Raw genomic sequence first — 224,712 nt, 5'->3', positions numbered from 1 at the left:
GGCCCTCGCCGAACTCGGCGTGACTCAGCCCGAGTGGTGGGTGCTGCATCAGCTCTCGCTCCACCCCGACGGCATGGATCGGATCCGCATGGTGGACACCATCGGCCCCAACGAGACGCCCGCGGAGATCGAGGCAGCGATCGATTCCGCTCAGGCGAAGGGCTGGCTCGCGCAGCGCTCGAACATGCTCCGCTCGACAGCCGCCGGCACGGAGGTCTTCGTGCGATGCGCCGCCGCGCAAGCCGATCTGCAGGCCGAGCGCATGCAGGGCATCTCCGACGAAGACTTCACCACGACGATCCAGGTGCTGCAGCGCACGATCGAGAACGTCGGGGGGAACGCCTGGCACTGGTAGGCCCGTTCGCCGCTCCATCACGATTCCTCCTCAGGAGGGTCACGAGCGATCGAACGTCCACAGGGACAGGTGGTCCGTATCGGCGAGCACGTCGATTCTGACGATCCTCTCCGCCTCGAACCCGACGAGGTAGAAGGCCTTCACCCCGTCCGCCGTGATGTAGGCCGCCGAAGGGACGCCGCCGACCACGACGGGGCGGGTCAGCGCCGCGCGTCCCACGAACACCCGCGCGACCGCGTCGGCGCCGAGAACGCGATCGGCCAGCAGGGGCGCCCCCTGCGCCGCTCCGGCCGCGGACGTACGCACGGCGGTGGCGTCGCTTCGCACCTCGATCTCGGGGTCGAGCAGCTGCAGGAGCCTGGCGAAATCCCCCTCCCGGGCCGCGTCGAGAAAAGCGGCGATGGCGACCTCGTGTCGAGCCCGGACCGTGGTCACGTCGACGGTGCGGACGCGCGCCCGAGCGCGCGAGGCGAGCTGCCGAGCGGCCACGGGGCTGCGCTCCACGATGGGGGCGATGTCGTCGTAGGACAGCGCGAACACATCGTGCAGCACGAGAGCCAGCCGCTCGAGCGGACCCAGGGTCTCGAGGATGACCTGCATCGCCAGCGCGAGATCGTCCGACCGCATCGCGCGGTGCGCGGGGTCTGTCGCGTCGGTCGCACCGGCGACGGCACGTTCGAGCGGCGCATCGAGATCGTCGTGGTCTTCTCGTCGGCTCGCCTGCTGACGGATCATGTCGATGCAGACACGCGACACGACGGTCGTGAGCCACGCATCGAGGTTGTCGATCTCGAGGTTGTCCGCGCGCTGCAGGCGGATCCACACCTCCTGCAGAGCGTCGTCGGCGCTCCAGGGTGAGCCCAGGGTGCGGTGCGCGATCGCGAACAGCTTCGGGCGGTGGAGCGCGAACCGGCCCGCCAGTTCGCCGAGCGCCGACCCCGCCGACCCCGCCGACCCCGCCGACCCCGCCGACTGTGCGGTCATGCTTCCGCTCCCCCCGAAGATGTTCGTCACGTTTCGCCCCGATGGATCGACTCCTCATCGAAGCGACCATCCCGGTCGTCCCCATCCTCACCGTCAGGAGCCTCATGAACAGCTTGCCGCAGATCCCCCTCGCCCGATTGCGCGACGTCGTGCGTGGACGGGTCGTGCTGCCCGGAGACGCGGAGTTCGACCGCGCACGCCGACCGTGGAACCTCGCGATCGAACAGTCCCCGAGCGCGGTGGTCGAGGCCGTCGACGCCGACGACGTCGCCGCCGTCCTGCGCTTCGCCTCGACGCACGCGGTGCCGGTGACCGCGCAGCCCTCTGGCCACGGGGCGACCGGACGCGCGGACGGGGCGATCCTTCTCCGCACAGGACACCTCGACGCGATCAGCGTGGATCCGGATGCCAGGACCGCACGCATCGGTGCGGGCGTGCGCTCCGGCGAGCTTCAGCGCGCGGCCGCGGCGCACTCCCTCACCGCGCTGCCCGGGAGCTCTCCCGTCGTCACCGTCGCCGGTGCCGCGCTCGGGGGTGGACTGAGCTGGTTCAGCCGTCGATTCGGGTGGATGGCTGACGGTCTCCTCGCCGCGGACATCGTTCTCGCCGACGGCACCAGTCGCCGCGTCGACGACAGTGATCCCGAACTGCTGTGGGCGCTACGCGGTGGCGGCGGCGAGCTCGCGATCGTCACGTCTCTGGAGGTGCGCTTGCGCCCCGCCCCCACCCTGTTCGGTGGGAGGCTCCTCTGGCCTACCGCCCACTCCCGCGCGGTGGCCGAGGCGTACCGCGCCATGACACGGACCGCTCCGGACGAGCTCACCCTGTGGCTCGAGCTGCTGCACTTCCCGGGTGCGGAACCGATGATCGCCATCGACTCCACGTACCTCGGTTCCGAAGAGGACGCCCGCGAGGCGATGCGACCCGTGGAGAACCTGCCCGCGCCCCTCAGCGATACCCGCGCGATGATCAGCGCGGCCGACATCGGCGGCATCACGGGGGAACCGACCGCCCCCGGCGCAGGCCTCTCGCGGGGGGAACTGCTGTCGCACCTCGACGACACCGCACTCGATGCGCTCCTGAACGAGCCGATCGCACCTCTGATGACGGTGCAGATCCGACACCTCGAGGGTGCCCTGGCGCAGCCGACCGACAGCCCGCACGGACCACTCCGCGAGCCGTATGCCGTGTACCTCTTCGGCGTGCCCGCGTCGGCCGAGATCGCGGCTTCGATCCGAGCGACGCAGGAGCGGCTCACCGCCGCCCTTCCTGTGACGGGTCGCAAGCCGATCACCTTCCTCGCCCCCGGGGAGAAGCTTGCTGACGCGCTCCCGGCCGAGTCGCTGCGGCGACTCCGCGGGCTCAAGGAAGCGCTCGATCCCCGCGGGATCATTCGCGGCAACTTCGCTCTCTCGGACGCCGACTCGACTTCATCGAAGAGCTTCGATACGCACATGATGGAGTAGCGCGACGGAAGGATCGCCGCACCCCGCGGTTGAGAAGCTCACGACGGCGCGCCAGCACCTTCGGTGTCGCGCGAACCCTGTCGCGCACCCGTCGGCCCCGCCGCCGCGCTCAGCCGGACTCGACGGCCGGAGGCCACCCGCGGAGGATCGATGCCGAGTAAGAAGGGGAGGGTCCCCGTGAAGAGGTTCTCCATCGAGGTTCTCGTGCACGAGGCCCTGACAGGTCGCGACCTCGAACTGTTGCGTCTGCTCTTCGATCGCGAGTACCTCAAGGCGTTCGGGCCGTGGAACCCGGAGCAGCCGTACGGATACGCCGGCCACGACACCCACGTGATCGCCCGGGCAAGCGACGGCGGCATCGTCGCCCACGTCGGCTGGGCGCACCGAATGATCGGCGTGGGTGAGTCGGAGGTGAGCATCGCCGGGGTGGGCGGCGTGCTCGTGTCACAAGGAGCACGGGGAGCGGGCCTCGGCCAAAGACTGATGGCCCGGGCGGCGGAGTCGATGGCGGACGACGGCCGCATCGAGTTCGGGTACCTCGGCTGCCGGGAGGAGGTCGTCCCCTTCTATCTCTCGTGCGGGTGGCGACGGATCGCCGCGACCGAGCACTCCGTATCTCGCACCGGAACACCCGTCACGATGGAGCCCGGGCCGCCGCTCCTCGTGCTGCCTGTCGCCGATGATCGCCCCTGGCCGACGGGATCCATCGATCTTCGGGGGCGCGCATGGTGAGGCGTGCGCGCCCTGACGCCGCCCTGGTCGAGCCACGCCGATGACGGACCCCACGAACTCGTCCCCGCCGCGAAAGCGCTTCGCCCAGCGAGCCTTCGGCCTGATCTCTTTCGCCGTCGGAGGAATTCCCCTCGCGGCGTTCGTCGTCATCTGGATGCTGGCACGAAAAAATGATCCGATCGGATATCTCATCTTGCCGATCATCATCGCCGGAATGACTGCCGCGCCTCTGGGGATCGTCCTGGGAGCCATCGGCGTGATCATCGCGACGGTGCGGCGCTGCGGCTACCTGTGGCCTGTCATCGGTGGCGTCGTCTCCCTCGGTTTCGGCCTGCTGCTCCACGAGCTCTCCCTCCGCGCGTGGCGCGCCCGTGGGGACCGAGGTGTGTGAGGACACGATGACCCGGATGCCACAGCGCCGGCCGTTCCGCGTGCTCTGGGCGGCGAACGCGACGTCCAATCTCGCCGACGGCGTTGCCTTCGTCTCGATTCCGCTGCTCGCGACCTCGCTCACGGACGATCCTCGGTGGGTGGCCGGTCTCGCGACGCTGTACGCCCTCGTTCGGCTCCTCGTCGCGCTGCCGATCGGCGTGTGGGTGGACAGGCTCGACCGACGCCGGATCCTCATTGTCGCCAACATGCTTCGGGGAGTCGCCGTCCTCGGCCTCGCGGTCTGCGTTCACCTCGACGTGGGTGGACTGCTTCTTCTCTACGCGGCGTTCGCCGTGATCGGGACTCTCGAGAGCGCGGCCGACAACGCCGCGGTGTCCCTCGTCCCGAGCATCGTGGCGACCCGCGACCTCGACAGGGCGAACGGACGTCTCTCGGCTGCGCAACTCGTCGCCGACGAGTTCGCCGGCCCGCCGCTCGGCGGCCTCCTTTTCTCGGTGGCTGCGGCCGTCCCGGTCTTCGCGATGGGTGGCCTGTGGGCCGCGGCGGGCCTCGTCGCTCTCGGGCTTCCGATGCGCCGCGTCGTGGCATCCGATGTGCCGGAGACTCCGCGGCGGTCAGTGGCACGGGAGGCGGCTTCGGGCGCGTCCTGGCTCATCCGCCACCGTGTCGTCGGAGGCCTCGCCGTCGTGGGCGCCTTCGCCAGTGTCGGCTACATGCTGCCGTTCTCGATCCTCGTCGTGTTCGCCCAGGAGCAGCTCGGTCTCGACGGCACGGGATACGGCGTGATCCTCGCCGTGTCCGCGCTCGGTGGTCTCGTCGGTTCCTTTGCGACGCCGCGTGTCCGCCGCCGGCTCGGGTATCGATGGACGATCGTGGTGAGCCTGCTCATCGGGGCGGCGTCACTGCTCGTTCTCGCCGTCACGCGCGATGCCGTGGTCGCCGCCGTGCTCCTGGCTGCCTACATCCTCCACGCCGTGGCCTGGGGCATCTGCTCGACGTCTCTCCGGCAAAGCCTCGTGCCGGAGGAGCTCCGCGGTCGCGTCAACGCCGCGAGCCGAGTGGCCGGTCTGCTGGGTCTCGCCCTGGGATCGCTGCTCGGCGGCGTCCTCGCCGTGGTGCACGTCGCTCTACCGGTCGCGGTCGGCGGCGCCGTCTTCGTCGCCTGCGCAGTGATCGCGATCCCCCTGCTCCGAGCCGTCGACGATGAGTGACAGCATGCGGCATCCGAGACGACGCCGCTCGCTCGCCACTCTGGTGTTCTCGTCGCGGGCGTCGCCTCCCTCACCGATCTCGCCGTGCGCGTTCGGGAGGCGCTCGCCCGTGGCGCGGGGATCGTCGAGTTGTATGCGGGGCTGGGAATGACCGCGGCCGCGACGGCCCGAGAGGCGAGCGCCCGTCAGCTTCCTGTCGGCTTCATCGACACGTGATCCGCGCGCGGACGCGGGTCGCACGACGTCGCGCATCGCGACCTCCTCAGGTGGCGGGGAGCAGGGCGGGAACGAACGTGAACACGCCGAGGCCGATCATGACGAGACCGCTCAGCAGCTCGATCGTCCCCGTGACGCGCGGTCGGGCGAGCCAGCGGTTGGCGGCGTCGGCCACCAGCACGAGACCCGCGAGATAGACGTACACGACCGCGGCGACCGTCCCCCCGAGAACGACCACGACGAACAGGGGATGCGCGCCGGGCGGGGTGTAGCCGGGGAACAGGGCGAGGAAGAACAGTCCGGTCTTCGGGTTCGACAACGAGGTCAGGATGCCGGCGACGAAGGCGTTCGCCGCTCCCGAGCGTCGCGATGAAGCGGCCCGTGGGGAGGGTCGCCCGCGGTCGTTCACGGTGGATGCCTTGTGCCGGCGGGCCCGAAGGACCGCTCGGCCGCCGAGGAACATCAGATAGACCCCGCCGACGGCGCAGAGCACTCGATAGATCAGCTCCGATGTCTGCACCACCGCCGCGACACCGACGGCGGTCAGGCCCGCCCAGACGAAGATCGCGAGCGTCGACCCGGACGCTGCGGCGATCCCCCACGGTCGACGTGTCACGGCATATCGCAGGGACAGGAGGGTGTCGGGCCCGGGCGTGACCGCCAACACCAGGGCGACGGCGACGAAGCCGAGGTACTCGCCGATCGACACGCGTCCTCCTCTGATCGTCCGCTGCTGTCCATGCTCGACCGATCGACCCATCGGCACGAGCAGCTTTTTCTACGTGATCGTTCGCTATCTCCGTACAGTGGTGCGATGATCACTCCTCAGCGACTCGTCGTCTTGCGCGCCGTCGTCGCCGCGGGTTCGATTCGTGCGGCCGCGGCCAACCTGAACTACTCACCGGCGACGGTCAGTCAGCATCTTCAAGCCCTGGCCCGGGAGACCGGACTGGTCCTGTTCGAACGGCACGGGCGCGGCATCCTTCCCACCGCAGCCGCCCTCCACCTGGCTGACAGTGCTCGCGGCGCGATCGACGAACTGGACCGGCTCGACCGCACGATCATCGACCTCCGTCACGGACAGTCCGAGCACCTCGCGATCGCCTGCTTCTCGTCTGCCGCCCAGGCATGGATTCCGTCCGTGGCCCAGGTCCTGCGCGAACGGCACCCGCAGCTCACGCTCGAGATCAGCCTCAACGAGCCCTACGACGGTCGCGGTCGCCGAGCGCCGGACATCGACATCCGGAACGAACCGGTCGACCTGCCTCCTCGACTCATCGACGGGTACCACCGGCATGAGCTGGTCATCGAGGACTTCCTCGTCGTCCTGCCCGGGAACCATCCGCTCGCCTCGGAATTCGTCATCGAGGTGGCGCGCTTGCAGCACGAGGTCTGGATCGACCACGACATCTACGACAGCCCCACCGGGCAGATCATCGTCCGAGCCTGCCAAGCCGCCGGCTTCACGCCTCGATACTCCGCCCGACTCGACGACCACCATGCTGCCCTCAGCCTCGTCGCGGCGGGCCTCGGCATCACCGTGCTCCCCCGTCTCGCGCTGGCGGCCCTGCCACCCACCCTCACCACCCGTCCTCTCGAGCACCCGAGGGTCCGGCGCCGCATCGTGGCGCACACGCGCCGCGATCCTCGTGGGAGCCGCGTCGTCGCGACCGCGCTGAGCGCGCTTCGGGACCAGGTGCAATCTCCCGCGTGACGGTTCGACCTCGAAGATCAGCTCATCGCCCTGACCGCAGCGTCGGTGTTCATGCGTCGGGTCACACTTCAGACCACCCGGAACTCTGCGCATGGTCGGGCACCGAGGTGGCAGGTGCCGTGTGGATAACATGAGGGACGTGGTGAGCACGGTGCGTGTGGCAGTGGTGGAAGACCAGCCGCTCTACCGTCAGATGCTCACCGGGCTCCTTCACGCGGCCCCTGGGACAACCGTGCGGGCATCCGCATCCTCGGCAGCAGAAGGCCGCGCGTTACCCGCGGACGAGATCGACGTCGTGCTCATGGACCTGGATCTCGGAGACGGTGACGGCATCGACCTCGCCCGTCAACTGAGAGCACGGGCGCCGAAGCTGCACGTGGTGGTGCTGTCCGCCGCGGATGCGAGTCACCGTCTCCGTGCGCTCCCCCGGTCGGAACGTAATGCCTGGAGCTATCTTTCGAAGACGTCCGCACTGTCGGCCGCCTCTCTCCTGCACGCGTTGAACAGCGCAGCCCAGGGGCGCCCCGTCCTGGACCGGAGCCTCGCAGAGAAGCGGGCCGTCGTGCCGAACGGGCCGCTGGATGCCCTGAGCGGCCGACAGCTCGAGGTGCTGAAGCTGCTCGCCGCTGGATTCACGAATGCCGCCATCGCCACGGAGCTCGGCATCGCGGTGAGGTCGGTCGACAATCATGTGAACGCCGTCTATCTCGCGCTCGGCATCACCGCGACGGCGCACACGAACGCGCGAGTGACGGCCGCCTGCCTGTTCCTGGACAACACCCGATGATGGTTCGCTCCTCGGCGTCCTCGTCGGCGACGACCACGATGGAGGCCGCAGATGTGCTCGCGGAGCGTCGAGTACTCGCGGTAACCATCGCGGGGGTGGGGTCTCTTTTCGCCGTGGCGACCACCACCCAATCGGTGATGGCACTGGGCATCTTCTCCGTGCACCTTCGAGCCGCGGCTCCCAGTCCTGTGTCCGAGCTCGTCGCGCGCGGGCTCATCAACCTGGGAACGGTCGCGGTGCTCCTGGGGTTGGCGATACTGGTCGACCTCGGGCGGCGACGGTCGATCATGCGGGTCGTGCTCGCGGTGATGATCGCTGCCGTGTCGGGTGCGCTGCGCGCCGTGGCGCAGGTGTCCGTCGGCCTCTACACGCACCTCGATGCGCCCGTCGTCGTCGCCGAGATCGCGACCACGGCGGGAGCGACGCTCGTCACGTTGGCGATCGGGCTGGTCGTCGCCCTGCTGTGGCGTCGCCAGCGCGTCGAACAACGGCAGCGAGAACGCCATCACGCCTTGGCACTGGCTGCCCACGATGAACTGCGAGCCGAGGAGATCCGTGTGCGCCGGGAAGTCGCACAAGAGCTGCACGGCACCGTTCAGGGAACGCTCGTCATCGCAGAGGCCCACGTTCGACACTTGATCGCGAGGGCGGAAGGCACATCCGCGGCCACCCCCGCCGACCTCGCGCCGGTCGCGGAATCTCTCCGGGTCATCCGCGACGAGCACCTGCGCCATCTCACGTCGAGGCTGTTCCCGGCCGACCTCGATCGAGGCGTCGAGGCGGCGCTCGACGCGTTGGTCGCTCGGATGCCGACCTCGATACACATCGAGGATGATTACCGTGCGGGTGCGCTCGCGGTGGACGCTCGGGTGGGCGGCGCCGCGGTGGACAACGGCGATGGACTCGGGCTGCTTCTCGTCCAGGTCGTCGAAGAAGGGATCACCAACGCGTTGAAGCACGGTGACGCCTCGTGTGTGCGCATCGGGATCGATGTGACGGAGTCAGGGTGGGTCGATGTGACGATCGTCGACGACGGCTCAGGAATGGAGCTGACCTCTCGACGCTCCGGGCTGGCCCGTCTATCCCGTCGGGCCGTGCTCCTGGGGGGCACGCTGACCGCGAACGCCGGCGGAATCGGCGAACGCGGGAGCACCCTTCACGCTCGACTACCGCTCGGCTGAGCGCACCTTGCCGCCTCGACCAGAAACGGCGTCCGGGACGAAAAGATATGCGGTCACGCGGATTTTCTTATCGCCTGTGAGGACAGCACCGAGAGTCATTTCCCTAGGTAGAAGTACCTCTTTTACGTTTCCAGCACTCAGCTCTCCCTAACGTCATTTCTAGCGTTTTCCCAGGAGCAACCCGGCTCTCGCGCGACCCGTGAGGGCGGGATCTGCAAGGGGGTTCACATGCGCTTACGCGCGCTCATTTCCGCGGCCGCCGCCGCCGGCATTCTGCTGGCATCCGGCGTTCTGGCCGCTCCAGCATCCGCGGCTCAGCAGCCGTCTGGGACTCGCCCGTACAAGGTGACGCAGCTGGGTGATTCCTACTCGGCCGGGAACGGTGCCGGCGGCTACTACGGCGAGCCCGGCGCTTATCGCAGCCATAACAACTACGCAACCATCTACACGAACTGGCTGGCCTCGCAGCCGAATCTTCCGGTTCAGTACGAGTCGGTCGCGCACAGCGGCGCCGAAACCGTCGACGTCCTCGCCGATCAGATCCGTCAGGTGGACCCGGACACCGACCTGGCGATCTTCACCATCGGCGGAAACGACGTCAACTTCCAGAACATCGTCCGTTACTGCTTTGTTCTGGGTTCACGATCCGCGTCCGACTGCCGACAGAATGTCGACGTCGCCAACGCCCGCGTCCCACAGGTCGGAACAGCGACTCAGCGCATTTTCCAGAACCTGTCCTTCCGCCTGAAGCCGGGCGCCGACATCGTCCTCGTCGGATACCCGCACTTGACCACGGCCGATTCCTTCGAGATCTGCGACTATGTGCAGATCTGCTTCATGCGCAAGACGTATGACGTGTCGAAGGGCGTCCGTGCGCTGGCAGACAAAGCGCGTCAGATGCAGATTGACGCCGTGAATGCGTGGAATGCGACCAACCCGGCAAATCGCGCGATCTTCGTCGACGGCGTCGACAAGCTCTTCGCCGGGCACGAACCGTACCCCGGTCAGGGTTTCAACAACCCGAAGCGATGGATCAACCGCTTCTTCGAGACCGAGACGGTCCAGAACGGTGACAGCAACGTCGACTACTCGTACAGCGCCGACAAGATGGAGTGGTATCACCCCGGGATCACAGGTCACGCCAAACTCGGCGAGTACCTCGAGACCAAGCTCGGCGTGCTGCCGCGCGCGCAGCAGATTCAGGCGGACAACCGCGCAGTCTCGGCCTCGGCGCGTGACGCGTCGCTCTCGATCTCCGCGGACGACGAGCTCGTCGCCGCGGACGAGCCGGACGGTACCGAGAACGCGGCTCCCGAGGCGTGGCTTCAGGGCCCGTGGGTGGAGAAGGTGGGATCGACCATCGACTTCGATGCGCGCGGTTCGGTATCGGGTTCCGGTGACGGTCTGCGTTTCGACTGGGACTTCGACGACGACGGAACCTTCGACGCCCTCGACGCCGGAGCGCAGGTCAGCCACACGTTCCTGGATCTCTTCGCCGGCAACACCGCCGTGCGTGTCACCCAGGACGATGGGCAGAGCGCGGTCGCCCGCGTGTCCGTGATGATCACCGAGGACGGCGACGCCACGACCGACGGCGACAACTGCCCCGGCGTGTACAACTACAGCCAGAGCGACGAAGACGGCGACGGCGTGGGCGACGCGTGCGACGACACCCCGGGCCACCCGACCGAAGATCAGCCGGGCGTGCACACCGTCGTCGACGGCGAACTCGAACGAGCGGGCGATGACCCGTTGGGCGAGTCGGTCGTGCCGCAGAACACCGACGGCACTGCCGTGTCGCTGTCGGCCGTGGCCGCCACGGCTGGGGACACCGTGACGGTCACGGGCACCGGTTTCGTGCCGGGTGACGAAGCAGGACTGTACCGTGTCCCGAACGAAACCGAGCCCCTGGCCACCGGAACGGTGGCGGAAGACGGTACGGTCACCTTCGCCTGGGTCGTGCCGACATCGATCCCGGCGGGCCGGCTCACGATCGGCGTGGTTGCTCCCGCCATGTTCGCCTTCACCGAGTTGACCGTGGAGGCGGCACCCAGCGAGCCGGCGCCCGGCCAGCCGACGCCCACCCCGTCGCCGAGCGTCTCGCCGACGACGCAACCCCAGGGGAATGGGAGCACGCCGGACCAGAAGAAGCTCGCGCAAACGGGCAGTCCTGAGCTGCTGCCGGCAGTTCTCGCCGGTGGCGTGATGCTCCTGGGGGGCGTGCTGCTGGTCGCGAGCCGCCGACGGCGCCACGCTCAGAAGTAACGCCGAAGAGGGGGTGTCCGGTTCGCGAGAGCCGGGCACCCCCTCGTGCGTATCCCGCCGTTCGCCGCTCGGCCGGCACCCACCGACACCGCGTTCTCCACGGCGACGTGTGCGAGGTGCTCGCCCCCGGCGATGTCGGCGTTCTGCGAGGGGTAACGCGTCCCTCACATGAGGGGACCACGCCAGACGTCGTGGTGTGGTGCCGTGTCGCCGCGAACGTGCCATCTCCCCCACTCATCGCGGCGAGCCGCCCCACCGTGCCAGCGCCTCGATCGCCTCGCGCAGCGCCAGCCCGCGATCGGTGAGCGCGTAGGCGCGGGTGTTGTGATGCAGAGGGAGGCGCCGGAGCACTCCGGCGGCTTCCAGCTCGCGCAGGCGGGTGGCGAGGATGTTCGTCGGCACCCCGAGGTCGCGCTGCAGGTCGCCATAGCGCTGCGGCTCGTCGAGCAGACGTTCCACGATGAGGAGCGCCCACCGCGCTCCGACGAGGTCGAGAGCGGCGGCGAGATCGCTCACGGTGCCGCGTCGGCCGCCGGCTTCATCCAGAACGGCGAGTAGTGGTAGCCATCGGGGTCGTCGAACTGGCGCTGGTACATGAAGGGATAGTCGTCGGTGTCGCCGACCCGCCCTCCCGCGGCACGCGCGCGTTCGATCAGTTCGTCGACAGCCTCCCGACTGTCCAGGTCGAACGAGACCGTGACCTTCGAGGGGGTGTCGGGACCGCCGATCAGCTCTTCCACGCCGCCCACGCTCGCGTACATCTCGCGGCTGGACAGCATCACGTACTGCTCGGCAGCGATCGCGAAGCACGACACGTTGTGGTCGGACATCTCGGGGTTGAGGGTCCATCCGAGGGCGGTGTAGAACGCCGTCGCCCGTTCGACGTCGTCGACGGGGCAGGAGATGAAGAGGCTCATGACGACATGCTTGCAAAATACAAGTAGCCCGTCAAGGACTCGCCTCACACACATCGCGGCCCGGGGCGCAAGCATCGCGGCATCCCCAGGTTCATCCCGTTACGTAGGTCGTCCACGAACGGATCGAGGGATGCCATGGGAGTTGCACGCTGGGTGGGAACCGGGGCCGTGGGCCTCGCGGGTGCCGTACTCGCTCGGACGGCGATCGGTCGCGCAGTCGCCGCGGGAACCGTCGCGTATCGCGTCTGGACCGACCCGAAGGTGCAGAAGGTGCGCCGCAAGGTCGTCGCGAAGGTGCGCAAGGAGCGCGCGAAGCGCTGACGGTCACCGACCGGGCAGGAGGCCGAGCACCACGCACGCAATCCCCGCTGCCCCGAGCACCCCGGCGTACAGCCAGCGGTGATCCATGTCGATCGCGCGGGTGTAGTACCCGTTCACACGAGCGGCCGTCGCAGGGAAATGCAACCACGCGGTCGCCAGCAGGACGAACGGCGCGGCGAGCGCGACGAGGAAGACCGTGTACGCGAGCCAGCGCAGCACGGGGTGGTCACTGACGCCGTCAGCCACGCGCCCGGTCATGTACATGATCGGCAGCGTCGTGAAACCGACGATCGAACAGCTCACCCCGAGCACGTAGTAGCTCCACGAGCGGGCACGAGTCTTCACGGGCTTGGTCCGCGAGTGCCGCACCGGCACACGCAGTCGCCAGAGGACGATGGCCACCGCCCCCGCGAGGAACAGGGCCCCGGCACCGAGGTCGACCCGCCGGTCCAGCACGGCCTCGGTCGTGCGCCTCTCGGCCGCGGTCACGAACTCCGTGGGGTCGAAGCTCTGCAGCAGCAGGTAGAGGATCGTCGCACCGGTGGCGAGGCCTCCCACCATCCACGCCATGCGGGAGACCACGCGGACGTTCTGCGCGAGCATGTCCGCCGTCGCGCCGTACAGCGCCGGGTTCAGCCCGAGCGTCAGGCCGAGCCCGACGAGCGTCGTCAGCGCCGCCGCCCACCGGGCGAGGTCATCCACGTCAGGGCTCCTCTCGACCCGGGGCGGGTCCCGGATGCCACAGATGTCGCCATCGTATCGGCGCCGCGTGCGTTCCCCGCGTCAGCCGATCAGCCCAGCGGCAAGGGAGACACGGGCTTGGTCACCCCGAACGCGAACGTCGTATCGATCGATGCGAGAGACGGGATGCCGCGGAGGTGCTCGCGCAGCAGACGCTCGTACTCCTCGAAACTCGGCGTGACGATGCGCACGAGGTAGTCCCAGTCGCCGGCGAGGAGGTGCGCCTCGACGATGTGCGGGATGGACCGCAGTCGCTCTTCCACGGCGTCGACCGTGGACCCCTCGTGTGAGGCGAGACGGAGGCGGACGAACGCCGTGATGGTGAGGTCGACCGCTTTCGGGGAGACGACAGCGCGGTATCCCTCGATGATTCCCGACCGCTCGAGCTGCCGGACACGACGCAGGCACGGCGACGGCGAAAGACCGACGCGGTCGGCGAGATCTTGGTTCGAGAGACGGCCGTCCTGCTGCAGTTCTCGGAGGATGCGGAGATCGATGCTGTCGAGGGCGCTCACGAAGCAGATTCTGCCAAGAAAGGAGGATATGGGGCAATCTTCGCAATCGACTGCGCCACCGTCGTTCCTACGCTCGCGGTGTGACCACCTTCGCGCTCTCCCCGCGCCATGCCCTGTCCCGGCAGACCCTCGTGGGAGGGACCGCCCTGGCCGGGGTGATCGCGCTGTGGTCGGCGTTCGCCCTGTCCACGCGAGCGCTCGAGGGGGCCGGGCTGACGACGGCGGATGCCGCGATCCTCCGTTTCGCCGTCCCTGCCCTCCTGCTCGCTCCGTGGATCCCGCGGACCTTTCGTACTCTCCGAGGCGCTGGCCGCTCCGCACTCGCCCTGGTACTCCTCGCCGGCATCCCGCATTTCCTCCTCTTCGCGTGGGGCGCGCAGCTCACCTCCGCCGGATTGACGGCTCTGCTCGTACCCGGGACCGTCCCGCTGTTCGTGACGCTCCTGCTCGCCCTGCGCCACCGCACCCCCGTCTCGCGCGGGCGTCTGATCGCGCTCGCGGCGATCGTTGCGGGGGTCGGGGCCAGCGCGACCCTCCGAGGCGGATCCGCCGATCTGGGCGGCATCGCCGTGCTGGTGACCGCAGGCCTCGTGTGGGCGCTGTACACGGTGGGACTGGCATCCGTTCGGCTCGACCTGATCAGCGTGATCGTCGTGATCAGCGTCACCTCGACCGTCGCTGCACTGGCGCTCGCCGTCACCGGCGTACTGCCCTCCCACCTGCTCGCGGGCACACTCTCGTGGCCGCAGATCGGTACCTACGCGCTGGTGCAGGGGGTGGGCACCGGCCTCCTCTCCACCGCCTGCTACGTGCTCGCGGTGAAAAACCTGGGCAGCAGTCTCGCCTCGACCGCGGGTGCACTCAGTCCCGTGCTCACAGCGGTCATCGCGGTCCCGCTCCTCGGTGAGCCGGTCACCGCCGGCCTCGCCGTCGCCCTCGCACTGATCGTGTCGGGGGTGGCACTGTTTCATCTCGCGCCACGGCGACAGGGGCGCGCCGCAGCCGCCTAAGCTTCCTGGCGTGACGGTCTGGAACATCCTGCAGCTCATCGCGACCGTGGTCATCGCCGGGACCTTCGTGACCAGCGGAGTCGCCAAAACGCGCGCGAACGACGCCACCGGCGACACATTCGCCGCCCTCGGCGTCCCCTCCGCCTTTCGGCGCGAGTGGATCTACCGGTCGTACCCGTTCGCCGAGATCGCGCTCGGCATCGCGATGCTCGTCCTCCCCGCACCCGTGTGGTGGGTTGCTGCGGCGATCGCGTTCCTGCTCCTCGCCGTCCTCACCGCTCTCGTGGTCCGTGTCGTCCTCTCCGGTGATGCCGTCGCGTGCAATTGCTTCGGTTCGACGCAGCCCCTCACCAGACGCACCGTGGTGCGTAACGGTCTCCTCGTGCTCCTCAGCGTCGTCGCACTCATCGCCGACCCGATCACGGCGTCGCCCGTCTTCCACGCATCGGAGTCGCGCCCCGACGTCCTCCTCGCCGTCGCAGCGTCCGCCCTCGCCGCGGCGAGCGTCACCGCCCTCATCATGGCGGGTCCGGGACGGCCGCGCGAGAGCGTCACGCACGAGAACCGCACGCTGGAGATCCCCGACGTCGTGGTGCACGAGAGCGACGGGCGCCCCGTGCGCCTGCCCTCCTTGACCACCGACGGCGCCGTCCTCCTCGTTCACGTGAAGACCGGATGCGGGCCGTGCGCCGAGGTCATCGACGCCCTCCCCGACGGGTCCCTCCTGGGAGGCAGAGTCCGCGTACGCCTTCTCGAGAAGGTACGGGCCTCATCGCCCCGCCCCGAGGGCCGCCTCGGCGACCCGGACGGAGCGGTCGCCTCGCTCCTCGGATTCTCGGCGACGCCCTCCGCGCTGCTGCTCGCTCAGGACGGCACCATCCCCGCCGATCCCGTGCGCGGGAGTGCGCAGATCTTCGAGCTCGCCGACGCCGTGAGGCAGGCTCTCGCCGCTCGTGGGCCGATCGACGTCGACGATGTCTCCCTGTGAACTAGTCATCGTGTAGACACAGGTTTCGTCGCGAAACCCGCCTCCCTAGCGTCGCGTTACCGGTCGATGGTCGATCGGAACAACGCACTCCTGGGGGAGAAATGGTGGAGAAGAAGACCGGCGTCGACCGGCGCACGATCCTGAAGGGCGCCGCGTGGTCGGCACCCGTCGTCGCACTGGCAGTCGCCAGCCCCATCGCTGCCGCATCGGGTCCGACCTGTCCGCCGGAGCTCAAGGCCGGCGTCCTGGGCGGTATCACCACGCAAGCGGTCGTCGTGGGGAACAAGGGCGCTCTCGCTTTCGTCGGGGCTCTGGGCCTGGACGCCAGCGGCGTCGACCTGAGCCTTTTCCAGCCCGCCTACACGACGATCGTCACGAGCGCCACGCTGACGATGAGCGACGGAACCACCCACACCGGCACCGGCCTGTCGGCGGGGGCGGGAACGCTCGGCCAGATCGGCGCACTGCCGGGAACACTGCTGTTCAACAACATCACGTTCCCCAGCGGCACCTACGTGCTCAACAGCAACCCCGTGCGTCCGGTGAGCCTCACGGTGACCGCGGAGGTCATCCTCATCGGTCTGCCGACCCTGCTCGAGATCCGATGCCCGGTCACGCTGAGCTGGACGTTCTCGGTCTGGGGTGTCGGCGTGGTCACCTCGAGCTTCCTGGGTGGCGCGGGGACCATCAACTACACGGGAACCGCGACCGCGGCCTGAGGCACCTGTCACCCCGCCGCGACGTGCCGCCAGACATGGCCGTCGCGGCGGGGTGACCGCTTCTCCGGCTCGTTTCGCAACCCCGTGCGGCCCGTCCATTTCGCGCCAGTCGTCGTTCACCAGGCGTCACGACGCCCCCGAGCGATCGAAGTTGCTAGAAACGCACCACGGGCCACCCCGGGTGGGCGTACGGGTCAACCGGGGTGAACAGCCGAGAACAACTCAGCAGCAGGGGGTGATACAGCGATGAGATTCCCTGCACGCCGCTCGGACTGGCCGTCCATCCACCCGCCGTCGATCAGGCGTCGGCGCAACTCACCGCGATCGGACGCGCCCAACGCGTGTCGCGCGCGTTGCAAATTCGTCCGAACGGATGAGACCGGGAGCCCGAGCCACCGGGCCAAGTGCTTCGCCGAGGGCGCACCGTGGCTGCAGTACAAGCAAGCGAGCTGGAGCTGGCGATCAGACAGGTGCGTCGGAGGAAGCTCGACAGGGGCCTCCACCTCGGGCGGCGTGACCTCTTCCTGCAGCACTCCCAGGAGGTCGTCGAGATCGTTCTCGCGCGTCAGGACGGCTTCCGCCCGGGCTTCGCGCAAGCGTGCACGGTGGGCATCGTCGGGGTCGTCGCTGACGACGACAGGCCGCGCCCCGGCCGCGCGGAGAGCGCGGACCTTCAGCACCGTCGGCACGTGGTCGACGAGCTCGGCGCGAACGACCACGAACCGCGCGACGTCGGAGACCTCCGCCCCGTACTGCACCCAGGTGGGCGCCACCGTGCGCACGCGGATGGGTGCGTGCCGCAAGACCGTCGCGGATCGCAAAGCCGCGCCCAGCGCCAGAACATCATCGACCACGTCGACACTCGCCGTCGTCGTCCCCCCCCGAGATCATGGCGGGATCGTAACAGCCGTGCCGCCGCCGAGATCCCCCGAAAATGCGCCCATCTGGGTGGTCGGATCCCATCGAATGGCGCGGACCGCGGTCGCGGAACACCTCGCTGCCACCGTGCCCTGGCCGGTGGCCACCGGAGACCCGGAAGAACCGGAGGGGGCGATGGTCATCGTCTTCCTCGGCGCCCACGAGCCGCCCAACACCCTGCCGCGCGTGCTCCGCCGACTGAGCATCCGCGGTGCCCGGATCATCCTCGGCTACGACACGACGGCGGGCGCAGAGCTGTCGGATCTGGCGACGAGGTTCGGCGTCTGGGCCCTCTTCGACATCCGCGCAGACATCCGCGTGCTCATCGACCTCGTCCGACGGGGGCTGTCGTCGCCCGTGCGCGCGACGCCCCAGGCCTTCTCCCCCGCTCTCGCACGGTGGCACGTTCCGCCCATGCCGAACCGATCGGCGCTCACCGCGCGCGAGCGGGAGGTGGCGCGCTTGCTGTGCACAGAGACACCCCTCAGCGTCGAGGAGGCGTCGCTCGCTCTGGGGATCAGCATCCACACCGTGCACGCGCATTTGAGGAACATCCGCGCCAAGGTCGGCGCGCGGTACACGGGCAATCGGGACGCCCTGCGAGACGCCCTCCTGGACCTGGGGTGGTTGGAGTGAGGCCACCCCCCGATTGCTGGGGACCGTCGATCCACACCGATGATGAGATGACCGCGCACTCGAGAACCAGGGAGAGCGAATGCCGCCAGAGGCACACCGACGTCACTACAAAGGAAACATCGGCATCGGAATGCCTCCGGGGCAAACGCCTCGGGTGAGCCACATCGTCATCCGGCGGACGAACCTCTATCGGATCGGGGCTCTCCGGGCAGCCACCATCAGTCGCCTCGAACCGGACGACGACGAGGTCTTCCTCTTCTCCTCGCTCCGCGGCCCCCTCTCCGTCCACGTGGGCGACGCGGTGGCCCGCGTTCCCGCTCGAGGCCTGGTCGTCGTGCAGGAGCCGCGAATGCACCTGATGTCGGAATCGGAGACCGACGTCATCATCGCCGTCTCCCAGGCTTCCGTCATCCGTGAGTTGAACCTGCAGGTCTCCGCGCGCACCGGCGGCATCACCCAGGTCAGGACGAGCTCCATTCTGGGAACCTCGCTCGACCTGGCGTTGATGCGCGCGTTCGACGCCTCCGACGCCAGCGGGGGGTACCTCGATCCGCGGGTCATCGATGTGATCCACATGATGTCGCGAAGCATCATCCAACTCCCGGTCGACGTCGAGACGCCCGGTCCCGGCGCCGTGACGCCGCTCGAGCGCGCCCGAACCCTCATCACCGAGACGCACTTCGATCCCTCCACGACGCCCGACAGCATCGCCACCGCCCTGGGCGTCCCGCTTCGCACCCTGCAACGCGCCTTCTCCCGCGCGGGTTCCTCGATCGCCCTCGAACTTCGCCGGGCTCGGGCCGGCACCGCCGCGGCGCTCCTCTCCTCCCCCTCCGCCCACCGCTACACCGCGGCGCGAAGCGCCCGAGACGCGGGGTTCGGAAGTGTTGCGAGCATGCGTCGAGCCCTGCGCGAGTTCGCACAGTCGGACGACGCGAACACTCCGCCCTCGTAAGACAGCGGCGCACCATCCGTTCTCTCCGCCGCGCCGAATAGACGACAGACGGAGCGGGATTCGCGCGCCGTCGGTCGACGAAGAAGAGGGACGCCATGACCACCGACACCGCAGCCGACCCCGTCACCGCGCGCCCCGTCCGGCCTCCGCGCGCCTGGATCTGGGGGTCGCTGGCGGGCATCGTGTCGGCGCTCGCCCTCCTCGGCAGCGCTGAACTGCTCGCCGCGATCTTCGCGCGCGCCGCCAGTCCCGTCCTCGCCGTCGGGTCGTTCATCGTCGACATCGTGCCGCGCCCGCTGAAAGAACTCGCGATCACGCTGTTCGGCGAGACCGACAAGGTCGCCCTCCTGGTCGGAGTGGGTCTCGGCGCGGTCGTCGCCGCGGCGATCGCCGGCTACCTGCAGTACCGTTTCCGCCCGGTCGGCGCGGTCCTCCTCGGAGTCGGCGGGGCGCTCGCCACAGCCGCGATCGTGACGAGGGCCGGAGCCGGCGCGCTCGCCTGGCTCCCACCGGTCGTCGGCACGATCGTCGGGGTGGGCGTGTTGCTCGTGCTGAGCCGTCGGCTGCGTCGCTGGACGCAGGCGGCCGCCGCGGATGATGCGGCGGCGGCCGGCGTGAACCGGCGCGGCTTCTTCGTCCTGTCGGGCATCGTCGCTGCCGGGGCGATCGTCGTGGGTGTGGGAGCTCGTATCGTCAACGTCGCGACCGCGTCGGTCGCGGCCGCGCGCGACGCCCTCCGTATCCCCGCAGCACGCAGCACCGTCACGGTTCCCGCCGGCGCCGATCTCGGCGTTCCGGGGCTGACCCCGATCATCACGCCCAACGCGGACTTCTACCGCGTCGACACCGCGCTCACGGTCCCCAACGTCGATCCCACGACGTGGCGCCTGTCGATCGAGGGAATGGTCGACACCCCGGTCGAGCTGAGCTTCGACGACCTGGTCGGCATGGGCTTGGACGAGTACGGCGTCACCCTCACGTGCGTTTCCAACGAGGTCGGCGGCGACCTGGTCGGAAACGCCATCTGGACGGGAGTACCGATCCGCGACGTCCTGCGTATGGCCGGACCGCAGGGCGACGCCGACATGGTGCTGTCCGAGAGCGTCGACGGGTACACGGCATCCACTCCCCTCTCCTCGCTGACCGACGACAACCTCGATGCCATCTTCGCGGTGGCCATGAACGGCGAACCGCTGCCGTTCGAGCACGGCTTCCCCGTGCGGATGGTCGTCCCGGGCCTGTACGGATACGTTTCGGCGACCAAGTGGGTCACGAAGCTCACCGTGACGCGCTTCGACAAGGACGAGGCGTATTGGACCCCGCGCGGCTACTCGGCCGAGGCCCCGATCAAGATGTCGTCGCGAGTGGACACGCCGAAGATCGGCACTCCGGTCTCGGCGGGCGCCGTGGTCATCGCCGGCATGGCATGGGCGCAGCCCGTCGGCGTCGAGAAGGTCGAGGTCAGCATCGATGACGGCGAGTGGCAGCAGGCGACCCTCTCGAGCCCGATCAACGACCAGTCGTGGGTGCAGTGGAAGCTCGACTGGAACGCCGACGCCGGGTCGCACTACATCGTCGTGCGGGCCACCGACAAGGAGGGCAACCTGCAGGTGCAGGAGCAGGCCGCCATCGCGCCGAACGGATCGAGCGGCTGGCAGCGCACGCTGGTGACCGTGAGCTGACGCACGACGTGGACCGCTCACCCGTGCCGCCGTGTCAAGCTCTGGTGCCGGAAGCCCCCGCGCGCCAAGATCGGAGAATGCCTTCAGCAAGCATTCCCGAACCTTGCGACGTGCGCGGATGAGCGCCCCGGTGCAGGGGCCGCCCGATTTCCCGCCCCCGGTCGCGTCCGAGGGCGAGGAGCGTCCCCTCGCCAGCTTCCGCCGAACCCTCCCCCTCGATTGGGACGACCAGGTCGACCTCTTCGCGATCGTGAAGCTCGACGGCGGCGGAATCGTCCGCGGCTGGAACCTCGGGGCTGAACGCATCAAGGGATACGCCGAAGGGGAGATCCTCGGTTCCCACTTCTCGCGGTTCTACCGCGAGGAGGATCGGCGACGCGGTGTACCCGACCAGCTCCTCGCCGCGGCTCAACGGGACGGCCACGTCGAAGACACCGGATGGCGGGTGCGAAGCGACGGGAGCGAGTTCTGGGCGCGAGTGACGATCTCGGCCATCCGCAACGACCAGGGCCAGGTACTGGGTTTCGTCAAGCTCGTGCGCGACCTCACCGCCGAGAAGCGGGCCGCCGACGAGCACGCCGCTCGGCAACGCACATTCGCCCACGATCTCCTGTCGCCCGTCACCGCACTGCGCGGCTACCTCGACCTGCTTGAGGAAGACCTCCCCGCCGACCACCATCTGCTGCGGCTGGCCTCGGAGGCGAGCGATCATCTCGTCGCGATGGCACAGGCTCTGTTGACCGACGCTGCCGCACGCCCCGAACGTGGCCGGCATCCGGCGACGCTGGATCTCATCGCGCAGGGGGCTGTCGCCCTGGTCCTCCCCGGGGAGTGCCCCGGGCGCGTCGTCTACGGTCGCATGGATGCCGTTCCCATCGTGGGCGACGTGCTGGGTCTGCGCCGGGCTGTGGCGAACGTCCTCGAGAACGCCGCCAAGTACTCCGACGACGAGATCACGGTCGAGGTGTACGAAACGGATGAGGGAGCGGTGGTCTCGGTGAGCGACCGGGGGCGTGGCATCCATCCCGACGACCTGCGGACGATCGTCGCCGAGGGTGAACGCGGACGATTCGCCGACGCGAACGACGGTGGATCCGGTATCGGCCTCGCAAGCGTCCAGCACGTGGTGTCAGAACACCACGGCGTTCTGCGCATCGCGAGCGAACCGGGAGAAGGCACACGCGTGACCATCACGATCCCGCGCGCGGACGATCTAGACGTCTGAGGTCGTCAACACCGCACCCGCACTCTGGATCTCGTCCAGGGCAGCGGCGCTCGAGGCGGGATGCACGCCGGCCACCAGGTCGGTGAGCACGCGCACGGTGCGCCCGGCCGCGAGGGCGTCGAGAGCGGACGCGCGCACGCAGTAGTCGGTGGCGATCCCGGCGATATCGATGTCACGGATGCCGTGGGCGTCGAGGATATCGGCTGCTGTCTCGCCGTCGTCGGAGATGCCCTCGAACAGCGAGTACGCCGGCCGACCCTGCCCCTTCTTCAGGTGATGTGTCACTCGCGTCGGATCGAACACCGCGTCGTACTCGGCCCCCTCGGTGCCGGCGACGCAGTGCACCGGCCAGGTGTCGACGAAGTCCGGCGTCTCAGAGAAGTGTCCGCCGTTGTCGTCGTCGCCGTGGTGCCAGTCGCGCGACGCGACGACCACGGTGTACTCGTCGGCATGGGCGCCCAGGTAGTGGGAGATGCGGGCGGCGACCGCGTCGCCCCCGTCGACGCCGAGCGCACCGTGCTCGGTGAAGTCGTTCTGAACGTCGACGATGAACAGCGCCCGGGTCATGCCTCGAGCCTACGCGCGCTCGTGCGCGTCGACGCCCTCGACGGCCACCGGATGGGCGCATCGGCGTCGTACGCGAAGAGGGACGGAGAGCGACCGCACGACGGACGTGCCGAACAGCACGTCGGCGGCGCCCTCGTGTTCCGTTCGTCACCCGCGGGCGAACAGCAGCACGATCGAGAGAACGAAGGCGACGAGCCCGAGGCCGAGAATCCCCGCCGCGAGCAGGGAGACGAAACGCACCACCGGCGACGAGCGCGTCAGCCTCATGCGGTGAACGCTTCCGCGCCGATAGAAGATGTCGGCCATGTCGGCGGAGCCGATCTTGGCGTCATCGTGGGGCGAGAGCGGAGCCTCGTTCACCCCGCCCTGGTCGTCGAACCACCGCACTACCCGGCCCCCGTCGACGTCCTCGACCACCGCCCGCACCGGCACCCACGTGCCGTCGGCGAAGAGGAGGACGACCGCGACGAGAGCGAGAACGGCTCCGCCGCCGAGGCCCACCCACGTGAAGATCTCGATGATGGCATCGAGGGCGTTCGACACGGGCACTCCTGCGGATCGCGGACGGGACGACTCCGCCGCACGGGGCGGAACGGGTGCCGTCAGCCTATCGGGCAGCTTCGCGCGACCCCGGGCGGACACCGTCCGTCGACCGGGTAGCGTTCTCCACGCGGCGCGTCCACACGAGCGCGAGGACGAGCGGCACGGCGGCGAGGACGCCGAACGACATGTCGATGAGCTGCCATCCGAGGGGCAGCCCCCGGATGCCTCCCGCGATCGCCGCGAGCGGCAGGATGCCCGCGCACGCGATGAGGCCCCACACGATGACCCAGATGTTGCGTACCGGGTCGACTAGAGGGCCGATGAAGGCGAGGGCGATGAGGAGGTGGGCGAACGCCAGCCAATCGGTGCCGTACGCGATGAACGGGTACGCCACGGCCGTGGCATCCAGTCCCTCCGCGACCCGGTCGACCCACCACACCGCACCCGGCAGGATCGACGCGACGTTCAGGTGTGCGAGGACATCACGCGCCAGGGCCAGCTCTTCGCGCAGGGGGAAGGCGGTCACGCCGCTGACGACGAGTCCGAACACGACGACGGCCAGGCAGACCCGGATGCGACGCCGCGTGACGCGAAGAGGGGGTACGAGCGTCATGGTGCCTCCCGGGATGTGTTCCCGAGCGTACGGCGGCCCCCGCGACCGTGCCCGCCGATGCTTCGATGCCGAGCGACTCCGTGGAACGAATCCGCCGAATCCCTCTTGTCGGCGCGGGAAAGAGGCCCCTAGCGTCACCTCCAGCCGTGCGTCGCCCGGCACCCGCACCCGATGGGAGATATCGATGTCGACTCCACCTGCCCCTTCCGGCGCCGCCCTGCCGAGGCGAGCGCTGTTCACGACCGCAGTGGCAGGAGCCGCCGGAGTGGTCGCCGCCACGGCTGCCGCCTCCCCCGCGGCCGCGGCCCCCGGGACCACCGCGTGGGTGCTGGGCGGGAACTCGGGGGTCACGACGAGCGGCTCGAACTTCCTCGGGCCCACGAACGCCGGCGCGCCGCTCGTCTTCAAGACCTGCGCCACGGGCTCGACGACGACCAGCGAGCGCATGCGCATCGCACCGACGGGGAACATCGGCATCGGGACCACCGCCCCCGATGCGAAGCTGCACGTCGTCACCGGGGGCGTCGCTCTCCGAGCTTCCACGTCAGGGGGAACCACGTCGCGCGGTGTCTCGGCGACCGCCACGGCGGGGACGGCCCTCTTCGGTCAAGCGACCACGGGTGTCGGCGCCGATGTGCGCTCCACGTCCGGAACGGCCCTCCAAGCGACCTCCACGAACTACTACGGCGTCATCGCCACGGGCCCCTCGGGGGGTGTGCTCGGGACGTCGGCCAACTACGGGGTCATCGGCAACGGGAACAACACGGGCGGATACTTCTCGGGGCCCACCGGCGTGTACGGCTCCACCGCGGGCGTCACGGCGGTCTTGGGTGCGAACACGAACGTGGACTCCGGGGTCGGCGTCCGCGGGACCGGGCGCATCGGCGTCCACGCGCAAGCCTCCGTCTCCGGTACCGCGCAGGCCGTGCTCGCCGAGGGCGGTCAGTATTCCGTGTACGGCAGTGGCGGAACGACGGCCGGCGTCCGCGGCGACTCCGGTTACGTCGGGGTGTGGGGCCAGGGCACGGCCTGGGGGCTCTACGGGGCGGCTGTCGGGACGACGGGCCAGAACTACGGCGTGTACGGCACGACCTCGAGCCCCGACGGCTACGCGATGTTCGCCCAGGGACGCGTGCACGTCAACGGCACCCTCAGCAAGAGCGCCGGGTCGTTCAAGATCGATCACCCGCTCGATCCCGACAACAGATGGCTTTCGCACTCGTTCGTCGAGTCGCCCGACATGATGAACGTCTACAACGGCACGACCGTCACCGACGACGCGGGCAACGCGACCGTCGCCCTCCCCGAGTACTTCGAGGCGCTGAATCGTGACTTCCGATACCAGCTCACCGTGATCGGCGACTTCGCCCAGGTCGCCGTGTCGCGCGAGGTCGGCGGCAATTCCTTCGACATCCGCACCGACCGCGGCGGGGTGAAGGTGTCGTGGCAGGTGACCGGCATCCGTCACGATCCCTACGCCGAGGCGCACCCCATCGTCGTCGAGGAGGACAAGAGCGACGCCGACAAGGATGCCGCGGGCTCGACGCAGCGACGCGGTTCGACCGCGGGCGATCTGCGGGCGCCGACGGGGCCCGACGTCGAGATCCCGGAAGCGAAGGCACCCCCCGCACCGACGCTCCCGTGAACGGCAGAAGGCCCGGGAGAACCCGGGCCTTCTGTCGTGGAGCCGCCTAAGGGAATCGAACCCTTGACCTATTCATTACGAGTGAATCGCTCTGCCGTCTGAGCTAAGGCGGCGTGTGCGCGCTGTCGCGTGCACGATCATCGATCTTACATGCTCCAGCGCGTCACCAGGTACGCGTCAGTAGTCGCCGCTCGCGGAACGGTCGGCGAGGATGTCGCGGCTCGACGACAACCCCAGCCGCGTGGCGCCCGCGGCGATCATCTCTTCGGCGGCCGCGCGCGTGCGGATGCCCCCGGATGCCTTGACCTCGGCGCGGTCGCCCACGGTGCGCTTCATGAGCTGTACCGCGTGCACGCTGGCCCCGCCCGCGGGGTGGAATCCCGTGGAGGTCTTGACGAAGTCGGCGCCGGCGGCGACCGCGGCCTCGCACACCGCGACGATGGCCTCGTCGGAGAGCGCTGCCGACTCGATGATCACCTTCAGGACAGTGGGGGCGGGAGCGGCGAGGCGCACCGCGCGGATCTCGGCCTCGACGACCTCATAGCGCCCGTCGATGGCCGCACCGATGTCGATGACCATGTCGATCTCGTCGGCGCCCTGTGCCACCGACAGCGCCGCCTCGGCGGCCTTGACCTCAGCGTGGTGTTTCCCGCTGGGGAAGCCGCAGACCACGGCGACCTTGAGGCCGGCGGGAACCTCGACCGGGAGGAACGACGGTGACAGGCACACACTGTACGTCCCGAGCTCGGCGCCCTCAGCGATGATGCGCTCCACGTCGGCGCGCGTGGCCTCGGGCTTGAGCAGCGTGTGGTCGATGTAGCGGGCGAGGTCGGTAACGGGCGCAGTCATGGGGACTCCTTCGGGTGGGACGAGATAAAGCCTAGGCGGCGCGGAATGGTGCAGACCGACGTCATCCGCAGCGCAGGCCGTCCTCGGGCACGGTTCCCTCGACGAGATAGGCGTCGACCGCGTCGGTCACGCAGGCATTGCCCTTGTTGTAGCCGAGGTGGCCTTCGCCCACGTTGGTGATGAGCACGCCCTGCGAGAGCTGCTCGGCGAGCCGCTGGGCCCCGACGTACGGCGTAGCCGGGTCGCCGGTGGTGCCGATGACCACGATGGGCGGCGAGCCGTCCGCCGTGATCACGCCGCGGGTACCCGTGGGCGGCGCGGGCCAGGAGGCGCAGACGTCGACGCCCTCCCAGTACGGCGCCGTGGTGGGAGCGGCCTCGGCCAGTCGCTGACGGAACGCCTCGTCATCGGCCGCCGACCCTTCGTCCGGGTAGTCCATGCAGTTGTACGCGACGAACGCTTCCATCGTGTTGCTCGCGTAACGCCCGCCCACGCGGTCGTTGTAGAAGTCCGCCAGTTGGAATGCGACGTCGGGACGCCCGTTGCCCACGTCGGATAGCGCCACTCGCAGGTACTGCCAGCTGTCCTGGCTGTACAGCGCGGCGACGATGGCGGTCATGAGCGTGTCGCCCCCGAGCTGGCGGCCATCGCTCGCCGTGAGCGGACGAGCGTCGACGCGCGCGAGCGTCGCAGCCAGGTCGGACATCGCGTTGTCGACCGAGCCGCTGTAGGGACACTCGGAGGTGGTGAGGCAATCGGCCATGAAGGCGCGTAGCGACTCCTCGAACCCGACGGCTTGCCCGATGGAGGACTCGGACTGCGGTTGGCTGGGATCGATTCCGCCGTCGAGCACCATGCGCCCGACGCGCTCGGGGAAGAGTCCCGCGTAGGTCGTGCCGAGGAGCGAGCCGTACGAGAACCCGAGGTAATTGAGCTTCGTGTCGCCCAGCACTGCGCGCAGCAGGTCCATGTCGCGCGCCGAGTTCTCGGTCGTGATGTAGGGCAGGATGCCGTCGCTGTTCTCGTCGCACGCCTTCGCGAAAGCGGCGGCCCGCTCGGTGAGAGCCTGCTCGCGCTCCTCGCTGCCGCGCGCGCCCGGCGGGATGTCGTAGAAGTAGCTGTCGAGACCCGCGGCGTCGTAGCAGCTGACGGCGGTGGACTCACCGACGCCGCGAGGATCGAAACCGATCACGTCGTAGGCGTCGGACAGCTTCTGGTCGACCAGGATCGGCAGCGATGACTTCATGAGCGACACCCCGCTCGCGCCGGGACCGCCGGGATTGGTCAGCAGCGAGCCGATCGGTTGCCCCGAGGTCGCCCGGTGGCGCGCGACGGCGAGCTGCAGGTCGCCCTTCGACGGGTCGCTGTAGTCGCGCGGAGCGGTCACCGTCGTGCAGTCCAGACCGGTCCCGCACTCCTCCCACGTCAACGTCTGCGAGTAGTAGGGCAGGAGGTCTTCGGCGATGCCGTCGGTCTGCGGGGCGAGCGACGGCCCGGGAGCGGGAGCCGTCGGCGGGATCTGGGCGTAGAGGCATCCCGACAGGGCGAGCGCCGCCGTTGCGAGACCCGCGACCAGCGCGACGAGCCGTCGCCGCGCGTTCACGGAGCCGACCCGTCGGAGACGGTGATGAGGAGGCTTTCCAGCGCGAGCAGGGGTGCGGCGTTCTGCTCGAGATGACGCCGGGTGTCGGAGATGCGGTCGAGCACGCCGAGGGTGCGGGCCGTGGACCACTCCGCCGCGAGCGCACGCAGGTCGTCGAGGCGTTCGCTGTTGACCAGGTCGGTGTCGCGCCCGAACTGGAGCATCACGACGTCACGGAACAGCGACTGCAGGTCGGTCAGGACGCGGTCGATCCCGTCGCGCAAGCTGCGCGTCGCACGGCGCTTCTGGTCGTCTTCGAGGGCGTTCACCTGCCCGCGGACCGAGGGCGGAACGGCAGCGCCCTCGGCCACGCCGAGGGTGCGCAGGAGAGCGCGGCGCTCTTCTTCGTCGCGACTCGCGGTGAGCGCCTTCGCATCGTCGGTGGCCAGGCGGACGATGTGCCCGGCGACCTCGACGGCATCGCCGATGCCGCGGACACCCAGAACGGCGGAGAGGGTCTCGGCCCGACGGGCCCGCGCGTCGTCGTCGGTCGCGAGGCGCTGGGCCATACCGATGTGCCGCTGGGCGTGACGAGCGGATTCTTCGGCGACCTCGGGCGCGACCCCGGTGCGCTCGACGATGAGGGACGCCACGTCGGAGACGGACGGCTCCCGCAGGCGGAGCACCCGCACACGCGAGCGGATGGTGGGCAGGAGGTCGGCGTCGCTCGGGGCGCAGAGCACCCAGACGGTGTGCTCGGGCGGCTCTTCGAGCGCCTTGAGCAGGACGTTGGACGTGCGCTCGGCCATGCGGTCGGCGTCTTCGACGACGATCACGCGGTGCCGCCCCAGCGACGGGGCGAAGCTCGCGCGCTCGACGAGCCGGCGGGCTTCGTCGATGCGGATGACGACCTGCTCGGTGCGCAGGGCGGTGAGGTCGGGGTGGGTGCGCGCGATCACCTGACGTTGCGCGCGTTCGTCGCCGGGGTCGGCGATCAGCGCGGCCGCGAAGGCGTAGGCGAGGGTCGAGCGTCCCGATCCCGGAGGCCCGGTGATGAGCCAGGCGTGCGTGAGCGCTGCCGGGTCGGAGGCCGCGTTCTGCAGGGTCTGCACGGCATCGGGCTGGCCCCACACCGCATCCCAGGGGAACGGCGCGGGCGCGGCGACGTCGGGCGCGGAGTCGAGCACGGCGGGCATGCGTTCCACCCTAGACGGGGCTTCCGACAGGACCGCTGGCGATCCGCTGTGCGTGGCCGAGCGATCGCCTCATCCGAGTCGGGATGCCACGGCCTCCCGGACGCGGTGGGCCAGCTCCGACACCGGCTGGCGGGCGTCGAGCACGACGAAGCGATCGGGCTCGGCCTCGGCGAGGGCGAGGAATCCGGCGCGCACCCGCGCGTGGAACTCACCCTTCTCCGCCTCGAGTCTGTCGAACGGCTTCGCCTCCGCATCCAGCCGCGTCCGAGCGGCCGCGGGATCGAGGTCGAGCAGCACGGTCAGATCCGGCAGCAGGCCGCCGGTCGCCCAGAGCGAGAGGTCGCGGATGTCATCGGCATCCAGCACGCGACCGGCGCCCTGGTAGGCGACCGACGAGTCGAGGTATCGATCCTGGATGACGACGTCACCGCGCGCGATCGCGGGTCGGACGATGGTCTCGATGTGATGGGCGCGATCTGCGGCGTAGAGGAGAGCTTCGGCTCGCGGGGCGATGTGTCCTCGATGGTGCAGCACGATGTCGCGCACGAGGACGCCCACGTCGGTTCCGCCGGGTTCGCGGGTGCGCACCACCTCCCGGCCGCGCTCCCGCAGCCAGTCCTCGAGGAGAGTCGCCTGAGTGGTCTTCCCTGCGCCGTCGCCGCCTTCGAACGTGACGAACAGCCCGGGTCCCCCGGCCGCCGCGGCTCGGGGAGCGCGCGGCGGGCGGGTCGGATCCGTCGTCACGATTTCTTCGCCGGCGCCTTGCGGGTGGTCGTCGTCTTGCGCGCGGTGGTCTTCTTCGGGGCGGGGCCCTTGGCGCGCTTGTCGGCGATGAGCTCGACGGCGCGTTCGAAGGTGATGGCCATAGCGTCTTCGCCGCGCGGCACCGTGGCATTCGTCTCGCCGTCGGTGACGTACGGCCCGAATCGGCCGTCCTTCAGCTTGATCGGCTTGCCGCTGACGGGGTCGGCGTCGAACTCCTTCAGGGCGCTCGATGCCCGCCGCGCGCCGTACTTGGGCTCGGCGTACTTCGCGAGCGCCTCTTCGAGGGTGATGTCGAAGATCTGCTGCTCCGCGTCGAGCGAGCGTGAGTCGGTGCCCTTCTTGAGGTAGGGACCGAATCGGCCGTTCTGCGCCGTGATCTCGGCCCCCGTCTCGGGGTCCGCACCGACGACGCGCGGGAGGGAGAGCAGCTGCAGCGCGGTGTCGAGGTCGATGGTGTCCACCGACATCGACCGGAAGAGCGACGCGGTGCGGGGTTTGGGAGCCGCTTCCTTCTTCGCGCCGCGCTTCTTGGGCTGTTCCACGACCTCACCGGTGGCCTGGTCGACCTCTTCGGGCTCCTCGGCGTCGACCTCTTGGACGTAGGGACCGAAGCGACCGTCTTTGACGACGACGAGCTTGCCGTTCTCGGGGTTCTCCCCGAGCACTCGGTCGCCCGCGACCGGCGCCTCGATGAGCTCTCGGGCCTTCTCGGCCGTCAGCTCGTCGGGAGCGAGGTCTTCGGGGATGTTGACGATGCGCGGCTTGGCGTCCGAATCGGCGCCGGGCTCGGTGACCTCGAGATACGGGCCGTACTTGCCGAAACGGAGCGTGGCGGTGTCGGTGATCCGCGTCGAGTTGAGTTCGCGCGCGTCGATCTCGCCGAGGTTGTCGACGATGTGGCGTAGGCCCACCTGCTTGTCGGAACCGAAGTAGAAGGCCTTGAGCCACTCGGTGCGGCGCTGCTCGCCGCGGGCGATGGCGTCGAGATCGTCTTCGAGAGCGGCGGTGAAGTCATAGTCGACGAGGTCGGCGAAGTGCTCCTCGAGAAGACGCACCACGCTGAAGGCGAGCCAGCTGGGGACGAGCGCCTGACCGCGCTTGGTGACGTAGCCGCGGTCGAGGATCACACCGATGATGCTCGCGAAGGTCGACGGACGGCCGATCCCCTTCTCCTCGAGCGCCTTGACCAGGCTGGCCTCGGTGTACCGGGGCTTCGGCGAGGTGCTGTGGCCCTTCGGCTCGACGTCGCTCACCGTGAGCTCGTCGCCCACGGCGACCGGGGGAAGCGACTGGTCTTCGTCGTCGTCGCGGCCGTTGCGCTTCTCGTCGGCGCCTTCTTCGTAGGCCTCGAGGAAGCCCTTGAAGGTGTAGACGGTTCCGGATGCCGTGAACTCGGCGACCTTCTCCCCCGCCTGGACGGTGAGGGTGACGGTGGTCGTCTCGTACTTGGCATCCGCCATCTGGCTCGCGATCGTGCGCTTCCAGATGAGGTCGTACAGCTTCTGCTCGTCGCGGTCGAGGGACGACGCGACGGACGACGGCGTGCGGAACTCCTCGCCGGAGGGGCGGATGGCTTCGTGGGCCTCTTGCGCGTTCTTCGTCTTGCTCTTGTAGACGCGCGGGTTGGCCGGGACCGCCTTGTCGCCGTAGAGCTTCACCGCCTGCGCGCGGGCCGCCGAAATGGCCTGGCCCGACAGCGCGACGGAGTCGGTACGCATATAGGTGATGAAGCCCTTCTCGTAGAGACGCTGAGCGACACCCATGGCGTGCTTGGCACTCATCGAGAGCTTGCGACCGGCCTCCTGCTGCATCGTGGAGGTGGTGAACGGCGCGCGGGGGCTCCGCGTACCGGGCTTGGCCTCGACCTTCGCGACCGTCGCCCGGCCGGCGGCCGTGACAGCGTCGGCCAGGGCTCTCGCCTGCGCCTCGTCGAGGACGACGACGGCCTTCTTCAGCTTTCCGTTGTCGTCGTAGTCGCCGCCGCGGGCGATCGGTGCGCCGTCGAGGCGGTTCAGACGCGTGGTGAACGAGGACCCGGACTGCGACGCGAGGGCTTCGACGTCCCAGTACGACGCCGAGACGAAGGCCATGCGCTCACGCTCGCGCTCGACGACCATACGGGTCGCGGCGGACTGCACACGTCCGGCGCTGAGCGCGGTGCCTTCCCGGCCCGAGCCGACCTTGCGCCAGAGCACGGGTGAAACGTCCCACCCGTAAAGGCGGTCGAGAACGCGGCGGGTCTCTTGGGCGTCGACCAGCGAGACGTCGAGGTCGCGCGTGTGCTCAGCGGCTTCGCGGATCGCATCCTTTGTGATCTCGTGGAAGATCATGCGCCGGACGGGGACCTTGGGCTTGAGGACCTCGAGCAGGTGCCACGCGATGGCCTCGCCTTCGCGGTCACCATCGGTGGCCAGCAGGACTTCGTCGGCCGTCTTCAGCGCGCGCTTGAGTTCGGCGACCGTCTTCGTCTTGCGGTCGTTGACGACGTAATAGGGGTCGAAGTCGTTCTCGACGTCGATCGAGTACTTTCCGTAGGCCGCCTTCTTCTCGGCCGGGATCTCCTTCTTCGACGCGAGGTCGCGGATGTGTCCCACCGAGCTGAGGACCTCATAGTCGTCACCGAGGTATCCCTGAATCGACTTCATCTTGGTCGGGGACTCGACGATGACGAGCTTCTTGCCGTTTGCCACTGGGGTCCTTTCTTCGCTGCACACCATACACACGCATTCCTGGTGGGGTTCCCGGGGATCGCTCGGGCGGTCGTTTCGGGAGGACCGGCCCGCGAGTGTGCATCGAACGGAATCCCACCGTACGCCGTGCCGACGGTGACCGTGGCGACGAGGCCGTCGAGCACGCAGTCGGTCAGGGTCGCGCCGCCCGCCTCGGCGACGTTCGCCGCCGCCTCGCACGGGACTCCCTCGACAGCACCACTGGCGGTATCGGCAGCCGCGAGGGCGGCGGCATCCGCGGTTCCCGCCAGCTTCTGAGCCTGCACGGCAGCACCGCACGCGGCGGCGAGCGCCAGAGTGACGGCGACGGCGACGGCGGTGATGCCGACGACGGAGATCGTCCCGGCCATCACTCACCTCCGTCGAGAGCGCACGCCCGCGCGGTCACGGGAGGCAGGGGCAGGCTGAGTGCCACAGGCGCCGACGTATCGACGCACACGAGACCGTCACGACGGGAGACCGACATCGATCCGCCGATCTCCGCGAGGGCCGTGTGCGCCCGTGACTCGTCCCCGCGCCCGAGGAGCCGGGCCGATTCGCTCGACACGTGCTGGAGCCGGACGGCGGTGGCCGCCGACCCCAGCACGCCCACCCCGAGGGCGAGCACGATCACGACCGCCGGCACGGCCACGGCGAACTCCGCCGTGACCGACCCGCGCTCGTCCAGGTATGCCGGTCTCACTGGACGGTCAAGGCACGACGAACGAGGTCGGTCAGGATGCCGCGGACCTCGTCGCTTCGCATGATGACCACGAGCAAACCCGCGAAGGCCACTGCGGCGACAATTGTCGTGTTGGGGCAGACTTAACCTCGTGACCACGAAGCCAGAAACGCGTGCCGCCATTTACGCGCGGCAGTCCGTCGCTGCCGATGAACTCCTCGCCGATCAGATCGCGCGTTGTCGCGATCTCGCGTCCGCGAAAGGCTTCGACGTGGTCGAGGTCTACAGCGATAACAACGTCAGCGGATACAAGGCGCGTGAGGCCGGCACGTCGTTCTCCCGGATGCTCGACGACGCGCGCGCCGGTCGCTTCGACGTGCTCATCGTGCGCAAGCTCGACCGCCTGGGGCGCTCGCTCTCGGCTCTTGAGGCGTTCTCCGCGGCGCGCGTCGCCGTGGTGACCATCGACGAGAACATCGACCTCACGACGGTGAACGGGCGACTCATGGCGAACCTCCTGACCTCTGTCGCCCGCGCCGAGGTCGAGATCAAGGCCGAGCGCCGCGTCAACGCGAACAACGCGCGACGCGCCCGTGAGAACGGAGGTATCCCGACCTCGGGTCGTGTGCCCTACGGCTATCGGTGGGTCCCGACGAAGGACAGGGGCGACGGAGACGCCTATGTCCTGGACGGGCCGAAGGGCGAGCCAGGAACGCCGTCCGAGCGCGACAACGACCGGGCGGCTGACGTCCGTGAGGTCTACAGCGCCTTTCTGGCCGGCGTGCCGCTCGGGTCGATCGCCCGCGACCTGAATCAGCGCGGGCGCCGGACCGTCCCGACAAAGAGCCACCCCGAGGGCGTGCCGTTCACACCGACTACGCTGCGGCGGATGCTGATGTCGCCCTACTACTGCGCGCGGATGCCGCTTGAGGCGGCGGAGAAGTACGACCAGCGCGCCCTCACGCGGGGCACGACGACGCCGGGGCGCTGGAAGCCGATCGTGACCGTCGAGGAGTGGGAGGCGGCGAAGGCTCGCCTCGAGCACCCGGAGCGCAAAACGTCGCCCGGTCCCTCGCGACGATGGTTCCTGTCGGGCCTGGCGGTGTGCGGTGTATGTCGAACGCCCATCCGCGCAGGAGGCGGCGAGAAGGGCGTACATAGCTACCGCTGCGCCTCAATGGCGCACTTCATGCGACGGGGTGACCCGCTCGATAGCTTCGTCGAGCGGGTCATCGTCGCGCGGCTCGCTCGACCCGACGCGGTCGACCTCCTCAACGATCGCGAGAGGGGCGACGCCGATGCGCTTCGCGCCGAGCGGGAGCGACTGACGACCACGATCAGGCAAGCGGGCGACGATGAGATGGATGGCTTGATCGACCGCGCCGAGCGCGTGCGACTGACGAAGCGGGCGAACGCGCGCATCGCAGAGCTCGATGAGAAGCTTCGGTCGGGAGCTGATATCGACGCGCTGTCCGACGTCGTCGGCGCCGCGGACGTCGCCGCGACCTGGGACGCGCTCACGTTGGGGCGAAAGCGGGCCATCCTCGAGGCTCTAGCGGTTGTCGTCGTGCACAGCGTCGGTCAGGGCAACCGTCGCAACATGAGCGACGAGGCGATGGCCAAGACTGTTGACTTCATCTGGCATTAGACCCGTAGACGCGCCGACGGGCGGAGCGGCGTTTCTTGCCGCCAGCTTGCCGAGCCTGTTCGCCCAACGTCGCTCTTTCGTCAGGATCCTCGATCCCGTAACGCCTGAATTCCGCCGCGTTCACCTCCAACGCCGCCTCTAGCTCGATGAGCGCGGTCTTCAACCTCATGCCCTCCGGGGCGGCATCACCCCAGCCGACTTCATCAATCGCACGCTCTGTCTGGCGTGCGGTGCTGGCGAGGCGACGACGTTCGGCCCCGAGCTTCGCGAGCTCGATCGCGTCGTTTGACTTGAGCTTTCCGGTCTCTCGGCGTTGTCCGGGTACAGCGAGAATGACGAGGAGAACGCCAACGATCGCCACGGCAAAACCGACGATCACGACGACGTCGCCGACCTCCCGATTCTCGATGAGGGCCGGCAGTCCGGCGAGCGCGGCTATAGCGAGGCCGAGCGTGAGCACCGAGAGAGCGACCGTCATCCGCGTAGTCATGTCGCGAGCATAGCGACGACCTCGGCAGCGGCTTCGGATGCCGCCTACGCTGGCGACATGGAGCTCAGCCCCGGCGACACAGTCAGCACCCACGACGGCCAGATCGGCACGGTTCTCGAGGCGTACGGCAGCGGTTCGGGACGTCTCGAGTACCGCTACCCGGGGCCGACAGGTCGAAGCCGAATCGTCATTGCCTACCCCGTCCTCCTCGACGGTGGAGAGGTCCGCATCTTTGCCGCGTTCGGACTTGAGGCCCTTCGGGGTCCGCTCCAATAGCGACAGCGGGCGCGGTTGCTTATCCGGCGTACCCGACCGATCTAACTAAGTGGCTGGCGACGGCCGACTTTAGCTCGCGCTCTCGGCCGAGATTGCGACGAGACGCGGCGGGGTCGCCACAATTTGCGTCGTGCGCGAGACATAGGCGACGGACGGCGTCTCGGTGCGAAGTTCGTCCAGATTTGCGACCTGGACACAACGCCGCGCGAAACCCTCGTCCCGATCGTCTCGATCGACATGCGACGGATGAGAACCGCGTATTTACGCGGCAGATCGAGGGTTCGTCCAGATCGTCTCGATTGTCCCAACCGTCCATCCCGGACAGGCCCCCCTATAAGGGGCCTGGGACCTGGACCAAGACGTAGGAAGCTGGGTTGAAAGTCGACGGTAGGGGCGCCGGGGTGTTCGCGGGATCACCCCGCCTCAGCTTCCGTCACCTTCGACAGCGCCTCCTCTGTCCAACGCTCGACTTTGCCGCTCGCGAGGATCACCGTGTAGACGCGCGCCGACGGTGCTTGTCCACCAAATCCGAAGAGCTCGGCGCGCTGCCCCGTCTGCGGTGACGCGATGCGCCCGCTCTGGCCGTCGGGGGTCCGTAGGGTGTCGCCATCGTTGAACATGGCGCGAGCCTAGCGCTATTTCGCTACTCACTAAATACCAGGTCAGCGGCACTTCTAGACAACCCCTATCGCATGTGTCATAGTGATGAGGTCAGCTAATCGAACGGCGCTAGGGGATCGCCCCCGACGCACCGCGCAGTGGTCGAAAGGACCAGCTGTGGCTGACAAGACGGACGAAGAGACGTCGAAATCGCGTGTTGGCGTCGCGCAAGCGATCGCTGCGCAGGCCCCGCCATTGTCTGACGCGGCTCGTGCTCGTCTCGCGCTCCTTCTCAAGCCTTCGACGGCTGTCCGATGAACGAGCAGGAGCGACGCGCTCGCGCCGAGCAGGGGCGGCGCGGCATGGAGTCCCGCTGGGCCGCGCATCGCGCCGCTCGCGTCGCCGCTGGTCTGCCGCCAACCGTACGCGAGGAGCTCGGTCGCAAGCCCGACCGATTCACCGACCCCGACGTTGAGGCCCACTGGCTCGCCGCAGCCGATGCGGCAGGCGTGATCCCGGCGAAGGCGACGAGCACAGAGCGGCGCCGGATCGCGTTCCGCTATGCGCAGGCCGTCACCGCGGAGACCGCCCAGCGCGCCGCGAGCAAGCTCCCGACGGCTCTCACGAGCACAGACGAGCGTGTCGCCTACTATGAGGCGGAGATCGCCCGTCTCTCGGCGGCGGAGACAATGGACCGCCGCCGCGCCGATCAGCACCAGCGCGAGCGTGAAGCGGCCGAGGCCACCCTCGCCGAGATCCTCCTCCGCGAGGGTCGCGCATGACGCTCGTCCCGCGCCCGCGTTCGGACGTGGAAGCAGAGTTCCTCGCGATCCTCGACGGAATCCGAGACACCGCCGACCCCCTACGCATTGAGGCGGCGGCGAAAGCGGCGGCTATGCGCGTTCCGAGCGAGTACATCGAGGGGCGCGAAGTTTGCCGACGCATCGTGAGCGCATCTCCGGCGACGGATGGCGACCAACTCCGTGACGCCAAACGCGCGGCAAAGCGGGGCTACCGGCTCGGTGCGCTCCAACGTCAGATCACGACTCTGACCCCGCCCAACAAGCTCATGGAGGCGCTCGAGTACGAGGAGCGGAAGGCCTATCTGCGGCGTGAGGCGCTGATCCGGCAGGAACTCAAGGACGAGGGCAACGATCGCCCCCCGCTCGCAGAGCAATTGCTCGACTTCGGGGCGCTCATGGATCGCCCGCCGCTTCGCCCCCTCGTGCCCGGTGTCCTCAATCTCGACACCGTCGCGATGCTCTACGCGCCTCCCGCGACGTTCAAGACGTTTCTCGCGTTGTGGATGGCGGCGTGTGTCGCTCTCGGGCATTCGTGGGCAGGTCGCCCGGTCGATCCTGGTCCGGTCCTGTACGTCGCGGCCGAGGGCGTCGCCGGCATGCAGAAGCGCATAGCAGCCCTCGCCTGGCGGTTCAACAAGGGCAAGCCGATCCCGGACTTCTTCATCTACCCGGCCCCCATCAACCTCACGAGCGACGGCGACGTCGAGGAGCTCGTGGAGCTCGTCGCTGAGCGCGGCTTCCGGTTCGTCATCCTCGACACCCTCGTCAAGGTCGCGGGCGGAGCCGAAGAGAACGACGCCACGGCCATGACACGAGTCACCAGCGCCGCCGAGCGCATCAAGCGTGCAGGGGACGGCAACACGACTGTCCTGCTCGTTCACCACAGCGGGAAATCGGGCGACTACCGAGGCTCGAGCGCCCTTGAGGGCAACGTCGACACGATGCTCAAGCTCGAGGGCGAGGCGGGGATGCTGACGCTCTCGGCAATCAAACAGAAAGACGGCGCCGAGGGCGAGATCACCCGCCTCCGAGCGAAGCCGGTCGAGGAACACGACACTCTCATCCTCGAGGCGATCGCCCCCGGAGACGGTGAGCCTTCGGGCATCCAGGCGGCGCGCATCGAGGAAGCGCTCGCACACTTCCGACGCGCCTACGGCGACGACGGCGTCACCCGCACGGAGTTCGTCAACGACCTCGTCGAGTGGGGCGTCGCTGGCGGCAGAAGCACGGCACAGACCTACGTCGGCGACCTCATCTCGTCCCGTCGCCTCAGCAGCAGCATCAAGGGCCGGAGTACGTGGCTCTCCATGCCGCGCCAGATCAAGACCTACCCCATCACCACAGAGGAGAAGACCGCATGACTGGTATGACGATCGACAATGTCGGCTACACCCCCGCCCAGGGCTACGGGTACACCCGTGTGGCGCTCATTCGGGGCTCGGGTGTCCCCGCCATCGAGAAGGCGCGCGCAGCCGTCGTCGAGGCGCTGGACGCCTATGACGACGTCAAGCGCCGCCGCGACTCGGCCCGCGTCGCCGTCGAGCGTTTCGACGAGCTCGCTCAGGCCGAGGCGATCGTCGCGGGGGCCGCGGGAGAGCGCTTCGACGTGGCTGCCAGTCGCGAGAAGAAGGCGACCGTAACCCAGGCGCTCAAGGATCTCGAGCTTGAGACGCTGTCCGCAAGCAGCTTTCTCAGCCGCTCGCACGCCGATTACCAGACCGCGCTCAGCGAGAACCTCGACGCGCTCCGCAAGGTCGCCCGCGACCAGGCAACCGATTGCTCGCTCCGTCTCTCGACGGCGCTCGAAATGACGCGAGGTGCCCAGACGCGGCTGGACGCCGCTCTCGCCGTCATGGCGGGTGCCTCCGAGCTCGCCGTTGGCATGCCCGTCCCGGCGAATGCGGCGCCGCGGGAGGCGTCTGACGACTTCGACGACAGCGGCTACCCGAACGTGCTCGCGAGTGTCGCCGCTGGCGAGCTCGAGCGGTCGCTCGGTTGGCTCGCTCGGTGGATCGCGCGCGCCGACGAGCAGGCAGCGGAACGTAAGGCGGCGATCAAAAGCAGTGCGGGAGTCGAGGGGTGAGCACCCCCATCGACCGCGACTTCGGCGAACCCGATAGCCGCTCGTGGACCCTCGACGAGCTCTACGACGAGATCACGCGGCAAGCGGTCGACGTCCTCGAGCGCCGAGAGGGCGACACGATCGCGTTGCTCGGTGTGCTGGTCGACGTCGCCTCCCTACGCGCCACGCGTGCGGCCAGTACGCGCGAGGCCGAACGATGACCGCACCTACCCCTTTCGACGTCTGGCGGGCCGCTGTGGTCGCCGCTGTCCGGGGCGAGATCGACAATGCCGATGCGCAGCGCTGGGAGGCGCTTGCGACGGCCTATCGCGGCATCCGCCGCACCGAGGAAGGACGACAGATGATCGACGACTGGATCGGCCGGGAGGTGGTGGCGACGCCTCGCGACGGAATGCAGACGGTCGGCACGCTGACCGGCACCGACAAGCGAGGGATCACGCTCGGGGACTCCGGTCCCGCGCTGCACCCCTCGATCAAGTGGGGGACTGTGCATTTCCCTTGGGCGAACGTCGCCCACACCCGACTCACCCAGCCTCAGCAGACAGGAGCACGACGATGACCACAAGGGAAGAGCGGAAGCTCCTCAAGCGCGAGGCGCAGCTTCTCGACGCGCTGGCGGCTCGTCGCAGCACGTCGCAGCGTCAGGCGGACATGGCGACCGGGCGCACGCCCGAGGTTGACCTCGACGACGGCGACAACGGCAGCGCGTCCACATCCGAGCGTCAGGCGGCGATGGCGATCCGCGCGGGGGCGCCTCGCAACGGCGAGTCGTCGTCCGTGCGGCAGTCTCGCGCGGCGCTCGACATTGATCCCGGCGAGGAGACGGAGCGCGAGCGGAAGCGGCGCCTCATCCGCGAGGGCTTCGCGCGCTGATGTCCTGTCGCGTCGACAAGAGCACCGACACCGGCGACCTCGTCGCCTGCGATCGGTGCGGATACGTCGCCGGTCCCTTCACCAACGCCGGCCAGGCGGCAGAGGCGGCGCGGAGCCATCGCCGCGTGCACGTCCGCGTGCAGACGCCCCGTCGCTGACCGGCGTCTAAGCCCCCGAGAAACCCACCCCAACGAAGGAGAAAACATGCCCCTTACGACGAACGTCCAGACCGTTCCTCAGCCCCAGAATGCCGTCGACCTCGACGCCGTCAAGCTGGCGGCGGCGAAGGCCGTCAATTCGTCCGCGACCAACTCGCACGGCGTGAGCATCGAGAACATTGCCAGCAGCTACAGCCAGGCCGCGGGGCACCTCACGACGGTGCATCTGCTCGTCCGTACCTGAGCGCAGAGACAGAGCGCCCCGCTAGCCTCGGCCGGCGGGGCGCTTTCGGTAGGAGACAGCATGAATGCTCGCCACGAGCTCGTCGCCCGGGTGCTCATCGAAGAGCGCTGGGCGCACCTCTACGCCCGCGGCGATCGACAGGCAGCGAGCGACCTCTCAGCGCAACCGATCGAGGATGGAGGGCTAGGCCGTCGCTTACACCCGGCGACGCTGAAAGCCCGCGTGCGGTCCTACGACGCGAAGCGCGCCGAGCGCCTTACCGCGCAGCGGGAGGAGGAGCGGGAGCGGCGCATCTTTGAGGCCGAGGTCGCGCTCGCCAAGGCGGATGGGAGCGTCGCGGAGCTTGCGAAGGACGGTGATGCCGCGGGTTTCACGGCCGCTCTCGCTGCCTACGTACGCGCGGAGGCAGCGCTCGATCGCAGAACCACCGAGCACGTTCCGCTGACCCGATGGATGAGGCAAAGCGAGGAGACCGATGTGGCCTTGGATTTGGTCATCGCGATCCACACACCTGGCGTGGGAGGTCACCCGCTTCTTGCCCGCTCTCTCCGTCTGGATGCGCCTATCTCCCGATTCCTGCGAGAGGTCGAACGCTAGAGTCCCAGTTGTGGACCCCTCGCTTGCGGCGTTGCTTCCCCTCGCGGGAGTCGTGCTCACGATCCTCGCCGGTCTCCTCGGAGCGTCCATACAGCGTCGAGGAGAAATGGCGCGTTGGCTCCGAGCGGAACGCCTGCGGGCCTACACCGATCAACTTCTTGCAACCGACCGAATGATGGGGTTGCTAATCGCAAAAGCACCCGAAGACCCCGTGGACGCAGACGCACTGGAAGAGATCAGGCGTGCGGTAGCGATATGCCAATTGCTCGGGCCGGACAAGCTCTACGAGGCAGCGACCAGGTTTCACGACGCGGTCTACGTAGACGGCAACTATCGGGGCGAGAGTCGCCGTACGAGCGTTGCTCGAATCGAGGCCCGCCGCGCGTACATCGTGGAGGCACGCACGGCCCTAGGGGTGAAGCTCGGCTAGAGCACCCACCCGCGAGCATGAGAAGGGGCGTCGCGGAACAGTTCCGCGACGCCCCCTCGAGCCACCCGTTCTTCTAGGCGATTGCGAGCGAACCCGAGGCGCGCATCGGCGGGATGGCATCGAGCCACTCGCGAACGGCGGTGGTCGTCCTGGTCGGCTCCGCTGCGGGGGCGTCGTCCTCGGGCATATCAAAGTCGATGTCGGGCGTCAGCTCAACAGTTCCGCTGAGCACCTCGAAACCAACGACCTGCGACAGTCCTTCAACAAAGGTCGCCGCCTTGAGCGGGGAGTCAGCGTCAACCGGAAAAATGATGTGCGGCTCTTCCTCATCCGCAACGAGGAAGGCACCGGGAACAGCGTCGATCGCGGCGTAATGGACCGACCAGTCGTCGTCGACGACGGGTGCGGTGGTCACGTCCACAGTGAAGCTAGTCATTTTCGGGATTCCTTCTGTCTACTTTTTCTGTCCCTTGTGCGGGATAGGAACGCCATTGCGGCGTAGGTGGGAGACGGTGTTAGCGTCTCCTCGACCGTCCGACGGGGTCTTGCTAAAGACCGCGGGTTTGGCCGGCCTGTCGTATCCGGGATCGATCAACCCCTGCGGGGGATTCAACCGGGGATGACCCTCTTTTGTTTCGTCATACGTCCAGCCCTCCTGTTTGGCAAGCTCGACCCACGCGCGAAGGCGCTTCGGCGGATTGGGCAACGACCCCTCCGTGGTGGTGAGTAGCGGTCACGTTACTTGATCAGTATGGGGGTAAACCGAGCGTTCGGCATCATCTTTACAGGGAGCGCCACCTGTGAACGACGTTCGGATATAAGAGGAGTGGTTGCAGCTCTCACTGGGCCTTGGGTCTGCCTTATCTCGGCAACAGTGGCCATCGTCGCGATCGCGTACTCCGCCGTCGCGGCCCCCCGATCGTCGAGGAACAGAGCGCCGGCGCGGTGGGTGGTGAGCGGTGGAAGGCGGGTCGTGCCGTCGGCAGCGCGAGAGACGGAGCGGGAAGGAAGGAGACGACGCGGGAAGGACATGAGGGACCTCTTTCATAGGGAGTGGGAGCGGAAAGGAAGAATCGAGTCAGAGCGGGGATACCCCCGAGCGGAGGACTCCGATCATGAGCGGAGCGACGGCGAGGAGGAGGAAAGCGGGGAGCGTGCACGCGCCCAGCGGCAGGAGCAGGCGCGTGGACAGCGTCGCCGCCGCCTCGCGTCCCTTCGCGCGCGCCGAGCGTCGGGCGAGCCACGCATCACCGCGCAGAAGCTCGCCCGCGGGGACGCCGGCGCGTACCGAGAGGTCGAGAGTCGCTTCGACGCGACGCATGTCATCGTCGTCTTCGAAGGGGGATCCGTCGTCCCGCTGCCCGCGGATGAGGGCACGCGCGCGCTCGATCGACGCTCCCGCGGAGAGCGCCACGGCGAAGAGGTCGGCGGTCATCCCGGGGATCTCCGCCGACGGCGTGGCTCGCCGCGCCAGTCGTCGAGACCAGACGCGAGCCACCGTCACCAGCGCCAGCCCCGCACCGAGGCAACACCGGCCGATCGGGTCGGTGGTCAGCACCCTGACCGTGTCGAACCCGAGGGCCATTCCGAGGGGGACCCCCACCAGCGGAAGTCCGGCCAACAGACGCGCGGTCGCAAGGGGTTCCGCGAGCGAGACCCGCACGTCATCGGCGATGTCCCTTGCCTCACGCAGGGTCGTCCCCATCTCTCGGAGGGTGTCGGCCAGCGGCGCCCCGACCGCGACCGCCACCGCCCAGACAGCAGCGACGTCGAGCCACCCGTCGCCTCTTCGTCGGAGGACGGAGGCGACGTCGTCTCCCGCGGTTGCGGCGTCCGCGGCCTCGCGCACCACCCCTCCGCCGTCATCGGCGAGGTGCCGCCACGCAGCGGCGGCGCCGAGGCCGGCCGACATCAAGACGGCGAGGCGAAGGATCGTCTCGAGCGGGTCCGGGCCGCGAGGGCGCCGGCGGGCGTTCCGAACGATCACGTCCAGGGCTCCGGCTCGATCGCGAGACGCCCGCCGCGAAGGATGGGCCGTCCGATGCCGGCGACACGTCGGCCCGCCGCCGTCCGCTCGACGTGGATGACGACGTCCAGACCGCTCTCCACCTGCCGCCCGAGGGCAACGGCATCCATCCCCGCGAGCGCTCCCAGCGCCTCGAGGCGCGCCGGGACGTCGAGGAGGCTGCGTGCGTGAAGGGTGCCCGCCCCTCCGTCGTGGCCGGTGTTCAACGCCAGGAGAAGTTCGCGCAGCTCCTCTCCCCGGCACTCCCCGAGGATCAGGCGGTCGGGACGCATCCGCAACGCCTCCCGCACGAGGCGGGCGAGTCCGATGCCGCCCGCGCCTTCGAGGTTGGGCTGGCGCGCTTCCAGGGCGACGTGGTGCGGATGCGCGGGGCGGAGCTCCGCCACCTCCTCGATCGTGATGATGCGTTCGTCCTGTGGGACGCGAGAGAGGAGAGCGCTGAGCAGGGTCGTCTTCCCCGCACCCGTGGAACCGGTGATGAGCACGTTCGACCGGCTGTCGACCAGCTCATCGAGACGAACCCGGCCTCGCGCGGTGATCATCCCCGTCGTTTCCAGACGCGCCAGGTCCGGTGCGTCCCACCGCGGCACACGAATCGATACAGCCGTGCCGCGGGCCGACACAGGAGAGAGAACGGCGTGCACTCGGATGCCACGCTCGAGCCGCACGTCCACGCACGGCGACGCGTCGTCGAGATGGCGACCGCCGAGGGCGATGAGGCGCACGGCCAGGCGACGCACGGCGCTCTCGTCGGCGCTCCATGAGACGACACGCTCGGTCCCGCTCCCCCGGTCGACGAAGAGTCCCTCCTCGCCGTTGACGAAGAGGTCTGTGATGGTCGGGTCGTCGAGAAAGGGGCGCAGGAACGCCAGCGCCGGGTCGGCCCACGTCGAAGAGCCGGGGAGGCGAGCGGCCGGGGGCCGGAAGGGGAGGACGGACGACATGCCGACGACCGTAGAGAGACCACGGGGATCTTCGTCGCTCGGGCGAGGCGATCCGTGGACGGACCGGTGAATCCACCCCGTGGGGAGAAGAGTCGAAGAGACTGTGCCGTCGACGTCCGACGCTGGACGGGGCAGAAAAAGGAGGGGGCGGCATCCCGTCAGTGGGGGGCGAGGGATGCCGCCACGCGCCGGTGAAAATTGGGGGGCTCCCACCGACGCGGTGCCGGAAGCGATGTTCGGGCGTCCCTAGATTACGCGTCAGCGAGGGCTGAGCCAACTCGCGACGCATCCATTCATTGCGATATATCACCTGTTTCGCGATAAGCGGATGCCAACTATCGGAGGTGGCCGGGTGTCGGAGGCCCTCGCTACGGTCGTCACGGTGACGATGCTCGCGAGGACGCGGCATCCCCCGGACCGCGAAGGAGCGTTGCGATGAGCAGCCAGATCGACCATCTCCTCAACGAGACCCGACGTTTCGCCCCCTCGGCGCGCTTCGCCTCCGAGGCCGTCGCCGACGCCGCGCTCTACGAGCGCGCGGCCGCCGATCGCGAGGGATTCTGGGCCGACCAGGCGCGGGAACTGCACTGGCACACCCCCTTCACACGGGTGCTCGACTGGTCGAATCCCCCGTTCGCGGAGTGGTTCGCCGACGGCGAGCTGAACGTCGCCTACAACTGCCTCGACCGCCACGTGGAAGCCGGCAACGGCGACCGCATCGCGCTGCGTTGGGAGGGCGAGCCGGGCGACCAGCGCGACGTCACGTACGCCGAGCTCACCGACGAGGTGAAGCGCCTCGCGAACGTCCTCACCAATCTGGGTGTCGAGCGCGGCGACCGCGTCGCCCTGTACCTGCCGATGATCCCCGAGGCCATCGCGTCCATGCTCGCCGTCGCCCGGATCGGCGCCGTCCACTCGGTCGTGTTCGGCGGTTTCTCGGCCGACAGCCTGCGCGCCCGCATCGATGACGCGGGGGCCAAGGTCGTGATCACGGCGGATGGCGGGTGGCGCAAGGGCAAGGTGTCTCCGCTCAAGCCGGCGGTCGACCAGGCTCTCGCCGACCGCAACGGCTCCGGCGAGCAGGAGACGGTGGAGCACGTCGTCGTCGTCCGTCGCGGAGAGAACGAGGTGGACTGGGTCGAGGGGCGCGACCTCTGGTACCACGACGTGGTGCCGCACGCTTCCGCCGAGCACGAGGCCGAAGCCTTCCCAGCCGAGACACCGCTGTTCATCCTCTACACCTCCGGCACGACCGGGAAGCCGAAGGGCATCCTCCACACCTCGGGCGGCTACCTCACCCAGGCCGCCTTCACGAACCGGGTCGTGCACGACGTGCACCCCGAGACCGACGTCTACTGGTGCACCGCCGACATCGGGTGGATCACCGGGCACACGTACGTCGCCTACGGCCCCCTCGCCAACGGCGCCACGCAGGTGCTGTACGAGGGCACCCCCGACACCCCGCACCCCGGCCGGTGGTGGGAGCTCATCGAGAAGCACGGCGTGACGATCTTCTACACCGCGCCCACCGCGATCCGCTCGTTCATGAAGATCGGGCGCGATGTGCCGCAGAAGTTCGACCTGTCGTCCCTCCGCCTGCTCGGCTCTGTGGGGGAGCCGATCAACCCCGAGGCCTGGGTCTGGTACCGCGAGATCATCGGCGCCGACGAGACACCCATCGTCGACACCTGGTGGCAGACCGAGACCGGGGCCATCATGATCTCCGCGCTGCCCGGTGTCACCGAGACCAAGCCCGGCTCCGCCCAGGTGCCCATCCCCGGGATCTCGATCGCCGTGGTCGACGACAAGGGCGAGCCGGTCGGAAACGGCAGCGGCGGCCTCCTCGTGATCACGGAACCGTGGCCGAGCATGCTGCGTGGCATCTGGGGCGACCCCGACCGCTATCGCGAGACCTACTGGGAGAAGTTCGCCGACAAGGGGTACTACTTCGCCGGTGACGGCGCGCGTCTCGACGAAGACGGCGACGTCTGGCTCCTGGGCCGGGTCGACGACGTGATGAACGTCTCGGGTCACCGCCTGTCGACGGCGGAGATCGAGTCGGCGCTCGTCGGGCACGAGGGCGTCGCCGAATCCGCGGTCGTGGGCGCCTCCGACGAGACGACCGGTCAGGCGGTCGTGGCCTTCGTCATCATCAAGAGCAGCTACCTGAAGCAGCATCCCGTCGAGGGGCTCGGAGATGAGCTGCGCAAGTGGGTCGGCGAGCAGATCGGCCCGATCGCGCGCCCCCGTGACGTCTACATCGTCGGTGAGCTCCCGAAGACGCGCTCGGGCAAGATCATGCGCCGACTTCTGCGGGACGTGGCGGAGGGTCGAGAGGTCGGCGACACCACCACCCTCGCGGACACCGCGGTCATGAGCGTGATCAGCGCCCAGGTGAAGTAGCCCCGCGTGTCGTGGAAGGTCCCGGATGCCAGCCCTCTCGGCATCCGGGACCTTCGGCGTTCGCGTGCACCTCGGTCGTCGTGACGGAACATCCCGGTTCGTCTTATGTATACGCTGCCGCTCCCCATGCACAGTTCGAGGCCGCACGGACCCCCTTGCGTATACACTCGAATTCGCCAGCGAAGGTGAGGAGGCGTGCCATGCGTGCGAGCGATATCGCCTACACGACCCTCCTGGACGAGATCCAGACGGGCGTTCTGGCCCCCGGCACCGTGCTCGGCGAGGTCGAGCAATCGGCGCGACTCGGCGTCAGCCGGACTCCGCTCCGCGCCGCCCTGGCGCGGCTGGCGTCGGACGGGCTCGTCACCCAGTCATCGCCCCGGGTGACCGTCGTCACCGACGTGAAGAGCGACGACATCCGCGCGCTCTTCACGGTGCGGCGTGCGCTCGAGGAGACGGCGGCGCGACTCGCTGCGGCATCTCCCTCGGCGCCGACGTTCGCGCGGATAGCGGATGCCTTCGCGTCAGCGGACCTCGATGGCGACGCCGCGCGCGACGCGTACTACTCTCTCATCGCCGAGTTCGATGCCGAGCTCGATGCCGCCACCGACAACGACTATCTCGTCAGCGCGCTGCAGGTCATCCGCACCCACCTCGTCCGGGTGCGTCGCCTCGCGCGCTACCAGCCCGAGCGGCTCGCGGCGTCCGTAGCCGAACATCGCCTGATCGCCGCGGCGATCGCGGCGGGAGACGGCGACCTCGCGGCGCACGCCGTGCACGTCCATCTGCACCACGCGCTCACCAGCATCCTCGATTCCATCGAGGCCTCCCCCACCGCCGCGCTCACCGCGCAGCTCACCGGCCGAAAGAGAAGATCATGACGATCACGCATCACGTTCGCACGCACCGCAGCGAGGAGAATCTGGCTCGCGAGGGTCAGCTCGCGTGGTCGTTGGCGCGGGTCGCCGTCGATCCGGTGGAGGTCGACGACGATGTGGTCGACATGATCATCAATCGGGTGATCGACAACGCGGCGGTCGCGGCGGCGTCGCTCTCACGACGGCCGGTGAGCGCGGCGCGGCAGCAGGCGTTGGATCATGCGGTGTCGATCGGAGGGTCGGGCGCGACCGTGTTCGGATGCCTGCTGGAGCGGCGATCGAGCCCCGAGTGGGCGGCGTGGGCGAACGGTGTCGCGGTCCGCGAGCTCGACTACCACGACACGTTCCTGGCGGCGGAGTACTCCCACCCCGGGGACAACATCCCCCCGATCCTCGCCGTCGCCCAGCACACCGGCCGCGACGGCGCCGCCGTCGTCCGCGCCCTCGCCACGGCGTATGAGATCCAGATCGACCTGGTCCGGGCGATCAGCCTGCACAAGCACAAGATCGATCACGTGGCCCACCTCGGCCCCTCCGCGGCCGCCGGCCTCGGAACCCTGCTCGACCTCGACCAGGAGACCATTTACCAGGCCATCGGGCAGGCCCTGCACACCACCACCGCCACCCGTCAGTCCCGCAAGGGCGAGATCTCCACCTGGAAGGCGCACGCCCCCGCCTTCGCGGGGAAGATGGCGATCGAGGCGGTCGACCGTGCCATGCGGGGTGAGACCAGCCCGTCACCCATCTACGAGGGGGAGGACGGGGTCATCGCGTGGCTGCTCGACGGCCCCGACGCCTCATACGACGTTCCCCTCCCCGGCGACGGCGAGCCCAAGCGCGGCATCCTCGACTCCTACACGAAGGAGCATTCGGCGGAGTATCAGGCGCAGGCGTGGATCGATCTCGCCCGCAAGCTCCATCACGAACGCCCCGATCTGACCGACCCGGCGAACATCGCCTCCATCGTCCTGCACACCAGCCACCACACCCACTACGTGATCGGCTCCGGCGCGAACGACCCGCAGAAGTACGACCCCACCGCCAGCCGGGAGACGTTGGATCACTCCATCCCGTACATCTTCGCCGTCGCGTTGCAGGACGGCGGGTGGCACCACGTCCACTCCTACGCCCCCACCCGCGCCGCCCGCGAAGACACCGTCGCCCTCTGGCACAAGGTCACCACCGCCGAAGACCCCGAATGGACCCGCCGGTACCACTCCGACGACCCGAACGAGAAGGCCTTCGGCGGGCGCGTGGTCATCACCCTCACCGACGGGTCGACCGTCGAAGATCAGATCGCCGTCGCCGACGCCCACCCCCTGGGCGCCCGCCCCTTCACCCGCGAGGACTACATCCGCAAGTTCCGTACCCTCGCCGAACCCGTGCTCCTCCCGGAGGAGATCGACCGGTTCCTCACCCTCGCAGCGCGCCTCCCCGAGCTCACCCCCGCCGAAGTCATGCAGCTGAACATCGTCGCCAAGCCCGGCGTCCTGGCATCCGCACCCGCCCCCAAGGGACTCTTCTGATGCTGTACGCGACCACCTCCCCCGCGGAGAAGCGCCGCGTCCTGCGCGAACGGCTGGCCTCCGGTGAACTCCTCCGCTTCCCCGGCGCGTTCAATCCGCTGTCGGCCCGGCTCATCGAACGCAAGGGCTTCGAGGGCGTGTACATCTCGGGCGCCGTCCTGAGCGCCGACCTGGGCCTGCCCGACATCGGACTGACGACGCTCACCGAGGTCGCCGGGCGCGGGCAGCAGATCGCCAGGATGACCGAGCTGCCCGCGATCATCGACGCCGACACCGGCTTCGGAGAGCCGATGAACGTCGCGCGCACCATTCAGACCCTCGAAGACGCGGGCCTGGCCGGCTGCCATATCGAAGACCAGATCAACCCGAAGCGATGCGGCCATCTCGATGGGAAAGCGGTCGTCGACGCCGACACGGCCGTCAAGCGCATCCGCGCGGCGGTCGACGCCCGGCGCGACGACAATTTCCTCATCATGGCGCGGACCGACATCCGTGCCGTCGATGGACTGGATGCCGCGATCGACCGCGCGCGGCAGCTCGTGGACGCTGGAGCGGATGCCGTCTTCCCCGAGGCCATGCGGACGCTCGCCGAGTTCGAGGCGGTGCGGGCAGCGGTCGATGTGCCGATCCTCGCCAACATGACCGAGTTCGGAAAAAGCGACCTGTTCAGCGTCGACGACCTGCGCGATGTCGGCGTGAACATCGTCATCTGGCCCGTCTCGCTCCTGCGCCTCGCGATGGGCGCCGCCGACCGCGCCCTCGATGTGCTGCAGGACGAGGGCCACCTCAGCAGCCAGCTCGGGCAGATGCAGCATCGCGCAGACCTCTACGACCTGATCGACTACGAGCAGTACAACCGCTTCGACACGAACATCTTCGACTTCACCATCACGAAGGAGTGAGCATGGCCGACACCCAGGACGACATCAAGAAGGGCCTCGCCGGCGTCACGGTGGACTACACCGCCGTCAGCAAGGTCAATCCCGACACCAACTCGCTCCTGTATCGCGGGTACCCCGTGCAGGAGTTGGCGGCGACCCAGTCCTTCGAGGCGGTTGCGCTGCTGCTGTGGAACGGCGAACTGCCGAGCGACGACGAGCGAGCGGAGTTCGAGGCGTTCGAGCGGGCCCACCGCGACCTCGATGCCGACGTCAAGACCGTGATCGACCTGCTCCCGCTCGACGCCCACCCGATGGACGTCCTCCGCACCGCCGTGTCGGCACGGGGCGCCGCCGCGGGCGATGTCGCCGACAACTCCCCCGCGGCCGACCTCGCCAAGGCGAAGCTGCTGTTCGCGAAGATCCCCGCGATGGTGGCCTACGACCAGCGACGTCGGCGCGGGCAGGATCTCGTCCCCCCTCGTGCCGACCTCGACTATTCGCGGAACTTCCTCTGGATGACGTTCGGCGAAGAACCGGCCGACGTGGTCGCCGACGCCTTCACCGTGTCGATGATCCTGTACGCGGAACACTCCTTCAACGCGTCGACCTTCACCGCGCGCGTCATCACATCGACGACCGCCGACCTGTACTCCGCGGTGGTCGGAGCGATCGGCGCTCTCAAAGGCGCCCTGCACGGCGGCGCGAACGAGGCCGTCATGCACATCTTCGACGAGATCGGCTCAGCCGACCGTGTCACCGCATGGCTCGACGACGCCCTCGCGAACAAGCGCAAGATCATGGGCTTCGGACATCGCGTCTACAAGAAGGGGGACTCGCGCGTCCCCACGATGAAAGCGGCCCTCGACACCCTGGTCGCCCACTACGACGCCGCCGAGCTCGCCGCGCTCTACGAGGAACTCGAGACCGCGTTCGTCTCACGCAAGGGCATATACCCCAACCTCGACTATCCGTCGGGCCCGGCGTACCACCTCATCGGTTTCGACACTCCGACGTTCACGCCGCTCTTCGTCGCCGCGCGCGTGACGGGCTGGACGGCGCACATCGTCGAGCAGACGGCATCCAACGCTCTCATCCGCCCGCTCTCCGCGTACAACGGCGTCGACGAGCGACACGTCCAGGGCTACGTCGCATCCGAAGCCGACCTGGCGGCGGCGACCCGACAGGAAGAAGCCTCCTGACGCGCAGAAGGGGCGGGCTCCCGACCGGAGCCCGCCCCTTCTGCATTCTCCGACGACGTCACGCGACGGTGAAGACGACCTCGACCTCGACGGGGCTGTCCAGCGGCAGCACGGGCACGCCGACGGCCGAACGGGCGTGCGCCCCGGCCTCCCCGAAGACCTCGCCCAGGAACTCGCTCGCCCCGTTGATCACACCCGGCTGGCCGGTGAACGCGGGAACGGATGCCACGAACCCGGTGAGCTTGAGAACGCCGGTGATGTTCTCCACACCGCCGACGAGGGCGGCGGCGGCCGCGATGGCGTTGAGCGCGCACTGGCGCGCGTAGGTCTTGGCATCCGCGGGGCTCACGAGACCGTCGGCCTCACCGACCTTGCCCGTCGCCGGGAGCGCACCCTGCACCATCGGCAGCTGACCCGAGGTGTAGACGAGATCGCCGTGGCGCTTGGCGGGGATGTAAGCAGCAACCGGGGGGACGACGGAAGGGATCTCGACGCCCAGCGCGGCGAGGCGCTCCGCGACGCTCACTGCTGACCCTCGAACTGGCGCGCGGCCGCCTCGGCGGCACCCAGACCGGCGTTCGCGGTTCCGCCGCCGGTCGGACGCTTGAAGTACGCGACGAGGCCCCCCTCCGGCCCGGGAACGACCTGCACGAGCTCCCACCCCTGCTTTCCCCAGTTGTTGAGGATCGCCGCGGTGTTGTGGATCAACAGCGGCGTGGTGAGGTACTCCCACGTGGTCATTCGCAGCTCCCGGAGGTGGCTCGGATGCCGCGCACCGAATGTGCGCGACCGAAACGCGTACGCGCGCGAGCGCACGCCATCAAGGCATCGCCCAGCAACGTCGCTTAGCATCAACCCTATGCCTGAGAACAAACGTACGGCTAGCGGTGCGCTCGGCGGCATCCTCGGCCTCGTCGGTCTGAGCACGGCCGCGGGTGTTCTGATGACCGCCGCCGTCACGCCGGCGATCGCCGTGTCCGGTGCCGCCGCCAGCAGCGCCATCACGATCTTCGACAACATGCCGAGCTACCTGCAGCCTGACGCGCTCATGCTGCCGACCACGCTCATGGCCGGCGACCGGGTGCTCGCGAAGTTCTACGACCAGAACCGCTCGCCCGTCACCTTCGATCAGGTGAACCCCGTGATGTACGACGCGATCCTCTCGTCCGAGGACCCGCGGTACTACCAGCACGGTGGCGTCGACCTCATCGGTACCACTCGCGCGCTGCTCAGCAACGCCTCGGGTGGCGAGACCCAGGGTGGCTCCTCCATCAGCCAGCAATACGTCAAGAACGTGCTCGTCCAGCGCTGCGAGCGCGACGCCAAGGCGACGGACGCCGTCGAAGCGACCGACACCACTCCCGCCGTTCCCGCCCAGACGCGCGACGAAGCCCTGCAGGCGTGCGCTCTCCAGGCCATCCAGGCCGACGGCGTCGAGGGCTACCAGCGCAAGCTGCAGGAGATGCGCTACGCCATCCAGCTCGAGAAGCAGTACACGAAGGACCAGATCCTCCTCGGGTACCTGAACATCGCGAACTTCGGGGGGGTGACGTACGGCATCGACGCCGCGGCGAAGTACTACTTCAACGTTCCCGCCGCGCAGCTGAACGTCGGGCAGTCGGCGATCCTCGCGGGCATGGTGCAGAACCCCAACCGCTTCCGCATCGACCGCGAGGGCGGATCGATCGTCTACGACGACGGCACGACCTTGAACAAGGCGCCCGACGGCTCGATCGACGACGTCGACCAGAGCACCATCCAGGCTCTGTACACCCTCCGCGACAACGGCGAGATCACGCAGGAGCAACTCGTCAACGCCGCTGACGGCTATAGCGAGACCAAGGGACGTCAGCTGTATGTCCTCAGTCGTATGGAGATCGACGGCAAGATCACGCACGAGCAATACGTCGCCGCAGCGATCGAGCCGATCACGCCGCAGATCACCGAGACCGACCAGGGCTGTGCGAATTCGGGGGCGCCGTACTTCTGCCAGTACGTCGTCTCGACGATCCTGAACGACCCCGCCTTCGGCACCGAGGTCGATGACCGCGTCCGCGCGCTCCGCCAAGACGGTCTGACCATCCAGACCACGCTCGACTGGCGCATCCAGGATGCCGCGCAGACCGCCATGAACGAGAACGCGCCGCAGAGCTACGACGGCATGAAGTTCGGCTCGACCGCCGTCAGCATGGAGGCCAAGACCGGCCGCATCCTCGGTATCGCGCAGAACACGAAGTTCACGCAGGACCCGACGCAGGCGGAGTCCGATCCCGCATACAACTCCATCGTGTTCGCGGGAGATAAAGACAACGGCGGTTCCATCGGCTTCAACGCCGGATCGACCTTCAAGCTCTTCACGCTCGTGGACTGGCTGGAGAAGGGCCACTCGCTCAACGAGAACCTCAACGGTCGTCTGCGTCCGGTGCCGAACATGAAGAACTCGTGCTACGGCGACTGGATCAACGGGGGCAGCACCATCATCAACAACTTCGCGTCCGACCCGGGTTACTACGGCACCCCGATGACCTTCACGAAGAACTCGCTCAATACCGGCTACCTCGCCATGGCCGCGCAGCTCGACCTGTGTGACATCGCCAAGGTCGCCAAGAAGCTCGGCGTCACCCGTGGCGACGGCACCGACATCGAGATGCGGGTCGCCAACAACGTCATCGGTGACGACAACGTCTCACCGATCGCGATGGCCGGAGCCTACGCAACCGTCGCCAACGGCGGCACCCACTGCCAGCCGAAGGTCATCGACAAGGTGACGGACAGCGACGGTGCCGAGCGTCCGATCCCCGACCGCCAGTGCACGCCCGGCACCCTGACGCCCGAAGTGTCCGCCGCGGCCGCTTTCGCCCTGCAGGGCGTCATGACCGGCGGCGGAACCGGACAGGCAGCCAACCCGTTCGACGGAACCGCCCTGATCGGCAAGACCGGTACCCACGAGGGCTGGAACACGTGGATGATCGAGTCTTCGACCAACGTCACCACCGCCGTGTGGGTCGGCAACTGGGAGGGCATCGAGACCCTGTTCGGCAAGTACTGGAACGGGCAACAGCTCTCGAACATGAGGTACTCGATCGCCGAGGGCGCTCAGCGCGCCGCCGACGAGTTCTACGGAGGGGACGCTTTCCCGCCGCCGCCGTCGAACCTGACGCGCACGATCCAGCGTGACCTGCCGAACGTGGTCGGCCGGAGTATCGACGAGGCCCGATCGACGCTCGAGTCCGCGGGCTTCAGCGTGACCGTGGGCTCCCCCGTCGACTCGGAGCTGGGTGGCGACCGTGTCGCCGCACAGAACCCCGGTGCCGGCACGGCTCCGGCCGGGTCCACGATCACGATCAGCCCCGGCAACGGCCAGGGTGGGACGGTGCCCGACGTGTCGGGCAACAACGTCAACGCCGCCCGCTCCGCCCTGCAGTCCGCCGGGTTCACGAACATCTCGATCGGCTCCTGCGAACGAGACGGCAGTGCTCCCGCGGAAGGACGTGTGACGGGGACGAACCCCGCCGCCGGAACGGCCACGAACAAGAGCACGCCGGTCTCGCTGAGCATCGCCGCCAAGGAATGCCCGTGACGCGTCCCGCAATGACGGCCGCCCTCGCACCCCTCGGGGTCGCGGGGGCGGCCGCTGTCGGGGCCGCGGTGTGGGGGGTGGGCGTCGAGCGCTACCTGTTCACCGTCCGCTATCACGCCATCCGCGTCTTGCCCAAGGGTGCCGAGCCTCTGCGCGTGCTGCACGTCTCGGATGCGCACATGGCTCCGTGGCAGCACCGCAAACAGGAGTGGATGGCCCGGCTTGCCGAGCTCTCCCCCGACCTCGTCGTCAACACCGGCGACAACCTCGGTCACCGCGACGGTCTCACCGGCATCCGCACCGCGTTCGCTCCGCTGCGCGGGGTCCCGGGGCTCGCCGTACACGGCTCGAACGACTTCCAAGAACCGACGCCACGCAATCCGCTCCGCTACTTCCTCGGTCCGTCGGGGAACGTACCCGCGCACAAGCACCTCGATGTCGATGCCCTCGATCGCTTCTTCACCGACGACCTCGGATGGAACATCCTCGATGACACCGCGGTGTCGCTCGAGGTGAAGGGGCTGCGCGTCACCGCCTTCGGCGTGAACGACGCTCACCGCAACTGGGATCGCCCCGGCGAGATCCCGCCGGTCCTCGAGACTCTGGATGCCGCCGACCTCACCCTCGGCGTGATGCACGCGCCGTATCGGCGAACCCTCGACACGTTCATCGATCTGGGCGCGGACGTCCTGCTGGCCGGGCACACGCACGGCGGGCAGGTTCGCGTGCCGTTCAGCCGCAAGGCCCTCGTGTCGAACTGCGATATCCCCCTCGAGCAGGCGCGCGGATTGAGCCAGTGGACGCACGGGGAACGCACGGTGCCGTTGAACGTGAGTGCCGGACTCGGGCACTCCATCTACGCCCCGGTGAGGTTCGCCTGCCGTCCGGAAGCGACGCTGCTCACGCTGCTGCCTCGCTGACCGTTTCTCCACATCCCCGGAAGGGGCCGTTCCGTCCACGGAGCGGCTCCTTCCGGCGTTTTCGAGCGATCCCGAGCGAGCAGGATCGAGTCTCTCAACCGAAGGGACTCCCCAATGGATCACTCTCGCTCCGCGCGACCTCGCCGACGACGGCGCGCGCTTGTCGCCGTGCTGACCCTCGTCGCCGCGGCAACGACGCTCATCACTCCCGCGGCCTCGGCCGCCGACCGGGGGGCGGGCTTCGGCACCTGGGCCCCGCTGTCGTCCACCGGATGGCACGGCTCCATGCGGGTCGGCGAGGTGCACACGTATTGCATCCACCCCGGGCTCCCGGTCGCCACGGGGGCAACGACGGACCACGGCGTCAGCTCCGACGTCCGCGGCCTCAGCGACCAACAGCTCGTCTCGATCAACTACCTCGTGTCCACCTACGGTCAGACCGACGACCCCGTGCAGGCGGCGAGCGTGGGATGGGCGGTGAAGGCGATCGCCGATCGCGACACCACCCTGCACTCGTGGGGCTACGAGGGCGACTCCCTCGACGAGGCCATCGACCACATCATGCGTCGCGCCAGTCCCGAGAACAGTGCCGCCATCCAGGTCCGCGTCGGCCAGTACCTCGGCGAAGCGGCGGCGATCCGCGTCCCCCGTATCGGCGGAACGCTGACACTCTCGACCGACGCAGCCGACCCCACCCGCGGCGATCTGATCGCCGACGTCGACCCTGACGCCACGGGAGTCCTCCGACTCCAGAACGCCGTCTTCGCCGACACCGGATCGGCTGAGCGGCGGGATGTTCGCGCCGGCGTGACCTATCCCATCTCCGCCCCACGACCCCGCGAGAGTGACGGACGGCCGTACACGGTGCGTGCCTCGGGGACGTTCACGATCCGTTCCGCCGCCGTGCGCCTCTACACGACCCCCGGACAACAGGAATCCGCCGGACCCGCCGACCCGCAGTCATTCGATCTCTCGGTGTCGGATGCGTCGGCCCGTCCCGTGCAGTTCCGCCCGCGCATTCACACCGTGGCGAGCATCGAGGACGAGAAGTTCGTCGACGAGGTCAGCATCCTCGTCGACGACGGCGTGTGGCCCCGCCACCCGGATGGATCGTTCGTCCAGCTCGCCGCGACGGCGGACGTGTACCGCACCGGCGCGTTCCCCGCAGAATCCCCCGAGGTTCCGGCGAATCTGACGCCCGTGGGCCGGCTGGCGCTCACGACGGCACCGGATCGCGGTCCCGGCACCTACCGCGTCGTCTGGACCGACACACTGCCGGGACCGGGGGTCTACACCGCTGTCTGGCGGATCTCCCGCGACGCCCAGGACGGCGCGAACGCGCCGCACCTTCCGGTGGACTACTTCTGGACGGAGCGCTTCGCGACGCCGTCGCAGACCGAGCAGTTCGCGCCACCGCCCCCGCTCGTGCCCACCCCGCCTCCCACACCCGCCGCGACGATTCCACCCGTCGCACCGGTTCCGGCCGCTCTCGCCGCCACCGGGTCCGACGGGGCCTCGGCGGGGGCTGCCGCGGTCGGCGCGGCGCTCGCCCTGGCCCTCGGTACCGGAGCGGTGATCCTCACGCGACGCCGTCCGCCGCGGCGGCCCTAGCTCGCCCGGCAACGGTGGGGTTCGGACACGGCAATCGCAACGCGGACCCCACCGTGACGACACACCCGCGTTGCAGCGCGATTGGGCGCACGTCCGCGGACGGGGTAGACTTTCAGGGTTGGCCACGGGGTGTGGCGCAGCTTGGTAGCGCGCGTCGTTCGGGACGACGAGGCCGCAGGTTCAAATCCTGTCACCCCGACCACCACCGCTCTTCGAGAGCACGAAAGCCCTCCGCACTCGTGCGGGGGGCTTTTCTCGTTGCGCGATCGTCGACGCGCACGGGCGCGTCCCGGGGTGCGCCTCGGGCGCCATCGCGCGCCGACGTGGCCGCTTCCTGCGTGGGCCCACCTCAGAAGGCCATCCCGCGCGCGACCCGGCCACCTCCTCCGCGGCACGCACCCGGGGAGGCTCCCCGCGCGTCCGACCCGGCCACCTCCTCCGCGACCTGCACCTCGGAGGCTCCCCGCGCATCCGACCCGGCCGTTCCCTCCGTGACTCCCCCTCGCAGCTTCCCCGCGTGTCGACCCCACGACATCGCCCCCGCCACCACACCACGAGGGTGCGATGACGGGGGCGATGAAGGTGTGAGCGCTTAGCGGTTCACGCGGCGGAAGCGACGGAAACCGACCGCTCCGAGGCCACCCAGGAGCAGCACAGCGGCACCGAGCGCCAGCGGCGCCGGGTCGTTGGCACCGGTCTGGGGCAGGTTGCCCTGCGGGCCCGGGGTCGGGCTCGGGGTGCCGGGCGTGCTCGGCGACGGCGAGGGCGACGGTCCGGGAGCAGCGGCGACCGAGAAGGACACCGAGGTGCTGTTGGACTGGCCGTTCACGGTCTGCGTGGCGACGACGGTGTAGTCACCGGGTGCGAGCGCGTCCTTGAGAGCGACCGACCACTTGCCGTCCTCGACCTCGGTCTTGCCGACCTCGTTGCCGTTGACGGTCACCGTGATGTCGGCGCCGGTCTCGCCCGAACCCGCCACCTTGGTGGGGATGGCCGAACCCGAGTAGCTGCTGCCGTCGACGATGCCGTCGATGACGGGCTTCTTGGGGATCACCGTGAACGAGGTGGAAGCGGAAGCCGAGGTGACCCCGTCACGCTGCTGCGTGGCGGTGACCTTGTAGGCGCCCTCTTCGCGCTCGGCGGCGACGGTCCAGTTGCCGTTGGCGTCGACCGTAGCCGTGCCCTTGACGTCACCGGTCAGGGTCACGGTGGCGCCGGCGAGGCCGGTACCGGTCACCTTGGTGATCTTCGACTCGATCGCGGCGCCGTCAGCGGGCGACGTGATCACGGGAGCCTGGGGAAGGACCTTCACCGACGCCTCGACGACGCTGGAGGTGCTGAAGCCGCTCTTGGCCTGCAGCGTGAAGGCGTAGTCACCGAGCTTGTCGGGAGCGGGGAAGCTCCAGTTGCCCGATCCGTCGATGCTGAGTTCGAACGGGTCGCCGGACTCCGGCGTCACCACGAGGGTGGTGTTCGCCTGGCCCGTGCCGGAGATGTTTCCTCCGACGCCGACCGTGCCGCCGTTCTCGGGGCTGGTGAGTGCGGGAGTACCGACCTCCACCTCGACGGTGTAGCCACCGGTGAGCGCGAGGCCCGCCTTGAGGTCTGCACCCCAGGCGTGACGGACGCCGTCGATGTCGTACAGAGCCGACATGACGCCGATCGCGGTGTCACCCTGCCAGAGGGGTCCACCCGAGTCACCCTGGTTGACCGTCATGGGGCCACCGAAGCCGTAGACCAGACGGCCCTCGACGTTCAGCCAGCCGTTGACGACGTCGATCGTGCCCTCGGTGTAACCGGTGGTGCGGCCCGACTTCGAGAAGGCGCCGAGCTGAGCGTCGCCGACCGAGCGGATCGGGAAGGTGGATGCCGACAGGTCGGACGTGTTGGTCCAGTCGGTGACCTCGGGCTTGAGGTCGAGCTCGTCGTTGGTGACGTCGATCACCGAGATGTCGACCGAGTCGGTGCTCTGCGAGCCGGGGGTGTTGCCCGGTCCGCCGAACTGCGAGAAGCCGTACTCGCCGAGCGGGTACGTGACCTTGGGCTGCGAGCCGCCGCCGGCGGTGTCGGAGCTGGGCTCGGTGAGGAACGTGTCCTTCAGAGCGCCGTCTTCGGTGCAGTGTCCGGCGCTGATGACCGCGGGGGCACCGGCAGGCGTGAACCCGCTGAAACCGACCGAGCACAACGCACCGGTACCGTCGGAGAACAGACCCGCGTAGCCGTAGCCACCGACGACGTCCGTCGCGGCGGCCTTCTGCGGCGCGGCGTCGAGCTTCTTCACGACGACGTTCGAGTTCTCCTTGACGAAGAGCTGGGGCTCGCCCTCGAGGTTGGCCTCATCGGTCGTGGTGTAGACGACGACGCGGCCCTGACCGTCGGCACCGACGACCTTGACCTGGTCACTGCTCAGGAGTTCCTTGGCGGTGGCGTCGAACTGCGGACCGGAGGTCGGAGCAATGGACTCCGCGTCACCCGCGAACGCCGCCGTCGGGACGATAAGCCCCGTCGCAGCGAGCGCCAGCGCGGCGGACGCGCTCGCCCACCCCACACGCTTCATGTTTCGTTTCATCGGCTCATCTCATGTGTTTCTGATGGGAAAGACACCGAGTGCGCGAAAAGAGACCGTGTTCGGGCCCCCACCCACCTCTCAGCGTTCCCGCCTACCATACGACAACCTGGTAGTTCTTTATGACTCGGTTTACAAGTTGCTTCGAGAGATGAGAAGACTTTCATGATCCGCCGCCTCTCCCTCGCCGTGATGGCGGGCCTCACAGCCGCTCTCACCCTCACCGCCTGCGCGTCTCCCGCTTCCTCGGAATCGTCGCCGGGCATTTCCGAGCGCATTGACGGGACGTGGGGTGACACGTCCGCCCACCATCTCGTGCTTTCCGACGGCACCCTCAAAGGCAGCGACGGTTGCAATGGAATGACCGGCGCCTACACGACCGACGGCAGCGAGATCGTGGTCACCCTGGGTCCCGCCCTCGCGCGCGGGTGCCTGAACGTCGACACCTGGCTGAGCAACATCGCGACCGCCACCGTGTCGGGCGACACCCTCACGGTCTTCGACCGCGCCGGCGAGCAGATCGGGACGCTCCCCCGCACCGCGTAAGCCCGCCGCACCGCGTAAGTCCGCCGCAACGACCGCGCCATAGCGTGCGCAGAAAGGCGCCCCCGGGGGCCCGCAGGGGCGCCCACGGGACCGCCAGACCGCCACGACTACAATCGGTCGCAGCCCGCGACGTCCTTCCGGATGCCGATCTCCCGCGCATCGCAGGGGGTCCGGCCGGCCTCACCCGTTGACCTCACCCCGCAGGAGCACCGTGCCCGACACCTCGCCCCGTCTCGTCGCCTTCGACCTCGACGACACGCTCGCCCCGTCCAAGACCGCCATCGACCCGCGCATCGGCGATCTTCTGCTCGCCCTCGCGGAGCGCGTCGAGGTCGCGATCATCTCCGGCGGCCAGCTGCAGCAGTTCCGCACCCAGGTGGTGGAGCGTCTGCCGAAGACGAGCCCCGAACTCCTCGACCACCTCCACCTGATGCCGACCTGCGGGACCCAGTACTACCGCCTCGGGGCAGACGGCATCCGGACCGTCTACGCGCACTCCCTCACCGACGATGAGAAGAGCCGCGCACTCGCTGCGGTGCGCGAAGAGGCCGAGCGCCTCGGGCTGTGGGAGGCCGAGCCCTGGGGCGAGATCCTCGAGGACCGCGGTTCGCAGATCACGTTCTCCGCCCTCGGACAGAGCGCTCCGCTCGACGCCAAGATGGCATGGGATCCGACCGGGGAGAAGAAGAACAGCCTTCGCGAGGCCGTTGCTGCGCGCATCCCCGACCTCGAGGTACGCTCGGGCGGCTCGACCTCGGTCGACATCACCCACCGCGGCATCGACAAGGCCTACGGAATGGGCAAATTGGCCGAGGCCACCGGCATCCCCCTCGACGACATGCTCTTCGTCGGCGACCGTCTCGACCCCGACGGCAACGACTACCCGGTCCTGGCCATGGGCGTCGAGTGCCACGCGGTTCACGGATGGGAAGACACCGCCGACTACCTCGACGCGCTCATCCCGACGCTGCCCGCCCGCGCCGATGGCTGACCCCGCCTCCCGAGACGCCGTCTCGGGCGAGACCCACCGCGCTCCGCGGCGCCTCGCTCGAGACGGCGTTTGTCGTTCCGGTCCGACCGGGGCGCGGCGTCAGAGGATCCGACCGATCGGTTCGCGTTTCTCGGCCTGGAAGCGGTCCTCGGTGCGGCCGTACGCCCAGTAGCCGGAGAGCGACACCTGATCGCGGGCAAGACCCCACTGCCCCAGGATCACATCCCGCAGTCCCTTCATGGCCTCGCGCTCTCCGTGGACGAACACGTGACCGCGTCCCTCGGGCGGGGTCCAGCCCGCAACGGCCTCGACGAGCACGCGCGACGCTCCGGCAACAGCGGCTCCACGATGCAGCCACACGATCTCGACGCCCTCGGGGGCGGCGAGGGTCAGCTGCTCGTCGGGGGTCTGCACCTCGAGGAACGCGGTGCCGACGGCATCCGTCGACAACGCCTCGAGGGCGGAGGCGATCGCCGGGATCGCGGATTCGTCGCCCGCGAGCAGGTGCCAGTCCGCCGAGGGGTCGGGAGCGTAGCCGCCCCCGGGCGACGAGACGACCAGACGCTCCCCCGGCTGCGCTCGCGCGGCCCAGGGACCCGCGAGTCCCTCGTCGCCGTGGACCACGAAGTCGATGGCCAGCTCGTCGCCGACGACCTCGCGGACGGTGTACGTGCGCGTGACGGGGAGGTCGTCGGGGGCCAGGGTCTCGCGCAAGGCTGCCAGATCGTACGGCGGCTCGAGTCCCAACTCGGGTTTGACGAACGTGATCTTCACGTACCGGTCGGTGTGGGGGCTGTCCCGGAACACCGACAGGTCGGCGCCACGGGCGCGGATACGCACGAGGTGCGGGGTCAGGCGCTCGGTCGAGACGACCTCGAGCACGTGCTGCGGGCGGGGCGGTCGGACGGGGCGGTCGGTCATGGGAGTCCTCTCACGAGCGCACGGGCGCGCTGTCGGTCTCGGTCTCGGCGATCTGGCGGAAGTATCCGGCGATGTGTCCGCGCACGGCATCGCGCGCCTCGGCACCCTCGCCGCGTTCGACGGCACCGACGATGCGGCGATGCTCGTCGCGCAGGCGCGCGGCCGTCGCGGGCCAGTCGGCCATGCGCGCGGCGCCCAGCTGTGTGTACGACTCGATCGAACTGCGCAGCCCCGCCATCATCGCCGCGACGACAGCGTTGCCCGAGGCCTCCGCAAGGGCCTGGTGAAGCCGTGCGTCGAGGGCGAGGAACTCCTCGGGCGCGAGGGCGGAGGTGTCCATGGCATCCAGGATCCCCCGCACCTCGATGAGGTCGGCTTCGGGATCGGATGCCAGGCGCTCGACGACGTCACCCTCCAGCACCACGCGCGTGCGCACGACGTCGGCGATGGGGAAGCCGTTCGCGGCGACCTGCAGGCGCAGGAACGCCGCCAGTCCTCCGCGGGGGGTCGTGACGATCATCGCGCCGGCCGTCGGTCCTGACCCGGTGGCCGTGCGCACGACCCCGAGCACTTCGAGCACGCGGATCGCCTCCCGCACGCTGGACCGACCGACGCCGAGGGTGGTCGCCAGCTCGCGCTCGGGCGTCAGCCGATCGCCCGGCACCAGACGACCGTCACGCAGGTCGGCCTCGATGCGCTCGAGGACGACCTGCCAGGCGCGAGGAGCGTCGTTCGGCATCGTGTCCCTGTCCGTCCGGTGGTGACGGTGTGGCCGGACCACACCAGCCTACGCGCGGTGCGTCAGGCGTCGGCGGGAGCGGCGTAGCCCGCCGGGTTCGTCGTCTGCCAGTTCCAGTAGTCGCGGCAGGCGTCGTCGATGGTGAGGCGCGTGCGCCATCCGAGCACCTCCGCCGCCTTCGAGGGGTCGCAGTAGGTCGCCGCGACGTCGCCCGGGCGCCGGTCGAGGATCCGCTTCGGCAGCTCATGACCCACCGCCTTCTCGAAGGACGCGACGAGTTCGAGCACACTGACCGGGCGCCCGGTGCCGAGGTTGAACACCTGGTGACCGGGCTGCGCCTGCTCGAGGGCCGCGACGTGGCCCTCGGCCAGGTCGACGACGTGGATGTAGTCGCGCAGACCGGTGCCGTCGGGGGTGTCGTAGTCGTCACCGAAGACACCGACCTCGTCGAGCGTGCCGATCGCGACGCGCGAGACGAAGGGCATGAGGTTGTTCGGGATGCCGGCGGGGTCTTCGCCGATGAGGCCGGAGGGGTGGGCACCCACGGGGTTGAAGTACCGCAGGACCGTGACGTTCAGGTCGGGGTTCACGCGGGCCACATCGGCGAGCACGACCTCGTTCATGCGCTTGGACTTGCTGTACGCGTTGGTGAGATCGATGCTCGTCGTCGACTCCTCCGTGAACGGCAGATCGGCCGGGTCGGAGTAGACCGTGCCGGTGCTGGAGAACACGAAGGAACGGATGCCGTGGGCCACCCCCACGCGCAGGAGCGCGAAAGTGGTGTCGAGGTTGTTGGAGTAATACTCCAGAGGCTTCTGGGTCGACTCCCCCACCGCCTTGAACGCCGCGAGGTGGATGATCGCGTCGATCGGTCCGTGCTCGTCGAAGACAGCGGACACCACCGCGTCGTCGGCGGCGTCGCCCACGGCCAGCGGCGCGGGCTTGCCCGCGATGCGCTCGACGCGCTCCGCGGCGATCGCATGCGTTCCGGACAGATCGTCGAGCAGAACGACGTCGTGACCGGCGTCGAGAAGGGCGACGGCCGTGTGGGTTCCGATGTAACCGGCACCGCCGGCGAGGAGGACGCGCATGGTCCCAGGCTATCGTTCGGCGACAGCGTCGCTGGTCGCCCGCGGGGCCTCAGCGCCCGTCCAACCGCCCGCCGGACTCTCGGAGATAGCAGGCGGCGCACATCGACTCGTAGGTGACCTCGCCCTCGATCTGCCCCTCGTCGATCGCCACCTGATCTCCGTCGAACACGAACCGCCCGCCGACGAGACGGGCGTTGAAGATCGCCTTGCGCCCGCAGCGGCAGATGGTCTTGAGCTCTTCCAGGCTGTGGGCGATCTCCATCAGGCGGGCCGAGCCCGGAAAGGCCTCGGTCCGGAAATCGGTCCGGATGCCGTAGGCGAGCACCGGAATACCGTCGAGTACCGCGATGCGCAGGAGATCGTCGACCTGCGCGGCAGTGAAGAACTGTGCTTCGTCGACCAGGAGGCAGGCCACGGGAGCGTGGCCTGCGGCGGCGTGGAAGACCTCGCGGAGATCATCGTCGGCGGCCACGAGGAAGTCGACAGGGCGCTTCACACCGAGGCGGCTGTCGATCTGGTCGGCGCCCTTGGTGTCGATCTCGGGTTTGGCCAGCAGGACACGCTGGCCCCGCTCCTCGTAGTTGTACGCCGCTTGCAGCAGAGCCGTCGACTTGCCCGAGTTCATCGCTCCGTAGCGGAAGTACAGCTTCGCCACGGGCTCAGGGGTTGATTCTCAGCGCCTGGGCCGTGGCATCCAGCTCCTTGCGGGCTGCCTCGGGGTGCGTGTTGAGCGTCTCGCCGTAGCTGGGGATGAGCTCGCGCAGGCGCGGCTCCCACTCCGGCATCCGCTCGGGGAAGCAGGTCTTGATGAGGCCGAGCATGATCGACACCGCGGTCGACGCCCCCGGGGAGGCGCCCAGGAGTCCGGCGATCGACCGGTCGGATGCCGTGATGACCTCGGTGCCGAACTGCAGAACGCCGCCCTTGTCTTTGTCCTTCTTCATGACCTGGGCACGCTGGCCGGCGTCGAGCAGCTCCCAGTCCTCGGCCTTGGCGGTCGGCATGAAGTCGCGAAGGCTGTCGACCTTCTTCGCGTGGGTCTTCAGCAGCTCACTGACGAGGTACTTGATGAGACCGGGATTGTCGACGGCGACCTTGAGCATCGGCAGCAGGTTGTGCGGGCGCACCTGCGTGACGATGTCGAGCATCGAGCCGTTCTTGAGGAACTTGGGGCTGAAGGTCGCGAACGGTCCGAACAGCAGGGACGACTCCCCGTCGATCACGCGGGTGTCGAGGTGCGGCACCGACATGGGCGGAGCGCCCACCGAGGCCTGGGAGTAGACCTTGGCCTGGTGCTGCGCCACGAGCGCGGGGTTCGACGTCTTCAGCCACTGCCCGCCGATCGGGAAGACCCCGTAGCCCTTGATCTCGGGGATGCCGGAGCGCTGGAGGAGCTTCAGCGCCCAGCCGCCGGCCCCCACGAAGACGAACTTCGCGTTGATCGAGCCGGGGGTTCCGCCGATGACGTGACGGTACGAGACCTGCCACGAACCGTCCTTCTGCTTCTTCAGCTTCTTGACGTCGTGGTTGGTGGCGACGTCGACGCCCTTGTCGCGGAGGTTCGCGAAGAGCTGGCGGGTCAGCGAGCCGAAGTCGACGTCGGTGCCCGCGGGGACGCGCGTGGCGGCGAAGGGCTCGCCCTTGCGACGCTTCTGCATGAGCAGGGGTGCCCACTGGTTGATGACCCGGGAGTCCTCGGTGTACTCGATACCCGCGAAGAGCGGCTGCTGCCTGAGCACCTCGTAGCGCTTGCGGAGGAAGGCGACGTCTTTCTCGCCGCGCACGAACGTCATGTGCGGGGTCGGGTTGATGAAGGTCGACGGCTCGTCGAGCACACCCTCGGCCACCAGCGAGGCCCAGAGCTGCCGGCTCTGCTGGAACTGCTCGTTGATCGTGACGGCCTTGGCCGGATCGATCGAGCCGTCCTTCGCCTCGGGCGTGTAGTTGAGCTCGCAGAGCGCGGCGTGACCGGTGCCGGCGTTGTTCCACGCGTTCGAGCTCTCCTGCGCGACGTCGCTGAGGCGCTCCAAGACCGCGATCTTCAGATCGGGCTGGAGGTCCTTCAGCAGCGTGCCGAGAGTGGCGGACATGATGCCGCCACCGATGAGGAGAACATCGACGTTTTCAGTCACCCGACGATTCTAGGCGCGGGCTGGAAGGTCTCTCGACATCGAGAGATCGGTCGGTTCGATGTCGAGACAACGTCGGCACCCGGCATCCGGATGCCGTGGATCAGACCCGCGCGCTGAGCTTCTGCGCCACGATCTCGGCGATCTGCACCGCGTTCAGCGCCGCACCCTTGCGCAGGTTGTCGTTGCTGATGAACAGCACGAGGCCCTTGCCCTCGGGGGCGGACTGGTCGGCGCGGATGCGACCGACGTAGCTCGGGTCGGTGCCGGCAGCCTGAAGCGGGGTCGGCACTTCTTCGAGGCGGACCCCGGGGGCGTCGGACAGCAGCTCCCGCGCACGCTCGGGCGTGATGTCGCGGACGAACTCGGCGTTGATGCTGAGCGAGTGGCCGGTGAAGACCGGGACGCGCACGCACGTGCCGGCGACACGGAGCTCGGGGAGCTCGAGGATCTTGCGGCTCTCGTTGCGCAGCTTCTTCTCTTCGTCGGTCTCGTTGAGGCCGTCGTCGACGAGGTTGCCGGCGAACGGGATGACGTCGAACGCGATCGGCGCGACGTACTTCTCGGGCTGGGGGAAGTCGAGCGCCGAGCCGTCGCGGACGAGCCGCTCGACGTCGCCCTGCGCGAGGACGCCCTCGACCTGGCCGAGGAGTTCCTGGGCGCCCGCGAGACCCGAGCCGGACACCGCCTGGTAGGTGCTGACGATGAGGCGCTCGAGGCCGGCCTCGGCGTCGAGCACCTTGAGCACGGGCATGGCGGCCATGGTCGTGCAGTTGGGGTTCGCGACGATGCCCTTGACGGCCTGGTCGATCGCGTGGGGGTTGACCTCGCTCACGACGAGGGGCACCTCGGGGTCCATCCTCCAGGCACTGGAGTTGTCGATCACGAGGGCTCCGGCCTCGGCGAAGCGCGGGGCGTGGGCACGGCTGCCCGTGGCGCCGGCGGAGAACAGGGCGACCTCGACACCGGCGGGATCGGCCGTGGCGACGTCTTCGACGATGACGGTGTGACCGCCGAACTCGACGGCGTTGCCGGCCGAGCGGGCGGTAGCGAACAGGCGGAGCTCGCGAATCGGGAAGGACCGCTCGGCGAGGATCTCGAGCATGACGGTGCCGACCTGGCCGGTGGCGCCGACGACGGCGAGGGAGATTCCGGAGTCGGAGATACGGGTCATGCGAGGGCCTCATTCATTTCGGGTTTCCGGAATTCTACCGACGCTCGCGGACTCCGCCGCGCCAGGGCGGGGAAGGGGACCGCACCATGGCGGCAAAACAAAGTCATACGGCGGAAACACGACCATCCCTATAGTGTTCAAAATGAGCACTTTGAACGCGGATGCCGCCGCCTCCGCTCCCCTCCGCATCGCCGTTCTGCAGAGCGCCGGCCTCGAAGGCGACGTCGCGGGCAACCTTCGCGCTCTGACGGATGCAGCCCGTCGCGCTCGCGCCCAGGGTGCCGACCTGTTGATCACCCCCGAGATGTTCGTCACGGGCTACAACATCGGCGAGCGCCTGGACGAGGTGGTCACCGCCGACCTGCCCGACCGCATCCGCGAGGCCGTGCGCGATGGCGGCCTCGCGGTGGCCGTGGGCACGGGGATCCGCCGCGCCGACGGCATCGCCAACAGCGTCCTGCTCATCGACGCCGACGGCGCGCTCCTCTCGCGCTACGACAAGACGCACCTGTTCGGCGCCCTCGATCGCTCGCTCTTCGTGCCTGGCGACTCTCTCGGCCCTGTCATCGACTTCCACGGTGTCCGACTCGCGATGCTCATCTGCTACGACGTGGAGTTCCCCGAGAACGTCCGTGCCCTGGCGCTGGCCGGAGCCCATCTCGTGATCGTGCCCACCGCGCAGATGGAGCCCTACGAGTTCATCGCGGAACATCTGCTCCGCGTCCGCGCATGGGAGAACCAGATCGCGATCGCCTACGCCAACCGCGTCGGCGCCGAGGGCGACCTGCGCTACGTCGGCCGCAGCAGCATCGTGGACGCCGGCGGATCCGTCCTCGCCGACGCCGGCGCCACCGAGGACGAGCTTCTCTTCGCCGCGATCGACGCGAGCGCCGTCGATCGCGCCCGCTCCCGCAATCCCTATCTCGCGGATCGACGCCCCGACCTTCCCGTGTCACGACGTTCCACCGACCATCCCGCTTCCTGAGGAGGACGATCCACATGACCGCACACGCTGAGCCCGGCACTCCGCCCGCGACCACGCAGAAGCGACTGACAGGCCGCCTGGGCACCGGCTCGATCGTCTTCATGGTGATCGCCGCGGCAGCTCCGCTGACCGTGATCGGCGGCAACGTCCCGATCGCGGTCGGCGCCGGAAACGGCGCCGGTGCGCCCGTCGGATTCATCCTCGCCGCGGTGGTGCTCCTCGTCTTCGCCGTCGGGTTCGTGACGATGACACCGTACGTCCGCGACGCCGGGGCGTTCTTCTCGTACGCTGCCGCGGGGCTGGGGCCGCGCGCGGGTCTGGGAGCCGCCTTCGTGGCTCTGGTGGCGTACACGGCCATCCAGGTGGGCGTGTACGGGTACCTCGGATGGGCGTTCGGCGGACTCGTCACCTTCTTCGGCGGCCCCGACCTGCACTGGGGTGTGTACGCCTTCGCCGCTCTCCTCCTCGTGGCGCTCCTGGGCTACCGCCACATCGATCTGTCGTCGCGCGTGCTCGGCATCGCCCTCGTCGCGGAGATCGCTGTCGTCGTCGTGCTCGACACCGTGGTGTTCGCGACCGGCGGGGCCGAGGGCATCGTCTGGTCGACCTTCGCACCGGAGAACGTGTTCTCCCCCGGACTCGCCGTCTCGGTGCTCTTCGCGCTGACGGGATTCATCGGATTCGAGGCGACCGCGGTCTTCCGTGACGAAGCCCGCGACCCGGCGCGGACGATCCCGCGCGCCACCTACCTCGCCGTCATCATCATCGGCGTCTTCTACGCGATCTCCTGCTGGGCGCTCATCACCGGCGCCGGTGGAGCCGGAGCGGTCGCGCTGGCCCAGGCCACCCTCGCGGGCGATGCGAACATGCTCATCGACCTCACCGGTCGCTACCTCGGTCCGATCTTCCAAGACATCGTGCAGGTTCTGCTGGTGACGAGCCTGTTCGCGTGCGTGCTGTCGTTCCACAACGTCATCGCCCGCTATCAGTTCACGCTGGCCGGGCGCGGGGTCCTCCCGCGTCGCCTCGCCACCGTCCACGGTGCGCACCACTCCCCCGCCTTCTCCTCCGTCGTGCAGAGCGTGACAGCCGCAGTCCTCGTCGGTGCGTTCGCCCTCTTCGACGTCGATCCCCTGATCGGCGTCTTCGGCTCGATGGCAGGCGTGGCCACCGTCGGCATGGTCCTGCTGATGCTGCTCACCTCGATCGCCGTGTTCGTCTTCTTCCGCCGCAACGCGAGCGTGCGATCGAGACTCATCGGTCGTGCCGTGGTGGCTCCGCTCGCCGCGGTGGTCGGTCTGGCGGTGTCGCTGTGGCTGGTCCTGTCGAACTTCACCCTCATCACCGGCGGCAGCGTCGAGCTGTCGATCGTGCTCGCGCTGATCCCGGTCGCGGCGGGAGCGTTCGGAGCCCTCCTCGGCGGCCGTCGGCGTATCGGCGAGATCCAGATCCCGGATGCCACCCCCACCGGCGCGATCACCCAGCTCGAACGGGGAGACATCGCGTCGGACTGACGCGTCGGACGGACGCGGCAGCCCGACGCGGCAGCCCGACGCGCCGCGCCGGGTACCGACCGAATGACATGATCGGGTGATGACCCCGACGAGCGCCGGTGCGGACGAGCACTTCGTCGCGCCGGCGCTGTCGGGGGTCTCGCCCCTGTCGATGTTCGACGCGGTGCGGGCCCGACTGTATCTGGCGATCGAGCTGGGCCTGCTCACAGCCGGCGACCGCCTCCCGTCGGATGCCCGGTCCGCGGAGGCCCTCGACGTCAGCGTCGCCACCATCCGTCGCGCGTTCGGTGCGCTCGCGGAAGAGAACGTCCTCGTGCGCAAGCGAGGTCGTCACGGCGGGACGTTCGTCGCCGACGACGTCGACCCGACGCGCTGGGCCGCGGACCCCGCCGTCCAGCGCTTCCGGGACGAGGCGCCGACGGTACGGGCGCTGATCAACGAGCGCGCCCTGATCGAGTCCGCCCTCGCGGCCGAGGCGGCCTGGCGTCACGACGATCCCGCGACGACGGTCCACCTGCGAGAGGCTCGCACGGCGATCGAGGCCGCGACCGCCGCGGAGGACTGGACGGAGTTCCACGCCGCCGACGTCCGCTTCCACCGCGCCGTATCCGCCGCATCGGGGCAGGAGTGGGCGCTCGCGCAGCACCGGGCGGTCGCCGACGCGCTGTACGCCTACTTCGTGCCCTACCCGATCGCCTACCTGCGAGAGAGCAATGCGCAGCACCTCGCGGTCGTCGAGGCCATCGAGCGCGGCGACGCGGAGCGAGCGGCCCACGCGGCGCGCACGCACGTCCTCGAGTTGCGCGAATCGATGTTCATCGCTCCGCGGCCGAGCGGCTCCGGGCGCTGAGAGGTCAGCGGCCGGTGCCGGCGTGGACGGTGGCCTCGGCCTCGCCGTCCAGACCGTACGCGGTGTGCACCAGACGTGCGGCCTCGGCGAGGTCGACACCGCGCACGACGACAGAGATGCGGATCTCGGAGGTCGAGATCATCTCGATGTTGACGCCCGCCATGCTGAGGGCCTCGAAGAGCGTCGCCGAGACGCCGGAGTGCGTGCGCATGCCCGCGCCCACGACGGAGAGCTTGCCGATCTGGTCGTCGTGCACGAGGCTCTCGAACCCGACCTCGGACTGCTCCCCGGCGAGCGCCTTGAGGGCGGTCGTGGCATCGGTCTTGGGGAGCGTGAAGGAGATGTCGGTGCGGCCGGTGGCGGCAGCGGAGACGTTCTGGACGATCATGTCGACGTTCGCACCGGACTTCGCGACGATCTTGAAGATGTCGGCGGCCTTGCCGGGAACGTCGGGCACGCCGATGACGGTGATCTTGGCCTGGCTGAGGTCGGTGGCGACGCCGGCGACGATGGGCTCTTCCATGGCTTCTCTTTCGGGGACGAGTGAGGAGGTCTTCGAAGCGTCGAGCACCCAGGTGCCCTCGCCCGAGCTGAACGTGGATCGCGCGTGGATCAGCACGCCGTGGCGGCGGGCGTACTCGACGGCGCGGATGTAGAGGACCTTCGCGCCGTTGGCGGCCAGCTCCAGCATCTCTTCGCTGCCGACGCGGTCGAGCTTCCGCGCCAGGGGGACGACGCGAGGGTCGGCGGTGAAGATGCCGTCGACGTCGCTGTAGATCTCGCACACGTCGGCCTTGAGCGCCGCCGCGAGCGCGACCGCGGTGGTGTCCGAGCCGCCGCGGCCGAGGGTCGTGATGTCGCGGGTGTCGCGGTTGAAGCCCTGGAAGCCGGCGACGATGACGATCGCGCCCTCGTCGAGGGCTTCGCGCAGGCGCACGGGGGTGACGTCGACGATGCGTGCGGCGCCGTGGGTGGCATCCGTGATCATGCCGGCCTGGCTGCCGGTGAACGAGCGTGCCTCGAAGCCCATCGAGTGGATGGCCATCGCGAGCAACGCCATCGAGATGCGCTCGCCGCTGGAGAGCAGCATGTCGAGCTCCCGCGGGGCGGGGATCGGCGCGACCTGCCCCGCGAGGTCGAGCAGCTCGTCGGTGGTGTCGCCCATGGCGCTCACCGCGACGACGACCTCGTGGCCGGCGCGACGCGTGTCGACGATGCGCTTCGCGACCCGCTTGATGCTCTCGGCGTCGGCGACGGACGAACCGCCGTACTTCTGGACGATCAGCGCCATTTGAGGAAACTCCCGGGAGGGTCGGGCGTCGGGGGGCCACGACGGGGCGCTCGGATGTCGCGCCCGAGGGTCCATCTTAGGGGCGTGCGCATTCCGTCTCCGTCATGCGCGGGATCGGGTGCGAGGCCCCCGGAAGCTCAGCTCGGCGCGGATAGGATCGAGCCCTCCCACCCGGTTCCCGCTCCTGGAGGCTCGCGGTTGTCCCCCACCCCGCGTCGACTGCTCTCGTCGTTGCGCCGCCTCGTCCACACCGACGACGCGTCGTCCCCGGAGACGCAGATGCTCCCCGTCATCGACGAGGGGCTGTCGACGCGCATCCTCGACCTCGCGATCCGCATCGGCGAGACGATGCTCGTCGTTGGTGCGCCGGCGAACGAGGTGACCCTGACGATCGTCCGGGTGTGCGGCGCGTACGGCCTGGACCCCGTCCATGTCGACGTCACGTACAACTCGATCACCATCGCGCACAGTCGCCCCGGTGCGACGCACCCGACCACCCTGCTACGCGTCGTCCGGGGCTCCGTTCCCGATCACGCCAAGCTCCAGCGTCTGCAGGCGCTGGTCACCGAGATCACCGGCGGTCTGGGCCTCGATGACGCGATCGCGCGGTGCCGGGCCATCCGTCGCCTGCCCTTCCGCTACCGCCCCGCGATCGTCATCGCCGCGCAGGCCTCGCTCGCCGTGGGCGTGGCGATCATGTTCGGCGCGAACTGGCTCGCGTTGGTGCTGTCGTTCATCGCCGCCGCTCTCGCTGCCACCACCCAGCATCTCCTCGCCCGAGCCCGCGTGCCGTACTTCTTCGCGCAGATCGCCGGAGGATTCGTCCTCACCGTCGTCGCGGCCCTCTCCCCGCTGATGCACTACACCGGGCTCGATGCGGCCGCCGCGATCCGACCGTCGGTGATCGTGGCATCCGGGATCGTCCTCATGCTGGCCGGACTCACCGTGGTGGGAGCGGCACAGGATGCCATCGACGGCTTCGCGCTCACCGCCACGGGGCGCATCCTCGAGCTGACGACGCAGACGCTCGGCGTGGTGCTCGGCATCCTCGCGGGCCTGGAAACGGTGCGCGTGCTGGGGCTGGGGATGTCTGCGCCGTCGAACGCGCTGCCGCTGGGCCCCGTGACCGTGCAGTTCGTCGGCGCGGCGGTGATCGCGATCGCCGTCGCTGTGTACAACGGCGCGGGCGCACGCATCGTCGTCGTCAGCGCGGCGCTGAGCCTGGTCGCCTGGGCCGGGTACGTGGGCGCCTCGTCACTCGGATTCGAGGTGGCCGCGGCCAGCGGGGTCGGCGCGTTCATCGGCAGCTTCGTCGGCATCGTCGTCGCCTACCGACTGCATGTCCCCTCGGTCGCGATCACGACCGCGGCGATCCTGCCGTTGGTTCCCGGTGCGGCGGTGTTCCGCGGACTGCTGGGCGTGGTCGAGTCCGGTGACGATCCCACGGTGCTGATGACCGGCGTCACCACGCTCGCCGGCGCGGCCACGATCGGTATCGCCCTCGCGGTGGGGGCGTCGCTGGGCATTTACCTGGGGCAGCCGGTGCGCGCCACGCTGTCGAGCGTGGTGAGGGCGCGGGCGCGGACACGTCGCTGATCGCGGGGGTGACGTCAGAGGGTGCGGCGCCCTTCGAATGCGCGACCCAGGGTGACCTCGTCGGCGTACTCGAGGTCGCCGCCGACGGGGAGCCCGGATGCCAACCGGGTGACGCGGATCTCGAGCGTGTGCAGCAGCCGGCTGAGGTAGGTGGCCGTCGCCTCACCCTCGAGGTTCGGGTTGGTGGCGAGGATCACTTCTTGCACCGTCCCGTCGGCGAGGCGCTGCATCAGCTGGCTGACGCGCAGGTCGTCGGGGCCGATGCCCGCGATGGGACTGATCGCCCCACCGAGCACGTGATAGAGCCCGCGGAATTCGCGCGTGCGCTCGATGGCGGCGACATCCTTCGCGTCTTCGACGACGCAGATCAGCGCGGGGTTGCGACGAGGATCGCGGCAGATCGAGCAGCGGTCCTGCTCGGACACGTTGCCGCAGATCTCGCAGAACTTCACCTTGTCGCGGATCTCACCCAGCAGCGTCGAGAGACGGGAGACGTCAAAGCTCGGGGACTGCAGGATGTGGAAGGCGATGCGCTGCGCCGACTTCGGGCCGATCCCGGGGAGCCGGCCGAACTCGTCGATCAGGTCTTGGACGATGCCGTCGTACATCAGGTGAACCTCGTCGGGGGCTCGTAGGGCTCGTCACGGAGATAGGTCGCGCCCAGCATCTGACGCACGACCGCCTCCCCGTACCGCTGCACGCCCCCGCGCAGGGGCGCCATCCGCGGCACGATCACCGGTGGCACCGGCACGTCGGGAGCCTCGTCGGCCGGGGGGATGACGTCATCGTCGTCGACCTCGTCGGGAGCGGGGACCGACGGCGCGACATCGGCGGCCGGCAGGACGGCCCCCTCGCGGACGAGCGCTGCGACCGGCGCGGAGACCGCGGGGCGCGCCTCCTCAGGCTCGTCATCGACGGCCAAGGCGGAGGGCGGGGCCGCCGGGGCGGCTCCGGGAATGGGCGCGACGGCCCAGTCCGTGACACTGGCCGTATAGGGCGCTGACGAGCGCGCGGGTGCTCCCCCGCGCCCGGGAGCACCCGAGCCGGTACCGCCGGGGCCACCGGGACCCGTGCCACGCGGGCCGCCGGAGCCGGGTCCGCCCGGAGCGTCACCGTCGAGGCGCGCGAGATACTTCACCCGCACGCCGAGGACGGCGAGGATCGCCTGGCGCAGGTCTTCACTGGGGCCGCCGTCGGCGCTGCGGGTCTTGAACGCCGTGAGATCGCTCGTCGTGCGGAAGAAGAGCGTGAGCACCTCGTCATCGAAGGCGGCGACGGTCGCCGTGGAGACCACCAGCCACGACGAGCGGCTCGCGGCCTCGAGCTGCCCGAGGATCTCAGGCCAGGCGTCGCGCACGTGACCGAGCTCGATCGGGCCGACTGGCTGAGCAGGAGGCGTCGGGGCGGCGGGCTCGAGCGGCGAGGCGTCCGGCGCCTCGGTCGGGGGCGTACCCGTCTCGGCGGGCGCGCCGGTGTCCGTCGGCCCGGCGCCGGCCGACGCGGCGGGCGCCGCAGGGGCGGGCGCTGCCTCTGCGGCGTCCGTCGGCCCGGCGTGCGTCGGCCCGGCGTCCGTCGGCCCGGCGTCCGTCGGCAGGGCGGTGTCGGTCGTCGCGGACGTATCCACCGGAGCGGGTGTGCCGCCCGACCCGGCCGACGACGCGGGAGGCGCGGAGGCCTGAGGCACGGGAGACTCCGCCGCGGGAGCAACGGCGACCGGCGAGGCCACCTCCCCCGCACCGAAGAGATCATCGGACGCGTCGGAGTTGTCGGGCGTGGGTGCCGTGTCGAAGGGGTGCGCGTGGTCGTCCGCCCCGGAGGCGCGTGCGGGAGCGCTCGACGATGTCGGCGCGGCCGGGGCGGGCCGTTCTGACACGACCTCCGCCGGGTGCGGAGCGGCGTCGACGGGGCGAGGCTCGTCGTCGGGCGGCGGAGCATCGTCGTCGGTGAACGGCGGCGGGGCATCGTCGTCGGCGCGCGACGGCGCGACCGGCTTGTCGACGACGCGATCGGACGCCGCCCCGCCCGCGGACGAGGACCGGGACGGCGAAGCGACAGAGGGCGCCGCAACAGAGGCCGCCGCAACAGACGGCGTCGCCACCGAAGGCGGAGCGACCACCGGAGGCCCGACGGGACTCCCCTGCGACCCCGGAGACGCGATGGCCGGAGCAGGACGCCCGGGAGCCGCGACAACCGGAGCCGCAGCCGCCGGGGCAGTGGTGCTCGGAGCAGCGGTGCCCGGGGAGGCGATCCGGGGAGCCGCGGGAGCGGCGACACGCGGAGCCGCGGCGGGCGCCGCGATGTCGGCGGCCGGCGACGCGGGGCGGCCGGTCGCGGGCGCCGGCGCCGGGGCGGTAGCTCGCGCGGTATCCAGGTCATGGATCGTGGCGGGCGACGCCCCCTGCGACACCCCCGCGTGGGTCAGCACACGGGCCACGAGCAGTTCGAGCTGGAGCCGGGGTGACGTGGCGCCCGTCATCTCGTCGAGCGCAGCGACGACCAGGTCGGCCGTGCGCGAGAGACGCCCGACGCCGAACGCGGTGGCCTGGCGGGACATGCGCTCGAGCTGGTCGTCGGGAACCCCGCGGAGAACCGCGGACGCCCCCGCGCCGGTCGCCGCGACGACGATGAGGTCGCGCAGACGCTCGAGCAGGTCGTCGACGAAGCGCCGCGGGTCCTGCCCGGTCTGCACGACGCGGTCGACCGCGGTGAACGCCCCGGCACCGTCGTTCGCGGCGAACGCGTCGACGACCTCGTCGAGGAGTTCGGAGTGGGTGTACCCGAGCAGCGCCACGGCGCGCTCGTAGCGGACGAGCACCTGGCCCGCCTGTTCGGTCCCCGCGCCCGTGGAGGGGTCGGACCCCGCGATGAGCTGATCGAGCAGAGACAGCGTGTCGCGGGGCGAGCCTCCGCCGGCGCGGACGACGAGCGGCAGCACGCCGGCCTCGACGCCCACGTTCTCGCTCTCGCACAGCTCCTGGACGTACTCGAGCATGGCGGCGGGCGGAACGAGCCGGAACGGATAGTGGTGGGTGCGCGAGCGGATGGTGCCGAGCACCTTCTCGGGCTCGGTCGTCGCGAAGATGAACTTCACGTGCGCGGGCGGCTCTTCGACGAGCTTCAGCAGGGCGTTGAAGCCCTGCTGCGTGACCATGTGCGCCTCATCGAGGATGAAGATCTTGAAGCGATCGCGGGCAGGGGCGAAGATCGCGCGCTCGCGGATGTCGCGGGCGTCGTCGACGCCGTTGTGGCTGGCGGCGTCGATCTCGACGACGTCGAGCGAACCGCTTCCGCCGCGGCCGAGCTCGACGCAGCTCTCGCAGGTGCCGCAGGGCGTGTCGGTGGGGCCGGCGGCGCAGTTGAGGCAGCGGGCGAGAATCCGGGCCGAGGTGGTCTTACCGCAGCCACGCGGACCCGAGAACAGGTACGCGTGACCGACCCGGTCGCTGCGCAGAGCGGTCATGAGCGGCTCGGTCACCTGGGACTGCCCGATCATCTCGCCGAACGCCTGCGGGCGGTATCGGCGGTACAGGGCTGTCGTCACCCGACCAGCCTACGGCGTCCCTCCGACATCGCGTCCGCCGCGCTCCCCGCACCGGCGCCGTGCGCGCGGCGGACGCCGATCTCCACCGGTCATCAGAACAGGGGATGCCACCGCAACAGGCTGAAACGCCCCGAGACGCCCTGTCCCCGCGGCATCCCCTGCCCCCGTCGCATCCCACTTCCCCGGACTCGAGCATCCGCCCCGCGCGGAAAGCCGAACGCGGCGGCGCCCCGGGAGGCACCGCCGCGTTCGAGAGCGGGCGTCAGACGTCGAGACCGACGGCGACGGGTTCGTCGTCGTCGCCCACGACGGGGATGGCCGCCGTGACGATCGGGACCGAGGCCAGCAGCAGCGTGCCGTCTTCGCGGACCGATCCCTCGAGCTGACGGATCGAGGGCCGTCCCGGGCGGACGGGCCCCTGACCGTGCAACGGCACCCGCACCGTCTCCCCGGGGGCGACGGTGTAGTCGGCGCCACGGACCGCGAACTCGACGGGCTCACCGTCACCGCCCGCACGCAGCGTGAGCGCCGTCGCGGTCAGCGTGATGTCGAGTCGCGTGCCGTGCCAGTGCAGCACGTACGACAGCTCGGGCCAGTCCGCGGGGAGACGCGGGTCGAACGTGAGCTGACCGAAGTGGTCGCGCATGCCGCCGAAGCCGCTCACCAGAGCCGTCCACACGCCGCCCGCCGACGCCACGTGCACGCCGTCGGAGGCGTTGTGGTGCAGGTCGCCGAGGTCGACGAACGCGGCCTGGCGGAAATACTCCAGAGCGAGGTCCTGGTAGCCCACCTCGGCGGCGAGGATCGACTGCACGACCGCCGACAGCGTCGAGTCGCCGGTGGTCAGCGGGTCGTAGTACTCGAAGTCGGCGAGCTTCTCGGCATCCGTGAAGTGATTGCCCTGCAGGAACAGGGCGAGCACGACATCGGCCTGCTTGAGCACCTGGTACCGGTAGATCACCAGCGGGTGGAAGTGCAGCAGGAGCGGACGCTGATCGGGCGGGGTGTTCTCGAGGTCCCAGATCTCGCGCTCGAGGAACACCGCGTCCTGCGGATGGATGCCGAGCGCCGGGCTGAACGGGATGTGCATCGCCTCGGCCGCCCGGTCCCACCGCTCGGGCTCGGAGGGATCGAGGTTCATGCGATCGGCCATGTGCGCGTACGCGTCGGGGTCGTTCTCGGCGAGGTCGCGGACCGTTCGGGCGGCGAAGCGCAGGTTGAAGCGCGCCATGACGTTCGTGAACAGGTTGTCGTTGACGACGGTGGTGTACTCGTCGGGACCGGTGACGCCGTGGATGTGGAACGAGTCGTGCTCGTCGCCGCCGTCGCTCGAGCGCCAGAACCCGAGCGTCGACCACAGCCGCGCCGTGTCGACGGCGATGTCGACGCCCTCGCGGGCGAGGAACTCCTCGTCGCCGGTGGCACGCACGTACTTCGCCAGCGCGAAGGAGACGTCGGCATTGATGTGGTACTGCGCGGTGCCGGCGGCGTAGTACGCCGAGGCCTCCTCCCCGTTGATCGTGCGCCAGGGGAACAGTGCGCCCGCCTCGTTGAGCTGATGGGCGCGCTTTCGCGCCGCCGGGAGCATGAGGTATCGCATGCGCAGCGCATTACGGGCCCACAGCGGTGACGTGTACGCCAGGAACGGCAGGACGTAGACCTCGGTGTCCCAGAAGTAGTGGCCGCTGTAGCCGGAGCCGGTGACGCCCTTGGCGGGGACGCCCTGGCCGTCGGCGCGGGCCGCGGCCTGCGCGAGCTGGAACAGGCACCAGCGCGTGGCCTGCTGCAGGTCGCCGTGGCCGCCGATGCGCACGTCGGAGCGATCCCAGAACGCCGCGTACCAGGCGATCTGCTGGTCGACGAGGCCGTCGACTCCCGTCTCACGGGCGCGGTCGAGCGTGCGCCGGCAGCGATCGAGGAGTTCGCCCGTGGGAACACCGCGCGAGGTGTGGTAGCTCACGAGTTTCGTGATGGTCGTGGGTACACCCGCCCGCGCGTCGACGCGGAAGACGTTCTTGGCGATGTCGGGCTCGATGAGCTGACGCGACGTCCATTCGTTGGCGGTGTCGACGAGGTGGTCGGCGACGACGGCGAGCGTCATGCCCGAGTCGGTCACCTCGTAGCTCAGCGCGGACCGGTCGCCGTCCTGCCAGTACTCGCGCGGCTGGAGCACACGGTCGCTCAGCTTCTCGGTCTTGCGCGGGTCGAACCCGGATTGCTTGGATGCCATCGGCGAGCCGCCGTAGATGCCTTCGCCGTCCTGTCGGTTGAGCAGCTGGCTGCTCACGGTGACCGGGGCGTCGGAGTCGAGCACCGTCACGGTGAGCCGGAGCACCGCGAGATGCTTCTCGTCGAACGAGACGAAACGCTCGTCCTCGATCCGGACGTGCTTGCCCGACGGGGTCACCCAGAGCAGGCTCCGGCGCAGGATCCCCTGGCGCATGTCGAGCACGCGCTCGTACTCGCGCACGTCCGCGACGTCGAGCGAGAGCGGCTCGTCGTCGACATAGACGCGCAGGACCTTGGCATCCGGTGCATTGATGATCGTCTGCCCGACCTCCGCGAAGCCGTAGGCCTGTTCGGCGTGGCGGATGGGGAACGTCTCGTGGAAGCCGTTGATGAACGTGCCCTGCTCGAGCGCGAAGCGTCCTTCGATGGGGTTTCCGCGAAGACCCAGGTAGCCGTTCCCGACGGAGAAGAGGGTCTCGGTGACTCCCACATCGTCGACCGAGAACTCGGTCTCGATGAGGCGCCATTCATCGATGGGGAAACGATCGCGATCGATCATCGGGCGTGCCTTCCGGTGGCGAGGTACGGGGGTTCGCACGGGCGGTGTCGGGTGTGCCCGGGCGGGTGGAGCTCAGGGGTGCCGCGAGAGCGGCAGGGGGAATCGCCCGAAGGCGACGGCTCAGTCTACGAACGCGGCCAGGTCGTCGACGACCACGGTGGCACCGGCGGCCGTGAGGTCGTCGGCTCCGACGCCGCGATCGACGCCCACGACCGCCGCGTAACCGGCGGCGACGGCCGAGCGCACACCGCTCAGGGCGTCTTCGACGGCCACCGATCGCGCGGGATCGACACCGAGCAGGCGGGCCGCCTCGGCGAAGACATCGGGGGCGGGCTTGGAGGCAAGGTGGTCGCGTTCGGCGACGACGCCGTCCATGACGACGGGGAACCTGTGGCGCAGTCCCGCGGCCTCGAGCACCTCGACGGCGTTCTTCGAGCTCGACACCACGGCGATGGGGGTTCCGGCGGCCTGCAGCACGTCGAGGAGGGCGACCGAACCGGGGTACGGCGCGATGCCCTCGGCGCGCAGGATACGCGAGAACACCGCGTTCTTGCGGTTGCCGACCCCGCACACCGTGTCAGCGGACGGATCGTCGGAGGGGTCGCCCCAGGGCACCTCGACGTCACGGCTGCGCAGCAGGCTCGCGACCCCGTCGTAGCGCTTCTTGCCGTCGACGTACTCGAAGTAGTCGCGGTCGGTGTAAGCCGGCTCGATGTTCCACGCCGCGAACAGCTCGTCGAACATCTCTTTCCACGCGCGCATGTGCACCTCGGCGGTCGGCGTCAGCACGCCGTCGAGGTCGAACAGCACGCCCTCGTAGCCGGTGAGGTCGGGAAGTGCGGGCGTGTCGGTCACGGCATGCTCCTGATCGGGTGTCGGGGGCGCCCGAGGCGCTGCGTTCAGCGTACTGGCCGCACCCGTCGAGGAGTCGATCGATCATGGCGCGCGGCGCGGCGCGGCGAAGAGAACCCGCGCCGCGGTCCGCGCCGAGCGGGCGTCAGCGACTCCGGCGTGACCGGGTGCGCAGCCCGAAGCGGGCGGCGAGCACCAGCCCGCCGAGGAGCAGCAGTGCACCGCCCACGACCGGCACCGTCGGGTCGACGTCGGCGCCCGTCGTGGCGAGAGGCGCCCGGCTCACCGTGGGCGAGGGCGACGGGGTGGGCGCTGACGTGGGGTCGGGGGTGGGCGCCACCGTCGGTGTCGACGTCGGTGTCGGAGTGGGCGCGACGCTCAGCGTGAGTTCGCTCGACTGCGTGTCGGAGCCGTAGGCGTTGGTCGCGGTGATCGTGAACGGGAACGTCCCCGCGGTGGTGGGCGTGCCGGCGATGAGCCCCGTCGCCGGGTCGAGGGTCAGCCCGGGAGGGAGGGAGCCCGCGGTGATGGCGTAGGTGATCGGCCTGGTGCCCGACGCGGTGACCGGGAAGGAGAAGGCGGTTCCCAGCTCGGCACCCGACGGGTTCGGCGAGGTGATGACGGGCGGGTCGCAGGCGGGCTCGGCCCCGAGGACCCCGACGGGAAGCTGCTCGACGAGCACTGCCGCCTGATCTCCGCCCAGGACCGTGCTCAGCACGGTCGTCGGGTCGTTGGCGGCTCCCGCGTACCGGACGTTCCCGTTCAGATTCACGTCCTCGGTGAAGTATCCGCGCAGGATCCTCGTCACATCCCCGTCCAGACGGTCGAGGATCGCCTGCGCCTCCTCGGCGTACTCGACGCGGTGGGCGACTCCCGGGGTTCGACTCGCATCGCCGGCGCGCATGAGCGCGACGGAGCCGCTGACCACGCGGTTGCCGTCGACGCCGGAACCGTCGTCGTACACGGCGGTCGTCGGCGAGGTGAAGTCGACCACGGTTCCGGTGGTCTGCACGGAGATGGGCGCGGCGGTCATGAGACCGAGATGGTTGCGGTGTTCGACGGCGACGAAGTACTCGCCCGCCGGGGCGAAGAAGCGCGGTGCCGCGTTCGCCGTCCCGTTGCGGCCGAGGGTGACGGTGTCGGTCGCCACGATCTGGGTGGGATCCGCCGCCGAGCGCAACTCGACGAGCACCCAGTCGACCGGCGCCGCAACAGTTCCCGGATCGACGAGCGAGACGGTGTTGTCCTCGCCGCCGCGCAGCGGGTATCCGAGCGCTTCGTACGGCTCTGTCGCCGGAAGCGACCCCTGGGTGAGGTAGCTGGTCCTCATCAGCCCGCTCCCCGCGTCGTACGCGCCCTGGAGCAGCACCGTGAGATCGACCGTGAGAGGCGTCGCGCACGCGGTCGCGGCCACCGCCGGGCTCGTCGCGATCAGCCCCGGTCCGGCGGCCAGGGTGAGAGCGGCGACCAGGGTGAGGACTCGCCTCGCGGTTCGGGACGCTTGCGCGCTGCGGGATGCCATGGAGGTGTTCTTCTCTCGGGTGGGGTCACGCACCCGTCCGAGAGGATCGGGGCCCGCTGGGGCAGGCGTCGAATCGCAGCCACGGCAGGGGGTCGACCGTACCGCGTCTCCCGGCCGCCTCTCTGACCCGACGACCCGTCGAGGTCGTGACGAGAACCGGCCCCGGAGCCGCTCGTCGAGCGGGCGTCGGGAGAAGTTCTCGACCTGTCCGAACGGCTCGAAAAGGCGTGCCCGTGAGGTCGTAACCGCCCCGCACCTCACCCGGCAGCCCGAGTCTGGTCACCTGGCTTGGTCAGGCGGTGACCGAGAGAGTCTGACGTGCGATCTCGAGTTCTTCGTTCGTGGGGACGACGAGCACCTCGACGCGCGAGGAGTCGGTCGAGATCCGACGGATGCCGCGCTCCCGTGCCGCGTTCCGTTCCGGGTCGATCTCGACACCGGCGAAGCCGAGCGTGGCCATCGCCTCCTCCCGCACACGGACGGAGTTCTCCCCCACCCCGGCGGTGAACGAGATGACGTCCACCCCGTCGAGCTGAGCGAGGTACGCCCCGGCGTAGGCGCGGAGACGGTGGACATAGACGTCGAAGGCGAGCTGGGCCGCCGGGTCTCCGGCATCCCGTCGCTCGCCGATGTCGCGCATGTCGCTCACACCGGCCAGGCCCAGCAGGCCCGATCTCTTGTTGAGAAGAGCGTCGAGATCAGCGATCGACATGTCAGCGCGGCGGGCGAGCTGGAAGAGCACGGCCGGGTCGAGGTCACCCGAGCGCGTGCCCATGACGAGCCCCTCGAGGGGCGTGAGTCCCATCGACGTGTCGACCGAGCGGCCGCCCTCGATCGCGGCGACCGACGCGCCGTTGCCGAGGTGGAAGACGATCTGCTTGAGCTCGCCGAGCGGACGGCCGACGAAAGCCGCCGCGGCTTCGCTGACGAACTTGTGACTCGTGCCGTGGAAGCCGTAGCGGCGGATGCGGTGGGCCTCGGCGAGCTCGCGGTCGATCGCGTAGGTGTACGCCTCGGGTGCGAGGGACTGGTGGAAGGCCGTGTCGAACACGGCAACGTGCGGGACGTCGGGGAAGGCCTTCTTCGCCGCCACGATGCCCGCGAGGTTGGCCGGGTTGTGCAGGGGTGCGAGGACCGACAGCTCGTCGATGTTGATCTCGACCAGGGGCGTCACCACGGTCGGCTCGAAGAACCGCGCCCCGCCGTGCACGACGCGGTGGCCGACGGCCACCGGGGGACGCTCGTCGAGCGAGGGGCCGTGCGCCGCGAAGGCCTCGAGCATCACCGCGAAGCCCGCCGTGTGGTCGGGAATCTCGCGCTCGATGGTGAAGGTGGCATCCGTCACCGTCGGGGCCGGACCATCGGTCGACGCGAGGGCGGCGGCGGTCACGGTGTGCTTCGCGACGCCGAGGTCCTCGCCGATGCGCTCGACGAGTCCGGAGGCCAGAACCTGTTCGCGATCCATGTCGAGCAGCTGGTACTTGAACGACGACGATCCGCTGTTGACGACGAGCACGACGCTCATGAGGTGCTCCCCTGGGCCTGGATCGCGGTGATCGCGATGGTGTTGACGATGTCGTCGACGAGGGCGCCGCGCGAGAGGTCGTTGATGGGCTTGTTGAGGCCCTGCAGCACGGGCCCGATGGCGACCGCACCGGCCGAGCGCTGCACGGCCTTGTAGGTGTTGTTGCCGGTGTTGAGGTCGGGGAAGACGAAGACCGTCGCCCGCCCGGCCACCTCGGAGCCCGGCATCTTGGCCTTGGCGACGGCCGCGTCGGCCGCGGCGTCGTACTGGATCGGACCCTCGACGAGCAGCTCGGGGGCGCGTTCGCGCACGAGGGCCGTGGCCGCGCGCACCTTCTCGACGTCGGCTCCGGTGCCCGACTCCCCCGTCGAGTACGACAGCATCGCCACGCGCGGCTCGATGCCGAACTGTTCGGCGGTCGCGGCCGATGACACGGCGATGTCGGCCAGCTGCTCGCTGGTGGGGTCGGGGATGACGGCGCAGTCCCCGTAGACAAGCACACGGTCGGCGAGAGCCATGAGGAAAACGCTCGAGACGACCGAGACGCCGGGGGCGGTCTTGATGATCTCGAACGCGGGGCGGATCGTGTGAGCGGTCGTGTGCGCCGCCCCGGAGACCATGCCGTCGGCGAGACCCAGGTGCACCATCATCGTGCCGAAGTACGAGACATCGGTGACCGTGTCGGCTGCCTGGGCGTGGGTGACGCCCTTGTGGGCGCGCAGCCGTGCGTACTCGGTCGCGAACTTCTCCACGTGCACGGCATCGAAGGGGCTGAGCACCTCGGCGTCGCGGATATCGATGCCGAGCTCGATGGCCCGCCCGCGCACCTCGATCGGCTCGCCGAGGATCGTCAGGTCGGCGATGCCGCGCGAGAGCACGGTCGCGGCGGCGCGGAGCACCCGGTCGTCATTGCCCTCGGGGAGCACGATCCGGCGGCGGTCGGTGCGGGCGCGATCGACGAGGCCGTACTCGAACATCAGCGGGGTGACGACGCTGGGGCGTGCAACCCCCAGTTCGCGCGTCAGCAGGGCGGTGTCGACGTGGCGTTCGAACATCGCCAGAGCCGTGTCGTACCGACGCTGAGAGTCGGCGGCGAGGCGCCCGCGCGTGTTCATGATGCGCACGGCGGTGTCGTACGTTCCCAGATCGGTGGCGATGATCGGAAGCGGGGAGCCGAGGCCGTCGATCAAGCGGACGATCGGGTCCGGCAGCTCGAACCCTCCGTTGAGGACGATCCCCGCGAGGGAGGGGAAGGTTCCCGAGGCGTTCGCGAGGAGGGTGGCGAGGAGGACCTCGCTGCGGTCGGCCGGGATGACGATCACCGCCGACTCCTTCAGCCGCGGAAGCACGTTGACCATCGACATGCCGGCCACGACCACGCCCAGCACCTCGCGCGTGAGCAGTTCGGGGTCGCCCTTGATGAGCTCGCCCTCGACCGAGCGCAGCACGCCGCGCATCGAGGGGGCGATGAGGAAGCGGTCCTCGGGAAGAGCCCACACCGGCACCGGACGACGCTCGTCGGAGGAGGCGAAAGGCACGCCGTCGATGACCTGGCGGACGGAGGCCACGACGCCGTCGAGCTCGTCGGGATCGGCGCGATTCACGATGACCGCGAACACCTCGGCACGCTCGTGGACGAGCTCGGCGACCGCGAGGGACGCAATCTGGCCCACCTCATGTGGGGTGCGCGCGACCGAGAGTCCCAGCGTCTCGCCCTGGCCCTGCTGTGCGCGGCCGCCGAGGACCAGCAGCACGGGGGCGCCGAGGTTGGCGGCGATGCGCGCGTTGTAGGCGAGCTCGGCGGGACTGCCGACGTCGGTGTAGTCGCTGCCGATGACGACCACGGCATCGCACCGCGCCTCGACGGCTTTGTAGCGCTCGACGATGCGGCCCAGGGCGGCATCGGCGTCGTCGCGCACGTCGTCGTAGGTGACGCCGACGCAATCGTCGTACGCGAGCTCGACGCCGTCGTGGTCGAGAAGCATTTCGAGCACGTAGTCGCGCTCGGCGGTGGAGCGCGCGATGGGGCGGAACACCCCCACGCGCGGGGTGACACGGCTGAGGGCGTCGAGGACACCCAGAGCGACGGTGGATTTGCCCGAGTGCCCCTCGGCCGACGTGATGTAGATGCTCTGCGTCACGCGGTCCAGCCTATTGCGGGCCTCCGGGATCGCGGCGGGGTTGCTTCGGCGTCGAGGGATACAGCACGTTCGCGCCCGCGGCCTCGAGATCGGCGGCCAGGGGCGTGTCGGGGTCGAGGTCGGCGACGATCCCCGTCACGCCGTCGAGGGGCAGGATGCCGAACCGCGACGCCGCCCCCAGTTTCTCCTCGCTCGCCAGCACGAACGTCTCGGCGGCGCGTTCGGCGAGCACGCGCTTCATCGCGGCCTCGTCGGCATCCCCTGTCGTCAGCCCCGCCGCGGGGTGCACGCCGGTGACCCCGAGGAAGAAGACGTCGGCACTGACGGCGCGGGCCGCCTCCCCCGCGGCCGCTCCGCACGCGACGGCGGAATGCTTGAAGATGCGGCCGCCGATCATGATGACCTCGGCGTCGTGGTGCAGGAGGGCTGCCGCGATCGTCGGGGAATGCGTGATGATCGTTCCCGCGAACGACCGCGGGAGGGCTTCGACGAGGGCGAGCGTCGTCGTCCCGCCGTCGAGCAGCACCGTCGCGCCGGGCTCGATGCGCTCCAGCGCCGCCGCGGCCACGCGCGCTTTGCTCGATCGCGCCACACTCCCTCGCGCCTCGTAGTCCGCGACGGCCGGCGAGGCGAGGAGGGCCCCTCCGTAGACCCGGACCGCGAGGCCGGCGGCATCCAGTTCCCGAAGATCGCGGCGGATGCTGTCTTCGGAGAGACCGAGTTCGAGGGCGACGTCTTTGACGACGAGGCGGCCGTCGCGCCGCAAGCGGTCGAGAAGGGCGTCCTTCCGGGCAGCGGCGAGCGTCATGTTCACATTCTTGCACGTTTCTGCATTATTGTTCCGAGTCATGACCGACTCTCCCGTTCCCGGCACCACCGTCCCCGACCACCGCGGACGCACCGGCCTGCACCTCACCGGCCGCGACCTCGACCGCAACCCGCGCGTCCAGGTGGCCGACGTCGAGGTGCTCGCGGCGGGGTGGCACGTGCTCCGGGCGACGACGTTCCGCTACCGGAGCGATGACGGAAAGTGGGTCACACAGACGCGCGAGACCTACGATCGCGGCAACGGAGCGACGATCCTCCTGCACGACACCGCGCGACGGACCGTCCTGCTGACCCGCCAGTTCCGCTACCCCGTGTACGTCAACGACCACCCCGACGGCATGCTCCTCGAGACCGCCGCCGGACTCCTCGACGACGACGACCCGCTCACCGCGATCCGCCGCGAGGCGGAAGAGGAGACGGGCGTGCGGGTCGACGAGGTGCAGCACGTGTTCGATGTCTACATGAGTCCGGGATCCGTCACCGAGCGCCTGCACTTCTTCGCCGCCGCGTACGACGGCGCCACGCGCGAGGGCGACCGGGGCGGCCTCGAAGAGGAGGGCGAAGAGATCGAGATCGTCGAGGTGGACATCGACGACGCTCTGGCGATGATCCGCGACGGCTCGATCCAGGATGCCAAGACCATCATGCTGCTGCAGTGGGCGGTGCTCGACGGGCCCTTCGCCCGACGCTGAGGTCGAGGCTCTCGGCATCCGCGGGACGTCTCGAGCGGTGCCGGGCGAGGACTTCCGGGCAAAGAAAAGACTCTCCGCGCACCCGGTAGAGCCTGGTTACCCTTGCTACGTTTCCGTCCTGGGGGAGTTGGCCTGGATGCCGCCACGCGGAGAGCCGTGTACAGCCTACCCGATGCGCGTCACACCATCAGCGGCGCGAGGGCGTCGGCCGCCGGACGCAGCGCCGACAGCACGTCGCCGGGGTCGTCGACGCGGTGCCGCGGACCCGAGAACGCCACCGCGCCCGCCGCGAGCCCGCTCGCATCGACGATGGGGATGGCGAGGCATCCGGACGCCGCGACGAGCTCTCCGCTCTGGCGTGTCGCACCCCATCGCGCCAGATCGTCACGCGCCCGGGCGAGCTCGGGCGTCGCCTCGTCGCCCTGCGACAGCAGCATGAGCCGGCCGAGCGCGTACCGGGCCGGTTCGCGCTCGAGGCGCGCCTGATCCGACAGCGGGAAGTCCGGGTCGGCGTCGATGACGGCGACGCGACCGTCGACGAACAGCGCCACGTGGACGCCCCCGCGAACCGTTCGACGCACGTCGGCGAGGACAGCTCGGGCCGCCGAAGACAGGCGTGCGGGCGGGGCGACGACCGCGGCGAGCTGCGCCACCTTCGCCCCCAGCGCGAACCCCGCCAGATCCGGGGTGCGCACGAGGTACTCGTCTTCGACGAGGAGGTTCACCAGCCGATAGGTCGTCGCCCGCGGCAGCCCCAGCTCGGCCGACAGGCGCTGGGCGCTGACGCCTGCCCCGAGATGTGCGACAGCTTCGAGCACGGCGAGCGCGGAGTGCACGGCGCCGGGCTGTCGCGCGGCGAGCGCCGGTCCCTCACGCATCGTCGGGATGCCGCGGCGACACCACTCCCCCGAGCACCTGCGCCGCGACCGGTTCGTCGTAGGCCCCGAGCGCTCCCGGGCCGTGCCGCCGACGAAGCACGACGACGACGATTGCAGCCAGGACAGCGAGCGACGTGACGACGATGAGGACCGCCCCTCCCGAGGCGGCGTCGTCGACGAAGAACGACACGAGTGCGGCGGCCAGGGCGAGAGCCGACACCCCGGCGACGACCGCGGCGCCGGCCGTGAGCTCGCCGATCCGCCGAAGGAAGAAGGGCGCGGCGACGCAGACGAGGATGTAGGCCACGATGTAGCCTGCGGCGCCGACCCCGATCGTGAGGTGCATCGCGGCGCGGGTGTCGATGCCCGCCGCCCCCACCGCGACCGGCACGGCTGTGATCACCGGCAGCGCCCACGCCACCGCCGTCGCGGGCGTGCCGAAGCGCCGATGCGTGCGACCGACCGCGGGAGGCAGGACGCCGTCGCGGCTCAGGGCGAACAGCACCCGCACGAGGGCGGTCGTGGACCCGATCGCGCACGCGAGGAACGACGCGGTGATGCCGAGATCGGCCACGACGCCCCACCCGCCCAGGCCGTAGGCCTCGGCGAGCTCGTTGACCGGCGAGGCGCTCGCGGCGAGGTCGGCGCCCAGAGCGTCGAACCCGGCGACCTGGGTGACGGCCGCGAGAACGTAGAGCAGACCCGACAGCACCACGGTGCCGGTGATCGCGCGCGGGACGTTGCGCAACGGCGACACCGACTCGACGCTGAGCGTGGCAGCGGACTCGAACCCGACGAACGCCGTCAGGGCGATCACCGCTCCGGCCGCGAAAGCCGTGGGCTCGATGGTCGTCGCGACGCCGAGACCGGCGACGGCGGTCAGCTCGATCGGGCCGATCCTGACCAGCAGCACGACGAGCAGGATGGCGATCAGCGCGACGGACAGGGTCTCGACCACGAGCGCCGCACGAGCGGAGATCCGGATGCCGCGCACGAGGACGAAGGCGACGAGGACCCCCTGCCCCACGACGAGGAGGGCCGTCACCAGCGCTCGATCGATCGACGGCCAGAGACCGGCCACGAGGTAGGTCGCGTAGTACGCACCCCCCAGCAGCGCGAACATCGCCACGGCGCCGTATCCGGTGAGGATCGCGGCGCCGGCCGCGAGTCCGGCCCGCGTGCCGAGACCCCGGGCGGTGTAGGTGTACAGGGCGCCCGTCGCCGCGAACCGTCGCGCGAACTGCGAGACGGTCCGCGCGACGCCGAGGCTCAGAATCGCGGCGGCCACGATCGCGGCGACCGTGGCACCCGGCGCCATGCCCGCCACGAGAAGGACGACGGTCGTCGCCGCGGCGGCCGGCGCGACGGCCGCGACCGACTGGGCCGCGAGGTCGATGACGCCGATGCGTCGACGTTCGAGTCCATGCAGCGGCGAACGGTCGCCGAAGCCGGCGACGGGGTCGGGGCGGGCGATGGCGCGGGCGAGTGCAGTCACGTGGTCTCCGTCGGGTGATGCCGACCGTACGTGGCGGGCGTTGCACCCGGACGACCCCCATGTTTCGTCCTCGTGACCTCGACTGAGACGCCCGTCAGCCCGTGTCTCACTCGGCGAGGCGACACCTTCACGACCACAACACGGGCAGGCAACGACGAAGGAGGAATCTCGACACCGGAACCGCGCACCTCACCCGACATCACGGAGGAACCGACATGACCCAGCTCGAATCGAAGGGGGTGGCGGCGTCGGCGAAGCGGACGCTGCAGGGCTCCCTCGGCGTCACCGCGATCGTCTTCATGGTCGTCGCCGCGGCCTCGCCGCTCACTGTCGTCGGGGGCGCCGCTCCCCTCGGCATCCTGATCGGAAACGGCGCGGGCTTTCCGACGCTGTACGCCATCAGCGCCGTCATCCTGCTGCTGTTCGCGGTGGGTCTGGCCGCGATGACGCGGCACGTGCCGCGCCCCGGCGCGTTCTTCACCTACATCGGCTACGGCCTCGGGCGTCCCTCGGGTCTGGCCGCGGCGTGGACGGCGATGCTGACCTACACGACCATCCAAGTGTCGGTGTACGGCTACATCGGTTACCTCCTCGAGATCACCGTCGTCTCTCTCGGCGGACCCGACCTCGCGTGGTGGCTGTACGCGCTCGCGATCGTCGGGCTCGTCGGCATCCTGGGCTACCGGCACATCGACCTCTCGAGCAAGGTGCTCGGCGTGCTGCTGGTGGCCGAGGTCGCGATCGTCCTCGCGCTGGTCGCGGCCGTCGTGTTCAACGGCGGGCCGGAGGGCTTGAGCGCCGCTCCGTTCGAGCCGGCCAACGTGCTCAGCGGGTCCCCCGGAGTCGGCCTGATGTTCGCCATCGCGGCCTTCATCGGCTTCGAGGCCACGGCGATCTTCCGCGACGAGGCCCGTGATCCCGACCGGACGATCCCCCGCGCCACCTACGGCGCCGTCATCGGCATCGGCATCTTCTACACGCTCGCCTCCTGGGGCCTCGTGATGGCCTGGGGGCCGAACGGCGTCCTCGCGGCCGCCGCGGAAGACCCCGGCACCCTCATGCTGCGCACGGTCGCGATCTATCTCGGCACGGTCGGCGAGATCATCGTCAACGTCCTGCTGCTGACCTCGATGTTCGCCTGCGTGCTGTCGTTCCACAACGTGCTCACCCGCTACCAGCACGCGATGGCCGGCGCGGGGGTCCTCCCCGACCGCGTGGGCGGCGTCCACGCGAAGCACCTCTCGCCGCACGTGTCGTCGATCGTGCAGACGGCGACGGCCGCGGCGCTCACGGCGATCTTCGCGGTGCTGAACCTCGACCCGCTGCTGCAGGTCTTCACGTGGTTCGCCGGCGTCGCGACGCTCGCGATCGCGATCCTCATGGCCGCGACCTCGGTCGCCGTGATCGTCTACTTCGCCCGTACCCGTGCCGACCGGCGGCTGTGGAACACCGTCATCGCTCCCGCGCTCGGCTTCGTCGGACTGGCGGTATCGGCCGTGATCATCGTCGTGTATTTCCCCGTGATGGTCGGCGATATGGACGCCGACGGCGCCCCGGTCTTCGGCGCCGTCACGTGGTTCCTCCTCGCCCTGGTCGTGCTGTTCCCCGTGCTCGGCTACGCCCAGGCCGCCTGGATCCGCCGCCGCCGTCCGGCCGCCTACGCCAAGCTCACCGACACGATCGCGGGCTGATCCCGGATGCCGCGGCGCTGGCGCAGCGACCCGGGTGCCGCGGCCCGCGCCACGGTCCCGCTCCGTGATCGCACGCTCCCGCCGCGGCATCCGTCCCCGTTCCTTTTCGTCACACCCGTTCCACCGAGAGAGACATCATGACCCTCACCGACCCCACCTCGACCGCCTTCGTCGCCCCCGCGGCCCCCGCCCACCCCCTCGCATCGCTCTCGCCGGACGAGATCACCACCGTCCACGCGATCGTGGCCGGCCTCGACGGCATCGACGAGGCCACCCGCTTCGCCTACGTCGGCCTCGAGGAGGCACGCAAGGGCGACGTGCTCGCCTGGGAGCGCGGCGAGGCCGCCTTCCCCGAGCGGCGGGCCCGCGTGCAGCTGCTGAACCTGCGCACCGCTCACTCGCTCGACCTCGTCGTCTCGCTCGCCACCGGCGAGGTGCTCCGCTCCACAGAGCTCGACGGCTCCGATGGGCAGCTGCCGATCCTCGACGCGGAGTTCGAGGAGGTCGGCATCATCGCGAACGAGAGCGCCGAGTGGATCGCCGCCCTCGCCGCCCGCGGCCTGACGACCGCCGACGTCGTGCTCGTGCCCCTGTCAGCCGGTCACTACGGCTACGAGAACGAGGTGGGCCGCCGCGTTCTCCGCACGTTCGCGTTCCGCCAGGACCACCCCGCCGACCACCCGTGGGCGCACCCCGTCGACGGGCTGACCGCCTACATCGACGTCGCCGACCGGCGGATCATCGAGATCGTCGACACCCCCGGCTTCACCGTGCCCGAGACGCACGGCAACTTCGACGACCCCGAGCTCCAGGGGCCGCCGCTCGAGGGCCTGAAGCCCCTCGTCATCACGCAGCCCGAAGGGGCGAGCTTCACCGTCGACGACGAGCACGTGACGTGGGGCGAGTGGGACCTACGCATCGGTTTCGACACCCGTGAGGGTCTGATCCTGCGCCAGCTGTCGTTCGCCGGGCGCCCCGTGATGTACCGCGGATCGATCAGCGAGATGGTCGTTCCCTACGCCGACCCCGCGCCCAACCGGTTCTGGCAGAACTACTTCGACACGGGCGAGTACCTCTTCGGGCGCTACACGAACGAGCTCGAACTCGGATGCGACTGCGTCGGCGACATCACCTACGTCGACGCGGTGCTGTCGGACGAGAACGGGATGCCGCGCACCGTGCGCAACGCCGTGTGCATGCACGAGGAGGACTTCGGCACCCTGTGGAAGCACACCGACATCTTCACGGGGTCCAGCGAGGTGCGCCGTTCGCGTCGACTCGTCATCTCGTTCTTCACCACCGTCGGCAACTACGACTACGGCTTCTACTGGTACCTGTACCTCGACGGCACCATCGAGTGCGAGGCCAAGCTCACCGGCATCCTGTTCACCTCCGCCTACCCGGGCGAGGGCTACCCCTACGCGTCGGAGGTCGCCCCGGGGCTCGGAGCGCCGTACCACCAGCACCTGTTCTCGGCGCGTCTGGACATGACCGTCGACGGCGTCGCGAACGTCGTCAACGAGATCGACGCCGTGCGCGTGCCGATCTCGGCCGAGAACCCCGCCGGCAACGCCTTCACCAAGAAGGTGACGCCCATCACGAGCGAGAAGGAGTCGGGTCGTGTGGCCGACGGCGCGGTGAACCGGGTCTGGCAGATCGCCTCGACCGAGAAGACCACCGAGCGCGGCCAGGCGACGTCGTACATGCTCTTCCCCACCGAGACCCCGGTGCTGCTCGCCGACGACAGCTCGTCGATCGCCGCGCGCGCCGCGTTCGCGACGAAGAACCTGTTCGTCACGAAGTACGACCCCGACGAGCGGTACGCGGCGGGCGACTTCGTCAACCAGCACCCCGGAGGTGCCGGCATCCCGGCCTTCATCGCGGGCGACGAGCCGCTCGTGGGCGAGGATGTCGTGCTCTGGCACACCTTCGGGCTCACGCACTTCCCGCGCAACGAGGACTGGCCCGTCATGCCGATGGACTACGCGAAGTTCACGCTCAAGCCGTACAACTTCTTCGAGCGCAACCCCGTGCTGAACGTCCCGGCGCCGGCGTCGTCGCACTGCGCTCCGATGGCCCACGCCGACGGGCACGGCCACGGCCCGCACGCGGACGAGGCGGTCGGCGCGCACGGTCATGACCACAGCGCGCACGGTCACGACGGTCACGGCGCCGACCACCAGTGTTGACACGATGAGCGAGATCCTCCACGCGTGGGCGGTCGCCCCCGCCGCGGTCGGTGCCTGCTGTCTGGCCGCCGACCGTGCGCGGGTGCGGCCGCCCGAGGTCGTGGCCTCGGTGCTCATGGTGCTCGCGATGCTGGATGCCGCCGCCTTCGGCGTCGTGCCCCCGGTCTACTGGGCCGCACTGCTGCTGACGGCGGCCCTCGGGCTCGCGGTCTGGCGGCGACCGCGGCAGCGTCGGATCTCGCGGGTCCCCGTGACGATGACGCTGCACACGACGCTCGGCATGGTGGTGATGGCCGGGCTACAGGTCGCAATGGGCGCCCACACGCCCGCTCACGCACACGGTGTCGCGCTCGCGCCCGTCCTCGTCGGGGCCGCCGTGGGCTACACCGTGTTCTCGGCTGCGGCGATGCGACAGATGCCGACGCGACTCGATCGCGCGCAGATCGGTGCGATGGCGGCATCCGTGGCGCTCATGGCCGTCGCGGCGGCGTGAGCCCCGAGACGGGGTTCCGCGGTCGCGTGGATCGGGGCCCTGCGGTTCGCGGCGCCCGATCCGCGGCGCGCGGTCCTCGCCGCGGGGCCCGCGTCGCCTCGCCGCGCCCGGCGCCCCGCGCCCCGCGTCGCCCGGCCGCGCCCCGCGCCTCGCGCCCCGCGCCCCGCGATGGGAGGAGAAACCGGGACGGGAGGACACCACACACGGCATCCCTCCTCCGCTCCCGGAATCTCCTCCAGAGGCCGCCGCAACGCCCCGCGCCGACGTCGCGGCTCAGCGCTTCAGGCGCAACGTCACCAGCTGGAACGGCCGCAGCTCGAGCTCGACCACACCGCCCGCGACGCTCGACACCGCCGCAGCATCCACCTCGCGCTCGAGCAGGTCGGTCTCGGTCACACCCGTGACCTCGAATCCGGCGTCGAGGCGCGCGTGCGCGCGCTGGCCCAGGGCCTCGTACAGGCGCACGACGACGTCTCCCGAGCCGTCCTGCGCGAGCTTGATCGCCTCGACGACCACGCCCGGCTCGTCGATCGACACCAGGGGCGCGACCGACTCCTCGGCGGCGTCGGGCACCACGCGCACGGGAAGGTTCGTGCGGTAGCCCTCGGCGACCGCGTCCACGACCTCGGCGCCCACGACGATGCCCACCTCGAGGTGGTGCGCGCCCTGGTCCTGACCGGGGTCGGGGAAGGTCGCCGAGCGGATGATCGACAGCCGCACGAGGGAGAACGTGCCGCCGCTTTCGCGCCCGTGGCGCGTGATGTCGTGACCGTACGTCGAGTCGTTGGTGACCGCGACGCCGAAGCTCGGCTCCGCGACGCGCACCCAGCGGTGCGCGGCGGTCTCGAAGCGGGCCGAGTCCCACGAGGTGTTCGTGTGGGTCGGGCGCACGATGTGGCCGAACTGGATCTCGGATGCCGCGTGGTCGGTGTGCACGTCGACGGGGACGCGCAGCTTGAGCAGCTTCTGCTGCTCGTGCCAGTCGACGTCGAGCGACAGGCGCAGCGTGCGCGCGCCCTCGGCGAGGGCGATGCGCTGCACGATCGTGGAGGCGCCGACCGTGCGCTCGACGATCACGGCGTCGCCGTCGAGGCGCACGGCATCGGCCGTGACGAGCGCAGTGGCGTGACGACGGTAGGTCTCGTCGATGTCCCACGCGTCCCACTGGGTGGGGGTGTCGCGGAAGATCTCGAACTGCCCCGCCACGTGGCCCGCGGGCACGACCTCACGACCGGATGCCAGATCCACCAGCGACGTGATCAGACCCCGGCCGTCGATGACCGCGCGCACGACGCCGTTGTCGAGCACGTAGCCCTCGCCCTCGGCGCGGGGGACGACGTCCCCCCCGTGCGTCGCCGGGGCGATCGCGAGGGCGGGAGCGCCGGCACGACCGTGCGGGGCGGCGTTCGCCACGACCGCGCGGTCGCCGGTGCCGACCAGCGCACGGAGGCTGTCGGCGATGACCTGCTCGAGCTCGGTCGCGATGGCTGCGTAGTTGCGCTCGGCATCCCGATGCACCCAGGCGATCGAGGTGCCGGGCAGGATGTCGTGGAACTGCTGCAGCAGTACCAGACGCCACAGGCGCTGGAACGTCTCGGCCGGGTACGCCGCGCCCGCGCGCACGGTCGCGGTCGCCGCCCAGAGCTCGGCCTCGCGCAGCAGGTGCTCGCTGCGGCGGTTGCCCTGCTTGGTGCGCAGCTGGCTGGTGTACGTGCCGCGGTGGAACTCGAGGTACAGCTCCCCCGCCCACACGGCCGGATCGGCGTACTCGGCCTCGGCGGTCTCGAAGAACTCCCGGGGCGTGGAGTGCTTCACGACCGGTGCGCCTTCGAGCGAGTGCGTCCGCGCGATGGTCGCCGTCATCTCGCGCGTGGGTCCGCCGCCGCCGTCGCCGAAGCCGTAGGGCAGCAACGAGGTGCGGGCGCGACCCTTGTCGGCGAAGTTCCGCTCGGCGTGCGCGAGGTCGGCCGCGGTGACCTCCGAGTTGTACTTGTCGACGGGCGGGAAGTGCGTGAAGATGCGCGAGCCGTCGATGCCCTCCCAGCGGAAGGTGTGATGCGGGATGCGGTTGGTCTCGTTCCACGAGATCTTCTGCGTGAGGAACCAGCGGGCGCCGGCAGCTCTCATGATCTGCGGCAGCGCGCCGCTGTAGCCGAACGAGTCGGGGAGCCACACCTCTTCGGTGTCGATGCCGAACTCCTCGAGGAAGAACGTCTTGCCCTCCACGAACTGCCGGGCCATGGCCTCGCCACCGACCATGTTGGTGTCGGACTCGACCCACATGCCGCCCACGGGCACGAAGCGGCCCTCGGCGACGCGCGCCTTCAGCCGCTCCCAGAGTGCCGGGTAGTGCTCCTTCATCCAGGCGAACTGCTGGGCCGACGAGCTCGCGAAGACGAACCCGGGGTCCTCGTCCATGAGCGAGAGCACGTTGCTGAACGTGCGTGAGACCTTGCGCGCCGTCTCGCGCACGGGCCAGAGCCACGCCGAGTCGATGTGCGCGTGACCGACCGCGTGCAACACGTGGGCACTGGATGCCGCGGGCGCGGCCATCAGCGGGGCGAGCACGTCGCGCCCGGCCTGCGCGGTGCCGGCGACGTCCTCGGGATCGACGGCGTCGATCGCGGCGTCCATGGCCTCCAGCAGGGTCGCGCGGCGGGCGGACGTCGCGTCGAGCTCGGCGATGAGGCCCTGCAGCAGACGGAAGTCCTGGAGCAGCTCCCACACGGCGAGGTCGCGGAGGCCGATCGACATGTCGCGCAACGTGTAGAGAGGAGCGTCCCCCGCGGTGGCCAGGTCGCCGAGGTGCGTCGGCTCGAAGGTGAAGAGGCTGCCCACGTCGGGGTTCGAGGCGGCCTCGACCAGCACGTCGACGCGTCCGTCGGCGTCGATCGCGGCGGGGGTGGTGTTGTTGAACGGCGACACGCCCTTGATGGGGGCGCCCTCGCGGTTCCAGACGAGCGCCTCGCACTGGAAGCCGCTCTGGCCGCTGGTGAAGCCCAGGTCGACGACGAGCTCGGCGACGGTGCCCGCGGGCAGCACGCCCGAGGCATCGCGCCAGTCGGTGGGGATCTCCCCCGATACGGCGAACCACGTGGTCCCCCACGCCCGGCCCCACGCGGTGCCGATGGCGAAGGGGTGGTAGCTGGCATCCCGAGCCTCCGCGAAGGTCACGGGCTCGCCCGGGGCCTCCCACGCGGAGATATCGAGGGGCTGACGGGCGCGATAGACGGCGGGGGCGAGACGCTCGCGGATGAAGCGTTCGATGCGCATCTCGATGAGCGCGGTGCGGTCGTGCATGAAAGATTCCTTGTCTGGGGGGACGGGTCAGCCCTTGACCGCGCCGGCGAGTGCCGACGGGCCACCGAGGCCGCGCTGCACGAGGACGTACAGACCGAGCACGGGCAGGGAGTAGACGATCGAGTACGCGGCGAGCTGGCCGTAGGCCACGGCTCCGAACGACCCGAAGAAGTTGAAGATGCTGACGGCTGCCGGCTGGTAGTCGGGACTGAGCAGCAGCACGAAGGGGACGAAGAAGTTCCCCCACGCCTGGATGAACGTGAAGATGAACACCACAGCGATGCCGGGACGCATGAGCGGGAGCACGATCTGCACGAGCGTGCGCATCGACCCCGCCCCGTCCATCCAGGCCGCGTGCTCGAGCTCGACGGGCACGCCGTCCATGAAGTTCTTCATCATCCAGATCGCGATCGGCAGGGCGCTCGCGGTGAGGAAGAGGATCGTGCCACCGATCGAGTCAATGAGGTTCAGCTGCACGAACAGGCTGTAGACCGGCACCATGATCGCCGTGATCGGCAGACACGTGCCGAACAGCACCGCGTAGAGGAAGGGCTTGCCCACGCGCATCTTGTAGCGCGACAGCGGGTAGGCCGCCAACGAGGCGAGCACCACCGTGGCGATCGCGGTGCCTCCGGCCAGCAGCACGCTGTTCCACAGCGGCAGGAACAGCAGGTCGGGCTTCATCACGGCCGCGAAGTTGTCGAGGGTGACGACCTCGGGCATCTTGATCGCGAGCGTGGGCTGCGCGTCGAGCGAGGCCGTGACGAGCCAGATGAGCGGGACGACGAACAGGATGCCGATGACGATGAGCAGCGTGTTGCTCAGCACTCGCAGCGCACGGGTGCGCGGCGACGACAGCGAGGCCTTCGAAGCCTTCGCGGGCTTGGGTACCCGTGCGCGGCCGGTCACCTCGGGGAGGGTGGTGGTGGCGCTCATGACGAGACCTCCTCGCGCAGCGCGCGGACGTAGAAGAACGAGAAGATCGCGCCGATGAGCAGCATGATCGTGGCGATCGCCGTGCCGTAGCCGAGCTCGCCGAACTTCAGACCCTGCTGGTACGCCAGGATCGGCAGCGTCGTGCTCTTGTTGCCGGGGCCTCCGCCGGTCATGACGAAGATGAGCGTGAAGACCGAGAGGGTCTGCAACGTCACGATCATCGAGTTGGTGCCGATGGTCGACCGGATCATCGGGATCGTGATGAGGAAGAGGCGTTTGATGCCGCCGGCGCCGTCGACTTCGGCGGCCTCGGTGATCTCGGGCGGCACGTCGGCGAGGGCGGCCGAGTACACCATCATCGAGAACGCGGTGCCGCGCCAGATGTTGGCGATGATGACCATCAGCACCGGCATGGTGAACAGCCAGCTGACGGGATCGAGGCCGAAGGCGGCGAGGATCGCGTTCAGCGTGCCGTTGTCACGGAAGAAGGCGTAGGCCGCGAACGCGGCGACGATCTCGGGCAGGACCCACGCGGTCACGACGATCGTGCCGACGACCGCGGTGACGATGCGGTTGCCCGACCGCATCATGAGCGCCAGAGCGAGGCCGAGGATGTTCTGACCGATCACGGCGGAGAAGAACACGAAGACGATCGTGTTGATCACCGAGACGGGGAAGTCGGGAGCCTTGAAGAGCTGGGCGTAGTTGTTGAACCCGATGAACTCGCTCGCCACCGCGGTGGAGCCGGAGAGCGTGGCGTTGGTGAGCGAGCCCCACAGCGACACGAGGATCGGGCCGAGCAGGAAGATCGCCAGCAGCAGGGCTGCGGGCAGGAGCGGGAGCGCCCGGGCCGACGACCGGAGGCCGCGCTTCTTCGCGCGCGACCCCCGGCCGGTTCCGGTCGCCCCGGTCTGAGCCAGGGCGGTCACGATCAGCCCTTCTGGGTGTTCTCTTCGCCGACGATGCCGATGACGGCCTGGTCGTAGGCGGTGGCGGCGTCATCGACGCTCGACTGGCCGGTCATGACGGCCTCCATCGCGACCTGGATCTGGTTCGAGATCTTGTCGTAGTCCTCGGTCGCCGGGCGGAAGTGGGTCGTGTCGACGAAGCTCGAGAAGGTCTTGAAGCTCGGGTTCGCGTCGAGGTACTCGCTGGAGTCCGCCACGTCGGCGCGGACGGCGATCTGGCTGTTGTCGATGTTGTAGGCCGTGGCGTTCTGCTTGTTCACCGCGGTCGAGAGGAAGTCCCACGCGGCGTCGGCGTTCTTGGTGTTCTTGCCGATCGCGAGGGTCCATCCGCCCGACATGCTCGTCGTTCCAGGAGCCTGGCCCTTCTGGGTGGGCATCGCGGCGATGCCGAGGGTGTCGCTCCACGCGGGCCACGCGGCGGTGCCGCCCTCGACCCACGCGGCCGACTGCCACGAGCCGTCGAGCGCGATCGCGAGCTTGCTGGACGGGAGCCAGTCGGCGGTCACGCTGGTGAAGATGTTCGGGTCGAGCGCCTGCTGGAGCGACGGCCCGAGGCCGCCCTGGTAGACGTCCGAGACGAACTGCAGCGAGTCCTTGAAGCCCTGGCTGCCGACGACCCACTTCTTGCTGTCGGTGTCGTAGAGGGTGTCCTCGGTGCCGTACAGGAGCATCTCGAGACCCTGCATGGATGCCGCCTCGCCCGCCGTCTTGCCCGAGTAGACGTTGATCGGGATGACGTCGGGGTCGGCGGCCTTGACCTTCTCGGCGGCCGAGAGCACGTCGGCCCACGTCTTGGGCTGCCACGGGACCGAGATGCCGGCCTTGGCGAAGATCTCCTTGTTGTACCAGAGTCCGCGCGTGTCGGTGCCGAGCGAGACGCCGTAGGTCTTGCCGTCGGGTCCGAGACCGGCCTGCTTGGCTCCGTCGGCGAACTGGGACCAGTCCTCCCACTTCACGAGGTAGTCGTCCAGCGGCAGGAGGTAGCCGGCCGCCGCGTCGGACTGGATCTTGAACGTGTCTTCGTACTGGACGTCGGGAGCGGTGCTCGCCGACTTGTTCATGAGCGCGAGCTTCGTGTAGTAGTCGGCACCCTCGGCCTGGATCGGGACGAGCTCGACGGTCATCCCCTCGTGGGCGGCCTCGTACTCCTTCTTGGCGTTCTCCATCAGTGTCTGCATCTGGTTGAACGTCGCCGTGGTCTGGTACGCGACGCGGATGGTCTTGCCGTCGCCCGCGTCGCCGCTGCCGCCGGAGCAGCCGGCCAGAGCCACGGTCAGGGCGGTGGCGGTCAGAAGACCGGTCGCCATCGTCAGTTTCTTCATGAAAGCTCCCTTGCTTGGGTGGAGACACCGCGTCGCCAGAACCTTTTATAAATCAAATGGACTTATTCGGCAAGTCGTTCCCGACGATCGACGGTAACGATCCGACGACGACCGCAGGTGATCGCCGCGGCAGGGCGTCAGATCGCGATCATCATGCGTGCCGGACGGGCGGCGAAAGCTCCGTCGAGCATGAGGCAGGCAGCCCCGACGGCCGCGACATCGGCTCCCACGCGTGACAGACGCACCGTGATGGTGCGCGTCGCCGTCGACACCGGGTCGGCCGCGACCCGAGCGGTCACCGTCTCGACGAGGACGTCCGCGAGACGCTCCCACACCGGGCCGCCGAGCACGACCTCGTCGACGTCCAAGAGGTTGTTCGTCACGACGAGGGCCCGGGCGATCCGCTCCCCCGCCCGTCGCAGCACGTCGCGGGCTCGGTCGCCGCCTGCCGTGGCATCCCGCACCAGGCGGTCGAGATCGGGGCGGGAGTCGCCCGTCTCGGCCGGCACGTATCCGGCCTCGGCGAGGAGGGTGCGGGGCTCGATCGAGACGCCGAGGCACCCGCGCGACCCGCATTCGCAGGCCGGCCCTCGGGGATCGACGACCACGTGCGCGATACCTCCGGCGTTGCCCGTCCGTCCGCGCACGGGAGCGCCGGAGATGGCGACGCCGAGTCCGACGCCGGCGCCGTAGTAGAGGAACATCGCGTCGGTGAGCGCGTCGGAGCGGTCGAACCACATCTCGCCGATCATCGCGGCGGTCACGTCCTTCTCGACGATCACGGGCAGGCCGGTGGCCGCCCCGAGGTCTTCGCGCACGTGAACGTTGTGCCACGCGGGCAGGAGGGGGGGATCGAGGAGCCGGCCGCCGCGGGCATCGAAGGGACCCGGGGCGGCCACGCCCACCCCGAGAACGAGCTCGCGGGGAATGGCGGCGTGGGCGACGATGCGATCGACCGCGGCCGCCACGTCGGCGATGAGCTCGGCCGGAGAGGCCGCGTGTCGGCGGGGGATCTCGTCGTGGGCGACGACATCGCCCGCCATGTCGACCACGACGATGGTGTCGACGACCGGGTCGAGGTGGACCCCCACCGCGAACCGCGAGCGCGGCTCGAGCTTGAGCAGCGTGCGGGGCTTGCCCGGGCCGGAGATGACCTTGCCCGCCTCGGCGATCAGCCCCTCCTCGGCGAGGCGGCGGGTCACATTGCTCAAGGTCTGCGCGCTCAGCCCCGTACGAGCCGACAGTTCCACACGGCTCAGCCCGTCGGGCGCGCGCCGGATGAGATCGAGCACGAGGGTCTGGTTGTACTCGCCGACTGCCGGCAGGTTCGACCCCGTGCGCATCGCTTCCCGCCTCCACTCGTCGGTCCGCGACGCGGCCCTTCGCTCAGAGTACGCCCGCGACCGCGCCGCCCCGCCGCTCGCGCGCGGTGGCGCGACGCGACCGCCCGGGCGACGGAGGAGAAACCGGGTGCGGAGGACGATGCTCACGGCATCCCTCCTCCGCTCCCGGAATCTCCTCCGCTCACGAGCCGAGCAGACGCGTGGGCACGGACAAGCCCGCGGACGCGAGCGGGTCCGACGCGGGCGGGTCAGGCGCGCAGAGCGAGAGCCGCCGCACCCAGGAGCGGTCCGTCGCCGTCGAGACCCGAACCGGTGATGCGGCACCGACGGGCGTACGCGTGCAGCGACGCCGCCTGCGCGGCGACGCGCACCTGGTCGATGTAGTCGTCGGCGACCTGCGAGAACCCTCCCGCGATCGCCACGGCCTCGAGATCGCAGAGTGTCGCGGCGGCCGCGATGGCCTGCCCGACGGCGGTGGCCGATCGCTGCACGGCGGCACGGGCGACCTCGTCGCCGGCGCGGTACGACGCGGCCAGGTCGAGGCCCGTCTCGCCCTCCCACCCCTGCGCGCGCGCCCACGCGACCGTGCCCGGCCCCGCGGCGACGGCCTCGAGAGTGGATGCCACGACCTCGCCGTCGTGGATGGTGCGGACGAACGTCTGGCCGAGGTGGCCGGCGTTTCCGCTCGCCCCGCCCATCGGGCGCCCGTCGAGGACGAATCCGCCGCCGACACCGGTGGAGACGACGATCGCGAGGGCGTTCTCACAGCCGAGCAGCGATCCCCGCCAGTGCTCGGCGAGCGCGATGCAGGTGCCGTCCAGCGCCAGGTGCAACGGCCCGTCGACGAGGCCGCCGAGCACGTCGTCGATCGGCAGGCCAGCGGCCAAGGGGAGGTTCAGCGGCGACACCGAGCGCGAGGGGAGGTCGACGGGACCGGCACTGCCGACGCCGACGGCGCCGACCGACAGCTCGGGGACGGCGGCGAGTGCCCCCTCGGCGGCCTCGCGGATGTTCCGCGCAACGGTGTCGCGGTCGTTCTCTCGTCCGGTCGGACGACGCGTCACGCTCTCGCGCACCACCTCGCCGGCGATCGACACGACCGCGGCATCGACCTTGGTGCCGCCGATGTCGACGGCGAGCACGTGGGTGTAGGCGGGCAGAGACGGGGTGGCATCGGACATGCGCGCTCCTCGGGTGGACCAACGCTCCCCGATCCTAGGGGCCGGTGCATCCGCCGAGTGACGCCTGTGTACCGGCGACCCGCCGGCCCGAGGGGTCGCGGCGCAGGTTACGATCAGGTCACGGCGGCGACGACGAGCCTCCACCCAGCGACACGAGGGATGCCATGGACGAGACGGTCACGCCCGAGGCGGCATCACGACTCCGCCGTACCGACACCGCTCCCGCCCGCCCGGGTGGCGACGAACCGCTCACCGCCGCGTCGTTCGCCCGGCTCACCGGCGAGATCACGGCATCCATCTCGCGGGTGATCGACGGCAAGCCGGACGCCGTGCAGAGCGCCCTGATCGCACTCCTCGCCGAGGGGCATCTCCTCATCGAGGACGTGCCCGGTGTCGGCAAGACCATGCTCGCCCGGGCCCTGGCCGCCACGGTCGACGCGGACGTCCGCCGCATCCAGTTCACCCCCGACCTCTTGCCCGGCGACATCACGGGCGTGTCCGTTTTCAACCCGGTCCCGCGGCAATTCGAGTTCACGCCGGGCGCGGTCTTCGCCAACATCGTCATCGCCGATGAGATCAACCGCTCGTCGCCGAAGACGCAGTCGTCGCTGCTGGAGGCGATGGAGGAGCGTCAGGTCACGATCGACGGGCGGACGCACGTGCTCCCCTCGCCGTTCCTCGTCGTCGCGACGCAGAACCCGCTCGAGATGGAGGGGACCTACGCCCTCCCCGAGGCGCAGCGAGATCGCTTTCTGCTGCGGATCTCGATGGGCTACCCCGATCCGGCGGCCGAGGCGCTGATGCTGCGCCAGCGCGACGTCGTCAATCCGCTCGATGCCCTCGTACCCGTCGTGACCGGCCGACAGGTGACCGCGATGATCGCGTGGGCGCGTGGGGTGCACGTCGCCCCGGCGCTCGAGGAGTACGTCGTCGCCCTGGCGCAGGCGACCCGCAGCCACCCCGACATCCGCCTCGGCGCGAGCCCGCGCGCGACGCTGCAGCTGGTGCGCGCCGCGAAGGTGCGGGCGGCGCTCGACGGACGCGCGTACGTGATCCCCGACGACCTGACGTCGCTGCTGATCCCCGTGTTCGCCCATCGGCTCATCGCGAACCGCTCGGCCGCGGGCGGCCGCGCCGGAGCGGTCGTGGTGTCCGAGGCGCTCGAGCGCATCGCGTCCAGCGTGCGCGTCCCGCTCGCCGCGAGACCGTGAGCGCCGGATGACCCGGTGGTGGCCGCTCACCCTGCGAGGAAGCGGCGCGGCGGTCCTCGCCGTCGCTGCTCTCGTGATCGCGCAGCGCGCCGGCATCCCGGAACTGATGTACTTCGGCGTGCTGATGACCGCTCTGCTGGCGACCGCCGCGGCGACCCTCGTGATCGCCCGCCGCACCGATCGCGTGACGCGTACCGTCGCCCCCGACGTCACCGAGGTGGGCGCGAGCGCAGAGGTGGTCGTCCGCGTCGGCTTGCAGACGGCGCTTCCGACGGCCCCGGGGCGATGGGCCGATACCCTCCCGGCCGGACTCCGCGGGCGTGCGAGCGGCCCCTTTCCCGCGACGACGTCGTCGCTCGGTCGCGACACCGTGCCCGTCGAGCTCCGCTACGAGGTCGTGGCGCACGAGCGCGGCATCCGCGCGCTCGGACCCCTCGAAGTCGTGACGACCGACCCCTTCGGCCTCATCCGTCGCCGGTTCGCGCTCGGACGCCCCTCCCCCCTCACCGTCGCCCCGGCGATCGTCGACCTCGCCCCGCTGCCTCCCACCGGCGGCGAGGCCGGCGGAACACGCCAGTCGTCCGCCCTGCAGCTCGGGCAGGGTGTCGACAACCTCGTCGCCCGTCCGTACGCCCCCGGCGATTCCATGCGCCGCATCCACTGGCGCGCCACGGCGCACCGCGACACGCTCATGGTGCGTCAGGAGGAGCAGGAGTCCAGCCCCGCGGCCACGGTCGTGCTCGACCGCGCCCTCTCGCGGTGGTCGCCGGCGGCGGCCGACCCCTCCGGCGGCGACCCCGCTTTCGAGACGGCCGTCTCGGCGTGCGTGTCCGCGGTGGCGCGTCTCGTGCACGAGGGCTTCACGGTCGACGTCGTCGACAGTGACGGAGAGCTCCTGGCCGATCCCGTCGACGGCGGAGAAGACGGCGAGGCACGTGCGCTGGCGGCATCCTTCGCCACGCTCGCGGCACGGACCGACGGACCGACCGACCGCGTGGTGCCGGCCGCCGCGGCGGTGATGCTCGGACCCGTCGTCGTCATCACCGGACACCCGGAGCAGGGCGGCACCCTCGCCCCCGGTGCGTTCGCCCAGCGTTCGGGGCTGCCGATCCTCCTCTCGGTCACTGATCGCCCCGACCTCGACGCGGCCCGCGCGGCCGGCTGGCGCGCGGCGAGCGTGCGACCCGGCGGGAACATCGCCGCCGCATGGGTCGACGCCACCGAGAGGGGGCTCGCGCGTGTCGGCTGGTGATGTGACCGTGCTGCGCACTCCGCGCCGCCGCCGCGATGCGGCCCTGCTGTCGTTCGGCGTCCTCGTCGCGATCGCTGCGGCCATGCTGCCGGTGTTCTCCGTGATGCAGCCCGGGTCGTGGACCGTGATGGCCGCCGTCCTGACGGTGGCGATCCTGGCCGCGGGCCTGATCGCGCGCCTCGTCGCACTGCCGGCGCTCGTGGCCACCGTCGTCGAGGTCGGCATCTGGGTCCTCGCGCTGACGGCGATGTTCGCGCGCCCGACCGCGCTGCTCGGCGTGATCCCGACCCCCGCGACCGTGAACGCGATCCCGGGCCTGATCTCCGCGGCATCCGACGACATCCGCACGGGAGTCGCCCCGGTGGCACCCGGCGTGGGCCTGGCGTTCGTGCTCGTCGGTGCCGTCGGCGCCCTGGCCATCGTGCTCGACCACGTCGTCCTGACGGCCCGGATGCCGCTGCTCGCGGGCGTGGGTCTTGTCGCGGTCTCCCTCATCCCGACGATCGCGATCCCCGCCGACGTCGACGTGCCCGCCTTCGTCCTGCTCGCCGTCGCCCTGCTGTTCCTGCTGCGGGTGGACACGCGCTCCCGGCATGCGGGAGCTCGCCGGCCCGGGCGCGGTGCCTCGGCAACCGCCCTCGGCATCGCCGCGGTCGCGGTCATCGTCGCCGTCGTCGCGACCCCGCTCCTGCCGCAGCCTGCGCTGCGTTTCGCGTCGGGCGGCACGGGCGGGTACGGGACCACGATCAACCCCAACCTCGAGCTCGGCAACGACCTGCGTCAACCGCGCGACATCGACGTGCTCACCTTCACCACGACGGCCCCCACCCCGCCCTACCTGCGCGCGGTGACCCTCTCGCGTTTCGACGGCGCCGTGTGGGAACCCGACCGCGACGACACCGTCACCGTCCCCGCCGACGGCCCGGTGTTCTCCAGCCCGTCCGTCGACGCGGACATCCCGGTGGCGGACGCGACGACCGACATCTCCGTGGGCGAGCTCGACAGCCCCTGGCTCCCCGTCCCCTCCCCCGCGACGACCGTCACGGGTCTTCAGGGCGATTGGCTCGGGATGCCGCAGAACCGGACGATCGTGTCGCGTTCGGGGTCATCGCGCGATCAGGACTACACGGTGCAGACCGCCGCACCGCGGCCCACGCTCGAACAGATCCGTGCGCGGCCCGTCGGCGGGTCGGAGCTCGGCGACGCCGTGCGGGCGCTCCCGGCCGACGTTCCGGCCATCATCGGCGACACGGCGCGCGAGGTCACCGCGGGTGCGCAGTCCCCGTACGACGCGCTCATCGCCCTGCAGACGTGGTTCCGCAGCAGCCAGTTCAGTTACTCCCTCGACGCCCCCGTCGAGGCTGGGTTCGACGGGGCCGGACTCGACGCGGTCGCCGGGTTCCTCCAGGCGCGCGAGGGCTACTGCGTGCACTTCGCGTCGGCGTTCGCGGTCATGGCACGCACGCTCGACATGCCGTCCCGCATCGTCGTCGGATACCTCCCGGGCACGATGAGCGGCAGCGCCGGCCAGGGCCAGGCGACCTTCACCGTGACGTCGAGCCAACTGCACGCCTGGCCCGAGGTGTACTTCCAGGGCATCGGCTGGGTGCCGTTCGAGCCCACCAACAGCCTCGGCGTCCCCACGAGCTTCGCCCCGGGCACGACCGGTGGCTCCACGACCACGCCGAACGCCCCGCAGCAGCAGCAGTCTGCCGCGCCCGACGCGCAGCCCAGCTCCGCTCCCTCACTGGGCAACCAGGACGGCCCGGGCCTCCAGGGCACGGGCACCGCGGGCTCGACGCGCGCCGCAGGGCCGGGGCTTCTCATCGCCGCCGGCATCGTGCTCCTCGGTCTGATCGTCGCGGCCCCCGCGGTTCTGCGCGCGCTGCGCCGACGTTCCCGCCTGGCCGCCGCCCGCACGGGCGATCCGGTGGCGGCGTGGGCGGCAGTTCAGGATGACGCGGTGGATCTCGGCATCCCGGTCCCCGGCGGGGAGTCTCCGCGCCGTTTCGCCGAACGTCTCGTCGAACACCACGGCGTGGATCCGACCGACATCGGCCTGCTTCGCGGAGCGGTCGAGAGCGTCAGCTACGCCGAGAACGCGGTGGACGCCGCGATCGGGCCGATGCTCGCCGACGCCGCCGCGCGGGTCGGCGCGACCCTGCGTGCGCGGGCGACACCGGTGCGGCGCGCTCTCGCCCGAGCGCTCCCCCGCTCGCTCGTCGTCCGTCCCGGGACGACGGCGGCCGAGGAGCGGGAGCGCGTGGGGTCGTAGAGCCCGCGGTGCGGATCACCGTGCCCTCTTCAGCGCGAAAGGTCGACGCTGTCGTCCGTGAACGTGGCATCGAGCGACGTTACGGCGACCATCCCGGCTATCTGCCCCGCCACGATCAGGCTCAATGCGCTCACCGCGATCACGACGATCACACGGGAACGACGTTGCCTGAGCCGGAAGAATGCCACCACGCCGAAGATGACAACGGCGATCTGGATGACAAGGGCGCCCCCGACGAGGACGGGCGCGACGATTGCGAGAGCTACCCCCGCCACGACCCACCAGTGCAACGTCTCGGCTCGCGTCGCTCGAGCCTCACTCATGAGAACAACCTCCCTGAATCGGATCCGTCCATCCACACGCGCCGGGCGACCTCCTCTGGGCTCGACGGTGGACCCTGCCGCGATGTGCGAGGGCGCGGACGGCACGCGTAAGCAGGCGGCCGTAGCAGCAACATCTTCGCCGGATCCCTCGGTCCTTCGACGTTACGAACACAGCCGACACCGCCCGCAAGCCCGGGGCCGGACTTTCACCGTCTACAGCCCAAACTCCACCCGTTACCGCCTCAACTCATACGTGGACGACGCGGTGCCGCCGAGGAACAGGAGCGCGTCGGGGCGTGAGACCGCGAACGAGAAGGGCCCCCGCGCGATGCGAGGGCCCTTCGAGAGCGGAAGTGACAGGATTTGAACCTGCGAGGCGAGTTACCCCGCCTACATGGATTCCAGCCATGCTCCTTAGGCCGCTCGGACACACTTCCAAGGGACGATCTTACACGGCGGTCGGGCCGGGCCGTGTCGCGGGCGCCCGCCCTCGCCCCCTCGGGCTCTCGGCCCGGTCTCAGAGCACGTTCTTCGGCAGCCGGTGCAGCGTCACCGCCCCGACCGCACGGAACGGATGTAGAGGATCCGGTGCCTCGGAGCCCGTGGGCCCACCCAGCTCGCTGTGCACGACGGCGCTCATGAGCGCGTATGCGTCCATCCGGTCCCAGCCGTGGACGTCGACGAGGGTGTCGAACACGTCCTCGTAGCCGCGGCGGATGCTCTCCTGCACCGGATCGCCGAGGCCGACGAAGATCCACTCGTCGGCGGTCTCGACGCGGGGCGCGCGGTAACCGGCATCCTTCACCAGGTCGATCGAGACGATGGCCGTGCCGGCGGCCTCGATCGCCACGAACGACGACTCTCCGCGCGCCATCACGGCGTGGATGTCGCCGATCGAGAGCAGGCCGCCCTCGACCTCGACCGGCAGGTACACCGTGGCACCGGGCGCGACGTCGGTGAGGTCCATGTTGCCGCCGAGCGCCGTCGTCGGCATGATCGTCGAGTTCTCCCCCGCGGCCGGCGCCGTGCCGATGCAGCCGATCATCGGCCGTGCGGGCACCGTGTGACGCGCGGTCACGTGCACGCCCTCGGCGTCGATCGGGATGCGCCGGCTCACCACGTGATCGGGCATGCGGTGGGCCAGCGCCCCCGCTCCGGGCAGGCTCTGCGACCAGCCGTGTTCCGGCAGCAGGATGTCGTGCACGTGCACGGCGAGCGCGTCACCGGGCTCGGCGCCCTCGATGTACACGGGCCCGGTCACCGGGTTGATGGGGGATGTCAGGGCCGCGAGATCACCGTGCTCGTGCAGCTCGCGGTAGACGGCGTCGTCGGTGTGGAACGCCACCGTCTCCCCCGTGCCGGGCCGAAGCCGCAGCACGGGGGCGACGTCGGCGCGGAACCCGGGGCGCCCGAGTTCCGTGCCGAGGACGTGATCGATGCTCACCGCACAGCCGTCTCGCCGCCGCCCTCACCGGCGGTGGACGTCGCGTGCTCGGGCAGCGGACCCGTTGCGCCGCCGTTCTTCCGGGCGAAGATGACGTAGACGATCCCACCGACGACGAGCCACAGGATGCCGCCGATCTTGGCCGTGATGTCGGCGTTGAGCAGGACGTAGCCGATGATGAGGAACCCGATCGCGGGGACGACGAGGTGCAGCACGTAGTTCTTCGACTTCTTCGTGCCGAGGTAATACACCGCGACCGAGACGTGCAGCAGCAGGAAGCCGAGCAGAGCGCCGAAGTTCACCAGCGACGAGATGACGGCGATCTGGCCGACGAAGAACAGCACGAGCACGAGCGAGATCGCGCTGACGACCAGGATCGCCGCCATCGGAACCTGGCGCGAGGTCACCTTCGACAAGAACGCGGGCAGGCGCCGGTCGCGACTCATCGAGTACAGCAGACGCGACGTGGCGGCTTGGGCCGCGATGGCGTTGGCGATACCGACCGCGATGACGTTGACGGCGAGGAAAGCGGTCGCCCAGCCGGAGCCGGCGGCCTTCGCGACCAGGATGAAGAAGGCGTTGTTGACCTCGTCGTCTCCGAACGAGATCGTGCCCGCGGCGAGGGCGCTCGCGAACCACGTCTGCGTGATGAAGAGAACGGCCACCACGAGCAGGGCGATGATCATGGCGCGCCCACCCGACTTCCGGTCGCCCGTGGACTCCTCGGCCATGGTCGAGATGCCGTCGAAGCCGAGGAAGCTCAGCACCGCGATCGAGAGCGCGGTGGCGATGAGGGCGGGGTTGACCTTCTCGGCATCCCACAGCGGTGCCATGGTGAACTCCGCGCCGGGGATCACGCCGGAGTTCAGAGCGACCATCGCGATGACGACGAAGATGACCACGAAGGCCAGCTGGATACCGAGCATGATGCGGTTGGCGATCTTGATGGAGCCGATACCGAGCACGTTGATGACGGTGTTGATGATCACGAACGCGACGGCCCAGATCCACTGCGGCACGTCGGGGAAGATCCCCGCCATCGAGGACGCCGCGAAGACGTAGAGCAGGGTCGGGACCAGCAGGTAGTCGAGCAGGATCGCCCAGCCGGCGAAGAAGCCGACGGTGGGGTGGATCCCCCGACCGACGTAGGAGAAGACGGAGCCGGCGATCGGGAACGCCTTCGACATCTGCGCGTACGCGAGGGCGGTGAAGATCATCGCGACGACACCGGTCAGGTAGACGAGCGGGACCATGCCGCTCGCGGCGTTGTACACGACGCCGAAGATGGCCCAGGGGGCGATCGGCACCATGAAGACGAGCCCGTAGACCACGAGGTCGAGGGTGGACATGGAGCGCTTGAGCTCCTGCTTGTAGCCGAAGGACTCCAGCGATTGCTGGGCCTCGGGGGCGGTGTTCGACATCGGGTCTCCTGGATCGGGTCGGGTGGAGCGTCGGAAGCGGTGAGTCAGGGAAGCGGAGCGAGGAAGTCGGCGATGACGCCGCGGAAGACGTCGGGCATCTCGAGGTGTGTGCAGTGGCTCGCTCCGGCGAAGACGTGCGAGCGCGCGCCGGGGATGTGCTTCACGAACGGCTCCCACGTCTCGGAGGTGGCCTCGTCGAATTCACCGGCCACGACGAGGGTCGGCACGGCCACCTGGGGCAGACGGTCGACCACCGTCCAGTCGCGACCGGTGCCGACGACATGGAATTCGTTCGGACCGTTCATCGTGTAGTACACGGTCGGGTCGGCGAGCATCTGCTGTTCGCTCTCGAGAAAGTCCTGCGGCATCGGGGTCACGCGGCAGACGTGCCGCTCGTAGAACAGGCGGGTGGCGTCCACGTAGTCGGGATGATCGAGCGTTCCGTCGGCCTCGTGGCGGTCGAGAGCCTCGCGCGCCTCCGCCGGGAGCTCGGATCGCAGCCGCGCGGCCCCCGCGAGCCACAGGGCCATGGATGCCGGGGAGTTGCAGATGATGAGACCCTCGAGCCCCGCGGGCCGGCGCACCGCGATCTCGGCACCGAGCATGCCGCCCCACGACTGGCCGAGCACGTGGTACTCGTCGAACCCGAGCGCACGCCGAAGAGTGTGGAACTCGTCGACGAAGAGCTGCGGCACCCACTGCGACGCCGGGGCCTCGGGGTGGTGCGAGCTCTTGCCGCAGCCGATCTGGTCGTAGTGCACGACGGTGCGGCCGGTCAGGTCGGCGAGGGCGTCGAGGTTCGCGACGTAGTTGTGGGCCATGCCCGGTCCGCCGTGGAGGACGAACAGGGGCGAGGCCCCGGTGGGCTCGGCGGGTTCGGTGAGGCGGGCCCACGTGAAGCCGTCATGGAAGGGAACGGTGATCTCGCGTTGCATGGAGTCATCGTGGACCCCGTAATGGTTCGTTGGCAAACCTTTTCTTCGGAATTAACATGGAGGAAACGACGGGAGCCCATGGCCGAGACCGACGACGCCTCCCTGGTGGAACGCGTCACCGAACGCCTGATCACCGCTGTCGCGGTGGGCGAGTTCCTCCCGGGCACCCGCTTACCGGCCGAGCGCGACCTGTCCCCGCTCCTGGGCGTGGGACGCACGACGGTGCGCGCCGCCCTCGACGACCTCGCCGCACGCGGCCTGATCGAGAAGCGCCGCGGCCGCGCCGGCGGAACCTTCGTCGCCGAGGACTGGCCCGATTCGGTCGTGGTCGGCGTCGACCGATGGTTCGAACAGCGTTGGGGCGACCTCGTCGACGCGTGCACCGCGAGCTCGATGCTGCACTCCTCACTCGCCCGCCTCGCGGCCGAACGGCGGACGGATGCCGATATCGCGGCAATGCTCGAGCGTCTCGCCGCGTTCCACGCCGCCGACTCCGGCGATCCGAAGCAGCGCGCCGACAGCCTGCTGCACCTCGCGATCATCGACGCGGCCCACAACACGGCCCTGCGCGACATGCTGCTCGACCACGAACGGCACCTCTCCCTCTCGGCACCCGCGCACCCATGGGGCGATCGCGAGAGCCACCGCCGCATGGAGAGCCGCGCGGCGCGGGAGCACGACGCGATCGTCGCCGCGATCGTGACCGCCGCCCCCGACGACGCCGCCGAACTCGCCCGACGTCACGTGCAGATCGACCTCGAGCTCTTCACCGGGGCCCGGGAGTTCGCCCGCCGCCGCGCAGCCGCCGCGCAGAACTGAGCCCGGCGACGGGCGCGGACGCGGCGACGGGAGGAGATCCGGCCAGCGGAGGACCACCGGAGGCCCCGGCATCCTCCCGCTCCAGGAACTCCTCCCCCGCGCGAGTGGTCAGGGGCGCAGCCGCGCCTCGAGGCCCGCCCTCACGTCCGGCCACTCCTCGCGGAGGATCGAGAAATAGAGGGTGTCGCCGATCGACCCGTCGGAGGCGACGCGGTGGGAGCGCAGACGTCCCTCAGGCGTCGCGCCGAGGCGCTCGATCGCCCTGGCGCTGCGCTCGTTGCGGGCATCGCAGCGCAGCGCCACGCGGTTCAGCCCCCAGTGCCCGAACGCGTGCTCGAGCAGCAGGAGCTTCGTCGCCGGATTGGTCCGCCCGCCCTGGAAAGCCCGGCCGTACCACGTCGTGCCGATCTCGACCCGACCCTGCGCGGGCACGAGGTCGTAGAACGTCGTCGATCCGCGAATGCCGGAGGTCTCGGCATCCCGGACCGTGAACGCGAGCATTCCCGGCGCCTCTCGCTGCCGGTCGATGTGCGCCGCGAACGCGTCGACCGATGCGGGCCAGGGTGTGGTCATCCCGGCCCACAGGGCCGCGTCGGTGAGGGGCCAGGCATCGGCGGCGTCGGCGGGTTTCGCGGGAGTGAGGCGGATGCCATGACCCTCGAGCACGAGGTCGTGGGCCGTCATCGCGACTCCAACTGCGCGACGAACTCGTCAGCGGCCGCGAGCTTTCGACGCAGATCGTCGCGGCGGAGCACGGCCTCGTCGCGGATGTCGGCGAAGCGGGCGGCGAGCTCCGTGTCGGCGGGATCCGCATCGAGTCCGTCGACCACCGTGAGCAACTCCCCCATCTGCTCGAGCGAGTACCCGAGCGGCTTCATCCGCCGGATCAGCAACAGACGCGACTCGTCGTCGGCGGTGTAGAGACGGAAGCCCCCGTCGCTCCGCGCCGACGGGCGCAGGAGACCGATCTCGTCGTAGTGGCGGAGGGTGCGGATCGACATCCCCGTACGCTCCGCGAGTTCACCGATCTGCATCGATCGCGCGGTCGTCATGGCATCCCCCATCCGGAACCCTCTCGTTACGGTAGAGTTTCCTCGGTCGCGGTCGCGACCCCCCTATTCTTCCCGCTCGACGCGGGCTCCCCTCCCCCTCCTGGAGCACCTCCATGACCGACGCCCTCGCGCACCCCCGCTCCGGACCCACCGTGCTCCTCGCCCTACGCTCGCCGCGACTGCTCACGCGGGAGGTGCTCGCCGGGCTCGTCGTCGCCATCGCCCTCATCCCGGAGGCGATCGCCTTCTCGATCATCGCCGGGGTCGACCCGCGCCTCGGGTTGTTCTCCTCGTTCGTGATGGCCGTCGCCATCGCGTTCCTCGGGGGACGCCCGGCCATGATCAGCGCCGCGACGGGGGCCGTCGCTCTCGTCATCGCCCCCGTCGCCCGTGCACACGGGGTGGATTACCTGCTGGCCACGGTGATCCTCGGGGGCCTCCTCCAGGTGATCCTCGGGCTGCTCGGCGTCGCCAAGCTCATGCGCTTCATCCCGCGCAGCGTCATGGTCGGTTTCGTCAACGCGTTGGCGATCCTCATCTTCACCGCGCAGGTGCCGCAGCTCATCGGTGTTCCGTGGGCTGTGTACCCGATCGCCGCGGCGGGCCTTGCGATCATGTACCTCCTGCCACGCCTGACGACCGTCGTCCCCGCCCCGCTCGTCGCGATCGTGCTCTTGACGGGGACCGTGGTCGTCCTCGGCGTGACGGTCCCCACCGTGGGCGATCAGGGCGCTCTGCCCGAGAGTCTCCCCGCGCTGCTGATTCCGAACGTGCCGCTCACCCTCGACACCCTCGGCGTCATCTTCCCGTTCGCCGTGGCGATGGCCATCGTCGGCCTGCTCGAATCGCTGATGACCGCGGCGCTCGTCGACGACATCACCGACACTCCTTCCTCGAAGACGCGCGAGTCACTCGGTCAGGGCGCGGCGAACGTCCTCTCCGGCTTGTTCGGCGGGATGGGAGGCTGCGCGATGATCGGCCAGACCATGATCAACGTCAAGGCCTCCGGGGCACGCACGAGGATCTCGACCTTCCTGGCGGGCGTGTTCCTCCTCGTCCTCGTGCTGGTCTTCGGCGACGTGGTGGCGATCATCCCGATGGCCGTTCTCGTCGCGGTGATGATCGTGGTCTCGATCGCGACCTTCGACTGGCACAGCATCCGCCCGTCCACCCTGCGACGGATGCCGATCAGCGAGACCGTCGTGATGGTCCTCACCGTCGCCGTGACCGTGTGGACGCACAACCTCGCGATCGGGGTCGGCGCCGGAGTGGTCGCCGCCGCGGTCCTGTTCGCCCGGCGCGTCGCGAGCGTGACGACGGTCACCCGATCGGTCGACGGCGACACCGCGCGCTACACCGTCGAGGGCGAGCTGTTCTTCGCCTCCAGCAACGACCTGACGACGAAGTTCGCGTACCACCGCGACCCTCCGCGGGTCGTCATCGACCTGTCGCGCTCGCACGTCTGGGATGCCTCGACTGTGGCGGCCCTGGATGCCGTGCAGACCAAGTACGCCCGCCTCGGCACGACGGTGGAACTGCAGGGGATGAACGCGACCGCGGCCGCCCTGCACGGTCGGCTCAGCGGTGGTCTCGGCGCGGGGCACTGAGGGCGGGGCTGCCGCCGACGTGTGGTCGCTGACCCCGTGGCCGAGCCGCCCGTGCGGTGCGGAGCGGAGGAGAAACGGGGACGGGAGGATGCCACGGCCCCCGGGTGTCCTCCGCTCGCCGCATCTCCTCCCCTCCCCCGCGGACGGACCGCCGCGACCCGCGCCTCCGCATCACGCCTGACTGACAGCCGGCTCCGCGTGAGCGAGCACGAAGGCGTCCAGCAACCGCTCGGTGTCGGCGAGCTGGTCGTTCCACACCGCGCGCACGATGTCGATGCGGTCGTCGGCCTCCTGGAGCCTCGCCAGGTAGGCCGCAAGCGCCACGTAGCCATGGGGCGCCTCCTCGTGGAGCGCGAGCATGCGCAGCGCGAGCGCCGCCTGCACGCCGTACACGGGGATCTGCGGACCACGCGGAGCCGACAAGCCGATGTAGTACAGCTTTTCGAGCCCCACGGGGACGATCCCGGCAGCGAGCCGCAGGGGCACACCGCCCCGGCGCGGCACCAGAGCGTCGTCGAGGAAGGGCAGCGAGGCGTGGAAGCCGGTCGCCCACAGGATCGTGTCGTACTCGCGGGCCTCGCCGTCGGCGAAGTGCACGGTGCGCCCCTCGATGCGTTCGATGCCCGGACGGACGCCGATGCGGCCGTGCTGCACCCAGTACAGCAGCAGCTCGTTCACGACCGTCCGCCCCTCGGCGAGCGTGCGGTACGCCGGCTCCGGCAGGCCCGGGTAGTCCTTCGCCTCTCCGATCGAGACGCGGGCGAGCAGGCGGGCGATGAGGTCCTGCTCGTCGGGCGCGAACTGTCCCATCCAGGGGATCTCCTGGCGCGGGACGCCGAAGTAGCTCTTCGGCTGGAAGTACACGCCCTCGCGGATGACGATGTCGACCTCCAGCCGGTGCTGAGCGGCGTCGGCGGCCAGGTCGCATCCGGAGTTGCCCGCCCCCACGACGAGCACGCGCGTGCCCTCGATGTCGCCGGTGTTGCGGTACGACCCGGAGTGCACCTGCTTGCCCGTGAAGTCGGCGGAGATCGCGGGACGCTTCTGGTCCCACAGGTGGCCGTTGGCGACGAAGACACCGTCGTAGTCGATGCTCTCGCCGGCGTCGAGCGTGACCGTCCACCCCGCCGATCCGGTGGGGCCGTCGCTCGGGCGCGGCACGACCGAGACCACCGCGGTCTCGAAGCGGATGACGTCGTAGAGGCCGTGCTCGCGAGCGTACGACTCCAGGTAGGCCCGCACCTGGTCGCGGCGGGGGAAGTGGGGGTACTCCTTCGGCATCGGGAAGCCCTCGAAGCCCGTCATGTCGCGCGAGGTGATGAGGTGCAACGCGTCGTAGTCGGTGTGCCAGTGACCGCCGACACGGTCGGTCTTCTCGAAGCAGTCGGCGTCGTAGCCGGCCGCTCGCAGGCGCTGGAGGGTCGAGATGCCGGCAGCGCCGGCTCCGATCACGCAGTAACGGGTCATGCGGGTGTCCTTTCGGGTGACGGGGGTCCGTCGGAGAGGCGGCGGGCGGCAGCGGCGAGCGCGCGAGCGCGTTCGCCGCGGGGTCGGGGGTAGCCGCGGTCGGTCGGGCGGACGCCCGCGTCCGCGAGCCGTGCAAGTGAGAGCACATGTTCCATCGCGAGCGCGTTCGGGTCCCACACCGGCACGTCGGGTGCACCGCCGACGGCGGTGTATCCGTGGGCGGCGAAGAGGGCACCCAGATAGGCACACCCCGCGATGACGGCATCCGCGCCCTCGTCCACGGCACGGCGAGCTGCGACGTCGAAGCGGGCGATGAGGTCGTCGGGGTCGGTGACCGCGCGGGTGACGTCGTCGAGGGTCGACTCGGGCGCGTAGGCGCGAACGCTCAGACCGCTCGCGCCGTGGGCGACGAGGTCGTCGGCGAACAGTGGCGCGAGGACGGGAGCGACGGTGACGACGGCTGCGCGCCGGGCGAGCGAACCGGCCGTGCGCGCCACGGCATCCGTGAGGGTCGACACCGGCACGGACACCGCGCCGCGGACCGCCGCGGTCGGCGCTCCCCAGCAGCCGACGACGACGGCGTCGCTCGTGTCTTGCGCGTGGAGAGCCGTGGCGAGCACGGCCGCGTCGCTGAGGAGCCGGTTGGCCGGGGTGCGGATGCCGCCGGCGTCGACGCCGACGTGACGCAGCCGCACCTGCGCGCGACCCGCGGCCAGTCGCTCCACATGGCCCGTGAGCAGATCCCACAGCGGGGCGTGCGCCGGCTCCCCTACCGTCGCCTCGATCCACGTGAGGCGCATCATGCGTGACCTCGCGCAAGACGATGCTCGACCCACACCGATGCCCAGGTGGCCGGGACCGCGATCGCGGCGTAGATGACTCCGGTGACGACGTACACGGTGAGGTAGGCGAAGGTCAGCGAGCTCACCTGGTACGCCTGGCTCATCAGCTCGTTGACCGAGATCGAGTACGCCAGTGACGTGCCCTGGAACGACTGGATCGCCAGGCCCATCAGCGCCGGAATCGACGAGCGCAGCCCCTGCGGCAGGATGACCCGCGCGAAGGCCGGCAGGCGCGACAGGCCGAGGGCTGCCGCTGCCTCCCCTTGCCCGCGCGGGACCGACTGGATGCCGGCCCGGATCATCTCGGAGGAATAGGCGGCGACCGTGAAGGTGAGACCCGCAGCAGCGGCCCAGAAGCTGCTCAACAGCACACCCGCCGCGGGCAGACCGTAGTAGACGATGTACAGCACCACCAAGGCCGGGATGCCGCGTCCGATCTCGACCACGACGAGCGCGGGCCAGCGCAGCGCGCGGTGGATCGAAGACACTCCGAGCGCGAAGACGAGTCCGAGGGCGTACCCGAAGACGACCGACAGGGCGGTCAGCTGCAGGCTGACGCCGAGTCCGTCGAGCAGGCGTGGGAGGTACAGCGAGAGGTCCATCACGCGCTCCTTCTCAGGCGAGTGTCCAGTCGGCGGGCGACGATGGCCAGCGGGACGCTGATGACGACGTACACGGCCGCCGCGACGAAGAACGGGGTGAGCCCGGCCGTCATGGGGTTCTGGCGCACGAACGTGTTGGCGGCGAAGACCATGTCGGTGACGCCGATCGTCGAGGCGATCGAGGAGTCCTTCAGCAGCGCCAGCAAAAACGTCGTGATCGAGGGCAGGGCCGTACGCGCCGCCTGCGGCGCGAGCACCCGCACGAAGGTCGAGCGACGCCCGAGCCCCAGGGCACGCGCGGCCTCGGTCTGGCCGGCGGGGAGCGTCGCGAAGCCCCCGCGGTAGATCTCGGCGAGGTAGGCCGCCGAGATGATCCCGAGCCCCACGATCGCGGCGGCGAGGGCGTTGAAGCGCAGCGCACCGATCGAGACCCCGAAGAACAGCACGAACAGCCACACGATCGGAGGGACACCGCGGATGAGGTCGACGACGAAGCGCACGGCCAGGCGCACGATGCGGGATCGGGAGCGTAGGCCCAGCATCAGCGGAATGGCTCCGATCAGGCCGATCGCGAACGCGGCGGCCGTCACGAGCAGGGTCAGAGGGAGTCCCAGCAGGACCGCGACGACGGCTTCCATGTCAGCGCTCCAAGACAGCCGAGAGGAAGCGACGCGTGCGCTCCTGGCTCGGCGCGGCCATGATGGCGCGGGGGTCGCCCTCCTCGATGATGTGCCCGTCGGCCATCACCACGAGGTGGTCGGAGACGTCACGCGCGAATTGCATCTCGTGGGTGACGACGATCATCGTCATGCCGCTGTCGGCGAGCTCGCGCATCACGGCGAGGACCTCGACACCGACCTCCGGGTCGAGAGCGCTCGTGGGCTCGTCGAACAGCATCGCGCGGGGGTTCAGGGCCAGCGCCCGCACGATGGCGATGCGCTGCTGCTGCCCTCCGGAGCACCGGCCGGGGTGCTGCTGCGCTTTGTCGCGCAGGCCCACGCGCTCCAGCAGCGTGAGCGCACGCTCCTCCGCCTCGGCGCGAGAGCGACCGAGGATCTTCTCCTGCGGGTAAGCGACGTTGCGCAGCACCGTCATGTGCGGGAAGAGGTTGAACGACTGGAACACCATGCCCACCTGTCGACGCAGCGCGAGAAGGGTGCGGTCGGTGACCTTCGCACCGGCCTCGATGGTCGTCGAGCCGACCGTGATCGACCCGCGATCAGGCTGCTCGAGAAGGTTCACGCAACGCAAGAGAGTGCTCTTGCCCGACCCCGACGGGCCGATGAGCGCCGTGACGCTCCCGGGCGCGACGGTCATGGAGATGTCGTCGAGCACGAGGTTGCTGCCGAAGCTCTTCGACAGGTGCGAGATCGTGACGCCCGCGGTGGCGAGCTCGTTCGCCTCGGTGATCAGCTGGGGCATGGGGGCCTCTCGGGGAGAGGGGCGCCCGCGCGCGGCGGGCGCCCCGGCGAGTCATCGAATGGAAGAGGCGGCGGCGTCCGCCGGGACCAGCAGGTCTGCCGGCAGGTTGTACTGCGCCAGCAGGTCGGCGAGCGTGCCGTCGGTGCGGTACTGATCGATGAGCGAGCTGAGGGCGTCGGACAGCGCGGTGTTGTCCTTCGAGACGGGGAACGCGATCAGCGGCTTCGATTGAGTGATCGACACGCGCGGGTCGGCTTCGATGGGCTCGACCTTGTAGTCGGTGTCGGCGTAGGCCGCCACGGCGACGGCGTACCCGTCGAGGGCGGCCTGGATGCGACCGGCGACGAGGTCCTGCTTCATCTCGACGGTGCCGGGATACTGCTGCAGCTTGCTGCCGAGCAGGGGCGCCAGCTCCTCGTTCCAGGAGAAGCCCGTGCCGGTGCCGACGGTGCCCACCGTCTCGAGCTGGTCGATGGTGTCGATGCCGTCCTGGGAGACCACGCCCATGGTGTCGTACATCGTCGGGGTGGTGAAACCGACCTGCTCCGCACGCTTGGGCGTCACGTACCAGCCACCGGTGATGATGTCGGTCTTCTTCTGCTCGGTGATCATCGGGATGCCGTTGGCGTAGGTGATCGGCACGTAGCTGACGGCGAGGCATTCGGCAGCGGCGAGCTTGTCGATGATGTCGATCTCGATGCCGGAGGCGCCGCCGGAGCCGTCGGTCTGGGTGTAGGGCGGGTTCTCGGGGACGCCGACGGTCAGAGTTCCGGCGGTGAACGTCGTGAGCCCTTCGTCGGCGGGAGTGCAGTCCGCCGCGACCGTGGAGGCGGGGGCCGCGGACGCGCAACCGGCGAGCGCAAGACCGGATGCGGTGACGAGGGCGAGGACACGGGCGGAGCGGCGGGGCGTAGTACGGGTCATGGTGCTGATCCTTCGGGTCGGGTTGCGGATGGTGCAGGTCTCACGCGGCGGTCAGGCCGCCGTCGATGGTGAGGACGGAGCCGGTGACGAAGGCGGAGTCGTCTCCGACGAGGTAGGCCAGCAGGGGGGAGATCTCGTCGACTCGGGCGCGACGACCGAGCGGGGCGGTCGAGCTCGACCCGCTGGGGGGCTCGTCGTCGTTCATCGCCGTGACGACGCCGCCGGGACAGACGACGTTGATGCGCACGCGCGGAGCGAGCTCGACGGCGGCGGCCCGGGTGAGTCCGACCAGCGCGGCCTTCGACGCCGAGTAGGCCGAGTAACCGGGGGCTCCGACGAGCGCGGCGGTCGACGAGATGTTGATGATGGAACCCCCGTCGCTCAGGAGGGGGGCGAGCGCCCGGATGCCGAGGAACGCGCTGCGCGTGTTCACGGCGAACTGCTGCTCCCAGTCATCCAGAGAGGTCTCGCCGAGATACCGGTGGCGCAGGATTCCCGCGTTGTTGACAAGCGCCTGCACGGGGCCTCCGTACGCGACCACGGTGTCGGCCAGAGCGGACCAGTCGGCCTCGGAGCTGACGTCGTGATGCACGTACATGGCCGATGCGCCCTCGTCGCGCAGTCGCTGGGCCGACGCCTCACCCTGATCGTCGAGGATGTCGGTGACGAGGACGGAATAGCCGCGGCGCGCGAGATGCTGCGCGTGAGCCGCGCCCTGCCCGCGAGCGCCCCCGGTGATCACGACGAGAGGCATCATCAGCGCATCACGTCCCCGCCGGAGAGGACGACGGTCTCCCCGGTGAGGAAAGCGCCGTAATCGGGTTGAGAGATCAGCCATACCCAGGCCGCGATCTCCTCGGGCTGAGCCACGCGTCCGAGAGGGATGGACTCTGCTGCGGCGTCCATCCGTCCGGTCGCCGCGTTGCCGGGCGTTGCCACCCACCCGGGCGCGATGCCGTTGACGCGGACGCCGTGGGGGGCGAGCTCCAGGGCGAGCGACTTGGTCAGCATGACCACCGCCGCCTTCGATGCACCGTAGAGCAGTTGCCCGCGCGAGACCTCGAAGGCGTCCACCGAGGCGAAGTTGACCACCGAGGCGCCGCGCGCCAGACGCGGCCGGGCTGCGGCGATGACGTTCAGAATGCCGAGGACGTTGATGTCGAAGATGCGGTGGAACGTCTCTTCGTCGAACGTCTCGAGGGTGGTCGGCGGGTAGACGCCGGCGATGTTGGCGACGACGTCGATGGCGTCCTCGAGCTCCAGGGCGTCCCGGATCGCCGCTTCGAGGGTGGCGCGGGAGCGGACGTCGGCGATGAGCGACACGTAAGACGCCTCGTACCCCCGGGGGGCGGAGGTGGCAGCCACGTCGACTCCGAGCACCCGGTACCCCCGCTCGAGGAAGAGGGCCACTGCGCTCGCGCCCATTCCGCTCGCGGCTCCCGTGATGAGAGCCACACCCGCCGTTCCGTGCATTCGCTGTCTCCGTTCGTGTCGGTGGTGACGAACACCAGTGCACCAGCGATAGAAGGCAAGAGCCAGACTTGTTTTGCTATGGTCACCACAGGTAAAACCTTGAGGAGTCTGCCGTGCCCCTTCCCACCGTCCGTCAGCTGGAGTACTTCGTCACCACCGCGCGCGTCGGTACCTTCGCCGCCGCGTCGGCGGAGCACCACATCGCGCAACCGAGCCTGTCGGAGCAGATCGCCGTGCTCGAGCAGAACCTGGGCCTTCGCCTCTTCAGCCGGACCGCACGTCGCCTCACCCTCACCGATGCCGGGCGACAACTGCTGCCCTTGGCGGAGCGTGCGGTCAACGACGTCGTCGAGCTGGCCGACTTCGGCCGGCGGGTGAAGAGCCTCGAGGAGGGGACGGTGTCGTTCGGCACGTTCAACAGCGCGCACCTCTACCTGCTGACCGATCTCATCCGCGAATTCCACGCCCAGCATCCCGGTGTACGCATCCGCGTCACGGGTTTGAACTCGGCGGAGGTGGCCGACGCGGTGCGCTCGGGCGAGCTCGAGGCCGGACTGGTGCAGCTGCCGGTGGACGACCGGGACCTCATCGTCTCGCAGAGCGTGTTCGTCGACCAGGTCGTGTACGTCTCGCGGAACCCCGAGCACACCACCGACCCGGTCGCGATCGACACCCTGGCCACCCGCCCCCTCATCCTGTCGGAGGCGCGATGGTCACAGGACGATCCTTTGCGGGTGTCCATTCTCCAGCGTGCGCAAGCGGCCGGTCTGGGCATGCACCCGATCATCGAGGTGGAGTTCCAGACCCATGCCCTCGAGCTCGCCGCGCAGGGGGTGGGCGATTCGCTGGTCTCTTATCACGTCGGGCGATCCGTGATCGCTGAGCGCGGACTGTTCTGGACCACGCTCGCGCCGACCTTCAACGAGCACTACGCCTTCATCACCCGGCGAGGCGGGGCCGTCTCCCCCGCGACCACCGAGTTCATGAAGCTGGCACACCGCGTGCTCGCGCGCCTCACAGCGAACAGCCCGGTGCTCCCCTCGCCGATGTCGTGACGATTCAGCCCCGTAGCGTCGTCGACGGGGTCTCGCCGAACTCGCCGCGGTACATCGCGGCGAAACGCCCGAGGTTCGAGAAGCCCCATCGGGCCGCGATCGCGGCCACCGTGTCGACGGAGGGGTCCGCGCTGCGCAGATCGGCGCGCGCGGCGTCCAGCCGCACGCGGCGCAGATACTGCATGGGAGTGCGACCGGTCGACGCGCGGAACGCGTACTGCAGACCACGTGGCGACAATCGCGCAGCCTGCGCGATGTCGGCCAGGACGACCGACTCCGCCGCGTGCGCCTCGATGAACGCCTTCGCACGACGGACGGGAGCCGGCAGAGGGCGTGCCGGGCGCCCGGCGGCGAGAGCCTCGGTGAACGTCGTGGGGAACGTGAGCAGCGACGCTTCGAGCATGAGCGCGCGGGCCTGCTGCTCGATGAGGGGGGTGCGGTCGGAGGACCGCAGGAGGACGTCGCGCGTGTACTCCCACGTGCGCGACCAGTAACGCAGTCGCTGCTCGTTCACCGGGGCGTAACCGGTCGCCCGAACCCTCAGCCCCTCGTCACCCGAGAGGCGGCGAGCCGCCTCCTCGAACTCGGTGCGCGAGAACGACACCGCCGTGCCGGCGATGCGCCCCGTGAAGGCCACCTCCAGCGGACGGTCGACGACCATGAAGGGCACCGCGGTGTCGATGCGTTCGCGTCGATAGGTGCCGACCACCCGGGAGCCGGCGATCCGACCGACGACCACCTGGTCGAGCGGGTCGGACTCGACGTGCATGGTCGATCCGATCGTGTAGTCGCAGAAAGCGAAGCCCGCGTCCGAGACGGAATGCCAGTTCAGGGGCGGTTGAATGGTCTCGGCGCGAGCGATGCGCGCGCCCGGAACCACGGACCGCCACATCTCCTCGACGACGGCGGCATCCCTGGTCTCGATGTTCGTATGCTCCACGGGGCTTTCCTAAAACGTCCGAAATCATGCGGCAATACCGTTGCGCTCCAGCGCACGATATGCGTGGAACCGCTCTCATCGGTCGGGGGGACCTCACACGGAGCGGGAATGCCAGGGGGACATGCTCACCGTATCGCCGCACGAGGCCTCTCCGTCCCACGGCACGGCGAACACGCATTTCCCGCGCCGAGCGCGGGTGACCGAGATGAAGGGCCGAGTCGCATAATTGATGAAGCTCGCGGTTCACCGAGCCTCGATCGACGGGATGCCGAATGACTTTCCGCACCATGGCCACTCTTCAGGCGTGGATCGATGACTTCCGTCATCTCGGTTACGACGATGCCGACATCCTGCGGGTGATTCCGCAGGACCTCGAGGACGCGGGCGACCAGGGACTCATCGCCGCCCAATTGCGCAGCGTCTCGACGACCTTCTTCGTCGCCCCCGGCGCCGCCCCCGACTCGACCGACTGGGCCGTCACGTTCGAACCTCGCGAGAACGCCGCTCCCCTCCCCGCGGGGCGAGTACTGGCGCTGTCAGGGGAATTGGCGATGCTCGCCGCGCTCTGCTCCTTCCTGCAGGCGCGTTCGGAGGCATTCCTCGCGGAGAGCTGAGGCGAGCCTCCCGCCCGCGCCGCTCAGCTCGTCGACGCGGACGCGGCAGCGACGACGCGCTCGAGAATGCGCGCTATCCGCTCGCCCTCGACGGGATCGAGCTCGCCGACGGCCTCATCGACCGCGCGGTCGAATGCACGGAGCACCGCCCAGGGGTGCGCGTCGAGGTCGACGGTGGGCATGATGTGGTTGACGCGCCGATCCTCCGTATCGAGAGCGCGACGGACTGCTCCGCGCTGGACGAGACGGTCGATCAGCGTCGTGACCCCGGCTGAGGTGATCCCCAGGTGATCGCGCACGTCGGAGGGGCGCGCGCCCGGATTGTCGACGACGAAGAGCAGGGCGCGAGCATCGAGCTCGTTCAACGACAGGGCACGCCGGGCCTCGGCGACCGCCGTACGACGCGCTTCACCGTAGGCCGACAACGCGCGACCGATCGGGGTCCCTCGAGCGGGACCGGACGGCGAAAGGGCGGACGACGACACGACCCTAGATGCTACTCACCCGCTCCGCCGTCGCGCGGTCACCTTGACGCCTCGCGTCGGTCGTGTCGTGCGGCCGATTCGGGACATCGGGATGGCCGCCGCGCGCGTTGCATGCCGCCCGACGCCGCACAAGGCCCGCCCAGACCCGTCGAACCCGCACCTATACCGGGAGTCCCCTCAGGACAACGGAAGGAGCGGATATGTCGCAGTTCACCGCGTCAGACGGCGGGGAGCAGCACGCCCCCGGAAAGATGGATGCCGCAGCCCACGAGGCATCAGAGGTCACGACCACCACACGCGAGGCGGCGCAGAGCGTCGCCGAGACAGGGGCGCACGAAGCCTCTGCCGTCGTCGGCGTCGCGAAGGATCGCCTCGCCGATCTGGTCTCGCAGTCGCGCAGCGAGCTGTCGGATCAGGCAGCAAGCCAGCAGCAGCGTGCGGCCGCGGGCCTCACCACCCTGGGCGACGACCTGTCGCGCATGGCGGACGCCGATGAGAGCGGCGGTGTGGCCGGAGAGATCGTGCGCCGCGCGGCGACACACGCCTCGAGCATCGGATCGTGGCTCGGCGACCGTGATCCCCAGCAACTGCTGCACGACGTGACGAGCTTCGCCCGACGCCGCCCGGGCACCTTCATCGCCGTCGCGGCGATCGCGGGCGTCGTCGTCGGCCGCCTCAGCCGCGCTCTCGCGGCGGGCGCGACACGCACGTCGGCGACGGGGGCGAGCACGGCCGCCACGGGGCCGCGCTTCGCCGACGCGGATGCCGCTGCGCGGGCCTCGGAGGACTCGTCCTCCGGTGCAAGCCCGGCGGTCGCATCCGGCCCGGCATTCGCGTCGGACTCGGCGGTCACGACCGACTCGGTCGACGACACCGGGCTCGTCGCCGGCGTCGACGGCGGCGACCCGCCCCTGTACAGCGAGTCGGCTGCGCGTCTCGGCGGAACGGAAACGAGGGGCGACGGATGAGCGACGCGACCCCCTCCGAGCGTCGAGCGGCCACGTCGTCGCTCGGCGAGCTCGTCGGCGAGGTCACGCGCGATATGTCGACGCTCATGCGCCAGGAGCTCGCCCTCGCGAAAGCGGAGGTGACCGACTCGGCCTCGAAGTCGGCGAAGGGCGCGGGGCTCCTGGCCGGAGCGGGATACGCGGCCGGAATGGTCGTGCTGTTCCTCTCGATCGCCCTCTGGGCGGCGCTCGCCCTCCTGATCGGGTCGGCGTGGTCGGCGGTCGTCGTGGCCGTGCTGTGGGCCGTCATCGCGGGGATCCTCTTCGCGATCGGCCGCACCCAACTGAAGAAGGTGCAGGGAGTGCCGCAGACGGCTGCCACCCTGCAGGAGATCCCGGAAGCATTCACGAGGAATGAGGAGAACCGATGACCGATTCACCGGAGGCCATCCGCGCCGACATCGAGCGCACCCGAGCCGAGCTGGGCTCGGACGTGGACGCGCTCGCCGACAAGGTCACCCCGTCGAAGATCGTCGACCGCCAGAAGAACAAGGTGCGTGACGCGGTGGGTGGTCTGCGTGACCGCCTCATGGGAGTGGCCGATGACGCCTCCTCCGCGGCGAGCGACCTCGCCCACGGCGCCGCGGGAGTCGCCCAGGGAGCGGGCCATAAAGCGAAGGGCTCTCCGCTCGCGGTCGGCCTCGTCGCCTTCGGCGTGGGCCTCGTCGTCGCCTCTCTCATCCCTCCCACGCGGGCGGAGCGCGATGCGGCCGCGAAGGCGAAGGACACCGCCGAACCTCTCCTCGAGGAGGCGAAGAGCGTGGCGCACGACATCGCCGCGGATCTGAAGGAGCCGGCCACAGACGCCGCCACCGCCGTGAAGGAACGAGCCGCCGAGGCCGTGCAACACGTCAAGGAAGACTCCGCCGAGGCCGCCTCCACCGTGCGCGAGCGCGCGCAGGATGCCGGAGACGCCGTCCGCGAGGCGTGACGACCGACGGAGGGGGAACCCGTGGGGCGGAGCACCGGGCTCGCTCCGCCCCACGGCCTCCTGTCAAGGGCCCCGCGACGAGCTCCCCCCGGGTCTACTGATGGACGCAGAACGATTCCGTCGGGAGACGGGAGCAGGGAGAACACCATGATTCACGGACAGCAGAGCGGACAGCAGGCGGGCTCGGTGTGGAGCATCGCCATGGCGACCGCGATGGGCAACGGCATCGTGCCGCGCTCGACCGATGAGCCCCCGGCACAGCGCACCGCGCTGCGGTGGCCGTGGTCGCGCCCACGCGAGGCCGGCGAGGCGATGGTGGTGGCGCGCCGCGCCTGACACCCGCCCCACCCCCCGACGCGTCGGTTCCTCCCCCGGGAGCCGGCGCGTCGGTTCGTGTCCGGGCGTTCACACGATGGTCTCCGCGGCGTAACCCGCCGCTCGGGGTCGAGCCTTCAGCATGGGACAACCGCGTCAGCCGACACGGCGCCCCTCCCCCGGAAGGCGATCCCGATGACTCGACCTCTGCGCGTGCTGTCCCTCTACGAAGGCTTCTTCGCGGGAGGAGCCCGCATCCTGCACTCCGACGTCGTCGCGGGTCTCGCGACCGGCGGAGACCAAGAGCATCACGTGCTGTCCTTGACGTCGGCGGCCCACCGTGATGCCTCGATCCAGTACGCGCACGACGACGCGAGATACCGCCGGCTGCGCGACGTCGGGGTCGGCATCACCGCTTTCGACCGCGTGGCGGGTGCCCATCCCGTCGCGCCCGAGGTGTTCACCGCGGCCGAACTCGATCACGCGGCGGCCCTCTTCGACGAGGCCGACGTCGTGCTGTCCTTGAAAGAGCAGCCGCTCAGTCTCGTTCTCGCGCTCGAGCGGGCGGGGCTGCTGCCGCCACGCCCGACGGCCGCGTGCCTTCACCGCTCCGACCCGACGCACTCCGGAGCTGCCCTCGGGTGGCTCGCGGATGCCGCGGGTTCGGGAGCCGTGTCCGCGACCATCGCGTGCGCCGTCTCGACGTCGGAGGCGTACGCGCGGGCCGGGGTCACCGCATCCGAGGCCTGGATCATCGACAACGGCATCGACACCCGCCGCTTCCGCCCGGGGACGCGGCTCGAACGGCGGCGGGTTCGCGAGTCTCTCGGCATCCCGGAGTCCGCCCCGGTCGTGCTCCTGGCCGCGCGGTTCGATGCGATGAAGGATCCGGCGCTCTTCCTCGCCGCGGTGGCCCGGCATGCGCGGCGCTTCCCGGAGACGCACTACGTGATGTGCGGCTCGGGAATGACACGTGACAATGCGGCCTTCGTCTCGCTCGTGGAGGAGAGCGGCGTCGATGGCGATGTGGGCCTGCACGCTCTCGGCCTGCGCGAGGACATGCCGCAGCTGTACCGCGCCGCAGACGTGGTCGCGCTCACCAGCGCCTTCGGGGAGGCGTCCCCCCTCTGCCTGGCCGAGGGGGCGGCATCCGGAGCCATCCCCGTGACCACCGACGTCGGCGATGCCGCGCGTGTCGTCCAGGGGTTCGGCCTGGTCACCACGCGCGACGCGGACGACATCGCGGGCGCGTGGGAGCTCGCCCTCGGCAACCGACTCAGCCTGCGCTCGGCAGCGATCCGCGCCCGCGGGCAGCTCGATCGCCGGCGGATGGTCGAGGACTACCGCGGCGCGATCTCGGGCCTTCTGATGCGGGACGAGCTCGCGGCGTAAGCGTCGCATCCCCGCCGCACCATAGACGCCGTGCGAGATCCGCACCATCCCCGGCGCCGGGGGTGAGAACGGTGTCTACAGTGAGGCATGACCGCGCGCATCCTCTCGATCGGCACGGCCCTGCCCGACACGCGAGTCGACCAATCCACCCTGCGCGATCTCTTCGCGGCGCAGCCCGGATTCGATCGCAAGGCGCAGCGTCTGGTGGGTGCTGCCTTCGATGCGGCGGCGATCGACACCCGCCACGTCGTCCTTCCACAGCTCGCGGGAGGCGCCGGCACCGGCCTCGACGCGCGCGACGGAGACACCCTCCTGATGCCTCCGACCGGGGCCCGCAACGACGAGTACCGTCGCAGCGCACCGGCCCTGTTCGCCGAGGCTTCACGGGCCGCGATCGCCGGTTCGGGGTTCACCGCCGACGCGGTCACCCATGTGGTCACCGTCTCGTGCACGGGCATGTTCGCCCCCGGTCCCGACTACCATCTCGTCCGCGATCTCGGCCTCCCGACGACGGCGGAGCGCTACCACCTCGGATTCATCGGCTGTGCGGCAGCGATCCCGGCGCTCCGCCTGGCCGCGCGCATCGTCACCGCAGATCCCACCGCGGTCGTGCTCGTGGCGTGTGCGGAGCTGTGCTCGTTGCACTGGCAGACCTCGTCGCACCCCGATCAGATCGTCGCCGCGTCGGTGTTCGCCGACGGAGCCGCGGCAGCGATCGTGGCATCCGCCGACATCGGCGCGCCCGGCCTCGATCTCGACGGCTTCGCCACACACCTCACCGACGACGGAGAGCGAGACATGGCGTGGACGGTGGGCGACTCGGGCTTCGAGATGACCCTCACCCCCGAAGTCCCCCGCATCATCGGGCGCGAGATCGTGGAGATCGCCGCCGATGTGATCGGCGACCTCGCCGAGATCGACGCATGGGCCGTGCATCCCGGCGGTCGCAGCATCCTCGACCGGGTCGAGAACGCCCTCGACCTGGATGCCACGGCCCTCGCGCCCTCGCGCGAGGTGCTGCGCGCGCACGGCAACATGTCGAGCGCGACCCTGTTGTTCATCCTGAGAGACCTCCTCGCCGATGCCGCGCGCACCGACGGCGAGAGGATCGCCGCGCTCGCGTTCGGCCCGGGTCTCACCGTGGAGGCGGCGCGTCTGACGCTGCGCCGCCCGTGACGCGCGCCGGCCTCGCGCAGCGCGACACGACCCTGTCCGAGCTGATGGACGACCCCGACTGCGACCCCCGCGCGCTGGCCGCGACCTACCGTCGATTCGGGCTCGTGAACCGGCTTGTCTCGGCATGGGGCCAGGTGTATCGCCGACGCGTGCGGCCCGAACTGCGCGCGCTCGGTCGCCCCGCTCGCGTGCTCGACCTCGGGTGCGGCGGCGGGGATGTGCTGGCCCGCCTCGCGACCCTGGCCGCGCGCGACGGGCTCGACGTCGAGTGGGTGGGCGCCGACCCCGACCCTCGCGCGCTCGACGCGGCGCGTCAGAGGGAGCGGCCGGGGGTGCACTTCGTCGCACAGGGCTCGCGCGAGCTGCTGGCGGCGGGTGAGCGCTTCGATGTCGTGCTGTCGAACCACGTGTTGCACCACCTCGACGCCGAGGCACTCCGCCGGTTCGCCGACGACTCCGTCTCCCTCTCGCGCGGACCGGTGCTGCACGCCGACATCGCCCGCGGACGCCTCGCCTACGGGCTGTACGCCGTCGGCATCACCCCGCTGTCGCTCGGCACCTTCCTGCGGGTCGACGGGCTGCGATCCATCCGCCGCAGTTACCGCGCTCCCGAACTCGCCGCGACCCTCGGTCCGCCCTGGCGGGTCGAGACGCCCGCGCCGTTCCGTGTCCTCGCCACGACGAGAGGGCGCGCGGGCGATGCGTGACGTGCTCGTCGTGGGCGCGGGTCCCGTGGGTCTCGCCCTCGCCGCGGATCTGCGCACGCGCGGTGTCGACGTCGACGTCGTCGAGAAGCGCCCCGGGATCGACGGCGGCACGCGGGCCATCGGCATCCATTCCCCCGCTCTGGCACACCTCGAGGCCTCCGGAGCGACCGACGGCCTCCTCGCGCGGGCCGTCCGCATCGAGCGCGGCGAGGCGCGGGCTGACGGCCGCCTCCTCGCGGCGATCCGCTTCGACCGGCTCCGGGCGCGCCACCCGTACGTCGCAGCCCTCCCGCAGGCCGACACGGTCGACGTGCTCACCCGGCTCGCTCCCCGCGTACGTCGCGGCGTCGCCGCCGAGGCGATCGTGGACGACGGCGTGTCCGTGCGCGTGCACGCGAGCGGTCCGGGCGGTGAGGAGGAGATCCGCGCGCGCGTCGTCGTCGTGGCGTCCGGCTGGGCGGGGCGCGAGCTCGTGTACCGCGCGGGGGCCGTCCGCACCCACCAGTACCCCGACCGCTACGCGATGGCCGACGTCGCCGCCCCCGGTGGCCCTGTCGCGCGCGTTCACCTGGAACGCGCGGGGGTCGTCGAATCGTTCCCCCTGCCGAACGGCATCCGTCGACTCGTCGCGTGGGCCGGCACGACGGAGGTCCCGGATGCCACGGCGTTCCTCCGCCGCGCCGTCGACGAGCGTCTCGGACTCGACGTCGACATCCCCGCGGCCTCGACGTTCCGTGTGCGGCGGGCCGTGGCCCCGGCGCTGCGCCGCGGACGGGTCATCGTCGTGGGCGACGCCGCACACGAGGTGAGTCCGATCGGCGGCCAGGGGATGAACCTCGGACTGCTCGACGCGCTGACGCTCGCACCCCTGCTCTCCGACTGGCTCCGATCGGGCACGCCCGACGGTCTCGACCGGTGGGAGCGGGACCGACTCGCCTCGGCGCGGCACGCCGCGCGCCTCGCCGCGCTGAACACCGCGCTGGGACGGGCCACGCCGGCGCCGGTGCACGCCGTGAAGAGGTCCGTCCTGCGCGTCGCCCTGCGCGGTCCCGGCGGGGCGGCGTTCACCCGGGCCTACGCGATGCGGTTCGATCGCGCCGCCCGCGGCTGATCCCCGACGCGCTGCCGCGCACACCCTCGCGATGACGCGCCCGGTACCCGAAGATCGCTCGGGCATCGGCGCACCTCATCGGAGCGTTCGCGCCGGCGAGAACGCGCGCCGGGGGCGACGTCGGCTCAGTCGAGGTGGAAGATCTCCGGCAGCTCGTGCCACCACTCGCCCTCGTGCCGGTCGGGCACGGGGCTCTGCAGCGGCTCCTGCACCGACCACCAGCGCTGGGTCTCGGGGTCGGCGGCCATCGCCGCCATGTCGGCCTCGTAGTCGTCGCCGACGTACTCGTAGTACGCGAACAGCAACTCGCCGTAGCGGTAGATCGAGTAGTTGCGGATGTTGCTGCGGGTGATCTGCGCGAGCACCCCCGGCCAGACCGCGGCGTGGTACCGCTCGTACTCGTCGCGGTTCTCGGGTGAGACGCCGATGACGGATGCGAACCTTCTCATTCGTTCTCCTGGGGGTCGGGCACGATCACGGGGATGCCCTCGTGATCCTCGGACGCGTAGGCGGCCTCGACGACGGCCATGGTGTGCAGGACGTCCTCGACCGAGGTCGGCAGTGTCGGCACCGTCCCCTCGACGAACCGCTGTACGGCACCCATCGAGCCGATGAACGCATCCGGAAACCACGAGCCCTCGAACGGCACCGGTGTCCATCCGGCATCCTTCTCGTCGAGCAGCACCATCTCGAGACGGTCGGGTCCCCCGTCGGGGTAGTCCAGCAGTAGACCCATCTGCGCCCGGATGGCGCCCCGCGTCCCCTCCCACTGCACGAAGCTCTCCTCGTGGCCGGGACCGAACGCGTGGTCGTGATTCGTGCTCACGGTGACCCGGAGCGGACGATCGCGATAGCGGAGGAGGATCGTCGAGCGGGTGGTCGCCACGTCGGTCTTCTCCGGATGCCGCACCGTCACCGCGCTGATGGAGTCGGGGTCGCCGAAGAACGAGCGCACCAGGTCGAGGTAGTGCACGCTGTGCATCGTGATCTCGAGACGGGCGAGTCCGAAGACATGCGGGAAGAGATGCCACGGGGTGTCGACGGCGACGCGGACCTGCATGTCGTACACCTCGCCGATGACTCCCTCGGCGATCAGACGACGGGCCTCGGCGATGTACGGCGCGAAACGCAGCTGCGTGTTGACGGCGGCGACGAGGCCCTTCCGCCGGCAGACCTCCCGCAGGGCGATCCCCTCGTCGAGGGAGTGACCGAGCGGCTTCTGGATGAGCACCGCCGCACCGTCGGGCAGCGCCTCGAGAGCGTCGAGGTACTGCTCCGGCATGAGCGCGATGTCGTACACGGCGTCGGCCGGCGCTTCCGCGACGGCCTCGGCGACCGTGCCGAAGACGTGGTCGATGCCGTACTCGTCGGCGAGCGCCTGGGCGCGCGCGACCGTGCGGTTCACGAGTCCCCAGACGGGGAGCCCCGCTTTGCGGTACGCCGGCAGGTGGGCGTCTTTGACGATGCCGCCGGTACCGATGATCACGATCGGTCGCGGATGCTCCGCCGGCCGGACGGTGTATGCCGCCGCGGGGTGCGACTCTGGTCGGTCCTCCATGCGCTCAGCCCTTGACCGCGCCGACGGTCTGCCCGCGCACGAGGAAGCGCTGCGCCCCGATGAACACGATCAGCAGCGGGATCATCGAGATGACGGTCGCGAGCGCGAGCTGAGGCATGTAGAGCTTCACGTCGAGACCGGCGGCCACCGTGGCGTTGAACAACGGGCTGGCACCGATGAGCTCCTGGATGCCGATCGAGATCGTCTTGTTCTGCTGGTTCGAGGTCAGCAGGGCGAGCGGCAGGAAGAAGTTCGTCCAGTTCGCCACGAAGGAGAAGAACGCCACGAGCGCGATCGCCTGCTTCGAGATGGGCAGGCCGATCTTGAAGAAGATCGCCAGCTCGCCGAGGCCGTCGATGCGGGCGGCCTCGACGAGCTCGGGCGGCATCGTCGTCATGAAGTGGATGTAGCTGAGGTACACCCCGAACGGGAAGAAGCCCATGATGACCGCGACAGGCCACAGCTGCCCCACCGCTCCGATCGCGTTGACCTCGAGGAACAGCGGGATGACCAGGACCGTGTTCGGCATGACCATCGCCAGCAGGGTCGCGAACAGCCAGGCCTTGCGCCACCGGAAGCGCAGTCGGGCGAGGGCGTAACCCGCGGGCAGCGCCGCGGCCAGAGCCAGGATGCCGCCGGCCACCGCGAGGATGAGGGAGTTGACGATCCACCGCTGGAACAGCCCTCCGCCCGACGGGCCGAAGCCGGTGATCTGCGACCAGCTGTAGACGGCGTGGTCCCACGAGAGTCCGCCGAGGCCGAGGAAGCCGTCGGTGCCGGCCGCGACGTTGTCCTGGTCGCGAAAGGCCATGGCGATGAAGCCGACGATGGGAATGACGAACATCGCGGCGACGACGAGCATCACGGTCACGCGCGAGACGCGTCCGACGCTCCATCGGGTGGACGGCGCCTTGTTGCCGGACGGGGTGCGGGTTGCGACGCTCATCGGGACTTCTCCTCTTCGCCGAACAGGCCGCTCTTGAACACGATGAACATGCCGATCGCGAGCGTGATGACGAGCAGGATGATCGACATCGCCGCCGCGGCGGGGAAGTTGCGGTTGGTGAATGCGAACGCGTACCCGAGCTGGGTGGGCGCCCATTCGGCATCCACGGATCCCGAGGAGATCTGCCGCAGCAGGTAGGGCTCGAGGAAGAGCTGGAAGCCGTAGGCGAGGTTCATCAACGCGGCGTAGCCGATCCACGGCCGGATGAGGGGCAGCTTGATGCTCCACGCCAGTTGCCAGGCGTTCGCCCCGTCGATCTTCGCGGCCTCGAAGACCTCTTCGGCGATGCCGTTCAGGCCGCCGTTGACGATGACGATCCACGTGCCGACGCCCTGGAAGAAGAGCATCGCGGTCAGGATCCACGGCAGGTTCTCGGTGGTGGTGACCTCTTTGAGGTTGTTCACGCCCATGCCCTGCCAGAGGAAGGCGATCGGGGAGATCGAGGGGTTCAGCAGGTACACCCAGAGCACGAAGTTCGCGATGCCGGCGAGGGCTCCGGGGAGGAAGTAGACGAAGCGCATCGCGCCGCCGAAGCGGCCGGGGCTGGCGTGCACGAGCAGAGCGAGCCCCACGATGCCGACGATCATCAGGGGGAGCCACACCAGCATGACGGTGAAGATGTTGATGAAGGTGTCGAAGAAGCGGAAGTCGGAGACCGCGGTGATGTAGGCGTCCAGACCGCCGAACCCGGACTTCGGGTTGACCATCGTCGGCGCCTTCTGCAGCGAGATCCAGAAGGCGTAGCCGATGGGGATGGCGGCGGCGACCAGGAACAGGATCGCGTAGGGCGCCATGAGGATCCAGGCCCCGCGAGCCTCGACACGATGGGGGGCGCGCCGACGCCCCGAGGGGCGGCGTGGCAGGGCCCCGCGGCGCTCGGCGGTAGTGAGCGTTTCTGTGGCGGTGACGGTCATGACTTCTTCCTGGGGAATCGGGTTCCGGGGAAAGCAGGGGCCAGGGCGTCGGTTCTCACCGACGCCCTGGCCGCGTGCTCAGTTGACGGTGTAGCCGACCGACTTGGCCTGGTTCACCAGTTCGTCGCCGAACTTCGTGATCGCGTCCGTCACGCTGCCACCCGAGATGAGCGTCGGGCTGACCGTCTCAGTCCACACCGAACCCGTGTCGTACAGCATGTACGAGTAGGGCTGCACCTCGCTCAGGGCGGACTTGAAGGAGGCCTGCGTGGTGGCGACGTCCGCGAAGTACTTGTCGGCCTCGAGCTTCGCGAGCCACTGGTCCTGGACGGGGCCGTAGCCGGGAAGACCGGTGCTCAGGTCGACCTGCCAGCGCGGGTCGGTGGCGACGAATTTCATGAAGGTCAGGGTGTTCTCGAGCTGCGTGCCGGTGATGTGCGAGGACGCGCCCCACAGGCCACCGCCCTCGTTGCCCGTCGAGGGCTTCGACTCACCGCTCCACGGCAGCGGGGCGGCCGCCGTCATCTGACCCGCGGGGATCTTCCACGTGTCGCGGAAGAGGTAGTTGCCCCACCATGCCGCTCCGGGGCTCATCACGAGGTTCTGACCCTCGGTCGCAGCGTCGCCGTCGAAGATGCCCTGGGTGCTGAGCGCCTTGCCCGTGTACATCTTGTCGAGCAGTTCCGTGGCGCGCGTGCAGGTCGGGTCGGAGAGGTCGATGTGCGCTTCGCTCTCGGACACGCGGTCGTTGGTCGGGCAGCCCGAGGCCTGCAGGTACCGGTTGATCGCGTACGCGTCACCGAGGAAACCACTGATCTTGCCGGGGTGCTCGGCGGCGATCTTCACGGCCAGGTCGCCGTACTCCTCCCACGTCGTGGGCAGCGTGTAGCCGTTCTCTTCGAAGAAGGCCTTGTTGTACCAGAAGACGTCGGGCGCCGCGTCGTTGCGCAGGCACCGGATCTTGCCGTCGATGTCGCAGAACGACAGCACGGCGGGGTCGTACCCTTCGATGGTGTCGGCCATGATGTCGGTGAGGTCGGCGGCGTAGTTGCTCGTCGAGTTCGTCGCCCAGGCGATGTCGTCGTTCGAGGGGAAGAAGATGGCGTCGGGCCACCCCGACCCGGCCGCGTCGAAGTTCGCGAACGACTGCTTGACGGTCTTGCCCCCGACCGTGCCGTCGATCTGCACCACGTCGATGGGGATGTCGGGGTACGCCTTCTGGAAGGCCTCGGCTGCGGGAACACGGGGCGGGTCGACCCACACCGTGATCTTCCCGCCCGAGTCGGTCTGCGCCTGCGGGGCCCCGCCCGTCGCGTCGCCCGAACACCCGGCGAGGGCGAGGGCGGCGACGGCGACCGCCGCACTCGCCGCGAGCATGCGTGTGGTCTTCATTGACACTCCTTCGTGTGAACGGCCGCTCCGACCGGCTGATCGGGAGTTGTGACGCCCCGGTCGGATTGGTCAAACGTTATCCCGCAACTCCCCTATGATCAAACGTTTGCGTAGGGATCTGATCCGAGAGGGTCGGGCTGTCCACGACGATACATCAGATGAATTGCAGATTCCAGAGAATTTCGAGGATTCTGCGCCCGCTCAGCCCGCCAGCCCGAGACGGCGTGTGTCCAGGCGGTAGAACTCCGCGGCCGTCCGCCCGAGAACGCGCTCCCGCGCGTCGGTGTCCAGCGCGTCGAAGAGCGGCCGCAGACCCTGCCACACGCGGGTGTAGCCGCCGGAGAGCACGGAGATCGGCCAGTCGCCGCCGTACATCAGGCGCTGCGGACCGAACATCTCCAGCGCCCGGTCGACGAACGGCCTGATCTGATCGGTGGTCCACGCGGAGCTGTCGTCCGTCGCCGAGTAGAGTCCGCTCACCTTCGCGAAGACGTTCTCGTTCTGCGCCGCGACACTCATCAGACGACTCCACTCCTCGCCATCGCTCACGCCGATCGGAGGCTTCGCCAGGTGATCGATCACCAGGCGCAGGCGCGGGTGACGCTCAGCGACGAGGGGGATGATCTCGACGTGGCGCGGGAGGACCGCGACCACGTCGAACGGGAGGCCCCGCTCCTCGAGCATCCCGAGAGAGGCATCCACGTCAGGACGCAACAGCCAATCGGGGTCGGCCTGATTGTGGATGAGGGTGCGCACCCCGACCATCAGGAGATCCCCCTCCCACGATGCGAGCGTGCGCTCGGTGGCCTCGGGATCGTGGAGCGGGGCGTACCCGACGATGCCGGCGACCTCCGCGTGCGCGGCGGCGGACTCGCGCATGAGCTCGGTGTCTTCGGGATTGTCGGCCGACTGCACCTGGACGGTGTAGTCGACGCCGGCGGCACGGAGCTCGGGCGCCAGGTCGGTGAAGGTCATGACTCCGTCGATGGGGGCGGCCTCTGGCCCGAGCCAGTCGTACTCTGCACGGGACGGGTCCCACACGTGCTGGTGGGCGTCGATCATGGGAAAGGTCATGCGGGCCTCCTCGAGGGCGTGGGGACTTACATCATCGGAGGTTTCAACCCCGATTGACGACGAAAACGGACGAATCACGGGAATTCCTCCGATGAATCATGCCAGTCCGTAGACTGACCGCCATGACCGACGACTTCGTCTCCGTACCGCGTTCCCAGACGGACGTCGTCATCGACGGCATCAAGGCGATGCTGACCCGCGGCGAGCTCGGCCCCGGTTCGCGTCTGCCGATCGAGAAAGACCTCGCCGCGCAGCTGGGCGTCTCGCGCGGGTCGCTGCGCGAGGGTGTCCGTGCCCTGGCCACCCTGGGCGTCCTCGAGACGCGCCAGGGCGACGGGACGTACGTCACGGCCCTCGACCCGCGCACCTTGCTCAGCCCTCTGGGCTTCCTCGCCGACCTCCAGCAGCCGGCGCACGCGGCCGACCTGCTCGCCGTGCGACGCATGCTCGAGGCCGAGACGGTGTCACTGGCCGCGACGCGCCTCACCGACGAAGAGCTGGCGCAACTGGACCGCACGCTCGGGGTCGTCGACACGATCCTGCAGAACGACCCCGACATGGACCTCGAGGGCTTCATCGACGCCGACACCGAGTTCCACCGCATCATCGCCCGGGCCAGCGGCAACCCCGCGCTCGCGGCGATCATCGACACGCTCGTCGGACGCACGTTCCGCGCCCGCCTCTGGCGCGCCATCACGCACCGCGGATCGGTGCGCGAGACGCAGGCCGAGCACCGGGCGATCCTCGACGAACTCGTCCGTCGTGACCCCGCCCGGGCTCGCATCCGCATGCAGGTACATCTGCTGGGCGTCGAGGAGTTCAGCGCCGCTCACGCCGACGAAGACCCCGAAGCCCAGTAGTCGTCACCGGCTCGCCCAGTACGCGCCCTCGGGGAACGAGTACTCGGCGACCGAGTCGTCGTGCATTTCAGCGCTGTAGCCGGGCAACGAGGGCAGGACGTACGCGCCGTTCTCGACGATGCACGGGTCGACGAAGTGCTCGTGCAGGTGATCGACGAACTCGGTCACGCGGTTCTCGAGTGTCCCCGACACGCAGACGAAGTCGAAGATCGACAGGTGCTGCACGAGTTCGCACAGACCGACGCCGCCCGCGTGCGGGCACACCGGTACGCCGAACTTCGCCGCCATGAGGTACACCGCGATGATCTCATTGACGCTCGCGAGGCGCGCGGAGTCGAGCTGGCAGAAGTCGATGGCTTCCGCTTGGAACATCTGCTTGAACAACACGCGGTTCATGCCGTGCTCACCGGTGGCGACACCGATCGGGGCGACAGCGCGGCGGACCGCCGCGTGACCGAGCACGTCATCGGGGCTCGTCGGCTCCTCGATCCACAGCGGCTTGAACTCGGCGAGGTGGCTCATCCACTCGATGGCCTCGGGCACGTCCCAGACCTGGTTCGCGTCGATCATGAGGTTGGCATCCCACCCGATGACCTCTCGCGCGATGCGGAGGCGCCGGACGTCGTCGTCGAGGCTCGCCCCCACCTTGAGCTTGACGTGCCGGTAGCCCTCATCCACGGCTTCCTGCAGCAGGCGGCGCAGCTTGTCGTCGCTGTAGCCGAGCCAGCCGGCGCTCGTGGTGTAGCAGGGGTAGCCACCGCGTCCCTCGAGCTCGGCGATGCGGGCGGCGCGGGTGGGGGCGAGGTCGGTCAGGATGCCGATGGCTTCCTCCCGCGTCAGCGCATCGGAGAGGTAGCGGAGGTCGGCGACGTCGACGAGCTCTTCGGGCGTCATGTCGGCGAGCAGTCGCCAGAGCGGCTTCCGCGCGACCCGGGCGGCGAGGTCCCACATCGCGTTCATGACCGCGGCCATGCCGAGGTGGACGACACCTTTCTCAGGGCCCAGCCAGCGCAGCTGCGAGTCGGACGCGAGGTCGCGGTACACCCCGCCCAGGTCGGCGACGGCGTCTTCGACCGAGCGTCCGATGAGCGGCAGTCCACGCTGACGCGCCGCCTCCACGCACAGGTCGTTGCCGCGGCCGATCGTGAACGTGAACCCGTAGCCCTTCAGCTCGGGGTCGTCGGTGTGGACGACGACATAGGCGGCGGAGTAGTCGCCGTCCTTGTTCATGGCGTCCGAGCCGTCCATGCTCAGCGACGTGGGGAAGCGCACGTCGTGCGCGGTGACAGCGGTGATGGTGGTCATACGTCTTCCTTGGAGATGAGGTCGTTCTCGGCGAGGTCGCGCCAGAGGTCGTCGGGAATGGGGGTGAGGGCTCGCTCGAGGTTCTGCGTCACCTGGCGACGCCCGCGCGCGCCGAGGACGACCGACACGACGGCGGGGTGGCGCAGGGCGAAGGCGACCGCCACGTCGGGCAGGGTGACGCCGTGGCGCTCGCTGACGTCGGCGATGGCGTGTGCGCGGGCGAGCATCTCGGGCGGCGCGGGTTGATAGTCGTAGGTCGCATCGGCGGGAGGCCGCGGGGCGCTGAGGAGCCCGGAGTTGAAGACGCCGGCAGCCACCACCCCGACACCGTGCTCCTGCGCGAGCGGCAGCAGTTCGGCGGCCGCGGAGTCGTCGAGCAGGGTGTATCGCCCGGCGCACATCACGACGTCGATGTCAGCGCGCCGGATGAGCTCGGCGAGCGGATCTGCCGCGTTCATGCCAGCGCCGACGGCGGAGACAACGCCCTGTTCGCGCAGCTCGATGAGGGCGCCGATGCCCTCGGTCGACGCTTGTTCGAAGTGATCGTCGGGGTCGTGCAGGTAGAGGATGTCGAAGCGGTCGAGCCCCGTGCGCTTCAGGGAGTCCTCGACGGAGCGGAGGATGCCGTCGCGGCTGAAGTCCCATCGCCGTACGACGTCTCGCGGGACGTCGAATCCGTCGTCGTCGCGGAGGTGCGCGGTCTCGGGGCTCGCCTCGAGCACGCGTCCGACCTTCGTGGAGATGACGAACTCGTCTCGCGGGCGGGTGCGCAGGCGCTCCCCCAGACGGCGCTCCGACAGCCCCAGACCATAGTGCGGAGCGGTGTCGAAGTACCGGATGCCACCGTCCCAGGCGGTGTCGACGGTCTCATCCACCTCGACCTCGGTCGTTTCGCGGTAGAGATTGCCGAGTTGTGCCGCCCCGAGACCGGTCTCGGTGAGCAGCAGTCCGTGCCGCAGTGCACGAGTGCGCATGGAGCCTCCTTCTTCCCCGTCAGCCTACAACAGATTCATCTGATGACTGAGAGATTTAAGAGGTCCCTGCGCGCGAGCAGGCGCCCTATAGCCCGGAAAGATCAGGTCTTTCGGGGCGCCGTCGATGCGCGCTCGACGAGGACGGGGGCGGGATCGTGCACCACGGCGTCTGCCGTCACCCCGGACGAGATGTTCTCGACCACCGCGCGCAGCGCCGTGGCCCCCAGCTCGCGCAACGGCATCCGTACCGTCGTGAGGGGTGGCCACGAGTGCTCAGCCGTCCAGGCATCGTGCATCGCCACGACCGACAGGTCGGTCGGCACGACGACGTCGCGGCGACGGGCTTCGGCGAGCACCCCGTAGGCCGCGTTGATGTTGGCGACGACCACGGCGGTCGGTCGCTCGTGCCGCTCCCAGAGCTCCCCCAGCGCTTCGGCACCCTGCCGCGGTTCGTAGCCCCGGCGGGTGATGCGATCGTCGTCGACGGCGAGGCCTGCGTCCGCGAGGGCCCGCCGGAATCCCGTCTCGCGCCGTCGCGCCGTGTCGGAGGACGACACCCCGTTGATCAGCGCGATACGACGGTGACCGAGGCCGATGAGGTGCGCCGTCGCGATGCGCATGCCCTCCTCGTCGTCCAGGACGACGGAGCCGACCCCTTCGGGATGGATGGAGTTCACGAAGACCACCGGGAGGCGCGAGGAGATCAGCCGGTCGATGTCGTCGGCGTCGCTGCCGTCGCCCACCTGGACGAGAAGGCCGTCGACGCGTCCCTCGCCGATTAACCGCCCGATGACGTCCACCCCCTCGGGCAAGCCGTCGGCGCGAGCCAGCAGCACGACGTACCCCTGCCGGTACGCCTCGTCTTCGACGCCGCGGAGCAGGTCGGTGAAGATCGCATTCGTGACATCGGGGACGACGAGACCGACGACGTTCGTCCGCGCGGACTTCAGCGCACGAGCCGCGAAGTTGGGGCGATAGCCGAGCTCGGCGGCAGCCTCCTGGATGCGCCGGCGGGTGTTCTCGCTGACGCGCGTGTGCGGGGCGTCGCTGAGCACGCGCGACACCGCCGACACCGACACTCCGGCACGCGCGGCGACATCGCTGAGCCTGACCATCCGCCCAGTGTAGGGACGACGCGGTTCACACCCTCACGCCGCGGGCGACTCGGCGACGACGCCCCGACGATTCACGAGGTACACGTGGGTGAGCACCATGACCGTCTCGCCGCGCTGATTGCGCACCGTGACGAGCTCATCGATGTAGCCCGCGGCATCCGGGGTCGTGGCGTGCGGGCGCAGGGCGACGATCTCGGCCGTCACCCTCAGCGTGTCGCCGATGAAGACCGGACGGATGAAGCGGATCCGGTCATAGCCGTAGCTCATCGACTGCGGGTTGATGTCGCCCGCCGTCATCCCCACGGCAACCGAGAGCACGAGCGTCCCGTGGGCGATCCGCTGACCGGCGGGCTGCGTCGCCATCCACTCGGCATCCATGTGGTGCGGGAAGAAGTCGCCGGTCTGGCCGGCATGGAGCACGATGTCGGCCTCGGTGATCGTGCGGCCCGTCGTCTCGCGGAGCTCACCGACCTCGTGATCCTCGAACCAGCGTTCGGTCGTCCTCATCGGTCCTCCTCGTGGGCGCGTACGCCCGCATCCAGTCGCGCGCAGAGCTCGTCGTCGTCCAGGTCTCCGCACAGCGCCGCCGTCACCAGCGGCGACAGGGCGTTCTGCACCTCGATGTAGCTCGTCCACCGCGGCCGGAGATACGCGCCCTCCAGCGTCGCGCGCGTCGCGCGGAAGAAGTCGAGGGTCTCGGCGTTGGTGTGCTCGTCGTCCCATGCCACGGCGTTGCCCGGCTGCCCTCCGCCGTCGAAGTAGGCACCCGCCTGCACCTCGGCCGAGGCGAGCCAGAACGCGTGGGCGATCGCCTCGGCGGCGTGCGCCGTTCGCGCCGAGACCGCGACGCCGGCTCCGCCCAGCAGCGAGCCGTGGACCCCACGACGGGATGCCGGGATGTCGATGTAGCGCAAGCGGTGGGGCCGGAAGCCCGCGCGACTGTAGTTCGTGTAGCCGAAGAGCAGCGGCGCGTAACAGAACCGGTCGCCCTGGCTGAGCGCGTCCGCCGTCTGGATGGGGTTCCACCCGGCGCACTCCGCGGGGACGGCCCGGGCCAGGGCCCGCAGCGTCTCCATCGCCTCGCCGAGAGCGGCGCGCGAGAGGAAGACCCCCGGGGTGCGCAGGGCGTCCTCGCCGTTTCCGGCTGCGACGGTGATGAGGCTCGAGTAGGCGTCGACCGGTTTGTACGGCCAGAGCACCCGCCCTTCCTCGGCGAGGGCGAGCACGCCCGGCCAATCGCGGGGCGGGTCGGCGAGGAGGTCGGGGCGGTACGCGGCGACCTGGGCGGCGGCGTCCGTCGCGAGACCCCACTGCCCCCCGGCGTGCGCGTACGAGGCGTGCGACCGGCCGACCGACTGCGTCGCGAGGACCGCGAGCTCGTCGTCGTGCCCGGTGCCGTCGAGCCGCGCGAACAGACCCGCCTCGGCCGCGTGCGGGATGTGCGGGTGATCGATGACGAGCAGATCGTAGGCGCGCACCAGTTCCTCGAGCGACTGATCGGCGAACGCCTGCAGCGAGCGGTGCTCCCACCGCACCTCGACGTCGGGGACGACGGCGCGGGAGGCGACAGCCGCGGAGGCGACACTCCCGTATCCGCGGGCGTGCTCCCACGTGATTCCCCGCAGCACGACGCTCATACCCGCACCTCCCCGTCGCCGCCGTGGGCCCCCGCCGCAGCGGCCCCGACCGGCGCGCCCGCGGAACGAGGGGGGAACTCGGCGCGGACACGGTCGTCGTCCTCGCCCAGCAATGGCGCGGCCTTGTCGCTGCGCAGGACCTGCCCGTCGATGCGCAGGGGGCTCCTCGTGGTCGCGATCGTCGTCCCGCGGCGAGCGACCTCCTGAGTCATGTCGATCGCGGCGAACCCCTCCGAGGCCAGCAGCTCGTCGAGTGTCAGGACCGGCGCGCACCAGACGTCCGCGGCATCCAGGATGCCGAGCCAATGCACCGTCGTGTCGGTGGCGAAGCGCGCGGCGAGGATCCCCTCGATCTCCTCCTGACGGTCCCACGCGTCGCGCGGATCGGTCAGCGCCTCCAGGGCGGGGAGGTCGAGGAGTCTGCCGAGGTCGGGGATCGGGTTCATCGCGAGAGCAAGGTAGCCGTCGCTCGTCGGGTAGGTGCCGTAGGGAGCAGCGAGGAACGCGTGCGCGGAGTGCTCGCCGTGGCGCTGCACCTGGATCGTGTCGTCGTTGAGCTTGGTACTGAGCAGCTCGAACTGCAGGTCGAGCACCGCCTCGAGCAGGCTCGACTGCACCAGACCCCCCTCCCCCGTGCGGAAGCGCCGGACGAGAAGGGCGGTCACCCCCTGGGCGATGTGACAGCTCAAGAGGTGGTCGGCGATCGAGAGGCCGAGGGGGACGGGGCCGTCGTGACGCGACCCGCTGAGCCAGGGCAGGCCCGCGATCGACTGCGCGAGCAGGTCCTGCCCGGGGCGGCCCCGCCACGGCCCCTCGTCGCCGTAACCGCTCGCGCTCGCGTAGACGATCGACGGGTTGAGCTCTTTGACGGAGGCGTAGTCGAGACCGATCCGCTCCATCACGCCGGGGCGGAAGTTCTGGATCACGACGTCGGCCCGGGCGACGAGCTCGCGCACGTAGGCGAGGTCGTCGGGGTTCTTCAGGTCGGCGGTGACCGACTCCTTGTTGCGGTTCATCGCGTGGAACGACACGGTGTCGCCGTCGATCGCACGGCCGGCGAAGGCCAGGGTGCGGCCGATGTCGCCGACTCCGGGTCGTTCGATCTTGATGACGCGCGCTCCCAGGTCGGCGAGGCGGAGCGCCGCGACGGGGCCGGCCAGGAACTGGCTGAAGTCGAGCACGAGGAGACCGTCCAAGGGTCTGATGATGTGTTCCGCCATGAAATGTGTTCCTCCGCGTCGAGGGTGTCGGCGTGATCAAACGCCCGTGATCAATCGTTTGCTCACCGTATCGAGAGGGTCGGAGCAGCGCAACCAAGACATATGACGATTTGTGAGGCATGATGGACCGGAGAATTCATCCGACCTTTGGAGAGTCAATGCTGACAGCGACCTACGTGGGCGATCACACGATCGACGTGGTGGAGGCGGAAGCCGCACCTCCCGCACCGGGCCAGGTCCAGATCCGCGTGGCCTACACGGGCCTCTGCGGAACCGACCTGCACATCCTGCACGGCTCGATGGACGCGCGGGTCTCGACCCCCCTCGTCTTCGGTCACGAGATGAGCGGCACGATCGCCGCCCTCGGCGAGGGCGTCGAGGGCTGGAACCTCGGCGACGGCGTGACGGTCATGCCCCTCGCGTGGGACGGCACGTGTCCCGCGTGCCGTGCGGGAGATCAGCACATCTGCCAGAACCTCGACTTCATCGGGATCGACTCCCCCGGCTCTCTGCAGGGGCTGTGGAACGTGCCCGCCGAGACGCTCGTGCGCCTGCCCGAGGGCATCGCGCTCGACCACGCCGCGCTCGTCGAGCCCGTCGCCGTCGCCGTGCACGACGTACGGCGAGCGGAGCTCGCCCCCGGCGACAAGGCGGTCGTCATCGGCGGCGGCCCGATCGGCGTGCTCATCGCGTGCGTCGCGCGCCACGTCGGCGCCGAGGTGCTCGTCATCGAGCTCGACGAGAAGCGTCGCGCGCAGATCGAGGGGCTCGGTTTCTCGACCCTCGATCCCCGCGAGCGCGACCAGGTCGCGGTCGTCGAGGAATGGACCGAGGGAGCCGGAGCCGACGTGGTCTTCGAAGTCTCGGGTGCCGCCGCGGCCGTGCGCGGCGCCACGGGTCTGGCGAAGGTGCGCGGCACGATCGTGGTCGTCGCGATCCACCCCACTCCCCGCGAGGTCGATCTGCAGCGCATGTTCTGGCGCGAGCTGCGCCTGCTCGGCGCACGCGTGTATCAACGCCCTGACTTCGAGACCGCTGTCGAGCTCGTCGCCGACGGCGTCATCCCGACCGACCTCCTCATCACGCGCATCGTGCCGCTGAGCGCGACCGCCGAGGCGTTCGCCGACCTCGAGGCCGGCCGCGCCATGAAGATCCTCGTCGACGTGGGGGGCCAGGCATGAGCGGGATCTTCTCCCTCGAGGGAACCACGGCCGTGGTCACCGGTGCGCGCCGGGGCATCGGCTTCGCCATGGCGCTCGGTCTCGCCGAGGCGGGGGCCGACATCATCGGGGTGAGCGCCTCGCAGACGTCCTCGGGCAGCGACATCGAGCGCGGCGTCACGGCTCTCGGTCGCTCGTTCACCGGAATCGCGTGCGACTTCGGCGACCCGTCGGCCGTCGACGCGCTCGGTGCGGATCTCGCGGAGCGCCACATCGACATCCTCGTCAACAACGCCGGCACCATCGAGCGCGCTCCGGCTGCGGAGCACCCGCTCGACGCGTGGGACCGTGTCGTACAGATCAACCTCAGCAGCCCGTTCCGCCTCACCCAGGCCGTCGCGCAGCAGATGCTCGCGCGCGGCCGGGGGAAGATCATCTTCACCGCGTCGTTGCTGAGCTTCCAGGGCGGCATCAACGTCCCCGGGTACACCGCGGCCAAGTCCGGTATCGCCGGCCTCACCAAGGCCCTCGCGAACGAGTGGACCGCGAAGGGCGTCACCGTCAACGCGATCGCTCCGGGGTACATCGCGACCGACAACACCGAGGCGCTGCGCGCCGACTCCGCGAGATCGACGGCGATCCTCGACCGCATCCCCGCGGGACGGTGGGGCGAGGCCTCCGACCTTGCGGGAGCGACGGTGTTCCTCTCGTCGCGCGCCTCGGACTACGTCTCGGGCATCACCCTGCCGGTCGACGGGGGATGGCTCGGACGATGACGACCGTGGCATCCGAGATCCCCGCCCTGATCGCAGACATCGGCATCGTTCCCGTCGTCGTGCTCGACGACGCGGGGCGAGCGCGTGACCTGGCCGTCGCGTTGCGCGACGGGGGTGTCGCGTGCGCCGAGTTCACCCTGCGCACCCCCGCAGGCCTCGCGGCGATCGCCGCGGCCGCCGACGTCGACGGGTTCCTCGCCGGGGCCGGGACCGTGCTGACGGTCGCGCAGGCGGATGCCGCGATCGACGCGGGCGCCCGATTCGCCGTCACGCCGGGATACGACCCCGCCGTCGCCGACCGTCTGCGTGGGGGCGGGGTCGCCGTCGTGCCGGGGGTGGCGACGCCGACGGAGGTGCAGCGCGCTCTCGGCGACGGGTTCACGGACGTGAAAATCTTCCCGGCCGGGCACCTCGGCGGCGCGGGCTACCTCGACGCGCTGCACGGGCCGTTCCCCGATATGCGGTTCGTCCCGAGCGGCGGCGTGTCTCCGGACAGCCTCGGCGACTACCTGCGCCGGTCGTGGGTGCTCGCCGCGAGCGGGAGCTGGATGGTGCCCCGCGACGCGATCGCCCGAGGCGACGTCGACACGATCACGGCCGCGGCAGCGGAGTGCGCGCGCATCCGCGACGCCGCGCGGGCCGCCCGATGAGCCGCGTCGTCACTCTCGGCGAGAGCATGGGGCTGGTCCTCGGCGACGGCGTCGGCGGCTGGGAGCACACGTCCGAGGCCCACGTCGCCACCGGCGGAGCCGAGGGCAACACCGCCATCGGACTCTCGCGCCTCGGTGTCGGCGTGACCTGGCTGGGGCGGGTCGGCGACGACGCCCTGGGACGACGCGTCGTCGGCGACCTGCGCTCCGAGGGGGTCGACGTGCGCGCCCGCATCGACGCCGAGGCGCCGACCGGGCTGATGCTGAAGTCGACGCCGCGCGCCGGGGCGACCACGGTGGACTACTACCGTCGAGGGAGCGCGGGAAGCCGGCTCGAGCCCGCCGACCTCGACGACCTGCCGCTCCGGGCGGGCGACATCCTGCACGTGACGGGTGTCACGCTGGCTCTGTCGGCATCGGCGCGCGAGACGGTGGTCGTCGCCGTCGACCGGGCGCGCGAGGTCGGCGCGTTCGTGTCGTTCGCGATCAACCATCGCAGCCGGCTCTGGGGCCACGCCGAGGCCATCGCCGCCTACGCGCACGTCATCGCCCGCACCGACATCCTCTTCGCGAGCGACGATGAGGCGCGGATGATGCACCCGCACGTCGACCCCGCGGACCTCGCTCGCGCGCTGTCAGCCGCCGGCCCCGCCGAGACGATGGTCACCCTCGGCGGCGACGGCGCCGTCGCGGTCATCGACGGCGAGGTGCACCGTGTGCCCGCCGTGCCCATCACCCCCGTCGACACCGTCGGTGCGGGCGACGCCTTCGCCGCCGGCTATCTGTCCGAGCGCGTGGCCGCGAGCGACGCGACGACCCGTCTGCGCACGGCGGCTGTGGCCGGCGCGTACGCCTGCCTCCACCCCGGCGACTGGCAGGGCGGCATCCGTCGATCCGAGCTCGCGAGCGCCGGATCCACCGATCCCGTGACCCGCTGACCCTTCCCACCCCAAAGGAGACCCCATGACCTTCGCTCGCCTCGGCGACCCCGGCGCCGAGATCCCCGTCCTGCGCCACGACGGGGGCGTGTACGACCTGCGCCCGCTCACCGCCGACATCGACGGCCCCTTCCTCGCCGCCGACGGCCTCGCCCGCGCCCGGGCGGCCGCGGAGCGGGGCGAGCTGACGCCCCTCGCCGACGCCGAGGCACGGCGCGTCGGAGCCCCCATCGCCGCCCCCGGCAAGATCGTCTGCATCGGTCTGAACTACCACGATCACGCGGCCGAGACGGGAGCCGCCGTCCCGGCGGAGCCCGTCGTCTTCATGAAAGATCCCTCGACCATCGTCGGACCCTTCGACGACGTGCTCATCCCCCGCGGATCGACCAAGACCGACTGGGAGGTCGAGCTCGGTGTCGTCATCGGCACGACAGCGCGCTACCTCTCTTCCCCCGACGAGGCTCTCGCGCACGTCGCCGGTTTCGTCGTCTCGCACGACGTCTCGGAGCGCGAGTTCCAGCTCGAGCGCGGCGGACAGTGGGACAAGGGCAAGAGCTGCGAGACCTTCAACCCTCTCGGCCCCGACCTCGTGCCCGCCGCCGACATCGCGGATCCTCAAGCGCTCGGTCTGCGGCTCCGAGTGAACGGCACCCTGCGGCAGAACGGCACGACCGCGTCGCAGATCTTCTCCGTCGCCCACGTCGTCTGGTACCTCTCGCAGTTCATGGTGCTCCGGCCGGGAGACCTCGTGAACACCGGCACCCCCGCCGGCGTCGCCCTCGGCCTGCCCGACGAGCCGTACCTCCGCGCGGGCGACGTCGTCGAGCTCGAGATCGACGGCCTCGGCCGCGCTCGTCAGACGCTGGTGCAGGCATGAGCGCCGCCGAGTTCGCCGGCCTCGTCGTCGCGGTCACCGGCGGTGCGTCCGGTATCGGTCTGGCCACCGCGAGCGCCTTCGCCGCCCGCGGGGCACGGGTGGCCGTGCTCGACCTCGTCACCGACGGTCTCGCCGACGACCTCACCGGATTCCGTGCCGACGTGACAGACCGGCAATCCGTGGATGCCGCGATGGCGGCCGTCGCGGAGAAGTTCGGCGGCGTGGACGTCCTCGTCAACAGCGCCGGCGTCAGCTGCGTCGGAACGGTCGAGGAGGCCACCGAGGCCGATTGGGACCGCGTGCTGAACATCAACGTGCGCGGGACCGCCCGCGCGTGTGCGGCCGCCTTGCCGTATCTGAAGCGGTCTGCGCACGCGGCGATCGTGAACGTCTGCTCGATCGGAGCGCTCAACGGCCTCCCCCAGCGTGCCGTCTACAACGCCTCGAAAGGCGCGATCCTCTCGCTCACCTACGCGATGGCCACCGACCACGTCCGCGAGGGAGTCCGGGTCAACTGCGTCAGTCCCGGCACCGTGTCGACGCCGTTCGTCGAGCGGATGCTGCAGAACTTCCCCGACCCGGTCGCCGAGCGCGCCGCCCTCGACGCCCGTCAGGCGACGGGACGCATGGTCACGCCCGAGGAGGTCGCGGGCGCGATCCTCTACCTGGCGAGCCCCGGCGCCGGCTCCACCACCGGCACGGCCCTCGAGGTCGATGGGGGTGTCACGCACCTGCGCGTGCGTCCGCGGTAGCCGTCGCCTCGGACGGCATCCGGTTGTCGAGATCACCCGGCCGGTGCGAACGCACACGCTCCCCGCCTCGAAGGAGCGTGTGCGTTCGTCACGTACGGGTGATCTCGACGCGGCGCGTCACGTCGCGACGAGCTGGGCGGCGAGCAGCAGGGCCGCGAGCATCGTCAGCTGGAACACCGCGCGCCCGGGCGAGCGCACGAGCACCGTCACCACCGCGGCGACGGCGACCCCCACCACGGCGACGAAGAAGACGATGCCGATGACAGTGGCATCCGTCCCCACCAGCACCGCGACCGCCCCGGCGACGATTCCGACGGCCGCGAGGACGACCGACGCGCGCGCCCCCAAGCGGTGCGGCAGGCCGCGCACCCCCGTGGCGCGGTCGTCCTCGAGGTCGCGCACGACGTTGGTGAGGTGCACCGCCGCGCCGAGAGCTGCGCCCGCCAGCGACGCCCAGGGCGCGGCGAGCGCCGGCGGCACGAGCGAGAGCGTCGCGAACGACGGGAAGAGCCCGAAGCTCACCACGAACGGGGCGATCGAGAGCGGTGTCGACTTCAGCCCCGCGTTGTACGCCCATGCCGAGGCGAGGGCGATCGCGTGGGCGGCGACGAGACCCGGACCGAGCGGTGCCGACAGCACCACGGCGAGGATCGCGGATGCCACAGCCACCGCGAGCGCGCGTTCCGGGGTGATCGCTCCCCCGGCGATCGGCTTGTCGGTGCGGCCGACCGCGGCGTCGCGCGCGCCGTCGATCGCGTCGTTGGAGAGACCGACCGACACCTGCCCGGCGAACACGGCGACGACGAGCAGCACGAGCCGGACCACCTCGACTCCGGCGGCGATGCCCAGCGCGAGCGACAGGGTCGTCACGACGAGGGTCGGTCCGGGGTGGGTGGCGCCCCACAGCGCACGCACGAGGTGCGGCTTCGCCGCGGCATCCGTCACCCGACGACGCTATCGCGCGAGCGGTCGGCAGGGGGCGGGCTGGGGGAGACGGGGCCGGACCGTCCCGCGGAGTTCTCGCCCGACACGCCGGTTCCGGAACCGCAGCGGCGGCGGGTCGTCCCGGAACTGCGCGGGACGGTTCGCTCGTGGGGACCTCGCCTCGCTCCGTCGCCCGACGCACCCGTCGTCAACCCCCGCCGCGCCGGGCGATCTCGCACCCAGCGTCGAGCGGACGTTGCGCCGGCCACCACGGTCGTCCGCACAGAGGGGGCAGCATGGACGAGGTCGTCGTCATCACGGGAGGGTCGCGCGGCATCGGACGGGCGACGGCGCTCCGATTCGCTCGCCGCGGAGTCCGCCTAGTGCTGGTCGCGCGCGACACGGTCGCCCTGTCGTCGGCGGCGCAGGAATGCCGTCGCCAGGGTGCGCGGGTGCTCACCCTTCCCATCGATCTCTCGACCGCTGACGGCCCCCAGCGGGCGGTGGATGCCACGATCGCGCACTTCGGCCGGATCGACGTCTGGGTGGCCTCGGCGTCGGTGTTCTCCTACGGCTCCGTCGAGGACACCCCCGACGCCGTGCGCGACCGCGTGATCGAGACGAACCTCGTCGGCCACATGCGTGCCGCGCGGGCAGTCCTCCCGCATTTCCGCGCGCGCGGCGGCGGAACGATCGTCTTCGTCGGGTCGCTGTACTCACAGGTGGCGGGGCCCTACGTCTCGTCCTACGTCGCCGCCAAGCACGGACTCCTGGGGTTCACGCGGTCGCTCCGCCAGGAGATGCTCGGGCACCGTGGCATCCGGGTGAAGATCGTGCTGCCCGCGAGCATCGACACCCCCATCTATCGGCGCGCGGCGAACAACACCGGCCGCACGCCCTTCCCGCTTCCGCCCGTGGTGTCGGCGGATCGGGTGGCACGGGCGATCGAGAGAGCGGTGCGCGGTCGCCGACTCGAGACGGGGGTCGGAGCCGCGCAGTTCGTCGCGCGGCCGCTGCAGTTCCTCGTCCCTCGCGTCTGGGATCGTGGCATCCGGGCCCTCCAGCGCACCCTCGGCCTTCGCCGCCGTCCCGCCCCCGTGACGCCGGGCGCGGTGCTGTCGGCGCAGCACGACCCCGGCGCCGTGAGCGGCGGCTGGTCCCGCATCCCCCTCCGCTCCCCCCGCTGATCGCACCCCCGCCCTGCCGCGCCGTCACGCGGACTCCGACCGCGACACCCGCCCACCGCTCTGTCCACCCCGGCGAGTCGCTCGCGAACTCCGCACGACGGCCCGCGCCGACGCCACGGGCGGGAAGCGGGACGGATGCCGCGGCATCCGTCCCCGGAGAAGGCCACGGGTCACGCCGTCTCGAAGCCCTCGCGCTGGGTGTTCTCGTCGGCGACGCGAACGCCCCAGCGGTACGCGAGCTTGCCGCCGAGCCATCCCGAGACGCTGAGCCCGAGGGAGGCGACGACGCTCAGGACGAAGGCCACCCCGGGAATCCGGCCCGCATCGAGCAGGCGCACCAGGAGCCCGAGCGAGAAGAGAACCATGGCCGTCACATTCAGCCCGAGGTGCGTCAGCGCCGTCCGGCGCGCGGGCGTGCCCGGGGGGATCCGCGAGAGGTCCAGAAGGCCGAGCACCGAGGCCCCGACCGCTCCCCCGAGACCGATGGCGATGAGCCACCGCGAGCCCGTCGCGAAGGCCCGCGGGTCGTCGGCGGCGAGACCGAGGAGGTCGAAGACGAGGCTCGACGACCAGGCGCCGATCGGGATCGTCACCGCGACCGGGTGGAAGGGGTGCCCGTAGGGCCCCGCGACGACCGCCCGTGGCACCTTGGCGGCGCGCATGGTGGGAAAGCTGGCGCCGCTGCGCGGTGCCGAGACCGTCGACGGCCCCGGCGCCGCGGCATCCGCCCCGCTCATTCCTTGTGCAGCGCGTCCTGGGCGCGCCCGGCGAGCTTCTCCACCGTGTTCGGAAGCTCGATGGTGCCGTAGAAGCGCACGTCCGGGTGCGTGGGCGGGGGCATCGGAACGCCCGCGGGAGGCTCGGGCAGGTACGAGAACTCCCCCTTGCCGTCGGGGGTCGGTCCCGAAGCCCAGGTGCCGTCGCCCGCCTGCGTGCCATTGCTGAAGTTGATGTACTGGTACGACACGTCGCGGTCCTCCTTGTCGAGGGGGAAGTTGCTCGGCACGGGGAGCTGCTCGTAGCCCTCCGCCTGGAGCTCGGCAGCCGCAGCGGCCCACTGGTTCTGGTGCATCGTGTCGCGGGCGAGCAGGAAGGCCAGGAGGTCCTTCACCCCATGGTCGTCGGTCTGGTGGTACAGCCGTGCGACCTGCACACGACCCTGCATCTCGGCGTTCGCGTTCGCGGTGAAGTCGGCGAGCAGGTTGCCGCTCGCCGTGATGAAGCTGCCCTGCCAGGGGTTGCCCATCGAGTCCACCGGACGTGCGCCGGCACCCGCGACGATGCCGTGCTGGATGTCGGTGCCACCGATCACCGCCGCGACGGTCGGGTCGTCCTGCACCGCGTCCTCGGTGATGCCGAGGGGCGCCTTCTCGAGCAGTTGCGCGATCATGATCGCGAGCATCTCGACGTGGCCCATCTCCTCCGCACCGATGCCGAACACGAGGTCGCGGTACTTGCCGGGCATGTGCATGTTCCACGCCTGGAACTGGTACTGCATCGCCACCGAGATCTCGCCGTACTGTCCGCCGAGCACCTCCTGCAGCTTGCGGGCGTAGACGGCATCGGGCTTCTCGGGCGTCGCCGAGTGTTGCAGTTCTTGCCGATGGAAGTACATCGTGTCTCCTCGCCGCGCCGTAGGGGGGAGGGCGGTCGGTCGACCGCGACGGCGCGTGCAGGTCACGAAACGCGCCGCTCCGGGGGCTCGGCACGGGGGTTGCCTCAGGTCGCCGAGGGGGCGAGAATCGCGCGCCCGACTATTGGCACTCTCATACGTCGAGTGCTAATCTGTTCGTGGTTGAGCGAACACGACTCAACTTCACACGACCCTCCGGATGCCGGTATCCGGACCGACCGAAAAGGAGAAACGACCATGGCCACTTATGACCCCTTCCGCGACCTCGACCGCCTCGCGTCGACCCTTCTCGACGCACGCCGCGGCGGCGGACCGCGACGGATGCCGATGGACCTCTACCGCGACGGAGACCACTACGTGCTCGCCGCCGACCTGCCCGGCGTCGACCCGGGCTCGGTCGACATCGACGTCGACGGTCAGCTGCTGACGATCCGCGCCGAGCGCACTCTGGCCTCGGGCGACGACGTCAAGTGGATCACCCGCGAGCGCGAGACGGCGTCGTTCGTCCGCCAGCTCAACCTCGGCCAGGGCATCGACACCGATCGCATCAGCGCGTCGTACCGCAACGGGGTCCTGTCGGTGACGATCCCCGTCAGCGAGAAGGCGAAGCCGCGACGCATCGCCGTCTCGACCGAGGACCACGACGGCGTCATCGAGGCGCACGAGAGCACGCCGCAGCTCATCGAGCAGTGACCCACGCGGAAAGGGGGCCGGTCCTGGGGGCCGGCCCCCTTTCCATCGGGGCGGGGATGTCAAGGGCCTCGGTCATGCGTGGATGAGCGACGCAGAGTGCCGGGGTGTCTTCCACCCTGCCCTCCCCCCTGATCCGCCGAGAACGTCGCGAGGATGCGACCGATCTCCCATTCCAGCCGCGCGGCCCCGTCAGTGCCGCGGTGCTGGATCACCTCGTCGACGGCTCCGCGACGGAGCACACCGCTCTCGCCGACGCGGCCGTCGCGGCATCCGTCGACATCGCACGCGACGACGACCTGCAGCTCGCGCTCTTCGCGCTGTACGCCTCGTCGTACGGCGCGTTCGACGCGTTAGATCCCGCCCTCGAGTGGAACCCGACCCTCATCGCGACCCGCGGGGTGATCGAGACGGCTTTCGAGCGGTCGCTCCGCCGCACCGTCGAGGTTCCGGCCCTTCCCGCACCGACGGCGGATGCCGTGGCCCGTACGCTCTTCGAGATGACCGGCGCCGACACCGGCCCGAGCCTCTCGCGCTACCTCGCCCGGAAAGCCTCGCGGGACCAGGCTCACGAGTTCTTCGTGCAGCGGACCGCCTACACCCTCCGCGAGGCGGACCCGCACTCGTGGGCCATCCCCCGCCTGACCGGGCGCCCGAAGGCGGCGCTCGTGGAGATCCAGTCCGACGAGTACGGCGGCGGCCGGCCCGACCGCGTCCACGCGACGCTCTTCGCGCGCGCTGTCCGCGCGGCCGGCCTCAGCGACCAGTACGGCGCCTACCTCGACGACGTCCCGGCCGTGACGCTCGCGTCGCACAACGCGATGTCGATGTTCGGCCTCAACCGACGCCTGCTCGGTGCGATCGTCGGCCACCTGGCGGCCTTCGAGATGACCTCGTCGATTCCCAACCGCCTGTACGCCGAAGGGCTGCGCCGTCTCGGGTTCGGCGACGACGTGTGCGAGTACTTCGATGAGCACCTCGAGGCCGACGCCGTCCACGAGCAGATCGCCGGTCGCGACCTGGCCGGTGCCCTCGCCGAAGACCGTCCGGAGCTCCTCGCCGACATCGTGTTCGGCGCCGCCGCGTGCCTCGAGGTCGACGCGCGCGTCGGACAGCACATGCTCGACGCCTGGTCGCGCGGCACCTCGTCGCTGCGTGGAGAGGACGAGCGATGAGCGACGAACGCGTCACCATCACCGCCTACCCCGACGGCCCCCTGCTCGTGCGCGGGAATGCCGAGATCCGCACGAGCGACGGAGCCGAGGTCGCGCGGACGCGACGCACCGTCGCTCTCTGCCGGTGCGGACTGTCGACGATCAAACCCTTCTGCGACGGCACCCACAAGGCATCCGGGTTCCGTACCGACGACTGAGCGATGCGCGTCGAGGCCGAGTACGTCCTGGCCCTGCGCTGGCACGACGACGGGGAGTTCGACGATCTGACCTCGTATCTCCGCCGACTCTCCACCTGGGTGAAACGGGCGCCCCGGTCACCGCTAAAGGCGACCGGGGCGTCCGGGGGTGACTCAGAGGTCTTCGGGAGCGAGGTCGCCTTGGCCCTCCTCACCGAGCTCGACGATGCCGGGCTCTTCGCCCTGCGAGTCGGTGCCGGTGGACTCGGGGTGGATGTCTTCGAGGGGGATGTCGCTGTCGTCCGCGGGGATCTCGGCCGGGTCGGCGCCGGTCGCCGTGGCCGGGTTGATGTCGTCGGGGTCGACGCCCTCGTCGAGGGCTGTCGTGGCATCCCACTCCGCCTGCGCCGGGTCGAGAGCGGGATCCGGCTCGATGGACGTGTCGCCGTCGCGCAGCGGTTGCACACCCGCGATGTCGCCCTCGGGCGCGGTGACCGGGACGTCGGGGGTGGACGGGTCGATCGAGGCGTCGCTCATGGAGATCCTTTCGTCGCACGCGTGGAGCGCGTCACCGCACGAAGCAGCGGCCTCTTCATCCCATCGCCTACGCGGCCTCGGGCCCCTCCCCCTTGACAACACCCACCGCCCGGCGTGCGCAGGCCGATCGACGCATTCCTGCGTGTCCGACGCCGATCGGACGGTCACGGGCGCGTGGTCGGGATCAAGATAGGGATGCCGCGCCCCCCAGCGGCGGAAAGGAAGACCGATGGGCCAGGTCCTCACCGTTCAGAGCGAAGGAGTCGACGACGTCGAACGGACGTGGCGGCGCTTCGTCCCGAGCGCGCGCCTCGAGCGCGCCGACCCCCGCCGCGTGCGCTTCTCGTGGGCGTCGATCGAACTGCCTTCCCTCATCGTCGTGTCGTGGGATCTCGCCGCCTCGGTGCGCGCCTCCATCCACATGCGGGATCAGCTCATGGCCTGCCGGATGGCGGGGCCCCACGTGCGACTCGACCACGACGGCGCTCCGCTCGACCCGACACGGCCGTGGATCGGTGCCGACGCGACCGTCGAAGCACGGTGGGCGAGCACCGCTCGCGTCCGCGCGTTCGTCTTCGATCGGACGCACGCCGAGCAGATCGCCCGCGTCTCCTCGGGCGACGACAATCTCCGCCTCGGGGGGAGCGATTCCCCCTCCCCCGACCAGGAACGCTCCGCGCAGTGGGAACGCAGTTTCGCCTACGTCTCCTCCTCGCTCGCGGCGGCGCACGACGAGCCCCTCGTCGCGGCCGAACTGCAGCGCCATGCCCTCCTCAGCACTCTCGCGGCCTTCAGCGACACCTACCGCGACTCCGTCGGCCGAGCCACTCAGCGCCGGGCCGCACCCCGGACCGTGCGTCGCGCGGTCGCCTACATCGAGGCGCACGCCCGGGAGGCCGTCACGCTCGACGACGTCGCGGCCGCGGCCGGAATCTCCACGCGCGGTCTGCAGCATGCGTTCCGGCGAGCCCTCGACACCACGCCGTCGGAGTACCTGCGTCGCGTCCGCCTGGCCGGCGCCCGCGAGGAGCTGCTGACCGAGGCCGCCGTGTCCGTGCGCGACGTGGCCCGTCGCTGGGGCTTCACGAGTGCGTCGCGCTTCGCGCGGTACTACCGGGAAAACTACGGGGAAAACCCGGCCCAGACGGCGCGAAGGTTCTGAAAGTCGTACGCAAAGCGGTCCCCGGCGGCGCGAGCCGTTCCGCTTCCCTCTCCGATGACGACTTCGATTGCACAGTGGCAACAGCGGACATCGGGTCCGCGGGGAGGGATACGTGGGCAAGTTCATCTACGAGGGCGGAGTCCGCAACGAGTTCGAGGACCGCCTGTTGGCGCACCTCCACGTTGTGATCGGCAACAAGCTCCGCCGCGGCGAGCCGTTCTACTTCGCGTGGAAAGACGACGTGAGCACGGGCGGCGGGCGGACATCGGTGTGGTTGCATCCGCGGGCGAACCTCGTGTTCAAGTTCAACGGCGGTCGTCCGCCGACGCTGAACCGCGCCTGGCTCGAGGCTCTGATGTCGACGGCGAACGCCCCGACCGGCCTCTACGTGGTCCCCGAGCCCGCCGAAGAGAGCGTCGCCCCGTCGCCGTACGCCTGAGATCCGGTCACGGGGCACCACTCGCGCCATGCCGATGAGGCTGTCAAGCCGGTGGCGTGGCCGGTCCTCGTGGCGTTGCGTGAGGTCATGACGACTTCCCGCCACCCGAAACCATCCCGCATTCTCGTGATCGGCGGTGGCAACGCCGGTCTGTCGGTGGCCGGTCGTCTTCGCCGCGCCGGAGTCGGAGACGTCACGGTCATCGAGCCGCGCACCCTGCACGTCTTCGCCCCCCTCCAGTCGCACATCGCCGGCGGGGCCACCCGGGCGTCCGAGGCCGCCCGTCTCCAGGCCGACGTCATCCCTCCGGGGGTGCGGTGGCTGCGCGACGAGGTGTTCACGGTGGATGCCGAGACCCGCCGCGTGCACCTCGTCTCGGGCGGGCACGCCGACTACGACCAGCTGATCGTCTGCGCCGGGATGCGTATGGCGTGGGAGCAGGTGCCGGGCCTCCCGGAAGCGATGGCCGCGCCCTCCGGTGTCTCGAACTACGACTACCTCCTCGCCGCCAAAGCCTCGACGGTGCTCCGCGACCTGCGCTCCGGCACGGTCGTGTTCACGCAGCCGCCGGAACCGGCGTCGTGCGGGGCCGCCGCGCAGAAGCCGATGTACCTGGCGTGCGACTGGTGGCGGGCGATCGGCGTGCGCGACGACATCCGCGTCGTCTTCGTCGCCCCCGACCCCGTGCCGTTCGGCATCCCGGCGATCGACCGCGAGCTGCAGCGAAAGCTCGACGAGTACGGCATCGAGGTGCGGTACAGCCGGGAGCTGCGGTCGGTGGATGCCGAGGCCCGCACGATCACGATCGGCCACGGCGAGGCGGAGGAGGTGCTCGACTACGACGTCCTCCACGCCGTCCCGCCACAACGCGCGCCGGAGTGGATCGCGGGCAGCGGGCTCGCGGCATCCGATGATCCCTACGGCTTCGTCGACGTCGATCCCGAAACCCTGCAGCACGTGCGGTACCCCGAGATCTGGGCGGTCGGCGACGCCGCGGCCGTCGCCACACGGCGCTCGGGCGGCGCCATCCGCCGGCAGGCGAAGGCGCTCGTGGCGAACCTCCGCGCGGTGGTGGCGGGAAGGGCGCCGACTCAGAAGTACGACGGCTACAGCGTCGTACCGTTCACCGTGTCGCGCGGGACCGTCGTCTTCGCGGAGTTCGACCGCTGGGGCCGCCTTCAGCCGACGGTGCCGTTCTGGCGTTCGCTGTACCGGGAGCGGGGGCTGTCGTGGATCGCCGACCGCCGCGTGCTGCCCTGGGTGTACTGGCACCTGATCCTGCGCGGCCGGGCCTGAAGCCCTGGCCTATAGGGCACGATCGCCGATCCCTCAACCCCGGGGGCACCTCGACGAGGTCGCGCGAAGACTTGGGGGTAGCCCCGGAAACCACACGAAAAGAGGACACCATGGCTCAGGTCATCGAAACCATCGACGTCAACGTTCCCGTCCGCGTCGCCTACAACCAGTGGACGCAGTTCGAGGAGTTTCCCCACTTCATGAGCTTCGTCGAGTCGATCACCCAGAAGACCGACACGCTCACGCACTGGAAGGTGAAGATCGCCGGTGCAGAGCGGGAGTTCGACGCCGAGATCACCGAGCAGCACCCCGACGAGCGTGTCGCGTGGAACAGCATCGGTGGCGACGAGAACCACGCGGGCGTGGTGACGTTCCACCGTCTGTCCGACGACGAGACGCGCGTCACCGTGCAGATCGACTGGGAGCCGACGGGTCTGCTCGAGAAGGCCGGTGCCGTGTTCGGCGCCGACGACCACTCGGTGAAGAAGGATCTCGCGAACTTCAAGGAGTACATCGAGTCGCGTGGCGCCGAGTCGGGCGCCTGGCGCGGCGACGTCAGCTGAGGTTCACCTCGACCGAAAGCCGGGCCCGTCCACGATGGACGGGCCCGGCTTTCATCAGCTGCGGATCACCACTGCGGGTGGATCTCCGCCCGCAAGCGTCGGTCGTAGACGTCACGCACGAGCACGTCGAAGGCGTCGAGATCGAAGCCTCCGTCGAGCAGCTCGCCCGCCTGGGCGTTGGCCGTCGCCTGTGCCACCGACCGGGCTCCCGGGATGACGGAGGTGACGCCCTCGCGCGAGGCGATCCACGCCAGCGTCGCGGCCGGAAGCGTCACGCCCTCCGGCAAAGAGTCCTTGAGTTCGTCGGCGGCGGCCACGCCCTCCTCGAACGGGACGCCGGAGAACGTCTCGCCCTTGTCGAAGGCCTCGCCGTTGCGGTTGTAGGTGCGGTGGTCGTTCTCGTCGAACGTCGTCGCCCGGGTGTACTTCCCTGACAGCAGGCCACTTGCAAGCGGTACCCGCGCGAACACGGCGACGTTCTTCTCGGCCGCGAGGGGCAGCACCTCGTCGAGGGGCTTGAGGCGGAACGGGTTGAAGATGATCTGCAGGTTGGTGAGGTTCGCCCGCTTCAGCGCCGACAGGGCTTGATCCATCGTCTCGACCGAGGCGCCGTAGGCGGCGATCACCCCCTCCGTCACGAGCTGATCGAGGGCGTCCCACGTGGCGTCGTCGTCGATGACCGCCGACGGCGGGCAGTGCAGCTGCACGAGGTCGAGCGTGTCGGTGTCGAGCAGACGCCGCGAGCGATCGAGCCACCCGCGGAAGTTCTCCAGCACGTAGTTCTCGGGCACCTGGTCTTCACGGCGGCCCATCTTGGTCGCCACGGTGATGCCCGCGGCATCCGTGCTCTTGAGGAAGGCGCCGATGATCTGTTCGGACCGTCCGTCGCCGTAGACGTCGGCGGTGTCGAAGAGCGTGACCCCGGCGTCGACCGAGGCCGCCAGCACGGCGCGAGCGTCGCTCTCGCTGACCTCACCCCAGTCGGCACCGAGTTGCCAGGTGCCGAGGCCGATCGCCGAGACCTCGCGGCCGGTACGGGACAGGGAGCGTTGCTGCATGGAGTTTCCTTTCGACGCTGTCATCGAGCCTAGCCAGCACCTCAGACATCGGGGCCGACGGATGCCGCGGCCCGGCAGGACCAGGTCAGCCGATGTCGCGGGCGCCCACGAGCTCCACCTCGGGACCGTCGATCCGCGCGACACCGATACGCGTGGACCGAAGAGTCTGTCCCTCGACGACCGTGATCTCGCGGGTCAGCGTGACGTGAGGACGATAGCCATCGCGCCAGTGCGCTGGCGCGTCCGCAGCGAACCCCGGCAGGCCCGCGAGACGGTCGGCGAGGATCGCGTGCGTGCGCTCGGCTCCCGCCGATTCCACGAGCCGTACCGGTATGTCCCGCCGGGGCCCGAACATCGCCGTACCCGTCGCGCGGAACGTCAGGGCATGATCGGCGACGACACCATGTCGCAGGAGGTCCACGAGAGTCTCCGACGACACCTCCGCCTGGAAGTTCGAGGCCAAGGTCACGTGCGCCGGCCAGGCGCTACGCGCGATTCGGTCACCTACCGCCAGCGGAGCCAGAAGGGCGACGACGCAGAACCGTTCGATCGAGGGAGTCGACGTCATCCGAGAATCCTGCCATCGCGCGCCCGGCGCGGCACGTCAAGCCCGTCTCGGGTGGCGGTCGCCGCACCTAGCGTGGCCGCACACCCCACGGAAGGACTCTCATGAGCATCCCCACCCCCGATCATCTGCCCGGCCGCGACCACGACGACACCGTGGCGGACTCCGACGGTCTGACCGCCGAGGTCCCCGCGGGCGGGGCAGGAGCCGACAGCGGCGCGGTCGCCGCGACGGAGATCGACTCCGACGACGAGGCGCGCGTACAGAACGTCTCGAGCCAGAACGACCTCCCGGGCGTCGGCACCCGTTCGGCCGATGGCGGCGTGGAACGCGGCACCGACGACGCTCGCGGTGGCAGCGGCTCGACCTCGCGACACATCGAAGACACGGCGCGCCCGGAGCACGACGCGTCCGAGGCCGACCACCGCACCCCCGCGTCTCCCCCGCCCGCCGACAACGGCCCCGAGCCCCACGTCGACAGCGATGACCCGATCGCGAAGTATCAGCCGGGCGTGGGCCGCGACTCCGCAGCGTCGAGCCGCATCGCGCAGAACCTCCCCGATCCCGACGACGCCTGACCGTGCGGCGGGGCGGCCGTGGTTCCCGCCTCGCCTCACGGCACGTCATGCGCGACAGTGGACGCATGGACGATCTCCGCCTCGAAGCCCTCGCTCCCACGCTCGAGGACTACCTCGAGCTCCGTCGCGCCTCGGGTCTCACCCCCAAGCGCCTCGACCAGGGCGCGCCCGCGCTGATCAACAGCTGGGCCTGGCGGCGCATCGTCGATGCCGGGGGCCGGGCCGTCGCGATGGGCCGGGTCATCGGCGACGGCGGGTGGTACTTCCTCGTGGCCGATATGGCGACCCTCCCCGGTTTCCAACGTCGCGGGCTCGGCCGCAGGATCCTCGAGGACCTTCTCGCGGAGATCCGCGCGAAGGCCCCCGAGGGCGCCTATGTGACGCTGTTGGCCGACCCGCCGGGGCAGGCGCTGTACCGCAGTCTGGGCTTCATGGAACCGTCGAACGGGTCGGTCACGATGCACCAGCTCCTGACCTGACGGGCGGCGGGGCACCGCTCCCGCCGGACCGTCACCCCGTGCCCCGCTGAAGCCGTGTCCGCCGTCGGCTCCCCCAGCCCCACAGCACATCGAGCACGACGAAGACCGCGAGCGTGTAGCCCACCAGCGGCAGCACCAGTCCGATCACGACCGCGGCGGCGAGGACGGCCCCGGTCCCCCACCACGGCGCATCCCGTAAGGCGCCGCGAGCGGGAGCCGCGGCGAGCCCCCGTGTGGGGCGCCGCTTCCACCACATCGCGTACCCGAGTACGACCAGGACCGCGATCGCGATCGCGATCGCGAAGAGCACCAGTTGGTTCGCCAGGCCGAACATCGTGCCCATGTGCAGGTCGATCCCCCAGCGCGAGAGTTTCGCGAGCAGCGGGAAGGTCGCGAAGTCCACGCGGTCCACCACCTGCATGCTCGCGCCGTCGATCGCGACGGCATCCACCTCGGTCGGGAAGCTCCGGTGGATCTCCTGCACCACCCAGGCCGTGCCGGGGGCGCTCGGTGGTCGGATCTCGACATCACCGGTGTTGACGTTGACCCGTTTCGCGATCGCGAGCATCGCGTCGAAGGTCGGCGGGTTCGCCGCTCCCGTGGGTGCGCCGGGAACAGCCCCGCCGTGTTCCGCATGGTCGCCGCCGGGCGCGGAGGCACCGTCGAGCGAGGTGTCCAGCGCCGGAGTGCCCCCGCCGATCGCCGCACGCAGGTCGGTGACGTTCTCCCCGGCGAACGTCGACCAGGTGATGCCGGTGGCCGACAGGAACAGCGCCCCGAGCACCACCCACACACCGACCGCGGAGTGCCAGCCCGACAGACGCCGGTAGCCGCGGTGCGCGCGGTTCGGGCGGAGCAGGTCACGGCGTCCGCGCCGCTGGCGCACGAACCGTCCGATCCACAGCCCTGCCCCCGCGAGGGCGACGATTCCGAGCCAGGATGCCGCGAGCTCGCTGTACCACCGGCCGGGAGCCCCGAGATGCAGCGAGCGGTGCAGGTCGCTGATCCAGTGCCGCAGCGGCAGAGCACCGCTGGTGCCGTAGGCGGGCAGGTCCCCGCGGATCTCGGTGGTGACGGGATCGACGAAGATCGCCCGGGTCGTGCTCTCCCCCAGGGAGTCGTCCGCGAACATGACGCGGGTGGTGTCACCGGGGGCGGGCGCCGGTCGTACGGCGACGGGCGACGCCCCCGATCCGACGTAGGCCTCGGCTGCCTCGATCTGGTTCGCCAGCGGCATCCCGGCGAGCGTCGACGTCGCCGACAGCTCGGGGGCGTACATGACCTTCTCGAGCGTGGGCGTGAGCGCGTACAACGCCCCGCTCAGCGCGGCGACGAGGATGAATGGCCCGACCAGCAGGCCCGCGAAGAAGTGGAGTCGCCGCAGCAACGCGGTGAACCACCCCTTCCGGGGGATCCCGGATGCCGCGCCCCCGGCGCCCCGAACGGTCTGCGCGTCCTGCGCACTCGGAGGCAGCGGTCGATCGCTGCGGGTTTTGTGGGCGCCCGGGGAGGCGGGGGCCGCGCCCGCGCGGGCGCGGTCGGTCCCGGGAGGACCCCCCTCACCGCGAGCGCCACCGGAATGCGTCGTCGTCATGACAGGATCCCCTCTCCGATGAAGCCGCCGTCGTCGCACCCCGGGGGCACGGCGAACACCGCAGACCCGATCGGGGTCGTCCATCTGTTCAACAGGTCGAGCTCGTCGAGTCGGCGCTGAAGAGGAACGAACTGCCGGTCGATGTCGGCCTGGAACGATACGAACAGCAGGCCCGCGTCGCTGACCTGCCCCGCTGCCGGGCTTCCGTCGTAGTTGTACCCGCGGCGGAAGATGCGCTCCGCGGGGTCGTCGGACCGAGAGCGTCGCACGTGCGAGAACTCCGGGATCACGGGGAAGCCGATGGCATCCTTCGCCGCGAAGTCGGGCTCGTCGAACTCCTCGGTGCCGGTGAGCGGGGCGCCGGTCGCCTGGAACCGTCCGACGGCCTGATCACGCCCGGGGCGATCGAGGTGGTCCCAGGTGTCGAGGTCCATCGCGATCCGCCGCACCACCAGACCGGTTCCCCCGGCGAGCCAGCCTTCGCGGGCCCAGACGACCTCATCGAACGCCGTCGTGCCCGGCACGGGGTTGGCTGTGCCGTCCACCTGCCCGAAGAGATTGCGCATGGTCGTCCCGGGGCGCTCGGTGCCATAGGCGCGACGAAACCCCTGCTGGACCCAGCGCGGGGAGGCGAAGGCCCGCGCGTCCTTCAACAGCATGCGCGCGGCGTGCGCGACGGTGACCGGGTCGTCGGCGGCGACCTGGAGAAGGAGGTCGCCGTCGCCGAACTCCGGGCGGAGACGGTCGATCGAGAACGCCGGCAGCGGCCGCAACCACGACGGGGCGACGGCTCCCGCGCGAGCGACGAGCCCGGGGCCGAACCCGAAGGTGATCGTCAGACGAGCGGGCGCGGTGGCGAGTTCCGGTTCCGTGTCGGCCAGGGCAGCTTCTCCCCGGGTGAGACGGGCAGCGTCGTCGGTGAGCGTGCGCAGGAGACGCCGGAGCCCGTCCCGATCCACATCGCCGAGCAGGTCGAGCGCGATGAGCGACACGTGCGACTGGGCGTCGGTGTCGATACCGGCCTGGTGAGCCCCATAGAAGGGGACCGTCGCCTCCCCGTTCATGGGGGTGGAGGCAGAGGCATCCTGGGCCCGCGCCGAGACGGCCGCGTCGATGCCGATCGCGGCGACCGCCCCGACACCGGCGACCGCTCCCCCGAGGAGGAACGTCCGTCGACTCGCCCCGCGTGGTGCGTCACGAACAGACATCAGTGCCCCCTGTCCATGTCGCCCGAACCACCCTCGTAGTTCTCGTTCGCGCCGGCGAACTCCTTGATCGGCGCGGTGATCTCCGCGGTCGAGGCGTCGGAGAAGGTGAGGGTGATCGTCGTCTCGTCTCCCGCGCGCAGGGGGCTGGTGACGTCCATGAACATCAGGTGGTTCCCGCCCGGGGCGAGGTCGATGGAGCCGTGCGCGGGGATGACGAATCCTCCCTCGACCTCCCGCATGACCATCTGGCCGGCTTCGTTCGGCACGGTCTCGTGCAGCTGCATCGACGACGTGGCGGGGCTCGTCGCCGACACCACCGTGAGGTCGCTGTCGCCGGTGTTGGTCAGTTCGCCGAAGCCCGCGGTCATGGCGTCATCGGCGGCTTTCACCCAGACGTCGGTACTGGCGAACGACGCGGACTGAACGGCCGGAGTGGGCGCTGAAGTGCCGGCGCACCCCGAGAGAGCGAGGGCGGTGGCGACGGCGAGAGCGCCGAAGCGCGAGGAGCGGGTGTTCATGAGGAGGCCTTTCCGGACTGTCGGCCGCGCGCGGCGCGGCGGACGAGAGAAACGAGGACGAGGACGACGAGGGCGATGCCCGCGCCGAGGGCGCCGATCACGACGGCGCGCGGAACACCCGGGCCGTCCGAGGTCGGAACGGAGGACGCGGCGGGACTCCCCGAGGCGGGTGCCCGCTCGAGAGGAGCCGCGTCACCCACGGTGAACGGGATCACCCCCGAAATGGGATGCCCGTCGCTGGAGACGACGCGCCAGCGCACCTCGTACCCCGCGTCGGGCATCCCCTCCACGAGGGGGACGGTGACCGTCCCCGAGGAGACGACGGGGTCTGCAGCGGCCCAGTCACCCCCGTCGGCGTCGGCGACGATGACCTCCGAGCCGACGTCGAGCACGTCAGCGGAGAAGGTCAGGGTGATCTCATCGGGAGCGGAGGGCAGACGCTCACCGTCGGCCGGTGAACTGGAGAGAAGGTCGTCGTGGGCGGAGGCCGGGACCACCGACGTCAGAACGACGACGGCGGCAACGACCCATCCGGCCGCGACGGTACGGAAACGGATCATGGAATTCTTCCTCTCGGCGTCGACACCCGCGAACGGGCGGTCGACGTCGTCGCGTGGCACGCCGAGACGGACGGGGCGGGGCAGCGTGGGGCGCTGTCCGCACCCGTCACGGCTGACGCGGCACGACGGACACGGGCGTCCCGGAGGACGCGAATCCCGCCGCACGGAGCGCAGCGGGACGGTCAGCGGCCCGGCTCCCCCCGCGTGGCGTCAGAAGAACCGGATGCCGACGACCGAACGCCCCGCGACGAGTCGGGCGGGGCGAGCGTCAGAGGGCGCTGAGAGGGGGACCGCGCCGCCGAGCGGTCCCCGCCAACAGCACCGAGACGGGTCGCACCTCGGCGACGATCTCGGCGATGACGCGTCGCGCGGGCGCGGGACCGGGCGCGACGGTGAAGATGCGCACCCGCACGCGCAGCCAGGCGCCGAGGCGAGCGGTGAGTTCGCGGAGGTGGGTGACGGTCCGCTCACCGCGATGCAGGACGACGGTGGTCACCGCGGCGGCGACGACGTGCCAGAACCACATCGTGGCATCCGGGGCGATCATGACCGCGGACGCGCCCGGCTCGAGGGCCGGCATCGCCACGGCACCGTGCACGTGCCCGGACGCGCCGGGTTCGTAGCTGCCGAGCACGAACAGCGTGTGGAAGAGCGCTTGGCTCAGCGCCACCGCGATGCTCAGACGGATCGCCGACAGGCGACGGCCCGCGAGCGCCGTGCAGGCGACGAACGACAGGGCGAGCGGCACGAGGATCCCCGCCGCGCCCGGCAACGCTCCGCCGCCGGTCACGTGCGAGAGCAGGGCGACGAAGGTCGCCACGGCGGCAGCCACGGCACCGCGCGCAACACGCGTTCCCCGCTCCTGCCGTCGCATGGATCCCATTGTGTCAGGCCTCGGCGCCGCGCCTCATCGGACGAACAGCGCCAGGGCGATGCCGAGCACCGCCACGGCGGCGACCACCGACCCGTAGAAGAGGAGGGCCTTCCGACGACCGCCCTTCCAGGGCCGGTCCGTCATGGGGAGGACGACCGGGGCCCCGGATGCCACAGCGCTCGCGCCATCGGCCCTCTCGACCGCCTCACGCACAGCCGCCACCACCCCGAGGGTCCGCCGCCACACGCGCGGATCACCCACGGCGAGCTGGCGCGGGCTGTAGAGGAAGAGCCATCCATCGATGATCTCGAGATCGAACGGCAGGTCGGCCTGATCGAGGAGGGCGAGGATGTCGGGATGCAGGATGCCACGTGCCCACGCGGTCGCGCGAGGATCGACGTACACGTGCGTCTCTCCGCCGAAGGCCAGTGGCGCCATCGCCGTCGGGGTGGCCGGGAGGAGCCGCGTGGCGCGCGCGCTCGCGGTCTCCACCAGCAGCGCGGGCGCCGGCGCTGACAAGCGGACGGCCGCATAGCCCCACCCGGAACTCATGACGTTGAGGTCGATGCTGTACAGGAAGACGGCATTGCCGATCTCGATCTGCGGCTCTCCGGGGAAACGGACCACACGCCCCGCGGCCTGCATATGACGAGGGGTGCCCGCCTCATCACGGAAGATCACCCCGGGCAGAGGCTGCCCCACGGTGAGCGGCCAGAACTGCGCGCCGTTCGCCTCGGCGAACAGCCGGACGGCCTCGGACTCCTCGCGGTCGCCATAGCCGTCTTCGAGCGCGAGAAGAGGGCCGACGTCGAGCGGTTGGTCCATACGTCTCATTCTGTCGGCGCGCCGCCCCTAGGCTGAATCCCTGTCGGCGCGCCGCCCCTAGGCTGAATCCGAGCCAGGAGGATGCCGTGACCAGACGCCGTGTCGTCATCGCCGGAGCGAGCGGATTCGTCGGTCAGGCGGTGGCTGCAGCGTTCCGCGACGACGGTTACACCGTCGACACGATCGGCCGCACCGGCACGGCGACCTGGGGCGACCAGCGGAGCATCGACCGTCTCGTCGACAGAGCCGAGGTGCTCGTCAACCTCGCCGGGAAGATCGTCTCGTGCCGCTACACCGACACGGCGCGCGACGAGATCCTCCGATCGCGGGTTGAGACGACGCGTGCGCTGCACCGCGCCGTCCGCCGCGCCGAGACGCCTCCGCGCGTGTGGTTCAACGCCTCGACCGCGACCATCTACCGCCACGAGACCGAGCGCGGGAACGATGAGCGCGACGGTGTCATCGGCGACGGGTTCTCGGTCGATGTCGCCACGAGCTGGGAGAGGGCGTTCTTCGACGGCGAGCTGCCGGCGACCCGTCGCGTGGCTCTGCGCATGGCGATCGTTCTGGGCGACGGACCCGCGACGCGGATGCTCTTCGCCCTCGGGCGCCTCGGACTCGGCGGCCCGCAGATCGACAGCTGGTGGTTCCCGCACCGGCGGTACCGCGGGATCGGCTCGCATCCGACGGGCGCGGTGTGGTCGAGCTGGCATCGGACGTCGGGTCGGCAGCGCTTCAGCTGGATCCACATCGACGACGTCGTGGCATCCGTTCTCTTCCTCCGCGACCGGGACGACGTGGAGGGTCCGGTGAATCTGTCGGCGCCCGGAGTGAGCGACAACCTGACGCTGATGCGGCATGTTCGGCGGGTCGCACGACGGCGGGTCGGGCTTCCGGCTTTCCGGTGGATGCTCGACCCGGCGATGGCCGTGCTGCGCAACGAGCCCGAACTGGTCCTGAGGAGCCGATGGGCGGTGCCCGGGGTGCTCACCGACGCGGGATTCGTCTTCCGGCATGAGGAGCTGGGCGCGGCGCTCGATGCGGTGGCGGAACGGCACGCTCCGCGCGCCCGCGACCTCTTCTCAGCCTGACGTCTCGCCCCGCCCGGCCGAAGCGCGAGCGGGGCGACGACGCGTCAGGCGTTTCGGCGGATGAAGCGCATCAGGGCGGCGATCACACCCACGATGAGGATGACGATGCCGATCCAGAGAAGGAACTTCACGGCCTCGACGAAGACGCCGAGGAACAGAAGGACGAGTCCGACGATGATGAGGATGATGGCGAGTGCTGGCATGTGTCCATGCTGGCCCGCCCCTCACGCCCGACGCCCGGCCTTGACACGGCAGCGATCGAGAGTTCCTGTCAAGGCCGCGCACCGGGCCAACACGAGGGCTAGCGTCGGAGACATCACGACGGCGGGAGACCAACGATGAACGAACGCGAGACCACGGGCGCCGGAACCGGTCCGGACGAGGGCGAGTACACCGACGTGCAGCTCTCCGACGGAACCGTCGACCACGGCAGTGCCGACCAGCCGGGCGAGTACGTCGACCGTGAGAACGCCGACGGGTCGGAGTCACGTCCCCGCGCCGACGAGGCCGGCGCCTACACCGATGTCGAGCTGCCCACGGGCGAGGAGACCCGGGAAGACCTCGAGAATCCCGGCGAGTACACCGACCGAGATCGCTGAGACCTCAGCGGTCGAGGGTCACCTGCGGATGCACGCGGTAGGCATCGCGGTAGGCCTCGATGAAGACCTCGCAGGCCGCGAACCCCCACCGCGCAGCGACCTGCTTCACCGAGGCCCGTGCCGGATCCGCCGCGACGAGATCGGCGTGCGCCGCACTCAGGCGCGCGACGGCGAGGTAGGCCTCGGGGGTCAGGGCCAGCTGGCCGTTGGCCGCGAATGCGCGCCGCAGGCCTCCGGTCGAGGTTCCGACGGCACGAGCGGCATCGTCCACCGTGATCGGGAGGGACGCGTGATCGTCGAACCAGCTCGTGGCCGCGGCGTAGACGGCCGCCTGCTCGATCGCCGACGCGCGGCGCTCCCGGGGGTCGCCCGCGAGGGCGAACGCCTCGAGTGTCGCCGCCGCGAGGGAGCGATGCACCTGCGCCCGCACGAGCGGTTCCGCCATCACCGGTCGTTGGGTCAGCGCCCATCGCAGCGTGGCCAACCAGTACTCGCGCATGCGCCGCGACACCGGGGCGGACCCCTCGAACCGCACGGCGAGTGCCTCATCGCCGTAGATCGTTCGCGCCGTCTCGGTGAGGTGCGGAGCGTCGAAGGCGACCAGCTGCAGGCGCGTCGACTCGGGCCGCCCGATGAGCTCGTGACCGGGCTGCACGATGCCCGGTTCGACGCTGTACTCCCCCGCCTCCGAGCCGATGCTCCAGGCGTACCCGGGGGTCGAGGTCGCGACGAAGAAGCGGTCCGCTTCGTACACCACCTCGGCCCGGCACTGCCAGTCGAGGCGACGGAGCGAGAACACGGCATCCCCGACGGCATGCTCGGCGAACGAGGCGTCGTCGGCCTGGACGTCGACGCGCCCGTACTGCGCCTGCAGCCAGGCGAGCGTGTCGGCGACGTCGCTGGTGCGGACGCGCGTGTCGAAGAAGTCGTTCATAGCGGGCGGCCCCGCGTGACGTCAGGGACGATGGTCCAGTGTAATTAAACCCACCCGCCTCGAGCGCCGCCGTCGCGGCGAAAATCGTTCACCTCGACCCGAAGGACCGATCATGACGAGTTCCCCCACCCTTCGCCCGATCACCCCGGATGACGCCGGCGAAGTGCTCACGATCCAGCGCGCGGCCTTCGCCAGCGAGGCGCTGATCTACGGCGACCCCGACATGCCGCCGCTCACGCAGACCCTCGACGAGCTGCGCGCGGAACTGGTCGAGAACCTCGGCTGCGTGGCGGTGACGGGTCACCGCATCGTGGGCGCCGTGCGTGCCCGCCGAGACCGCGACCTCCTGCTCATCGGGCGACTCGCGATCGCCCCGGACCAGCAGGGCGAGGGCCTCGGGACCCAGCTGCTCGCCGCCGTCGAAGAGCGCGGGCGAGACGACGGCGCGACCGAGGCCGAACTCTTCACGGGAGGACTCAGCGAGGCCAACCAGCGCCTCTACGAGCGCGAGGGGTACCGTCGCACCGAGACCACGGCGGACGGCGAGATCTTCTACCGCAAGTCCCTCGTCTGAGCGCTGGCCTCGACAGGCTCAGCCACCCCTCCAGCGCTGCGGGTTCCTGAGCCCGTCGAAGGGACCGGGCGCGTCGACACCTCGCCCACCCCACCCCGCGACCCAGGTCCCTGAGCCCGCCGACGGGACCGGGCGCGTCGACACCCTCAGCCACCGCCGAAAAAGGGCCGCCGCCCTATCCGGACGACGGCCCTCTCACACCGTGCTCACGGAGTCGGCATACCGCCGTTGACGTTGAGCGTCTCGCCGATGACGTAGCTCGACTCCGCCGACGCGAGGTAGACGAACGCCGGGGCGAGCTCGGCCGGCTGACCCATGCGCCCGAGCGGGGTCTCCTCACCGAACTCGTCGACCTTCTCGTCGGGCTGGCCGTCGGTCACCTGGAGCGGCGTCCAGATCGGGCCGGGGGCCACCGCGTTCACGCGGATGCCCTTCGGCGCGAGCTGCTGGCCGAGCGCCTTGGTGAAGGTGTTGATCGTCGCCTTCGTCGAGGCGTAGTCGACGAGGATCGGCGCCGGCGAGTACGCCTGGATCGACGTGGTGTTGATGATCGTCGAGCCGGGCTTCAGGTGCGGCACCGCCTCTTTGCAGATCCAGAACATCGCATAGACGTTGGTCTTGAACGTGTCGTCGAACTGCTCGTCGCTCAGCGTCGTGACGTCTTCGTTGAAGATCTGCTTGCCGCCGTTGTTGACGACGATGTCGAGGCCGCCGAGTCCCTCGACCGCCTCCTTCACGAGCGTGCGGGCGTACTCGCGCTCGCGGAGGTCACCCGGGATCTGCACGACGGTCGCGCCGGCGTCGCGGAGGATTCCGGCGATCCGGTCGGCATCCACCTGCTCCTCGGGCAGGTACGACATCGCGATCGAGGCTCCCTCGCGGGCGAAGGCGATCGCGGTCGCGGCACCGATGCCCGAGTCGGCGCCGGTGATCAGTGCCTTGCGGCCCGTCAAGCGGTCGCTGCCGACGTAGGTGTCCTCGCCGAGGGCGGCCTTGGGGGTGAGCTTCGCATCCAGGCCGGGCTCCGGCTGGTCCTGCGCCTGCGGCTCGATGTCGGCGTAGAGCTTCGTGGGATCGGTGAAGGTGTACTGCGTACTCATGGCGAGTCCTTTCATGGGGGGTCGGATGCCGGGAACCCGGCGGAGGTCAGCGGTCGCCGAGCTCGTCGGCGTCCACGACATCGCGGATGACGAGGGCGGCGTTGATGAGTGCGAGGTGGCTGAGGGCCTGGGGAAGATTCCCCCAGAAGGCGCCGTCGGACTCGGCGATCATCTCCGCGTACATGCCAACGTCGTTCGCCTGCTCAACGAGGGCGTCCATCGCCTCGATCGCTTCCGCATGACGGCCGACGCAGGCCAAGGCCGTGGCCCGCCAGAAGGCGCACGCGACGAACGTCTGCTCCTCCTGGTCCATGCCCGTGTACCGGTAGACGAGGTGGTTCTCGGTGGTGAGGCGGTCGGTGAGGGCGTCCAGGGTCTTCGACATCCGCTCGCCCCGGTCGAAACCGGTCGGCGCGTGCAGAAGCACCGACGCATCCAGATCGTCGCTGCCCGGCGCGATCGTGTAGGCCTCGAGCTTCTCGGACCAGCAGTGCTCCTCGACCCAGCGGTGGATGCGGTCGCGCTCGGCGCGCCAGCGATCGCCGTTGTCGGGGATGTGTCCTCCGTCGGCGAGCCATTGCGCATCGTCGAGCGCCTTCCAGCACCCCATCTTCGACGAGGTGTAGTGGCGCAGTTCCGGGAGCTCCCACATGCCCGAGTCCTCGCGCCGCCACAGGTCGCACGTGCGGTCGGCGACGTCGGCGAGAAGGCGGCCGGTCTGGATGTCGAGGCGGTTGCCTGCCTCGACGTACGTGCGGCACAGCGCGATGAGGTCGCCGTAGACGCCGAGCTGCAACTGCCCCTGCGCGGGGTTGCCGGTGACGACCGGCTGACTGCCGTTCCACCCCGGCACCTCGTGCTTCTCGAGTCCGATCTCCGCGTCCCCGTCGAGCGTGTACATCACCTGCACCTCGGGACCGTTGCGGCGGATCGTGCGCAGCAGCCACGAGATGGCGGCGTGCGTCTCCTCCCGCAGGCCGAAGCCGACCCACGCGTGCGCGGTGTACGCGAGATCGCGCACCCAGGCGAAGCGGTAGTCCCAGTTCTTCCCGCCCCGGGGGCTCTCGGGCAACGACGTCGTCGCCGCCGCCGCGATCGCGCCGGTGGGACTGAACAGCAGGAGTTTGAGCGCGAGCGCGCTGCGCTGGACATCCTCGGCCCACGGGCCGTCGTACGAGAACTCCTCCGACCACATCGACCACCCGTCGATGGTGCGATCGATCCCGCGATCGACGTTCTGCGCGTGAGGCACCCTCAGCGGCTCCCCCTCGGTCGCGGCAATCACCAGGAGATGACGCGATCCCTTCGAGGTGGTGAAGCCTCCCTCGATGCTCTCGCTCCCGGCGTCCGGTTCGCCTCGAACGCCGTGCTCGTGACCGACCACGGCGAGGGAGACGTGCCCGATGCGCATGATCGAGAAGCCGTCGATGCGCTCGGTCCAGGGGGCGGCCGAACGCAACATGGTGCCGGGCTGAACGCACCAGGCGAACTCGACCTCGCCCTTCACTCCCTCGACGCGGCGGGCGAGCTCGGCCCACGGCAGTCGTCCCGCGATGCCGGTGACCATCGCGTCGGTGAGGGTGGCGACGCCGGTCGGCGTGGTGAAAGTGGTCTCGAGGACGTTGGTGTGGGCGATGTAGCGGCGCGAGACCTCGTACTCGCCGACCGGGGCGAGCTCGATGCATCCGCCGGCTGTCTCGTCCACGAGCCGGGCGAAGACGGGACGGGAGTGGATGTTCGGCAGGGGCAGCCAATCGATCGATCCGTCGCGACCGATCAGCGCCACTGTGCGCCCGTCGCCGATCGCGGCGTAGTCGCGGAGCGGCCGAGACGGCGGAGGCGGGGTTGTGAGCACGGCCCCACGCTAGGAATGCCATCTCGACATGGGGGCGGGGTTGTCGATTGCGGCGGGAACGGCTACGGACGCGGGTCAGGACCGGCCGCCGCGAGACCGGCGACACCCGCCCGGGAGCGCAGCCCCAGGCGACGGAGGATCTCCGAGACGTGGTTCTCGACCGTCTTGTCACGCAGCGAGAGGGCGCGGGCGATCTCGGCGTTGCGCAGGCCGCGGGCGATGAGTCCGGCGATCTCACGCTGCCGCGGGGTGAGCGAGACGAGAGCGGATGCCGACCCGCGCGCGGCCAGGGCGGCGACTTCCGCGCGCGAGCGGGCGCCGGTGATGCGCAGCAGGTCCGAGACGTGCGTCTGGACCGTGCGGGCCGAGAGGAAGAGCACCTGCGCGATCGCGGTGTTGCTGTGCCCCTCGGCGACGAGCGCGACGACCTCCCGCTGTCGCGCCGTCATCACCGCCGTCCCGGCGACGAGGCCGGGGTCGCGGTGCTGAAGCGTCCGCCACCGCTGGGCGGCGTACCGACGCAGCGATTCGTTGCCGGTCGCGTCGGCTTCCCTCGCGATGCTCTCGAACATCCGTGCCGCGTCCGCCGGGGTCGCGGCGATCAACGCGTCGGCTTCGAGCACGCGCCCGCGGAGCACCTCGGTGGCCGCCCCCGCACGCTGGTCCAGCAGGATCGCGGCCGAGGCCAGGTCCTGCGCGTGATCGTCGAGACCGTCCGATCGTGCCATCGCTCCCCGCGCCCGCGTCACCGCCGAGGCCGCCACGGGAAAGCGCTGGAGCGCGGTTGCGCGAGTGACGATGACCGCGGCGCCGTAGCGGTCACCGCGGTCCAAGGCCGCTTCGACGAGAACTTCCGAGATGAACGCCCGATCCCAGATCTTGCAATGCCGGAGGTCGGGCCCGGCCGCCGCCACGAGAAGCGCCGCGGCGCGCTGCACCTGCCCCAGCGCTCTCAGTGCCCATCCGACGTAGATGCAGGATCCGACCGACAGGTAGTTGACGTCGCGGCGTGCGCGCTGCAGCACGACGTCGGCCAGCGCGGTGGCGCGGTCCCGGTCGGCGGCGAGCGCGGCGCCGTAACAGCCGATGGCGAGGAGCACGAGGTGCACCCGAGGCGGAACGTCAGCCGCGCGAGCGTGGATGCCGTCGTGGATGGCACGCACGAGAGCGGCCCGCCCATGAAACGCGCTGCTGCGAGCCCACAGCAGCTGGAAGGCAAGGGCGGCGCCGTCGATGGCGGCCTCCGGCGGCGCCCCCGGGGCGACCACCTGCCCGGGTTCGAGCCCGGCCTCGGAAATGAGGGTGTCGGCGATCTCGAAGGCGCCCGAACTGAGCGCCGCTTCCGCCGCCAGGTAACGCACGAGCAACGCCCCGCGGGCGCCGACCTCCGACGACACCGCCTCCGGCATGTCCAGGCGCCGTGTGCGCGCGTGCTGCGCTCCCGACATCGCGTCGGTCATCGCCACGGCGGCCGCGGCGAGACGATACTCGACCGATCCGCTCTCCCCCGCCGCGTGGAGCGCGAGGTCGGCGTGCCGGGCGGCGTCGTCGAAGCGGCAGGCGATCACCGCCGCCATCGATGAGGCGACGTGCCACACGGCTTTCGCCTCGGCGGATGTCGCCTGCTCCGCCCGGGCGTCGACGGTGCGCAGATACGCCCGCGCATCCCCCGCAAACACCGCGAGGAGCGTGTGCTCGGCGTCGTTCCACGCCCGATCGAGTTCGTCGACCTCGTCGCTCATGCGCTCGCGTCCCTCATCGACCGCCCCGGTCTGAACGCATGGTTCCACACCCTCTCGGTCGTTGTCGCCCCGTGAGGGCGTAATCCGCCGAAACCCCTATCCCGTGTCTCGATTACCTCGGCGGTGCGAGACACACAACCCCCGCCCTGCACCGCTGGTCACGATCTAACGTCGCTGATGACCGCGAGTGAAAGGAACGTGCATGTCCACGACCACCAAGGACACCCCGACCAAGAACCGTCGCCGCCCCGCGCGCGGCGGCAGCGGCCCCGAGACGACCGACGAGCAGAACGCCGAGAAGGGCTTCCAGGCGTCCGAGAAGCTGACCGACAGCCTGCAGGCGGTGCTGGTCGATCTGATCGAACTGTCGATCCAGGGCAAGCAGGCGCATTGGAACGTCGTCGGCAAGAACTTCCGCGACACCCACCTCCAGCTCGACGAGATCATCGACGCGGCCCGTGAGTTCAGTGACACCGTCGCCGAGCGCATGCGCTCGCTGCACGCGCTCCCCGACGGCCGCAGCGACACGATCGCCGAGACGACGACCTTGCCCGAGTTCCCCCAGGGCGAAGTCGACACGGCCGAGGTCGTCGACCTGATCACCGAGCGCATCGACGCCACCGTGGGCACCGTTCGCGACGTGCACGACGACGTCGACGACGAGGACCCCACGAGCGCCGACATCCTGCACTCCATCCTCGAGCGCCTCGAGCAGCTGTCGTGGATGGTCAGCGCCGAGAACCGCGTCGCACGCAAAGGCTGATCACGCAGGAGCACACGGGATGCCGGGGCCTCGGGGCCTCGGCATCCGTCGTTCGTCAGCGCGTTTCCGCAGCTCCGCGGATCAACCGCGTGCGATGAGAAACAGCGGGTGGGGGCCGTCGAGGCGGGTCACCGTCGTTCGTATGTCGGCGAGGGTTGCACCCACGGCGGTGCAGCGCTCGTCCGTGCGCGCTTCGACGCGCCCCGACTGTAGATCACGGCGCGGACTGCCGGCGGGAAGCTGCCGCGAGACGGTGCAGGAATTCACCCGATTGCTCTTCGTGTAGAAGGCAGCCGCCACGCGCCCCAGATCGCGGCGATGGCTCGGTGCGACGGATTCGCCGCGACCCTCCGATAGCGTCGGAGCATCGACCGAGACGGGGGACTCATGGACGATGACACCGACACGCGCCGCCGAACGCGTACTCCGTGGTTCGTGCTGCTGGGGGCGGCGGGAGGGGTGGCGGGCCTTTTGCCCTGGCTTCTGACCGGGCCATTCCTTCCGCTGCAGAACCTCGGCGAGGGGCAGGATGCCGCGAAGAACGGGCCCTTCGTGTTGCTGCCGTACAGCCAGTACGCGATCACGACGATCATCGTGCTGCTCGTCGTCGGGGGTGTCTTCGCCGGGATCATCGCCCGTGCGCGCGGGTCGCGTCCGGGTCTGATGCGCTCGTTCGCCGCGCTCGGCGGGCTCGCGATCGTGCAGGTCGTCGCGGTCGTGCAGACCCTGGCAACCACCCGTTCGGTCCTACAGGAGCGCGACGAGTCGGTGCTCTATCTGGTGCTGCTGACGATGGTGGCCGTGCTGGCCGCGCTGACGGCATGGGTCGCGTGCGTCCTCATCGCCGCCGCGCCGCGCGCCGGCGCGGGTCTGGGCCTCGTCGTGGGGGCCGCGGCGGGAGGGCCGTGGATCGCAGCTTTCCTCTTCCCGCTGTTCTCGTACACCTCTCCGCTCGAGGGCCTGCTGCCGGTGCTTCCGTACCTCGCGCCGGTGCTCATTGGACTCGCGATCGTGTGGACGGGCGTCTCGACGTTCGGGCGGGTGTTGACGGGCCTCGTGGGACTCGTGCTGGTGTGGCTGGTTCCGGCGCTCACGACGGCCATCTCCTCCGCCGCGGGCACCCGCGTGCTCGCTCGCGACCTGCCCGGCATGGCCGAATACGGTGCGCGGGTCTTCGTCTCGGCATCCACGATGCCGGAGATCATCGTGCCGCCACTGGTGGCCACGGTGGTGGTCGCCGTGGTCGGTCTGATCGTCCGCCGCGTGCTCGGGACGAGCCGACGAGCGCGCGCCACGGCCCGCTGACGCGGTCGCCGGCCCGGACAGCGCACCGGCTCTCCCGTCGCCCCCGTCTGAGCCGCAGCACCTCGGTGACCCGCACGATCGCCGTGCCCTCCTCCTCGGAGGCGGCGAGGTCGACCTCGGCACGAATGCGCCAGTCGTGGTCGGCTGCGGGGTCGTCGATGACCTGCTCGACGCGCCAGACGCCGTCCGACGCCGACGATTCGTCGATCTCCACCAGCGCGGAGGAGCGGGAAGCTCCCCCGGTGCCGATCGTGTCGTGCTCGTCGAAGTAGCTGTCGAGCACGCCGGGCCAGTCCACCTCGGGGTCGAGCTCGACGAGTTCGTCGTCGCGCTGCAGCGCAGCCAGCTGAACCCGCCGGAACATCTCGTTGCGCACGAGCACGACGAACGCGCGTCGGTTCGTGAGGATCGAGGGCGGCGCGGGCGGCACCACCGGGGCGTCGGGATCGTCGGCGGGGTTGATGAGCTGTTCCCACTCGTCGACCAGGCTCGAGTCGACCTGCCGCACGAGTTCGCCGAGCCACGCGATGAGGTCGAGCAGGTCGGGTGTCTGCGCGTCGGCCGGGACGGTCTGACGGATGGCGCGGTACGCGTCGCTGAGGTAGCGCAGCACCAGGCCCTCGCTGCGCGCGAGCTGGTACAGCGAGACGTACTCGCCGAACGAGCACGCCCGCTCGAACATGTCGCGCACGACCGACTTGGGCGACAGCTCGAAGTCGCGGATCCAGGGCTGACTCGACGCGAAGACCTCGTACGCCTGCGCGAGCAGCTCGTCGAGCGGCTTCGGCCACGTGATCTCCTCGAGCAGTTCCATGCGCTCGTCGTACTCGATGCCCTCGCGCTTCATCGCCGCGACCGCCTCGCCACGTGCGCGGAACTGCTGCTGCGACAGGATCGGCCGCGGGTCGTCGAGCGTCGCCTCGATGACGCTGACAACGTCGAGGGCATAGTGGCCCGTGCCGACCGACGACGCCGGGGGCGTGGCATCCGGTCCCCGGCCCAGCTCGACCTCCGGATCGAGCATCTCGATCGCGGCGAGCGCGAACGGCGACAGCGGCTGGTTGAGGGCGAAGTTCGGCTGGAGGTCGACGGTGAGGCGGATGCCATCGGCCCCCGCCTCGACGACTCCTGCCTGCACGAGGGTGCGGAAGATCGCGATCGCCCGGCGGGCCAGCTCGTACTGGCGAGCGCGGGGCTCGTGGTTGTCGAACACGAGCGAACGGACATTGCCGAAGACGTCCCCGCCGCGCGCGATGACGTTGATGAGCATGGCGGCACTCAGCTTCATCTGCGGTTGGAGGGGCTCGGGCTCGGCCGCGACGAGGCGGTCGTAGCTCTGCTCGGTCCAGTTGACGAAGCCCTGCGGCGCCTTCTTGCGCACGATCTTCTTCTGCTTCTTGAGGTCGTCGCCGGCCTTCAGGATCTGCGCGGCGTTCTCGATCTCGTGGTCGGGCGCCATGACGACGACGGTCCCGGCGGTGTCGTACCCGGCACGACCCGCGCGACCCGCGATCTGGTGGAACTCGCGCGCCGAGAGCTGGCGCATGCGCGTGCCGTCGTACTTGGTCAGCGCGGTCATGAGCACGGTGCGGATCGGCACGTTGATGCCGACGCCGAGAGTGTCGGTTCCGCAGATGACGCGGAGGAGCCCCCGCTGCGCGAGGGTCTCGACCAAGCGGCGGTACCGCGGCAGCATGCCCGCGTGGTGTACGCCGATGCCCGCGCGCACGTAGCGCGACAGCGTTTTGCCGAAGCCGGTCGTGAAGCGGAACCCGCCGATCGCCTCGGCGATCTCGTCGCGCTGCTCGCGGCCGACGATCCGGATAGACGACAGCGCCTGAGCGCGCTCCATGGCCGCGGCCTGCGAGAAGTGCACCACGTAGATCGGCGCCTGCTTGGTGTCGAGCAGCTCCTGCACTGTCTCGTGCACCGGCGTGCGGGCGTACTCGAAGTGCAGCGGCACGGGGCGCTCGACGCCGGTCACCCGCGCCGTGGGCCGACCGGTGCGACGCGAGAGATCGTCGGCGATGTCCTCGACGTCACCGAGGGTCGCCGACATGAGGATGAACTGCGCGCGGTTCAGCAGCAGCAGCGGCACCTGCCACGCCCAGCCGCGGTCGGCTTCGCCGTAGTAGTGGAACTCGTCCATGACGACCTGATCGACATCGGCGTCGGCGCCCTGGCGGAGGGCCAGGTTCGCGAGGATCTCGGCCGTGCAGCAGATGATCGGGGCGTCGGCGTTGACCGAGGAGTCGCCCGTGACCATCCCGACGTTCTCGGCACCGAAGATGTCGACCAACGCGAAGAACTTCTCGCTCACGAGCGCCTTGATCGGCGCCGTGTAGTACGTGCGGCCGCCCCGGGAGAGGGATGCCGCGTGCGCGGCGACCGCGACGAGCGACTTGCCCGTGCCGGTCGGGGTCGACAGGATAACGTTCGCGCCCGAGACGATCTCGATGACAGCCTCGTCCTGAGCGGGATACAGCGTCAGTCCGCGTTCGGAGGCCCACTCCACGAAGCCCAGGTACGCGGCATCCGGATCGCTGCCTGCGGGCACGTGCTCGAGGAGAGAGGGCATTGCTCCACCCTCTCATCCGGTGGGCGGGACGCGCCTTTCGACAGGCTCGGCTCGACGGGCTCGGCTCCGTCGGACGAACAGAGCCCCTCACCGCGCTGCCGTGAAAACTCCGACATTGTCCCCATCGAGGACGAACTGCACGGCGGTCCCCACCGGGTAACGGGTGCGGAAGGTCTCGGGGAACGACGGGGTCACGATGAACTCCACGGACGCCGGGAACGGTCCAGCCCCGCACGACCCCGTCCGCACCCCGCCGCTCACACGACCCGTATCCCCGTCGCGGAGCTCGTCGGTGTCGATGACGAGGAGGCAATCGGCGTTGTTGCCCTCGGAGTCGATCTGCGTCCTCCCCTGGAAGACGGTCAACCCGTAGTAGTCGGCGTACCCGCGGGTCTGAGACGGATCGAAGCCGAGATACCCGGCGGTACCGAGCTCGGCATCGGGATCGGCCGTGAGAGCGTCCGTCTGCGCGATCCCGGCGGTGCGATCGACAGCGGTGACGCTCACGCCGGCAGCGGTCGCCGCACTCGTCAGCGCCAGCGCCGCCGCGAGCCCGACGGCCGCGATCCAGACCCGCCGCCGCGAGCGGAGAAGAGGTGGCCGCTCCCCCGCGGGAGCTTCGAGGGTCTCCGCGTCCTCTTCGTCGTCCCCGGGCGACTCGTCGGCGACGCTCTCCCCCGCCGCCTGCCCGTCGAGGGGGCTTCGGACGACCATCGGCTGAGGGACGTGCGAACGCTCGAGATCTTCCAACTCGCGCAGACGCTGGACAGCTTCCGGGTCGGCTGCGATGTCGGCATCCGGGCCGTACGCTCGTGCGCGCAGGCGCTCGAGCTCGCTTCGTCGGTCCGCGTCCATCCTCTGCATCGTGCCACGCCCGGTATATGCGTGGGAATAGATCCACGGATGCCGCGTTGCACGTACTATGCGTTCCTTCGGCACCCTCTCCTTCGGCCATTACGGCCCCCTCGGCGGCGGTCGTCAACTGACCGCCGGCGACTCGATGCTCCAGGCGATCGATCTCGCCCAGGGCATGGACGACCTCGGGGTCAACGGCGTCTCGTTCCGCGTGCACCACTTCGCTCGACAGCAGGCGGCTCCGATGCCGCTGCTCGCCGCGATCGCGGCGCGCACCTCGCGCATCGAGGTCGGCACCGGCGTCATCGACATGCGTTACGAGAACCCGCTCATGCTCGCCGAGGAGGCGGCCTCCGTCGACCTCATCAGCGGCAATCGCCTCGCCCTCGGCGTGAGCCGTGGGTCACCCGAGACGGTCGTCCGCGGGTACGAGGCGTTCGGCTACACGGGTTCGCAGGACCCCCGCGGCGGCGACATCGCGCGTGAGCACTTCGACCTGTTCCTGCGCGCGATCGACGGCGAAGGCCTCGCCGAACGCGACCCGATGAGCCCCTTCGGCGGCGGCACCGGTCTGCAGCGCATCGAGCCGCACTCGCCCGGTCTCAAGAAGCGCATCTGGTGGGGCGCCGGCACGACGGCGACCGCCGAGTGGGCGGGCCGCATCGGCGTGAACCTCATGTCGTCGACCCTGCTCACCGAGGCCGACGGCACACCGTTCGACATCCTGCAGGCGCAGCAGCTCGACGCATTCCGCGCCGCATGGCGCGAGGCCGGTCACGCCGGCGAGCCGCGCACCTCGGTCAGCCGCAGCATCTTCCCGATCGTCACGGCCGAAGATGAGATGTACTTCGGCGGCTCCGCCGGCAGCGATCAGATCGGCGTGATCGACGGCATGCGTTCGACCTTCGGCAAGACGTACGCGGCCACGCCCGACGTCCTCGTCGAGCAGCTGCAGAACGACGCCGCGGTCATGAGCGCCGACACCCTCATGCTGACGATCCCGTCGCAGATGGGCGTGGAGTTCAACCTGCGCCTGGTCGAGAACTTCGCCCGCCACGTCGCTCCCGCGCTCGGCTGGCAGCCGACCACCGCGACCGCCACGGTCTGAGAAATCCTGCGGCGGTCCGGGCCACCGACGATGCAGAATTCGTCGGACCCGGCCGGCGCGGGGCGTGCGACGTTGTCGCACGGGTCTGGTTCGCACGTTCGGAGTTGTTCGGAATCCCCATTCGGGTCGCCGTTCCGGCGGGAGAGGGTCATCGTCAATGCCAGATTGAGGGAGGCAGCCCACAGTCTGCTCCTGAGCGATCGGCCCCACACCTTGACAGACAGATATTCCCGCCGCGAACAACGTCAGAGCCTGAAGGAAGATCACCGCTTTCAGCGGGAACACCTCGCGCGTGTCGATCGATCGGTTCGTGAGAGACGCCGAGAATCGGAGAGACGCAAGCCGGAAGCACGCTGGCCGTACATCGTCACCGCCCTCCTCTTCGCACTCTCCTTCGCTCCCGTCGTGGGCTGGGCTAACGTCGTGGGTTTCCCGGTTCTCGTACCGTTCTGGCTCGTGGCCGCAGCACGCTCCTCGTGCCGCTATCGGGCCTACGGCATATCTCTGTTCTTCGCCTTCCTGAACGGGGGCCTGAGCCTGTTCGTTCAGGTCGCGTACATCTTCCAGTGGCCGTAACGAGGCGAGAGTTCGCCGCGTCAACCAAAGTCACCGAGATCGTCCTCATCGGTGGCGGCCACGTCATGAAGGAGACCCCGTCTTGCGGTACACCCGTCGACAGCAGAGGAACAGCGAAGCCATGCTCGCGCAGGCCCACGAAAGGTGGGCAGAACAAGAGCGGGAGCGAAACGCCGTACAAGCGGAAGAGGCTCATCAGACCCATCTGCTGAAAAAGGCGCGGCGCGTGGACGATGAGTTCGCGCAAAGTCGGCGTGCGGACCGCCGACGTTTCGAGGAGGAGAGGGATCGCCCACCGCATGAGAGCGATAGTGATCCCGAAGCCAGCTTAGAGACCATCCTGCGAAACGCTCCCCGCGAGGATCGACTCTGGGACGCTCCGAGCGATGCCGACGCGCCGGAACGAGATGACCCCGGCTTCCTCTGGGACATCGCTCCCCTCGAGCGGCGGCCAGATGCTTCGGAACCGCCGCCCCGAGGGCGATCGGATCACGACCCTCGGGCGGGGAGCGAGCGGGAACAAGCAGCTCGAGACGCGTGGAACGACCATGTCGAAGACCTGCAGCGCCAGCAGGAGCACGCGCGGCAACGACGAGAAGCTGAAGCGGCCGCCCGGAGCGCATCTCAGGCGTCCAAGCGCGGCGCGATGAGAGCAGCACGACAGGCAGCCGCAACGGCGATGGCGCACACCCTCGCCCGGGCCGAAGCGCTCACCAGCGACCACGGCAGCATCACGCTCGCCGAACTGTTCTCGACGGCCCCACGATCGAGGCCAGGCTCCGCGCCCGCCTGATTCGCTCGGATTTCTGGGGCGTACGGTAAACGAGTGGCACTGTCACTCACCCCGATCGACGCGTCCGGGCACGACCGCGCGGACCTCACCGCGTTCCTCACCGCGAACGCGTTCCCCTTCCACGTGCGTGCGCGACCCACGGCGGCGGAGGCGGAGCGAGCTCTCGACGACGGCTTGTGGGGCAACGACGAGACGGAGTCGTTCTGGCTGGACGACGACGAACACGGGAGGGTCCAGCTCGTGCGCCTGGACGACCTCGCGGACGGCACGGCCATGGTCGACCTCCGCCTCGCCGAGGCCTGGCGCGGACGCGGTCTCGGCGCACCCGCTCTCGCTCTCGCCAGCGCCCACGTGTTCTCGACCCGTCCGAACGTCATCCGGCTCGAAGGCCAGACACGCGAGGACAATCACGCGATGCTGCGCGTGTTCGAGCGCGCGGGATGGGTGCGCGAGGCGTACTACCGCGACGGGTGGCCGGTCGACGGCGCGGAGCCCGTGGCATCCATCGCCTACAGCGTGCTCCGCCGTGATCACGCCAGCGGGCGAACGACACCCGTGCCGCCGGGCCCCGGGGCGGCGGTCACGGCCGATGCGCTCGTCGCTGCGGCGTGGGCGGCCGAGGAGCGCCTTCTCGATCCGGCCGTCCGCCGGATCCCCGTCGAGGTCGGGCGGCTTCTCGACGACGGGTTCGTGGAGATCGGGCCATCCGGGCGCCGATGGACGAAGGACGCCGTCATCGAGGCGCTCAGCCGCGATCCCGGCGACACACCGGGAACAGTGACGGAACGCTCGAGCCGGATCATCTCCTCCGACACCGTGCTGGTGGAGTATGTGCTCCGTTTCGACGGCCGCGTCAGTCGCCGCTGCGCCCTCTGGAGGTTCTCCCCCGGCCCCCGGTGCATCTTCCACCAGGGCACGACGATCCGATAGCTCCTCAGCGCGGGAGGACGCCTCGCGAACGCGCGATGGTCTGCGACACGAGGTACTCGCCCCACGCCACGACGTAGGCTCCGAGAGCCGCCCAGATGACGTCCTGCGGGAGCACTCCGCTCACCGCGAGCACGCCCAGCGCGGTGAGGGCGGCGACGACCGCGAGCACGGGGATGAGCGCCTTCGACGGAACGGCCCCACCCGGCGTCCGCCAGACGACGAGCAGCGCGCCTGCCGTCGCGACGAGCAGGATGACGGGCGTCCACCATGACCCGAGCGTGCTCATCGTGATCGCGGCACCCAGACCCGCGACGGCGAGCGACGCGGTGCGCAGGACGCGAACCGTGGTCGGAGGGGTGGAGGGCTGCTGTGCGGAAATGGGAGGGCTCCTTCTCGGGCGCGACAGGGGGATCGGCGACAGACCGTGACACCCAGGGTATCGACGCCGTCCTCCTCCCCGACGCGCCGAGGGCGGTCCACCGGCGCGGATAAGGTGATCAGCGCACCGCCATGACTGACAGAAGGGGCTGCCGTGATCCTCTCCGCCTCGCCGCAGGAACAGCCGGACTCCCTGGATCGGATCGCCCGCGATCTCCTGGCGTTCAAAGACTCTCGCGGCCCCGTCTCGTACGGTGAGCTGGCGCGGCGCGTCGGAGAGTTGCGTATCGCGCGCGGCGTCCCCGCCTCCGCCGCGTATCCCGCGCGGACCACGGTGTACGACGTCTTCCGCCCGGGACGCACACGGATGGACCCGACGCTGGTGCGCGACATCGTCTTGGCGCTCGAGGCCGATGCCGCGGAGGCCGATCGCTGGGTCGAGCGGTACCACCGAATCCGTCGGCCCGCGGAGCCCGCCGCCCGTCAGCGTGCCGACACCGCGGTCGCTGCTCCCGCGCTGCCCGCTCCCCCGCGTCCTCGGGCATCGCCGCGCGCCCCGCTCCGCTTCATCCCCGTGACGATCCTCGGATGTCTGCTGCTCAACTTCGCCGGCCTCGTCCTGGTCCAGCACCTCCACCTCCCCCTCTACCTCGACATGGCCGGGACCGCCGTCGCGGCGATCGTCTTCGGCCCCTGGTACGGCGTCGCCGTGGGGCTCGCAACGAACCTGCTCGGCTTCGCGGTCGGGGCACCGGGCGCCGCCCCGTTCGCTCTCGTGAACGCGGTGGGAGCCCTCGTCTGGGGATACGGCGTCCGTCGGTTCGGCATGGGTACAGACATCGTGCGGTACTTCCAGCTCAACCTCCTGGTGGCGATCGCCTGTTCGCTGGTGGGGGCACCTCTCGGCGTGCTGTTGTACGGCGGCTTCTCGGGACACGGATCCGACACGGTCACGTCGTCGCTGGAGGTCCTCGGGCTTCCGCTGGTCGCCGCGGCCTTCTCGACGAACATCCTCACCTCGGTGATCGACAAGCTCCTCACCGGGTTCGTCGCCCTGATCGTGTTCGTCTGGCTGCGCGGGATCCTGCGCGTGCCCGCCACGCACATGCCCCTCGTCGACCACCTGCGCGTGCCGCCGACGCCGCGGCGGATCACCGATCTCGTCCGGGGTCCCCTCGCCCTCCGGTGACGGGTCGACGGCCCCCGAGAGAACCCCCTGAAACGCCCGAGTTCCCGCACCGCGGCCCTACGCTGAATCAGCGGAACGGGCGGGAGCCCTTCATCGGTCGACGAAGCCATCGCATCGAGAGGGGGTCTGATGGAGCTGTCACGACGCGGCATGATCGCCGGAACCCTCGGCGCGCTCGGACTCGGCGCCGGGAGTGTGGCCGCTGCGACCTTCCTCACGCGCGGCGCTCCCGACAAGCCCCTGACCGCGCGCGCTGATCACTCGAGTTCTGCCTCCGCGGCGCCCACGTCGGGGGCGACCCCCACTCCCCGCGCGACCGCCTCCGCCGACGACCTGCACCTTCATGCCTGGGACACGGTGGTCCGACGGATATCGGATGCCGAAGACGCGACGCTGACCCTCGTCTCCGGCGCCCTCCCCACCGGTCTCCGCATCGCGGCGAACACCGTGGTGGGACGGCCCACGACCATCGAGAAGTATCGCTTCGAGCTGGAGGTGCGCCACGGAGCGGCCCGCCGCACGCGCACATTCGCCGGCGAGGTCGGCCAGATCAAGCGCGACCTCAGCATCTCGCTGAGTCTGGATGCGCAGACCCCGATGACGGTGACCGCGAAGGAGCTCGATCGGATCGCCCGTCTCGGGGCGAACGTGACGCTCGTGGTCTTCTGCTTCATCCCCGACCCGACCTCCACCACGTTCACCCGCGTCTCCGATGCGCGTATCCAGAAGGCTTTCGACCTCGCGCACGAACGCGGCGTGCGGATCACCCTCGTCAAACCGCATATCGTCACCGACAGCGACGGCGACGCCTTCTACCGGGCCGGCTACGCCCCGGCCTCGATCGACGCGTTCTTTGCGAGCTGGGAGGACAACCTGCTGCACATCGCGAAACTGTGCGCGCGAAACGACGTGGAGTATCTCTCGCTCGCATGCGAGCAGCCGGCCCAGACCGACGCCGTGCACTACGACCGGTGGGTGGCGCTCGTGGCGAAGCTGCGCGACGCCACGCCGGGCCTCAAGCTCACGGCCGCCTTCACGACCCTCGAACTCTTCCTGCTCTACACCTACTGGATCCCGCAGGCGACGCCGCACCTGGCTCGGCTCCTCGACGTCTTCGGCATCAATTCGTGGGTGCGTCTGACCGACAAGGTCTACTCGCCCGCCGAGCCGAACATCACAGTCGACGAGTTGGTCGCCGGGTGGCGAGGATCCGGCGGCCGGGGCGACGACCATCTCGGCAAGCTCGAGGACGTGTGCGATGGGCTGCGGATCCCCTTCCTCATCACCGAGGTCGGAGTGCGCCCCTGCGTGGACGGTCTGGCCACGCAGGACAACAACTCCCCGACGACGGGTGCCGAGAACTTCGAGGTCCAGGCGTTGCTGTACCGCTCCGTCCTGGAGGGTCCCTTGCAGTCCCGCTGGTGCACGGGGGCCTCGGTCTGGCACATGCGGGCGCCGTTCCACCTCGGCAATCTGAACGGCACGCGCCTGTACCCCGGTGAGTCGGTTCTGAAGACCGCGCTCGCACGCGTTCCCGCTCTGGCGACGAAGACCTTCTGAATCCGCCTTCCCCGGCCGGCGGGTGGTTCAGGCCTGGGGCGGGAGGAAGGGCGAGCGCTCCGGCGAGACCACCGCGTCGGGCTGAATCGTGCGGTACGCCGCGAGGTCGCGGACGTTCTTCTGCACCGCGACCACGGCGAACAGGCTCATCGCGAACCCGATTCCGTAGAAGCCCTTCTCGGATGGCAGGAGCTCGGCATTCCAGAGTCCCATCGACATGAGGGTCAGAGCGCCCAGCAGCATGCCCCACGCCACGCCCAGGTAGGCGCCGGTCACCGGCACGTCTTCGGCGCGATCGCGGACCGCCTTCTGCACGGAGATCGCCGCGAAAAGTCCGAGGAGGAACACCGCGAGGTAGAACCCCTTCTCGGCTAGTGTCATGTGGGCGTTGTAGAGCCCCACGAAGTACACCGTGGCGCCGAGCCCCAGGGCCACCCACGAGGCGCCGACGAACGCGGCGGTCGGTCGGCCCAGAGCTTGCTGCTTCTGCTGATCGGTCATGACATGGTCCCTCTCCGTCGAGCTGCTCTTCCCCGCAAAACCTGCGGATGAGCACTGTAGCGACGGGTCCATGCCCTCGCATTCATGAACTAATGGGGTGCATGCAGAATGCGGCACTCGGGGCGAGATACATGCTCCAAGCGTTCGTCAGGCCGGCACCCGCACCTCACCCGGGGCGGCGTCTCATTCGCTCAGCGGCCGGCTCGATCCCCGGCCGCACGCGGCGGTGGAGACGCGACATCGAGGCGCTCCAGCCCTCGCAGCGACGTCCACGTCAGCTGTTCGCCCTTGGCGGCATGCTGCGACGCACGGACGGCCCGCTCGTCCGCCCACGAGTTCAGCACGTGGCCGCTGTGTCCGCGGACGTGCTCGAGCACTACGTCGGGAAGACCCGCTGCCCGGCGCGCATCTCGGGCGGCGATGAGAGATTCGAGGATGCCGCGGTTGGCGACGGGCTTCTTCGCGCTGGTGACCCACCCGCGACGGCGGTGTCCGTCCATCCACGACGAGTACGTGTCGATCGCGTACTTCGAGTCGGCCTGCACGACGAGGTCGCGCACGTCGGCGTGGTCGGTGATCGCGTGCAGGAGACCGAGCAGTTCGCCGATGTTGTTGGTCCCCTCGGGGATCGACCCGGCCGCCCAATGGCCGTCTTCCCCGACCCAGGCCCACCCGGCCGGACCAGGATTGCCTTTGCAGGCACCGTCGGTCGCGACGACGTAGCGGTCAGAGGCGGCGGGGGCAGACGTACTCATCCCTCCAGTCTCGCTGATCGGTGACCAGCGAAGAGACTCGAGGTGGTCGTCGCCCCCGCCGTCGGCCGAGATCGCGGACGAGTCCCGCGGCGGTCAGTTCGTACCGCTGTCGGCCTTCTTCGAGCCCGCCTCGAGCACGTCGCCCGCGGGCAGCTCCTGGTGACCGCCGAACTGCAGGCGCATGGCCGAGAGAACCTGGTTGGCGAAGTGGTCCTCACCGCGAGAGGCGAATCGCTCGAACAGCGAGGCGGCGAGGACGGGAACGGGAACGCCCGTGTCGACGGCGGCCTTGACCGTCCAGCGCCCCTCACCCGAGTCCGAGACGCGGCCCGCAAGACCGTCGAGCGTCGGGTTCTGCTCGAGAGCCGCAGCGGTGAGATCGAGCAGCCACGACGAGATCACCGAACCGCGACGCCAGAGCTCGGTCACACGCGCCGTGTCGATGTCGAACTGGTAGAACTCCGGCTCCTCGAGGGGAGCGACCTCGGCCGAGTGCTCGCCCTGGTGCAGCCCCGCATCGGCGTTGTTCAGCACGTTGAGCCCCTCGGCGAGCGCGGCCATGATGCCGTACTCGATGCCGTTGTGGACCATCTTCACGAAGTGACCGGCGCCGGAGGGGCCGCAGTGCAGGTACCCGCGCTCCTCGGTGGAGTAGTCGCCGGTGCGACCGGGCGTGCGCTCGATGTCGCCCGGTCCCGGTGCGATGGTGCGCAGCACCGGCTCGAGGTGGGCGACCGCTTCGTCGTGGCCGCCGACCATGAGGCAGTATCCGCGCTCGAGGCCGAAGACGCCGCCGCTGGTGCCCACATCGACGTAGTGGATGCCGGAGTCGTTGAGCTTCGCCGCACGACGCACGTCATCGCGGTAGTTCGAGTTGCCGCCGTCGATGATGATGTCGCCGGGCTCGAAGACCTCGGCGACCTGGTCGACGACGCTGCCGGTGAGGCCGGCGGGGATCATGAGCCACACGGCGCGGGGCGTGGTGAGCTTCGAGGCGAGGTCGGCGATGCTGGTCGCACCCGTGGCCCCTTCCGCGACGAGGGCGGCGACGGCATCCTGATTCACGTCGAAGACGACGCAGTCGTGACCGTCCTTCATGAGCCTGCGGACGATGTTGGCGCCCATTCGTCCGAGCCCGACCATGGCGAGTTGCATTGGTTCCCCGTTCGTCGTGGATGACGGCCGCGTGGGCGGCCCCTCCGCGAGTCTAGGAGCGCCGAACGACCCCGCGGCCCGCCGCGGACCAGGTCGAGAGGAATGCACGAGAGCACACACCGTCGGCGCGCGCCCGTGGCGGATGACGTCGGTGCTCTCGGGCCTCCACACCCCCGTCGCGGGCACGGGCTCGTCTGCCGCGACGAGCTCGTCCTCCCCGGCTGCGGAGTCGACCCGGGTGAGGTCTCCGGGGCCGACACGAATGGACCCTGAGGAGGACGCGACGGGCGGGGCGGGCTTGCGACGGTGGATTCTCCCTACCCCTCGGAGGAATGCATGTCGCTGTCTCGCCCCCTTCTCGCCATCCCCGCCGCGGTCGCCGCGGTGCTGTTGTTCGCCGGATGCACGAGCTCGGCGACGGGTGACTCCCCGACCGACGAATCCTCCGGAGCCGCCCCGCAATCCCCGCTCAGCGTCTACATGGACGCGATGTACGGCGGTGGCGGCAGCCCCGAGGACCAGCAGGCTCGCCTCGCCGCACAGCAGAAGAAGCGCGAGGAGATCGTCGCCACCTGCATGAAAGAGAAGGGGTTCGAGTACACCCCTGATCTGCAGAGCGCGGTGTCGACACTCGCCGGGGGCGGCGACGAATGGAAGCCCGACGACCGTGAATGGGTGTCGCAGTGGGGCTACGGGGCTGCGGACTTCCCCGGCAACGACGACTCCGGCACCCCCGCCACCGCGTGGGTCGACCCCAATGCCGATTATGTGGAGACGCTCACCGAGTCGGAGAGGACGGCCTTCGCCGAGACCCTCTGGGGTAAAGGGGCCACGGACGCATCCACGGAGGCCACCTCCGGCGAGGCATCCGAGTGGGACTGGACGACCGCCGGATGCCAGGGCGCGGCCTACCACGAGGTGAACGGGCAGGATCCGCTGCAGACCGACGAGTTCGCGCCGCTGATGGACGCGATCAACGAGCTGTGGCAGCAGGCGAGCACCGCGCCCGGCATGCCCGAGGCGGATCGCGACTGGGCGACGTGCATGGACGAGACGGGGTACCCCGGCTTCACCGCACAGTCCGACGCGCCGCAGAGCATCCACGCCGTGGTCAACGAGCTGTGGACGCAGAGCGGGAAGGATTCCTCGGGCCAGCCGGTGAAGCCCGACGCGACGAAGCTCGCGGAGGTGAAGGACAAGGAGATCACTCTCGCCCTCGCCGACCTGGACTGCCGGGAGAAGACCGACTACTCCGCGCGCGCGAAGAAGGCACGGTGGGATGCCGAGGCCGCCTTCGTCGCCGACCACAAGGCCGAGCTCGAAGCGCTGAAGGCCGCCGCCGCGCAGGCCCAGCCGTGACGCGCCGCGAGGACGACGCAGCCGAATCGGCCCCCGATGACGCGGCGACCGACCTGTTCGACGTGGTGGGTGTCCCGGCGTCGGAGCGCCCGGACACCCGTCCGGCCATCCGGGCGCGGATGGCCACGTGGGGCACGCTTTTCCGCCGTAACCGTCCACTGTGGGTGACGACGATCATCGCCGTCGCCGCCCTCGTGGCGGGGCTGCTCGTCGGGCGATTCGTGGTCTCCCCGGCCGACGCTGCGGCGAACACGACGGCGCCTGCGCCCGGTCTCGTCACCGTTCCCGTCGCATTCGGGCCGTTGAGCAACGACGTCACCATCCGCGCCGAGGTGGGCTACGCCGATCCCGTCGAGGTGCAGATCGACACCGCAGGCCTACCCGGGCCACCGGTGGTCACGGGGCAGGTTCCCGCCGTCGGCGCTCAGCTCGACGCCCTCTCGATCGCCCTCGAGGTGGCCGGACGTCCGGTCATCGTCCTCCCCGGGGAACTGCCGTCGTACCGGACCCTGCGCTACGGGGTCTCGGGACCGGATGTGGTCCAGTTCAAGTGGGCCATGCGCAACGTGGGACTGGATGCCGGCGACCCGGGGAACAACGTGTTCGACGAGCAGGCGGCGAACGCCGTCACCGCGCTGTACGCGCGGGTGGGATATCCCGCTCCGCCCGTCGACGACGAGGCCGCCGCCGGGCTGCGCAGCGCGCAGGCAGCGGTCGCCGCGGCCGAGCAGAGCGTCGCCACCGCGAGCGCGGCGTACGACACGGCGCGGGCAGGAGCGAGCGACGTCGACAAGCGCGAGGCCGACAACGCGGTGGCGAGCGCGCAACGCGCGCTCGACCAGGCACGGCAGCAGACCCCGATCGACAGCGCGAAGGTCGGTGATCTGCAGGACGCGCTGGACCTCGCGCAGCTGAAGAGGCGGCAGCTGGACTCGACACCCGACGCGAGTGGGGCACGCGCCGAGCTCGAAGCTGCGCGCACCCGTCTCGACGAGGCCCGTGCCGAGCTGACGAGCGCACGGCAGCGCGCCCTGCCGGCACTGCCCGCGGGCGAAGTGTTGTTCCTCACGGCGCTTCCCCGCCGCGTCGATTCCGTCGACGCGCGACGGGGGTCGGAGCTCAAGGGCACCGCGATGGTCGTGTCGGGCGCCACCGTGGCTCTGTCAGGATCGGCGAGCGAGGTCGACGCCCGCCTGTTGAAGGTCGGAGACAAGGCGCAGGTCGACCTCCCCGACGGTTCCACCCACGGGGCGACCATCAGCGCTCTCACCCCGGGCACGCAGGCATCCGATCGATGGAGCGTCACCCTGGCTCCCGACCCGCTCACCCCCGAGCAGGTCACCGAACTGCAAGGCAAGAACGTGCGCGTCGGCATCCCCGTCGGAGCGACCGAGGGCGACGTGCTGAACGTTCCCCTGGCCGCGCTCTCCGCGGGTCCCGGCGGCGAAGACCGCGTCGAGGTGGTCGACGGCGACCCACGCGACGGCGACAGGGCCGTGACGCGACTCGTCCGGGTCGAGACCGGACTGGCCGCCCGAGGAGCCGTCGAGGTCATACCGGTGGACGGCGAACTGGACGAGGGCGACCTCGTGGTGGTGGGGCGATGACAGGGCACGATCACGCACCGGTCATCGAGCTGCGCGAGGTGACGCGCTCTTTCCCCGGCACCCCCGAGGTGCAGGCCCTCCGCTCGGTCAGCCTGCGGGTCGACGAAGGCGACTATCTCTCGATCGTCGGTCCCAGCGGATCGGGCAAGTCCACGATGCTGAACATCCTGGGGCTGCTCGACCGTCCGACGGTCGGGGAGTACGTCCTCGCCGGAACCCCGACGACGAGTCTGGACGACGACGACCGTGCGGCCGTGCGCGCGCGTCACCTGGGGTTCGTCTTCCAGGCGTTCCACCTCATGCCCCGCCGGAGTGTGCTCGAGAACGTGATGATGCCCATGCTCTACAGCGGTGCACCACGTGACGAGCGGGAGCCGCGGGCACGAGAGGCTCTGCACCGCGTCGGGCTTGATCATCGGCTGCATTTCCGGCCGGGCGTCCTCTCCGGCGGGGAACGTCAGCGCGTGGCCGTGGCCCGCGCCGTCGTGACCCGCCCGCGTGTACTGCTCGCCGACGAGCCGACAGGAAACCTCGACCGCGCCACGACGCACGAGACGATGGCGCTCTTCGAGGAGCTGCACGCGGACGGTCTCACTGTCGTCCTGATCACCCACGACCCGCACGTCGCGGATCGCGCGAGTCGCACCGTCCGCATCACGGACGGCCGCGTGAGCGAGGTGCGATGACGCGCCGGTGGCCCCGATTCCCCCGGCGGCGGCGGAGTTCCTCTCTCGATGCGGCGATCGCCCGCGCCGATCGGTTCGGGTTCACCGATCTGCTCACCGAGGCGACGACCGACATCGGCGCGCGACCGGGGCGACTGTCGATGACGATGGCGGGGACGGTGCTCGGTATCGCGGCCCTGGTGGCGACGGTCGGCTTCTCCCAGACGGCATCCGATCAGATCTCTCGTCAGTTCGACTCCGCCTCGGCGACGCAGATCGTCGTGAGTCCGGCCACGACGAAGGGGCAGGGCGGCACCTCGGTCGCCACGTCACGACTGCCGTGGGATTCCGTCGACCGCATCGCGCGTCTCGCCGGTGTGGAAGCGGCGTCGCTCCTGTCGACGGTCGACCTCGGAAAGGGCACCATCAGCGCGGTGTCCGTGAACGATCCGTCCGCGCCCACCGTCCTCTCACCCCCGCTCTCCGCGGCATCGGCGGGACTGCTCGACACGGTGGGCGGGAGGATCGTCACGGGGAGATCTTTCGACGACGGCCACGATCGGCGCGGAGACCGGGTCGCGCTGCTCGGAGCGGGGGCCGCGGAGAAGCTCGGGATCGACCGCGTCGACACCCAGCCGTCGATCTTCGTGAACGGTCTGGCCTACGCCGTCATCGGCATCTTCGACGGCGTCGACCGGGCGGGTGAGCTCGTCGACGCGGTCGTCATCCCCGACGGCGCCGCCCGGCGGGACTTCGGCTTGACAGCACCCGCCGACGTCCGCGTGCGGATCTCCGTCGGCGCGGGCCCGCAGCTGCGCGACCAGATCCCTCTCGCCCTGTCACCGGACGCCCCCGACGATGTGGCTGTCGGCGCCCCGCCGGGACGGTCAGACTTGAGCACGGGGGTGCAGTCCGACGTGGGATTCGTCTTCCTCATCCTCGGCATCATCGTGCTGATCGCCGGCGGGCTCGGGATCGCGAACGTCACCCTGCTCTCGGTGATGGAGCGGATCGGCGAGATCGGCCTCCGCCGGGCGCTCGGGGCGACGCGACGTCAGATCGCCGGGCAGTTCGTCATCGAATCGGTCGTGATCGGCGCGCTCGGCGGCCTCATCGGATCATCCGTCGGCGTCTTGGCGGTCGTGGCCGTGTCGGTGGCGCAGCAGTGGACGCCGGTGCTCGACCCCCTGGTCGCCACCGGCGGGGCACTGCTGGGTGCCCTCGTGGGGCTGGTGGCCGGTGGCATCCCGGCCCGTCGAGCAGCCCGGATCGAGCCCGTGGACGCACTGCGGGGCCCGTAGCGGTCACCACCCGTGGGCATTGAACCACTCTCGGCGCTGATCGGCCTCCCGCCGAGACGCGTCACCGCGCCACATATCGTGCGCGACGAGGACACCGTCCTCGATCGCGACAAACGCCCAGCACACCGGGCAGAGAGCGCGGCCCCCGGGGAATCCGTCGGGGAGAGCGGCCGCGGGCTTCGCCGTGCTTCCGCCACCGGCGCACTCCGGCGGATCGGCCTGCGCGTCGGACCAGAGCAGGTGTCCACCGCGGCGGTGATGCAAACCGCGGTGGCCCGTCTCACGCGTGCAGATCTCCCCCCGGCGCCTGCTCAGGCAGAGCCTGCGGGCTGCGCCCGGGAGGGCGGCCAGTGTTCGCGTCATCCTTCGATTCTCGCCGCTGAGAACGCGAGGAGCGCAGCGGCGGCAGATGCGCGATGCGCACGGGACGGTGGGGGCCGGTGGGGAAAGGTTCGGTGGTCATCGCCGACCACCACCGGTACGACGGTGAGACATGTCGACCTCCTGATGTCACCACCGTGCGCCCCTGATCCCCATCCGCCGAGGGGGTTGACAGAGCGCCGACAAGACCCTCCCATACCCCTAGGGGGTATCATGGTGACGTGCACGGATACGAGGAACGCAAAGACGAACTCCTGAAGCGCCTTCGTCGCGCCGAGGGCCAGGTCCGCGGCATCGCGCGCATGGTCGACGACGACCAGTACTGCATCGACATCCTCACCCAGGTGTCTGCGGTCACCAAGGCGCTCGAGAACGTCGCCCTCTCTCTTCTCGACGACCACCTGTCGCACTGCGTGGCCGAGGCGGCCGCACAGGGCGGGCCGGTCGCCGAGCAGAAGCTCAAAGAAGCCAACCAGGCCATCGCGCGTCTCGTGCGGTCCTGACCCCGAAGGAGTCCTGTGATGACGCAACAGCGTGTGGAGATCGGCCGGTCGCCCGTGGCGGGCGGCGGCTGCGGGAGCAGCTCGTGCGGGTGCGGCGGCGGGGCGGCGGCATCCACTCCCGGATCCGTGGCGGAGGCAACCACGACGGTGAGCGTCGACGGGATGACCTGCGCGCACTGCGTCCGCGCGGTGACCGACGAGTTGAATGCGGTCGAGGGCGTCACCGTGGTGAACGTCGACCTGCACGCCGGCGCTGCGTCGCTCGTGCACTTCAGGAGCTCGCGCCCCGTGGACGAGGCCGAGATCGCCGCCGCGATCGACGAGGCCGGTTACTCGCTGACCCGCTGAATCGTCGCGGCGCGACGAAGCACCGCGTCGACAGCGGAGTGGAACGTCAGCAGCTGCCCCACCTCGACGGCGCGGTCGTACCGCGTTCCGCCCAGGGCGACGAACACCGGACCGACGACCTCGACGTAGCCGACGATGTAGCCGTCGCGCGCGACCTCGTAGAGATCGATGTCGATGCGGGTCCACGGGATCTCGATCGGTGCGGGCGGCGCCGTGTTCGCGGCGGCGACGATACCCGGGCGGCTGAGCGGTGCTTCCATGACCATGTGAGACTCCTTGGGTCGTCCAAGTGTGCTCTCACCCTGCGCCGTGAAGCTCCGATCTGCGCCACCCTTGACGAAATCCGTACGCGCGGCTAACTACCCTCACAGGGTCGCGCGGGCCGGGCGGCCCCGACGGGGACGCTCGTCGGAGATCGCGACCCCCGGGGTCCCGTCCGCGAGCCGCTCCACCTCGTCGAGCCAGCGCAGCTCGGCCTCGAGCCGTGCGCGGCGGGCCGCGGTGACGACCGCGACGCCGGTGGCATCCTGTCCGCCGCCCGGAGCGTTCTCCTCGGCGAGCGCGGCGCGCACACCCGCACGCTGCGCCGCCAGGATGCCGGCGACGTCGGCCCCCGGAAGGGTGACGGCCAGCGCGATGCGCAGGGCGACCTCATCGCGCCCGTCGGCCACGGATGCCGCCGTCAGCCAGGCGCGCCCCTCCGCGCGCCCCGCGGGCGTGACGCTCCAGAGCACCCGCCCGTCGTCGTCGACACCGCGGTTGTCCACCAGGCCGTCGCGCTCGAGGCGTTCGAGCGTCGTGTAGATCTGGCCGACGTTGACCGACGCCCCGGTGCGGCGGATGTACTCCGCGCGTAGCTGGGAGCCGTAGCAGGCGCCGTGATCGAGGATCGCGAGCAGGCTCTGACGCACCGACATGAGGACTCCGAACGCGCGCGGGAAATGACTTTCCGAGTATATGGTTCGACGCCGAATCAACGCGGAATGACGCGAGACGGCGCGGCGTAGCATGTGGTCTGACCACATAGTTCGCCCTTGATCGGAGGCTCCTCGTGGAGTGGCTCGACCCCCTCGCACTCGCTCGCTGGCAGTTCGGGTTGACGACCCTGTACCACTTCCTCTTCGTGCCTCTGACCCTCGGGATGTCGCTCGTCGTGGCGATCTTCCAAACCGTCTGGTACCGCACCGGGGATGTGAAGTGGCTGCACCTGACGCGCTTCTTCGGGAAGATCTTCCTCATCAACTTCGCCATGGGCGTGGTGACGGGAATCGTGCAGGAGTTCCAGTTCGGTATGAACTGGTCGGCGTACTCGCGCTTCGTCGGCGACGTCTTCGGAGCTCCACTCGCCTTCGAGGGCCTGCTCGCCTTCTTCCTCGAGGCCACCTTCATCGGCCTGTGGATCTTCGGCTGGGACAAGCTCCCCCGCCTCGCCCACCTCGCGAGCATCTGGATGGCGACGCTCGGCGCCACCTTCTCGGCGTACTTCATCATCGCCGCCAACGCCTTCATGCAGAACCCGGTCGGCTACCAGATGGCGGCCGACGGCCACCGCGCCGAGCTCGTCGACTTCTGGGCCATGCTCACCAATCCGGTCGCCCTCGCGGCTTTCCCCCACACGATCTTCTCGGGCTGGATGTTCGCGGCCATGATCGTGGCGTCCATCTCCGCGTGGCACCTCGCGCGGGGCCGCAACGTCGAGATGATGCGGACGACGCTGCGCTTCGGTCTCTGGTCGGCGATCGTGTCGTTCGTCCTCGTGGCGATCGCCGGCGATCAGCTGAGCCTCGTGATGGTGGCGACGCAGCCGATGAAGATGGCTGCGGCGGAGGCGACGTTCAACACCGTCTGCGGACAGGATGCCTCGTTCTCGATCTTCACGCTGGGAACCCCCGACGGCACGAGTGAACTCTTCTCGATCCGCGTGCCGTTCCTGCTCAGCATCCTGTCGACGCACTCTCTCGACGGCTGCGTGGAGGGCATCAACGACCTGAACACGCTCTACAGCCAGCAGATGTTCCCGCAGTTCGCCGACCAGGTCGACGGCAACTTCGCTCCCGTGCTCTGGGTCACCTACTGGGCCTTCCGCTGGATGATCGCGCTCGGTGGCGTCACCGCCCTCATCAGCGCCGCGGGTCTGTGGGTCACGCGCAAGAAGGCGACGCGACCCGTGAAGCAGTGGATGTGGCGCGTGGCGATCTGGGCGGCTCCCCTGCCGATGATCGCCAGCCTCGTCGGCTGGATCTTCACCGAGATGGGCCGCCAGCCGTGGATCGTCTTCGGACTCATGCTCACCCAGGACGGTGTCTCCCCCAGCGTTCCGGGATGGAGCGTCCTGGTCTCGCTGATCGCCTTCACCGTCACCTACGCGAGTCTCGCGGTGGTGGAGTTCGGTCTCATCAAGAAGTACGCGCAGAAGGGTCCGGACCCGTTGCCGGATCCGAACGCGCCTCGCGAGCCCGACACCGTCGAGAACACCCCGACCACCGTCTACTGAGTCGGCCTAGGAGAACATCATGGACCTCGCCTACCTCTGGTTCTGGATCGTCGGATTCCTCTTCGTCGGATACTTCGTGCTCGACGGGTTCGACTTCGGCGTCGGGATGTCGCTGCCGTTCCTCGGCAAGGACGACATCGCCCGCCGTCAGATCATCAACACCATCGGCCCCGTGTGGGACCTCAACGAGACCTGGGTCATCGTCGCGGGCGCAGCCCTGTTCGCCTCCTTCCCCGAGTGGTACGCCACCCTCTTCAGCGGGTTCTACCTGCCCCTGCTGCTGATCCTGCTGGCGCTCATCGCCCGCGGTGTGTCGTTCGAATACCGGCACCAGCGCGACTCGGTGAAATGGAAGCGCGGCTTCGACCGCATGATCGTCATCGGCTCGGCCGTGCCCGCGCTGCTGTGGGGCGTGGCCTTCGCGAACATCGTGCAGGGCGTACCCCTGGATGCCGATCACGAATACGTCGGGAGCCTGCTGACGCTGCTGAACCCCTACGGTCTGCTCGGGGGCCTCACGACCCTGCTGCTCTTCTTCACCCACGGCGTGTACTTCGTCGCACTGAAGACCGACGGGCAGGTGCGCGCGGATGCGCGCGCCCTGGCGACGAAGTCGGGACTGGCCACGATCGTGGTCGCCGCGGTGTTCCTCGTGTGGACCATCGTGCACGCGGCGAGCGTGGGGGCGCCGCTCCTGCTCGGAGTGGTCGGGTTCTCCGGCGTGGCGGCATTGACGCTCATCGGCTCCTGGGTCGCGAACCTCCGGGGCCGCGAAGGCACCGCCTTCGCCCTCGGCGCGGTGACGATCGTCACCGCGGTCCTGGCGCTGTTCTTCGCCCTGTTCCCGAACGTGATGCCCTCGACGCTCGCGCCCGGCTCGGGCCTGACGATCGAGAACGCGTCCAGCACCGACTACACGCTCACGATCATGAGCTGGGCCGCGCTGATCTTCCTGCCCCTCGTCCTGGCCTACCAGGGGTGGACGTACTGGGTGTTCCGCAAGCGCGTCACCCGGGCGCGCATCGAGAAGGCTGCGCTCGTCGCGCACTGACACCGTCGTCGTCCCGCTCCCCACCAGAGCGGGACGACGCGTCTGAGAGGATCGATACCGTGAGCGACGAGGGGCCGGAGAAGATGCGGCCCGTGGACCCGCGGCTCGTCCGCTACGCCACGGCCGCGCGCGGCTTCCTCGTCATCAGCGCCGCGATCGTCCTCGCGCAGACCGGCGTCATCGTCGGCTTCTCGTGGGCGCTGACCTCGGCTCTCGTCGGCGCGATCTCGGGTCGGCCGCCCGTCGAGCTGTGGACGTACGTCACCGTCGCGGCATCCCTGATCCTTCTCCGGGGTCTGCTGATCGCCGCATCCGAGCGCGTGTCAGCCCGGGGAGCGGCGGTCGCCTCGCTCCAACTGCGCGAGAAACTGGTCGCCGCGGTGGCCCGGCTCGGGCCACGATGGCTCGCCGGACGCAACATCGCCGCGCTCTCCCTGACCGCCGGGCACGGGCTCGAAGCGCTCGATGCCTACTTCGGGCGATACCTTCCCCAGCTCGTCGCCACGGCGATCACCATGCCGATCCTGATCGGGGCGATCACCCTCGCCGATCCCCTGTCGGGACTCATCGTGGTGCTGACGATCCCCCTCATCCCGATCTTCATGGTCTTGATCGGCCTGGCGACGCGGTCGGTGCAGCAGAAGCAGTACCGCACGCTCGGCCGCCTCGCCTCGCGCTTCGCCGACACCGTCGAGGGACTCGGCACGCTCAAGGCGTTCGGCCGCCAGCACCGCGCCGCCGACACGATCGAGACCGTCACGCGCGACTACAAGCGCGAGACGATGACCGTGCTGCGCGTGTCGTTCCTCTCGGGTTTCGCACTGGAGTTCCTGGCATCCATCTCGGTCGCGATCATTGCGGTGACCATCGGTTTCCGCCTGCTCGCCGGCGATCTGTCGCTGCTGGTCGGGCTGTTCGTGCTGTTGCTCGCACCCGAGGCGTACCTGCCCCTTCGGCAGGTGGGCGTGCAGTTTCACGCGGCCTCGGAGGGAGTGGCCGCCACGGGTGAGATCTTCGACGCGCTCGATGCGGCCCGCACCGCACCTGTCGCGGATGCAGGGCCCGCCCCCGCCGGATCGACGCTCGAGGTGAGCGGGGTGCGGGTGCACCGAGGAGTGCACCGGATGCCGACGGCGTCACTGTCGGTCGGACCGGGCGAGGTCCTGCTCGTCAGCGGCCCGAGCGGCGTCGGCAAGTCGTCGCTCATCGCCGCCGTGCTCGGCTTCGCGGACTACGACGGCGAGGTGCGCGTCGACGGCACGACCGTCCCGCACGCCCGCGCCGCGGTGGCCTGGGCCGGGCAGCGCCCCGGACTGGTGTCGGCAACGGTGGGCGAGAACGTCGCGCTCGGATCGGTCGCAGACCCCGCCGCCGTCGAGCAGGCGCTCGCCGATGCGGGCGCCGCCGACATCTCACCCCGAACGCCTCTCGGCGCGGGCGGGTCGGGGCTCTCGGGCGGCCAGGCTCAGCGCGTCGCCGTCGCGCGGGCGCTGTACCGCATGCGCACGGGTGGAGCGCGCATCCTCGTCTTGGACGAGCCGTCCAGCGCCCTGGATGCCACGACCGAGGCGCACCTGTGGGAGACCCTGCGCCGCGAGGCCGATGCGGGCCGCGCGGTGCTGCTGGTCTCGCACCGTCCGTCCGCGCGGTCGATCGCGGACCGCGTGGTCGAACTGCGCCCCGAACCCGCATCCCCGGTCCCCGACCCCGCGCCCCGGGCCCCTGAGCCCGTCGAAGGGACCGGAGGCTCCGGCACCCTCAGCCACCCCCGCCCCGTACCCGGACGCGACGGAGCGCGCTCGTGAACGCGCGGGTGCGCGGCATCCTGCGCTCGGCGATGCCCTCGCGTCGTCGGTTCGCCCCCGCGGTGCTCTCGGGGTTCGGTACCGCGCTGAGCGCCGTGGCGCTGCTCGCGGCGAGCGCGTGGCTCATCGCGCGCGCGGCCGAGCAGCCCCTCGTGATGTACCTCTCGGCCGCGGTCGTGGGAGTTCGCGCGTTCGCGCTGTCGCGCGGGGTGTTCCGCTACCTGGAGCGGCTGACGAGCCACGACGCGGCCCTGCACCAGCTGGCGGGCGTGCGCGCCGACCTCGTGCGCGAGCTCGTGCCGCTGGCCCCGGACGGTCTCGGGCGCGCGCGGCGAGGTGGGCTGCTGTCGAGCGTCGTCGACGACGTCGAAGAGCTGCAGGATCTGCCGTTGCGAGTCGTGCTGCCCTTGTCGGCCGCCGCGCTGACCTCTCTCGCGGCCGTCGTGTTCACCGCATTCATCTCGTGGCCGGCGGCACTCACGCTGTTCGTGTGTCTCGCCGTGGCGTTCGCGGTCTCGGTGGCCGTGGGATCGGCCGCCGGCTCGCGCGCGGAACGCTCCATCGCGCCGCTGCGCGCCGCGGTCGCCGATGCCGTGCACGATCTCCTGACCAACCTCGACGTGTTGACGGCGTACGCAGCGGTGGATGCCGCCCGCGAACGCATCCGCACCGCCGATGCCGCTCTGCGGCGCGCGGTGATCCGCCGGGGAGCAGCGCAGGGGCTGACCTCCGGCACGGTGTCGGTGCTCGCCGGTGCCGCGTCTCTGCTCGCACTCGCCGTCGCCTCCCCCGGGATCGCCACCGGCACGCTGTCGGGGCCCGGGCTCGCGGTCGTCGTGCTGCTGCCGATGGCCGTTTTCGAGGTGTTCGGGCCGGTGCCCCTGGCCCTGGCATCCTGGCGCCAGGTGCGCGCGGCCGCGGAGCGTATCGCCGACGCCGTCCCCGACGCGATCCCCGACGGTCTCCCTCGCGACGAGCCCCTGCCGTCGGGAGACGCCCCGCCCCTGGGAACGGGGATCGAACTCCGCGGCGTCGCGGCGCACTGGCCGGCCCGCGCCGCCGACGACGGTGACACGGGACGACTCACCGCGGTCGCGCTCCGGGTCGACGCCGGCGAGCGTGTGCTCGTCACCGGGCCGAGCGGGGCGGGGAAGACGACGCTCGCCCACGTGCTCGCGCGCTTCCTCGACTACACGGGCTCCTACACGATCGGCGGCGTCGAGGCCCGGTCCGTGTCGGGCGACGACCTGCGCCGCACGATCGGACTCATCGAGCAGTCGCCGTTCCTCTTCGACGAGTCGATCCGTCAGAACCTCCTGTTCGCTCGCGACGACGCCACCGACGCCGACCTCGTCGCCGTGCTCGCCCGCGTCGGCCTGGAGGCGTGGGTCGCCGAGCGCGGGGGGCTCGACGCGCGCGTGGGCGATCGCGGTGTCCTCGTCTCGGGCGGGCAAGCGCAGCGTCTCGCCCTCGCCCGTGCACTGCTGCGCGACTTCCCCGTACTCGTGCTCGACGAGCCGACCGCGGGCGTCGACGCCGCGGCATCCGAGGCCCTTCTCCACGACCTGCTCACCGCGGTGGATCGGGATCGCGCCGTCGTGCTCGTCTCGCACGTCGAGGTGCCGGCCGGGCTCGTGGACCGCGAGGTGCGGATGGAGCAGGGGCGGATCGTCGGATCGTCGTCGCTGCGATCCTGACGGCACGCTCAAAGACAGCGGGTCTACCGTGAGCGCGTGCGCGAGGGATGGCGAGACCGTCTCGGGCGGGGAGCGCTGGCCCTGCTCGCTGTGGCGATCGTGGTGGCGGTCCTTCTCACGGTGCTGCCCGAACCCTCCGCGATCATCCTGGGCATCGCTCTGACGGCGTCGCTCAGCCGGAGTCAGTTCGAACGGGATCGGCGAGGACGCCTCGAAGCGCTCGCCCTCCTGCCGGTGGTCGGCCTCGCCGGCGTCGCCCTGGGGGCGCTCCTGCGCGCGAGCCCGTGGATCGGAGCCCTCGTCTACGTCGTCGTGCTCGTGGCCGTCGTCGCGTCGAGAGGACGAGGCCCGTTCTGGCGTCGGATCGGCTCGCTCGTGGCGACGCCGTTCCTCGCAGTGCTGTTCCTGCCAGCGGGCGTGGGAGTCGACCTGGGCCCGCTCGCCGCCGTGCTCGCACCGATCGGGATCGCCGTGCTGGCCTGGGTCGTGGTCACCGCGGTGCAGGGCGCGGCTCGAGCGCTGATGCTCATCCCCCGGCCGGTGTCGGGCGGCCGGGAAGACGTGCTCCCGCCGAGCCGACTGCGCCCCTCGGCATCCACGCGCTCCGCTCTGCAGCTGGGCGTCGCGCTCACCGTGGCGTTCGTGGTCGGCGGGACGGTCTTCGGCGAGCACTGGCCGTGGGTGGTGTTGAGCACGATCATCGTCGCCTACCTCCCCCGAGGGCGGGCGGATGCCATCCGCACCGGGGTTCACCGCCTGATCGGCGCGGCGGTGGGCTCTCTCGTGGCTCTTCTCCCCGCCGGTGTGCTGCCGAGCGACGGCGGGGTTGTGGTCGCGCTGGCTCTCACGGCGATCGGGGTCGGCGTCCTGTTCCGCGAGATCGGGTATGCGGTCTGGGCTTTCGGCGTGACGGTCGCGCTGACCCTGCTCGAGCGCCTCACCGGTCAACCCAGCCCGCTCATCGGTCAGCGGTTGATCGAGATCGTCGTGGGTGTCGCGATCGGGCTCCTCGCGGTCGCGTTGGTGTACCCCGTCCGCACCGCCGACGTCGTGCGGTCGCGGCTGAGCGCCGTTCTCGCCGCGGTTTCGGACCGCCTCGCCGCCGCCGACGCGACCGACGCACGCGCGGCCGAGTCACGGATACGCGCCGCCCTCCGGGAACTCGACCGGTCGGCGGCGGCGCTGACCGACGCTGCCCGCGTGCTCGCCCTCGTTCACCGCCCTCCGCCGCGCGCCGCGGCCTGGACGAGCGACGCCCACCTCATCGCCGCGGTCGCCCTCACGGCGCCGACGCCCGGTCCCGCCGCACGGCGCCGCGCGGTCGGCGCAGCGCGGCGCGCGCTCCGGTCGCCCGATGACCTGGGTCCCGCTCTCCGGCGTGCGGTCGAGGCAGGATGACGGCGGAGCGGCTCCCCCGCGTCCGGGTGCTCCCGACGCTCGGCCGGGTGCCCGGCGCCCCTCCTCGAACGAACGGCGCTTCAGGATGCCGCGACGAACCGCACGCGATCCGGCGCGATCCTCGCGAGCACCACGTCGCCCGGCAGAATCGCCGTCGCCTCGCTCGGCGACACCTCGGCGGCCCCGCGATCGGTCACGACACGGACACCGGTCGGGGTCGGTTCGAGGCGCTCGACGGTGGCCGGACATCCCTCCCCGAGACGCACGTCGACCGCGCGAAAGACGGCGGCGAGCGCAACCCCGTCGGTGGCGGCGAGCGCGAGAGAGGTGGCATCCGTGGAGTCCAGCCGCATTCCCGCGTTCTCCCAGCCCCCGCGGCGAGAGACGCCCACAACGCGTTCGAGCCCGGCGATGGCCGCGGCGACCGCTGTCGCGGGTGCCGTGAGGACCTCGCGCACCGACCCTGTCTGCGTCACGCGTCCGCGCTCGACGATCACGAGCCGGTCGGCGAGGGCTGCGGCGTCGACGGCGTCATGTGTCACGGCGATCGTCGTCACCCCCGCGAGACGCTCGCGCAGCATCGACCGGATCTCCGACGCGGTCACCGCATCGAGGGCCACGAGCGGCTCATCCAGGAGCACCACGCGCGGCTCGGCGGCGAGCGCGCGGGCCACCGCGACGCGCTGCTGCTCGCCGCCCGACAACTGAGCGGGGCGCCGGTCTCCCGCACCGGCGAGCCCCACGCGGGTCAGCCACTCCTCGGCGCGCGCGCGGGCTTCGGATGCCGAGACCCCCGCCGCGCGGGGACCGAACGCGACGTTCTCCCGCGCGCTCAGATGCGGGAAGAGGCGCGCGTCCTGTCCGAGGAGCACGATCCCGCGGTGCATCGGCGCCGTACGTACACGCGGCGCGCGGTCGAGGACGCGACCGTCCAGCACGACCTCGCCATCATCGAGCGCTGCGAGTCCGGCGAGCGCGCCGAGCAGCGTCGACTTGCCCGCACCGCTGCGGCCCATGACCGCGACCGTGTCTCCGGGCGCGACCTCGAGCGCGATGTCGACGGCGAAATCGCGACGGCGGACGACGATGCGGGCACGCAGGTCGGCGGCATCCGGAACCGTCTGACGCCCGACCTCGGCCTGCCCCTCGGGGAGAGGGCTCACCGCGCTCACCGCCCGACCCCCGGTCGCCATCCGCGGACGAGCAGCAGGACGGCCACCGCGGTCACGAGCAACAGGAGGGACAGCGCCACAGCGGTTCCCTGCGAGACGCCGGCTCCGTTGAAGGCGGTGTAGATCGCGAGCGGCATCGTCTGCGTCACGCCCGGTCGGTTACCGGCGAACAACGCCGTTGCCCCGAACTCGCCGATCGCGCGGGCGAAGCACAGCACCACTCCGGCCACGATGCCGGGGGCGGCGAGCGGGAGCGTGATGCGGCGCAGGATCGTCGCACGACTCGCCCCCAGGGAGGCCGCGGTGCGTTCGAAGTCCACCCCGGTGCTGCGGAGCGCCCCCTCGACCGCGAGCACGAGGAACGGCAGCGCGACGAACACCTGGGCGAGGACCACCGCCGACGTGGTGAAGGGCAGGCCGAGGGCGCTGAACCACCCCGTCCGCCCGAACAGATACAGCAGCGCGACTCCGCCGACCATCGGTGGCAGCACGAGCGGCACCGTCACCAGGGCTCGCAACAGGGCCGCCGTGCGGGCGGGGCTGCGCGCGATCACGAGGGCGAGAGGGATGCCGACGACGGCGCACATCACGGTGGCCGCGGCACCGGTGGTCACCGAGAGGCCGAGGGCCGAGAGCGCGGCGTCGGAGGTCACGTCGGTCCACAGCGTCGCCCACTGCACGCGCGCGATGAGCGCCGTCAGCGGCACCAGGAGGAACAGCAGCCCGGCCCCCGCGGGCACGATGAGCCACCGCGGGACGTACCCGCCCGACCTCATGGGGCGCGGAACCCGGCGTCGTCGAGGATGCGCTGCCCCTCGCCCGACAACACGAACGAGACGAAGGCCGCGGCAGCGTCCGGGTTCGGGGCATCGGTCAGGGCCGCGATCGGATAGCGGTTGACCACGGCGTCGGCACCGTCGGGCACGATCGCCTCGACATCGTCGCGGCCGACGACATCGGTGGCGTACACGAGGCCGGCGTCGGCTTCGCCCGCGGCGACCTTCGTCAGCACCGCGGTGACGTTCTGCTCCGCGCTGGCGGGGCTCACGGCGACCCCGGCGTTCGACAGCAGCGTCTGCGAAGCGGCACCGCACGGCACCTCCGGCGCGCAGAGCACGGTCGTCACACGCGCGAGGTCGGCGAGCGAACGGACCGCGCCCGGGTTCTCGGACGGCACAGCGATCACGAGAGTGTTGGCCGCGAAGATCTGCGGGTCAGGTGCCTGGGCCGCGACTTTGGCCATGTTCTTCTCGTCGGCCGAGGCGAAGACGTCCGCGGGGGCGCCTTCGCCGATCTGCGTGGCCAAGGTGCTCGAGCCGTCGTACACCGCGCTCACCGTGACCTCGGGGTGGGCGGCCTCGAACGCCGCGGAGATCTCGTCGAACGACCGCTGAAGAGAGGCGGCGGCGTAGACCTCGACGGTGCCGCTGAGCGTGTCCTGCCCGCCGGGGGTTCCCGATGCCGCGGGCTCGGACGCGGGGCTCGCACAGGCAGCGAGCAGGGCGGCGGCGCCCAGGGCGGCGGCGAGGCGAAGAGGACGGCGCATTGTTTTCCTTCCGCGCCACGAGGCGCCGGGGGGATAAATCCGCGTTTGCGGAGTTTTCACCCGACTATATCCGCGGATCACGTCGAGTCGGTCCGCTTTACCGAAGCGGCCGCGCGCCGCCGCGCCGGTTCAGCCGCGGGGAGCTTCCACCGTCACGACCGTCGCCTTCACCGAGGCGACGGCGAGGGACCCGGCCTCGAGCGCGAGCTCCTCGGCGGCCTCGGCCGACATCAGCGACACCACGCGGTGCGAACCGCACTGCAGGTCGACCTGGGCCATCACGCCGTCGATGCGCACGCGCGTCACGATGCCGACGAAACGGTTGCGCGCGCTCGAGGCGACACCGGTGGGGTCGTTGGGCTCGTCCGCCAGGGCGACGGCCCGCTCCGCGAGAGCAGCTCCCGGGATCTCGACCGGTGAAGCACCGGTGGTCGGCAGCACGCCCTGATCGATCCACCGCCGCACGGTGTCGTCGCTGACACCGAGGAGGCGGGCGGCGGTGGCGATGCGGAAGGTGTTCGGCATGCGACGACCGTACCCTCCCCGGGGCCGGCACTGCCCCGCCTGCCCGGCACGGGAACCGGCACCGGCTACCGGCACCACCCGAGATCAGGCCGCGCGAGGACGAGCCCGGCCGGCCGGGTCCTCCGCCGGCGTGAATCTCCTCCGCTCCCCTGCCCGCACCGCCCTTTCCCGTCCCGCACTGACCTAGGCTCGACCCATGGATGCCGAGCACGCGAACGCCTCGCGCGGACCGGTCGTCGTGCCGCTCAGCGCGACCGTGACCGCGGGCGCGCCGACGAACGAGCTCGGCGCCATCCGCACGACCGGCCCCCGCCGCGACACGGACACCGGCGGGGCGCGGCCCGTGACCCCTCGCGACCCGGGTGCCGTCCGCGTGGCCGGCGCGCCGCAGAGCGGCGGACTGCGTGACCGCTTCGGCCGCGTCGCGACCGACCTCCGCGTCTCGGTGATCGACAAGTGCAACCTGCGCTGCACGTACTGCATGCCGGCCGACGGGATGCCGTGGCTCCCGCAGACACAGCTGATGAGCGCCGACGAGATCCGGCGCATCGTGCGGGTGGCGGTCCGCTCGCTGGGGGCGGAGGAACTGCGCCTCACGGGTGGCGAGCCCCTCGTCCGCAAGGACCTCGAGCACATCATCGCCGGGATCCGGGCCGACAATCCCGATCTGCCGATCTCCATGACGACCAACGCCGTGGGACTCGATTCCCGCGCGCACGACCTCAAGGACGCCGGGCTGACGCGCCTCAACGTCTCGCTCGACACCCTGCACCCCCAAACGTTCGCCGAGCTGACGCGCCGCCCGCACCTCGAGAAGGTCCTCGCAGGTCTCCAGGCCGCCCGTGCCGCGGGACTCGGCCCGATCAAGATCAACGCCGTGCTGCTGCGCGGCATCAACGACACCGAGGTCGTCCCCCTGGTCGACTGGGCCGTGTCGAACGGCTTCGAAATGCGCTTCATCGAGGACATGCCGCTCGACGGCGACCGCTCGTGGAGCGCGACGAACGTCATCCCCGCGCGTGACATCCGCGCCGCGATCGAGGAAGCGTTCACGCTCACCGCCGACCCGCGCGGTCGTGGTGCCGCCCCCGCCGAACGCTGGGAGGTGCGCCGCCACGGCGAGACCGCCCTCGCCGGACACGTCGGGATCATTTCCTCCGTCACCGAGCCCTTCTGCGCCGCATGCTCGCGCACCCGCGTCACGGCCGACGGCCGTATCCGTTCGTGCCTGTTCTCGCACGAGGAGACCGACCTGCTCACCTCCCTCCGCGACGGCGCCGACGACGAGGGCCTCGCACAGATCTGGCGGGATGCCATGTGGGCCAAGCCCCGCGCCCATGGTTCCGACCGCGTCGGGCTCGCGCGCGCCGATTTCGTCCAGCCCGAGCGCACCATGAGCGCGATCGGCGGATGAAACCGCTCGTCGAGCCGGTGGCATCCCTCACCCCGGAAGAGCTCATCCGCACCGCCCGCCACGCGGTGCTCGCCGGTATCGGCGAGGAGGGGCAGAGGCGGATCGCGGCCGCGCGCATCGCGGTCGTGGGAGCGGGGGGCCTGGGCTCCCCCGTGCTGCTCGCTCTCGCGGCCGCCGGCGTCGGTGAACTCGTGGTGATCGACGACGACGTCGTGGAACGCACGAACCTCCAACGTCAGCTGCTGCATCGCGTCGATGACATCGGCACCGCGAAAACAGCCTCCGCCGCGCGTGCTGTGCGCGACCTGTCGCCCGTCACCGTCGTTCATGAACGCGCCGTACGACTGACCTCCGACAACGCCCGCGAGCTCTTCGCCGACGCCGATCTCGTGATCGACGGCAGCGACACCTTCGACACGCGCGAGGCCGTCGCCGCCGCGACCCAGGGTCTCGGCATTCCCCTCGTCTGGGGAGCCGTCCAGGAGTGGTCGGCGCAGGTGACGGTGTTCTGGTCAGCCCCACCCGAGGGCCACGCACCCCTCGTGCTCGGCGACCTGTTCCCGCCCGGCTCCGCCGGTGAGCCGCCGACGTGCGCGCAGGTCGGCGTGCTCGGTTCTCTGTGCGTCCAGGTCGGCGGGCTTCTCGCCACCGAGGCGATCAAGCTCGTCACGGGCGCGGGAGAACCGCTGCTCGGGCGACTCGTCGTCATCGATGCGCTGCGCGCCCGGCAGGACGTGATCCCGCTCCTCCCGGCGGCGCGCGCATGACCGCCGCCACCCCGGGTCCGGGCGGCGAGGTCTCCCGTACCGTTCGTCACGACCCCGCCCCTCGCTCCCCTCGGAGGCCCCGATGACCCCGCTGCTCACCGTCGAGGAGCACCGCGCCCGTGTGCTCGCCGCCGTCGCGCTGCTGCCCGCCGCGTCGCTGCCGCTGTCCGAGGCGGCGGGACGAACCCTGGCCGAGCCGGTGCTCTCCGCACACGATCTCCCGGGCTTCGACAACTCCTCCATGGACGGCTTCGCCGTGCGCTTCTCCGACGTCGAGGCAGCGGATGCCGATCACCCGGCCTCACTGCGCGTCGTCGCCGATCTGCCGGCCGGCACCGCCGACGATCCCTCGCTCGGCCCGGGCGAGGCCGCACGCATCATGACGGGTGCCGCCGTCCCCACCGACGCCGACGCGGTCGTGCCGTTCGAAGACACCGTCGGCGGTCTCGCCGATTCGCTCGAGACGGTGGAGGTCGTCCGCGCGCCCGTCGGTCCAGGCGCGTTCATCCGTCGGCGCGGAGGCGACACCCGGTCGGGGGAGGTGGTCCTCTCGACCGGCGAGCGGCTCGGATCCCTCGCTCTCGCCGCGGCTGCAGCCGCCGGGGTCGATGTCGTGAGCGTCACTCGGCGCCCCCGCGTCGCCGTCGTGTCCACCGGCAGCGAGCTCGTCGCGCCAGGGACGACACCGGCACGCGGCCAGACTCCCGACTCGAACGCGACGTTGCTGGCCGCCCTCGTCACCGAGGCCGATGCCGACGTCGAGGTGGTCGACCGCGTGGGAGACGACCCCGCGGGCATCGACACCGTGCTGTCACGCGCCTCGCGCGCCGACGTCGTCGTCTTCACCGGCGGGGTGAGCGCGGGAGCCTACGAGCCCGTGCGCCTCGCACTCTCCGACCGCATCGCCTTCGAGAAGGTCGCGATGCAACCCGGAAAACCGCAGGCCTTCGGGGTCCTCGACGACGGCCGGCTCGTCTTCGGGCTCCCCGGCAATCCCGTGAGCGTCGCGGTGTCGTTCGAGGTGTTCGTGCGGCCCGCGCTGCTCGCGCTGCAGGGTCGCGCGGTGCTCGACCGACGAACGGCTCGGCTCACGGCATCCGAGTCCTGGACGACCCCACCCGGTCGCCGCCAGTACCTCCCGGCCGCGATCGACCTGGTCGAGGGCACCGTGCGTCCGGCGACCGCGGGGGGCTCCGGGTCGCACCTCGCCGCCTCCCTCGCGCGGGCCGAGGCCTTCGCGATCGTCCCCGCCGAGGTGTCCACCGTGTCGGTGGGCGACCCACTCGATGTCATGCTGATTTCATGACCTTCACCCACCTGGATGCCGCGGGCCACGCCCGCATGGTCGACGTCACGCTCAAGCAGCCCACCGTCCGCACGGCGACAGCGCGCGGTTTCGTGCGCTGTGCGCCCGAGGTCGTCGCCGCTCTCCGCGACGGCACCGCCCCCAAGGGCGATGTGCTGGCCGTGGCGCGGATCGCCGGCATCCAGGCCGCGAAGTCGACGCCCGCGCTCCTCCCCCTCGCCCATGTCATCGGCGTGCACCGCGCCTCGGTGGATCTCGAGATCACCGACGAGGGCGTCGAGATCGAGGCGACCGTCGGCACCGCTGACCGCACCGGCGTCGAGATGGAGGCGCTGACCAGCGTCTCGGTCGCCGCCCTCGCGATCGTCGACATGGTGAAGGGCATGGACAAGGGCACCTCCATCGAGAACGTGCGCATCGTGTCGAAGACCGGCGGGAAGTCGGGCGACTGGGTGCGCCCGGTCGAGCCGGGTGCGACCCCGGCAGCGAGCGCCGTCGCCGCTGCTTCCACGACGGGAATCCCCACCGCTCCCGCCCACGGAGCCTCCGCATGAGCGTCCGTGTCCGCTACTTCGCCGCCGCGGCCGAGGCCGCCGGGACCGACGCCGAGGAACGCTTCGAGGCGACGCTCGCGGCCCTGCGCACCGCTGTCGTGAGCGACCACCCCGCGCTCTCCGGCATCCTGGATCGCTGTGCCGTGCTGGTCGACGGCACGCGACACGACGATGACATTCCCCTCGCGGGTGCGACGCACGTCGACGTCCTGCCGCCGTTCGCGGGCGGCTGACCCTCCGGCTCGCGCCGGGGAACCTCGTGCCCTCGCGCCGCCCGCGCCCGTGCGGCCTCGCGTCACAGATCCGGAAACGGGCAACAGATCCGGACGCATCCCGGCAATCCATCCGGATCCGGTGTACATCTCCGGATCCCGTGCACGAGCTCGCTGCCCCGCCCACCCGGCCGGCTTTTCCGAGCCCCGTCTCCCGCACGGCCCCGCCGCGGGCCGGCGACCTACGAGCCCCGCAAACCTACCCGCCCAGACCCTTCCACTGCGTCGTGCCGTCGGCCTCGACCTGACGTTTCCACACGGGGAGGTCGGTCTTGATCGTCTCGATCACCGCGCGGCACACCTCGAACGCGGCGGCCCGGTGACCGGATGCCACCGCGATCACGACAGCGGCCTCCCCCACCTCGAGTCGACCGACGCGGTGACTGACCGCGACGATCGCATCGGTGCCCTCGGCCGCCGCCGCGGCGATGCGCTCCAGGGCGGCCGGCGCATCGGGGTGCGCGCTGTACTCGAGCGCGATGACCGCGTCGGAGGCATCCGGATCGGTGTTGCGGACGCGACCGACGAACGTCGTGACCGCCCCCGACGCGTCATCTTCCACGGCACGCAGGTGCGCGTCCAGGTCGAGCGGCTCCTCGGAGAGTCGGGCGATGCGAACGGCGCTCATGCGTGGTCTCCTCCGGCGAGTTGGTCGAGCACGTGCGGGGCGATCTCGGCGATCACCGAGATCCCGGATGCCACGGCCCGCGTCGACCCGGGAAGGTTCACGACGAGTGAGCCGGGGCCGACGATCCCCGCGAGCCCGCGCGAGATGATGGAGAGGGGCGTGTCGGAGATCCCCCGACGGCGGAGCTCCTCGGCGATGCCGGGCAGCTCGCGGTCGAGCACGCGCGCCGTGCCCTCCGGCGTGCGATCGCGCGGGGAGACGCCCGTGCCCCCGGTCGTCACGATGAGGCCGGGGCCCGCCGCGACCGCGTCGCGCAGAGCAGCCTCGACGCTTTCCGCGCCATCGGGTACGACCACGGCGTCGGCGCAGTCGAAACCCGCATCGCGCAGCAACGAGACGGCGAGCGGGCCGCCCCGGTCTTCACGGAGCCCCGCGGCGGAGCGGTCGGAAACGGTGATCACCCTGGCGACGTGCGGCACGGGATCAGCCTAGGCGCGACAGGATGCCACGGACCGACGCCGCGCACCCCGCGAGGGGACTCGGACCGGCCAGCGCGCGCCTCGGCCCGCGTCACCGGCCGACCGTCTCGACCTCGGGCACCTCGGGCGCGATTCGCCCGGCCTCCGCCTTCGGCGCGGGGTCTTCACGCTGCACGTGCTCGGCCGCGGCGGTGATGCGCCGAGCCATGCCGCTGAAGATCAGGCCGTGGAACGGCAGCACGGCGAGCCAGTACAGCCGGCCCGCGAGCCCGGTCGGGAAGAACAGGGCCCGCTGGTCGAATCGCGCCTCGTCGCCGTCGGGTGTCGCGCGCAGCTCGAGCCAGGCGCCCCCGGGCACCTTCATCTCGGCACGGAGGCGCAGCAGGTGCCCCGGCTCGATCGCCTCGACGCGCCAGAAGTCGAGCGCGTCGCCGACGGTGACGACCGACCGGCTCCGGCGGCCGCGCGCGAGGCCGACGCCGCCGACGAGGCGGTCCATCCACCCGCGGATCGCCCACAACAGGGGCGACGAGTACCACCCGTTCTCGCCGCCGATGCCTTCGATGACGGACCACAGCTGAGCGGCGTTAGCTGTCGTGTGCATGGAGCGCTTGTCGGTGTACACGAGGCGTCCCGCCCAGTCGGGGTCGCTCGGCAGGGGGTCGCTCGGCACGCCGGAGACCTCGGCATCCTGCCAACTGGTCTCGATGGTGTCGTCGTTCACGCGCCGCAGGGCGAGCTTGACCGCAGCGCGATAGGGCATGAGCCCACCCTCGGGTCGCGGGATGAGGTCATCGACCGCGCGGTCTTTCACGACGCAGTCGTTCTGCAGCGACTCCACGAGGGGCCGCGCGATCGCCTTCGGGATGGGCGTGACGAGGTTGACCCAGTGCGAGGCGAGGCGCGGCGTGAGCACCGGCAGCGACGCGATCGGACGCTGGTGGAGACCTGCCTCCAGCGCATAGCCGTTCATCATCTGCCCGTACCGCAGCACGTCGGGGCCGCCGATGTCGACGGCGCGGTTGACGTTCGGGGCGACCCGCGCCGCGCCGAGCAGGTAGTGCAGCACGTCGCGGACCGCGATCGGCTGGATGTGGTTTCGCACCCACTTGGGCGCGGGCATGTAGGGCAGCACGTCGGTGAGGTGTCGGACCATCTCGAACGACGCCGACCCCGAGCCGATCACGACCCCCGCCTGCAGGACGAGTGTCGGCACGCCGCTGGCCAGCAGGATCTCGCCGACCTCGACCCGCGAGCGCAGGTGCGGCGACAGCGGAGCGTCGAGCGGATGCAGGCCCCCGAGGTACACGATCCGACTGACGGATGCCGCGGCCGCGGCATCCGCGACCGTGCGGGCCGCACGGCGATCGGTGTCCTCGAAGTCTTTACCGCCGCCCATCGAGTGGATGAGGTAGTAGACGACATCGACGGCGTCGACCGCTTCACGCACCGCGCGCGCGTCGGTCGCATCGCCACGGACGACCTCGACATCGCCGCCCCACGGGAACGCCTCCGCGCGCGCAGGGTCGCGCGCGAGCACGCGCACCCGATAGCCCGCGGCCAGCAGGCGCGGCACGAGTCGCCCGCCCAGGTACCCGGTGGCGCCGAGGACGAGAGCACGTGGCTCGGAGCCGTCGGGCCGGGGCTGTGCGACGAGGGCGGGTTCGCGGCCGGTGGGCGTGGTGAGCTCGCTCATGCCCGAAACGGTACGCCCGGCATCCGACATCCCCGGGGGCTTGACGACGGCGCGAGGGTGAGCCTGCGCCGTCACGTTGCTCATCGGCACGAACGAGGACGAGGCGACCCCGATCGCGCACAGGAGGTCGCCCTCATCCCCGTCACCGGCGAGCGCACGGTTCCCGCCGCAGCGCCCGAAAGTCCCGCTGTCGTCCTCCCCGATCGGCCCCTCCGTGAGGAGCTGTCGCACCGCCTGCGCGACGGAGCGCGTTCGCACAGGGCCACGAGCCCGCGGCATCCGGTGCCTCCGAGGTCGCCGCCCCGACGAACGCCGCCGTGATCGGCCGGGGTGCATCGAGCCGTGGATCAGCGGCGCCGGCCCGTGCCGAAGAGCCCGCGGATCACCCCGTTCACGAGCGACTTCGTCGTGCCGCGCCCCAGGAGGTCATCGAGCGGAGCGGTGGGCGTGCTCGACCGGCGGCTCGAACCGGCGGTGCTCTTCAGGATGCGCTCGTACTCGCGCTGTGCCTTCTTCTGCGCGTCGGCGTGGGCCTTGTCGATCGCCGCTTTCTGCTTGGCGTACTCGGCGGCGTCGGCGGCATCCTGTTTCGCCTTCTCCGCCGCGGCGCGAGCGTCGGCCGCGGCCTGCATTCGCGCGCCCAGGATCTCGCGCGCCGATTCGGGATCGATGGGGGTGCCGTAGGTGACGAACAGCGCGGACGCGGCGACGGCGGATGCCATGGTCTCCGCCGGAATCGGCGCCATCGACGCGCGGGGAGCGAACAGGCGCGTCCACGCCACGGGAGTCGGGGCGCCCCGCTCGTTCATGACGGTGACGATCGCCTCGCCCGTTCCGAGTTCCTGCAGGACCCGTTCGAGGTCGTATCCCGAGTCGGGGTAGGTGCGCACCGACGCACGCAGAGCCGTGGCGTCGTCGGGGGTGAAGGCGCGCAGAGCGTGCTGCACACGCGAGCCGAGTTGCGCGAGCACATCACCGGGCACGTCCTTCGGCGTCTGGGTGACGAAGAACACGCCGACCCCCTTCGAGCGGATCAGACGCACCGTCTGGTTGATCGCGGTGAGGAACGCCTTCGACGCGTCGCGGAACAGCAGGTGCGCCTCGTCGAAGAAGAACACGAGCTTCGGCTTGTCGAGGTCGCCGACCTCGGGCAGCACCTCGTACAGCTCGGCGAGGAGGTACATCAGGAACGTCGAGTACAGCTCGGGGCGCGACGCGACGTTCGGCACTTCGAGCAGGCTCACCATGCCGGATCCGTCGCCCGCCGTCCGCAGGAACACCGACACGTCGAGCTCGGGCTCCCCGAAGAACGTGTCGGCGCCAGCAGACGAGAACGCCACGAGCTCGCGCAGGATGACCCCGGCTGTCGCCGACGACAGACCGCCGATTCCCTTGAGCTCGTCCTTCCCGTCGTCGCTCGTGAGGTACGTCAGCACGGCCCGCAGATCGGGGAGGTCGACGAGGGCGAGACCCTTCTCGTCGGCGTAGTGGAAGACGAGCCCGAGGCTCGACTCCTGGGTGGCATTCAGCCCGAGCACGCGGCTCAGCAGCAGCGGACCGAAACCCGACACGGTCGCCCGGACGGGGATGCCCGACCCGGCGTCGTCGCCGAGGGCGAAGAACTCCGTCGGGTAGGAGCGCGGCGACCAGTCCTGTCCCAGGGTCGCCGTGCGCGCCGCGAGCTTGTCGCTCGGCGCGCCCGGGGCGGCGATGCCCGAGAGGTCGCCCTTGATATCGGCCGCGAACACCGGCACGCCCTGCGCGGAGAGCTGCTCGGCCAAGAGCTGAAGGGTGCGGGTCTTGCCGGTGCCCGTGGCTCCCGCGACGAGTCCGTGGCGATTCGTCATCGCGAGCGGGATGCGGATGGGAACGGATGCCACCGGCCCGCCGTTCATCAGCACGCCGAGATCCAGCGACGCGCCGTCAGCGGCGTATCCGGCCGCGATCGTGGACACCTGCGCGTCGGTCAACGGGGCGGGGGTGGACGGCGCCGCGGTGTTCGGTGCTGTCGCGGGTCCCGCAGGGGCGGGGCTCGGGGGCGCGGGGCTCTCGAAGGCGGGTGTCGGAACGGCCGCCGCCGTCCCGTCCGCGACCGGGGCGGATGGCACCGCACCTCCCGCGGACGAAGGGGCCGCCTCCGCCGCACGGGCTCGCGCCGCCGCCGCCTCCGCCTCCGCGAGATCGGCACGCGCACGTGCGAGGCGCAGCTCCGCCTCAGCGGCCTCGGCCGCCGCCCGTAGGCGGGTGACCTCGGGATCTTCGGGGGGACGGGCAGCCGACGGTCCGTTGTCGCTCATGGCGGTCAGCCTACGATGACGCCGGGGTCGCGGCATCCGACCTCCGCACGGCCCGACGCACCGCGAGACGGTCGTCGTCGCGCACACGCAGGTGTGAGAAAGAGGCCGCGAGGATGAGAGCGACCCCCGCTCCCACCAGCGCGCCGCCGAGCGTGTCGGAGAGCCAATGCGCATGCAGGTAGGTGCGACTGAACGCCATGAGGACGACCCACGCGACCCCCGCGATGCGGACCCAGACCGCGGGGAAGACGATGGCTGCGACCACCGCGACGGTGGCGGCATTGGCCGTGTGTCCGGAGGGGAAGGATCCGTGATCCGAGAGGACGAGGATGTCTTCGGGACGCGCGCGCCCGAATGTGTGCTTGAGCAGTTGCACGATGGCGGCGCTTCCCACCGACGCGGCCAGGAAGTACAGCGCGGCCCAACGGCGTCCCACGAGGAACAAGGCCAGCGCTCCCCCGAGCGGAACGACGAACACCGCCACCCAGTGCCCGCCGATCTCGTCCAACGTCAACGCGAAGGTGAGGAGCGGCTGCGAGGGCGCCGCGACGAAGAGCTGGTTCCACCACACGTCGATCGCGAACGGCGTCGCCCCGCGGAAGAACACCCACGCACCGAGTCCGCAGGCCAGAGCCACCAAGGTGACGCCGAAGATGCCCCGCATGCGCTCGGAGCGGACCGTGAGGGGCGTCGCGGCGGCGGAGTCGGCATCCATTGGTTCATGATGCCGCCTCTGCGCGCACATCGCTGCGGGGGCGCGCCCTCTGCTACCCTTCTCGGCCCGCCGTCAGGGAGCGAGTCGCTCGACCGTGCGCGGTCGCACGAGCACCCACAGCGCCAGCACGCCGATGATCGCGCACCCCACCATGACCGAGGCCATCGTCGTCGCGGTGATGCCCGCTCCGGTCGACAGCAGCCCCACGACGGGCGAGATGATCCCCGCGACACCGAAGTTCGCCGCCCCGATGATCGACTGTGCCGTGCCCGCGGCCTTGCCGTGGCGGTCGAGCGCGAGCACCTGCGCGCAGGGGAACGTGAAACCGCACGCGGTCATGAAGAAGAACAGCGGGATCACGGTTCCCCAGAGCCCCAGACCGAGCTGGTCGGTGAGCACGATCGTTCCGCCCGCGAGGACGAGCACGAGCGTGGACACCGCGAGCACCCACTGGGGACCGAACCGCGCTGCCAGGCGGGACGCGATCTGCACGCCGACCACGACGCCCACGGAGTTCACCGCGAAAAGAACGCCGTACTGCTGGGCATCGAAGTCGTACGTCTCCTGGAAGAGGAACGAGGATGCCGAGAGGTAGGAGAACAGCCCGCTGAAGGCCATGGCGCCGATGATGAGCACACCGATGAAGACGCGGTCGCGGAAGACGCTCGCGTAGCGCTGCCACACCGTCGTCGTTCCGGGGCCGCTGCGGCGCGCCGGCGGCAACGTCTCGGGGACGAACAGCACCGCGGACACGAGCATGAGGGCGCCGTAGACGGCCAGCACCACGAAGATGCCCCGCCAGTCCATCACCAGCAGCAGGGCCGATCCGGCGAGGGGGGCGAGCACGGGGGCGACACCCGACACCATGGCCATGCGCGACAGCATGACCACGAGGCGGCGTCCACCGAACAGATCGCGGATGATGGCCGCGGCCACCACGCCGCCCGCGGCAGCTCCCGCCCCCATCAGCACGCGGGCGATCGACAGCGTCTCGAGTGACGGGGCGAGGGCGGCGAAGATGCTTGCGGCCACGTGCAGGGCGGTCACCGACAGCAGCGGCAGCCGTCGACCGACCTTGTCGCTCAAGGGCCCGACGATCAGCTGCCCCAGCGCGAACCCGATCATCGTCCCCGTCAGGGTGAGCTGGATCGCGGCAGCACTGGTCTGGAAATCGGCCTCGAGCACGGGGAACGCCGGCAGATACAGGTCGATGGTGAACGGTCCGAGCGCCGTCAGAGCCCCGAGGACGATGATGTACAGCAGACGGCGCGAGGCGGGGATGGCATCGCCGGGGTGCAGCACGATCGGCGCCGTCGCGGGATTCGTGCCCAGGGTGCGGATGGCGTCCGTCGCCGATCGTTCGACGGGGGCCTTCGGGGGGACGACGGGGAGAGAAGCAGTATCGAGCACGCGTCAATTCGTTTCGCAACACGGACAGCCCGAATCGAGTCGGGCTGAAGAAATATTGGGGGATCGTCGAACCTCGAATCGATTCGACATCGTCATACTACCGCGGGGCCCCGGGTCTCCACCATCGGGAATGCGGTTTCCTCCCAGGCCCGCACCTCATTCATCCGAATAGGGTGGGACGAATCGGCCTCGACCGACGTGTCCCGCCCCGAAGAGAGACGAACACAGCGCATGACCCCTCCCCCCGAAAAACGCCTCAGCGGAAATCCGGCGAAGCAGTCGGAGATCGACCTGACCGTCAAGCAGCAGCGTGAGCAGAAGCGCCAGGCGAAGCTCGCCGAGTACCAGAAGCAGATCGCGCGGCGCAAGCGCGGCAAGCTCGTGTGGTGGGTCGTCGGATCGACCGCGGCTCTCGCGATCGTCGGTCTCGTGGTGGCCTCGTTCGTCTTCGCCCCCGAGCCGCCGACCAGCTACCAGGCCGGCAACAGCACCGGTCGCGAGATCGAGGGCGTGCAGACGTTCGAGAACCGCTCCGACCACGTGCAGGGCGCCGTGACCTACGAGCAGAACCCGCCCGCCGGCGGCCCGCACAACCCGTACTGGCTGAATTGCGGCGTCTACACCGAGCCGCAGCAGAACGAGAACGCCGTGCACTCGCTCGAGCACGGCGCGATCTGGATCACCTACAACCCCGACGAGGTCGACGCGGCCGGTATCGACGCGCTGAAGGCCGTCATGCCCTCGAGCTACGCGATCCTCTCGCCGTACCCGGGCCTCGACACCCCTGTCGCCGTCAGCGGATGGAACCACCAGCTCAAGGTCGACGACCCGACCGACCCGCGCATCGGCGAGTTCTTCACCGAGTACTGGCGCAGCCAGAACGTCCCCGAGCCGAACGCCACGTGCTCCGGCGCGATCGACGGACCCGGCAAGGCCTGACGATGAGCGACGACGCCCCGGTCGCCCGCCCCGCGGTCCGGTGGATCGTCATCGCGATCGTCACCGTCGCGGTCGTGGCCGTGGCCTTCGCCATCGGACGTTTCACCGCGTTCGGTGCGACGGCCGCGCCCACGTACCCCTCGACGACCTCCGCCGAGGCGGGCTTCGCCCGCGACATGCAGGTGCACCACACGCAGGCGGTGCTCATGGCGATGGAGATCTATCGCAAGACCGACGACGACGAGCTGCGCACCCTGTCATACGACATCGCCACGACCCAGTCCGGCCAGCGCGGCGAGATGTACGGGTGGCTCGTGCAGTGGGGTCTCCCCCAGTCCTCCCCGCAGCCGCTCATGACGTGGATGCAGGCATCCGGGGCGCACAGCCACGGCGACACCGCCGCGTACACGCAGGAGGAGCTCCTCGCGCAGATGGGCATGGCCACGGATGCCGAGCTCGACCAGCTGCGCACCCTCGAGGGCCAGCCCGCCGACTGCCTCTTCCTGAGCCTGATGATCCGCCACCACCAGGGGGCGATCCCGATGGCACAGGCCGTCATCGAGCTGGGTGACGACCAGCGCGTGGCCGAGGTCGCGCAGGCGATCATCACCGGCCAGTCGGCTGAGATCGACGCGATGCGCGACATCCAGTCACGCTTGAGCTGCAGCGCCTGAGCCCCCGCGCGCCGCGCGGCGGGTGCGGGCGGGCGGCGCGGGGCGTGGAGTGGCCCGCATAAACGCGATCGACACGCATAAACGCGACCTCCACGCGTTTATGAGCGCGGATCGCGTTTATGCGTGCGCTCAGGAAACCGCCGAGCATTCGGCCCCGGCCCGGCAGACGTATCCGGGAACGACGAAAGGGGCGTGGCACCCCACCGGATGCCACGCCCCTTCGTCGTTCCGGGTTCAGCCCTTCGTCGCGCCCGCCAGCAGACCGCGCACGAAGAAGCGCTGCAGCAGGAAGAACACGATGATCGGCACGAGGATCGAGATGAACGTTCCCGCCGACTGCAGGAACCACTGGTCGCCCCAGGTGCCCGACAGGGAGTTGAGCGACTGTGTCAGTGGCAGCGATGACGATGGCGCGAAGATCGTCGCCACCAGCAGGTCGTTCCACACCCAGATGAACTCCAGCACCGCGAACGAGGCGAGCGCGGGAGCGGCGAGCGGGAGGATGATGCGGAAGAACACCTGACCGTGCCCGGCACCGTCCACGCGCGCGGCCTCGATCACCTCGTTCGGAATCTCAGCGATGAAGTTGTGCAGCAGGAAGATCGCCAACGGCATCGCGAAGATCACGTGCGCGATCCACACGGTGGCGAAGCTGTGCTCCACCCCGCGCAGGTCGAAGCCCGGGAAGATCGTGACCTCGTTGATCGTGAGGCCGCGCGAGAACAGGCTCAGCAGCGGCACGAGCGCCATCTGCAGGGGCACGATCTGCAACGCGAAGATGAAGATGAAGAAGAAGTTGCGGCCCTTGAAGTCGATCCACGCGAACGCGTACGCGATGAGCGAGGCGATCGCGAGGGCGAAGATCACGACCGGGATCGTGATCGCGAGCGAGTTCAGGAACGACTGCGCGAGGGTCAGAGCCGTGCCACCGGACGTCAGGGCGAGCCGGTAGTTCTCCAGCGTGAAGCTCGGGTCGGTGAAGACGGTCCACCACCCGGTCGACTGGGTGTCGGATCCGGGGCGGAACGACGTCACGAACAAGCCGAACGTCGGGATGGTCCAGAAGAACGCGATCACGACGGCCGCGATCGTGGCGCCCTTCGAGGTCAGGCGCTTGCGGGCCATGGCCTCGTGCTTGCGGGTGTCGCGCGCGACCTGACGCGCAGAGCGCGAGTCGGTCGTGGGCTCGAGGACGACGGTCGAGGTGGTCATCGCACTTCCCTCTGCTTCCGGATCTGGCGCACGTTGAAGATGATCAGCGGGAGCACGAAGACGAACAGCACGACCGCCAGCGCCGCGGAGTGCCCGTAGCTCTGGAAACGTTGCTGCTGATTGACCATCTCGAAGGCGAGAACGGTCGAGTCGTTACGGCCACCGGTCATGACCGCGACGATGTCGTAGATCTTCAGCGCACCGATCGCGATCGTGGTGAGCACGACGATGAGCGACGAGCGGATGCCGGGAACGGTGACATTGATGAAACGCTCCCACGCGCTCGCGCCGTCGAGTTCGGCGGCCTCCATCTGCTCCGGCGGCACGGCCTTGATCGCCGCCGACAGGATGACCATCGCGAGGCCCGTCTGACTCCAGATGAACACCACGACCAGGAGCAGCGTGTTGACCAGCGGCGTGGCGGCGAGCCACGAGACCGGTTGTCCCCCGAAGGCGGTGACGATGGCGTTTAGGATGCCGAGCTGGTCGCCCTGACGGAAGTCGTAGACGAACTTCCAGATGATGCCGGCGCCGACGAACGAGATCGCGAACGGCATGAAGATGAGCACCTTGAGGTACTTCTCCCCCGCAGCCCGGTCGATGAAGACGGCGTAGGCGAGGCCGATCGCGGTGGCGATGGTGGGGGCGAGGAGCACCCAGATGAGGGTGTTGATGACCGACCAGAATCCCTCGGGGTTCGTGAAGGTCCACACGTAGTTGTCGAAACCGACGAAGTTGTCACCGGTCTTGTCGAAGAACGACTGGAAGAACGTGGTGATCGCGGGGTAGACCAGGCCGAGCAGCAGCAGGATCGCGGCCGGGGCGGCGAAGAGGATCAGCTGGAAGAGATAGCCGGCTCCCTGGCGCGACCGGTAGTCGGCGTAGAAGAGGATCGCGCCGAGGATGACCGCGATGCCGAGGACGTAGATGACAGCGTTCTGGTAGGGACGCAGCAGCATGAACGCGAGCACGGGGATCGCGAAGCACGCCACGAGGCGGAGCCAGAAGTAGCCCTTGCCCGAGCGGGGGGCGTACTCGATCAGCAGGAGCAGCAGCCCGACCACCACGCCGAAAGCGAGGAGGACGAGCGGGATCTGCGCGAGGGGGCTCAGCCCGCCGAGCCAATTGAAGAAGCTGTTGAGCGAGAACCCGAGAGTGGTGGGCTTCGTCTCTGCGGGAGCCCGCGTGATCATGAACAGGAAGAGCGCCACCACGAGGATGAGCCCCACCATGACCACGAGCAACGTGGTGCGGCGATGTGGCGCGGAGTCCCGCGGCCGGACCGCCGCTCGCCCGCGCGGCGGAGGTGACGCCGACGGCGTCTTCTCCGCGTGTGTGATCTCGGTCATGACGTCCCTCCCGAGCACGCCTTCGTGCTCACCGATGAATGCCCGGGCGGCGCCGGGCAGATGAGAAGTATGGACCCGATGGGCCGCCCGCCGCGCGGACGACCCATCGGGTGGACCTCAAGAGGTCAGTTGTTGTAACCGGCCTGGATGTCGCTGAGGACCTGGTCGGTCGACGTGCCGTCGATCCAGCTGACCATGCCCTTCCAGAACGAGCCCGAACCGACGGTCGCGGGCATCAGGTCGGAGGCGTCGAAACGGAGCGTGGTGTTCGGGTCCTGCAGCGTCTTCATCGCCTCGGAGAGGAACTCGCTGGAGGCGAGCGACGGGTCGGCACCCTTGTTCGCCGAGATCACGCCGCCGAGCTTCACGCGAGCGTCGGCGAACTCCGGCGTCGACATGAACTCCACGACCTTCTGCACGTTCGCGT

The 224,712-nt window shown here is 70.1% G+C and carries 222 protein-coding genes, 3 tRNA genes, 1 other RNA gene and 4 pseudogenes (2 of these 230 running past the window's edge); 112 read left to right on the top strand and 118 right to left on the bottom strand.

Going from position 1 to position 224,712, the window contains the following annotated elements:
- On the top strand, positions 1-355 hold the 3' portion of the coding sequence (locus PIR02_12080) for a MarR family winged helix-turn-helix transcriptional regulator (protein ID WZH35512.1). 92 nt of this gene lie to the left of the window's left edge; 355 of the gene's 447 nt are visible here — the last part of the coding sequence; its start codon lies beyond the left edge, outside the window; the stop codon is at positions 353-355.
- Positions 356-394: 39 nt separating this feature from the next.
- On the opposite strand, the gene PIR02_12075 is transcribed toward PIR02_12080, so the two are convergent.
- Complete coding sequence (locus tag PIR02_12075) at positions 395-1,339, bottom strand: sigma-70 family RNA polymerase sigma factor (protein ID WZH35511.1); 945 nt, start codon at positions 1,337-1,339, stop codon at positions 395-397.
- A 41-nt stretch (positions 1,340-1,380) separates the two neighbouring features.
- On the opposite strand from PIR02_12075, the gene PIR02_12070 reads away from it, so the two are divergent.
- From PIR02_12070 to PIR02_12050, 5 genes are all read left to right on the top strand, one after another.
- Entirely contained in the window at positions 1,381-2,805 is a 1,425-nt protein-coding gene (locus PIR02_12070) for an FAD-binding oxidoreductase (GenBank protein ID WZH35510.1), read from the top strand.
- A 177-nt stretch (positions 2,806-2,982) separates the two neighbouring features.
- Positions 2,983-3,537: a GNAT family N-acetyltransferase gene (locus PIR02_12065; GenBank protein ID WZH35509.1), complete on the top strand. Its 555-nt coding sequence runs from the start codon at positions 2,983-2,985 to the stop codon at positions 3,535-3,537.
- 40 nt (positions 3,538-3,577) lie between these two features.
- The gene (locus PIR02_12060) at positions 3,578-3,928 is read left to right on the top strand and encodes a hypothetical protein (GenBank protein ID WZH35508.1); all 351 of its coding nucleotides are present in this window, start codon (positions 3,578-3,580) and stop codon (positions 3,926-3,928) included.
- 16 nt (positions 3,929-3,944) lie between these two features.
- Complete coding sequence (locus PIR02_12055; protein WZH35507.1) at positions 3,945-5,141, top strand: MFS transporter; 1,197 nt, start codon at positions 3,945-3,947, stop codon at positions 5,139-5,141.
- An 84-nt stretch (positions 5,142-5,225) separates the two neighbouring features.
- A complete protein-coding gene (locus PIR02_12050; GenBank protein ID WZH35506.1) occupies positions 5,226-5,357 on the top strand; it encodes a hypothetical protein in 132 nt (43 codons plus the stop codon).
- A 46-nt stretch (positions 5,358-5,403) separates the two neighbouring features.
- On the opposite strand, the gene PIR02_12045 is transcribed toward PIR02_12050, so the two are convergent.
- Positions 5,404-6,066 (bottom strand): LysE family translocator, encoded by a 663-nt coding sequence (locus tag PIR02_12045; protein ID WZH35505.1) that lies wholly within the window; start codon positions 6,064-6,066, stop codon positions 5,404-5,406.
- Between the two features lie 105 nt (positions 6,067-6,171).
- On the opposite strand from PIR02_12045, the gene PIR02_12040 reads away from it, so the two are divergent.
- The 4 genes from PIR02_12040 to PIR02_12025 all read left to right on the top strand — a co-directional run bounded on the left by PIR02_12040 (position 6,172) and on the right by PIR02_12025 (position 11,304).
- Positions 6,172-7,071: a LysR substrate-binding domain-containing protein gene (locus PIR02_12040; GenBank protein ID WZH35504.1), complete on the top strand. Its 900-nt coding sequence runs from the start codon at positions 6,172-6,174 to the stop codon at positions 7,069-7,071.
- Between the two features lie 142 nt (positions 7,072-7,213).
- On the top strand, positions 7,214-7,858 hold the full coding sequence (locus tag PIR02_12035) for a response regulator transcription factor (GenBank protein WZH35503.1): 645 nt from the start codon (positions 7,214-7,216) through the stop codon (positions 7,856-7,858).
- Positions 7,855-9,039 carry a hypothetical protein gene (locus PIR02_12030; protein ID WZH35502.1) on the top strand — a complete coding sequence of 395 codons (1,185 nt, stop codon included), beginning with the start codon at positions 7,855-7,857 and terminating at the stop codon, positions 9,037-9,039. The genes PIR02_12035 and PIR02_12030 overlap by 4 nt, the downstream gene beginning before the upstream one ends.
- Before the next feature lie 228 nt (positions 9,040-9,267).
- Entirely contained in the window at positions 9,268-11,304 is a 2,037-nt protein-coding gene (locus PIR02_12025; protein WZH35501.1) for a GDSL-type esterase/lipase family protein, read from the top strand.
- A 234-nt stretch (positions 11,305-11,538) separates the two neighbouring features.
- Here PIR02_12025 and PIR02_12020 read toward each other — a convergent pair whose 3' ends face one another.
- A complete protein-coding gene (locus tag PIR02_12020; GenBank protein WZH35500.1) occupies positions 11,539-11,820 on the bottom strand; it encodes a helix-turn-helix domain-containing protein in 282 nt (93 codons plus the stop codon).
- Positions 11,817-12,221: a VOC family protein gene (locus PIR02_12015; protein WZH35499.1), complete on the bottom strand. Its 405-nt coding sequence runs from the start codon at positions 12,219-12,221 to the stop codon at positions 11,817-11,819. Before PIR02_12015 ends, PIR02_12020 begins: the two co-directional genes overlap by 4 nt.
- Positions 12,222-12,356: 135 nt before the next feature.
- On the opposite strand from PIR02_12015, the gene PIR02_12010 reads away from it, so the two are divergent.
- Positions 12,357-12,542, top strand: a complete 186-nt coding sequence (locus tag PIR02_12010; protein WZH35498.1) for a hypothetical protein — start codon at positions 12,357-12,359, stop codon at positions 12,540-12,542.
- A 3-nt stretch (positions 12,543-12,545) separates the two neighbouring features.
- Here PIR02_12010 and PIR02_12005 read toward each other — a convergent pair whose 3' ends face one another.
- Both PIR02_12005 and PIR02_12000 read right to left on the bottom strand, forming a co-directional pair.
- A complete protein-coding gene (locus tag PIR02_12005) occupies positions 12,546-13,244 on the bottom strand; it encodes a hypothetical protein (GenBank protein WZH35497.1) in 699 nt (232 codons plus the stop codon).
- Positions 13,245-13,333: 89 nt separating this feature from the next.
- Positions 13,334-13,798, bottom strand: a complete 465-nt coding sequence (locus tag PIR02_12000) for an Lrp/AsnC family transcriptional regulator (protein ID WZH35496.1) — start codon at positions 13,796-13,798, stop codon at positions 13,334-13,336.
- A gap of 80 nt (positions 13,799-13,878) precedes the next feature.
- On the opposite strand from PIR02_12000, the gene PIR02_11995 reads away from it, so the two are divergent.
- From PIR02_11995 to PIR02_11985, 3 genes are all read left to right on the top strand, one after another.
- Positions 13,879-14,808 (top strand): DMT family transporter, encoded by a 930-nt coding sequence (locus PIR02_11995; GenBank protein WZH35495.1) that lies wholly within the window; start codon positions 13,879-13,881, stop codon positions 14,806-14,808.
- A gap of 10 nt (positions 14,809-14,818) precedes the next feature.
- A complete protein-coding gene (locus PIR02_11990) occupies positions 14,819-15,796 on the top strand; it encodes a hypothetical protein (protein ID WZH35494.1) in 978 nt (325 codons plus the stop codon).
- 104 nt (positions 15,797-15,900) lie between these two features.
- A complete protein-coding gene (locus tag PIR02_11985) occupies positions 15,901-16,515 on the top strand; it encodes a hypothetical protein (protein WZH35493.1) in 615 nt (204 codons plus the stop codon).
- Between the two features lie 194 nt (positions 16,516-16,709).
- On the opposite strand, the gene PIR02_11980 is transcribed toward PIR02_11985, so the two are convergent.
- Positions 16,710-17,369 carry a hypothetical protein gene (locus PIR02_11980; GenBank protein WZH35492.1) on the bottom strand — a complete coding sequence of 220 codons (660 nt, stop codon included), beginning with the start codon at positions 17,367-17,369 and terminating at the stop codon, positions 16,710-16,712.
- Positions 17,370-17,481: 112 nt separating this feature from the next.
- On the opposite strand from PIR02_11980, the gene PIR02_11975 reads away from it, so the two are divergent.
- The 4 genes from PIR02_11975 (at position 17,482) to PIR02_11960 (ending at position 21,931) form a co-directional block, all read left to right on the top strand.
- Positions 17,482-18,069, top strand: a complete 588-nt coding sequence (locus PIR02_11975) for a helix-turn-helix transcriptional regulator (protein ID WZH35491.1) — start codon at positions 17,482-17,484, stop codon at positions 18,067-18,069.
- A gap of 154 nt (positions 18,070-18,223) precedes the next feature.
- Positions 18,224-19,024, top strand: coding sequence for a hypothetical protein (locus tag PIR02_11970; GenBank protein ID WZH35490.1), 801 nt, complete (start codon positions 18,224-18,226; stop codon positions 19,022-19,024).
- Between the two features lie 95 nt (positions 19,025-19,119).
- Positions 19,120-20,706: a molybdopterin-dependent oxidoreductase gene (locus tag PIR02_11965; protein ID WZH35489.1), complete on the top strand. Its 1,587-nt coding sequence runs from the start codon at positions 19,120-19,122 to the stop codon at positions 20,704-20,706.
- A gap of 118 nt (positions 20,707-20,824) precedes the next feature.
- On the top strand, positions 20,825-21,931 hold the full coding sequence (locus tag PIR02_11960; protein ID WZH35488.1) for a PAS domain-containing sensor histidine kinase: 1,107 nt from the start codon (positions 20,825-20,827) through the stop codon (positions 21,929-21,931).
- On the opposite strand, the gene PIR02_11955 is transcribed toward PIR02_11960, so the two are convergent.
- The 3 genes from PIR02_11955 to PIR02_11945 all read right to left on the bottom strand — a co-directional run bounded on the left by PIR02_11955 (position 21,920) and on the right by PIR02_11945 (position 23,654).
- Entirely contained in the window at positions 21,920-22,498 is a 579-nt protein-coding gene (locus PIR02_11955) for an isochorismatase family protein (GenBank protein WZH35487.1), read from the bottom strand. The two genes, PIR02_11960 and PIR02_11955, sit on opposite strands and share 12 nt — an antisense overlap.
- A 147-nt stretch (positions 22,499-22,645) precedes the next feature.
- On the bottom strand, positions 22,646-23,041 hold the full coding sequence (locus tag PIR02_11950) for a hypothetical protein (protein WZH35486.1): 396 nt from the start codon (positions 23,039-23,041) through the stop codon (positions 22,646-22,648).
- Positions 23,042-23,105: 64 nt separating this feature from the next.
- Positions 23,106-23,654, bottom strand: a complete 549-nt coding sequence (locus tag PIR02_11945; protein ID WZH35485.1) for a hypothetical protein — start codon at positions 23,652-23,654, stop codon at positions 23,106-23,108.
- A gap of 184 nt (positions 23,655-23,838) precedes the next feature.
- Between PIR02_11945 and PIR02_11940 the strand changes: the two genes are divergently transcribed.
- On the top strand, positions 23,839-25,299 hold the full coding sequence (locus PIR02_11940; GenBank protein WZH35484.1) for a hypothetical protein: 1,461 nt from the start codon (positions 23,839-23,841) through the stop codon (positions 25,297-25,299).
- Between the two features lie 37 nt (positions 25,300-25,336).
- On the opposite strand, the gene PIR02_11935 is transcribed toward PIR02_11940, so the two are convergent.
- The 9 genes and pseudogenes from PIR02_11935 to PIR02_11895 form a co-directional block, all read right to left on the bottom strand.
- A tRNA-Thr gene (locus tag PIR02_11935) sits at positions 25,337-25,412 on the bottom strand.
- A gap of 64 nt (positions 25,413-25,476) precedes the next feature.
- Positions 25,477-26,148, bottom strand: a complete 672-nt coding sequence (deoC, locus tag PIR02_11930; protein ID WZH35483.1) for a deoxyribose-phosphate aldolase — start codon at positions 26,146-26,148, stop codon at positions 25,477-25,479.
- Between the two features lie 61 nt (positions 26,149-26,209).
- Entirely contained in the window at positions 26,210-27,751 is a 1,542-nt protein-coding gene (locus tag PIR02_11925) for an alpha/beta hydrolase (protein ID WZH35482.1), read from the bottom strand.
- Positions 27,748-28,926 carry a DNA polymerase III subunit delta' gene (locus PIR02_11920; protein ID WZH35481.1) on the bottom strand — a complete coding sequence of 393 codons (1,179 nt, stop codon included), beginning with the start codon at positions 28,924-28,926 and terminating at the stop codon, positions 27,748-27,750. Before PIR02_11920 ends, PIR02_11925 begins: the two co-directional genes overlap by 4 nt.
- Positions 28,927-28,995: 69 nt before the next feature.
- On the bottom strand, positions 28,996-29,670 hold the full coding sequence (gene tmk / locus PIR02_11915) for a dTMP kinase (GenBank protein ID WZH35480.1): 675 nt from the start codon (positions 29,668-29,670) through the stop codon (positions 28,996-28,998).
- A complete protein-coding gene (topA, locus tag PIR02_11910; protein WZH35479.1) occupies positions 29,667-32,381 on the bottom strand; it encodes a type I DNA topoisomerase in 2,715 nt (904 codons plus the stop codon). The genes tmk and topA overlap by 4 nt, the downstream gene beginning before the upstream one ends.
- Positions 32,333-32,770 carry a flp pilus-assembly TadE/G-like family protein gene (locus PIR02_11905; protein WZH35478.1) on the bottom strand — a complete coding sequence of 146 codons (438 nt, stop codon included), beginning with the start codon at positions 32,768-32,770 and terminating at the stop codon, positions 32,333-32,335. The genes topA and PIR02_11905 overlap by 49 nt, the downstream gene beginning before the upstream one ends.
- Positions 32,770-33,102 (bottom strand): TadE family type IV pilus minor pilin, encoded by a 333-nt coding sequence (locus PIR02_11900; protein ID WZH35477.1) that lies wholly within the window; start codon positions 33,100-33,102, stop codon positions 32,770-32,772. The genes PIR02_11905 and PIR02_11900 overlap by 1 nt, the downstream gene beginning before the upstream one ends.
- Positions 33,099-33,203 (bottom strand): annotated as a pseudogene (locus tag PIR02_11895) (DUF4244 domain-containing protein). The gene PIR02_11900 and the pseudogene PIR02_11895 overlap by 4 nt, the downstream one beginning before the upstream one ends.
- Positions 33,204-33,232: 29 nt before the next feature.
- Here PIR02_11895 and PIR02_11890 point away from each other — a divergent pair.
- Positions 33,233-34,729, top strand: coding sequence for a recombinase family protein (locus tag PIR02_11890; GenBank protein ID WZH35476.1), 1,497 nt, complete (start codon positions 33,233-33,235; stop codon positions 34,727-34,729).
- On the opposite strand, the gene PIR02_11885 is transcribed toward PIR02_11890, so the two are convergent.
- Positions 34,716-35,219 carry a hypothetical protein gene (locus PIR02_11885; GenBank protein ID WZH35475.1) on the bottom strand — a complete coding sequence of 168 codons (504 nt, stop codon included), beginning with the start codon at positions 35,217-35,219 and terminating at the stop codon, positions 34,716-34,718. The genes PIR02_11890 and PIR02_11885 overlap by 14 nt on opposite strands.
- A gap of 57 nt (positions 35,220-35,276) precedes the next feature.
- On the opposite strand from PIR02_11885, the gene PIR02_11880 reads away from it, so the two are divergent.
- Positions 35,277-35,495 carry a hypothetical protein gene (locus PIR02_11880; GenBank protein ID WZH35474.1) on the top strand — a complete coding sequence of 73 codons (219 nt, stop codon included), beginning with the start codon at positions 35,277-35,279 and terminating at the stop codon, positions 35,493-35,495.
- 413 nt (positions 35,496-35,908) lie between these two features.
- Here the strand turns inward: PIR02_11880 and PIR02_11875 are convergent, their stop codons facing one another.
- Positions 35,909-36,115, bottom strand: a complete 207-nt coding sequence (locus PIR02_11875; GenBank protein WZH35473.1) for a hypothetical protein — start codon at positions 36,113-36,115, stop codon at positions 35,909-35,911.
- Positions 36,116-36,409: 294 nt separating this feature from the next.
- Between PIR02_11875 and PIR02_11870 the strand changes: the two genes are divergently transcribed.
- The 10 genes from PIR02_11870 to PIR02_11825 are packed head-to-tail and all read left to right on the top strand — an operon-like array spanning position 36,410 to position 41,283.
- A complete protein-coding gene (locus PIR02_11870) occupies positions 36,410-36,877 on the top strand; it encodes a hypothetical protein (protein ID WZH35472.1) in 468 nt (155 codons plus the stop codon).
- Entirely contained in the window at positions 36,874-38,259 is a 1,386-nt protein-coding gene (locus PIR02_11865) for an AAA family ATPase (protein ID WZH35471.1), read from the top strand. The genes PIR02_11870 and PIR02_11865 overlap by 4 nt, the downstream gene beginning before the upstream one ends.
- On the top strand, positions 38,256-38,981 hold the full coding sequence (locus PIR02_11860; protein WZH35470.1) for a hypothetical protein: 726 nt from the start codon (positions 38,256-38,258) through the stop codon (positions 38,979-38,981). Before PIR02_11865 ends, PIR02_11860 begins: the two co-directional genes overlap by 4 nt.
- The gene (locus PIR02_11855) at positions 38,978-39,181 is read left to right on the top strand and encodes a hypothetical protein (protein WZH35469.1); all 204 of its coding nucleotides are present in this window, start codon (positions 38,978-38,980) and stop codon (positions 39,179-39,181) included. The genes PIR02_11860 and PIR02_11855 overlap by 4 nt, the downstream gene beginning before the upstream one ends.
- Positions 39,178-39,540: a hypothetical protein gene (locus PIR02_11850; protein WZH35468.1), complete on the top strand. Its 363-nt coding sequence runs from the start codon at positions 39,178-39,180 to the stop codon at positions 39,538-39,540. The genes PIR02_11855 and PIR02_11850 overlap by 4 nt, the downstream gene beginning before the upstream one ends.
- The gene (locus PIR02_11845; protein WZH35467.1) at positions 39,537-39,854 is read left to right on the top strand and encodes a hypothetical protein; all 318 of its coding nucleotides are present in this window, start codon (positions 39,537-39,539) and stop codon (positions 39,852-39,854) included. The genes PIR02_11850 and PIR02_11845 overlap by 4 nt, the downstream gene beginning before the upstream one ends.
- Positions 39,854-40,012: a hypothetical protein gene (locus tag PIR02_11840; GenBank protein ID WZH35466.1), complete on the top strand. Its 159-nt coding sequence runs from the start codon at positions 39,854-39,856 to the stop codon at positions 40,010-40,012. Before PIR02_11845 ends, PIR02_11840 begins: the two co-directional genes overlap by 1 nt.
- 46 nt (positions 40,013-40,058) lie before the next feature.
- Positions 40,059-40,256: a hypothetical protein gene (locus PIR02_11835; protein ID WZH35465.1), complete on the top strand. Its 198-nt coding sequence runs from the start codon at positions 40,059-40,061 to the stop codon at positions 40,254-40,256.
- Between the two features lie 60 nt (positions 40,257-40,316).
- Complete coding sequence (locus tag PIR02_11830) at positions 40,317-40,853, top strand: hypothetical protein (protein ID WZH35464.1); 537 nt, start codon at positions 40,317-40,319, stop codon at positions 40,851-40,853.
- A 10-nt stretch (positions 40,854-40,863) separates the two neighbouring features.
- The gene (locus tag PIR02_11825) at positions 40,864-41,283 is read left to right on the top strand and encodes a hypothetical protein (protein WZH35463.1); all 420 of its coding nucleotides are present in this window, start codon (positions 40,864-40,866) and stop codon (positions 41,281-41,283) included.
- Between the two features lie 73 nt (positions 41,284-41,356).
- On the opposite strand, the gene PIR02_11820 is transcribed toward PIR02_11825, so the two are convergent.
- The 3 genes from PIR02_11820 to PIR02_11810 all read right to left on the bottom strand — a co-directional run bounded on the left by PIR02_11820 (position 41,357) and on the right by PIR02_11810 (position 44,253).
- Positions 41,357-41,698: a hypothetical protein gene (locus PIR02_11820; protein WZH35462.1), complete on the bottom strand. Its 342-nt coding sequence runs from the start codon at positions 41,696-41,698 to the stop codon at positions 41,357-41,359.
- 663 nt (positions 41,699-42,361) lie between these two features.
- Positions 42,362-43,270, bottom strand: coding sequence for a type II secretion system F family protein (locus PIR02_11815; GenBank protein WZH35461.1), 909 nt, complete (start codon positions 43,268-43,270; stop codon positions 42,362-42,364).
- Positions 43,267-44,253, bottom strand: coding sequence for a TadA family conjugal transfer-associated ATPase (locus PIR02_11810; GenBank protein WZH35460.1), 987 nt, complete (start codon positions 44,251-44,253; stop codon positions 43,267-43,269). The genes PIR02_11815 and PIR02_11810 overlap by 4 nt, the downstream gene beginning before the upstream one ends.
- A 435-nt stretch (positions 44,254-44,688) precedes the next feature.
- Here PIR02_11810 and acs point away from each other — a divergent pair, with 435 nt between their 5' ends.
- The 5 genes from acs to PIR02_11785 all read left to right on the top strand — a co-directional run bounded on the left by acs (position 44,689) and on the right by PIR02_11785 (position 51,140).
- A complete protein-coding gene (acs, locus tag PIR02_11805) occupies positions 44,689-46,656 on the top strand; it encodes an acetate--CoA ligase (protein ID WZH35459.1) in 1,968 nt (655 codons plus the stop codon).
- Positions 46,657-46,856: 200 nt separating this feature from the next.
- Positions 46,857-47,537: a GntR family transcriptional regulator gene (locus PIR02_11800; GenBank protein ID WZH35458.1), complete on the top strand. Its 681-nt coding sequence runs from the start codon at positions 46,857-46,859 to the stop codon at positions 47,535-47,537.
- Positions 47,534-49,060: an MmgE/PrpD family protein gene (locus PIR02_11795; GenBank protein WZH35457.1), complete on the top strand. Its 1,527-nt coding sequence runs from the start codon at positions 47,534-47,536 to the stop codon at positions 49,058-49,060. The genes PIR02_11800 and PIR02_11795 overlap by 4 nt, the downstream gene beginning before the upstream one ends.
- A complete protein-coding gene (gene prpB / locus PIR02_11790; GenBank protein WZH35456.1) occupies positions 49,060-49,962 on the top strand; it encodes a methylisocitrate lyase in 903 nt (300 codons plus the stop codon). The genes PIR02_11795 and prpB overlap by 1 nt, the downstream gene beginning before the upstream one ends.
- A 2-nt stretch (positions 49,963-49,964) precedes the next feature.
- Entirely contained in the window at positions 49,965-51,140 is a 1,176-nt protein-coding gene (locus PIR02_11785; GenBank protein WZH35455.1) for a bifunctional 2-methylcitrate synthase/citrate synthase, read from the top strand.
- A 58-nt stretch (positions 51,141-51,198) separates the two neighbouring features.
- On the opposite strand, the gene PIR02_11780 is transcribed toward PIR02_11785, so the two are convergent.
- Positions 51,199-51,666, bottom strand: a complete 468-nt coding sequence (locus tag PIR02_11780) for a RidA family protein (protein WZH35454.1) — start codon at positions 51,664-51,666, stop codon at positions 51,199-51,201.
- Complete coding sequence (locus PIR02_11775; GenBank protein ID WZH35453.1) at positions 51,663-51,881, bottom strand: DUF4177 domain-containing protein; 219 nt, start codon at positions 51,879-51,881, stop codon at positions 51,663-51,665. The genes PIR02_11780 and PIR02_11775 overlap by 4 nt, the downstream gene beginning before the upstream one ends.
- Before the next feature lie 118 nt (positions 51,882-51,999).
- On the opposite strand from PIR02_11775, the gene PIR02_11770 reads away from it, so the two are divergent.
- The 4 genes from PIR02_11770 (at position 52,000) to PIR02_11755 (ending at position 57,453) form a co-directional block, all read left to right on the top strand.
- Entirely contained in the window at positions 52,000-54,720 is a 2,721-nt protein-coding gene (locus PIR02_11770) for a transglycosylase domain-containing protein (GenBank protein WZH35452.1), read from the top strand.
- Positions 54,711-55,640 (top strand): metallophosphoesterase family protein, encoded by a 930-nt coding sequence (locus PIR02_11765; GenBank protein WZH35451.1) that lies wholly within the window; start codon positions 54,711-54,713, stop codon positions 55,638-55,640. Before PIR02_11770 ends, PIR02_11765 begins: the two co-directional genes overlap by 10 nt.
- A 114-nt stretch (positions 55,641-55,754) precedes the next feature.
- Positions 55,755-57,251: a hypothetical protein gene (locus tag PIR02_11760; GenBank protein ID WZH35450.1), complete on the top strand. Its 1,497-nt coding sequence runs from the start codon at positions 55,755-55,757 to the stop codon at positions 57,249-57,251.
- Between the two features lie 125 nt (positions 57,252-57,376).
- Positions 57,377-57,453: transfer RNA gene (locus PIR02_11755), tRNA-Pro, on the top strand.
- 390 nt (positions 57,454-57,843) lie between these two features.
- Here the strand turns inward: PIR02_11755 and PIR02_11750 are convergent.
- A complete protein-coding gene (locus tag PIR02_11750) occupies positions 57,844-59,820 on the bottom strand; it encodes an LPXTG cell wall anchor domain-containing protein (protein ID WZH35449.1) in 1,977 nt (658 codons plus the stop codon).
- 162 nt (positions 59,821-59,982) lie between these two features.
- Between PIR02_11750 and PIR02_11745 the strand changes: the two genes are divergently transcribed.
- On the top strand, positions 59,983-60,363 hold the full coding sequence (locus PIR02_11745) for an META domain-containing protein (protein WZH35448.1): 381 nt from the start codon (positions 59,983-59,985) through the stop codon (positions 60,361-60,363).
- Positions 60,364-60,574: 211 nt separating this feature from the next.
- Entirely contained in the window at positions 60,575-61,354 is a 780-nt protein-coding gene (locus PIR02_11740) for an HAD-IIB family hydrolase (GenBank protein ID WZH35447.1), read from the top strand.
- Positions 61,355-61,453: 99 nt separating this feature from the next.
- On the opposite strand, the gene PIR02_11735 is transcribed toward PIR02_11740, so the two are convergent.
- The 6 genes from PIR02_11735 to PIR02_11710 form a co-directional block, all read right to left on the bottom strand.
- Positions 61,454-62,275 carry a siderophore-interacting protein gene (locus PIR02_11735; protein WZH35446.1) on the bottom strand — a complete coding sequence of 274 codons (822 nt, stop codon included), beginning with the start codon at positions 62,273-62,275 and terminating at the stop codon, positions 61,454-61,456.
- A 10-nt stretch (positions 62,276-62,285) separates the two neighbouring features.
- Positions 62,286-63,014, bottom strand: coding sequence for an FCD domain-containing protein (locus PIR02_11730; GenBank protein WZH35445.1), 729 nt, complete (start codon positions 63,012-63,014; stop codon positions 62,286-62,288).
- Positions 63,015-63,076: 62 nt separating this feature from the next.
- Positions 63,077-64,105, bottom strand: a complete 1,029-nt coding sequence (gene galE / locus PIR02_11725; GenBank protein WZH35444.1) for a UDP-glucose 4-epimerase GalE — start codon at positions 64,103-64,105, stop codon at positions 63,077-63,079.
- 49 nt (positions 64,106-64,154) lie between these two features.
- Positions 64,155-64,760, bottom strand: coding sequence for a thymidine kinase (locus tag PIR02_11720; GenBank protein WZH35443.1), 606 nt, complete (start codon positions 64,758-64,760; stop codon positions 64,155-64,157).
- Positions 64,761-64,764: 4 nt separating this feature from the next.
- Positions 64,765-66,237: a malate:quinone oxidoreductase gene (locus tag PIR02_11715; GenBank protein ID WZH35442.1), complete on the bottom strand. Its 1,473-nt coding sequence runs from the start codon at positions 66,235-66,237 to the stop codon at positions 64,765-64,767.
- A gap of 100 nt (positions 66,238-66,337) precedes the next feature.
- Positions 66,338-67,408: an aspartate-semialdehyde dehydrogenase gene (locus tag PIR02_11710; protein ID WZH35441.1), complete on the bottom strand. Its 1,071-nt coding sequence runs from the start codon at positions 67,406-67,408 to the stop codon at positions 66,338-66,340.
- Positions 67,409-67,550: 142 nt separating this feature from the next.
- Between PIR02_11710 and PIR02_11705 the strand changes: the two genes are divergently transcribed.
- The 3 genes from PIR02_11705 (at position 67,551) to PIR02_11695 (ending at position 70,757) form a co-directional block, all read left to right on the top strand.
- The gene (locus PIR02_11705; protein WZH35440.1) at positions 67,551-68,393 is read left to right on the top strand and encodes a carbon-nitrogen hydrolase family protein; all 843 of its coding nucleotides are present in this window, start codon (positions 67,551-67,553) and stop codon (positions 68,391-68,393) included.
- 14 nt (positions 68,394-68,407) lie between these two features.
- Complete coding sequence (locus tag PIR02_11700) at positions 68,408-69,907, top strand: APC family permease (GenBank protein WZH35439.1); 1,500 nt, start codon at positions 68,408-68,410, stop codon at positions 69,905-69,907.
- A 79-nt stretch (positions 69,908-69,986) separates the two neighbouring features.
- Positions 69,987-70,757: an FCD domain-containing protein gene (locus PIR02_11695; protein WZH35438.1), complete on the top strand. Its 771-nt coding sequence runs from the start codon at positions 69,987-69,989 to the stop codon at positions 70,755-70,757.
- A 4-nt stretch (positions 70,758-70,761) separates the two neighbouring features.
- On the opposite strand, the gene PIR02_11690 is transcribed toward PIR02_11695, so the two are convergent.
- A complete protein-coding gene (locus tag PIR02_11690; GenBank protein ID WZH35437.1) occupies positions 70,762-72,048 on the bottom strand; it encodes an aspartate kinase in 1,287 nt (428 codons plus the stop codon).
- Between the two features lie 198 nt (positions 72,049-72,246).
- Here PIR02_11690 and PIR02_11685 point away from each other — a divergent pair, with 198 nt between their 5' ends.
- A complete protein-coding gene (locus PIR02_11685) occupies positions 72,247-73,644 on the top strand; it encodes a threonine/serine exporter family protein (protein ID WZH35436.1) in 1,398 nt (465 codons plus the stop codon).
- Positions 73,645-73,658: 14 nt separating this feature from the next.
- Here the strand turns inward: PIR02_11685 and recR are convergent, their stop codons facing one another.
- From recR to PIR02_11645, 8 genes and pseudogenes are all read right to left on the bottom strand, one after another.
- Positions 73,659-74,252, bottom strand: coding sequence for a recombination mediator RecR (recR, locus tag PIR02_11680; protein ID WZH35435.1), 594 nt, complete (start codon positions 74,250-74,252; stop codon positions 73,659-73,661).
- 1,043 nt (positions 74,253-75,295) lie between these two features.
- A pseudogene (locus PIR02_11675) lies at positions 75,296-77,185 on the bottom strand (DNA polymerase III subunit gamma and tau).
- A 262-nt stretch (positions 77,186-77,447) separates the two neighbouring features.
- Positions 77,448-79,973, bottom strand: a complete 2,526-nt coding sequence (locus tag PIR02_11670; GenBank protein WZH35434.1) for a glycosyl hydrolase family 65 protein — start codon at positions 79,971-79,973, stop codon at positions 77,448-77,450.
- A gap of 120 nt (positions 79,974-80,093) precedes the next feature.
- Complete coding sequence (locus tag PIR02_11665; protein ID WZH35433.1) at positions 80,094-80,828, bottom strand: beta-phosphoglucomutase family hydrolase; 735 nt, start codon at positions 80,826-80,828, stop codon at positions 80,094-80,096.
- Between the two features lie 142 nt (positions 80,829-80,970).
- On the bottom strand, positions 80,971-82,347 hold the full coding sequence (locus PIR02_11660; protein ID WZH35432.1) for an Ig domain-containing protein: 1,377 nt from the start codon (positions 82,345-82,347) through the stop codon (positions 80,971-80,973).
- A gap of 292 nt (positions 82,348-82,639) precedes the next feature.
- Positions 82,640-83,872 carry an acetate kinase gene (locus PIR02_11655; protein ID WZH35431.1) on the bottom strand — a complete coding sequence of 411 codons (1,233 nt, stop codon included), beginning with the start codon at positions 83,870-83,872 and terminating at the stop codon, positions 82,640-82,642.
- Complete coding sequence (gene pta, locus PIR02_11650; GenBank protein ID WZH35430.1) at positions 83,869-86,013, bottom strand: phosphate acetyltransferase; 2,145 nt, start codon at positions 86,011-86,013, stop codon at positions 83,869-83,871. The genes PIR02_11655 and pta overlap by 4 nt, the downstream gene beginning before the upstream one ends.
- Positions 86,014-86,023: 10 nt before the next feature.
- The gene (locus PIR02_11645; protein WZH35429.1) at positions 86,024-86,821 is read right to left on the bottom strand and encodes a DeoR/GlpR family DNA-binding transcription regulator; all 798 of its coding nucleotides are present in this window, start codon (positions 86,819-86,821) and stop codon (positions 86,024-86,026) included.
- Between the two features lie 40 nt (positions 86,822-86,861).
- Between PIR02_11645 and PIR02_11640 the strand changes: the two genes are divergently transcribed.
- Positions 86,862-87,533 (top strand): NUDIX domain-containing protein, encoded by a 672-nt coding sequence (locus PIR02_11640; protein WZH35428.1) that lies wholly within the window; start codon positions 86,862-86,864, stop codon positions 87,531-87,533.
- 62 nt (positions 87,534-87,595) lie between these two features.
- Here PIR02_11640 and ffs read toward each other — a convergent pair.
- The 3 genes from ffs to PIR02_11625 form a co-directional block, all read right to left on the bottom strand.
- An RNA gene (gene ffs / locus PIR02_11635) (signal recognition particle sRNA small type) lies at positions 87,596-87,692 on the bottom strand.
- A 20-nt stretch (positions 87,693-87,712) separates the two neighbouring features.
- The gene (locus PIR02_11630) at positions 87,713-88,411 is read right to left on the bottom strand and encodes a helix-turn-helix domain-containing protein (protein WZH35427.1); all 699 of its coding nucleotides are present in this window, start codon (positions 88,409-88,411) and stop codon (positions 87,713-87,715) included.
- Entirely contained in the window at positions 88,404-89,906 is a 1,503-nt protein-coding gene (locus PIR02_11625) for an APC family permease (protein ID WZH35426.1), read from the bottom strand. The genes PIR02_11630 and PIR02_11625 overlap by 8 nt, the downstream gene beginning before the upstream one ends.
- 215 nt (positions 89,907-90,121) lie before the next feature.
- Between PIR02_11625 and PIR02_11620 the strand changes: the two genes are divergently transcribed.
- The 3 genes from PIR02_11620 to PIR02_11610 all read left to right on the top strand — a co-directional run bounded on the left by PIR02_11620 (position 90,122) and on the right by PIR02_11610 (position 94,279).
- Entirely contained in the window at positions 90,122-91,597 is a 1,476-nt protein-coding gene (locus PIR02_11620) for an APC family permease (protein WZH35425.1), read from the top strand.
- A gap of 137 nt (positions 91,598-91,734) precedes the next feature.
- Positions 91,735-93,786 (top strand): primary-amine oxidase, encoded by a 2,052-nt coding sequence (locus tag PIR02_11615; GenBank protein ID WZH35424.1) that lies wholly within the window; start codon positions 91,735-91,737, stop codon positions 93,784-93,786.
- Positions 93,787-93,790: 4 nt separating this feature from the next.
- The gene (locus tag PIR02_11610; protein WZH35423.1) at positions 93,791-94,279 is read left to right on the top strand and encodes a hypothetical protein; all 489 of its coding nucleotides are present in this window, start codon (positions 93,791-93,793) and stop codon (positions 94,277-94,279) included.
- A 273-nt stretch (positions 94,280-94,552) separates the two neighbouring features.
- Here PIR02_11610 and PIR02_11605 read toward each other — a convergent pair whose 3' ends face one another.
- The 6 genes from PIR02_11605 to PIR02_11580 all read right to left on the bottom strand — a co-directional run bounded on the left by PIR02_11605 (position 94,553) and on the right by PIR02_11580 (position 103,329).
- On the bottom strand, positions 94,553-97,579 hold the full coding sequence (locus PIR02_11605) for a glycoside hydrolase family 38 C-terminal domain-containing protein (protein WZH35422.1): 3,027 nt from the start codon (positions 97,577-97,579) through the stop codon (positions 94,553-94,555).
- Positions 97,580-97,606: 27 nt separating this feature from the next.
- A complete protein-coding gene (locus PIR02_11600) occupies positions 97,607-98,515 on the bottom strand; it encodes a carbohydrate ABC transporter permease (GenBank protein ID WZH35421.1) in 909 nt (302 codons plus the stop codon).
- Entirely contained in the window at positions 98,512-99,444 is a 933-nt protein-coding gene (locus tag PIR02_11595; protein ID WZH35420.1) for a sugar ABC transporter permease, read from the bottom strand. Before PIR02_11595 ends, PIR02_11600 begins: the two co-directional genes overlap by 4 nt.
- A gap of 2 nt (positions 99,445-99,446) precedes the next feature.
- On the bottom strand, positions 99,447-100,805 hold the full coding sequence (locus tag PIR02_11590) for an extracellular solute-binding protein (protein ID WZH35419.1): 1,359 nt from the start codon (positions 100,803-100,805) through the stop codon (positions 99,447-99,449).
- A 137-nt stretch (positions 100,806-100,942) separates the two neighbouring features.
- Positions 100,943-102,148, bottom strand: coding sequence for an ROK family transcriptional regulator (locus PIR02_11585; protein WZH35418.1), 1,206 nt, complete (start codon positions 102,146-102,148; stop codon positions 100,943-100,945).
- A gap of 248 nt (positions 102,149-102,396) precedes the next feature.
- The gene (locus PIR02_11580) at positions 102,397-103,329 is read right to left on the bottom strand and encodes an ROK family protein (GenBank protein ID WZH35417.1); all 933 of its coding nucleotides are present in this window, start codon (positions 103,327-103,329) and stop codon (positions 102,397-102,399) included.
- A gap of 164 nt (positions 103,330-103,493) precedes the next feature.
- Here PIR02_11580 and PIR02_11575 point away from each other — a divergent pair, with 164 nt between their 5' ends.
- The 3 genes from PIR02_11575 to PIR02_11565 are packed head-to-tail and all read left to right on the top strand — an operon-like array spanning position 103,494 to position 108,067.
- Positions 103,494-104,540, top strand: coding sequence for a MoxR family ATPase (locus PIR02_11575; GenBank protein WZH35416.1), 1,047 nt, complete (start codon positions 103,494-103,496; stop codon positions 104,538-104,540).
- Between the two features lie 7 nt (positions 104,541-104,547).
- Positions 104,548-105,792 (top strand): DUF58 domain-containing protein, encoded by a 1,245-nt coding sequence (locus PIR02_11570; protein ID WZH35415.1) that lies wholly within the window; start codon positions 104,548-104,550, stop codon positions 105,790-105,792.
- Position 105,793: 1 nt separating this feature from the next.
- A complete protein-coding gene (locus tag PIR02_11565) occupies positions 105,794-108,067 on the top strand; it encodes a DUF3488 and transglutaminase-like domain-containing protein (protein ID WZH35414.1) in 2,274 nt (757 codons plus the stop codon).
- Between the two features lie 29 nt (positions 108,068-108,096).
- Here PIR02_11565 and PIR02_11560 read toward each other — a convergent pair whose 3' ends face one another.
- From PIR02_11560 to PIR02_11540, 5 genes are all read right to left on the bottom strand, one after another.
- Positions 108,097-108,390 (bottom strand): hypothetical protein, encoded by a 294-nt coding sequence (locus PIR02_11560; protein ID WZH35413.1) that lies wholly within the window; start codon positions 108,388-108,390, stop codon positions 108,097-108,099.
- A gap of 348 nt (positions 108,391-108,738) precedes the next feature.
- A tRNA-Ser gene (locus PIR02_11555) sits at positions 108,739-108,827 on the bottom strand.
- A gap of 80 nt (positions 108,828-108,907) precedes the next feature.
- Positions 108,908-109,834 (bottom strand): acetamidase/formamidase family protein, encoded by a 927-nt coding sequence (locus PIR02_11550; GenBank protein WZH35412.1) that lies wholly within the window; start codon positions 109,832-109,834, stop codon positions 108,908-108,910.
- A complete protein-coding gene (locus PIR02_11545) occupies positions 109,831-111,255 on the bottom strand; it encodes an APC family permease (protein ID WZH35411.1) in 1,425 nt (474 codons plus the stop codon). The genes PIR02_11550 and PIR02_11545 overlap by 4 nt, the downstream gene beginning before the upstream one ends.
- 44 nt (positions 111,256-111,299) lie before the next feature.
- The gene (locus PIR02_11540) at positions 111,300-112,190 is read right to left on the bottom strand and encodes a proline iminopeptidase-family hydrolase (protein ID WZH35410.1); all 891 of its coding nucleotides are present in this window, start codon (positions 112,188-112,190) and stop codon (positions 111,300-111,302) included.
- 78 nt (positions 112,191-112,268) lie between these two features.
- Here PIR02_11540 and PIR02_11535 point away from each other — a divergent pair, with 78 nt between their 5' ends.
- Complete coding sequence (locus PIR02_11535) at positions 112,269-113,009, top strand: GntR family transcriptional regulator (GenBank protein WZH35409.1); 741 nt, start codon at positions 112,269-112,271, stop codon at positions 113,007-113,009.
- A gap of 108 nt (positions 113,010-113,117) precedes the next feature.
- On the opposite strand, the gene PIR02_11530 is transcribed toward PIR02_11535, so the two are convergent.
- Together PIR02_11530 and PIR02_11525 are read right to left on the bottom strand one after the other, a co-directional pair.
- Complete coding sequence (locus tag PIR02_11530; protein WZH35408.1) at positions 113,118-113,693, bottom strand: GNAT family protein; 576 nt, start codon at positions 113,691-113,693, stop codon at positions 113,118-113,120.
- The gene (locus tag PIR02_11525) at positions 113,690-114,061 is read right to left on the bottom strand and encodes a MerR family DNA-binding transcriptional regulator (GenBank protein ID WZH35407.1); all 372 of its coding nucleotides are present in this window, start codon (positions 114,059-114,061) and stop codon (positions 113,690-113,692) included. Before PIR02_11525 ends, PIR02_11530 begins: the two co-directional genes overlap by 4 nt.
- Before the next feature lie 113 nt (positions 114,062-114,174).
- On the opposite strand from PIR02_11525, the gene PIR02_11520 reads away from it, so the two are divergent.
- Entirely contained in the window at positions 114,175-115,668 is a 1,494-nt protein-coding gene (locus PIR02_11520) for a SulP family inorganic anion transporter (protein WZH35406.1), read from the top strand.
- A 171-nt stretch (positions 115,669-115,839) separates the two neighbouring features.
- Here PIR02_11520 and PIR02_11515 read toward each other — a convergent pair whose 3' ends face one another.
- Genes PIR02_11515 through PIR02_11480 form a run of 8 tightly spaced genes read right to left on the bottom strand, consistent with a single transcriptional unit; the run spans position 115,840 to position 122,398 of the window.
- Positions 115,840-117,135, bottom strand: coding sequence for an NAD(P)/FAD-dependent oxidoreductase (locus PIR02_11515; GenBank protein WZH35405.1), 1,296 nt, complete (start codon positions 117,133-117,135; stop codon positions 115,840-115,842).
- The gene (locus PIR02_11510) at positions 117,132-117,938 is read right to left on the bottom strand and encodes an aspartate/glutamate racemase family protein (protein ID WZH35404.1); all 807 of its coding nucleotides are present in this window, start codon (positions 117,936-117,938) and stop codon (positions 117,132-117,134) included. Before PIR02_11510 ends, PIR02_11515 begins: the two co-directional genes overlap by 4 nt.
- Positions 117,935-118,579, bottom strand: coding sequence for an amino acid ABC transporter permease (locus tag PIR02_11505; GenBank protein WZH35403.1), 645 nt, complete (start codon positions 118,577-118,579; stop codon positions 117,935-117,937). Before PIR02_11505 ends, PIR02_11510 begins: the two co-directional genes overlap by 4 nt.
- Positions 118,579-119,217, bottom strand: a complete 639-nt coding sequence (locus tag PIR02_11500) for an amino acid ABC transporter permease (GenBank protein WZH35402.1) — start codon at positions 119,215-119,217, stop codon at positions 118,579-118,581. Before PIR02_11500 ends, PIR02_11505 begins: the two co-directional genes overlap by 1 nt.
- 1 nt (position 119,218) lies before the next feature.
- Positions 119,219-120,001 carry an amino acid ABC transporter ATP-binding protein gene (locus PIR02_11495; protein ID WZH35401.1) on the bottom strand — a complete coding sequence of 261 codons (783 nt, stop codon included), beginning with the start codon at positions 119,999-120,001 and terminating at the stop codon, positions 119,219-119,221.
- A gap of 51 nt (positions 120,002-120,052) precedes the next feature.
- Positions 120,053-120,925 (bottom strand): transporter substrate-binding domain-containing protein, encoded by an 873-nt coding sequence (locus PIR02_11490; protein WZH35400.1) that lies wholly within the window; start codon positions 120,923-120,925, stop codon positions 120,053-120,055.
- Between the two features lie 40 nt (positions 120,926-120,965).
- The gene (locus PIR02_11485) at positions 120,966-121,682 is read right to left on the bottom strand and encodes an SDR family oxidoreductase (protein WZH35399.1); all 717 of its coding nucleotides are present in this window, start codon (positions 121,680-121,682) and stop codon (positions 120,966-120,968) included.
- Positions 121,682-122,398 (bottom strand): SDR family NAD(P)-dependent oxidoreductase, encoded by a 717-nt coding sequence (locus PIR02_11480; GenBank protein ID WZH35398.1) that lies wholly within the window; start codon positions 122,396-122,398, stop codon positions 121,682-121,684. Before PIR02_11480 ends, PIR02_11485 begins: the two co-directional genes overlap by 1 nt.
- A gap of 113 nt (positions 122,399-122,511) precedes the next feature.
- Here PIR02_11480 and PIR02_11475 point away from each other — a divergent pair, with 113 nt between their 5' ends.
- Positions 122,512-123,453, top strand: a complete 942-nt coding sequence (locus tag PIR02_11475) for a LysR family transcriptional regulator (protein WZH35397.1) — start codon at positions 122,512-122,514, stop codon at positions 123,451-123,453.
- A 4-nt stretch (positions 123,454-123,457) separates the two neighbouring features.
- Here the strand turns inward: PIR02_11475 and PIR02_11470 are convergent, their stop codons facing one another.
- Positions 123,458-124,393, bottom strand: a complete 936-nt coding sequence (locus tag PIR02_11470) for an AraC family transcriptional regulator (protein WZH35396.1) — start codon at positions 124,391-124,393, stop codon at positions 123,458-123,460.
- A 272-nt stretch (positions 124,394-124,665) separates the two neighbouring features.
- Here PIR02_11470 and PIR02_11465 point away from each other — a divergent pair, with 272 nt between their 5' ends.
- Positions 124,666-125,007, top strand: a complete 342-nt coding sequence (locus PIR02_11465; GenBank protein ID WZH35395.1) for a hypothetical protein — start codon at positions 124,666-124,668, stop codon at positions 125,005-125,007.
- Between the two features lie 23 nt (positions 125,008-125,030).
- Here the strand turns inward: PIR02_11465 and PIR02_11460 are convergent, their stop codons facing one another.
- Positions 125,031-125,492, bottom strand: coding sequence for a MarR family winged helix-turn-helix transcriptional regulator (locus tag PIR02_11460; GenBank protein ID WZH35394.1), 462 nt, complete (start codon positions 125,490-125,492; stop codon positions 125,031-125,033).
- Positions 125,493-125,692: 200 nt separating this feature from the next.
- Between PIR02_11460 and PIR02_11455 the strand changes: the two genes are divergently transcribed.
- From PIR02_11455 to PIR02_11420, 8 genes are all read left to right on the top strand, one after another.
- A complete protein-coding gene (locus PIR02_11455; protein WZH35393.1) occupies positions 125,693-126,460 on the top strand; it encodes a hypothetical protein in 768 nt (255 codons plus the stop codon).
- Complete coding sequence (locus tag PIR02_11450) at positions 126,457-126,870, top strand: phage holin family protein (GenBank protein WZH35392.1); 414 nt, start codon at positions 126,457-126,459, stop codon at positions 126,868-126,870. Before PIR02_11455 ends, PIR02_11450 begins: the two co-directional genes overlap by 4 nt.
- A complete protein-coding gene (locus PIR02_11445; protein ID WZH35391.1) occupies positions 126,867-127,430 on the top strand; it encodes a DUF3618 domain-containing protein in 564 nt (187 codons plus the stop codon). The genes PIR02_11450 and PIR02_11445 overlap by 4 nt, the downstream gene beginning before the upstream one ends.
- Positions 127,431-127,577: 147 nt before the next feature.
- Positions 127,578-127,766 (top strand): hypothetical protein, encoded by a 189-nt coding sequence (locus tag PIR02_11440; GenBank protein WZH35390.1) that lies wholly within the window; start codon positions 127,578-127,580, stop codon positions 127,764-127,766.
- Positions 127,767-127,940: 174 nt separating this feature from the next.
- Positions 127,941-129,137, top strand: a complete 1,197-nt coding sequence (locus PIR02_11435; protein WZH35389.1) for a glycosyltransferase — start codon at positions 127,941-127,943, stop codon at positions 129,135-129,137.
- An 87-nt stretch (positions 129,138-129,224) separates the two neighbouring features.
- Positions 129,225-130,313, top strand: a complete 1,089-nt coding sequence (locus PIR02_11430; GenBank protein WZH35388.1) for a type III polyketide synthase — start codon at positions 129,225-129,227, stop codon at positions 130,311-130,313.
- Positions 130,310-131,020: a methyltransferase domain-containing protein gene (locus tag PIR02_11425; GenBank protein ID WZH35387.1), complete on the top strand. Its 711-nt coding sequence runs from the start codon at positions 130,310-130,312 to the stop codon at positions 131,018-131,020. Before PIR02_11430 ends, PIR02_11425 begins: the two co-directional genes overlap by 4 nt.
- Positions 131,013-132,131: an NAD(P)/FAD-dependent oxidoreductase gene (locus tag PIR02_11420; GenBank protein ID WZH35386.1), complete on the top strand. Its 1,119-nt coding sequence runs from the start codon at positions 131,013-131,015 to the stop codon at positions 132,129-132,131. Before PIR02_11425 ends, PIR02_11420 begins: the two co-directional genes overlap by 8 nt.
- Positions 132,132-132,256: 125 nt before the next feature.
- On the opposite strand, the gene PIR02_11415 is transcribed toward PIR02_11420, so the two are convergent.
- From PIR02_11415 to PIR02_11390, 6 genes are all read right to left on the bottom strand, one after another.
- Entirely contained in the window at positions 132,257-132,580 is a 324-nt protein-coding gene (locus PIR02_11415) for an L-rhamnose mutarotase (protein ID WZH35385.1), read from the bottom strand.
- On the bottom strand, positions 132,577-133,689 hold the full coding sequence (locus PIR02_11410; GenBank protein WZH35384.1) for a Gfo/Idh/MocA family oxidoreductase: 1,113 nt from the start codon (positions 133,687-133,689) through the stop codon (positions 132,577-132,579). Before PIR02_11410 ends, PIR02_11415 begins: the two co-directional genes overlap by 4 nt.
- A 4-nt stretch (positions 133,690-133,693) precedes the next feature.
- Complete coding sequence (locus tag PIR02_11405) at positions 133,694-134,635, bottom strand: carbohydrate ABC transporter permease (GenBank protein WZH35383.1); 942 nt, start codon at positions 134,633-134,635, stop codon at positions 133,694-133,696.
- Complete coding sequence (locus PIR02_11400) at positions 134,632-135,609, bottom strand: sugar ABC transporter permease (GenBank protein WZH35382.1); 978 nt, start codon at positions 135,607-135,609, stop codon at positions 134,632-134,634. The genes PIR02_11405 and PIR02_11400 overlap by 4 nt, the downstream gene beginning before the upstream one ends.
- A gap of 78 nt (positions 135,610-135,687) precedes the next feature.
- On the bottom strand, positions 135,688-137,001 hold the full coding sequence (locus tag PIR02_11395; GenBank protein ID WZH35381.1) for an extracellular solute-binding protein: 1,314 nt from the start codon (positions 136,999-137,001) through the stop codon (positions 135,688-135,690).
- 201 nt (positions 137,002-137,202) lie between these two features.
- Positions 137,203-138,075: an amidohydrolase family protein gene (locus PIR02_11390; protein ID WZH35380.1), complete on the bottom strand. Its 873-nt coding sequence runs from the start codon at positions 138,073-138,075 to the stop codon at positions 137,203-137,205.
- Between the two features lie 122 nt (positions 138,076-138,197).
- Here PIR02_11390 and PIR02_11385 point away from each other — a divergent pair, with 122 nt between their 5' ends.
- Entirely contained in the window at positions 138,198-138,935 is a 738-nt protein-coding gene (locus PIR02_11385) for a FadR/GntR family transcriptional regulator (protein ID WZH35379.1), read from the top strand.
- Between the two features lie 3 nt (positions 138,936-138,938).
- Here the strand turns inward: PIR02_11385 and PIR02_11380 are convergent, their stop codons facing one another.
- The 6 genes from PIR02_11380 to PIR02_11355 all read right to left on the bottom strand — a co-directional run bounded on the left by PIR02_11380 (position 138,939) and on the right by PIR02_11355 (position 145,186).
- Complete coding sequence (locus PIR02_11380) at positions 138,939-140,240, bottom strand: L-fuconate dehydratase (GenBank protein WZH35378.1); 1,302 nt, start codon at positions 140,238-140,240, stop codon at positions 138,939-138,941.
- Positions 140,237-141,214, bottom strand: a complete 978-nt coding sequence (locus PIR02_11375) for an aldo/keto reductase (GenBank protein ID WZH35377.1) — start codon at positions 141,212-141,214, stop codon at positions 140,237-140,239. Before PIR02_11375 ends, PIR02_11380 begins: the two co-directional genes overlap by 4 nt.
- 101 nt (positions 141,215-141,315) lie before the next feature.
- Entirely contained in the window at positions 141,316-142,329 is a 1,014-nt protein-coding gene (locus tag PIR02_11370) for a LacI family DNA-binding transcriptional regulator (GenBank protein WZH35376.1), read from the bottom strand.
- Positions 142,330-142,362: 33 nt separating this feature from the next.
- Positions 142,363-142,836 carry a MaoC/PaaZ C-terminal domain-containing protein gene (locus tag PIR02_11365; protein WZH35375.1) on the bottom strand — a complete coding sequence of 158 codons (474 nt, stop codon included), beginning with the start codon at positions 142,834-142,836 and terminating at the stop codon, positions 142,363-142,365.
- The gene (locus tag PIR02_11360; protein ID WZH35374.1) at positions 142,833-143,966 is read right to left on the bottom strand and encodes an extracellular solute-binding protein; all 1,134 of its coding nucleotides are present in this window, start codon (positions 143,964-143,966) and stop codon (positions 142,833-142,835) included. Before PIR02_11360 ends, PIR02_11365 begins: the two co-directional genes overlap by 4 nt.
- Complete coding sequence (locus tag PIR02_11355) at positions 143,963-145,186, bottom strand: CaiB/BaiF CoA-transferase family protein (protein WZH35373.1); 1,224 nt, start codon at positions 145,184-145,186, stop codon at positions 143,963-143,965. The genes PIR02_11360 and PIR02_11355 overlap by 4 nt, the downstream gene beginning before the upstream one ends.
- 158 nt (positions 145,187-145,344) lie before the next feature.
- Here PIR02_11355 and PIR02_11350 point away from each other — a divergent pair, with 158 nt between their 5' ends.
- From PIR02_11350 to PIR02_11325, 6 genes are read left to right on the top strand one after another with little or no spacing between them, the layout of a single operon-like run.
- A complete protein-coding gene (locus PIR02_11350; protein ID WZH35372.1) occupies positions 145,345-146,367 on the top strand; it encodes an alcohol dehydrogenase catalytic domain-containing protein in 1,023 nt (340 codons plus the stop codon).
- Complete coding sequence (locus PIR02_11345) at positions 146,364-147,122, top strand: SDR family oxidoreductase (GenBank protein ID WZH35371.1); 759 nt, start codon at positions 146,364-146,366, stop codon at positions 147,120-147,122. Before PIR02_11350 ends, PIR02_11345 begins: the two co-directional genes overlap by 4 nt.
- Before the next feature lie 5 nt (positions 147,123-147,127).
- Positions 147,128-147,772: a bifunctional 4-hydroxy-2-oxoglutarate aldolase/2-dehydro-3-deoxy-phosphogluconate aldolase gene (eda, locus tag PIR02_11340; protein WZH35370.1), complete on the top strand. Its 645-nt coding sequence runs from the start codon at positions 147,128-147,130 to the stop codon at positions 147,770-147,772.
- The gene (locus PIR02_11335) at positions 147,769-148,710 is read left to right on the top strand and encodes a sugar kinase (protein ID WZH35369.1); all 942 of its coding nucleotides are present in this window, start codon (positions 147,769-147,771) and stop codon (positions 148,708-148,710) included. Before eda ends, PIR02_11335 begins: the two co-directional genes overlap by 4 nt.
- A gap of 25 nt (positions 148,711-148,735) precedes the next feature.
- A complete protein-coding gene (locus PIR02_11330; protein WZH35368.1) occupies positions 148,736-149,587 on the top strand; it encodes a fumarylacetoacetate hydrolase family protein in 852 nt (283 codons plus the stop codon).
- A complete protein-coding gene (locus PIR02_11325) occupies positions 149,584-150,339 on the top strand; it encodes an SDR family oxidoreductase (protein ID WZH35367.1) in 756 nt (251 codons plus the stop codon). The genes PIR02_11330 and PIR02_11325 overlap by 4 nt, the downstream gene beginning before the upstream one ends.
- A gap of 117 nt (positions 150,340-150,456) precedes the next feature.
- On the opposite strand, the gene PIR02_11320 is transcribed toward PIR02_11325, so the two are convergent.
- Positions 150,457-151,284 (bottom strand): UbiA family prenyltransferase, encoded by an 828-nt coding sequence (locus tag PIR02_11320; protein WZH35366.1) that lies wholly within the window; start codon positions 151,282-151,284, stop codon positions 150,457-150,459.
- 275 nt (positions 151,285-151,559) lie between these two features.
- Between PIR02_11320 and PIR02_11315 the strand changes: the two genes are divergently transcribed.
- Positions 151,560-152,450, top strand: coding sequence for an SDR family NAD(P)-dependent oxidoreductase (locus tag PIR02_11315; GenBank protein WZH35365.1), 891 nt, complete (start codon positions 151,560-151,562; stop codon positions 152,448-152,450).
- 170 nt (positions 152,451-152,620) lie between these two features.
- Here PIR02_11315 and PIR02_11310 read toward each other — a convergent pair whose 3' ends face one another.
- Positions 152,621-153,112, bottom strand: coding sequence for a DUF2231 domain-containing protein (locus PIR02_11310; protein WZH35364.1), 492 nt, complete (start codon positions 153,110-153,112; stop codon positions 152,621-152,623).
- A gap of 71 nt (positions 153,113-153,183) precedes the next feature.
- Positions 153,184-154,065: a manganese catalase family protein gene (locus PIR02_11305; protein WZH35363.1), complete on the bottom strand. Its 882-nt coding sequence runs from the start codon at positions 154,063-154,065 to the stop codon at positions 153,184-153,186.
- Positions 154,066-154,320: 255 nt separating this feature from the next.
- Here PIR02_11305 and PIR02_11300 point away from each other — a divergent pair, with 255 nt between their 5' ends.
- From PIR02_11300 to PIR02_11290, 3 genes are all read left to right on the top strand, one after another.
- Positions 154,321-154,776, top strand: a complete 456-nt coding sequence (locus tag PIR02_11300; GenBank protein ID WZH35362.1) for an Hsp20/alpha crystallin family protein — start codon at positions 154,321-154,323, stop codon at positions 154,774-154,776.
- 200 nt (positions 154,777-154,976) lie between these two features.
- Complete coding sequence (locus PIR02_11295) at positions 154,977-155,948, top strand: iron-containing redox enzyme family protein (protein WZH38994.1); 972 nt, start codon at positions 154,977-154,979, stop codon at positions 155,946-155,948.
- Complete coding sequence (locus tag PIR02_11290; GenBank protein WZH35361.1) at positions 155,945-156,145, top strand: CDGSH iron-sulfur domain-containing protein; 201 nt, start codon at positions 155,945-155,947, stop codon at positions 156,143-156,145. The genes PIR02_11295 and PIR02_11290 overlap by 4 nt, the downstream gene beginning before the upstream one ends.
- A 153-nt stretch (positions 156,146-156,298) precedes the next feature.
- On the opposite strand, the gene PIR02_11285 is transcribed toward PIR02_11290, so the two are convergent.
- Complete coding sequence (locus PIR02_11285) at positions 156,299-156,661, bottom strand: sugar ABC transporter ATPase (GenBank protein WZH35360.1); 363 nt, start codon at positions 156,659-156,661, stop codon at positions 156,299-156,301.
- Positions 156,662-156,890: 229 nt separating this feature from the next.
- Here PIR02_11285 and PIR02_11280 point away from each other — a divergent pair, with 229 nt between their 5' ends.
- The 4 genes from PIR02_11280 (at position 156,891) to PIR02_11265 (ending at position 160,121) form a co-directional block, all read left to right on the top strand.
- Positions 156,891-157,823 (top strand): helix-turn-helix domain-containing protein, encoded by a 933-nt coding sequence (locus tag PIR02_11280; GenBank protein ID WZH35359.1) that lies wholly within the window; start codon positions 156,891-156,893, stop codon positions 157,821-157,823.
- 112 nt (positions 157,824-157,935) lie between these two features.
- Positions 157,936-158,262, top strand: coding sequence for an ATP-dependent DNA ligase (locus PIR02_11275; protein WZH35358.1), 327 nt, complete (start codon positions 157,936-157,938; stop codon positions 158,260-158,262).
- An 87-nt stretch (positions 158,263-158,349) separates the two neighbouring features.
- The gene (locus tag PIR02_11270; protein WZH35357.1) at positions 158,350-159,558 is read left to right on the top strand and encodes an FAD/NAD(P)-binding oxidoreductase; all 1,209 of its coding nucleotides are present in this window, start codon (positions 158,350-158,352) and stop codon (positions 159,556-159,558) included.
- A 110-nt stretch (positions 159,559-159,668) separates the two neighbouring features.
- Positions 159,669-160,121: an SRPBCC family protein gene (locus tag PIR02_11265; protein ID WZH35356.1), complete on the top strand. Its 453-nt coding sequence runs from the start codon at positions 159,669-159,671 to the stop codon at positions 160,119-160,121.
- Positions 160,122-160,186: 65 nt separating this feature from the next.
- Here PIR02_11265 and PIR02_11260 read toward each other — a convergent pair whose 3' ends face one another.
- Positions 160,187-161,179 carry an aldo/keto reductase gene (locus tag PIR02_11260; GenBank protein ID WZH35355.1) on the bottom strand — a complete coding sequence of 331 codons (993 nt, stop codon included), beginning with the start codon at positions 161,177-161,179 and terminating at the stop codon, positions 160,187-160,189.
- Between the two features lie 85 nt (positions 161,180-161,264).
- Positions 161,265-161,747, bottom strand: a complete 483-nt coding sequence (locus tag PIR02_11255) for a 2'-5' RNA ligase family protein (protein WZH35354.1) — start codon at positions 161,745-161,747, stop codon at positions 161,265-161,267.
- Positions 161,748-161,848: 101 nt separating this feature from the next.
- Here PIR02_11255 and PIR02_11250 point away from each other — a divergent pair, with 101 nt between their 5' ends.
- Both PIR02_11250 and PIR02_11245 read left to right on the top strand, forming a co-directional pair.
- Positions 161,849-162,322, top strand: a complete 474-nt coding sequence (locus PIR02_11250; protein WZH35353.1) for a hypothetical protein — start codon at positions 161,849-161,851, stop codon at positions 162,320-162,322.
- Positions 162,323-162,387: 65 nt separating this feature from the next.
- Entirely contained in the window at positions 162,388-162,801 is a 414-nt protein-coding gene (locus PIR02_11245; GenBank protein WZH35352.1) for a GNAT family N-acetyltransferase, read from the top strand.
- A gap of 31 nt (positions 162,802-162,832) precedes the next feature.
- Here PIR02_11245 and PIR02_11240 read toward each other — a convergent pair whose 3' ends face one another.
- The 6 genes from PIR02_11240 to PIR02_11215 form a co-directional block, all read right to left on the bottom strand.
- Positions 162,833-164,395 (bottom strand): PepSY-associated TM helix domain-containing protein, encoded by a 1,563-nt coding sequence (locus PIR02_11240; GenBank protein ID WZH35351.1) that lies wholly within the window; start codon positions 164,393-164,395, stop codon positions 162,833-162,835.
- Positions 164,392-165,603: a Dyp-type peroxidase gene (locus tag PIR02_11235; GenBank protein WZH35350.1), complete on the bottom strand. Its 1,212-nt coding sequence runs from the start codon at positions 165,601-165,603 to the stop codon at positions 164,392-164,394. The genes PIR02_11240 and PIR02_11235 overlap by 4 nt, the downstream gene beginning before the upstream one ends.
- Positions 165,603-166,121 (bottom strand): copper chaperone PCu(A)C, encoded by a 519-nt coding sequence (locus PIR02_11230; protein WZH35349.1) that lies wholly within the window; start codon positions 166,119-166,121, stop codon positions 165,603-165,605. Before PIR02_11230 ends, PIR02_11235 begins: the two co-directional genes overlap by 1 nt.
- Positions 166,118-166,681, bottom strand: coding sequence for a copper resistance protein CopC (locus tag PIR02_11225; protein WZH35348.1), 564 nt, complete (start codon positions 166,679-166,681; stop codon positions 166,118-166,120). The genes PIR02_11230 and PIR02_11225 overlap by 4 nt, the downstream gene beginning before the upstream one ends.
- Before the next feature lie 268 nt (positions 166,682-166,949).
- A complete protein-coding gene (locus PIR02_11220; protein WZH35347.1) occupies positions 166,950-167,555 on the bottom strand; it encodes a hypothetical protein in 606 nt (201 codons plus the stop codon).
- A 33-nt stretch (positions 167,556-167,588) separates the two neighbouring features.
- Complete coding sequence (locus PIR02_11215; protein WZH35346.1) at positions 167,589-168,380, bottom strand: hypothetical protein; 792 nt, start codon at positions 168,378-168,380, stop codon at positions 167,589-167,591.
- Positions 168,381-168,466: 86 nt separating this feature from the next.
- On the opposite strand from PIR02_11215, the gene PIR02_11210 reads away from it, so the two are divergent.
- A complete protein-coding gene (locus PIR02_11210; GenBank protein WZH35345.1) occupies positions 168,467-169,471 on the top strand; it encodes a DUF1731 domain-containing protein in 1,005 nt (334 codons plus the stop codon).
- Between the two features lie 44 nt (positions 169,472-169,515).
- Here the strand turns inward: PIR02_11210 and PIR02_11205 are convergent, their stop codons facing one another.
- Positions 169,516-169,674, bottom strand: a complete 159-nt coding sequence (locus PIR02_11205; GenBank protein ID WZH35344.1) for a hypothetical protein — start codon at positions 169,672-169,674, stop codon at positions 169,516-169,518.
- Between the two features lie 135 nt (positions 169,675-169,809).
- Between PIR02_11205 and PIR02_11200 the strand changes: the two genes are divergently transcribed.
- Complete coding sequence (locus PIR02_11200) at positions 169,810-170,070, top strand: hypothetical protein (GenBank protein WZH35343.1); 261 nt, start codon at positions 169,810-169,812, stop codon at positions 170,068-170,070.
- A 4-nt stretch (positions 170,071-170,074) separates the two neighbouring features.
- On the opposite strand, the gene PIR02_11195 is transcribed toward PIR02_11200, so the two are convergent.
- Positions 170,075-171,004: a helix-turn-helix domain-containing protein gene (locus PIR02_11195; protein WZH35342.1), complete on the bottom strand. Its 930-nt coding sequence runs from the start codon at positions 171,002-171,004 to the stop codon at positions 170,075-170,077.
- Between the two features lie 112 nt (positions 171,005-171,116).
- On the opposite strand from PIR02_11195, the gene PIR02_11190 reads away from it, so the two are divergent.
- A complete protein-coding gene (locus PIR02_11190) occupies positions 171,117-171,578 on the top strand; it encodes a GNAT family N-acetyltransferase (GenBank protein WZH35341.1) in 462 nt (153 codons plus the stop codon).
- A gap of 206 nt (positions 171,579-171,784) precedes the next feature.
- Here the strand turns inward: PIR02_11190 and PIR02_11185 are convergent, their stop codons facing one another.
- The 3 genes from PIR02_11185 to PIR02_11175 all read right to left on the bottom strand — a co-directional run bounded on the left by PIR02_11185 (position 171,785) and on the right by PIR02_11175 (position 176,275).
- Positions 171,785-172,678, bottom strand: coding sequence for an SDR family oxidoreductase (locus PIR02_11185; GenBank protein WZH35340.1), 894 nt, complete (start codon positions 172,676-172,678; stop codon positions 171,785-171,787).
- 46 nt (positions 172,679-172,724) lie between these two features.
- Complete coding sequence (locus tag PIR02_11180; GenBank protein ID WZH35339.1) at positions 172,725-174,533, bottom strand: glycoside hydrolase family 15 protein; 1,809 nt, start codon at positions 174,531-174,533, stop codon at positions 172,725-172,727.
- A gap of 62 nt (positions 174,534-174,595) precedes the next feature.
- On the bottom strand, positions 174,596-176,275 hold the full coding sequence (locus tag PIR02_11175) for a LuxR C-terminal-related transcriptional regulator (protein ID WZH35338.1): 1,680 nt from the start codon (positions 176,273-176,275) through the stop codon (positions 174,596-174,598).
- 202 nt (positions 176,276-176,477) lie between these two features.
- Between PIR02_11175 and PIR02_11170 the strand changes: the two genes are divergently transcribed.
- Positions 176,478-177,038: a DNA starvation/stationary phase protection protein gene (locus PIR02_11170; GenBank protein WZH35337.1), complete on the top strand. Its 561-nt coding sequence runs from the start codon at positions 176,478-176,480 to the stop codon at positions 177,036-177,038.
- A gap of 387 nt (positions 177,039-177,425) precedes the next feature.
- A complete protein-coding gene (locus tag PIR02_11165; protein ID WZH35336.1) occupies positions 177,426-178,343 on the top strand; it encodes a hypothetical protein in 918 nt (305 codons plus the stop codon).
- Here the strand turns inward: PIR02_11165 and PIR02_11160 are convergent.
- Positions 178,240-180,921, bottom strand: coding sequence for a DUF3516 domain-containing protein (locus PIR02_11160; GenBank protein WZH35335.1), 2,682 nt, complete (start codon positions 180,919-180,921; stop codon positions 178,240-178,242). The genes PIR02_11165 and PIR02_11160 overlap by 104 nt on opposite strands.
- Positions 180,922-181,008: 87 nt before the next feature.
- The gene (locus tag PIR02_11155) at positions 181,009-181,776 is read right to left on the bottom strand and encodes a hypothetical protein (GenBank protein WZH35334.1); all 768 of its coding nucleotides are present in this window, start codon (positions 181,774-181,776) and stop codon (positions 181,009-181,011) included.
- 67 nt (positions 181,777-181,843) lie between these two features.
- Between PIR02_11155 and PIR02_11150 the strand changes: the two genes are divergently transcribed.
- The 5 genes and pseudogenes from PIR02_11150 to PIR02_11130 all read left to right on the top strand — a co-directional run bounded on the left by PIR02_11150 (position 181,844) and on the right by PIR02_11130 (position 185,183).
- Positions 181,844-182,884: an LLM class flavin-dependent oxidoreductase gene (locus PIR02_11150; GenBank protein WZH35333.1), complete on the top strand. Its 1,041-nt coding sequence runs from the start codon at positions 181,844-181,846 to the stop codon at positions 182,882-182,884.
- Between the two features lie 405 nt (positions 182,885-183,289).
- Positions 183,290-183,460: a hypothetical protein gene (locus PIR02_11145; GenBank protein ID WZH35332.1), complete on the top strand. Its 171-nt coding sequence runs from the start codon at positions 183,290-183,292 to the stop codon at positions 183,458-183,460.
- 121 nt (positions 183,461-183,581) lie between these two features.
- Complete coding sequence (locus PIR02_11140) at positions 183,582-184,253, top strand: hypothetical protein (GenBank protein WZH35331.1); 672 nt, start codon at positions 183,582-183,584, stop codon at positions 184,251-184,253.
- Positions 184,254-184,286: 33 nt separating this feature from the next.
- Positions 184,287-184,814 (top strand): annotated as a pseudogene (locus PIR02_11135) (GNAT family protein).
- Positions 184,809-185,183 (top strand): nuclear transport factor 2 family protein, encoded by a 375-nt coding sequence (locus tag PIR02_11130; GenBank protein ID WZH38993.1) that lies wholly within the window; start codon positions 184,809-184,811, stop codon positions 185,181-185,183. The pseudogene PIR02_11135 and the gene PIR02_11130 overlap by 6 nt, the downstream one beginning before the upstream one ends.
- A 4-nt stretch (positions 185,184-185,187) precedes the next feature.
- Here PIR02_11130 and PIR02_11125 read toward each other — a convergent pair whose 3' ends face one another.
- On the bottom strand, positions 185,188-185,469 hold the full coding sequence (locus PIR02_11125; protein WZH35330.1) for a hypothetical protein: 282 nt from the start codon (positions 185,467-185,469) through the stop codon (positions 185,188-185,190).
- A 246-nt stretch (positions 185,470-185,715) separates the two neighbouring features.
- Between PIR02_11125 and PIR02_11120 the strand changes: the two genes are divergently transcribed.
- Positions 185,716-186,750 (top strand): hypothetical protein, encoded by a 1,035-nt coding sequence (locus PIR02_11120; protein ID WZH35329.1) that lies wholly within the window; start codon positions 185,716-185,718, stop codon positions 186,748-186,750.
- 129 nt (positions 186,751-186,879) lie between these two features.
- A complete protein-coding gene (locus PIR02_11115) occupies positions 186,880-188,310 on the top strand; it encodes a hypothetical protein (GenBank protein ID WZH35328.1) in 1,431 nt (476 codons plus the stop codon).
- Positions 188,311-188,337: 27 nt separating this feature from the next.
- On the opposite strand, the gene yiaA is transcribed toward PIR02_11115, so the two are convergent.
- The 3 genes from yiaA to gnd form a co-directional block, all read right to left on the bottom strand.
- Entirely contained in the window at positions 188,338-188,811 is a 474-nt protein-coding gene (yiaA, locus tag PIR02_11110; protein WZH35327.1) for an inner membrane protein YiaA, read from the bottom strand.
- A gap of 191 nt (positions 188,812-189,002) precedes the next feature.
- Positions 189,003-189,566 carry a ribonuclease HI gene (locus PIR02_11105; protein WZH35326.1) on the bottom strand — a complete coding sequence of 188 codons (564 nt, stop codon included), beginning with the start codon at positions 189,564-189,566 and terminating at the stop codon, positions 189,003-189,005.
- Positions 189,567-189,659: 93 nt separating this feature from the next.
- On the bottom strand, positions 189,660-190,721 hold the full coding sequence (gene gnd, locus PIR02_11100) for a decarboxylating 6-phosphogluconate dehydrogenase (protein ID WZH35325.1): 1,062 nt from the start codon (positions 190,719-190,721) through the stop codon (positions 189,660-189,662).
- Between the two features lie 336 nt (positions 190,722-191,057).
- On the opposite strand from gnd, the gene PIR02_11095 reads away from it, so the two are divergent.
- From PIR02_11095 to PIR02_11070, 6 genes are all read left to right on the top strand, one after another.
- Positions 191,058-192,080, top strand: a complete 1,023-nt coding sequence (locus tag PIR02_11095) for a hypothetical protein (GenBank protein ID WZH35324.1) — start codon at positions 191,058-191,060, stop codon at positions 192,078-192,080.
- Complete coding sequence (locus tag PIR02_11090; protein ID WZH35323.1) at positions 192,077-193,687, top strand: hypothetical protein; 1,611 nt, start codon at positions 192,077-192,079, stop codon at positions 193,685-193,687. Before PIR02_11095 ends, PIR02_11090 begins: the two co-directional genes overlap by 4 nt.
- Positions 193,684-194,373: an ABC transporter ATP-binding protein gene (locus tag PIR02_11085; protein ID WZH35322.1), complete on the top strand. Its 690-nt coding sequence runs from the start codon at positions 193,684-193,686 to the stop codon at positions 194,371-194,373. Before PIR02_11090 ends, PIR02_11085 begins: the two co-directional genes overlap by 4 nt.
- The gene (locus tag PIR02_11080) at positions 194,370-195,653 is read left to right on the top strand and encodes an ABC transporter permease (GenBank protein ID WZH35321.1); all 1,284 of its coding nucleotides are present in this window, start codon (positions 194,370-194,372) and stop codon (positions 195,651-195,653) included. The genes PIR02_11085 and PIR02_11080 overlap by 4 nt, the downstream gene beginning before the upstream one ends.
- Positions 195,654-196,255: 602 nt before the next feature.
- Positions 196,256-196,537: a metal-sensitive transcriptional regulator gene (locus tag PIR02_11075; protein ID WZH35320.1), complete on the top strand. Its 282-nt coding sequence runs from the start codon at positions 196,256-196,258 to the stop codon at positions 196,535-196,537.
- An 18-nt stretch (positions 196,538-196,555) separates the two neighbouring features.
- Complete coding sequence (locus PIR02_11070; GenBank protein ID WZH35319.1) at positions 196,556-196,885, top strand: cation transporter; 330 nt, start codon at positions 196,556-196,558, stop codon at positions 196,883-196,885.
- Here the strand turns inward: PIR02_11070 and PIR02_11065 are convergent.
- The gene (locus PIR02_11065) at positions 196,867-197,151 is read right to left on the bottom strand and encodes a hypothetical protein (protein ID WZH35318.1); all 285 of its coding nucleotides are present in this window, start codon (positions 197,149-197,151) and stop codon (positions 196,867-196,869) included. The two genes, PIR02_11070 and PIR02_11065, sit on opposite strands and share 19 nt — an antisense overlap.
- Positions 197,152-197,250: 99 nt before the next feature.
- The gene (locus PIR02_11060) at positions 197,251-197,802 is read right to left on the bottom strand and encodes a helix-turn-helix transcriptional regulator (protein WZH35317.1); all 552 of its coding nucleotides are present in this window, start codon (positions 197,800-197,802) and stop codon (positions 197,251-197,253) included.
- Between the two features lie 134 nt (positions 197,803-197,936).
- Here PIR02_11060 and PIR02_11055 point away from each other — a divergent pair, with 134 nt between their 5' ends.
- The 5 genes from PIR02_11055 (at position 197,937) to PIR02_11035 (ending at position 205,330) form a co-directional block, all read left to right on the top strand.
- Positions 197,937-199,379, top strand: a complete 1,443-nt coding sequence (locus PIR02_11055) for a cytochrome ubiquinol oxidase subunit I (protein ID WZH35316.1) — start codon at positions 197,937-197,939, stop codon at positions 199,377-199,379.
- Positions 199,380-199,398: 19 nt separating this feature from the next.
- Positions 199,399-200,430: a cytochrome d ubiquinol oxidase subunit II gene (cydB, locus tag PIR02_11050; GenBank protein WZH35315.1), complete on the top strand. Its 1,032-nt coding sequence runs from the start codon at positions 199,399-199,401 to the stop codon at positions 200,428-200,430.
- A gap of 83 nt (positions 200,431-200,513) precedes the next feature.
- Complete coding sequence (cydD, locus tag PIR02_11045) at positions 200,514-202,235, top strand: thiol reductant ABC exporter subunit CydD (protein ID WZH38992.1); 1,722 nt, start codon at positions 200,514-200,516, stop codon at positions 202,233-202,235.
- Positions 202,232-203,932, top strand: coding sequence for a thiol reductant ABC exporter subunit CydC (gene cydC / locus PIR02_11040; GenBank protein WZH35314.1), 1,701 nt, complete (start codon positions 202,232-202,234; stop codon positions 203,930-203,932). The genes cydD and cydC overlap by 4 nt, the downstream gene beginning before the upstream one ends.
- Before the next feature lie 36 nt (positions 203,933-203,968).
- A complete protein-coding gene (locus PIR02_11035) occupies positions 203,969-205,330 on the top strand; it encodes an FUSC family protein (GenBank protein WZH35313.1) in 1,362 nt (453 codons plus the stop codon).
- 80 nt (positions 205,331-205,410) lie between these two features.
- Here the strand turns inward: PIR02_11035 and PIR02_11030 are convergent, their stop codons facing one another.
- From PIR02_11030 to PIR02_11015, 4 genes are all read right to left on the bottom strand, one after another.
- Positions 205,411-206,493 (bottom strand): ATP-binding cassette domain-containing protein, encoded by a 1,083-nt coding sequence (locus tag PIR02_11030; GenBank protein ID WZH35312.1) that lies wholly within the window; start codon positions 206,491-206,493, stop codon positions 205,411-205,413.
- Positions 206,494-206,498: 5 nt separating this feature from the next.
- Complete coding sequence (gene modB, locus PIR02_11025) at positions 206,499-207,278, bottom strand: molybdate ABC transporter permease subunit (protein ID WZH35311.1); 780 nt, start codon at positions 207,276-207,278, stop codon at positions 206,499-206,501.
- Complete coding sequence (gene modA / locus PIR02_11020; protein WZH35310.1) at positions 207,275-208,048, bottom strand: molybdate ABC transporter substrate-binding protein; 774 nt, start codon at positions 208,046-208,048, stop codon at positions 207,275-207,277. Before modA ends, modB begins: the two co-directional genes overlap by 4 nt.
- 129 nt (positions 208,049-208,177) lie before the next feature.
- On the bottom strand, positions 208,178-208,573 hold the full coding sequence (locus PIR02_11015; GenBank protein ID WZH35309.1) for a TOBE domain-containing protein: 396 nt from the start codon (positions 208,571-208,573) through the stop codon (positions 208,178-208,180).
- A gap of 196 nt (positions 208,574-208,769) precedes the next feature.
- Between PIR02_11015 and moaA the strand changes: the two genes are divergently transcribed.
- The 5 genes and pseudogenes from moaA to PIR02_10990 all read left to right on the top strand — a co-directional run bounded on the left by moaA (position 208,770) and on the right by PIR02_10990 (position 212,847).
- On the top strand, positions 208,770-209,987 hold the full coding sequence (gene moaA / locus PIR02_11010; GenBank protein ID WZH35308.1) for a GTP 3',8-cyclase MoaA: 1,218 nt from the start codon (positions 208,770-208,772) through the stop codon (positions 209,985-209,987).
- Positions 209,984-210,754, top strand: a complete 771-nt coding sequence (locus PIR02_11005) for a HesA/MoeB/ThiF family protein (protein WZH35307.1) — start codon at positions 209,984-209,986, stop codon at positions 210,752-210,754. The genes moaA and PIR02_11005 overlap by 4 nt, the downstream gene beginning before the upstream one ends.
- Before the next feature lie 82 nt (positions 210,755-210,836).
- On the top strand, positions 210,837-212,060 hold the full coding sequence (locus PIR02_11000) for a molybdopterin molybdotransferase MoeA (protein WZH35306.1): 1,224 nt from the start codon (positions 210,837-210,839) through the stop codon (positions 212,058-212,060).
- A pseudogene (moaC, locus tag PIR02_10995) lies at positions 212,057-212,521 on the top strand (cyclic pyranopterin monophosphate synthase MoaC). Before PIR02_11000 ends, moaC begins: the two are co-directional and overlap by 4 nt.
- 89 nt (positions 212,522-212,610) lie before the next feature.
- Positions 212,611-212,847 carry a MoaD/ThiS family protein gene (locus PIR02_10990; GenBank protein ID WZH35305.1) on the top strand — a complete coding sequence of 79 codons (237 nt, stop codon included), beginning with the start codon at positions 212,611-212,613 and terminating at the stop codon, positions 212,845-212,847.
- A 238-nt stretch (positions 212,848-213,085) separates the two neighbouring features.
- On the opposite strand, the gene PIR02_10985 is transcribed toward PIR02_10990, so the two are convergent.
- The 6 genes from PIR02_10985 to PIR02_10960 form a co-directional block, all read right to left on the bottom strand.
- Entirely contained in the window at positions 213,086-213,514 is a 429-nt protein-coding gene (locus PIR02_10985; GenBank protein WZH35304.1) for a molybdenum cofactor biosynthesis protein MoaE, read from the bottom strand.
- Positions 213,511-213,993: a MogA/MoaB family molybdenum cofactor biosynthesis protein gene (locus tag PIR02_10980; GenBank protein ID WZH35303.1), complete on the bottom strand. Its 483-nt coding sequence runs from the start codon at positions 213,991-213,993 to the stop codon at positions 213,511-213,513. The genes PIR02_10985 and PIR02_10980 overlap by 4 nt, the downstream gene beginning before the upstream one ends.
- 91 nt (positions 213,994-214,084) lie before the next feature.
- Complete coding sequence (locus PIR02_10975) at positions 214,085-215,689, bottom strand: SDR family oxidoreductase (protein ID WZH35302.1); 1,605 nt, start codon at positions 215,687-215,689, stop codon at positions 214,085-214,087.
- A gap of 347 nt (positions 215,690-216,036) precedes the next feature.
- Positions 216,037-217,986, bottom strand: coding sequence for a DUF853 family protein (locus tag PIR02_10970; protein ID WZH35301.1), 1,950 nt, complete (start codon positions 217,984-217,986; stop codon positions 216,037-216,039).
- A 10-nt stretch (positions 217,987-217,996) separates the two neighbouring features.
- A complete protein-coding gene (locus PIR02_10965) occupies positions 217,997-218,701 on the bottom strand; it encodes a phosphatase PAP2 family protein (GenBank protein ID WZH35300.1) in 705 nt (234 codons plus the stop codon).
- Positions 218,702-218,773: 72 nt separating this feature from the next.
- Positions 218,774-220,111 carry a multidrug effflux MFS transporter gene (locus PIR02_10960; GenBank protein WZH35299.1) on the bottom strand — a complete coding sequence of 446 codons (1,338 nt, stop codon included), beginning with the start codon at positions 220,109-220,111 and terminating at the stop codon, positions 218,774-218,776.
- A gap of 231 nt (positions 220,112-220,342) precedes the next feature.
- Between PIR02_10960 and PIR02_10955 the strand changes: the two genes are divergently transcribed.
- Positions 220,343-221,050: a DUF3105 domain-containing protein gene (locus PIR02_10955; GenBank protein ID WZH35298.1), complete on the top strand. Its 708-nt coding sequence runs from the start codon at positions 220,343-220,345 to the stop codon at positions 221,048-221,050.
- Positions 221,051-221,052: 2 nt separating this feature from the next.
- A complete protein-coding gene (locus PIR02_10950) occupies positions 221,053-221,724 on the top strand; it encodes a DUF305 domain-containing protein (protein ID WZH35297.1) in 672 nt (223 codons plus the stop codon).
- 234 nt (positions 221,725-221,958) lie between these two features.
- Here the strand turns inward: PIR02_10950 and PIR02_10945 are convergent, their stop codons facing one another.
- The 3 genes from PIR02_10945 to PIR02_10935 form a co-directional block, all read right to left on the bottom strand.
- The gene (locus PIR02_10945; GenBank protein ID WZH35296.1) at positions 221,959-222,936 is read right to left on the bottom strand and encodes a carbohydrate ABC transporter permease; all 978 of its coding nucleotides are present in this window, start codon (positions 222,934-222,936) and stop codon (positions 221,959-221,961) included.
- A complete protein-coding gene (locus PIR02_10940) occupies positions 222,933-224,285 on the bottom strand; it encodes a sugar ABC transporter permease (GenBank protein ID WZH35295.1) in 1,353 nt (450 codons plus the stop codon). Before PIR02_10940 ends, PIR02_10945 begins: the two co-directional genes overlap by 4 nt.
- Positions 224,286-224,410: 125 nt before the next feature.
- A protein-coding gene (locus PIR02_10935; protein WZH35294.1) for an extracellular solute-binding protein crosses the window boundary here: on the bottom strand, positions 224,411-224,712 show its final stretch. It continues 1,027 nt past the right edge of the window; 302 of the gene's 1,329 nt are visible here — the last part of the coding sequence; its start codon lies beyond the right edge, outside the window; its stop codon occupies positions 224,411-224,413.

It is taken from the genome of Microbacterium enclense (assembly GCA_038182865.1).
GTDB lineage: Bacteria > Actinomycetota > Actinomycetes > Actinomycetales > Microbacteriaceae > Microbacterium > Microbacterium enclense_B.
This window is presented reverse-complemented; position numbering and strand designations above follow the sequence as displayed.

What these genes read in the sequence shown, in the direction of transcription:
- moaA (WZH35308.1), top strand. Translation starts at nt 208,770, where the DNA reads ATGGATGCCGAGCACGCGAACGCCTCGCGCGGACCGGTCGTCGTGCCG.
- PIR02_11865 (WZH35471.1), top strand. Translation starts at nt 36,874, where the DNA reads ATGACGCTCGTCCCGCGCCCGCGTTCGGACGTGGAAGCAGAGTTCCTC.
- PIR02_11345 (WZH35371.1), top strand. Translation starts at nt 146,364, where the DNA reads ATGAGCGGGATCTTCTCCCTCGAGGGAACCACGGCCGTGGTCACCGGT.
- PIR02_11830 (WZH35464.1), top strand. Translation starts at nt 40,317, where the DNA reads ATGAATGCTCGCCACGAGCTCGTCGCCCGGGTGCTCATCGAAGAGCGC.
- PIR02_10950 (WZH35297.1), top strand. Translation starts at nt 221,053, where the DNA reads ATGAGCGACGACGCCCCGGTCGCCCGCCCCGCGGTCCGGTGGATCGTC.
- PIR02_11190 (WZH35341.1), top strand. Translation starts at nt 171,117, where the DNA reads ATGACGAGTTCCCCCACCCTTCGCCCGATCACCCCGGATGACGCCGGC.
- PIR02_11520 (WZH35406.1), top strand. Translation starts at nt 114,175, where the DNA reads ATGACCGACGCCCTCGCGCACCCCCGCTCCGGACCCACCGTGCTCCTC.
- PIR02_11455 (WZH35393.1), top strand. Translation starts at nt 125,693, where the DNA reads ATGTCGCAGTTCACCGCGTCAGACGGCGGGGAGCAGCACGCCCCCGGA.
- PIR02_11250 (WZH35353.1), top strand. Translation starts at nt 161,849, where the DNA reads ATGAGCATCCCCACCCCCGATCATCTGCCCGGCCGCGACCACGACGAC.
- PIR02_11775 (WZH35453.1), bottom strand. Translation starts at nt 51,881, where the DNA reads ATGACCACGTGGGAGTACCTCACCACGCCGCTGTTGATCCACAACACC.
- PIR02_10975 (WZH35302.1), bottom strand. Translation starts at nt 215,689, where the DNA reads ATGAGCGAGCTCACCACGCCCACCGGCCGCGAACCCGCCCTCGTCGCA.
- PIR02_11795 (WZH35457.1), top strand. Translation starts at nt 47,534, where the DNA reads ATGACGATCACGCATCACGTTCGCACGCACCGCAGCGAGGAGAATCTG.
- PIR02_11605 (WZH35422.1), bottom strand. Translation starts at nt 97,579, where the DNA reads ATGCACGACCGCACCGCGCTCATCGAGATGCGCATCGAACGCTTCATC.
- PIR02_11390 (WZH35380.1), bottom strand. Translation starts at nt 138,075, where the DNA reads ATGACCTTTCCCATGATCGACGCCCACCAGCACGTGTGGGACCCGTCC.
- PIR02_11155 (WZH35334.1), bottom strand. Translation starts at nt 181,776, where the DNA reads ATGGACGCGGACCGACGAAGCGAGCTCGAGCGCCTGCGCGCACGAGCG.
- PIR02_11375 (WZH35377.1), bottom strand. Translation starts at nt 141,214, where the DNA reads ATGCGCACTCGTGCACTGCGGCACGGACTGCTGCTCACCGAGACCGGT.
- gnd (WZH35325.1), bottom strand. Translation starts at nt 190,721, where the DNA reads ATGCAACTCGCCATGGTCGGGCTCGGACGAATGGGCGCCAACATCGTC.
- yiaA (WZH35327.1), bottom strand. Translation starts at nt 188,811, where the DNA reads ATGACCGATCAGCAGAAGCAGCAAGCTCTGGGCCGACCGACCGCCGCG.
- PIR02_11245 (WZH35352.1), top strand. Translation starts at nt 162,388, where the DNA reads ATGGACGATCTCCGCCTCGAAGCCCTCGCTCCCACGCTCGAGGACTAC.
- PIR02_11800 (WZH35458.1), top strand. Translation starts at nt 46,857, where the DNA reads ATGCGTGCGAGCGATATCGCCTACACGACCCTCCTGGACGAGATCCAG.
- PIR02_11260 (WZH35355.1), bottom strand. Translation starts at nt 161,179, where the DNA reads ATGCAGCAACGCTCCCTGTCCCGTACCGGCCGCGAGGTCTCGGCGATC.
- PIR02_11690 (WZH35437.1), bottom strand. Translation starts at nt 72,048, where the DNA reads ATGGCGCTGATCGTCCAGAAGTACGGCGGTTCGTCCGTCGCCGACGCC.
- galE (WZH35444.1), bottom strand. Translation starts at nt 64,105, where the DNA reads ATGCGCGTCCTCCTCGCCGGCGGTGCCGGTTACATCGGAACCCACACG.
- PIR02_11225 (WZH35348.1), bottom strand. Translation starts at nt 166,681, where the DNA reads ATGATCCGTTTCCGTACCGTCGCGGCCGGATGGGTCGTTGCCGCCGTC.
- PIR02_11350 (WZH35372.1), top strand. Translation starts at nt 145,345, where the DNA reads ATGCTGACAGCGACCTACGTGGGCGATCACACGATCGACGTGGTGGAG.
- cydB (WZH35315.1), top strand. Translation starts at nt 199,399, where the DNA reads ATGGACCTCGCCTACCTCTGGTTCTGGATCGTCGGATTCCTCTTCGTC.
- PIR02_11265 (WZH35356.1), top strand. Translation starts at nt 159,669, where the DNA reads ATGGCTCAGGTCATCGAAACCATCGACGTCAACGTTCCCGTCCGCGTC.
- PIR02_11400 (WZH35382.1), bottom strand. Translation starts at nt 135,609, where the DNA reads ATGACCGTCACCGCCACAGAAACGCTCACTACCGCCGAGCGCCGCGGG.
- PIR02_11785 (WZH35455.1), top strand. Translation starts at nt 49,965, where the DNA reads ATGGCCGACACCCAGGACGACATCAAGAAGGGCCTCGCCGGCGTCACG.
- PIR02_11670 (WZH35434.1), bottom strand. Translation starts at nt 79,973, where the DNA reads ATGATCGATCGCGATCGTTTCCCCATCGATGAATGGCGCCTCATCGAG.
- PIR02_11335 (WZH35369.1), top strand. Translation starts at nt 147,769, where the DNA reads ATGAGCCGCGTCGTCACTCTCGGCGAGAGCATGGGGCTGGTCCTCGGC.
- PIR02_11485 (WZH35399.1), bottom strand. Translation starts at nt 121,682, where the DNA reads ATGATGCCTCTCGTCGTGATCACCGGGGGCGCTCGCGGGCAGGGCGCG.
- prpB (WZH35456.1), top strand. Translation starts at nt 49,060, where the DNA reads ATGCTGTACGCGACCACCTCCCCCGCGGAGAAGCGCCGCGTCCTGCGC.
- PIR02_11540 (WZH35410.1), bottom strand. Translation starts at nt 112,190, where the DNA reads ATGCAACGCGAGATCACCGTTCCCTTCCATGACGGCTTCACGTGGGCC.
- PIR02_11240 (WZH35351.1), bottom strand. Translation starts at nt 164,395, where the DNA reads ATGACGACGACGCATTCCGGTGGCGCTCGCGGTGAGGGGGGTCCTCCC.
- PIR02_11750 (WZH35449.1), bottom strand. Translation starts at nt 59,820, where the DNA reads ATGAAACGAAACATGAAGCGTGTGGGGTGGGCGAGCGCGTCCGCCGCG.
- PIR02_12070 (WZH35510.1), top strand. Translation starts at nt 1,381, where the DNA reads ATGGATCGACTCCTCATCGAAGCGACCATCCCGGTCGTCCCCATCCTC.
- PIR02_11640 (WZH35428.1), top strand. Translation starts at nt 86,862, where the DNA reads ATGACCGACTCTCCCGTTCCCGGCACCACCGTCCCCGACCACCGCGGA.
- PIR02_11590 (WZH35419.1), bottom strand. Translation starts at nt 100,805, where the DNA reads ATGAAGAAACTGACGATGGCGACCGGTCTTCTGACCGCCACCGCCCTG.
- PIR02_11150 (WZH35333.1), top strand. Translation starts at nt 181,844, where the DNA reads ATGCGTTCCTTCGGCACCCTCTCCTTCGGCCATTACGGCCCCCTCGGC.
- PIR02_11215 (WZH35346.1), bottom strand. Translation starts at nt 168,380, where the DNA reads ATGGACCAACCGCTCGACGTCGGCCCTCTTCTCGCGCTCGAAGACGGC.
- PIR02_11395 (WZH35381.1), bottom strand. Translation starts at nt 137,001, where the DNA reads ATGAAGACCACACGCATGCTCGCGGCGAGTGCGGCGGTCGCCGTCGCC.
- PIR02_11465 (WZH35395.1), top strand. Translation starts at nt 124,666, where the DNA reads ATGACTTTCCGCACCATGGCCACTCTTCAGGCGTGGATCGATGACTTC.
- PIR02_11585 (WZH35418.1), bottom strand. Translation starts at nt 102,148, where the DNA reads ATGCGCACGGGGTCGAACCTGCCGGCAGTCGGCGAGTACAACCAGACC.
- deoC (WZH35483.1), bottom strand. Translation starts at nt 26,148, where the DNA reads ATGACTGCGCCCGTTACCGACCTCGCCCGCTACATCGACCACACGCTG.
- PIR02_11325 (WZH35367.1), top strand. Translation starts at nt 149,584, where the DNA reads ATGAGCGCCGCCGAGTTCGCCGGCCTCGTCGTCGCGGTCACCGGCGGT.
- PIR02_11185 (WZH35340.1), bottom strand. Translation starts at nt 172,678, where the DNA reads ATGAGTACGCAGTACACCTTCACCGATCCCACGAAGCTCTACGCCGAC.
- PIR02_11330 (WZH35368.1), top strand. Translation starts at nt 148,736, where the DNA reads ATGACCTTCGCTCGCCTCGGCGACCCCGGCGCCGAGATCCCCGTCCTG.
- PIR02_12030 (WZH35502.1), top strand. Translation starts at nt 7,855, where the DNA reads ATGATGGTTCGCTCCTCGGCGTCCTCGTCGGCGACGACCACGATGGAG.
- PIR02_10970 (WZH35301.1), bottom strand. Translation starts at nt 217,986, where the DNA reads ATGAGCGACAACGGACCGTCGGCTGCCCGTCCCCCCGAAGATCCCGAG.
- PIR02_10985 (WZH35304.1), bottom strand. Translation starts at nt 213,514, where the DNA reads ATGAGCGCCGTTCGCATCGCCCGACTCTCCGAGGAGCCGCTCGACCTG.
- PIR02_11885 (WZH35475.1), bottom strand. Translation starts at nt 35,219, where the DNA reads ATGACTACGCGGATGACGGTCGCTCTCTCGGTGCTCACGCTCGGCCTC.
- PIR02_11940 (WZH35484.1), top strand. Translation starts at nt 23,839, where the DNA reads ATGTCGACTCCACCTGCCCCTTCCGGCGCCGCCCTGCCGAGGCGAGCG.
- PIR02_12040 (WZH35504.1), top strand. Translation starts at nt 6,172, where the DNA reads ATGATCACTCCTCAGCGACTCGTCGTCTTGCGCGCCGTCGTCGCCGCG.
- modB (WZH35311.1), bottom strand. Translation starts at nt 207,278, where the DNA reads ATGAGGTCGGGCGGGTACGTCCCGCGGTGGCTCATCGTGCCCGCGGGG.
- PIR02_11480 (WZH35398.1), bottom strand. Translation starts at nt 122,398, where the DNA reads ATGCACGGAACGGCGGGTGTGGCTCTCATCACGGGAGCCGCGAGCGGA.
- PIR02_11705 (WZH35440.1), top strand. Translation starts at nt 67,551, where the DNA reads ATGAGCACTTTGAACGCGGATGCCGCCGCCTCCGCTCCCCTCCGCATC.
- PIR02_11575 (WZH35416.1), top strand. Translation starts at nt 103,494, where the DNA reads ATGGACGAGACGGTCACGCCCGAGGCGGCATCACGACTCCGCCGTACC.
- PIR02_11960 (WZH35488.1), top strand. Translation starts at nt 20,825, where the DNA reads ATGAGCGCCCCGGTGCAGGGGCCGCCCGATTTCCCGCCCCCGGTCGCG.
- modA (WZH35310.1), bottom strand. Translation starts at nt 208,048, where the DNA reads ATGCGCCGTCCTCTTCGCCTCGCCGCCGCCCTGGGCGCCGCCGCCCTG.
- PIR02_11745 (WZH35448.1), top strand. Translation starts at nt 59,983, where the DNA reads ATGATCCGCCGCCTCTCCCTCGCCGTGATGGCGGGCCTCACAGCCGCT.
- PIR02_11735 (WZH35446.1), bottom strand. Translation starts at nt 62,275, where the DNA reads ATGACCGACCGCCCCGTCCGACCGCCCCGCCCGCAGCACGTGCTCGAG.
- PIR02_11280 (WZH35359.1), top strand. Translation starts at nt 156,891, where the DNA reads ATGGGCCAGGTCCTCACCGTTCAGAGCGAAGGAGTCGACGACGTCGAA.
- PIR02_10965 (WZH35300.1), bottom strand. Translation starts at nt 218,701, where the DNA reads ATGGATGCCGACTCCGCCGCCGCGACGCCCCTCACGGTCCGCTCCGAG.
- PIR02_10940 (WZH35295.1), bottom strand. Translation starts at nt 224,285, where the DNA reads ATGACCGAGATCACACACGCGGAGAAGACGCCGTCGGCGTCACCTCCG.
- PIR02_11710 (WZH35441.1), bottom strand. Translation starts at nt 67,408, where the DNA reads ATGACCCGTATCTCCGACTCCGGAATCTCCCTCGCCGTCGTCGGCGCC.
- PIR02_11835 (WZH35465.1), top strand. Translation starts at nt 40,059, where the DNA reads ATGCCCCTTACGACGAACGTCCAGACCGTTCCTCAGCCCCAGAATGCC.
- PIR02_11410 (WZH35384.1), bottom strand. Translation starts at nt 133,689, where the DNA reads ATGGAGGACCGACCAGAGTCGCACCCCGCGGCGGCATACACCGTCCGG.
- PIR02_11290 (WZH35361.1), top strand. Translation starts at nt 155,945, where the DNA reads ATGAGCGACGAACGCGTCACCATCACCGCCTACCCCGACGGCCCCCTG.
- PIR02_11505 (WZH35403.1), bottom strand. Translation starts at nt 118,579, where the DNA reads ATGGACCTCTCGCTGTACCTCCCACGCCTGCTCGACGGACTCGGCGTC.
- PIR02_11490 (WZH35400.1), bottom strand. Translation starts at nt 120,925, where the DNA reads ATGACCCGTACTACGCCCCGCCGCTCCGCCCGTGTCCTCGCCCTCGTC.
- PIR02_12015 (WZH35499.1), bottom strand. Translation starts at nt 12,221, where the DNA reads ATGAGCCTCTTCATCTCCTGCCCCGTCGACGACGTCGAACGGGCGACG.
- PIR02_11850 (WZH35468.1), top strand. Translation starts at nt 39,178, where the DNA reads ATGACCGCACCTACCCCTTTCGACGTCTGGCGGGCCGCTGTGGTCGCC.
- PIR02_11700 (WZH35439.1), top strand. Translation starts at nt 68,408, where the DNA reads ATGACCGCACACGCTGAGCCCGGCACTCCGCCCGCGACCACGCAGAAG.
- PIR02_11840 (WZH35466.1), top strand. Translation starts at nt 39,854, where the DNA reads ATGTCCTGTCGCGTCGACAAGAGCACCGACACCGGCGACCTCGTCGCC.
- PIR02_11310 (WZH35364.1), bottom strand. Translation starts at nt 153,112, where the DNA reads ATGCGCGCCGCCAAGGTGCCACGGGCGGTCGTCGCGGGGCCCTACGGG.
- PIR02_11770 (WZH35452.1), top strand. Translation starts at nt 52,000, where the DNA reads ATGCCTGAGAACAAACGTACGGCTAGCGGTGCGCTCGGCGGCATCCTC.
- PIR02_11230 (WZH35349.1), bottom strand. Translation starts at nt 166,121, where the DNA reads ATGAACACCCGCTCCTCGCGCTTCGGCGCTCTCGCCGTCGCCACCGCC.
- PIR02_11630 (WZH35427.1), bottom strand. Translation starts at nt 88,411, where the DNA reads ATGCGTGAGGGACCGGCGCTCGCCGCGCGACAGCCCGGCGCCGTGCAC.
- PIR02_11365 (WZH35375.1), bottom strand. Translation starts at nt 142,836, where the DNA reads ATGAGGACGACCGAACGCTGGTTCGAGGATCACGAGGTCGGTGAGCTC.
- PIR02_12025 (WZH35501.1), top strand. Translation starts at nt 9,268, where the DNA reads ATGCGCTTACGCGCGCTCATTTCCGCGGCCGCCGCCGCCGGCATTCTG.
- PIR02_11080 (WZH35321.1), top strand. Translation starts at nt 194,370, where the DNA reads ATGACGCGCCGGTGGCCCCGATTCCCCCGGCGGCGGCGGAGTTCCTCT.
- PIR02_11570 (WZH35415.1), top strand. Translation starts at nt 104,548, where the DNA reads ATGACCCGGTGGTGGCCGCTCACCCTGCGAGGAAGCGGCGCGGCGGTC.
- PIR02_11095 (WZH35324.1), top strand. Translation starts at nt 191,058, where the DNA reads ATGTCGCTGTCTCGCCCCCTTCTCGCCATCCCCGCCGCGGTCGCCGCG.
- PIR02_11620 (WZH35425.1), top strand. Translation starts at nt 90,122, where the DNA reads ATGACCCAGCTCGAATCGAAGGGGGTGGCGGCGTCGGCGAAGCGGACG.
- PIR02_11495 (WZH35401.1), bottom strand. Translation starts at nt 120,001, where the DNA reads ATGCCCCAGCTGATCACCGAGGCGAACGAGCTCGCCACCGCGGGCGTC.
- PIR02_11355 (WZH35373.1), bottom strand. Translation starts at nt 145,186, where the DNA reads ATGGCGGAACACATCATCAGACCCTTGGACGGTCTCCTCGTGCTCGAC.
- PIR02_11140 (WZH35331.1), top strand. Translation starts at nt 183,582, where the DNA reads ATGCTCGCGCAGGCCCACGAAAGGTGGGCAGAACAAGAGCGGGAGCGA.
- PIR02_11175 (WZH35338.1), bottom strand. Translation starts at nt 176,275, where the DNA reads ATGAGCGACGAGGTCGACGAACTCGATCGGGCGTGGAACGACGCCGAG.
- PIR02_12075 (WZH35511.1), bottom strand. Translation starts at nt 1,339, where the DNA reads ATGACCGCACAGTCGGCGGGGTCGGCGGGGTCGGCGGGGTCGGCGGGG.
- PIR02_11860 (WZH35470.1), top strand. Translation starts at nt 38,256, where the DNA reads ATGACTGGTATGACGATCGACAATGTCGGCTACACCCCCGCCCAGGGC.
- PIR02_11125 (WZH35330.1), bottom strand. Translation starts at nt 185,469, where the DNA reads ATGAGCACGCTCGGGTCATGGTGGACGCCCGTCATCCTGCTCGTCGCG.
- PIR02_11005 (WZH35307.1), top strand. Translation starts at nt 209,984, where the DNA reads ATGAAACCGCTCGTCGAGCCGGTGGCATCCCTCACCCCGGAAGAGCTC.
- PIR02_11000 (WZH35306.1), top strand. Translation starts at nt 210,837, where the DNA reads ATGACCCCGCTGCTCACCGTCGAGGAGCACCGCGCCCGTGTGCTCGCC.
- PIR02_11615 (WZH35424.1), top strand. Translation starts at nt 91,735, where the DNA reads ATGACCCTCACCGACCCCACCTCGACCGCCTTCGTCGCCCCCGCGGCC.
- PIR02_10945 (WZH35296.1), bottom strand. Translation starts at nt 222,936, where the DNA reads ATGACCACCTCGACCGTCGTCCTCGAGCCCACGACCGACTCGCGCTCT.
- PIR02_11535 (WZH35409.1), top strand. Translation starts at nt 112,269, where the DNA reads ATGGCCGAGACCGACGACGCCTCCCTGGTGGAACGCGTCACCGAACGC.
- PIR02_11085 (WZH35322.1), top strand. Translation starts at nt 193,684, where the DNA reads ATGACAGGGCACGATCACGCACCGGTCATCGAGCTGCGCGAGGTGACG.
- PIR02_11515 (WZH35405.1), bottom strand. Translation starts at nt 117,135, where the DNA reads ATGACCCGTTACTGCGTGATCGGAGCCGGCGCTGCCGGCATCTCGACC.
- PIR02_11955 (WZH35487.1), bottom strand. Translation starts at nt 22,498, where the DNA reads ATGACCCGGGCGCTGTTCATCGTCGACGTTCAGAACGACTTCACCGAG.
- PIR02_11070 (WZH35319.1), top strand. Translation starts at nt 196,556, where the DNA reads ATGACGCAACAGCGTGTGGAGATCGGCCGGTCGCCCGTGGCGGGCGGC.
- PIR02_11655 (WZH35431.1), bottom strand. Translation starts at nt 83,872, where the DNA reads ATGAGCGTCGTGCTCGTCGTCAACAGCGGATCGTCGTCGTTCAAGTAC.
- PIR02_11450 (WZH35392.1), top strand. Translation starts at nt 126,457, where the DNA reads ATGAGCGACGCGACCCCCTCCGAGCGTCGAGCGGCCACGTCGTCGCTC.
- PIR02_11065 (WZH35318.1), bottom strand. Translation starts at nt 197,151, where the DNA reads ATGGTCATGGAAGCACCGCTCAGCCGCCCGGGTATCGTCGCCGCCGCG.
- PIR02_11580 (WZH35417.1), bottom strand. Translation starts at nt 103,329, where the DNA reads ATGTCCGATGCCACCCCGTCTCTGCCCGCCTACACCCACGTGCTCGCC.
- PIR02_11160 (WZH35335.1), bottom strand. Translation starts at nt 180,921, where the DNA reads ATGCCCTCTCTCCTCGAGCACGTGCCCGCAGGCAGCGATCCGGATGCC.
- PIR02_12055 (WZH35507.1), top strand. Translation starts at nt 3,945, where the DNA reads ATGCCACAGCGCCGGCCGTTCCGCGTGCTCTGGGCGGCGAACGCGACG.
- PIR02_11315 (WZH35365.1), top strand. Translation starts at nt 151,560, where the DNA reads ATGGACGAGGTCGTCGTCATCACGGGAGGGTCGCGCGGCATCGGACGG.
- PIR02_11220 (WZH35347.1), bottom strand. Translation starts at nt 167,555, where the DNA reads ATGCGACGGCAGGAGCGGGGAACGCGTGTTGCGCGCGGTGCCGTGGCT.
- PIR02_11880 (WZH35474.1), top strand. Translation starts at nt 35,277, where the DNA reads ATGGAGCTCAGCCCCGGCGACACAGTCAGCACCCACGACGGCCAGATC.
- PIR02_11760 (WZH35450.1), top strand. Translation starts at nt 55,755, where the DNA reads ATGGATCACTCTCGCTCCGCGCGACCTCGCCGACGACGGCGCGCGCTT.
- PIR02_11105 (WZH35326.1), bottom strand. Translation starts at nt 189,566, where the DNA reads ATGAGTACGTCTGCCCCCGCCGCCTCTGACCGCTACGTCGTCGCGACC.
- PIR02_11560 (WZH35413.1), bottom strand. Translation starts at nt 108,390, where the DNA reads ATGAGTGAGGCTCGAGCGACGCGAGCCGAGACGTTGCACTGGTGGGTC.
- PIR02_11015 (WZH35309.1), bottom strand. Translation starts at nt 208,573, where the DNA reads ATGCCGAACACCTTCCGCATCGCCACCGCCGCCCGCCTCCTCGGTGTC.
- PIR02_11695 (WZH35438.1), top strand. Translation starts at nt 69,987, where the DNA reads ATGACCCCGACGAGCGCCGGTGCGGACGAGCACTTCGTCGCGCCGGCG.
- PIR02_12060 (WZH35508.1), top strand. Translation starts at nt 3,578, where the DNA reads ATGACGGACCCCACGAACTCGTCCCCGCCGCGAAAGCGCTTCGCCCAG.
- PIR02_11525 (WZH35407.1), bottom strand. Translation starts at nt 114,061, where the DNA reads ATGACGACCGCGCGATCGATGCAGATCGGTGAACTCGCGGAGCGTACG.
- PIR02_11170 (WZH35337.1), top strand. Translation starts at nt 176,478, where the DNA reads ATGTCCACGACCACCAAGGACACCCCGACCAAGAACCGTCGCCGCCCC.
- PIR02_11420 (WZH35386.1), top strand. Translation starts at nt 131,013, where the DNA reads ATGCGTGACGTGCTCGTCGTGGGCGCGGGTCCCGTGGGTCTCGCCCTC.
- PIR02_11445 (WZH35391.1), top strand. Translation starts at nt 126,867, where the DNA reads ATGACCGATTCACCGGAGGCCATCCGCGCCGACATCGAGCGCACCCGA.
- PIR02_11200 (WZH35343.1), top strand. Translation starts at nt 169,810, where the DNA reads ATGAACGAACGCGAGACCACGGGCGCCGGAACCGGTCCGGACGAGGGC.
- PIR02_11500 (WZH35402.1), bottom strand. Translation starts at nt 119,217, where the DNA reads ATGGAAGCCGTCGTCGCGGTCCTGCTGGGACTCCCTCTGACCCTGCTC.
- PIR02_12010 (WZH35498.1), top strand. Translation starts at nt 12,357, where the DNA reads ATGGGAGTTGCACGCTGGGTGGGAACCGGGGCCGTGGGCCTCGCGGGT.
- recR (WZH35435.1), bottom strand. Translation starts at nt 74,252, where the DNA reads ATGTACGACGGCATCGTCCAAGACCTGATCGACGAGTTCGGCCGGCTC.
- PIR02_11300 (WZH35362.1), top strand. Translation starts at nt 154,321, where the DNA reads ATGGCCACTTATGACCCCTTCCGCGACCTCGACCGCCTCGCGTCGACC.
- PIR02_11875 (WZH35473.1), bottom strand. Translation starts at nt 36,115, where the DNA reads ATGTTCAACGATGGCGACACCCTACGGACCCCCGACGGCCAGAGCGGG.
- PIR02_11195 (WZH35342.1), bottom strand. Translation starts at nt 171,004, where the DNA reads ATGAACGACTTCTTCGACACGCGCGTCCGCACCAGCGACGTCGCCGAC.
- PIR02_11945 (WZH35485.1), bottom strand. Translation starts at nt 23,654, where the DNA reads ATGACGCTCGTACCCCCTCTTCGCGTCACGCGGCGTCGCATCCGGGTC.
- PIR02_11965 (WZH35489.1), top strand. Translation starts at nt 19,120, where the DNA reads ATGACCACCGACACCGCAGCCGACCCCGTCACCGCGCGCCCCGTCCGG.
- PIR02_11975 (WZH35491.1), top strand. Translation starts at nt 17,482, where the DNA reads ATGGCGCGGACCGCGGTCGCGGAACACCTCGCTGCCACCGTGCCCTGG.
- PIR02_11255 (WZH35354.1), bottom strand. Translation starts at nt 161,747, where the DNA reads ATGACGTCGACTCCCTCGATCGAACGGTTCTGCGTCGTCGCCCTTCTG.
- PIR02_11285 (WZH35360.1), bottom strand. Translation starts at nt 156,661, where the DNA reads ATGAGCGACGCCTCGATCGACCCGTCCACCCCCGACGTCCCGGTCACC.
- PIR02_11115 (WZH35328.1), top strand. Translation starts at nt 186,880, where the DNA reads ATGGAGCTGTCACGACGCGGCATGATCGCCGGAACCCTCGGCGCGCTC.
- PIR02_11205 (WZH35344.1), bottom strand. Translation starts at nt 169,674, where the DNA reads ATGCCAGCACTCGCCATCATCCTCATCATCGTCGGACTCGTCCTTCTG.
- PIR02_11530 (WZH35408.1), bottom strand. Translation starts at nt 113,693, where the DNA reads ATGACGGCCCACGACCTCGTGCTCGAGGGTCATGGCATCCGCCTCACT.
- PIR02_11305 (WZH35363.1), bottom strand. Translation starts at nt 154,065, where the DNA reads ATGTACTTCCATCGGCAAGAACTGCAACACTCGGCGACGCCCGAGAAG.
- PIR02_11645 (WZH35429.1), bottom strand. Translation starts at nt 86,821, where the DNA reads ATGACGCTCGCCGCTGCCCGGAAGGACGCCCTTCTCGACCGCTTGCGG.
- cydD (WZH38992.1), top strand. Translation starts at nt 200,514, where the DNA reads ATGCGGCCCGTGGACCCGCGGCTCGTCCGCTACGCCACGGCCGCGCGC.
- PIR02_11380 (WZH35378.1), bottom strand. Translation starts at nt 140,240, where the DNA reads ATGACCACCATCACCGCTGTCACCGCGCACGACGTGCGCTTCCCCACG.
- PIR02_11810 (WZH35460.1), bottom strand. Translation starts at nt 44,253, where the DNA reads ATGTCGTCCGTCCTCCCCTTCCGGCCCCCGGCCGCTCGCCTCCCCGGC.
- PIR02_11905 (WZH35478.1), bottom strand. Translation starts at nt 32,770, where the DNA reads ATGGCCGGGACGATCTCCGTCGTCGGCATCACCGCCGTCGCCGTCGCC.
- acs (WZH35459.1), top strand. Translation starts at nt 44,689, where the DNA reads ATGAGCAGCCAGATCGACCATCTCCTCAACGAGACCCGACGTTTCGCC.
- PIR02_10955 (WZH35298.1), top strand. Translation starts at nt 220,343, where the DNA reads ATGACCCCTCCCCCCGAAAAACGCCTCAGCGGAAATCCGGCGAAGCAG.
- PIR02_11920 (WZH35481.1), bottom strand. Translation starts at nt 28,926, where the DNA reads ATGCCCGCCGTGCTCGACTCCGCGCCCGACGTCGCCGCGCCCGCGCCG.
- PIR02_11235 (WZH35350.1), bottom strand. Translation starts at nt 165,603, where the DNA reads ATGTCTGTTCGTGACGCACCACGCGGGGCGAGTCGACGGACGTTCCTC.
- PIR02_11730 (WZH35445.1), bottom strand. Translation starts at nt 63,014, where the DNA reads ATGCCGAACGACGCTCCTCGCGCCTGGCAGGTCGTCCTCGAGCGCATC.
- PIR02_11545 (WZH35411.1), bottom strand. Translation starts at nt 111,255, where the DNA reads ATGTCGAACACCGCCCCCGAGGCCCAGCAATCGCTGGAGTCCTTCGGC.
- PIR02_11360 (WZH35374.1), bottom strand. Translation starts at nt 143,966, where the DNA reads ATGAGCGTCGTGCTGCGGGGAATCACGTGGGAGCACGCCCGCGGATAC.
- PIR02_11845 (WZH35467.1), top strand. Translation starts at nt 39,537, where the DNA reads ATGACCACAAGGGAAGAGCGGAAGCTCCTCAAGCGCGAGGCGCAGCTT.
- PIR02_11610 (WZH35423.1), top strand. Translation starts at nt 93,791, where the DNA reads ATGAGCGAGATCCTCCACGCGTGGGCGGTCGCCCCCGCCGCGGTCGGT.
- PIR02_11435 (WZH35389.1), top strand. Translation starts at nt 127,941, where the DNA reads ATGACTCGACCTCTGCGCGTGCTGTCCCTCTACGAAGGCTTCTTCGCG.
- PIR02_11660 (WZH35432.1), bottom strand. Translation starts at nt 82,347, where the DNA reads ATGGCATCCCGCAGCGCGCAAGCGTCCCGAACCGCGAGGCGAGTCCTC.
- PIR02_11270 (WZH35357.1), top strand. Translation starts at nt 158,350, where the DNA reads ATGACGACTTCCCGCCACCCGAAACCATCCCGCATTCTCGTGATCGGC.
- PIR02_11385 (WZH35379.1), top strand. Translation starts at nt 138,198, where the DNA reads ATGACCGACGACTTCGTCTCCGTACCGCGTTCCCAGACGGACGTCGTC.
- PIR02_11870 (WZH35472.1), top strand. Translation starts at nt 36,410, where the DNA reads ATGAACGAGCAGGAGCGACGCGCTCGCGCCGAGCAGGGGCGGCGCGGC.
- PIR02_10990 (WZH35305.1), top strand. Translation starts at nt 212,611, where the DNA reads ATGAGCGTCCGTGTCCGCTACTTCGCCGCCGCGGCCGAGGCCGCCGGG.
- PIR02_11765 (WZH35451.1), top strand. Translation starts at nt 54,711, where the DNA reads ATGCCCGTGACGCGTCCCGCAATGACGGCCGCCCTCGCACCCCTCGGG.
- PIR02_11415 (WZH35385.1), bottom strand. Translation starts at nt 132,580, where the DNA reads ATGAGAAGGTTCGCATCCGTCATCGGCGTCTCACCCGAGAACCGCGAC.
- PIR02_11165 (WZH35336.1), top strand. Translation starts at nt 177,426, where the DNA reads ATGGACGATGACACCGACACGCGCCGCCGAACGCGTACTCCGTGGTTC.
- PIR02_11600 (WZH35421.1), bottom strand. Translation starts at nt 98,515, where the DNA reads ATGAGCGCCACCACCACCCTCCCCGAGGTGACCGGCCGCGCACGGGTA.
- PIR02_11405 (WZH35383.1), bottom strand. Translation starts at nt 134,635, where the DNA reads ATGAGCGTCGCAACCCGCACCCCGTCCGGCAACAAGGCGCCGTCCACC.
- PIR02_11060 (WZH35317.1), bottom strand. Translation starts at nt 197,802, where the DNA reads ATGTCGGTGCGTCAGAGCCTGCTCGCGATCCTCGATCACGGCGCCTGC.
- PIR02_11370 (WZH35376.1), bottom strand. Translation starts at nt 142,329, where the DNA reads ATGGTCAGGCTCAGCGATGTCGCCGCGCGTGCCGGAGTGTCGGTGTCG.
- PIR02_11430 (WZH35388.1), top strand. Translation starts at nt 129,225, where the DNA reads ATGACCGCGCGCATCCTCTCGATCGGCACGGCCCTGCCCGACACGCGA.
- PIR02_11440 (WZH35390.1), top strand. Translation starts at nt 127,578, where the DNA reads ATGATTCACGGACAGCAGAGCGGACAGCAGGCGGGCTCGGTGTGGAGC.
- PIR02_11510 (WZH35404.1), bottom strand. Translation starts at nt 117,938, where the DNA reads ATGATGCGCCTCACGTGGATCGAGGCGACGGTAGGGGAGCCGGCGCAC.